Source organism: Chitinophaga rhizophila (assembly GCF_019492185.1).
GTDB lineage: Bacteria > Bacteroidota > Bacteroidia > Chitinophagales > Chitinophagaceae > Chitinophaga > Chitinophaga rhizophila.
In genome coordinates this window covers 1-230,686 of the sequence record NZ_JAICCF010000002.1, presented here as the reverse complement: position 1 = coordinate 230,686, position 230,686 = coordinate 1, and the positions used below count along the sequence as shown (strand labels likewise).

182 protein-coding genes, 4 tRNA genes and 1 riboswitch (1 of these 187 cut by a window edge) are annotated in these 230,686 nt (G+C 45.6%); of the genes, 101 read left to right on the top strand and 85 right to left on the bottom strand.

Annotated features, from left to right (window positions below):
• Together K1Y79_RS09935 and K1Y79_RS09930 are read left to right on the top strand one after the other, a co-directional pair.
• On the top strand, positions 1-1,767 hold the 3' portion of the coding sequence (locus K1Y79_RS09935; RefSeq protein ID WP_220249866.1) for a S9 family peptidase. It extends 537 nt beyond the left edge of the window; only the last 1,767 of its 2,304 coding nucleotides appear in the window; the start codon falls outside the window, past its left edge; its stop codon occupies positions 1,765-1,767.
• Between the two features lie 248 nt (positions 1,768-2,015).
• Positions 2,016-3,578 (top strand): PKD domain-containing protein, encoded by a 1,563-nt coding sequence (locus K1Y79_RS09930; protein ID WP_220249865.1) that lies wholly within the window; start codon positions 2,016-2,018, stop codon positions 3,576-3,578.
• 84 nt (positions 3,579-3,662) lie between these two features.
• On the opposite strand, the gene K1Y79_RS09925 is transcribed toward K1Y79_RS09930, so the two are convergent.
• Positions 3,663-3,899, bottom strand: coding sequence for a hypothetical protein (locus K1Y79_RS09925; RefSeq protein ID WP_220249864.1), 237 nt, complete (start codon positions 3,897-3,899; stop codon positions 3,663-3,665).
• A 161-nt stretch (positions 3,900-4,060) separates the two neighbouring features.
• Here K1Y79_RS09925 and K1Y79_RS09920 point away from each other — a divergent pair, with 161 nt between their 5' ends.
• From K1Y79_RS09920 to K1Y79_RS09890, 7 genes are all read left to right on the top strand, one after another.
• The gene (locus K1Y79_RS09920) at positions 4,061-4,918 is read left to right on the top strand and encodes an alpha/beta fold hydrolase (RefSeq protein WP_220249863.1); all 858 of its coding nucleotides are present in this window, start codon (positions 4,061-4,063) and stop codon (positions 4,916-4,918) included.
• Between the two features lie 63 nt (positions 4,919-4,981).
• Positions 4,982-5,554 carry a chemotaxis protein CheB gene (locus K1Y79_RS09915; protein ID WP_220249862.1) on the top strand — a complete coding sequence of 191 codons (573 nt, stop codon included), beginning with the start codon at positions 4,982-4,984 and terminating at the stop codon, positions 5,552-5,554.
• Between the two features lie 227 nt (positions 5,555-5,781).
• Positions 5,782-6,123 (top strand): hypothetical protein, encoded by a 342-nt coding sequence (locus K1Y79_RS09910; RefSeq protein ID WP_220249861.1) that lies wholly within the window; start codon positions 5,782-5,784, stop codon positions 6,121-6,123.
• A 114-nt stretch (positions 6,124-6,237) separates the two neighbouring features.
• Positions 6,238-8,550, top strand: a complete 2,313-nt coding sequence (locus K1Y79_RS09905; RefSeq protein ID WP_220249860.1) for a TonB-dependent receptor — start codon at positions 6,238-6,240, stop codon at positions 8,548-8,550.
• 15 nt (positions 8,551-8,565) lie between these two features.
• Positions 8,566-9,501 (top strand): DUF4625 domain-containing protein, encoded by a 936-nt coding sequence (locus K1Y79_RS09900; RefSeq protein WP_220249859.1) that lies wholly within the window; start codon positions 8,566-8,568, stop codon positions 9,499-9,501.
• A 31-nt stretch (positions 9,502-9,532) separates the two neighbouring features.
• Positions 9,533-10,012 carry a DUF4625 domain-containing protein gene (locus tag K1Y79_RS09895; protein ID WP_220249858.1) on the top strand — a complete coding sequence of 160 codons (480 nt, stop codon included), beginning with the start codon at positions 9,533-9,535 and terminating at the stop codon, positions 10,010-10,012.
• An 88-nt stretch (positions 10,013-10,100) separates the two neighbouring features.
• On the top strand, positions 10,101-11,045 hold the full coding sequence (locus tag K1Y79_RS09890; RefSeq protein WP_220249857.1) for a DUF4625 domain-containing protein: 945 nt from the start codon (positions 10,101-10,103) through the stop codon (positions 11,043-11,045).
• A gap of 123 nt (positions 11,046-11,168) precedes the next feature.
• On the opposite strand, the gene K1Y79_RS09885 is transcribed toward K1Y79_RS09890, so the two are convergent.
• Entirely contained in the window at positions 11,169-11,657 is a 489-nt protein-coding gene (locus tag K1Y79_RS09885) for a DUF4385 domain-containing protein (protein ID WP_220249856.1), read from the bottom strand.
• Positions 11,658-11,916: 259 nt separating this feature from the next.
• Between K1Y79_RS09885 and K1Y79_RS09880 the strand changes: the two genes are divergently transcribed.
• Entirely contained in the window at positions 11,917-13,935 is a 2,019-nt protein-coding gene (locus K1Y79_RS09880; RefSeq protein WP_220249855.1) for a BCCT family transporter, read from the top strand.
• A 55-nt stretch (positions 13,936-13,990) separates the two neighbouring features.
• Here K1Y79_RS09880 and K1Y79_RS09875 read toward each other — a convergent pair whose 3' ends face one another.
• Positions 13,991-14,392 carry a Crp/Fnr family transcriptional regulator gene (locus tag K1Y79_RS09875; protein ID WP_236059556.1) on the bottom strand — a complete coding sequence of 134 codons (402 nt, stop codon included), beginning with the start codon at positions 14,390-14,392 and terminating at the stop codon, positions 13,991-13,993.
• Positions 14,393-14,616: 224 nt separating this feature from the next.
• A complete protein-coding gene (locus K1Y79_RS09870) occupies positions 14,617-15,252 on the bottom strand; it encodes a helix-turn-helix transcriptional regulator (RefSeq protein WP_220249854.1) in 636 nt (211 codons plus the stop codon).
• Positions 15,253-15,524: 272 nt separating this feature from the next.
• Between K1Y79_RS09870 and K1Y79_RS09865 the strand changes: the two genes are divergently transcribed.
• The 4 genes from K1Y79_RS09865 (at position 15,525) to K1Y79_RS09850 (ending at position 17,820) form a co-directional block, all read left to right on the top strand.
• A complete protein-coding gene (locus tag K1Y79_RS09865) occupies positions 15,525-16,151 on the top strand; it encodes a superoxide dismutase (RefSeq protein WP_220249853.1) in 627 nt (208 codons plus the stop codon).
• A 54-nt stretch (positions 16,152-16,205) separates the two neighbouring features.
• On the top strand, positions 16,206-16,706 hold the full coding sequence (locus K1Y79_RS09860; protein ID WP_220249852.1) for a DUF2480 family protein: 501 nt from the start codon (positions 16,206-16,208) through the stop codon (positions 16,704-16,706).
• 5 nt (positions 16,707-16,711) lie between these two features.
• A complete protein-coding gene (locus K1Y79_RS09855) occupies positions 16,712-17,272 on the top strand; it encodes an NADPH-dependent FMN reductase (protein WP_220249851.1) in 561 nt (186 codons plus the stop codon).
• Between the two features lie 296 nt (positions 17,273-17,568).
• Positions 17,569-17,820, top strand: a complete 252-nt coding sequence (locus K1Y79_RS09850) for a hypothetical protein (protein WP_220249850.1) — start codon at positions 17,569-17,571, stop codon at positions 17,818-17,820.
• Between the two features lie 327 nt (positions 17,821-18,147).
• Here K1Y79_RS09850 and K1Y79_RS09845 read toward each other — a convergent pair.
• Positions 18,148-18,221: transfer RNA gene (locus K1Y79_RS09845), tRNA-Arg, on the bottom strand.
• Between the two features lie 93 nt (positions 18,222-18,314).
• Between K1Y79_RS09845 and ung the strand changes: the two genes are divergently transcribed.
• A complete protein-coding gene (gene ung / locus K1Y79_RS09840) occupies positions 18,315-18,986 on the top strand; it encodes a uracil-DNA glycosylase (RefSeq protein WP_220249849.1) in 672 nt (223 codons plus the stop codon).
• Between the two features lie 68 nt (positions 18,987-19,054).
• On the opposite strand, the gene K1Y79_RS09835 is transcribed toward ung, so the two are convergent.
• The 3 genes from K1Y79_RS09835 to K1Y79_RS09825 form a co-directional block, all read right to left on the bottom strand.
• The gene (locus tag K1Y79_RS09835; RefSeq protein ID WP_220249848.1) at positions 19,055-20,197 is read right to left on the bottom strand and encodes an efflux RND transporter periplasmic adaptor subunit; all 1,143 of its coding nucleotides are present in this window, start codon (positions 20,195-20,197) and stop codon (positions 19,055-19,057) included.
• Between the two features lie 11 nt (positions 20,198-20,208).
• Positions 20,209-24,561 carry a CusA/CzcA family heavy metal efflux RND transporter gene (locus K1Y79_RS09830; RefSeq protein WP_220249847.1) on the bottom strand — a complete coding sequence of 1,451 codons (4,353 nt, stop codon included), beginning with the start codon at positions 24,559-24,561 and terminating at the stop codon, positions 20,209-20,211.
• 101 nt (positions 24,562-24,662) lie between these two features.
• Positions 24,663-25,004, bottom strand: a complete 342-nt coding sequence (locus K1Y79_RS09825; protein ID WP_220249846.1) for a hypothetical protein — start codon at positions 25,002-25,004, stop codon at positions 24,663-24,665.
• A gap of 223 nt (positions 25,005-25,227) precedes the next feature.
• Between K1Y79_RS09825 and K1Y79_RS09820 the strand changes: the two genes are divergently transcribed.
• Both K1Y79_RS09820 and K1Y79_RS09815 read left to right on the top strand, forming a co-directional pair.
• A complete protein-coding gene (locus K1Y79_RS09820; protein ID WP_220249845.1) occupies positions 25,228-25,821 on the top strand; it encodes a DUF1543 domain-containing protein in 594 nt (197 codons plus the stop codon).
• 19 nt (positions 25,822-25,840) lie between these two features.
• Positions 25,841-26,560, top strand: a complete 720-nt coding sequence (locus K1Y79_RS09815; protein WP_220249844.1) for a DUF3891 family protein — start codon at positions 25,841-25,843, stop codon at positions 26,558-26,560.
• Here the strand turns inward: K1Y79_RS09815 and K1Y79_RS09810 are convergent.
• Positions 26,535-27,233, bottom strand: coding sequence for a methyltransferase domain-containing protein (locus K1Y79_RS09810; protein WP_220249843.1), 699 nt, complete (start codon positions 27,231-27,233; stop codon positions 26,535-26,537). The genes K1Y79_RS09815 and K1Y79_RS09810 overlap by 26 nt on opposite strands.
• Positions 27,234-27,361: 128 nt before the next feature.
• Between K1Y79_RS09810 and K1Y79_RS09805 the strand changes: the two genes are divergently transcribed.
• From K1Y79_RS09805 to K1Y79_RS09770, 8 genes are all read left to right on the top strand, one after another.
• Positions 27,362-30,124 (top strand): glycoside hydrolase family 2 protein, encoded by a 2,763-nt coding sequence (locus K1Y79_RS09805; protein ID WP_220249842.1) that lies wholly within the window; start codon positions 27,362-27,364, stop codon positions 30,122-30,124.
• A gap of 60 nt (positions 30,125-30,184) precedes the next feature.
• Positions 30,185-31,579, top strand: coding sequence for an alpha/beta hydrolase family protein (locus K1Y79_RS09800; RefSeq protein WP_236059555.1), 1,395 nt, complete (start codon positions 30,185-30,187; stop codon positions 31,577-31,579).
• Complete coding sequence (locus K1Y79_RS09795; RefSeq protein ID WP_220249841.1) at positions 31,576-33,462, top strand: right-handed parallel beta-helix repeat-containing protein; 1,887 nt, start codon at positions 31,576-31,578, stop codon at positions 33,460-33,462. Before K1Y79_RS09800 ends, K1Y79_RS09795 begins: the two co-directional genes overlap by 4 nt.
• A 12-nt stretch (positions 33,463-33,474) precedes the next feature.
• Positions 33,475-35,679, top strand: a complete 2,205-nt coding sequence (locus K1Y79_RS09790) for an alpha-L-rhamnosidase-related protein (protein ID WP_220249840.1) — start codon at positions 33,475-33,477, stop codon at positions 35,677-35,679.
• On the top strand, positions 35,663-37,684 hold the full coding sequence (locus tag K1Y79_RS09785) for an aceric acid hydrolase (RefSeq protein ID WP_220249839.1): 2,022 nt from the start codon (positions 35,663-35,665) through the stop codon (positions 37,682-37,684). The genes K1Y79_RS09790 and K1Y79_RS09785 overlap by 17 nt, the downstream gene beginning before the upstream one ends.
• 774 nt (positions 37,685-38,458) lie before the next feature.
• Positions 38,459-38,956: a lysozyme gene (locus tag K1Y79_RS09780; RefSeq protein WP_220249838.1), complete on the top strand. Its 498-nt coding sequence runs from the start codon at positions 38,459-38,461 to the stop codon at positions 38,954-38,956.
• 131 nt (positions 38,957-39,087) lie between these two features.
• Complete coding sequence (locus K1Y79_RS09775) at positions 39,088-39,969, top strand: AraC family transcriptional regulator (RefSeq protein ID WP_220249837.1); 882 nt, start codon at positions 39,088-39,090, stop codon at positions 39,967-39,969.
• A 353-nt stretch (positions 39,970-40,322) separates the two neighbouring features.
• Complete coding sequence (locus tag K1Y79_RS09770) at positions 40,323-41,270, top strand: hypothetical protein (protein ID WP_220249836.1); 948 nt, start codon at positions 40,323-40,325, stop codon at positions 41,268-41,270.
• On the opposite strand, the gene K1Y79_RS09765 is transcribed toward K1Y79_RS09770, so the two are convergent.
• From K1Y79_RS09765 to K1Y79_RS09750, 4 genes are read right to left on the bottom strand one after another with little or no spacing between them, the layout of a single operon-like run.
• Positions 41,191-41,778: an adenylyl-sulfate kinase gene (locus tag K1Y79_RS09765; RefSeq protein ID WP_220249835.1), complete on the bottom strand. Its 588-nt coding sequence runs from the start codon at positions 41,776-41,778 to the stop codon at positions 41,191-41,193. The two genes, K1Y79_RS09770 and K1Y79_RS09765, sit on opposite strands and share 80 nt — an antisense overlap.
• Before the next feature lie 5 nt (positions 41,779-41,783).
• Complete coding sequence (locus tag K1Y79_RS09760) at positions 41,784-42,734, bottom strand: hypothetical protein (RefSeq protein WP_220249834.1); 951 nt, start codon at positions 42,732-42,734, stop codon at positions 41,784-41,786.
• A complete protein-coding gene (locus K1Y79_RS09755) occupies positions 42,734-43,414 on the bottom strand; it encodes an aspartyl/asparaginyl beta-hydroxylase domain-containing protein (protein WP_220249833.1) in 681 nt (226 codons plus the stop codon). Before K1Y79_RS09755 ends, K1Y79_RS09760 begins: the two co-directional genes overlap by 1 nt.
• Positions 43,415-43,467: 53 nt before the next feature.
• Positions 43,468-45,036 (bottom strand): glycoside hydrolase family 28 protein, encoded by a 1,569-nt coding sequence (locus K1Y79_RS09750; protein ID WP_220249832.1) that lies wholly within the window; start codon positions 45,034-45,036, stop codon positions 43,468-43,470.
• 277 nt (positions 45,037-45,313) lie between these two features.
• Here K1Y79_RS09750 and K1Y79_RS09745 point away from each other — a divergent pair, with 277 nt between their 5' ends.
• Positions 45,314-46,513, top strand: coding sequence for a C45 family peptidase (locus K1Y79_RS09745; RefSeq protein ID WP_220249831.1), 1,200 nt, complete (start codon positions 45,314-45,316; stop codon positions 46,511-46,513).
• 71 nt (positions 46,514-46,584) lie between these two features.
• Here K1Y79_RS09745 and K1Y79_RS09740 read toward each other — a convergent pair whose 3' ends face one another.
• The 5 genes from K1Y79_RS09740 to K1Y79_RS09720 all read right to left on the bottom strand — a co-directional run bounded on the left by K1Y79_RS09740 (position 46,585) and on the right by K1Y79_RS09720 (position 50,477).
• Positions 46,585-47,091 carry a hypothetical protein gene (locus K1Y79_RS09740; RefSeq protein WP_220249830.1) on the bottom strand — a complete coding sequence of 169 codons (507 nt, stop codon included), beginning with the start codon at positions 47,089-47,091 and terminating at the stop codon, positions 46,585-46,587.
• Between the two features lie 50 nt (positions 47,092-47,141).
• Positions 47,142-47,759 carry an FMN-binding negative transcriptional regulator gene (locus tag K1Y79_RS09735; protein ID WP_220249829.1) on the bottom strand — a complete coding sequence of 206 codons (618 nt, stop codon included), beginning with the start codon at positions 47,757-47,759 and terminating at the stop codon, positions 47,142-47,144.
• Positions 47,760-47,853: 94 nt separating this feature from the next.
• A complete protein-coding gene (locus tag K1Y79_RS09730; RefSeq protein WP_220249828.1) occupies positions 47,854-48,282 on the bottom strand; it encodes a 4-fold beta flower protein in 429 nt (142 codons plus the stop codon).
• 65 nt (positions 48,283-48,347) lie between these two features.
• Positions 48,348-49,127 (bottom strand): (Fe-S)-binding protein, encoded by a 780-nt coding sequence (locus tag K1Y79_RS09725; RefSeq protein ID WP_220249827.1) that lies wholly within the window; start codon positions 49,125-49,127, stop codon positions 48,348-48,350.
• A gap of 27 nt (positions 49,128-49,154) precedes the next feature.
• Entirely contained in the window at positions 49,155-50,477 is a 1,323-nt protein-coding gene (locus K1Y79_RS09720) for a (Fe-S)-binding protein (protein WP_220249826.1), read from the bottom strand.
• A gap of 120 nt (positions 50,478-50,597) precedes the next feature.
• Here K1Y79_RS09720 and K1Y79_RS09715 point away from each other — a divergent pair, with 120 nt between their 5' ends.
• Entirely contained in the window at positions 50,598-51,095 is a 498-nt protein-coding gene (locus K1Y79_RS09715) for a phosphoribosyltransferase family protein (protein WP_220249825.1), read from the top strand.
• Between the two features lie 81 nt (positions 51,096-51,176).
• On the opposite strand, the gene K1Y79_RS09710 is transcribed toward K1Y79_RS09715, so the two are convergent.
• On the bottom strand, positions 51,177-52,901 hold the full coding sequence (locus K1Y79_RS09710; RefSeq protein WP_220249824.1) for a phospho-sugar mutase: 1,725 nt from the start codon (positions 52,899-52,901) through the stop codon (positions 51,177-51,179).
• Positions 52,902-53,101: 200 nt separating this feature from the next.
• Between K1Y79_RS09710 and K1Y79_RS09705 the strand changes: the two genes are divergently transcribed.
• On the top strand, positions 53,102-53,758 hold the full coding sequence (locus K1Y79_RS09705) for a protein-L-isoaspartate(D-aspartate) O-methyltransferase (protein WP_220249823.1): 657 nt from the start codon (positions 53,102-53,104) through the stop codon (positions 53,756-53,758).
• On the opposite strand, the gene K1Y79_RS09700 is transcribed toward K1Y79_RS09705, so the two are convergent.
• Together K1Y79_RS09700 and K1Y79_RS09695 are read right to left on the bottom strand one after the other, a co-directional pair.
• The gene (locus K1Y79_RS09700) at positions 53,753-56,236 is read right to left on the bottom strand and encodes an outer membrane beta-barrel family protein (protein ID WP_220249822.1); all 2,484 of its coding nucleotides are present in this window, start codon (positions 56,234-56,236) and stop codon (positions 53,753-53,755) included. The two genes, K1Y79_RS09705 and K1Y79_RS09700, sit on opposite strands and share 6 nt — an antisense overlap.
• Before the next feature lie 92 nt (positions 56,237-56,328).
• Positions 56,329-56,889, bottom strand: a complete 561-nt coding sequence (locus K1Y79_RS09695; RefSeq protein ID WP_220249821.1) for a DUF445 domain-containing protein — start codon at positions 56,887-56,889, stop codon at positions 56,329-56,331.
• Between the two features lie 105 nt (positions 56,890-56,994).
• Between K1Y79_RS09695 and K1Y79_RS09690 the strand changes: the two genes are divergently transcribed.
• From K1Y79_RS09690 to K1Y79_RS09675, 4 genes are all read left to right on the top strand, one after another.
• Positions 56,995-57,068 (top strand) — tRNA-His (locus K1Y79_RS09690).
• A gap of 645 nt (positions 57,069-57,713) precedes the next feature.
• Positions 57,714-57,787, top strand: a tRNA-His gene (locus tag K1Y79_RS09685).
• 208 nt (positions 57,788-57,995) lie between these two features.
• The gene (locus tag K1Y79_RS09680) at positions 57,996-58,625 is read left to right on the top strand and encodes a hypothetical protein (RefSeq protein ID WP_220249820.1); all 630 of its coding nucleotides are present in this window, start codon (positions 57,996-57,998) and stop codon (positions 58,623-58,625) included.
• A 126-nt stretch (positions 58,626-58,751) separates the two neighbouring features.
• Positions 58,752-59,084, top strand: coding sequence for a DUF3140 domain-containing protein (locus tag K1Y79_RS09675; protein WP_220249819.1), 333 nt, complete (start codon positions 58,752-58,754; stop codon positions 59,082-59,084).
• 104 nt (positions 59,085-59,188) lie between these two features.
• Here K1Y79_RS09675 and K1Y79_RS09670 read toward each other — a convergent pair whose 3' ends face one another.
• Together K1Y79_RS09670 and K1Y79_RS09665 are read right to left on the bottom strand one after the other, a co-directional pair.
• Positions 59,189-60,250 (bottom strand): succinylglutamate desuccinylase/aspartoacylase family protein, encoded by a 1,062-nt coding sequence (locus tag K1Y79_RS09670; RefSeq protein ID WP_220249818.1) that lies wholly within the window; start codon positions 60,248-60,250, stop codon positions 59,189-59,191.
• Positions 60,251-60,408: 158 nt separating this feature from the next.
• Positions 60,409-62,067, bottom strand: a complete 1,659-nt coding sequence (locus tag K1Y79_RS09665; protein WP_220249817.1) for an RICIN domain-containing protein — start codon at positions 62,065-62,067, stop codon at positions 60,409-60,411.
• Between the two features lie 165 nt (positions 62,068-62,232).
• On the opposite strand from K1Y79_RS09665, the gene K1Y79_RS09660 reads away from it, so the two are divergent.
• The 3 genes from K1Y79_RS09660 (at position 62,233) to K1Y79_RS09650 (ending at position 66,213) form a co-directional block, all read left to right on the top strand.
• The gene (locus tag K1Y79_RS09660; protein ID WP_220249816.1) at positions 62,233-62,409 is read left to right on the top strand and encodes a hypothetical protein; all 177 of its coding nucleotides are present in this window, start codon (positions 62,233-62,235) and stop codon (positions 62,407-62,409) included.
• A 392-nt stretch (positions 62,410-62,801) separates the two neighbouring features.
• Positions 62,802-63,935, top strand: coding sequence for a glycosyltransferase family protein (locus K1Y79_RS09655; protein ID WP_220249815.1), 1,134 nt, complete (start codon positions 62,802-62,804; stop codon positions 63,933-63,935).
• Positions 63,936-64,269: 334 nt separating this feature from the next.
• Entirely contained in the window at positions 64,270-66,213 is a 1,944-nt protein-coding gene (locus tag K1Y79_RS09650) for a heparinase II/III domain-containing protein (RefSeq protein ID WP_220249814.1), read from the top strand.
• A gap of 129 nt (positions 66,214-66,342) precedes the next feature.
• Here the strand turns inward: K1Y79_RS09650 and K1Y79_RS09645 are convergent, their stop codons facing one another.
• From K1Y79_RS09645 to K1Y79_RS09610, 8 genes are all read right to left on the bottom strand, one after another.
• Positions 66,343-67,326, bottom strand: coding sequence for a fatty acid desaturase (locus K1Y79_RS09645; RefSeq protein WP_220249813.1), 984 nt, complete (start codon positions 67,324-67,326; stop codon positions 66,343-66,345).
• Between the two features lie 257 nt (positions 67,327-67,583).
• The gene (locus K1Y79_RS09640; protein ID WP_220249812.1) at positions 67,584-69,176 is read right to left on the bottom strand and encodes a hypothetical protein; all 1,593 of its coding nucleotides are present in this window, start codon (positions 69,174-69,176) and stop codon (positions 67,584-67,586) included.
• A 187-nt stretch (positions 69,177-69,363) separates the two neighbouring features.
• On the bottom strand, positions 69,364-70,287 hold the full coding sequence (locus tag K1Y79_RS09635) for a PorP/SprF family type IX secretion system membrane protein (protein WP_220249811.1): 924 nt from the start codon (positions 70,285-70,287) through the stop codon (positions 69,364-69,366).
• Positions 70,288-70,306: 19 nt separating this feature from the next.
• Positions 70,307-78,967: an Ig-like domain-containing protein gene (locus K1Y79_RS09630; RefSeq protein ID WP_220249810.1), complete on the bottom strand. Its 8,661-nt coding sequence runs from the start codon at positions 78,965-78,967 to the stop codon at positions 70,307-70,309.
• Positions 78,968-78,978: 11 nt separating this feature from the next.
• Positions 78,979-80,142, bottom strand: a complete 1,164-nt coding sequence (locus K1Y79_RS09625) for an ABC transporter substrate-binding protein (RefSeq protein WP_220249809.1) — start codon at positions 80,140-80,142, stop codon at positions 78,979-78,981.
• A gap of 9 nt (positions 80,143-80,151) precedes the next feature.
• Entirely contained in the window at positions 80,152-80,742 is a 591-nt protein-coding gene (locus tag K1Y79_RS09620; RefSeq protein WP_220249808.1) for a phage tail protein, read from the bottom strand.
• A gap of 44 nt (positions 80,743-80,786) precedes the next feature.
• Positions 80,787-81,974, bottom strand: coding sequence for a Gfo/Idh/MocA family protein (locus K1Y79_RS09615; protein ID WP_220249807.1), 1,188 nt, complete (start codon positions 81,972-81,974; stop codon positions 80,787-80,789).
• 421 nt (positions 81,975-82,395) lie between these two features.
• Positions 82,396-83,748, bottom strand: coding sequence for a right-handed parallel beta-helix repeat-containing protein (locus K1Y79_RS09610; protein ID WP_220249806.1), 1,353 nt, complete (start codon positions 83,746-83,748; stop codon positions 82,396-82,398).
• A gap of 221 nt (positions 83,749-83,969) precedes the next feature.
• Here K1Y79_RS09610 and K1Y79_RS09605 point away from each other — a divergent pair, with 221 nt between their 5' ends.
• Together K1Y79_RS09605 and K1Y79_RS09600 are read left to right on the top strand one after the other, a co-directional pair.
• Positions 83,970-84,431 carry an NUDIX domain-containing protein gene (locus K1Y79_RS09605; RefSeq protein WP_220249805.1) on the top strand — a complete coding sequence of 154 codons (462 nt, stop codon included), beginning with the start codon at positions 83,970-83,972 and terminating at the stop codon, positions 84,429-84,431.
• 106 nt (positions 84,432-84,537) lie between these two features.
• Complete coding sequence (locus tag K1Y79_RS09600; RefSeq protein WP_220249804.1) at positions 84,538-85,002, top strand: YbhB/YbcL family Raf kinase inhibitor-like protein; 465 nt, start codon at positions 84,538-84,540, stop codon at positions 85,000-85,002.
• A gap of 69 nt (positions 85,003-85,071) precedes the next feature.
• Here K1Y79_RS09600 and K1Y79_RS09595 read toward each other — a convergent pair whose 3' ends face one another.
• On the bottom strand, positions 85,072-85,596 hold the full coding sequence (locus K1Y79_RS09595) for a YciE/YciF ferroxidase family protein (RefSeq protein ID WP_220249803.1): 525 nt from the start codon (positions 85,594-85,596) through the stop codon (positions 85,072-85,074).
• Between the two features lie 292 nt (positions 85,597-85,888).
• On the opposite strand from K1Y79_RS09595, the gene K1Y79_RS09590 reads away from it, so the two are divergent.
• The 3 genes from K1Y79_RS09590 (at position 85,889) to K1Y79_RS09580 (ending at position 89,745) form a co-directional block, all read left to right on the top strand.
• Positions 85,889-87,577, top strand: coding sequence for a hypothetical protein (locus K1Y79_RS09590; protein ID WP_220249802.1), 1,689 nt, complete (start codon positions 85,889-85,891; stop codon positions 87,575-87,577).
• 44 nt (positions 87,578-87,621) lie between these two features.
• Positions 87,622-88,290, top strand: a complete 669-nt coding sequence (locus K1Y79_RS09585) for a glycoside hydrolase family 19 protein (RefSeq protein WP_220249801.1) — start codon at positions 87,622-87,624, stop codon at positions 88,288-88,290.
• Positions 88,291-88,539: 249 nt separating this feature from the next.
• Positions 88,540-89,745 (top strand): hypothetical protein, encoded by a 1,206-nt coding sequence (locus K1Y79_RS09580; RefSeq protein ID WP_220249800.1) that lies wholly within the window; start codon positions 88,540-88,542, stop codon positions 89,743-89,745.
• Between the two features lie 948 nt (positions 89,746-90,693).
• On the opposite strand, the gene K1Y79_RS09575 is transcribed toward K1Y79_RS09580, so the two are convergent.
• Together K1Y79_RS09575 and K1Y79_RS09570 are read right to left on the bottom strand one after the other, a co-directional pair.
• Positions 90,694-91,836, bottom strand: coding sequence for a lipase family protein (locus K1Y79_RS09575; RefSeq protein WP_220249799.1), 1,143 nt, complete (start codon positions 91,834-91,836; stop codon positions 90,694-90,696).
• Between the two features lie 80 nt (positions 91,837-91,916).
• Positions 91,917-94,370 carry an MG2 domain-containing protein gene (locus K1Y79_RS09570; RefSeq protein WP_220249798.1) on the bottom strand — a complete coding sequence of 818 codons (2,454 nt, stop codon included), beginning with the start codon at positions 94,368-94,370 and terminating at the stop codon, positions 91,917-91,919.
• 171 nt (positions 94,371-94,541) lie between these two features.
• Here K1Y79_RS09570 and K1Y79_RS09565 point away from each other — a divergent pair, with 171 nt between their 5' ends.
• Positions 94,542-95,768: a BaiN/RdsA family NAD(P)/FAD-dependent oxidoreductase gene (locus K1Y79_RS09565; RefSeq protein WP_220249797.1), complete on the top strand. Its 1,227-nt coding sequence runs from the start codon at positions 94,542-94,544 to the stop codon at positions 95,766-95,768.
• Between the two features lie 266 nt (positions 95,769-96,034).
• On the opposite strand, the gene K1Y79_RS09560 is transcribed toward K1Y79_RS09565, so the two are convergent.
• Entirely contained in the window at positions 96,035-96,658 is a 624-nt protein-coding gene (locus K1Y79_RS09560; RefSeq protein WP_220249796.1) for a deoxynucleoside kinase, read from the bottom strand.
• A gap of 16 nt (positions 96,659-96,674) precedes the next feature.
• Positions 96,675-97,166 (bottom strand): 2-amino-4-hydroxy-6-hydroxymethyldihydropteridine diphosphokinase, encoded by a 492-nt coding sequence (gene folK / locus K1Y79_RS09555; RefSeq protein ID WP_220249795.1) that lies wholly within the window; start codon positions 97,164-97,166, stop codon positions 96,675-96,677.
• Positions 97,167-97,256: 90 nt separating this feature from the next.
• On the opposite strand from folK, the gene sppA reads away from it, so the two are divergent.
• The 4 genes from sppA (at position 97,257) to K1Y79_RS09535 (ending at position 101,495) form a co-directional block, all read left to right on the top strand.
• Complete coding sequence (sppA, locus tag K1Y79_RS09550; protein WP_220249794.1) at positions 97,257-99,020, top strand: signal peptide peptidase SppA; 1,764 nt, start codon at positions 97,257-97,259, stop codon at positions 99,018-99,020.
• A 168-nt stretch (positions 99,021-99,188) separates the two neighbouring features.
• Positions 99,189-100,292, top strand: a complete 1,104-nt coding sequence (locus K1Y79_RS09545) for an ABC transporter permease (protein WP_220249793.1) — start codon at positions 99,189-99,191, stop codon at positions 100,290-100,292.
• Between the two features lie 50 nt (positions 100,293-100,342).
• Positions 100,343-100,885, top strand: a complete 543-nt coding sequence (locus K1Y79_RS09540) for an SRPBCC family protein (RefSeq protein ID WP_220249792.1) — start codon at positions 100,343-100,345, stop codon at positions 100,883-100,885.
• A 109-nt stretch (positions 100,886-100,994) separates the two neighbouring features.
• Entirely contained in the window at positions 100,995-101,495 is a 501-nt protein-coding gene (locus K1Y79_RS09535) for a DUF2911 domain-containing protein (RefSeq protein ID WP_220249791.1), read from the top strand.
• A gap of 80 nt (positions 101,496-101,575) precedes the next feature.
• On the opposite strand, the gene K1Y79_RS09530 is transcribed toward K1Y79_RS09535, so the two are convergent.
• From K1Y79_RS09530 to K1Y79_RS09505, 6 genes are all read right to left on the bottom strand, one after another.
• Positions 101,576-102,514 (bottom strand): hypothetical protein, encoded by a 939-nt coding sequence (locus K1Y79_RS09530; protein ID WP_220249790.1) that lies wholly within the window; start codon positions 102,512-102,514, stop codon positions 101,576-101,578.
• A gap of 9 nt (positions 102,515-102,523) precedes the next feature.
• Positions 102,524-104,332, bottom strand: a complete 1,809-nt coding sequence (locus tag K1Y79_RS09525) for a RagB/SusD family nutrient uptake outer membrane protein (protein ID WP_220249789.1) — start codon at positions 104,330-104,332, stop codon at positions 102,524-102,526.
• A 63-nt stretch (positions 104,333-104,395) separates the two neighbouring features.
• Entirely contained in the window at positions 104,396-107,524 is a 3,129-nt protein-coding gene (locus K1Y79_RS09520; RefSeq protein WP_220249788.1) for a SusC/RagA family TonB-linked outer membrane protein, read from the bottom strand.
• Positions 107,525-107,603: 79 nt separating this feature from the next.
• Entirely contained in the window at positions 107,604-108,179 is a 576-nt protein-coding gene (locus K1Y79_RS09515) for a discoidin domain-containing protein (protein ID WP_220249787.1), read from the bottom strand.
• Positions 108,180-108,829: 650 nt separating this feature from the next.
• A complete protein-coding gene (locus K1Y79_RS09510) occupies positions 108,830-110,152 on the bottom strand; it encodes an ABC1 kinase family protein (RefSeq protein ID WP_220249786.1) in 1,323 nt (440 codons plus the stop codon).
• A 7-nt stretch (positions 110,153-110,159) separates the two neighbouring features.
• Positions 110,160-110,786 (bottom strand): TetR/AcrR family transcriptional regulator, encoded by a 627-nt coding sequence (locus K1Y79_RS09505; protein WP_220249785.1) that lies wholly within the window; start codon positions 110,784-110,786, stop codon positions 110,160-110,162.
• A 368-nt stretch (positions 110,787-111,154) separates the two neighbouring features.
• On the opposite strand from K1Y79_RS09505, the gene K1Y79_RS09500 reads away from it, so the two are divergent.
• Together K1Y79_RS09500 and K1Y79_RS09495 are read left to right on the top strand one after the other, a co-directional pair.
• The gene (locus tag K1Y79_RS09500) at positions 111,155-111,922 is read left to right on the top strand and encodes a 3-keto-disaccharide hydrolase (protein WP_220249784.1); all 768 of its coding nucleotides are present in this window, start codon (positions 111,155-111,157) and stop codon (positions 111,920-111,922) included.
• A gap of 307 nt (positions 111,923-112,229) precedes the next feature.
• A complete protein-coding gene (locus K1Y79_RS09495; RefSeq protein WP_220249783.1) occupies positions 112,230-112,997 on the top strand; it encodes a hypothetical protein in 768 nt (255 codons plus the stop codon).
• A 136-nt stretch (positions 112,998-113,133) separates the two neighbouring features.
• Here the strand turns inward: K1Y79_RS09495 and K1Y79_RS09490 are convergent, their stop codons facing one another.
• Positions 113,134-113,838, bottom strand: a complete 705-nt coding sequence (locus K1Y79_RS09490; RefSeq protein ID WP_220249782.1) for a DUF4397 domain-containing protein — start codon at positions 113,836-113,838, stop codon at positions 113,134-113,136.
• 239 nt (positions 113,839-114,077) lie between these two features.
• On the opposite strand from K1Y79_RS09490, the gene K1Y79_RS09485 reads away from it, so the two are divergent.
• Both K1Y79_RS09485 and K1Y79_RS09480 read left to right on the top strand, forming a co-directional pair.
• Complete coding sequence (locus tag K1Y79_RS09485) at positions 114,078-114,893, top strand: alpha/beta fold hydrolase (protein WP_220249781.1); 816 nt, start codon at positions 114,078-114,080, stop codon at positions 114,891-114,893.
• 23 nt (positions 114,894-114,916) lie between these two features.
• Positions 114,917-115,750: a hypothetical protein gene (locus tag K1Y79_RS09480; RefSeq protein WP_220249780.1), complete on the top strand. Its 834-nt coding sequence runs from the start codon at positions 114,917-114,919 to the stop codon at positions 115,748-115,750.
• Positions 115,751-115,852: 102 nt separating this feature from the next.
• Here the strand turns inward: K1Y79_RS09480 and K1Y79_RS09475 are convergent, their stop codons facing one another.
• Entirely contained in the window at positions 115,853-118,306 is a 2,454-nt protein-coding gene (locus K1Y79_RS09475; protein ID WP_220249779.1) for a carboxylesterase family protein, read from the bottom strand.
• 248 nt (positions 118,307-118,554) lie between these two features.
• On the bottom strand, positions 118,555-119,445 hold the full coding sequence (locus K1Y79_RS09470; protein ID WP_220249778.1) for a diacylglycerol/lipid kinase family protein: 891 nt from the start codon (positions 119,443-119,445) through the stop codon (positions 118,555-118,557).
• 50 nt (positions 119,446-119,495) lie between these two features.
• On the opposite strand from K1Y79_RS09470, the gene K1Y79_RS09465 reads away from it, so the two are divergent.
• Positions 119,496-120,506 carry an App1 family protein gene (locus tag K1Y79_RS09465; RefSeq protein WP_220249777.1) on the top strand — a complete coding sequence of 337 codons (1,011 nt, stop codon included), beginning with the start codon at positions 119,496-119,498 and terminating at the stop codon, positions 120,504-120,506.
• A gap of 21 nt (positions 120,507-120,527) precedes the next feature.
• The gene (locus K1Y79_RS09460) at positions 120,528-121,259 is read left to right on the top strand and encodes a DUF481 domain-containing protein (RefSeq protein ID WP_220249776.1); all 732 of its coding nucleotides are present in this window, start codon (positions 120,528-120,530) and stop codon (positions 121,257-121,259) included.
• Positions 121,260-121,327: 68 nt separating this feature from the next.
• On the opposite strand, the gene K1Y79_RS09455 is transcribed toward K1Y79_RS09460, so the two are convergent.
• Entirely contained in the window at positions 121,328-122,809 is a 1,482-nt protein-coding gene (locus K1Y79_RS09455) for a DEAD/DEAH box helicase (protein WP_317197479.1), read from the bottom strand.
• A 147-nt stretch (positions 122,810-122,956) separates the two neighbouring features.
• On the opposite strand from K1Y79_RS09455, the gene K1Y79_RS09450 reads away from it, so the two are divergent.
• The 3 genes from K1Y79_RS09450 to dusB all read left to right on the top strand — a co-directional run bounded on the left by K1Y79_RS09450 (position 122,957) and on the right by dusB (position 126,922).
• On the top strand, positions 122,957-124,066 hold the full coding sequence (locus K1Y79_RS09450) for a suppressor of fused domain protein (RefSeq protein ID WP_220249775.1): 1,110 nt from the start codon (positions 122,957-122,959) through the stop codon (positions 124,064-124,066).
• Positions 124,067-124,237: 171 nt separating this feature from the next.
• Positions 124,238-125,566, top strand: a complete 1,329-nt coding sequence (locus K1Y79_RS09445) for a hypothetical protein (protein WP_220249774.1) — start codon at positions 124,238-124,240, stop codon at positions 125,564-125,566.
• A 318-nt stretch (positions 125,567-125,884) separates the two neighbouring features.
• Positions 125,885-126,922 (top strand): tRNA dihydrouridine synthase DusB, encoded by a 1,038-nt coding sequence (gene dusB, locus K1Y79_RS09440; protein WP_220249773.1) that lies wholly within the window; start codon positions 125,885-125,887, stop codon positions 126,920-126,922.
• A 65-nt stretch (positions 126,923-126,987) separates the two neighbouring features.
• Here the strand turns inward: dusB and K1Y79_RS09435 are convergent, their stop codons facing one another.
• On the bottom strand, positions 126,988-127,455 hold the full coding sequence (locus K1Y79_RS09435; RefSeq protein WP_220249772.1) for an MAG6450 family protein: 468 nt from the start codon (positions 127,453-127,455) through the stop codon (positions 126,988-126,990).
• A complete protein-coding gene (locus K1Y79_RS09430; RefSeq protein ID WP_220249771.1) occupies positions 127,448-127,924 on the bottom strand; it encodes a Panacea domain-containing protein in 477 nt (158 codons plus the stop codon). The genes K1Y79_RS09435 and K1Y79_RS09430 overlap by 8 nt, the downstream gene beginning before the upstream one ends.
• Before the next feature lie 415 nt (positions 127,925-128,339).
• Between K1Y79_RS09430 and K1Y79_RS09425 the strand changes: the two genes are divergently transcribed.
• From K1Y79_RS09425 to K1Y79_RS09400, 6 genes are all read left to right on the top strand, one after another.
• Positions 128,340-128,858, top strand: a complete 519-nt coding sequence (locus tag K1Y79_RS09425) for a 3'-5' exonuclease family protein (protein ID WP_220249770.1) — start codon at positions 128,340-128,342, stop codon at positions 128,856-128,858.
• A gap of 143 nt (positions 128,859-129,001) precedes the next feature.
• Positions 129,002-130,567 carry a purple acid phosphatase family protein gene (locus K1Y79_RS09420; protein ID WP_220249769.1) on the top strand — a complete coding sequence of 522 codons (1,566 nt, stop codon included), beginning with the start codon at positions 129,002-129,004 and terminating at the stop codon, positions 130,565-130,567.
• A gap of 5 nt (positions 130,568-130,572) precedes the next feature.
• A complete protein-coding gene (locus tag K1Y79_RS09415) occupies positions 130,573-132,288 on the top strand; it encodes a cytochrome-c peroxidase (RefSeq protein ID WP_220249768.1) in 1,716 nt (571 codons plus the stop codon).
• Between the two features lie 194 nt (positions 132,289-132,482).
• Positions 132,483-135,005, top strand: coding sequence for a YfhO family protein (locus K1Y79_RS09410; RefSeq protein WP_220249767.1), 2,523 nt, complete (start codon positions 132,483-132,485; stop codon positions 135,003-135,005).
• Positions 135,006-135,864: 859 nt separating this feature from the next.
• Positions 135,865-136,461, top strand: coding sequence for a GNAT family N-acetyltransferase (locus K1Y79_RS09405; protein WP_220249766.1), 597 nt, complete (start codon positions 135,865-135,867; stop codon positions 136,459-136,461).
• Between the two features lie 459 nt (positions 136,462-136,920).
• Positions 136,921-138,162, top strand: a complete 1,242-nt coding sequence (locus tag K1Y79_RS09400; protein ID WP_220249765.1) for a T9SS type B sorting domain-containing protein — start codon at positions 136,921-136,923, stop codon at positions 138,160-138,162.
• 40 nt (positions 138,163-138,202) lie between these two features.
• Here the strand turns inward: K1Y79_RS09400 and K1Y79_RS09395 are convergent, their stop codons facing one another.
• The gene (locus tag K1Y79_RS09395; protein WP_220249764.1) at positions 138,203-140,734 is read right to left on the bottom strand and encodes a GNAT family N-acetyltransferase; all 2,532 of its coding nucleotides are present in this window, start codon (positions 140,732-140,734) and stop codon (positions 138,203-138,205) included.
• 121 nt (positions 140,735-140,855) lie between these two features.
• Here K1Y79_RS09395 and K1Y79_RS09390 point away from each other — a divergent pair, with 121 nt between their 5' ends.
• On the top strand, positions 140,856-142,460 hold the full coding sequence (locus K1Y79_RS09390) for a Na+/H+ antiporter (RefSeq protein WP_220249763.1): 1,605 nt from the start codon (positions 140,856-140,858) through the stop codon (positions 142,458-142,460).
• A gap of 335 nt (positions 142,461-142,795) precedes the next feature.
• Positions 142,796-143,509 (top strand): EF-hand domain-containing protein, encoded by a 714-nt coding sequence (locus K1Y79_RS09385; RefSeq protein WP_220249762.1) that lies wholly within the window; start codon positions 142,796-142,798, stop codon positions 143,507-143,509.
• 61 nt (positions 143,510-143,570) lie between these two features.
• On the opposite strand, the gene K1Y79_RS09380 is transcribed toward K1Y79_RS09385, so the two are convergent.
• The 3 genes from K1Y79_RS09380 to K1Y79_RS09370 are packed head-to-tail and all read right to left on the bottom strand — an operon-like array spanning position 143,571 to position 145,548.
• A complete protein-coding gene (locus K1Y79_RS09380) occupies positions 143,571-144,338 on the bottom strand; it encodes a tRNA(His) guanylyltransferase Thg1 family protein (RefSeq protein ID WP_220249761.1) in 768 nt (255 codons plus the stop codon).
• Entirely contained in the window at positions 144,328-144,774 is a 447-nt protein-coding gene (locus tag K1Y79_RS09375) for an AAA family ATPase (protein WP_220249760.1), read from the bottom strand. Before K1Y79_RS09375 ends, K1Y79_RS09380 begins: the two co-directional genes overlap by 11 nt.
• A gap of 51 nt (positions 144,775-144,825) precedes the next feature.
• Positions 144,826-145,548, bottom strand: a complete 723-nt coding sequence (locus K1Y79_RS09370; RefSeq protein ID WP_220249759.1) for a protein phosphatase 2C domain-containing protein — start codon at positions 145,546-145,548, stop codon at positions 144,826-144,828.
• A gap of 317 nt (positions 145,549-145,865) precedes the next feature.
• Between K1Y79_RS09370 and K1Y79_RS09365 the strand changes: the two genes are divergently transcribed.
• Positions 145,866-146,126 (top strand): glyoxalase superfamily protein, encoded by a 261-nt coding sequence (locus tag K1Y79_RS09365; RefSeq protein ID WP_236059554.1) that lies wholly within the window; start codon positions 145,866-145,868, stop codon positions 146,124-146,126.
• Positions 146,127-146,323: 197 nt separating this feature from the next.
• Here the strand turns inward: K1Y79_RS09365 and K1Y79_RS09360 are convergent, their stop codons facing one another.
• Both K1Y79_RS09360 and K1Y79_RS09355 read right to left on the bottom strand, forming a co-directional pair.
• Positions 146,324-146,779, bottom strand: a complete 456-nt coding sequence (locus tag K1Y79_RS09360; RefSeq protein WP_220249758.1) for a DinB family protein — start codon at positions 146,777-146,779, stop codon at positions 146,324-146,326.
• A 52-nt stretch (positions 146,780-146,831) separates the two neighbouring features.
• The gene (locus K1Y79_RS09355; RefSeq protein WP_220249757.1) at positions 146,832-147,143 is read right to left on the bottom strand and encodes a hypothetical protein; all 312 of its coding nucleotides are present in this window, start codon (positions 147,141-147,143) and stop codon (positions 146,832-146,834) included.
• Positions 147,144-147,258: 115 nt separating this feature from the next.
• On the opposite strand from K1Y79_RS09355, the gene K1Y79_RS09350 reads away from it, so the two are divergent.
• Positions 147,259-147,750, top strand: coding sequence for a GNAT family N-acetyltransferase (locus tag K1Y79_RS09350; protein WP_220249756.1), 492 nt, complete (start codon positions 147,259-147,261; stop codon positions 147,748-147,750).
• Positions 147,751-148,028: 278 nt separating this feature from the next.
• Here K1Y79_RS09350 and K1Y79_RS09345 read toward each other — a convergent pair whose 3' ends face one another.
• Entirely contained in the window at positions 148,029-148,463 is a 435-nt protein-coding gene (locus K1Y79_RS09345; protein ID WP_220249755.1) for an RrF2 family transcriptional regulator, read from the bottom strand.
• A gap of 298 nt (positions 148,464-148,761) precedes the next feature.
• Between K1Y79_RS09345 and K1Y79_RS09340 the strand changes: the two genes are divergently transcribed.
• From K1Y79_RS09340 to K1Y79_RS09320, 5 genes are read left to right on the top strand one after another with little or no spacing between them, the layout of a single operon-like run.
• Positions 148,762-150,909 carry a cbb3-type cytochrome c oxidase subunit I gene (locus K1Y79_RS09340; protein ID WP_236059553.1) on the top strand — a complete coding sequence of 716 codons (2,148 nt, stop codon included), beginning with the start codon at positions 148,762-148,764 and terminating at the stop codon, positions 150,907-150,909.
• 2 nt (positions 150,910-150,911) lie between these two features.
• Positions 150,912-151,916 carry a cbb3-type cytochrome c oxidase subunit II gene (locus K1Y79_RS09335; protein ID WP_220249754.1) on the top strand — a complete coding sequence of 335 codons (1,005 nt, stop codon included), beginning with the start codon at positions 150,912-150,914 and terminating at the stop codon, positions 151,914-151,916.
• Between the two features lie 15 nt (positions 151,917-151,931).
• Complete coding sequence (locus tag K1Y79_RS09330; protein ID WP_220249753.1) at positions 151,932-152,210, top strand: hypothetical protein; 279 nt, start codon at positions 151,932-151,934, stop codon at positions 152,208-152,210.
• Positions 152,200-152,613: a cytochrome C gene (locus tag K1Y79_RS09325; protein ID WP_220249752.1), complete on the top strand. Its 414-nt coding sequence runs from the start codon at positions 152,200-152,202 to the stop codon at positions 152,611-152,613. The genes K1Y79_RS09330 and K1Y79_RS09325 overlap by 11 nt, the downstream gene beginning before the upstream one ends.
• 9 nt (positions 152,614-152,622) lie before the next feature.
• Positions 152,623-153,054, top strand: a complete 432-nt coding sequence (locus K1Y79_RS09320; RefSeq protein WP_220249751.1) for a group III truncated hemoglobin — start codon at positions 152,623-152,625, stop codon at positions 153,052-153,054.
• A gap of 77 nt (positions 153,055-153,131) precedes the next feature.
• Here the strand turns inward: K1Y79_RS09320 and K1Y79_RS09315 are convergent, their stop codons facing one another.
• The 4 genes from K1Y79_RS09315 to K1Y79_RS09300 all read right to left on the bottom strand — a co-directional run bounded on the left by K1Y79_RS09315 (position 153,132) and on the right by K1Y79_RS09300 (position 154,993).
• Entirely contained in the window at positions 153,132-153,407 is a 276-nt protein-coding gene (locus K1Y79_RS09315; RefSeq protein WP_220249750.1) for an ArsR/SmtB family transcription factor, read from the bottom strand.
• Between the two features lie 42 nt (positions 153,408-153,449).
• Entirely contained in the window at positions 153,450-153,857 is a 408-nt protein-coding gene (locus K1Y79_RS09310; RefSeq protein WP_220249749.1) for a VOC family protein, read from the bottom strand.
• Positions 153,858-153,874: 17 nt separating this feature from the next.
• Entirely contained in the window at positions 153,875-154,108 is a 234-nt protein-coding gene (locus tag K1Y79_RS09305) for a hypothetical protein (RefSeq protein ID WP_220249748.1), read from the bottom strand.
• 300 nt (positions 154,109-154,408) lie between these two features.
• Entirely contained in the window at positions 154,409-154,993 is a 585-nt protein-coding gene (locus tag K1Y79_RS09300; protein ID WP_220249747.1) for a phosphatase PAP2 family protein, read from the bottom strand.
• Between the two features lie 552 nt (positions 154,994-155,545).
• On the opposite strand from K1Y79_RS09300, the gene K1Y79_RS09295 reads away from it, so the two are divergent.
• Both K1Y79_RS09295 and K1Y79_RS09290 read left to right on the top strand, forming a co-directional pair.
• A complete protein-coding gene (locus K1Y79_RS09295) occupies positions 155,546-156,457 on the top strand; it encodes a class I SAM-dependent methyltransferase (RefSeq protein ID WP_220249746.1) in 912 nt (303 codons plus the stop codon).
• Positions 156,458-156,558: 101 nt separating this feature from the next.
• Positions 156,559-156,960 carry a DoxX family protein gene (locus K1Y79_RS09290; protein WP_220249745.1) on the top strand — a complete coding sequence of 134 codons (402 nt, stop codon included), beginning with the start codon at positions 156,559-156,561 and terminating at the stop codon, positions 156,958-156,960.
• 113 nt (positions 156,961-157,073) lie between these two features.
• Here the strand turns inward: K1Y79_RS09290 and K1Y79_RS09285 are convergent, their stop codons facing one another.
• The 9 genes from K1Y79_RS09285 to K1Y79_RS09245 all read right to left on the bottom strand — a co-directional run bounded on the left by K1Y79_RS09285 (position 157,074) and on the right by K1Y79_RS09245 (position 166,072).
• On the bottom strand, positions 157,074-157,916 hold the full coding sequence (locus K1Y79_RS09285) for a universal stress protein (protein WP_220249744.1): 843 nt from the start codon (positions 157,914-157,916) through the stop codon (positions 157,074-157,076).
• 58 nt (positions 157,917-157,974) lie between these two features.
• Positions 157,975-159,588, bottom strand: a complete 1,614-nt coding sequence (locus tag K1Y79_RS09280) for an alpha-amylase family glycosyl hydrolase (protein ID WP_220249743.1) — start codon at positions 159,586-159,588, stop codon at positions 157,975-157,977.
• A gap of 459 nt (positions 159,589-160,047) precedes the next feature.
• On the bottom strand, positions 160,048-161,115 hold the full coding sequence (locus K1Y79_RS09275) for a saccharopine dehydrogenase family protein (RefSeq protein ID WP_220249742.1): 1,068 nt from the start codon (positions 161,113-161,115) through the stop codon (positions 160,048-160,050).
• A 60-nt stretch (positions 161,116-161,175) separates the two neighbouring features.
• On the bottom strand, positions 161,176-162,126 hold the full coding sequence (locus K1Y79_RS09270; RefSeq protein ID WP_220249741.1) for a bifunctional helix-turn-helix transcriptional regulator/GNAT family N-acetyltransferase: 951 nt from the start codon (positions 162,124-162,126) through the stop codon (positions 161,176-161,178).
• Between the two features lie 679 nt (positions 162,127-162,805).
• On the bottom strand, positions 162,806-163,027 hold the full coding sequence (locus K1Y79_RS09265) for a helix-turn-helix domain-containing protein (RefSeq protein WP_220249740.1): 222 nt from the start codon (positions 163,025-163,027) through the stop codon (positions 162,806-162,808).
• A gap of 3 nt (positions 163,028-163,030) precedes the next feature.
• Positions 163,031-163,654 carry a DUF2975 domain-containing protein gene (locus tag K1Y79_RS09260; RefSeq protein ID WP_220249739.1) on the bottom strand — a complete coding sequence of 208 codons (624 nt, stop codon included), beginning with the start codon at positions 163,652-163,654 and terminating at the stop codon, positions 163,031-163,033.
• A gap of 685 nt (positions 163,655-164,339) precedes the next feature.
• Complete coding sequence (locus tag K1Y79_RS09255; protein ID WP_220249738.1) at positions 164,340-164,915, bottom strand: hypothetical protein; 576 nt, start codon at positions 164,913-164,915, stop codon at positions 164,340-164,342.
• A 15-nt stretch (positions 164,916-164,930) separates the two neighbouring features.
• A complete protein-coding gene (locus K1Y79_RS09250; RefSeq protein WP_220249737.1) occupies positions 164,931-165,320 on the bottom strand; it encodes a hypothetical protein in 390 nt (129 codons plus the stop codon).
• A gap of 143 nt (positions 165,321-165,463) precedes the next feature.
• A complete protein-coding gene (locus tag K1Y79_RS09245; RefSeq protein ID WP_220249736.1) occupies positions 165,464-166,072 on the bottom strand; it encodes a LuxR C-terminal-related transcriptional regulator in 609 nt (202 codons plus the stop codon).
• Positions 166,073-166,233: 161 nt separating this feature from the next.
• Between K1Y79_RS09245 and K1Y79_RS09240 the strand changes: the two genes are divergently transcribed.
• From K1Y79_RS09240 to K1Y79_RS29400, 5 genes are all read left to right on the top strand, one after another.
• Complete coding sequence (locus K1Y79_RS09240; protein ID WP_220249735.1) at positions 166,234-166,389, top strand: hypothetical protein; 156 nt, start codon at positions 166,234-166,236, stop codon at positions 166,387-166,389.
• 197 nt (positions 166,390-166,586) lie between these two features.
• Positions 166,587-175,829, top strand: coding sequence for a T9SS type B sorting domain-containing protein (locus K1Y79_RS09235; protein WP_220249734.1), 9,243 nt, complete (start codon positions 166,587-166,589; stop codon positions 175,827-175,829).
• A gap of 80 nt (positions 175,830-175,909) precedes the next feature.
• Positions 175,910-176,887 carry a PorP/SprF family type IX secretion system membrane protein gene (locus tag K1Y79_RS09230; RefSeq protein ID WP_220249733.1) on the top strand — a complete coding sequence of 326 codons (978 nt, stop codon included), beginning with the start codon at positions 175,910-175,912 and terminating at the stop codon, positions 176,885-176,887.
• Between the two features lie 38 nt (positions 176,888-176,925).
• On the top strand, positions 176,926-178,959 hold the full coding sequence (locus K1Y79_RS09225) for an OmpA family protein (RefSeq protein ID WP_220249732.1): 2,034 nt from the start codon (positions 176,926-176,928) through the stop codon (positions 178,957-178,959).
• Positions 178,960-179,204: 245 nt separating this feature from the next.
• Complete coding sequence (locus K1Y79_RS29400; RefSeq protein WP_220249731.1) at positions 179,205-180,347, top strand: redoxin domain-containing protein; 1,143 nt, start codon at positions 179,205-179,207, stop codon at positions 180,345-180,347.
• A gap of 543 nt (positions 180,348-180,890) precedes the next feature.
• On the opposite strand, the gene K1Y79_RS09215 is transcribed toward K1Y79_RS29400, so the two are convergent.
• Entirely contained in the window at positions 180,891-181,538 is a 648-nt protein-coding gene (locus K1Y79_RS09215) for a tetratricopeptide repeat protein (protein WP_220249730.1), read from the bottom strand.
• A gap of 197 nt (positions 181,539-181,735) precedes the next feature.
• Between K1Y79_RS09215 and K1Y79_RS09210 the strand changes: the two genes are divergently transcribed.
• The 3 genes from K1Y79_RS09210 to K1Y79_RS09200 are packed head-to-tail and all read left to right on the top strand — an operon-like array spanning position 181,736 to position 185,392.
• Positions 181,736-183,745 (top strand): TonB-dependent receptor, encoded by a 2,010-nt coding sequence (locus tag K1Y79_RS09210; RefSeq protein WP_220249729.1) that lies wholly within the window; start codon positions 181,736-181,738, stop codon positions 183,743-183,745.
• Positions 183,745-184,374: a nicotinamide riboside transporter PnuC gene (pnuC, locus tag K1Y79_RS09205; RefSeq protein WP_220249728.1), complete on the top strand. Its 630-nt coding sequence runs from the start codon at positions 183,745-183,747 to the stop codon at positions 184,372-184,374. The genes K1Y79_RS09210 and pnuC overlap by 1 nt, the downstream gene beginning before the upstream one ends.
• Positions 184,367-185,392 carry an AAA family ATPase gene (locus K1Y79_RS09200; RefSeq protein WP_220249727.1) on the top strand — a complete coding sequence of 342 codons (1,026 nt, stop codon included), beginning with the start codon at positions 184,367-184,369 and terminating at the stop codon, positions 185,390-185,392. Before pnuC ends, K1Y79_RS09200 begins: the two co-directional genes overlap by 8 nt.
• A 214-nt stretch (positions 185,393-185,606) precedes the next feature.
• Here the strand turns inward: K1Y79_RS09200 and K1Y79_RS09195 are convergent, their stop codons facing one another.
• The 3 genes from K1Y79_RS09195 to K1Y79_RS09185 all read right to left on the bottom strand — a co-directional run bounded on the left by K1Y79_RS09195 (position 185,607) and on the right by K1Y79_RS09185 (position 190,961).
• The gene (locus K1Y79_RS09195) at positions 185,607-186,947 is read right to left on the bottom strand and encodes a glycoside hydrolase family 27 protein (protein ID WP_220249726.1); all 1,341 of its coding nucleotides are present in this window, start codon (positions 186,945-186,947) and stop codon (positions 185,607-185,609) included.
• Between the two features lie 3 nt (positions 186,948-186,950).
• A complete protein-coding gene (locus tag K1Y79_RS09190) occupies positions 186,951-189,518 on the bottom strand; it encodes an alpha-L-arabinofuranosidase C-terminal domain-containing protein (RefSeq protein WP_220249725.1) in 2,568 nt (855 codons plus the stop codon).
• Between the two features lie 441 nt (positions 189,519-189,959).
• On the bottom strand, positions 189,960-190,961 hold the full coding sequence (locus K1Y79_RS09185) for a hypothetical protein (protein ID WP_220249724.1): 1,002 nt from the start codon (positions 190,959-190,961) through the stop codon (positions 189,960-189,962).
• Positions 190,962-191,106: 145 nt separating this feature from the next.
• On the opposite strand from K1Y79_RS09185, the gene K1Y79_RS09180 reads away from it, so the two are divergent.
• Entirely contained in the window at positions 191,107-191,361 is a 255-nt protein-coding gene (locus tag K1Y79_RS09180) for a hypothetical protein (RefSeq protein WP_220249723.1), read from the top strand.
• A 135-nt stretch (positions 191,362-191,496) separates the two neighbouring features.
• On the opposite strand, the gene K1Y79_RS09175 is transcribed toward K1Y79_RS09180, so the two are convergent.
• Positions 191,497-192,633: a TlpA disulfide reductase family protein gene (locus tag K1Y79_RS09175; RefSeq protein WP_220249722.1), complete on the bottom strand. Its 1,137-nt coding sequence runs from the start codon at positions 192,631-192,633 to the stop codon at positions 191,497-191,499.
• A 461-nt stretch (positions 192,634-193,094) separates the two neighbouring features.
• On the opposite strand from K1Y79_RS09175, the gene K1Y79_RS09170 reads away from it, so the two are divergent.
• On the top strand, positions 193,095-193,472 hold the full coding sequence (locus tag K1Y79_RS09170) for a hypothetical protein (RefSeq protein ID WP_220249721.1): 378 nt from the start codon (positions 193,095-193,097) through the stop codon (positions 193,470-193,472).
• A gap of 90 nt (positions 193,473-193,562) precedes the next feature.
• On the opposite strand, the gene K1Y79_RS09165 is transcribed toward K1Y79_RS09170, so the two are convergent.
• The gene (locus K1Y79_RS09165) at positions 193,563-194,075 is read right to left on the bottom strand and encodes a methylated-DNA--[protein]-cysteine S-methyltransferase (protein WP_220249720.1); all 513 of its coding nucleotides are present in this window, start codon (positions 194,073-194,075) and stop codon (positions 193,563-193,565) included.
• 338 nt (positions 194,076-194,413) lie between these two features.
• On the opposite strand from K1Y79_RS09165, the gene K1Y79_RS09160 reads away from it, so the two are divergent.
• The gene (locus K1Y79_RS09160) at positions 194,414-194,983 is read left to right on the top strand and encodes a hypothetical protein (protein ID WP_220249719.1); all 570 of its coding nucleotides are present in this window, start codon (positions 194,414-194,416) and stop codon (positions 194,981-194,983) included.
• 132 nt (positions 194,984-195,115) lie between these two features.
• Here the strand turns inward: K1Y79_RS09160 and K1Y79_RS09155 are convergent, their stop codons facing one another.
• Together K1Y79_RS09155 and K1Y79_RS09150 are read right to left on the bottom strand one after the other, a co-directional pair.
• A complete protein-coding gene (locus K1Y79_RS09155; protein ID WP_220249718.1) occupies positions 195,116-196,006 on the bottom strand; it encodes an alpha/beta fold hydrolase in 891 nt (296 codons plus the stop codon).
• Positions 196,007-196,058: 52 nt separating this feature from the next.
• Positions 196,059-196,775, bottom strand: coding sequence for an ATP-grasp domain-containing protein (locus K1Y79_RS09150; protein WP_220249717.1), 717 nt, complete (start codon positions 196,773-196,775; stop codon positions 196,059-196,061).
• 203 nt (positions 196,776-196,978) lie between these two features.
• Between K1Y79_RS09150 and K1Y79_RS09145 the strand changes: the two genes are divergently transcribed.
• The 3 genes from K1Y79_RS09145 to purE all read left to right on the top strand — a co-directional run bounded on the left by K1Y79_RS09145 (position 196,979) and on the right by purE (position 199,498).
• Positions 196,979-197,052 (top strand) — tRNA-Pro (locus K1Y79_RS09145).
• 827 nt (positions 197,053-197,879) lie between these two features.
• Complete coding sequence (locus K1Y79_RS09140; RefSeq protein ID WP_220249716.1) at positions 197,880-198,998, top strand: 5-(carboxyamino)imidazole ribonucleotide synthase; 1,119 nt, start codon at positions 197,880-197,882, stop codon at positions 198,996-198,998.
• Positions 198,999-199,003: 5 nt separating this feature from the next.
• A complete protein-coding gene (gene purE, locus K1Y79_RS09135; RefSeq protein ID WP_220249715.1) occupies positions 199,004-199,498 on the top strand; it encodes a 5-(carboxyamino)imidazole ribonucleotide mutase in 495 nt (164 codons plus the stop codon).
• A gap of 336 nt (positions 199,499-199,834) precedes the next feature.
• On the opposite strand, the gene K1Y79_RS09130 is transcribed toward purE, so the two are convergent.
• Positions 199,835-201,316: a serine hydrolase domain-containing protein gene (locus K1Y79_RS09130; protein ID WP_220249714.1), complete on the bottom strand. Its 1,482-nt coding sequence runs from the start codon at positions 201,314-201,316 to the stop codon at positions 199,835-199,837.
• Between the two features lie 210 nt (positions 201,317-201,526).
• Between K1Y79_RS09130 and K1Y79_RS09125 the strand changes: the two genes are divergently transcribed.
• The 5 genes from K1Y79_RS09125 (at position 201,527) to K1Y79_RS09105 (ending at position 206,121) form a co-directional block, all read left to right on the top strand.
• On the top strand, positions 201,527-202,117 hold the full coding sequence (locus tag K1Y79_RS09125) for a Crp/Fnr family transcriptional regulator (protein WP_220249713.1): 591 nt from the start codon (positions 201,527-201,529) through the stop codon (positions 202,115-202,117).
• A gap of 73 nt (positions 202,118-202,190) precedes the next feature.
• A complete protein-coding gene (locus K1Y79_RS09120; RefSeq protein ID WP_220249712.1) occupies positions 202,191-202,541 on the top strand; it encodes a DUF4260 domain-containing protein in 351 nt (116 codons plus the stop codon).
• Positions 202,542-202,642: 101 nt separating this feature from the next.
• Entirely contained in the window at positions 202,643-202,993 is a 351-nt protein-coding gene (locus K1Y79_RS09115; RefSeq protein WP_220249711.1) for a DUF1330 domain-containing protein, read from the top strand.
• A 15-nt stretch (positions 202,994-203,008) separates the two neighbouring features.
• Complete coding sequence (locus K1Y79_RS09110) at positions 203,009-203,584, top strand: Crp/Fnr family transcriptional regulator (protein WP_220249710.1); 576 nt, start codon at positions 203,009-203,011, stop codon at positions 203,582-203,584.
• Between the two features lie 107 nt (positions 203,585-203,691).
• Positions 203,692-206,121 carry an alpha/beta hydrolase family protein gene (locus K1Y79_RS09105; RefSeq protein ID WP_220249709.1) on the top strand — a complete coding sequence of 810 codons (2,430 nt, stop codon included), beginning with the start codon at positions 203,692-203,694 and terminating at the stop codon, positions 206,119-206,121.
• Between the two features lie 123 nt (positions 206,122-206,244).
• Here the strand turns inward: K1Y79_RS09105 and K1Y79_RS09100 are convergent, their stop codons facing one another.
• Positions 206,245-206,769, bottom strand: a complete 525-nt coding sequence (locus K1Y79_RS09100) for a DUF2004 domain-containing protein (protein ID WP_220249708.1) — start codon at positions 206,767-206,769, stop codon at positions 206,245-206,247.
• Positions 206,770-207,176: 407 nt separating this feature from the next.
• On the opposite strand from K1Y79_RS09100, the gene K1Y79_RS09095 reads away from it, so the two are divergent.
• From K1Y79_RS09095 to K1Y79_RS09080, 4 genes are all read left to right on the top strand, one after another.
• Positions 207,177-207,677, top strand: a complete 501-nt coding sequence (locus tag K1Y79_RS09095; RefSeq protein ID WP_220249707.1) for a GNAT family N-acetyltransferase — start codon at positions 207,177-207,179, stop codon at positions 207,675-207,677.
• A 14-nt stretch (positions 207,678-207,691) separates the two neighbouring features.
• Complete coding sequence (locus K1Y79_RS09090; protein ID WP_220249706.1) at positions 207,692-208,120, top strand: MarR family winged helix-turn-helix transcriptional regulator; 429 nt, start codon at positions 207,692-207,694, stop codon at positions 208,118-208,120.
• Between the two features lie 72 nt (positions 208,121-208,192).
• Positions 208,193-209,071 (top strand): helix-turn-helix domain-containing protein, encoded by an 879-nt coding sequence (locus tag K1Y79_RS09085; RefSeq protein WP_220249705.1) that lies wholly within the window; start codon positions 208,193-208,195, stop codon positions 209,069-209,071.
• 126 nt (positions 209,072-209,197) lie between these two features.
• Positions 209,198-210,169: an alpha/beta hydrolase family protein gene (locus K1Y79_RS09080; RefSeq protein ID WP_220249704.1), complete on the top strand. Its 972-nt coding sequence runs from the start codon at positions 209,198-209,200 to the stop codon at positions 210,167-210,169.
• 30 nt (positions 210,170-210,199) lie between these two features.
• On the opposite strand, the gene K1Y79_RS09075 is transcribed toward K1Y79_RS09080, so the two are convergent.
• The 3 genes from K1Y79_RS09075 to K1Y79_RS09065 form a co-directional block, all read right to left on the bottom strand.
• On the bottom strand, positions 210,200-211,876 hold the full coding sequence (locus K1Y79_RS09075) for a GH39 family glycosyl hydrolase (RefSeq protein WP_220249703.1): 1,677 nt from the start codon (positions 211,874-211,876) through the stop codon (positions 210,200-210,202).
• A 239-nt stretch (positions 211,877-212,115) separates the two neighbouring features.
• Positions 212,116-212,793, bottom strand: a complete 678-nt coding sequence (locus K1Y79_RS09070) for a hypothetical protein (protein WP_220249702.1) — start codon at positions 212,791-212,793, stop codon at positions 212,116-212,118.
• A 229-nt stretch (positions 212,794-213,022) separates the two neighbouring features.
• Positions 213,023-214,285, bottom strand: coding sequence for a M57 family metalloprotease (locus K1Y79_RS09065; RefSeq protein WP_220249701.1), 1,263 nt, complete (start codon positions 214,283-214,285; stop codon positions 213,023-213,025).
• Positions 214,286-214,631: 346 nt separating this feature from the next.
• Here K1Y79_RS09065 and K1Y79_RS09060 point away from each other — a divergent pair, with 346 nt between their 5' ends.
• The 5 genes from K1Y79_RS09060 (at position 214,632) to K1Y79_RS09040 (ending at position 222,267) form a co-directional block, all read left to right on the top strand.
• Positions 214,632-215,396: a hypothetical protein gene (locus K1Y79_RS09060; RefSeq protein ID WP_220249700.1), complete on the top strand. Its 765-nt coding sequence runs from the start codon at positions 214,632-214,634 to the stop codon at positions 215,394-215,396.
• A gap of 515 nt (positions 215,397-215,911) precedes the next feature.
• A complete protein-coding gene (locus K1Y79_RS09055; RefSeq protein ID WP_220249699.1) occupies positions 215,912-216,910 on the top strand; it encodes a 2-hydroxyacid dehydrogenase in 999 nt (332 codons plus the stop codon).
• A 90-nt stretch (positions 216,911-217,000) separates the two neighbouring features.
• Positions 217,001-217,810, top strand: a complete 810-nt coding sequence (locus K1Y79_RS09050; RefSeq protein ID WP_220249698.1) for a tetratricopeptide repeat protein — start codon at positions 217,001-217,003, stop codon at positions 217,808-217,810.
• An 81-nt stretch (positions 217,811-217,891) separates the two neighbouring features.
• Positions 217,892-218,082: riboswitch (cobalamin riboswitch) on the top strand.
• Between the two features lie 172 nt (positions 218,083-218,254).
• Positions 218,255-220,693, top strand: coding sequence for a TonB-dependent receptor (locus K1Y79_RS09045; protein WP_236059552.1), 2,439 nt, complete (start codon positions 218,255-218,257; stop codon positions 220,691-220,693).
• Between the two features lie 89 nt (positions 220,694-220,782).
• Entirely contained in the window at positions 220,783-222,267 is a 1,485-nt protein-coding gene (locus K1Y79_RS09040) for a PepSY domain-containing protein (protein ID WP_220249697.1), read from the top strand.
• A 71-nt stretch (positions 222,268-222,338) separates the two neighbouring features.
• Here K1Y79_RS09040 and K1Y79_RS09035 read toward each other — a convergent pair whose 3' ends face one another.
• From K1Y79_RS09035 to K1Y79_RS09020, 4 genes are all read right to left on the bottom strand, one after another.
• The gene (locus K1Y79_RS09035; RefSeq protein ID WP_220249696.1) at positions 222,339-222,848 is read right to left on the bottom strand and encodes an immunoglobulin-like domain-containing protein; all 510 of its coding nucleotides are present in this window, start codon (positions 222,846-222,848) and stop codon (positions 222,339-222,341) included.
• Between the two features lie 54 nt (positions 222,849-222,902).
• Entirely contained in the window at positions 222,903-224,090 is a 1,188-nt protein-coding gene (locus K1Y79_RS09030; protein ID WP_220249695.1) for a S1 family peptidase, read from the bottom strand.
• 226 nt (positions 224,091-224,316) lie between these two features.
• Entirely contained in the window at positions 224,317-224,823 is a 507-nt protein-coding gene (gene msrA, locus K1Y79_RS09025) for a peptide-methionine (S)-S-oxide reductase MsrA (protein ID WP_220249694.1), read from the bottom strand.
• A 148-nt stretch (positions 224,824-224,971) separates the two neighbouring features.
• Positions 224,972-225,403 (bottom strand): cupin domain-containing protein, encoded by a 432-nt coding sequence (locus K1Y79_RS09020; RefSeq protein WP_220249693.1) that lies wholly within the window; start codon positions 225,401-225,403, stop codon positions 224,972-224,974.
• 456 nt (positions 225,404-225,859) lie between these two features.
• On the opposite strand from K1Y79_RS09020, the gene K1Y79_RS09015 reads away from it, so the two are divergent.
• Both K1Y79_RS09015 and K1Y79_RS09010 read left to right on the top strand, forming a co-directional pair.
• The gene (locus K1Y79_RS09015; RefSeq protein ID WP_220249692.1) at positions 225,860-228,985 is read left to right on the top strand and encodes a SusC/RagA family TonB-linked outer membrane protein; all 3,126 of its coding nucleotides are present in this window, start codon (positions 225,860-225,862) and stop codon (positions 228,983-228,985) included.
• Positions 228,986-229,005: 20 nt separating this feature from the next.
• Complete coding sequence (locus tag K1Y79_RS09010) at positions 229,006-230,565, top strand: RagB/SusD family nutrient uptake outer membrane protein (RefSeq protein WP_220249691.1); 1,560 nt, start codon at positions 229,006-229,008, stop codon at positions 230,563-230,565.
• Positions 230,566-230,686 lie beyond the last annotated feature (121 nt).

Genomic DNA, 230,686 nt, shown 5'->3' with positions numbered 1-230,686 from the left:
AGCAATCAATCACGTGCGCTGACCACAGACGGTGTTAAAGACTTCGGTTATGCAACAGACAATGCTGGCTGGCATAGTAGTGATAAGCCGGTTTTACGTTGGTCGCATGACTCACGCAAAATTGCCACCTTCAAGCAGGATCAGCGCGAAGTAAGCGATATGTACCTGGTTACTACCAACATTGGCAGACCAGTATTGAAATCCTGGAAATATCCGCTGGCGGGTGATCCTGTTATAGCTATGATCCACAGGGTTATCATTGACGTTAACCAGGCGAAGGTGATTCCTATACAGGTACCTGCTGATCCACACCGTGGTACGTTGAGTGATGATATCTCTTCCAGTGGTACTTTTGACGATGTAGACTGGAGCAATGATAATACAGAACTTGCATTTGTATCTACCTCCCGCAACCATAAACAGGAAAAGGTACGTATTGCCAATGCGGCTACTGGTGCTGTAAGGGAGGTCTTTGAAGAAAATGTAGCCACACAGTATGAGTCCGGACAGGATGCTATCAACTGGCGCTATTTTAAAAAGTCTAATGAGTTTATCTGGTATAGTGAACGGGACGACTGGGGGCATTTGTACCTTTATGATGCCGCTACAGGACGCGTAAAGAATCAGATTACTAAAGGGCAGTGGCTGGTTACCAATGTTGAGCGCTTTGATGAGCAACGCAGGGAGATCTATTTCCACGCATGTGGTCTGGACGCCAGTAACCCGTATTTCAGCCATTTCTGCAAGATTAACTTTGACGGCAGCGGATTTACCATCCTTACGCCTGAGCCGGGTAACCACAAGCTGACATTTACGCCTGATGGCCAATACTTCATTGACAGCTACTCACAACCAGATGTTCCGGCAACTGCTGTTTTACGCAATATGCAGGGGAAGGTGCTGGTAAACCTGGAAAAGACTGATGTGGCCCGTCTGAAGGCAACTGGCTGGAAAGCTCCGCAACCCTTTACGGTGAAAGCACACGATGGCAAAACTGATATCTACGGATTAATGTTTACGCCCACCCATCTTGATAACCAGAAGAAGTACCCAATAATCGACTATATCTATCCTGGTCCGCAGGGTGGGGGAATACGCGACTGGTCTTTCCTGTCTGCCCGTAACGACCATCAGGCGCTTGCCGAACTAGGCTTTGTTGTGATGGTGCTGGAAGGTACCAGTAATCCGCTGCGCAGCAAAAGCTATCATGATATGAACTACGGTAACATGGCAGAGAATACCTTACCTGACCAGATCACCGGTATCCGACAACTAGCTGCCCGCTACTCATACATAGATACTACCCGTGTAGGCATATGGGGACATTCAGGAGGTGGTTTTGCAACTGCAGCCGCCCTGTTCCGCTACCCCGATTTCTTTAAAGTTGGGATTTCAGAAGCAGGTAACCACGAAAACCGTAGCTATGAGGATGACTGGGGGGAGCGTTATAATGGCCTTACTACAGAAGCAGACTATGCAAAGCAGGCAAATGCGCTATATGCGGGGAATCTTAAAGGTAAGCTTCTGCTGGCGCACGGTATGATGGATGATAATGTACCACCGTACAATACAATGCTGGTAATCGACGCGCTGACGAAGGCCAATAAAGACTATGACCTGATCATTTTCCCACATGCCCGGCACAGTTTCGCAGCAGATGCACCGTATATGATGCGTCGCCGTTGGGACTACTTTATCCGCCACCTGCAGCAGAAAGAGCCTCCGAAAGAGTATAAGCTGACAGCTAAGCCTGATCCCAGATATTAATATAATGTTTTAACCAGGGGTTCATCCTACGATAAATACTCGATTTGATCGTACAATTATCGTAAGATGAGCCCTTTCAGTTTATGCTATCAAAATAATTTCTATCTTCGGGTAGATGCTGTGCTATGAATGTTTTTGTGAAAACTGTTGACTCCCAAATGTCGCCTATATACTTTCTTTTCTACTATTAACCGGCATACCGCTTATTGTAACCCTTAATCGTTTATTACCAAACCCCTTATCACGTCATGATGAAAACTTTACTGTTTCTTACACTATTCTTAGGTCTTGTATTTGGCACCGAAGCAAATAGCCGCCCGCCGGCCCGCTGGTCAGTAAAAGCTTATGCCCTGTTAGTCAATTGTGGCAATAGCGCCCTATTAGGAGCAAAGGTCAGCTCTCCTGAGCGTAAGTACACCGTTCACTGGAGCACCGGTCAGCGATCGCCGGTAATTAAGGTTGCCAGATCCGGAAGGTACATTGTTACTGTAAAGGATGTTAAGGGCATTATCCGGGGCAGAGATACTATACAGCTTGTACTGAAGCGACCTTTTGAGAGTAAGATCTCCGTACGTAGGTCTGCTACTGCAGATTCGCTGGTCGCATTCCCGCAAAATACCCGCCTGACCAGGTATACCTACCGCTGGTACCGTAACGATAGTCTGATCAGAAAAGGTAACTCTCCTTACCTGGTAAAACCAGCCGATGGCATTTATAAGGTGGAAGTTATTAGTATTACCGGATGCCGGGATTTCTCTGATACTGTAAACTACCGGAAGATACTTGCACCGCTAACTATTGACTTTAGTTACAATGTGGTGGATTGCAGCGAACAAACAATTTCCTTCTCGGCTCAGGTAGATTCAGCAGAAACCGTAGCTAGTTACGCCTGGGACTTTGGTGATCAGAATAGTGCTGATATTCCTAATCCGGTACATGGATATGCAGCAGGCACTTATACCGTTACCTTAACAGTTACGACTGTTTCTGGCAGGATAGGGGTAGTAAGTAAACAGTTATTGATTCCGCCTGTTACCCAGTGGGAGGTTAGCATTATACAAAGGCCGAATGCCTGTGGCGATGGGGTGCAGTTAACAGCGGTAGCACCACCGGAGGCTCGTTACTTTGAATGGAATGGCTTACCCGACCTGCGCACTATTACTGTAAGAACGTCGGGAAGGTATCTGCTTCATGTATATGACAGCTGTACCAATCTACGTGGAACTGCGTATACGGATGTTGTTGTAACGGAGGCTTATCAGGCTGAAGTCAGACTGATACCCGGTGGTGACGGCCCAGATACACTTGTTGCTGCTTTCCAGGGTGGAGCTGCATTCCCTGCTCATGGTATTCCAACGACTGATTATATCTTTACCTGGTATCGGAATGGTGTAGCGGGAGGAGTAGGAGAACCATGGATTACTGATCCGGAGACCGGGGCCTATCAGGTTATGATCGAGACAAGAAGCGGATGTGCTTCTCTTGCCTATCCTTATTATTATGAAAGGCCAGCCCGCTTACAGCCAGCGAAGGTAGCTGAAAGGCATAGCCGGGATACTATTGCAGGAGGTAAAGTAGCAATAAAGGTATTCCCGAATCCTACAGCCGGGCAGCTATACCTGCAATTTGATAAACCGCTTTCAAGGTCAGTGAATATCCAGGTATTTGATATGCAAGGGAACGTTCACTACACCCGCACCACTGTGCAGCAGCTGCAATTGCTTGATTTGTCTTTCCTGCCTAAAGGCCAATATATGGTAAGTGTAACCGGAATCGGAGAGAAAATGGTACAGACTGTAATCATTCAATAGCATACTATTATATACACAAAATGAGACATCCTGCAGGTCATGCCTGCAGGATGTCTCATTTTGTATTGTTATATACCCGATTTGCTAAAGAGCCAATGAGCCACTTAATGTCTTTACCTCTTTAGAAAGTACGCTGTCATAGTCCCTGTCTCTGGCTGCTTCATCCTCATATGACCAAATCTCAAAATGTTCTCTGCTAAAGTAAAAACGTATCTGATGATCTCCGCTTTCACCTGTTCCTGCATTGATATGAGTTACCAGGTCAAGATTAACAATTCGTCCGGATGTCTGCTCGGTTGATGATTTAATGAAAGTTGCCATTATTGATAAATTTTGATTTACAGTTTAATCATGCAACAGTTCGCTGTAATAGGCGTTCCGTCATTTAGTGTGTACTGGTCAAAGATGATACCAGACCGGATAATGGTGATTCGGTGAAGTTGGAAGTCTTTTTGCGAGGATAACTTCAACAAATAATAATCATGGAAGAGCGGTTTGATCTGGTCAATGGAATAAAAATCCACAGTTTGCAACTGGGAGCGCCCGATGCAGAGATCGTTATCTTTCTGCATGGATTTCCGGAGTACAGCGGTGCATGGCAAGAGCAGATGGTATATCTCGCGGCCCAGGGGTACTATGTGATTGCGCCTGACCAGCGTGGCTACAACCTCAGCGATAAGCCGGATGACGTCCATTCTTATATGATGGATCATCTGGTGACTGATATAGCGGCCCTAATCGGTATCCTGACAACTGGTAAAGTTATACTGGTCGGGCATGACTGGGGTGGAGCCGTAGCATGGGAGGTAGCACTTCGCCATCCACATTTACTAAGGCAGCTTATTATACTTAATATGCCCCATCCCATTGTAATGATTGAGACGTTAAAAACCAGTCTGTCGCAGCAATTGAAAAGCTGGTATCAGGCAATGTTTCAATTACCATGGTTCCCGGAGCTACTGTTGAAATCTTTCAATTGTAAGGTGCTAAGCAGCATGTTAATATCCACCGCGCGGAAGCATACATTCAGTGAAGATCAGCTGAAGCAATACAGGGTAGCATGGCAACAGCCCGGCGCTTTGACGGCGATGCTTAACTGGTACAGGGCGTCCCGGTATTACAGACCTGGCAAAGGGATGATTACCATGCCAACGCTGGTGATATGGGGTAAACAGGATGCCTTTCTCAACGCTGGTATGGCCCGCAGGAGTGTACGCAGATGTGCCAAAGGTAAACTGGTGATGATTGATGATGCAACTCATTGGTTGCACCATGAGCAATCAACAAAGATCTCTCAGCTGATACTTAATTTTATCAAGACCCGGGAGGTGCAATCCTAATTCTAAAAAAATGCAGGCTGTGATTGCAGCTGCAAGCGGTGGAATACTTATATTACAGTGAATATGGGATATAATTTTAAAGTTATAGCAGTGGGATCGTCTGCAGGTGGTTTACCACCACTCAAGCAGATTTTGGGCAGCATCCCCCCAAATATCAATGCAGCAATAACTATAGTACAACACCTCGGTAGTAATTACGAAAGTAAACTGGCTGAAATCCTTCAGCGATCTTCTTACTTGCCTGTACATAAGGTAGATCACAACATGGAGATGGAGAAGGGCAATGTATATGTCATAGGTGAAGGTAAAGTGATGAGCATTGCTGATGGTATGTTGATAGTAAGGGACCGTACTGCTGAAGAACGCCGGTTAAATAAGACAATCGACCAGTTTTTTACCTCTCTTTCTGAGGAAGTAGGTAGCCAGGCAATCGGGATCATCCTGTCAGGAGCAGGCGCGCATGACGGAATAGAGGGGGCAATGGCCATAGAAAGCAGGCAAGGTATTGTCATTGTGCAGGAGCCCTATACAGCAGAACACCCTATTATGCCCCAGGCCCTCATTGCCAATGACCATCCTGATTATATCTTAACGCCAGAAGATATTGCACGTAAGATTATCCAACATTGTTATTAGCCGCCTCCGGCTATCCACTCTATATAATGTGAATGCAACTACTTGCCTTCTGCTATGCGGGTTGTTATAACTCGTTCAGTAACTGTTGATCCTCACCCCAGAGGATGCATAACGCTATACAAATACCCCTTTCATCAACAAGTCCGTCCCGCTACACGCTTCAGCATGATACAGATTTAACAGGCTTCTTGCTTTGAGACTTCATAAAAAAGGCTACATTTGCAGCCATGTTGCATCTGAAGATACATAGTACAGTAAGAAATGTCAGGAAATTCCCGGCGTTTGTCATGCTGTTTATCTTCGTTGCCACCCTGGCCATACAGGTCGTTCACCGACATGCCGGTTGTCATGACCATGTGGAGTATGAATTGAATATCAGTGCTGCCAAAAGCTGTCTGATTTGTGATTATACCCTGCATCAACAGGTAGCAGATGGTCCGGAACGGCCCTTTGTATTGGTAGCTCCTGTAACACAACCAGTTACGCTGGCTTACGGTTATCTGTTATACCCATGTGATAGTCCGCTGCATATCCACTCCTCCAGAGGCCCACCCTCTTTCTACTGCTAACTGAGACATCGTTATCCGCTTTTTTGTCTCATCGCCCTGCGCAGACAGGCAATCTGTTCTTATTACTATAGCTAACTACTGAAGGTGGCCGCAAGCCATCCAAATTACTTTGTTTTGACCATTCTGTCTTACCAGCTTTCAGACTGGCAGGTCTGCCTATGCTCCCGCATAGCTGCTACCTGTCGTTCTTTGCCGCTTATTATCATGCTTATTACTGCACAACGGCTTTGTGCACAAATTGCTCCGCCACCTGTTAAAACAACCGGCGATTCCAGTTCATTGCCGCCACTGAACAAGCAGCTACAAGAGGTTATAATACAGGACCGACACATACAGGACAGGCGGCAAAACGAATCATTGAACGTAGATATAGTAGACAGAAGCTTCATTCAACGTCACTTAGGTGGTAGTTTGATGCAAACATTGTCAAGACTACCGGGCATAAAAACAATTGGTATCGGCTCCGGTCAGTCTAAGCCGCTGATAAGAGGGCTTGGCTTTAACAGAGTTGTAGTGGTGGACAAAGGCGTAAAACATGAAGGACAACAATGGGGCGCAGACCACGGACTTGAGATAGACCAGTTTGCTGCCGGTGAAGTAGAACTGATTAAAGGGGCGGCATCATTCGTATATGGCTCAGACGCTATCGGTGGGGCTATTGATATAAAGCCGGCCCAGGCACCGCCGGTACATACCTTTGGCGGTTCAGTCGATCTGATAGGGAAAAGTAATAATAACCTGTACGGCGTCTCTGCTAACATCTTCAGCAGGAGTAATCACCTGTTCTTTGATGCGAGAATGACCTACCAGGATTATGCTGACTACCGGGTACCCACAGATAAGGTATATGTCTATGATTATACAGTAGATCTGTACAAAAACCGCCTGCGGAATACCGCTGGAAAAGAGACCGGTATACATTTGAATACCGGGTATATCGGTGATCATTTCAAGAGTATTTTCTATGTAAGTAACACCTATAGTAAAAGCGGCTTCTTTGCCAATGCACATGGACTGGAGCCCCGGATGGTCAACACTGCCCTGCACGATGCTTCTGCCAGGGATATTCTGTTGCCCAGGCAGCAGGTGAACCATTTCAAGATAATTAACAGAAGCGCCGTACATGCAGGCCATCATCACCTGGAAATGGAACTGGGCTATCAGCATAACTTCCGTCAGGAGTTCAGTGGGTATGTCAATCACGGTTACATGCCGCCTGTATATCCTGATACGCTACGTATACCTGACAACCTGGAGCGTGAATTTGATAAACGGGTATATTCCCTCAACCTGCGTGATGAAGCCCAATTTGGACACCATACACTTAAATTTGGCATTACCGGCGAATTACAGGATAATACTATTAACGGGTGGACCTTCCTGGTTCCGGCATTTAAACAGGAAAGCCTGGGTGCTTTTGTATATGATAAATACGCTGTCAATGAGCACTTGTTGCTGCATGGAGCTGTAAGGTATGATTACGGAAGGATAGGTATGTTCAAATACACTGACTGGTTCCCTTCTCAGGTCAACGGGAATGGTAGTACTCAGGCCCAGTACCTTGTACGTGCCAATGACCTTACCCGCAGCTTCAATAGCCTGGTATGGTCTGCGGGCATGAACTACAATCTGGATCAGTTTGAGCTCAAGGCTAATATCGGCAAAAGCTTCCGTATGCCCATTGCAAAGGAATTAGGTGCAAACGGCGTAAACTACCACTATTTCAATTATGAACGCGGAGACGCTTCTCTATCTGCCGAACAATCCTACCAGGCAGACCTGAGTTTAAGCTGGAACAGGCAACGCTGGTCTGTTATCCTAAGCCCGTTCTACAACTATTTCCCTAACTATATCTATTTAAACCCGACTCCTGATCACGACTATTACTACGGAGCCGGTAACCAGGTATTCCAGTATGCGCAAAGTAAGGTGATGCGGTATGGTGGAGAAGTACAGTTGAAATATCGCTTTCTTCCCTCACTCAGTGCTGAGGTGCTGGGCGAATACCTATATGCAGAGCAATTGTCCGGCAGCAAGAAAGGCTATACACTGCCTTTCTCACCGCCTGTATCCGGTCTGTTTAATCTGACGTGGTCGCCTGCTGTTAATAAGAACTTCCAACATACGTACCTGTCCGTCGATTACCGTATCACTGCGAGTCAGCATAATATCGTGCCGCCGGAAAAGAAGACCAAAGGCTACCAACTAGTGAACTTGCAGGCAGGAACGCAGGTCCGCTTCTTTACCCAGCCCATTGCCATCAGCCTACAGGTGCAGAATGTCTTCGATACACGTTACCTGAACCATACCAGCTTCTATAGACTTATTGAGTTGCCGGAAGCGGGGAGAAACATCATTTTATCATTAAAAATACCTTTTTCAGGGCAGCAGACAGTGAGCGCCCATGCCCACCATTCAAATAAATAGCAAACAATCTGACATATGAAAACGACTAAACTAATAATAGCTATACTACTGTTAATCGTAACCTTTTCTGCCTGTAAGAAAGATAAGGACGAAGTACCGCAATTACCGCAGCCCACTGTTGAGAACCTGGAGCTTGGCTTAGGTGATGCAGGCATCGGCGTGATCAATCAGGACTTCCATTTTGAAGCGGATATTGTTGCCGGCGACAAGATAGAAAAGGTTGAGGTTAAAATTCTTCAGAAGGCCGGAGAAACCTATAGTAAGGTCTGGAAACACGAAATTACCTGGGACCAGTATAAAGGACTTAAAAACACTAATGTGCATAAGCACTTCAACATACCTGGCGATGCAGCAGAAGGTAAGTATGACCTGCATATGATCGTGTATGACCAGAACGGTACTCAACTGGACGTGAGGAGAGATTTAGAGATCTACGCTGCTGCTAACCTTCCTGTAAGACCACTTATTACCGGCTTGTATGTACACCGGAACTGGACGCCGTTTTACGATGCACATGGAGATAAAGATAATTATCCTACTGAGCCTTTAAAGAAAGGAGACACGTTACAGGCGCAGGTGAATGTCTCTTACGTAAAAGGCGATGGTAAACTCTATATGCTGCTGGTTAAAAAATCGACAGGCTACAATCCTAAAACAATAGAGGAAGTAGACCTGAGCAAGGCGGTAGTATATGATGTACTGGAACATAAGAATGAAGCCAAGGTATATGACTTCTCCAACTTCATTTTTGATGTAAATACATTCACAGTACTCAGAGATATACCTAATCTGATCATTGGGGCAGAAAATGATAATAATGCACCTACACCAAATGCTGTTAAGGGGGAAACAGCCTGGCAGAGTGGCGATTATAACCTGGTCATTATATACAAGAATACAACCTTTAACCAGACGGTATCTCGAACCATCCCGTTCACTATTGAATACTAATAAAGATCTGTAACTTTTAACTGATAGTAAAATGAAGAAGAATGTATACATCGCATCACTGCTGATAGCCTCACTGGCGATCGTGAGCGGATGTAAAAAAGACGAAAAGGACGAAGTGGATACAGAATATCCGGTGATTGATATTACTGCTTCAACTGCCTTTCCAAAGCAATGCGAAGAGATTAGAAGAGGTGAGAAATTTGTATTCAGGGCGCACTTCAGTGACAATGTCGCCTTAGGCTCTTCAAGTATAGATATCCACCACAACTTCGATCACCACACCCATAGTACAGAAGTAGAAAGCTGCAATATGGACCAGAAGAAAACTCCGGTAACCCCGTTTCTGCTGATTAAGCAGTTTCCTATTCCCGCCGGACAAAAGACTTATGACATCCAGCAGGAGATCAGCGTGCCTGCAGATGTGGATCCGGGGGACTATCACTTTATGATCCGGTTGACTGACAAGGAAGGCTGGCAGACTATTAAAGGATTAAGCATCAAAATCAAATAAACCAATATACAGGAAATTAATGCCGGTCTGCGGCCGTTGTACTACGCAGACCGGACCATCTACTGATCAAACAAAAGCAAGAAACAATATGAAAATGTTTAGTATCAAGGCCGGCCGCTTTGCAGTTATCTTAACCGCCCTGGTGGTGGGACTAATGTCTTCCTGTAAGAAGGACGATGAACCAGCGCCGTCTCCAGCTAAGGCTACCATCTCTAACCTGGAAATTGGTTCGGGTAATAACGGACAGGCAATAATCGGCCGGGACTTCCATCTTGAAATGGATGTTGTTGCAGGTACCCGTATCAAAAATATCCAAATACTGATCAGGCAGCAACAAGGGCAGACTTATGAAAAGGAGTGGTCTTACGAAGCAACATGGGACGAATTTAGCGGAGCGAAAAATACCAATGTACACAAGCATTTTGACATTGATAAAGCTGCCGTTGAAGGTACTTATGACTTTGTTATACGCGTGAATGACGAGAATGGAAGCGTGACAGAAGAGGTCCATCCTATTAAGCTTGTCAGCGCAGCAGGACTGCCCGTGAATCCGGAATTATATTCTTTCATGCTGCAGAAGATAGGTACAGGGTATCTTTACATCCTTAACAGGGGATTCATGCTGCCGGATGATAAAGGCTTTGCCAAAAACGATACAGTGAATGCGTTTGTGGATATTAAAGGTGTGAAAGATGATGGTATAATATATACGTTACTCATCCGGAAGAGCGCAAACCACTTGCCAGAGTCTGTGCAGGATATCGACTTCTCCAAAGTAATTGTTGCGGATATGCGGGAGCATAAAGCGATGAAAGAGCTGGACTACTTCACTAATTATGTCGGAATGCCGGATTTTACTCCGCGAACAATGGTGATTGGCGCTACTGCTGATAATCATTTGCCTGTACAAAACCCGGTGCAGGGAAACAAGTCCTGGGCCAATGGTGAATACTATTTTGGTGTTGTATATACAAATACTACTCACAACATAAGTGCACACTACTATATTCCGGTAACGCTATCCGGTTTTTAATAGAATTATTGCAGCATAGTAATTAACTTTCTGCCAGGCAGAATAAAAGAGGGTAGCGCTTATTTCACGGGTAGCTATCCTCTTTCTGTTTATATATCCCGAAGAGTAGTGGCTGTAATGGTATTATCCAAGCCTGGCTTTCCAATCGGCCTTAAGGTCTTTATAAGTTGGATGACGCTCTGCCAGCTTGTACTTATCATAGAAGATCTGGGCTGCTACTGCTTTGGCCTCTTCTCCTGTACCACGCTCATTTAATTTGTAATCATTGTCTTTCTGATATTTGATACCTCCCTTATAATTTGCATAACGCCTCGCCCGGGTAAACCCCATTTGCAGGTATTTACGCGCCATATCAGCACCAACAAAATCATCCTGTGTTAGATACTCTTCAAATAATGCGTATATCTTTTCACTACTCGCGGCGGCTGTTTCTGGATCTTTGAAACGCCAGTATTGGCCAATCTCTGATTTATAAGGTTCGCAAATCAACACACCTTGTTCCCCTTTACCCACTTTGTACATTTCGGGGTGTTTTCTGTAATCAATGCCCCGCTTCCAGGAATAAGATTTACCGTCAAAATTAAGGTACGAAGGTCTGCGTGTTTTTGACATGTAGTAATGATTAGCGTATTGATACAATCAGGATATATTGCTGTTTCAGGTCCTGTTCTGTAAGTACATGCGCCCCCGGGAATACTCCGTATACCGGCTATCCCAAAATTCAAGCCTGATTCGATTTTACTGAACCGGCATCATTTTATAGGTACCAATAGAACTATTGATGATTTTGCTTGTTTTAACAGCATTACTTAGTTTAGCCACCTTGCATCATTTGTAGCAATGTGAAATTTCATATAAATAACCTTCATGTATGAGTTTGGGAAAGCACTTATTTACGAAAAGCACGCTCAACCGGGGAATCGCAATACCAGGTTTGCTTTTTATACTGGGAGTAACATTGATATCAAGCTTTTTTCCGGATCTGGCTTCGTCTATGCTGGGACGGATACAGGATTGGATATTTACAAACCTGAACTGGGTATACGTATGGTCAGTTACCATCTTTGTTTTCTTTCTCTTCTTTCTGATCGTCAGTAAATATGGTTCTATTGTGCTGGGGGACAGCGACTCAAAACCTGAGTATTCCTTCTTCTCCTGGATCTCTATGCTGTTTGCAGCTGGTATGGGCATTGGCCTGATGTATTTTAGTGTTGCTGAGCCTGTAGCTCATTATGCTGATACCGCGTTTGCCGGGCATAGTGAAATACGACGTGCAAAGGATGCACAATTGTATACTTTTTTCCACTGGGGGGTACATGCATGGGCTATTTACGGTGTTGTAGGTCTGGCCCTGGCATACTTTACTTATCGTTATAAGTTACCGCTATCATTGCGGAGCTGCTTTTATCCTATACTTAAGAACCGGATCAACGGCCGTGCCGGTGATGCTATTGATACATTTGCCTTGTGCAGTACTTTCTTCGGTATTACAACAACCCTGGGCTTTGGTGTGGTGCAGCTTAATGCAGGTCTGGTACGAATCGGGCTGTTGGCAGATAACAGTTTCCGTTACCAGATCCTGCTGGTGATTATTATCATGGCAGTATCCATCCTGTCAGCAACCTCTGGAGTAGGCAAGGGGATCAAGTTCTTAAGTCAGTTTAATATCATAGCGGCGATCGTGTTGATGTTATTCGTCCTTATCGTAGGGCCGACAGTGTTCTTACTCGGATCTTTCTCTGAAGGTATAGGCTACTACCTGAATGAGTTCTTCAGCCTTACATTTGATACACATGCCTATGAACCGGCAACCCAGCCCTGGTTTTTCCGATGGACCATCCTTTACTGGGCCTGGTGGATATCCTGGGCACCTTATGTAGGACTCTTTATTGCGCAGATATCCAGGGGACGTACTATCCGCGAGTTTGTCGGAGCTGTGCTTATCGTACCTACTGTATTTAATTTTATGTGGATGACGGTGTTTGGTAATACGGCTACCTGGCTTTACAGAACATCTCCTGATAACCAGTTGGGGGCAATGATCAATAAAGTAGAAGACCTGCTGTTTGTCGTGCTGGACTATTTCCCATTCTCAGGAATAAGTAGTGTATTAGTGATTATTGTGATCTTTATATTTTTTGTCACCTCTGCTGATTCGGGCATCCTTGTCATGAACAGTATAGCTACTAATAATGCTGCAAAGTCTCCTAAATGGCAGCTGATATTCTGGGGCGCGTTGTTGGGCTTAATGGCGCTGGTACTACTGAATGCAGGAGGGCTCCAGTCACTACAGACGATGACCCTGATTACAGCGTTACCATTCTCAATTATCATGTTGTTATTCTGCTATAGCCTGTTTAAAGGATTAGCGATAGATGATTATTACTACAACAGGCAGTTTTCTCCCTCTACGCATAGTTGGTCGGGAGACCTATGGAAGGAACGACTGAAACGGATCCTTTCCTTCAAGACACAGGAGGGTGTTAATCATTTTATGCGTGAGACGGTGCGTCCGGCATTTGATGAACTGGCAGCTGAATTTAACCAACGGGGTATCACTGCCACTATTCAGGATATGGAAGTACCGCTGGATATGTCGCTGACAATTAAGCATGAAACCATTGATGACTTTACATACGGGGTGCGTAATGAGGCGAAAATGATCTCAGATGTGCTTGTAAATGAAGACAATGTGCCTGGGGCAGCGGAGAATGAGACATTCATACCTAAAACTTATTTCGGCGATAAGCGGCAGGGGTATAATGTTGAATATTTTACCAAGAATGAAATTATTGCCGATATACTGAAACAGTATGAACGTTTCCTGGAATTGTCTTCGGAAGAAAAGAATGAGATATTTCTTGATGTGCGGTTACGACGTAAATTATAGCGTTACGACAAAGCATATCAGCGGATGCGTTCTATCAGCGCATCCGCTGATGCATTTAGAGGCTATCCAGAAATGCGTCCATCAGCGCATTAAATTCGTCAGGCAGCGGCTGTAACTGTTTTATATTGATTCTTCTGATGACAGCATCCTCGAGTGCAGTGATGCTTACGGCGGAAGGGGCTGTCTTGAAATAGCTCTCACAGTTAGCTAAGAAATCGTCAGCGAAGCCAAATCTGATGATTTTCTCGTTGCCTTCGTCGTCAATGATAGTGAATGCGAACTGGCCTGAGATGACGAAAGCGGCATATCTGGCAATTCTGCCATATCTTAAGAAGCTTTCACCTTTTTTTATCACCTTAACTTTTGTGATTTTATCGAGGAGCGCCCATTCAGCGTCAGATACAATAGGGTATTTTTCCTTTAGCCGACGTGTCCAGTCTTGAGCATTGTTCTTCATGATAAGAGGATTTTGCCGCTGTAAAACTAGATAATTCTGTTTATAGTAGGAAGGCGGCGGGTATGGCCGATGCGGTGGTTTGTTGGTGTGCGAAGTTGTCAGAATTAGTTGTTACAGGTGTGCTTGGAGGTCGCTTGGAGGTCGCTAGCAGGTCGCTTGGAGTATTCAAGTCCATGCCTGGTTCGTCCCGATACGGATTCCTGGTGATGCAGGTATTGTCTGTATTAGCTATGTGCTTCTATGCGCTTAATCTCATAAGCGCAGCGATTAGAGTTATTGATAATGTGTTCAATGCGTTCTATGGCATAAGCGTTACCAATTAATTGTCTGAAGTTGTTAAGTTCTGAGCGGCAGAAACCCTGGCATTCCTGTGCAGCAGCACAAATAGGGCAATGATTTTCAATAAGCAGATAAGCATCGCCATTTTGCTTCCATTCGGCCATATAGCCTTCTTCTGAGCGTTTCTGGGTAAGGATAGTCAATTTATCCTCCAGGCTTTTTGCGCCTTCCATGGCCTGGGCATATCTTTTATAAACATTCGTTTCCCTATCGCCAATGAGCAGATCAAGGGCGTTTTCGCCTAACAGATTGCGTATGGATTTCAGTAGCTGAACGGTAATATCCGCGTGGGCATCGGGAAACTTAGCTAATCCTTTTTCTGTGAGTGAATAATAAGTTGAGGGTCTGCCGACGCCTTCACTTTTAACTACAGCTGTGACCAGTTGCTGGTTTTCGAGGCTAAGCAAATGTTTCCTGGCCCCCTCTTTGGTGATGGCAAGTTCCTGTGCAATGAGCAGTGATGTGGCTTCTCTCCGCATTTTCAGGAGCATTAATATACGCTCAGACATTTGTTTCATCATGCAATTAAATTTAGCCATCCTGGGTCGCATTCATAATGGCAATTCATCTGTATGCAATTCAGGGGTTCCCGTTAAAGGTACTGTCTAATTAACAACTGAATTATTGTTTTATAAAGGTAGGTAAAAAATATTATTGCTGGATGTCTTTCGATGAAATGCAAGTGGGAGAGGCGGTTTAGTCTTCGGGGATTTCACAATAAAACAACTGAATGGTTGTTTTATTGTGAATCTTCCTATACCTTCGCTGTATTGTTAACAGTAAAAACATACAAATGAGCACATATCAGTTACCCGCGCTCCCTTATGCGTACGAGGCCCTGGAACCACATTTTGATAAAGAGACCATGCAGATTCACCATCAGCGCCATCACCAGGCATATGTTGACAACCTGAATAAGGCGTTGGAAGGCAATGATGCTGCAGGAAAAAGTTTGGAGGAATTGCTGAAAGGGATCAGTCAGTATGGTCCGGCGGTACGTAACAACGGCGGTGGTCATTATAATCACTCTTTGTTCTGGAATATTCTGTCTGCCACCCCTAAGACCGCGCCCACCGGCAAACTGGCAGAAGAAATCAACAGTGTATTTGGTAGTCTGGACAACCTGAAGGCTGAGATAAAGAAAGCGGGTCTGGGGCAGTTTGGTTCTGGTTGGGCATGGTTATTCGTAAAATTCAATGGTACGATTGCAGTAACAGCTACACCCAATCAGGACAATCCGCTGATGGATACGCAAGTTACCAGCAGAGGGTTTCCTATTCTCGGAGTAGATGTATGGGAGCATGCTTATTATCTGAAGTATCAGAATAAAAGGGCTGATTACCTGGATGCTTTCTGGTCAGTGCTGGACTGGTCAGCAGTTGAAAAGAATTACGAAGCAGCTATTGCCAGGGTAAGTTAATCCAACCAGGCAAGCAGTAAAAAAGCCTATAGCAGCGCCAAAATATTGTATCTTATGAGCTCAGACATGCCTGTCAACAAACTGGATGCCTCCGGCATTGTTGCATTTGACCTGATAGACTATAAACCAGATTTGGAGGTAGTCGTTTTCGATATCCGGGAGCATCTGTATATGGAGATGATTATTAAAGAGAAAGAGTTTAGGGAATCAGTCGGGAAGATGGATTATACAGCTTTTCATGGAAAGGCAGTAGCTGTTATCTGTTCTGTTGATGCTATTATACCTCCGTGGGTATACATGATAATCGGAGAGCGGTTACACGCCTATGCTGCTTATCTGAGTTTTAAAGACCCTGTTGAACTGGAAACAGAGCTATGGGCAATGAATGTAAATAATGTAGATCTATCAGCATATAAAGATCAGAAAGTTGTTGTACGAGCAAGAGCAGGTATTCCGCCTGCTCTTTATATGCTAGCTGCAAAGCGGCTGGCTCCGTTTGTCAAAACACTGATGTATGGAGAGGTAGGCATGCCCAAAGTGATCTATAAAAAATAAACAGTATGAAAGCAATTATATTTAACGGAGCATTAGAACGAAGGCCTTTATCGACGTCCGGCGTACTTGCCGGCTACCTGTCACAAAAACTACAGGCGGCAGGTGTGGACAACCAGATTTTTAATCTTGCGGATGCAGGCATTCCCCTTTTCGATGTTACACTGACTAAACCGCCGCACGCGGTGGAGGTGATGAACAAACTGTTTCTGGATGCAGATGTACATTTCTGGTTATCTCCGTTGTATCATGGCAGCATACCTGGCGCAATGAAGAATTGCCTGGACTGGCTGGAAGTAAGCGCTAAACTTCCGCGTCCATACCTGACCGACAAAACTGTCGGCCTGGTTTGCTGGGCTGACGGCGCGCAGGCTATGCAGGGTATTAATACCATGGATGCCGTAGCAAAAGCATTAAGAGCCTGGCCGTTGCCATTCAGTGTACCGATAGTAAGAGGAAACCTGTTTGAAAGTAATGAATCGCGGGATATATCTCAGGCATATAAGAATAAGCTGGATTTGCTGATGAATATTGCTACAACGAAAGTGATTGCAGGCGTAGGTCAGTGAGGAAAGGAGCTGGATGGCTATAAAAGGGTGATAATAGTAGTTAGTCTGTTGCAGTGAATAATAGTTTTAACATCCATGTGACAAGTCGTGGCATGCAGCTTTTCTCACGTCCTTTTGATCTGCAAATAAAAGACCGACCATTACAGTCTTTGGGTTGGGAACAAGCTTTTAGTACTGCTTTTTTGATAAATCTATATAATGGCATATCAGACCGTAACCTCAATTTTCATTTAATCATCCAGGGGAATAGAGATGATTTCAATCCTTGCAGACCTTAATTCATTCACTTAGATAATATGAAAACGTTTAAATTATCCAATACAATCAATACTGAAGTAACCATCTATTTTGAGCCTGTTGGAGACTGCTTTCAATTGCCGGCAAAGGAGCAGATGGAGCTTCTGATATTTGATGAAGAAGCTGGTTTGGGCAATCATAGTTGTGAAATTGTTATTGGTGTTGAGAACGGTGGAACTGCAATTACGATATTTGCCGAAAAGAATAAGTTTCAAGCGCGCTATAAAGGGCAGGCAGTTAATGTAATGTAGTGGATGGGTTATTCTCCGGTGCCCTTTGATCAGTAAAATCAGGGTTTTACTATCAGTATACAGGCAGCTGTTGTTGCTTTCACTCACTTAGGCGCATTAGTGATATCAGGTAATAACTGGTCTTCAGCTGTACTGGCGATCCTGTATATATGTCACCCGATATATGTATTTTATTCAAGGGTATTTTCTTCCAATAGTGATCTGTTCCTCAGAACTAGTGTATTAAAGATAGGATGTATGCTGGGTCAAAAGCCGTGGGCAGCATAGGAGGTAAATGGCCCTAAAAAGAGAAAGGATAACTACTATCAGCAGTTATCCTTTCTTTTGTGGACCGGATTGGATTCGAACCAATGACCTACTGCTTAGAAGGCAGTTGCTCTATCCAGCTGAGCTACCGGTCCGTTTTCCAAATTTTTGCCATACATTAGCGTTTCATTTGGGAGTGCAAATCTATGAATAATTCTATTAATTCAAAATAAATTTTAAAAGTTTTTATGGAGGTTAAAATTGAACCCACCTGGAAGGAAGTCCTGAAAGACGAATTTCACAAAGCTTATTTTGAGCAGATCGTCATGGCACTTAAGCACGAAAGAGCAGTCGGAAACACGATTTACCCTCCCGGAAACCTGATTTTCAATGCGTTCGATAAAACCCCGTTCGATAAAGTGAAAGTGGTGCTTCTCGGGCAAGATCCTTATCATGGGGCCGGGCAGGCGCACGGACTATGTTTTTCCGTTCAGGATGGCATTAAGCCGCCACCTTCTCTCGTGAATATTTATAAGGAAATGAAGGAGGATCTGGGTCTGCCGATTCCTCAGAGCGGAAATCTTACAAAATGGGCGGAGCATGGGGTGCTGATGCTGAACGCGATGCTGACTGTAAGAGCCAATGAACCTGCCTCGCATAGCAAAATAGGCTGGGGAGATTTTACGGACTCGGTTATCCGTAAGGTGTCTGATCTGAAGGAGAATGTCGTTTTTATCCTTTGGGGGCGCTTTGCACAGGATAAACAGGTGCTGATAGATGCAACTAAACATCATATACTTAAAGCTGCCCATCCGTCGCCATTTAGCGCAGATAAAGGCTTCTTCGGCTGTAAGCATTTTTCAAAGACAAACGAATTACTGACTAAATCGGGTATTGAACCGGTTGACTGGCGGTTATAAAGGTATAAATAACAAAAGGCCCCGGGATTGGGGCCTTTTTTGTCCGTTTGAGCTTGAGCAGCAGGAATTTACTCTTCTTCCGCACTGTTTTTCATCTTCATCAGCAATGCATAGGCGTTCTTCGTTACCAGTCTGGTTACTTCTGTAATGCCTGGTGCTGAAAACTGTTCCTGCCCCTCATGTACATTTCCCGGGGTAACCTGCACCATCCGGAAGTTATTATTTCCTTTATCCTCAAATACATAGAACTTATTCTCCCATCGTACAATAGCCGCTTCTCCTACCGTTAGTGCAGTAACATTATTAACTACTACCTCTGCATTCATAAACATGCCTGGCAGCAGGGAGGCGTCAAACTGCTTAAAATGGCAATGAATGGTCGCCATGCGCTCCGCATCCAGATTCTTGCTGATCAGCAGAATTTCGGCCTCATATCGCTTTTCAGGGTGTTCGTTGGTATAGGCAATCACCCGCTGACCAACAGATAACTGGTTAACGTCTTTCTCGAAGACCGTCAGGGCCAGGTGTATGTCGCTAGGGTCTACCAGTTCAAATAATACATCCGTAGGGGAGGTGTATTTTCCAATGTTCACATTCACTTTTGATACGAAGCCATTAATCGGAGAGTAGATATTCACACTTTTTGAAATATTGCCTGCATGTAGTTTACCGGGGTCGATTCCTATCAGTTCCAGTTTACGCGCCAGTGCCTGCATAGCAATACGCTGACTTTCCATTTCCGCCCTGGCTTTTTGAAATACTTTGTCACTGCTGGCTTTACTGGCATTTAACTCTTGCTGGCGTTTATACTCTGTATCAGCAAAAGTGAATTGTTCCTTTGCCAGCAGATAATCCTGCTGCAGCTGGATAAACTGCATATCTTCCAATACACCCAGTACCTGGCCCTTACGTACATGCGTACCAGGCAGCAGGTCGGTGCGCTTCAGATAACCGCCTAAGGGAAAGCTGACGCTTACAGTACTTTGAGGCGGTACATCTACTGTTCCCTGCAAACGGAGGACGCCACTAACTGCCGCGGTAGTCGGATGTCCGGTTTCAATACCGGCGTTCCTGATCTGGTCTGTAGTTAAGGCCACAGCATTACTGTCAATAGTCGCAGGCGCTGCTGCAGCTGTTGCCGGTGCTTTTTCTGACTCCTGACTGCTGCAGGCTGCCAGGACGATGATATATGGAAAAATATATTTGTACATGCGTTGTTGTATTAGATGTTTTGCAGTTTCAGTACCTGGATTACGGACTGGTTATAGTTATTCAATATATCTAGGTACTCATTTCTGATGCTGATAGCCTGGTCTACCAGGATGACCCATTGCAGGTAGTCGATCTCTCCACCCACAAATTGCTGATCGGCAGTAGTGATAATAGCTGTGGCATTCTCCAGCCCTTTCCCCTGGTAATATTCCAGACTGCCTGCATATTTGCGCAACTGCGTCTGAGCGTTCTGCCACTCTGCCTGCGTCTGTAATAATGCATAACCAGTACGTTGCCTGGCTATTTGCCAGTCAACCTGTGCAGCTGCTGCCCTGGAGCGTTGTGCACCGGCAAACAGTGGTACGCTGATGCCGGCATTGATGTAACTAAAACGTTGACTGTTATTGAAATAGACATCCTGGCCGCCTATGTTTTGCGGCCCATTGATACTCTGATTGTTATATCCGACAAAGAAGTCAGGCAGTAACCTGGACCGCTCTGTACGCCAGTTCCATTGGGCCGCAGCTGAGGCATGTTCCAGGCTTTTAATCTGTGGCAGCTGGCTAAACATTGTATCTGTAGCAGTAATAAATGCCAGCTTTATACTATCAGCTGATGGCTGATACAGGAGACTGTCGCCCAGCAAAAGATTAAATTGCCGTTCCGTAACCTGGATATCTGCGGAGATCATCTCCAGTTGAATGGAGATCTGTTGCCGGTGGGAAGCAGCGGTAGTTTGCTCAAGTATATTGGTTTCTCCCGTTTTGAACCGGAGATTAGCTTTTTCTTCAAATAGCCGGTAGATGCTATCCGCATAGTGCAGCAGTTCCTGTTTTTCATGTAGCCATACCCACTCATAATAAACCTTACGCACATTCGTCCGGATGTCCTGCTCCATTACCTGTGTCTGCGACTGCGCAGCCAGGTAGCTTTCCTTTAATGCCCGCTTCTGATGGCCATAAACGGTAGGGAAGTTCAAGGACTGGGTGACGCCAAACCGGTTATCATTGTTCACACTGTTGAACTTTCCATAGTCCATGTTCAATTGTGTCTTAGGGATATCAACGCCGGTTTTCTGACGTAGACCTTCCGCCCGTTCATGCAGTCTGGCATTGCTGGCCTGGAGATTATGAACCAGGGCAATATTGATAGCCTCCTGTAATCCCACCGGGCGGTCCTGTGCCTGTACCGCCGGGATACAGAGCATCAGTATGCCTCCCATGAGCAGGGTTTTATTAATGACAATTTTCTTTTTTCCTTCAAACAAAAGATACAGGGCGGGTAGCACAAATAAGGTAAGCAGGGTGGCTGTGAGCAGTCCGCCGATGACTACTGTTGCCAGCGGACGTTGCACTTCTGCACCTGCGCCATTACTTAAGGCCATGGGCAGGAAGCCAAGTGAAGCTACAGCTGCAGTCATCAGTACCGGCCGTAGGCGGTTACGGGTACCTTGCATTACAAGTTCCAGGGTATCTGTAATACGCCCTTCTTTTTTAATGCGGTTAAATTCAGAGATGAGTACAATGCCGTTTAACACGGCTACGCCGAATAAAGCAATAAAGCCTACACCGGCAGATATGCTGAAAGGCATACCTCTGAGCGCAAGTGCAAATACGCCGCCGATAGCTGACAAAGGGATAGCGGTATAGATTAACGCCCCTTCCTTTACAGAAGAAAAGGCGAAATAGAGCATCATAAATATGAGCAGCAGCGATACTGGCACCGCTATACCAAGGCGTTTTTTCGCTTGCTGGAGGTTTTCAAACGCACCTCCGTAGGTAATAGCATATCCAGGAGCCAGTTTAACAGCCGAGTGAATCTTCTGTTGTAATTCTTCTACGATAGACTGTACATCGCGTCCGCGTACATTGAAACCAACCGTAATTCGTCTTTTGGCATCTTCACGTTGTATCTGATTGGGGCCTTCAATCTCATCGATAGCAGCTACCTGGTATAGTGGTATCTGGTTACCGGTAGCAGTAGCGATCATCAGGTTACGTACGTCTTCAATATTGCGGCGACCTTCATTGCCAACCCGCACTACAAGGTCAAATCGTTTTTCGCCTTCATATATCTGTCCTGCGGCCGCTCCTGCAAAGGCAGCGTTCACTGTACGGTTGATCTCACTGATATTAAGTCCGTATTTGGCGATCTCGTTACGGTTGTACCTGATTACTACCTGCGGCATGCCTGTTACCTTTTCTACATACCAGTCAGCAGTGCCTTTAACAGTCTTGCTGATATTACCGATCTGCTCCGCATATTTTGCCAGTTGATCCAGATCCTCACCGAATACTTTACATACAACGTCCTGTTTTGCGCCGGTCATCAACTCATTAAAGCGCATCTGTACCGGGTATTGGAATCCCATTGTTACGCCGGGTATAGCGTTTTGTACTACGGCCGACATTTTATCTGCCATTTCCTGGAAGCTCTCCGCACTGGTCCATTCAGCTTTATCCTTCAATACGATAATCATATCACCTCCTTCGATGGGCATAGGATCAGTAGGGATTTCTGCGCTACCAATACGGGATACAATTTTTTCTACTTCCGGAAACTTATCTTTCAGCAATCCGGATATCTGCTGGAAAGTGGTAATTGTCGTACTTAGATTTGTGCCTACCAGCAGTCTTGTTTCGACAGCGAAATCGCCCTCCTCAAGCTGCGGAATAAATTCTCCTCCCATCCGGGTGAATACGAATACAGCAATGGCAAACAGCCCAAATGCAATTGCTACCAACCCTCTTCTGATACGTAAGGCTTTGGTAAGCGCCTGATGATAAGCATGTTCTATTTTGCTCATCACGCGGTCAGACAGGTTAGGTGTATGAGAAAGCTTTTTGCTGATGAAAAGCGAACTTACCATCGGTACGTAGGTCAACGATAGTATAAAGGCCCCCATGATAGCAAAGGCTACAGTCTGTGCCATCGGCTTGAACATTTTGCCTTCAATCCCTTCCAGGGACAGGATAGGGAGGTATACAATCAGGATAATAATCTGCCCGAATACAGCTGCATTCATCATCCGGGAGGATGAGCCCGCGACTTCAGCATTCATTTCCTCCTGCGAAAGCAGTGTTGCGTGCTGGTATTTCTTTGAGAAATGCAGGTGATGAAGTATAGCTTCGACAATGATAACGGCTCCATCGACGATCAGGCCGAAGTCCAGTGCCCCGAGACTCATCAGGTTACCACTTACGCCGAAAGTATTCATCATGATAATGGCAAACAGCATCGACAACGGTATTACGGAGGCTACTATCAGTCCGGCCCGCAGGTTGCCAAGGAATATTACGAGTACAAAGATTACGATCAGTGCGCCTTCCAACAGGTTATGCTCTACGGTACCAATGGCGTTATTTACCATTTTAGTACGGTCTAAGAAAGGTTCTATGCGAAGGCCCTCGGGCAACGTTAATTGTATTTCGGCGATACGTTGTTTCACATGCTTAACAACCTCCGACGAGTTTTCCCCCTTCAGCATCATGACAATAGCCCCGGTTACTTCGCCGGTATTATTATAATTCAGTGCTCCGTAACGGGTAGCAGCGCCCATTCTGACGTTGGCGACATGCCTGATCAGCACCGGTGTACCGGCAGAGGTATTTTTGACAACAATATTTTCAATGTCAGCGATATTACCGGCTAAACCCTCACTGCGGATATACATTACAGTCGGCCCTTTCTCAATGTAAGCGCCACCTGTATTTTGGTTGTTCGTCTGCAGCGCGGTAAACACATCGTTGATGGTTAGCCCCAGTGATTTTAGTTGGTAGGGATTAATCGCTACTTCGTATTGCTTCAGTTCTCCCCCGAATGTGGATACATCGGCTACGCCTTTTGTACCCAGCAATTGCCGCCTTACCAGCCAGTCCTGTATAGTGCGGAGGTCTGCCAGATTATACTTTCCTTCGTACCCTGCTTCCGGGCGTAGCACGTATTGATATATTTCTCCCAGGCCGGTAGAGACAGGGGCCAGCTCAGGTTTACTGGCATTTTCATTGATCTCTATCTGCTGTAGCCGCTCTGTTACCTGTTGTCGTGCCCAGTAGATATCCGCGTCATCCTCAAATACAACGCTGATCAGCGATAACCCAAACCTGGACATACTACGGCTTTCCTTGAGACGCGGTATGTTACTGATAGCCTGTTCTATCGGGAAGGTGATTAGCCTTTCAACATCCTGTGCTCCTAACGCAGGAGCTGTCGTAATAATCTGTACCTGGTTATTGGTGATGTCAGGCACGGCATCAATAGGCAAGCGGGTTACTTCAAATATGCCATAGACGGTCCATAGCAACATGAATAACCCAATTACCAGTTTATTTCTAACTGAGAATTGAATAATCTTGTCAAGCATGATTTGCTGTTAAATAGGTCGTAAATGTCAATACAGGACACTGACAGGGCAATTTCGCCGCATCAGGTCAATATGTATTGAAGCAGTAAACAGAAAGCAAATCAGGCACAGGGAGGTCTGAAAGGAGAAGTAAGATCAGGGGCGGGATGGTATTGATCTTTGTAAGCTGTAAAGGTTTGTGGGATGATCTGTTCAGCAGCTATGATCTGCGGTACCTGTGAGAACCGGGCGTATAGCACCTGTTGAGTGGAGGTATTGACTTTCTTGAAAGGAAGTTGCATATCCCGGGCATTGTCATTATCATCCAGATCTTGCCCCCAGTAGTGCATAGAGAGAAAGTCCAGCAGATTTACCTTTGGGTCACGCTCCTGATGCTCTTTGAAGTGCTCAAACAGCACAGGCAGCTTCAGGAACTGGTCCAGGGAGGTATTTTCTACTGACACAAAAAAAACGAGTATGTAAAGGCATACTTTTCTCACGGGGGCAAAAATAAGCCATCCCCCGGTTAATGCAAGACCATAGATAAAAAATATACCTCTATAGAAGGTTATATGTGATGAACGGCAGTCGATTTTTGGATGAATATTTGTTTAACGATATTGTAGCAGTCGCTTGCGTACTGCCCGACAAATAGTGTAACGAACAACATATTAGAATTTTAATAACATGGAACAGGCCGAAAGAACAGGTAGTAATCAACTGAAGCTGTATATGGTATTACTAGGCTCAAAGGCACCTGGTAGAAATGTAGAGCAGCATGACTTTTTCTTTGGCATTGGTACCTCTCTAAGAGAACTCGTACCCAGGATGAAAGCGTTCTGGCCGGAAGCAGGCAACAGTCTTCATATAGATGGCTGGCGGGAGGTAACCAGTGTGGATGGTTATGCTGTGAATGTGGAAACGGCTGCAGCTGTTGCTGCACCATCCGCTCAAAGGCTGTTCTTTATTAACATGGGCGGCTACCAGACCGGGAAACTGGAGGAACAGCATTACACCCTCCTGACTGTACAGGATGACCGGATGAGTGCTATAAAGGCGTCTAAAACGACCGCCTTCTTTAAAACCAGTACCATTAAAACCCTAAAAGGTGCCAGCGCACATATAGATGAAAAATATGGAATTGACGTAGATGATATCTACCGCATTGAGGATGTGCTTTCGCCTGAAGATAAGGCAGCCTATCGCATCCACCTGGTACCTGATGTCAATAATATTGTTGATGAAATACACCTTGGGTACTTTCGGTTAAATAAAATATGAAGCAAAACCCTGTTAGAAAATGATCGTTAACTATACAAATAACGGTTGGGAAGTCATTACTCAACGCGCACATGGGATGCTGGCCGCAGCCATTGCCTATAACTGGAACGACAGCGTAAAAACAAACCGTTGGCTGGAAACACTAATGGCAATAGCAGAACATGACGACGGACAAACAGAACTTGATGGTATGGACCTGCTCACACCCTCCGGCGGGCCGGTAGACTTTAAAATGCGGGAGATTACTATAGACCACTGCGTCAATACAATAAACATCGCACTGAGCAAAAGCGTCTATATTGCTTTGCTATGTTCAATGCATCTGCAATTCATCTGTGGGGAGCATCCTGAAGCTGATGTTATCAGCTTTCTGAAAGAACAGCAGCAGGTGCGCGCTCAATGGAGACGCCTGCTTAAAATGACCACTAAAGATGCGGACAGGGATTATGCGCTGCTGGAATGGTGCGATGCTCTTTCTCTGCTACTTTGCCAACGTGAGAACCAGCCGGAACATCGCGCAGTGGATATTAGTCTGGGACCTGACAACAAAAATTACCAGCTGATACAAAAAGATGCAGATACGCTGACTGTTAAGCCCTGGCCTTTCAAGCCCGCTGTTTTTCAGCTCAGCTATGAGAAGCGTTTGATGAAGGACTTGTCATATAAAGACGCGGAACAGTTCAAAACTGCTTTTCTAAATGCGCCACTACAATTTAAGACATGGAAGTTTGAGAAGTGACATAATGGGAAGTTACTGCTTCCTGGCCTGTATAGTTAGGTCCGGTCTGATCGTCTGCGCCAAGGTAGGTTACTCCAAAATCAATCATCCTCGGCCCCTGGCAACTGAGGATCTTTGTTCTGCTATTATAATCAATATGATGTTTGCGGAATAGCTGCTTTAAATAATCTGCTTTCTGACCCTGGATATGAACATTCTGCAGATCCAGATTACAGTAGAACCGGCCATTGCCACTGAGTGCCGTAAAGATGTGGCTTAATACTTTTAGTTTATCACCCACATAATGTATTCCATGCACGCAGGTGATCAGATCATAACATTGCTTTGGCTGCCAGTCTACGGCCGATTGTATATCAAAGGTTAAACAGGTAATATTACCGGGAACAGGAAGAAACGAATCAATCAGATCAATCCCGAATAACAAGGCCTGACCCTGTAAATGCCGGCTGGCAAGATAATCAGCTGCCTGTATCAGTGCTTTACCCTGGCCGCAACACACATCCAGCCAGCTCACATGCCCCTGCTGCTGTATGTATTCCAAAAGAATGTCCTGGGGCCGGAACCTAAATTCCTGTTCGTAGCTATTGATGCCACTGGCATTGCGCTCGCGATTCATGCGGGTATTTGCGACTACCGCTGACCATATAAGTGAACCTTCTGATAATAGCTCCATAAGTGACCGGAATAAGCCCTCAATTTACAGGTAAATCTTCTAAGTATCTGAAGAATATACGTGTCTGTAGTACAATTATTATATTCTTTTCTTAACTTACCCTCCCTGGTACCCAAAAATAACCACGGATGATGAGAAAGATTCCACTGATATGTCTGACTTTACTGGTCACGGCTTTACATGCCGTGGCGCAATCCACTGAAATACAATACCTCTCAGGTACTGGTAGTGATCATACCGTAAATTGGCAATTCCTGTGTACCGGCGGCAACAATGCAGGTAAGTGGACAACCATTCCGGTACCTTCCTGTTGGGAACTACAGGGTTTTGGAAAGTATGACTATGGTTTTGCTAAAGATAGTGTCCGTGGAAAAGAAAGCGGGCGCTATAAATATGCTTTTAAGGTTCCGGCAGCCTGGAAAGGGAAGAAGATCAATATTGTATTTGAAGGCGTAATGACAGATGCTACTGTCAAAATAAACGGAACTGCCGCCGGTCCTACACATCAAGGCGCATTTTACTCCTTCAAATATGACATCTCCCACCTGTTGAAGTATGGCGGACAACCAAACCAATTAGAGGTTACTGTTGATAAGCACTCCGCCAATCAATCTGTTAATGAAGCCGAAAGAAAAGCTGACTTCTGGATCTTCGGAGGCATATTCCGGCCAGTATTCCTGGAGGCACTGCCTGATCAGCACATTGAGGCGGTGGCAATCAATGCAAAGGCTGATGGGTCTTTCCAGGCTGATATAGCCGTAAAGGCGGCAGCAGACATGCAGTTGCTCATACAGCTCTACGATAAGGATAATAAAATGGTGGGCATGCCGCTTAGTCAGCAGGTAAGCGGCCACCAGATGCAAGCGCAAGGTAAGTACAAGGATATACAACTATGGTCTTCCGAGCATCCGCATCTTTATAAGGCAACAATCTCTTTGTTGCACCAGCATAAGGTAGTACATACTATCAGTCAGCGGTTCGGTTTCCGTACGGTAGAACTGAGGCAGCGGGATGGGATATATGTCAATGGGGTTAAGATGAAGTTCAAGGGTGTAAACCGTCACTCATTCAGCCCTGAAAGCGGCCGTACCACCAGTAGAAGTATCAGTATTGCTGATGCCCTGCTGATCAAGGATATGAACATGAATGCAGTACGCATGTCGCACTATCCACCGGATGCGCACTTCCTGGAAGTATGCGATTCTCTGGGACTATATGTGATGGACGAACTTGCGGGCTGGCATGGGTATTATGACGATACTACAGGCGCTAAGCTGGTAAAGGAGATGATTACTCATGATGTCAATCATCCCAGTATTGTAATGTGGGCAAATGGTAACGAGGGCGGCCATAATACGGCCCTTGACCACTTCTTTCCTGATCTTGACCCGCAACGCCGGCCTGTAGTACACCCCTGGCAACTGTTTAACGGTATAGAAACACAGCACTACCGGGAATACAATTACGGTATCGGGAATTATGAGAATGGCAGGGAAATAGTAATGCCTACTGAGTTCCTGCATGGGCAGTTCGATGGTGGACATGGGGCCGGACTTGAGGACTATTGGGAAAAAATGTGGCATAATCCGCTGAGTGCCGGCGGTTTCCTATGGGACTTTGCAGACCAGGGGGTGGTAAGAAAGGACCTGCATGACTCGCTGGATACCGATCATCACAGGGGGGCAGATGGCATTGTTGGTCCTCATCACGAAAAGGAAGGCAGCTTTTTTACCATCAAACAGGTATGGAGCCCCATCTATATAGAACGGCGTGAAATTGCTCCTGACTTCAATGGAACCTTCGACGTTGAGAACAGGTATGCTTTCACTAAACTTGACCAATGTACCTTCACTGCCCGTCTGGTTGCCCTGGAAGCAGAGAAGACTGATTCTTTCCATGTTCCGGCTCCTCCTGTCAAACCATTTGAAAAAGGCCGTCTGCAGTTACCACTGCCCGCTGACTGGTCTTCGTATGACGTCCTATATCTCACAGCCAGAGATGCAGATAATAGAGAGATCTTCACCTGGAGCTATCCAATCGTCCGTCCGCAGCAGGTGGTACAGCGCAGTATCGACACTATAGGTACGGGCAATGTGGTATTAACAGAAAGAGACTCGTTATGGGTAGTTTCCGCCAATAAGACAGCGCTTGCCTTTAACAGAAATAATGGCCTGCTTATGGGCGTGAAATATAAGGATCAGGATATACCTCTCAGCAAAGGACCGGTGTTGCAGGAGGCTGAAAATAACTTCGCAGGCTTTACACATCGCTATGAAGGTAAAAACCTGATTGTCACTTCCACCTTTGACAGGAAACTTAGTTATAATACCCTGCGATGGACTATTTATCCGTCAGGTATTGTCAAGATGGTGGTCATCTACTTCCCAGCTGCTTATTTTACCACATTTGCAGGCGTAAATTTCTCTTTTCCAGAGTCTGCCATCAGAGGAGTAGGTTATATGGGAGATGGCCCTTACAGGGTCTGGAAAAACCGTTTAAAAGGAAACCGCTTCGGGATATGGCACAAAGCTTATAATAACACAGAAACAGGGGAAAGCTGGAATTACCCTGAATTTAAGGGATACCATGCCAATATGTACTGGTGTGATTTTATCACAGATCAGCGGGTATTCAGGGTGTATACTGAGAATGAAGGCCTGTTCCTACGCCTGTTTACACCGGCATGGAAAACTGACCAGTGGCATAACTATGAGCCATTGTTCCCGGCAGGGGACATCTCCTTTATGCAGGGTATCAGTAGTATAGGTTCAAAGACCCAGCGTAACGAAACCACTGGGCCCATGGGCGCTAAGAATATCTTCTATGATTACGAAAAAGACCCTGAAAGGGCCTTACAGATCACGCTGTACTTCGACTTCTCAGTAAAGTAGACAGCATAGGATGATCGCCTTTTGATTTTACATTAGATTCCGTTCGTTTAAGGCCATGTTATGAAAAGAACTTTCCGATTCCTGCAGCTCATTATGAGCTGTTCCCTCTTCTTTTATGCCCGGCTGACATATGCACAGCAGACATCCGACAGCGCTTACCGGAAGCCTCTTAAGACGGTATTAGCTGATATAGAGCATAAATTTGGTGTGCAGATCCGGTATAATGAGAAGCTTGTCGCCAACAGATACGTTCCTTATGCAGACTGGCGTTACCGGCCTACACTTGAGGCTACGCTGGACAATATACTTTCTCCCCTTGATCTAAAGGTAAAGAAGGATAAAGGAATGTATAAACTCAGCGAGTATGAATACTACCGCTGGTCAGTCAGCGATGGCTGGGCCGAACTAGACAGAATTGCTGCTCAGTATCACAATGTACAGGAATGGGAACAGCGTAAGGCCGTTCTTAAGCCTTGCCTGATGGAAGCCCTGCAACTATCGCCCTTACCGACTGCGCCTGCCTCCAGACCAATTATCACGCCCGAAAGGAAATATGACGGATACACCGTCAGCAACATTGCGATTGAAATACTTCCTGGTGTATACATTAACGGATCGTTATATAAACCTTCCAGGATTAAAGGAAAGATACCTGTAATACTCAACCCGGATGGACACTGGCAGCAACAGCGCTACCGTCCCGACTGTCAATACCGTTGTGCGGCCCTGGCAAGAATGGGCGCTATCGCATTCAGCTACGATCTGTTTGCATGGGGCGAATCACAGTTACAGTTTGAAGAAGCTGACCACCGTAAAAGTCTTGCCATGACAATCCAGGCTTTAGGGTCTATACGCATACTTGATTACCTCCTTTCACTGAAATATGCGGATACTACCCGCGTGGGCATCACTGGAGGCTCAGGCGCTGGCAGCCACACCGTCCTGATGTCTGCTGTAGATGACCGCATCACTGTGAGTGCGCCTGTTGTTGCTATCAGCTCTTACTTCTACGGCGGCTGCCCCTGTGAAAGCGGCATGCCTATCCATGCCTGTGGTAATCGTACTGACAATGTGGAGATAGCAGCTATGTCGGCCCCGCACCCGCAATTGCTGGTAAGCGACGGTGGCGACTGGACGGATAAAACGCCTGAACATGATTATCCCTATTTACAGAAGATATACGGGTACTATGGTAAGGCTGCGGATGTCAGCAACGTGCACCTGCCCAAAGAAGGACATGATTTTGGTATCAATAAACGCAATGCTGTATACGACTTTATGGCCAAGTACCTGGCACTGAACCGTGCTGCTGCAGATGAATCAAAGATCACTATAGAAAAGACGCCTGCTATGTATGTATTCGGAGAGAAAGGCGAGCAGCTGCCTGCAACTGCTATCCACGGTTTTGCCCAACTGGAAGAGGTATGGAAAGCGGCTACAAACAAAACAAAATGATCAGACTGCCTATAATAACCCTGCTGACCTGCCTGTACTCATTACCGCTGCTGGCCGCTGATATTTATGTGGCTACTTCCGGCAACGACCACTACCCTGGTACAGCTGATCGGCCTAAAGCAACACTGAACGCGGCAATAAGACACGCCAGAGAACTACGCAGACTTAATGATCCCGCCATCAAAGGAGGCATCCATATTATAGTCAAAGGTGGCCTTTACGCTTTATATGAACCTGTATTTATCCGCCCTGAAGATGCAGGTACTGCGGATAGTCCGACAACCATTGAAGCTGCCGAAGGGGAACTGCCTGTACTCAGTGGAGGCGTACATATCTCCGGCTGGCGGCCGGCTGGTGGTAAACAAAAGATCTGGGTAGCCGACCTGCCATCAGTCGGTAACAGCATATTAGACTTCCGGCAGCTGTGGGTGAATAACCATAAAGCCATCCGCGCGAAGGATATGCCCGGCGATAGCATGCGTCGCATACTCTCCTGGAACCATAAAGACGGCACCTGCTGGATCCCTGCGTCATCTGTCAAAGGCCTGGATAAAGCACCAGGTCTGGAGATGTTTATCCACCAATGGTGGGCTATTGCCAATCTGCGTATTAAAAGCATGCGTACGCAAGGCGATAGTACGCAGCTTTCATTCTATCAACCGGAGAGTAATATACAATCTGAACATCCCTGGCCAGCGCCCTGGGTATCGAAGGAGTCAGGTAATTCCGCTTTCCTGCTTACCAATGCACTGCCATTACTGGATGAACCAGGGGAGTGGTACCTGGATGTAAAAGCGCAAAAGGTCTATTACTGGCCACATGCACAGGAAGACTTATCACGTGCAACGGTCATTGCTCCGGTACTGGAGTCTCTTGTTGTCATTCAGGGTACTATTGATCACCCGGTATCGCACATCCGGTTCAAAGGTATCAGCTTTCAGCACACTACCTGGTTAAGGCCATCTCAGAAAGGACATGTACCTTTACAGGCCGGGCTTTTTATGCTCGACGCTTATAAGCTGGACACGCCAGGCACGCCCGACAAGAAGGGGCTTGAAAACCAGGCCTGGATAGGCCGGCCACCGGCGGCTGCGGATGTTGCCTATGCAACACAGATCAATTTTACGGGGTGCCGCTTTGAGCATCTTGCATCTACCGGACTTGATTACCGCATCGGTTGTCGCTATGACACTGTCAAAGGCTGCCTGTTCAAAGACATCGGCGGTACCGGTATACAACTCGGTACTTATTCTGATGAAGCGACTGAAACACATCTGCCTTTCCAGCCAGCAGATACACGCGTTGTATGCAGTAATTTACTTATTACCAACAATCTTATCACCGATGTTACAAACGATGACTGGGGAACGCTTGGTATCAGCGCAGGGTATGTCAGCAATGTCACTATCACGCACAACGAAATAAGTGAAGTCTCCTATACCGGTATCAGTGTGGGATGGGGATGGACGAAGACGGTCAACGTTATGCATAACAACCGTATTACTGCTAACAAGATTCATCACTATGCAAAGCGCATGTATGATGTTGCCGGTATCTACACACTATCTGCACAACCTGGCTCTGAAATCAGTTACAATTATATTGACAGTATCTACAAAGCGCCTTATGCCCATCTGCCGGAACACTGGTTTTACCTGTATACGGATGAAGGCACTGCCTATTACACAGTAAAAGATAACTGGTGCCCTGCTGAAAAATTCCTCCGCAATGCCAATGGACCGAATAACATATGGGAGCGTAATGGTCCACAGGTAAGCGACAGTATAAAACTTTCCGCCGGACTGGAAGCACCTTACAAATACCTGCTCAAAGAAAGCGCGCAGCCTTCTGCTACACAACCGATCAATCAACATCATCAATAACGGCCACGGACCATGAAAAAGAATGTACTTATAACCTGCCCGCTCGTTTTATTGTTTATCACTTTTTGTCAGGATATCATTGCTCAGTCAAGAGCTACATGGATCTGGTACCCCGGTGACTTTGAGATCTGGCTGAGTAACAATATGCAGAACCGCCGAACAGATCGCGGAACCTTCTTTCCTGTATTCTGGAAGTTTGACAGCCACTACCCATTGATAGACTTTCATAAAGACTTTACCCTGTCTGCTCCGGAAGAAGTGAAGATATATGCAGAGGGTATCTACAATGTGAAACTGGATGGCCAGCCGCTGGAAGGCGCTCCGCAACAAATTACCGTACCCGCAGGTAAACACCGTATCAATGTAAAGGTCTTCAACCAGGCGGCAGTGCCAGCTATCTATATTTCAGGCAGAACGATTGCCTCTGACGCCAGCTGGCTGGTCACATTTGAAGACAAGGAATGGATCGATGAGACAGGAAAGACATCAGATATATCAGCAACAACATGGTTAAACGCAGGTAGCTGGAACTTCAATAGCCCCGCTGCATTGCCCTCAGCATGTAAGCTGCCGGTAATGCCGCAAAGCGCAGTAAATGTTCAGAAGAACAATAATGCCTCGCTCATTGACTTTGGCAAAGAGACTTTCGGGTTTATCAAACTGCATGGTGTCAAAGGTACAGGCGACGTTACACTGTACTATGGAGAAAGCAGGGAAGAAGCGCTGAATGCAAAAGAAGCAATTACGCTGGACCGGCTTTCTTTCCAACAGCAGCAAGCAAAGGATTCTGTCATGCCCTTGTCCAAAGCGTTCCGGTACGTTAATATGGTAACTACAGGAAGTGTACAGGTAGACAGTATATCCATGCTGTATGAACATGCTGCTATGAAAGAACGTGGCAGCTTCCGTTGTTCTGATGAAGAAATCAACAATATCTATGATGTAGCTAAGTATACATTTCATCTCAATACACGTGAGTTCTTTATAGACGGTATTAAACGTGACAGATGGATCTGGAGTGGAGATGCTTATCAGAGCTACCTCATGAACTATTACCTCTTCTTTGACAGCGCCACCGTATCCAGAACAATGCTGGCACTGAGAGGGAAAGACCCTGTTACCAGTCATACAAATACCATTATGGACTACACATTCTATTGGTTCCTCGGTATATATGACTACTATCTGTACACCGGCGATGCATCGTTCATCAGGCAGTTCTATCCGCGTATGCAAACGTTGATGGAGTATTGCCTGGGGCGCAGGAACAAGGACGGTTTGATGGAAGGTATGCCGGGTGACTGGATCTTTATTGACTGGGCGGATGGACTGAGCAAAAAAGGCGAGGTAAGTTTCGAGCAATTATTGCTTTGCCGTAGTCTTGAAACAATGAAACTCTGTGCTGATATTGCCGGACACCAAACAGATGCCGCCAGGTATAACCAATATGCAGCTGCACTAAAGCGACAATTATTTGATCTCTACTGGAACGAACAGAAACAGGCACTGGTACATAGCAGAGTAGATGGGAAGCAGACAGCTAACGTAACCCGATATGCAAACATGTTTGCCATCTTCTATGATTACTTCAATCCACAACAGAAAGTGGCAGTGAAAAAGTCTGTACTGATGAATGATAGTGTGCAGCAGATCACTACTCCCTACATGCGCTTCTACGAACTGGAGGCCTTATGTGCATTGGGAGAACAGGATTATGTACTGAAAGAGATGAAGGACTACTGGGGAGGTATGTTGAAACTGGGCGCTACCAGTTTCTGGGAAGAATACAATCCCGCAAAGAAAGGTGCAGAACATTACGCCATGTACGGACGAGCATTTGGCAAAAGCCTTTGTCATGCATGGGGCGCGAGCCCGCTGTACCTGTTAGGCAAATATTATCTGGGCGTCAGACCTACATCGCCTGCCTATGCTACATACACCGTAGAACCGGTACTGGGTAGTTTGCAATGGATGGAAGGAAAGGTGCCAACGCCCCAGGGCGATATCTCAATATATTGCAGCACAAAGGAAATGAAGATCACTACTGTTGAAGGTAAAGGACTGCTACGCTTCCGTAGTAAGACAAAGCCTGTATGTAAGACAGCTACAGTGATCAGCAAAGGTGGCGACTTGTATGAATTGACAATGGGTGCAGCCGCTACCTATGTAGTAAATTATCAGTCAGTTAAACCGGAACAACATGCGAAGAAAAAGTAGTATAATACTGTCATTGTTATTGCTTTGTAGCATTACAGCTACCTATGCACAAAAGAGCCTGATCAATACCAGCGCCAGTCCGTATGTACATCAGCACGGTGTCGATATGGGTAGTGTGCAATGGACCAAAGGCTTCTGGGCAGAAAGATATGAAGTATGCCGGCAAACGATGGTACCAGCATTATGGAAGACGTATCATGACGCAGAGAAATGTCATTCCTTCAAGAACTTTGAAATTGCCGCCGGACTTGATACCGGGGTCTTCATAGGGCCCTCATTTCATGACGGCGACTTCTATAAAACACTTGAAGCAGTGGCAGGACTGTATGCAGTAACGAAGGATACTGCGCTGGACAGGATGATGGATGAGGCGATTGCCGTTATTGCCAAAGCACAGCGGAAGGACGGATATGTGTACACGAAAAACATTATTGAACAACGGCAAACAGGTAAGCAGGGGATCTTTGATGATAAGCTGAGTTTTGAAGCCTATAACTTTGGTCACCTGATGACAGCCGCCTGTATTCATTACAGGGCTACTGGTAAAACCAGTCTGCTGGAGATAGCAAAGAAAGCGACAGATTTTCTTATCGGCTTCTATGATACAGCTTCTCCTGAGCAGGCGCGTAATGCTATCTGTCCATCCCATTATATGGGTATTATAGAAATGTACCGGACTACCTCTGATAAGAAATATCTTGCACTGGCACGTAAGCTGATTGACATCAGGGGATTGACGCCGGGTACAGATGATAACTCAGACCGTGTGCCTTTCCGGGATATGAAGCGTGTGGCAGGACATGCTGTTCGGGCTAACTATCTGCTGGCAGGCGTAGCAGATGTTTATGCAGAAACCGGCGACACGACATTGTTACGTTCCTTGCATCTGCTCTGGGATGACATTATTAACAAGAAAATGTATGTCACCGGTGGTTGTGGTGCTCTATATGACGGCGTTTCTGTAGATGGAACCTCTTACAATCCGGATACGGTACAGAAGGTACATCAGTCTTATGGCAGGAATTACCAGTTGCCTAATCATTCAGCGCATAATGAAACCTGTGCGAACATTGGTAACCTGTTATGGAACCGCCGTATGCTTGAACTGACGGGAGAGGCTAAGTATGCTGATATAGTAGAGCTAACGTTATATAATAGTATACTCAGTGGCGTTAGTATGAACGGGGAGGGCTTCTTCTATACCAATCCCCTGGCCGCTTCACAAGCGTACCCATATCAGCTTCGCTGGATGGGAGGGAGGCAGCCTTACATTGCATTATCTAATTGTTGCCCTCCAAATACGGTACGCACCATTGCGGAGGTCAGTAACTACATGTATAGTCAGCAGGATGCCGGAATCAGTATTGATATGTATGGAGGTAACATATTAAAGACGCGCCTGAAGGACGGCAGCAGAATTAGCCTTGAGCAAAAAACGGACTATCCCTGGGATGGTACCGTTAGTATTGTTATCAAGGAAGCGCCGGGTAAAACGATGGATGTGGCGTTACGTATTCCGGGATGGTGCCAAAGTGCGACGGTTACGGTGAATGGTAAAAAGGTTACTGCGCCTGTAATCTCTGCCACCTATCACAGGATCAGCCGGCAGTGGAAAGCGGGAGATCAGATAACGCTTACCATGGATATGCCTGCAACGCTGATCACTGCTAATCCCCTGGTAGAGGAAACACGAAACCAGGTAGCAGTTAAGCGGGGACCGGTAGTGTATTGCCTGGAGTCTCCTGATCTGAACGGGCAGCCGCTGAACAGCGTTATGATTCCTGCTGATGTCAAGTTTCATCCTACTATCCTTAACATTGCAAACGGACGCGTAATGGGCCTGCAGGGTGAGGCAAGAGTAGCTGCTCCGGCAAACTGGCAAAATACCCTATATCAGCCTTTAAATGCCGTTTCCAGGCCGCAGCAGATCACCCTGATACCTTACTATGCCTGGGCGAACCGGGGCGTCAGTGACATGAGCGTCTGGTTGCCATTAAGTCGTTAACGCAAAACTTCAATTGGGGCAGATCTACTTGTTATATCGTCTTGAAAATTAATATAGTTACGTTCATCAACCAATGTATCTCCCTAATGCTTACAGGTACCCTTTATGGGACCTGTAAGAGGGGGGTGGACTATGTGCTGCAAGTGATTGTTTTACAGCCAGATATGATGTTCAAGTCCACCTTTAGTCCACGTCTTTACCGTCCTCTGTTCTACCCGTCTATAGGCGGAGTACTACTTCATCACTACTGGAACCCGGGTAATTACCTTTAGAGACCTAATGCTGCATCAACTAACTGAGTGGGCGACCGGTGCTTGCTGCTGGTCTTCTGGCTTGTTTATATGCATCTCATTTTCAATAAATAATAGCAGAATCCATGCGTTATCACAACGACAGTCTGGTTCTTCCTGTTTATCAATCATATGCTGCATCAACTAACTGAGTGGGCGACCGATGCATGTTGCCGGTTTTCTGGCTAGGAGAAGGGCATCTCACTTTCAGCAAATGAAGGCCGAACCTCTGCGTCATCACAACAACGGCCTGATTCTTCCTGTTTATCAATCATATGCTGCATCAACTAAATGAAGGAGCGACCGATGCATACTGCCGGTTTTCTGGCTTGGAAAAGGACAAGATATTACTGGCCGGTTATTGCTAATATCAGTAGATGTTTTTAATACATAATGTATATAATCGTTGACTTTCTGTTTATTGATAAATAGTGGAATTATTATATCTTTAAGCGCTCACATTTATAATAATTAATCTCAAACTATGGAATTAGGCGAAAAAGGGGAAAAGCTCATTAAACATTTCGAGAAATGCCGGCTGGCGGCATACCAGGATAGCAAAGGCATTTGGACAATCGGTTGGGGAAATACAGTATATGAAGACGGGAAAGCGGTTAAAAAAGGAGATGTGATTACCCAGCAGCGGGCAGATACCTTATTTGCCAATATTAAAAAGGGCTTTGTGGCTGATGTAAACAAGCTGACAGCGGGTATTAAACTGAAGCAGCAACAGTTTGATGCCCTGGTATGTTTTGCATACAATGTCGGTAGTGACATGAATAAGAACGGTATAGCAGAAGGACTGGGTGACAGTACGCTGCTGAAGGTGGTAAAGGCTGATCCGAAAGATCCGTCTGTGGTAGTAGAATTTCTGAAATGGAATATGTCAGGCGGTAAAGTGCTGGATGGTCTGACGCGTAGACGTAAAGCCGAAGCCTATCTGTATATGAGTGGGGAAGTAGAATTTTTTGATTATAAATAGTCTGCAGGACCCTAAGCCAGTTGTGCGAGCTGCATAGCCGGTAATGAGGTTCGGTATGAAATGATTAAATTAGCCTGCCGCTGTAATCAGTGGCAGGCTAATTTATTTCCAGGTATCATAAGCTAAGCAGCATGGTGAAAAAGGCGTTTCCGGTATATGATGTAAGCACACTTACCGGTTATAAGGATGATGAATTTCAGGTCAGCAGGTTTGCTCCATATCTGCGCATACACGAGAACCTGGTGCATGCGCATAAGCATAGTTTTTACCATGTGACCCTGTTTACTCAGGGGGGCGGCACACATACTATTGACTTCAAGAGCTTTACCGTCAGGCCGTACCAGATTTATTTCATGATACCTGGTCAGGTACACAGCTGGCAATTTGAGGGGGATGTGGATGGCTATATTATCAACTTTTCCGTCGAATTTCTTCATTCCCTGCTACAGAAACCTGACTATCTGGAGCAGTTCCCTTTTTTTAACGGGGAAGTAGACGAATCGGTGGTAGATCTGCCTGAAAGTCTGCAAGCTCCAGTGACCAGGATATTTGAGGAGTTACTGGAGGAAAGTGAGCAGCATCCCCGGATGTCAGTGGATATGATACAGGTCCTGATGTTGCAGTTGTTTATCCGTGTGGGGAGGATTAGTTTTGAGAAGTCGCCGGTACAGCCCAATAATTACAATTACATTCTGCTGAAGAATTTCCAGAAACTGATAGAAAAGAATTTCAGTACGTTGAAGTTACCCAAAGATTATGCGGAACTACTTTTCATTACGCCTAATCACCTGAACGCACTATGTAATAATACCCTGGGTTTGTCTGCAGGAGAACTGATCCGTAACAGAATCATACTGGAAGCCAAGCGGATGCTGGTCAATGTGGATGCTACTGTCACGGAGATAGCCTACCGCCTCGGCTTTGCGGATAACTCCTATTTTACAAAGTTCTATAAGAAATATACGGGGCAAACACCGGAAGAATTTAGGAGGAAACTAAGGATCAATCATTAATTGATCAGTACTGCTGCTGCAGCGAACATTATGGCAATAAATACCGCTTCTATCCAGATTTTGAGCGCCAATCTCCGGCGCTGAACGCTTTCATGAGCTGTTGTGGAATGCATATCTGTGGAATTGTCTGCTAATAAATACTTCGATAAGTTGTATATCCAATTTACTGAAAAAAGCATACAACGCGCATAATCAGCCTATTTTTTTCAGGAAATGTCCTTAACCATCAGTTGAGACCGGTGCATGTACCCGGGCAGTCTACTGCCAGCCATGTGCAGGCAACAGGTAAATCACAGTTTTCAGGGAGAAGAGATTGCTGTCAAAACATGTAACTTTGGCTGGTTGTATTAGCTATGAAACATTTATTTATTGGATTACTGTGCTGTATCAGTGTTGTTACTAACTGCTTCGCACAGGCAGGAGACCTCCTGAAAAAGAATATCAGCGACACGATGTTATCTCCTGCACGCATTGTCGAAATTGCTGACCCATTTGACGGACAGAAAGCCTTATTGAAGCTCTTTCCCGGAAAGTATTATAATCTGTCGGAGGGTAACTATAAAAATGAGTTGATTAACTGGGATTGTACATCCTGTAAACCCCGTTCCTTTCGTGATGCGAATGAAGAAGAATCCTATCAGTTCCCATACGCGGAAGGGGTAGCTACGCGGCTGCTGAACGTGATCAGCTATAAGGACTCGGCCGGGACTCAGTATAAGATGCTCACCTTTAATCACTCAGCCTACGATCCTGATGGTTTGCAAACGTCCCGTTTTACCGGTGGAACACTGGGTATTGCCAAGTTTTCCCTGACGGGGAGTTTGTGGACGATGAAATTCTTCCAGCCGGCAATTGGTGCGTACGGGGCCTTCTCTAAATGTCCGACGCCAAAGCCTGTTGTGATCGGGCATGATCAGTATGCGTTTATGCTGGATGTGGTCAACGGTCCTGCGGGAGGGCCATTTACCGGTGTATTATATCTGATTGCCGGTACCGGTGGGGCTTATAAGGAGGTATTAACCGTACATGATGCATCACGCACGGAGGTGGAGGAAGAAGAAGGGATGTCTTCGTGGAGTTGTACTTACAATGCACCGCAGAGTGATAAGCGTTTCTTCCGGGATATTATTGTTACAATGAAAGGGCAGTACCGGTCAACAGATATTGAAAGTTTGCCGGAAGAAGTAAAGCCCTATGTCAGCACCAACAAGAAAGGAACATTTACCCTTGCCCGCCGTTATGTGTATAAGTGGGGGAAGGGATATCAGCTGCAGGGGCCTGCTGGCGTGACAGTTGATTAAGAAATGCTACGGCGCTGGCAAGTGCCTGCCGGGTATCTGTCCTGGTAGTATCTATAATCAGATCCGGACTGGCTGGTGTGTCAAATGTGTCATTCAGTCCGGTGAGGTTGTGGATCTTCTCCGGATGCCCGTCCGGAAGTAGCGCTCTCCTATACAGGCCTTTTGTATCTCTGCTGATTAGCGTTTCCAGATCGCATTGTATCCATATCAGAGGGGCGTTGTATTGCTCTTTCAGTTGCCTCCTGCCTTCTTCGTAGGGATTGATGGCTGCGATAATTACAAAGTCGTAGCTGGTAGCAATGCTGGCTGCATAGGCCCCCAGCCGTGCAACGTTTTCCAGTCTGTCCGCTTTGCTGAAGCCCAGATCTTTGCAGAGTGTTTGCCGGTATACGTCGCCGTCTACCAGTTTAATAGAGATATTGTTAGCGGCACCCCATTCCAGGAGCGCTGTAGACAAGGTAGTTTTACCTGCGCCTGAGAGGCCGGTGAACTGAATAATGTGTCCCATCGTAGTTATTTAGCCTGTGCCCTGAATTGTTCATAGGCAGCATGACAATCTTCATAAAAATAGCTGGTATCCGCAGCCGTATCCGGTTTGAATACATCACTAGTATATTTACTGTGGAATTTCAACCGGTTACTAAGCTGTTCTGCATCTTTTACAGGGATGCGGCTATGGGCACTGAATGCCATCATCATTTCCATAGTGCCATCTGCATAGTCGAAAAAGCTGTTAAGCGGATTCTGAAGCCCCTGGATCGCCTGCAATTGCAGATAATACTCCTTTAGTACTGCCGCAGTATACCGGCTGAAATCACTCCCGAAATGCGAAATATCTGTAATTCTGAGCAGGGCAGGAGAGATCATGCCCGGTATTGCCTGTAAGCCTCTTCGTTTATCATGAGAGGCAATTACCTCGTCTGGCCGGCGGGAGAGGAAGAAAAAGGGCGTTTCGGGATACCACTTACGCAGTACCTCATAGAAGTGAATATGCCAGCTATCCAGTTTGATGATATAGGCATTTTCATTGGCATCGCGTTGTTGTCCCATCAATGAGATAGCGGCACGGAACCAGCTTTCCCGGGATGCGGGAGGGATGTCCGGCTGTTTTTCCGGACTGCGTAATATCTCATCCAGCAGTGGTGCTTCAGCGACCACGATATTATCTGTCGTAGTTGAAAATGCCTGGGAGACGAGGGTGGATCCGCAGCGGGAGACATGAAACACAAAAGCGGAAGGCTGTAAGCCGGACAGGTCTTTGCAGGCTTCAGTGAGGAAGTCTGCAGTAGAGACGCTTTCTTTTGGCGACCGTTCTTTTTGCCGGTAGCGGCATAGCTGGATTGTTTCGTCAAAGAAGGGATGGTCCATGCGGTAATGACCGAGGTCCAGCCATCGTACCAGCCATTGTTCCTGTGTATGTATCAGCTTATATGGTATCCAGTTAGCGATCAGGGACTGCTGCATTAGTTTTCTGCTTTTAGGGTGGCAATGAGCTGTCTGGCAGTATCGGTATCCATTTTCTCCAGTTCTACGATCATGGCAGCACGTGTGGCAGCGTCGAGGGTGGCGGCAGTTTTTTGCTGATGAATATTGTATCCATGACTAGCAAACAGCTGATCGCTCCATTCGTTGCGGATACAATCCATAATCAGGTGTACCCTGGCAGTGTATCCTTTGTTGACAATGCTATGAGTACAGCTGAAGTCCATATACCAGCATTCACCGGCCAGCAGTTGCAGCCGTTCATTTTCCAGGGTAAAGAATACTTCCGGATTGGTGATAATAGGTATATGGATTCTGAAGATACCATTCGGGTATCCGCAGCCCTGGTCTTTGTGAGGTTTGATTTCGCTGCCGGGGGATAATGAGAGTAATCTTACCGATTCTTTTTCGCATTGCCAGCTATCCATGATCTGTTTAGCGTATGGCATCATATCCAGTACTGGCGTGTCTTTATATTGTGCATCCGGATGTGCCAGGATATCCTGACTGTGCCCGCTGGCAGAACGGAGGGAGATGCTTCTCCACTCGCCGGCAAAGTCGCGTGTATTGAAATGCAGTGGCCAGTCGTGCTGGAGAATATTTTCCAGTTCGCTGCAGAGCTGCTGATGATCATAGGTATGGGAGAACCTTATGTAATTCATTGGAAACGTTAAGATAAGGCTAAGATAGGCGTTTAAATCGAATCCGCATATAGCTATTGATTCCTACGCCAGGTTGTGTTCGTCCAACCTTCCGGTTTTGCAGGAAGAGAGTTTTGAAACTGGATATTGTCTGTCAGGTCGCCGGAGATATTGGTAATGATTTTATTGGCCGGGTTGATAATCTGTACTTTGTCGAAGGTGATATTCCTGGTATCGGTGAGCGTCAGCAGGGAATCAGCCGTGTAAATCCGTACATTGGCGATGTGGATGCTGTCGGCATCTGCACTCTGTATCAGTTTACTACAATGCGCTTCCACATTTTCGAGGTGGAAGCCGGTCATGGGTGATTCCGGAATCCCGTCTATCCGTACCAGTGCACGGGCGCTATCAACGAGGATATCTTTCGCATAGATGTGCCGGTAAGCAGGAGTTAGTTTATTAACAGGCAGTGCTGGCAGCCTGTCAGCCAGCGCGCCAACATACATCCTCGCCCCAAGCATGTCCCATCTGAAAGCTTCTAATCGCAGTCGCATACGGATACGTTCATAGTAGAGGTTCTCACCGCCGCCGCCCCTGGGACGTCTGGTTTTGAATCGTAGTCCGACTTCCGTATCATCAAACACTACGTCGTGTACATAGAGGTTTCTGATCATTGCAGCGGTTTCGCTACCCACGGTGATCGCGCCGTGCCCCTGCCTGGCCAGGCAAAACCGTATAACGACATTCTCGGTGGGTTTTCCAATACGCAGGCCGTCTTCACCTCTTCCTGCTTTCATTGTAAAACAGTCATCGCCGCAATTTAGCGTGCAGTATTCGATGAGCACATTCCTGCTTGATTCGATATCGATGCCGTCGCCACTGGGAATGCCTACGGAATTGACAGTTATACCGCGTATAATGACGTTGTCGCAATAGATAGGTACGATATTCCAGAAAGGGGTATTTTCCAGTTGTAGTCCTTCCAGGTAAACGTTTTTGCAGTTAACCGCAGAAATGAACATGGGTAGATAAACTGGGCCGCCGTTATGGCCGTCATATATACGCTGGGCTACAGGTTTATTGGCGGCGACTACATTTTCGATCACGTCTTGTCGCATCACTTGTTTCCGTACCGGACAATCAGCCGGTGGACCCACCAGTTTTCCTTTGCCGGTTAATGCAATATTCTGTTGACCGTTTGCATAGATACATGCGCCGAGCGACATGACTTCCACGCCTTCAGTGCGGGTAAAGACAACAGGCAGGTAGTTACTGATCTCGCCACCGAAGTTAAGTATAGCATTTTCCTGCAGGTGCAGGTTGACATTAGATTTCAGACTGATACGGCCGGAGTGCCAGTTACCAGCGGGGATAATAACCGTTCCACCACCGCGTTTGCTGACGGCATCAATAGCCTGTTGTATTTCTTTTGTTTGTGTAGTTCCCTTGCCTTTAATAGTGATGTTATATTTAGGGAACACAGGTTTTTTAAATGCCGGTATAGGAAAGGGAGCTTTGACAGGAGCGATGTCGGCAGGTAGTCTGCCGGCGCCTACTTCGTCTATAGTGGGAATATGTGCAGTCAGCTGTGCCATGGCGGACAGGCTGAAGCATAGCAGGGAAACTGTCAGTAGCTTTTTCATAACCGGAATTTGGGGTAAGATAGGGAATTATTATTGTTTATTTGACACTTGTATGGAGGAGAGGCGTTTTAGTCAGTGCATTAAGCTGTAATTGATGTTGTTCCTGTTGTTCATTATTGGTAGCTGAGATGTGTTTAAAACATCCCTGGTTTTGCATGCACAATAAATATGGAAAATCACCGTTATTCATCAACACATACAAAAAATGCCCAGACCATTATCTATCCTCCTTACCTTAATACTATTTGTGTTCCCCTTTTCTGCCAATTCCTGCAGCATGTTTAAAATGACGCTGTATGGAAAGACAATGACTGGTAATAATGAAGATGCCTGGCGTGTTAATTCAAGACTATGGTTTGAGCCCGCCGGCAACGGAACCTATGGTGCTGCTTATGTAGGACATGACAATGGTTTTCCGCAGGGAGGCTTCAATGAAGCCGGACTTACCTACGATGGTTTTACTGTACCCGCCAGGGCGTTGCAGGCTGTAACAGGCAAAGAACAGATTAAGGAGCCGGGTGCTTTTCTGAAGTCGCTTATGCAGCATTGCAGAACGATAGCCGATGTACAATCGCTGGCAGACCGTTATGACAGAAGTATCTTCCGAAATGGCGTATTCATGTTTGTGGATAGTAGCGGCAGGTACCTGATTATGGAGGCAGATACTTTGATTAGCGGAGATGATCCGACATATGTAATGTCCAACTTTTATCCTTCCACTGTAACTGATATGAACGCAGTTCCGATAGGACGGTATCAGCGCGGACGGCAGTTTCTGCATAACCGGCAAGATACTACACTTACTTTCTGTAAAGATGTAATGCATGCCATGCACGAGTGTCGTACTCGTATTGGTGATGGTACGACCTATACGACAGTCTTCGATTGTCAAAGGAAAATAATCTACCTCTACTTTTATCATGACTATACAGTGGTCCGGCCATACTACCTGGAAAAGGAACTGCAAAAAGGCAATCATATGATCACTATGCCGGAAGTATTTCCTGAAAACCAGGAATATCAGCGCTTTCTTGAGTTTAAGACCCCATTTAACTCAGCGGTATTAATGGGCAGTACCTGGGGAATTATCGGTGTCTTGGTACTGTTTACTGTGTACTGGCTATACTATAATGTGTTCCGTCGCAGAAACCGGCTGGCAGGCTATATGATATGGCTGATGGCGGCACTCAATATCGGGCTGGGTGCTTACCTGTTCTTACTGCTTCAGGAGCAGTCAGTGTTTTATTCTGATACGCCTTATTATGTAGAAGGTAAGACAGTAATAAATGTTCTGTCAAACACGCCACTTGCCCTGTTGGTGCTCATCATCCCGGTAGGAGTAGGCAATGTGCAGGTCGTAAATACTACTGCGGTGTCTATGTGGGCAAAACGGTTCTTTACATTTAATACGATTGTCTATCTCATTGCATTGTTACTCTTTGCTTATTGGGGACTATTATGCATCATTCAAAACTGATCGCCTGTAAATAAAAATCTCCCGGATGCCTTTACAGATATCCGGGAGATATAGTATTACATAATATTAGCTTATGCCAGTGAGAACTTCTTCGCAAGCCAGCTTTCCTTCAACGGAAGCAGCCAGTTAGCTTCCAGTTCACCTTTCGTCAGCACTGTATTGTTGAGATACAGGGTATTTTCATCAATAAACCCTTTCTCCAGCGCATAAGGTACCTGTTGCATAGGCAGCAGCTGAATTTTCTCTTTCACAACGAAGGCGAGTAACAGACGGTCAAACATATTCACTTCATACTGACGCTCAATACTTTTAATGATGCGGACTGAACTGTCTGTACTACAACCACTTACGGCGGTCATAGACTCGTCTGCAATCAATACAATAACCTGATTGAAAAGCAGCTTACCCCAACCTTTCACCGGGGTGCCGTGCGCCTGCCAATGTGCAGTGAACTGATCCAGTTGCTCCTGTATCTCTGCTGATTCCTGTCCGTTAAAAGGACGGTTACTCTGATATATCCAGACCCGGGAAGACGGGTGAAAGTCCGCCGGTAGTAATTGATTAATTTCCTGTTTCATACTGCAAAATTACCAAAAAAATGCCTTCCTCCGGCTGACCATCGTCAGACTTACTCCTGCTTCAGCCCCTGCTCCATATATCTGGCGGTCAGGACAGCGTTGGTATCTCCGCTGTGCGAAAGACTGTCTATGATGCGTCGTTGCTCGCCGGTAGTCTTGTTCTGGCTTAGTTTCTTTTTGGCCTGCAGGTCATCTACAGCTATTTCAAAAGCGACAATTCCGTGTAACAGCTTCATTTTGAAGCTCTCAGGGAGAGTTGCCCACTGGTGCATGTAGGCGGCTTCATAGTCATTGATGGCACTTTCCAGTAGCGCTGTTACAGCTTCAGGGTCACTGATGATCTTTGCCTGTCCGTAGGCATGTACAGAAATATAGTTCCAGGTCGGCACTTCCAGCTGCTTTTCATAATTGGTGGGAGAGATGTAAGCGTGCGGCTCACTGAAGATAACCAGCGTACGGGTCTGTTCCAGTAGTTGCCACTGATCGTTGGCCCTGGCAAAATGTCCGGTCAGCAAGACCTGGTCATCCCGGTGAGATATGTGGAAGGGCAGGTGTGTTGCCACCGGGATGTTGCCGGCACTGTTAACGATTGTTCCAAAGCTGAACTGCTGCATGAAGGAGATGATTTCTTCCCGGTCCTCCATTCTGTTAACTGCAGGTATATACATTGTTGGCTGAATTTAATTGTGAAGATTGAGATAATATAGCCTGTTCAGCTCATCCAGTTTCGATATAAACAGCTGGTCCAGGCAGCTTCTTCTGTTATCGTTCTTTTTGTCCTTTGAGCAGAAACGCTTCAAATCCTTCGGCTGTCCACCCAGATTGTGCATACACCTTGTAAGGCGCGGTATGCTGATATGATTTATAAGGCTTGGATTGTTTATAGTTTTTATATGGTTCGTATTGGGTATACTGGCTGCTGGCATCTTTGGTAGTAGCGATGATCTTACCCTCATGTGTTCTAATCACGCCTTTGTCATACCAGCCCAGATGTTTACCATTGTATCCATATACATTGTCTTTGGTAATGTAGGCTACGGGCTTACCGTTATATAGAAACACCGGCATTTCCTCATCATCTGTAGCGATATAGGCGATGGCTTTACCGTCTTTGTTGAATAAAGCTATATCCTGCGCATGAATGATATGGCCGGAAAGCAGGAATGCCAGGGTGTATAGCACTTGTTTCATAGATATAATATAATAAAAAATCCCCTGAAACACTTTATTTCAGGGGATGAGTATCGATATGGTAATCAGGCCATCTGTTGCACGATCATCTCGGCAATATCAAGTACCTGTACACTGTCTTCTTTACCTTGTTCTTTTACACCATCCGTCAGCATGGTCATACAGAACGGGCAATTGGCAGCAATGACGCTTGCGCCGGTTGCCACGGCTTCTTTTCCTCTTTCAAAATTGATACGGGTAGTGCCTTTTTCTTCTTCCTTGAACATCTGTGCACCGCCGGCTCCACAGCAGAGGCCATTGCTCCGGCAGCGTTTCATTTCAACCAGTTCTGCGTCGAGTGCCTCCAGCACTTTACGGGGCGCTTCGTAGATATCATTGGCTCTTCCGAGGTAGCAGGAATCATGGTAGGTGATCTTGCGGCCTTTGAAGGTTCCTCCGCCCTGCATACGGATCTTGCCTTCATCGATCAGTTGTTGCAGATAGGTGGCGTGGTGTATCACTTCATAATGGCCGCCTAGTTCAGGGTATTCATTACGCAGGGTGTTGAAGCAATGCGGACATGCCGTAACAATCTTTTTAACTTCATAACCATTCAGCACTGCAATATTGTTCTGGGCCATCATCTGGAAGATAAACTCATTCCCTGCTCTGCGGGCGGGGTCGCCGGTGCAGCTTTCTTCCTTGCCCAGTATGGCGAAGCGAATGCCTACTTTGTCAAGGATGGTAGCAAAGGCTTTGGTGATCTTCTGTGCACGTTGATCAAAACTGCCGGCACATCCCACCCAAAAGAGTATTTCAGGTGTCTCGCCGCTGGCGGCGTAATCGGCCATCGTTTTTATTTGCATGTTATATCAGTTATCAGTTAAACGCTATTATCCATTCATTTCAGTGGCCCATTTGTCCCTGTCGTCAGGACTCATCTTCCAGGGGGCCATGTTATTTTCAATGTTGCTGAACATCATGTTCCACTCCTGTGGGGCACTGGATTCTTCCATTACCAGGTGGCGACGCAGTTGCAGAATGATATGCAGCGGGTTGATGCTCACGGGGCATTCCTGTACACACGCATTGCAGGAAGTGCAGGCGCGGAGCTCTTCTTCAGTGATGTAATCCCGTAGTAAAGTTTTACCATCTTCCGCAAAGGCACCAGTCTTTGCAATCTGTAACCCGATCTCTTCAGCGCGGTCGCGGGTATCCATCATGATCTTACGTGGAGATAGTTTTTTACCGGTGATGTTAGCCGGGCAGGCAGCAGTGCAACGACCGCATTCTGTACAGGCGTATGCATCCAGCAGATTCTTCCAGGTGAGGTCAGGTACGTCTTTGGCTCCGAACTTTGGTATGTCTCCAGGGGCGGCCTCTGTACCTGCCAGTTCCGGTTGTAACATGAGCTGCACTTCTTTCTGTACCGCCGGCATATTTTCCACTTTGCCTTTCGGGCGCAGATCCGCATACCAGGCATTGGGAAATGCCAGTATAATATGCAGGTGTTTGGAGTAGGGGAGGTAGTTCAGGAATGCCAGGATACCCAGAATATGTAACCACCAGCATCCGCGTTCTATGGCGATGAGCGCACTATCTGACAGTCCGCTGAACAGCGGTACAAAGCCACCGCTTATCCAGAAAGCGCCGGTGTTGATATAATGTTCATGCCCACGTAGCTGTAATGCCTGATCGGCAGCATTCATGGTCAGGAATAGCAGCATCAGGACTATCTCGGTAATCAGGATGTAGTTGGCATCAGAACGGGGCCATCCGTCCAGCTCCCGCTGATTTAGTCTTTTTACCCTTACAATGTTTCTGCGGGCCAGAAAGATGGCACAACCCACGATTACCAGCGCCGCCAATACTTCAAAGCAGCCGATCAGTACCGGGTACAATCCGCCAAGCAGGGGGGCAAAGAGCCTGTGTTTACCCAGGATGCCATCCAGGATAATCTCCAGTATCTCTACGTTGATGATCACAAAACCCGCATATACGAAAAAGTGGAGGACAGCTACTAATGGGTTACGAAACATTTTCTTCTGTCCGAATGCGAGTAACAATAGATTCTTCCAGCGGGCAGCGGGGTTGTCGTTTAATTGTACATCCCTGCCCAGCAGTATGTTCTGCCTGATCTGCCGGGCCTTTCTGTAAAAGAGATATACAGCAATGCCGAAGGCAATGACAAATAAAAGCTCCTGAATTATATGCATACGTCAGATTTGACTTCCTAATTTATAGCAATGTAAGGAAAAATAGATGATCCGCCAGCGACTATGCGATGTTGACTATGGACTCTTTTTCCTAATTTTACTTTTGTTTAAATGACCAACATGGAAACTAAGAAAGTGATTCTCACCCAGGATGTGATAGAGAAGAAGATCAAACGTATTGCCTACGAGATCTATGAAAATAACAGTGATGAACAGGAAATTATCATTGCCGGCATATGGGACAGAGGGTTGATAATGGCCGAAAAGATCGCAAAGATCCTGCAGGAGATCTCTCCTCTGCAGATCCGTTTACTGCGGCTGGATCTGAATAAACAGCGTCCTGAAGGGGTTCAGCTTTCTGAAGATATTGATTTTAACGGGAAAGTAATTATACTCATTGATGATGTGGCTAACTCAGGCCGTACCATGTTATATGCCCTGAAACCTTTCCTGCAGTTCCTGCCCAGGAAAATACAGACGGCTGTGCTGGTAGACCGTAAGCATAAATCTTTCCCATTATCCGTTGATTTTGTTGGCTATTCCTTGTCTACCACACTGGAAGACATGGTAATGGTGGAAATGGAAGAACAGGAGATCAAATCTGCCTATCTCGTTTAACCTGATTGTCAACTACGCACAAATAAAAAGTCCCGGTACTTCCTGTATGGTTGTACCGGGACTATCTTTTTATAACTGTGCTTATTTCAGCTTCATATCTGTAATGATATCCTGTACACGCTGATCAAGCGCCTTCGTTGCCGCATCAAAATTAGCTGCATTTTCCAATGGCTGATTTACGCTGAAGTAAAACTTGATCTTAGGTTCAGTACCTGAAGGACGTGCAGAGATCTTGCTGCCATCTTCGAGTACGAACTGCAGTACGTTGGATTTTGGCAGGTCGATAGGCTGTACGTTACCTGTTTTCAGGTCTGTAACCTGTTGCAGTTCATAATCATACAGTGTTGCTACCTTAGAACCATTGATGGTGCTTGGTGGATTATCACGGTAGCCACGCATCATATCGGCAATTTCTTCTGCTCCTTTCATACCTTTTTTGGTGATGGAGATCAGGTTTTCTTTATAATAACCGTATTTCACGTAGATGTCGATCAGTTGTTCATACAGTGATCTGCCCTGGCTTGCTGCGTAAGCGGCCATTTCACAGATCAGTGCTACTGAAGCGATAGCGTCTTTATCACGTACGCTGTCACCGATCATATAACCATAAGATTCCTCTCCACCACAGATGAACTGCTCTTTACCTTCTTTCTTTCTGATCAGGTCTGCAATCCATTTGAAACCAGTCAGTACGTTGTAGCAGTTAACGTTGTTACGCGCTGCAAATACGTCGATCAGGTCGGAGGTAACTACTGTCTTACACACGTAGTCAGTATCGCCGGCCAGGCCTTTCTGTCTGCGGCCTTCTATAATATAGTTGAACAGCAGTACGGCAGTCTGGTTACCATTCAGCAGTACCCATTCGCCTTTCAGGTCTTTAACAGCAATACCTACACGGTCAGAATCAGGGTCTGTACCCAGCAGTATTGCTGCGTCCAGTTCTTTCGCCTTTTTCAGGCCGATGCTCATAGCTTCTGACTCTTCCGGGTTCGGGTATACTACTGTAGGGAAGTTACCATCCGGGGTGGATTGCTCTTCTACTACGTGTACATTGGTAAAGCCATAACGCTTGAGGATCTCAGGCACCAGGGTAATACCTGTACCATGGATCGGGGTATATACTATCTTAAGATCGTGTTGTTGTTTGATCACGTCGGGCTGAATGCTCAGTCCTTTCAATGTCTGGAGGTAGGCTTCATCCACATCTTTACCAATGAGGGTGATGTTAGCTTCACCGCCTGACCATTTCACTTCATCAATAGAAGCGATCTTTTCTACTTCACGGATAACGTTTTTATCGTGCGGAGGCACCAGCTGAGCGCCATCGTTCCAGTATGCTTTATAACCGTTATATTCTTTAGGATTGTGAGAGGCTGTCAGTACAATACCACCCTGGCAACCCAGGTGACGGATAGTGAACGACAGTTCAGGGGTAGGGCGGAGGCTCTCGAACAGGAATACCTTAATGCCATTGGCTGCCAGTACGTTAGCTGCTACTTCAGCGAAATAACGGCTGTTGTTACGGCTGTCATGCGCAATAGCCAGCTTAATTTCTCCGGAGAACGCCTGTTTAAGGTAGTTGGCAAATCCCTGGGTAGCCATACCAACTGTATATTTATTCATACGGTTAGTGCCAACACCCATGATGCCGCGTAAACCACCTGTACCAAACTCGAGGCTGCGGTAAAACGCATCGGCCAGTTCATCGGGGTTTTCCTGCTGCAGCTTCTTGATGGCCGCCACGGTATCCGCATCAAATTGGCCATCCAGCCACTGCGATACCTTACTTTCAATAATATTATCCATAGAACGATTGAGGTTTGTTTTCTTATTTATCAAAAACAAGTTTGTAAATTAAAGCTAAAATCCGGACAAAATAAAAAGCCGGGTAAAGAACTCAGCAATTTTCAAACCAGATATTATTTCCTGCAAAAACCAGGATGTTGATAAAATAGAAATATTCCACACTTAGCTAAAAATTCGCTCTATTGGTTAATTTTGCGGCTATGAGGCGGTACGAAGATTCTTACAAGCAAAAAGGATTGCGCAGGCAGCTGGTCGATAGTATCCGACAAAAGGGCATTACTGACGAACAGGTATTAACAGCTATCAACAATATCCCACGGCATTTTTTCCTGGACACAGCATTTGAAGGCATCGCCTATGAAGACAGGGCGTTTCCTATCGGGGAAGGGCAGACTATCTCCCAACCGTATACTGTAGCTTATCAATCACAGCTGCTAGAGCTGAAACCCTATGATAAAGTACTGGAAATCGGTACTGGTAGCGGCTATCAGGCATGTGTACTGGCAGAGCTAAAGGTGAATGTCTTCACCATAGAAAGACAAAAGAAACTATTTGACCAGGTAAAGCAATTCCCGTTCAAAGCAAAATATCCTACCATCAGGTTCTTCTATGGCGATGGTTATGAAGGACTTCCAACCTATGCTCCCTTTGATAAAGTACTGGTAACGGCAGCCGCTCCCCAGATACCTGAAAAGCTGTTACAGCAGTTGAAAGTTGGTGGTAAAATGGTGATTCCGGTGGGTGGTCATGACGTGCAGCGTATGCTCCGTATCACCAAGATCAGCGATACGGAGTTTGACCAGGAAATGTTTGATAACTTTTCTTTTGTGCCTATGCTGGCAGGTAAGACCTCATAACCGGTTGTCAGCAGGTTTCTTATCCTTGTCCTTTTCTTTATCGTCAGTATCTTCTTCCGGTACCTCCTGTTTCTTCTTCTTCTTGAACATGTCAGGATCCATTTTGCCAAACCGGTAACGTATGTTCAGCCTGATGAAACGGGTGGTCCTTTTACGGGTATAATCCTGTATAAAGGCATCAGTTTCATAGTGTGAGCTGAAATTCTGGGTATTCAGCACATCCGATATATTCAGTGCGATAGCCAGTGCATTATTCTTCAGCATCTCTTTACGGATGCCCAGATCAACCCCGTTCATCGCCTTAAATGTACCTTGCGGTTGTACCCTGGGCGACCGGTAATGCCCGTTAACCTGTATACTTACTTTCGCCGGCAGCCGGATATGTGAATTGACCGTCACCCCATATGTTACATATTCATTGCTGATTGTTGCGCCGGTCAGCCTGCTGTACTCCATATTTAAATTGGTAACTACATTCCACCTCGGAAAAATATGCAGGTTATAAGTAAAGTTGGCCCCCCAGTCTTTATCTGTAGCCAGGTTCATCGGACGGGTGGTTGTTACGCCGGTGGCAGTGTCCAGCATACTGATGCGGTCAATATCATCATTTGCCTGCGAATAGTATACGCCGGTATTCAGGTAATCTTTCGTATTGGGAAAGTATCTTGAATAGTTGGCTTCAAACTTATGCGTAAGGGAAGGTGTCAGCTCCGGATTGCCCGCACGGATGTTTTGCGGGTCAGAGTTATTAATATAAGGCAGCAACTGATCAAACCCCGGCCTGTCTATCCTGGTCGAATAGTTGAAGATAAGGCTTTGATTCTCATTACGCGGCAGGTTATACTTCAGGAATACGCTGGGGAATACATTCAGGAACCGGTTGTTCACCGAAGTATCCCTGGTATAGGAAAACCCACGCAGATATGCCTGCTCTACCCGCGCGCCCACCTGGTACCCCAGATTGCCGATGGCATTGGCAAAGTTGACATACCCGCCATAAATGTCTTCTTTATAATAATAAGTATTGGACAGCGTCAGGCTCTTCTCAAATTCGCCGGTTGCCTGGTTCCGTAGTTGCGCATCATAGTCGTTATCATTACCCCGGAGCGTTACTTTGGCCCCGGTTTCAAACTTTCCTTTTTTGCCCACAGGTGTGGTGTAGTCTGTCTGGATATTCCAGAACTCATTGCGGGAGATGCCCAGATTACGTTGTATATCAATGTCATCAGGGGTCGTTCCATTGGTAAACTGGTACAGGGTATTATAATTACTATTATTCCTGCCCCGGTTGTTACTGTAACTGATATATGCGGTCAGCTCTTCATTCTGTTTGTCAGTAGTATGACGGAAGTTCAGGCTGGTATTGTTGTTTGGGTTACGGTAATTACTGTTATTATGGCGTTCGCCGGTGCGGATGGGTGTGCGTTTCACATCCATGTAATTGAGCATGATATCATCTGCGCTATTGCCGGTGCTGACATTGAGGCCCTGTGAAATGGTAATCGTATTGTAGTCATCCAGGAAATAATCCAGTCCTATACGTCCGCCATTACCGCCATTGCGGTTCCTGTTACGGCTATCCTGTGTAAAAAATGCGGTGCCAACAGTATCTGTGATCAGGTTCTGCCGATAGCTGTAGCCATAGCCCGTCTGTCTTTCCTGCCGGCCATTATAATTAGCAAAGAAGTTAAACTTACGGATCCGCAGACTGGCATTAGCGTTTCCGGTGATTTGTCCGCGGGTAGCTACGCCCATACTAACCATCACATTGTACCCGATTGCCTTATCCTTTTTCAGTACGATATTGATAATACCGCCACCGCCCTGGGCTTCAAACTTTGCCGATGGGTTATTAATTACCTCAACTCTGTCAATGGTTGCTGCAGGAATCATCTGCAATGCTGTCTTCGCATCGCCAAAAGGGGAGGGCTTACCATCTACATATATGGTCACACTTTTACCGCGCAGTGTAATATTATCATCAATATCCACATCAACACTGGGGACATTCTTCAGCACATCCGTTCCGGTACCTCCTTCTGCCGTGATCATACTGCCGGCGTCAAACACCTGCCTGTCTATCTGCATGGAGAAGGCGGGCTTCTCTGCCTTGATCTCTACGGTATTCAGAACTTTTCCCGCTGGCTGCAAACGTAATGTTCCTGCAAACTGCGACGGCTTGCCAGGTACAATCTTTACAGGCTTCAACAGTTTATCATAACCCATAAAAGTGACACGTAGTACGTAGTTGCCTGCGGCGATGTTGGGAAATGTAAATTCTCCATCCGGTTGGGTATACATGCCTGTTACAACACTGGAATCAGTGGGATGCAGCAGCACTACGGAGGCATATTCGACAGGTTTGCCGGTAATGGCATCAAGTGCCTTACCTGAGAGTTTCGCGGAATTATGACCGGTTTGAGCCATAGCTATACCGGCATAGCATAGTAACGCTGACAGCAGTAAACGTTTCAGCATGCAGGGATGGGTGTTAATTGAGACCTAAATTGTTGAGACCAGGACAAAAATATTTATCTCATATTTAAAGTATTGCTATTTGTGATGAATGGTTAGTTCTGGTGGTGTAGGGCAATCATAAGTTGAACAAGGCCGATAAGCAGTCCGAAAGCAGCGCCGCCGGCTTCGGCCAGCCGAATTTCCCTGGATAACGACTCCCTGACACGGGCGGTAAATTCACCTGCTGTAACGGCCATTATCCTGCTGCTGACTAACTGCTGTACATCCAGTTCTTTCTCAATCTGGTGGAGGTATTGGTCAATAATTTCAGGTAACATCTTATCTACTTCGGTCATCAGCACCTGCTTCACCTGTTGTATAGTGCTATCTCCTACCAGCATCTTAAATACAGGCATCGCCTCCGGCAATTTTACCCGCAGGAAATTATCCATATGTGCCTCTACAATGGGTATCATACTTTTAATCTTTTCAGGCGCAGCTAACTGTCCCCGGAGGTCGTTGAAAGATACTAACTGTGTCGCTACAAATGCTCCCGCCTGTTGTGCAATCACCTGCTGCTTCCTGGAAAAGCTTCTGAAGAATAGGTATATGGCTAATTTGTTTGTAAACCAGCCGGTTATGGCTGTCAGTAAAGGAATCAGGTATAATAGCATGGTGGGTTTATTTAAAAACTAAGCAAAGAAAGATTAAAATATTTGGAAGTTTGAAATGTATTTTACTATCTTTGCATCCCGATCGAAACAAAACGGTCACAAACGGTGGTTGTAGCTCAGTTGGTTAGAGCATCAGATTGTGGTTCTGAGGGTCGAGGGTTCGAAACCCTTCAATCACCCGGTATAAAAGGCAACATGAAAATGTTGCCTTTTTTGTTTATACCCACCTTTCACTACTTCTTTACTATCAGCAACTAATATTTTACGGATAATAATACTTCAATTCACAGGACGTGATCTGTGCCCTCCCGCGTAATAACCATCCGCATACCAGGGTCTGGATTCGTTCTGATATTCATTCATTATATGCACCAAGAGGTCACCAGAAGGGCACTTGGATATCCCCGGGATATTGAAGTGCCCTTCTGGTGACCTCTTAGTGCAGGCATAATATGAAACATTAAGCGGGAGAAAGTCACAGCAACACAATAGATTGTCGGGTTGATATACGTCAGACTCCCGGCAATGGTAACCCGTTCATGAGTACCTCGCCGTACTAAAGTGACCATTCTGCAAGGGTGAAAATGCTTATTGCCTGATTTCTGGCAGGCCCGGTTTTACTTAGCTCACCGGCTTGCACAACAGTAGGTGTGGGTATATCACGGGCTGCATATCGTAGGTGGTTATCCGTAGGAAAACTGTAGACTGGTAAATCCGTGTTGATCAGTACAAAATGACTGCAGGAGATTTTTTATTTAAATATTGTTTGTTATATCAATTTTACTATATTTGCACCCCGATCAAAATAGAACGGTTCTAAAACGGTGGTTGTAGCTCAGTTGGTTAGAGCATCAGATTGTGGTTCTGAGGGTCGAGGGTTCGAAACCCTTCAATCACCCGAAAATGAAGAAGGTAACTGGTAACGGTTACCTTTTTTTATGCCCTGAAATACATGGTGTGGTTTGTCAGAACTTACTGCTAATGCTTCAAGATAGCGCGTACTATCGTTTCCTCCCCGGTAAAAAATATTAGAGAAAAATAAAAAATATGCCTACAGAAATAGTAATTTATACGTCGAAAAGTTAGAAGCACCCAACAATATCCCTATGGAACCCAGAGATGTGTTAAAAGCACAACACTATGCCAGGCTGATAAAAGAAGAGACCGCCCAACTGAATGTCCTTGTCCGGCTGACCGGTATAAAGCCCCGGATCAGCACAACCGCCGATATTGCCGGAGAAGATTATGAAGCAGTCAGGGCGAATGCCAATACCAGTAAGGTCTTTACCAGGACCAGTACTGCCAGAAGAACATTGTTCTTTCAGGCAGCTATCCCCGTGCTGATGTGTATACTCATAATCCTGGCCGTCATTGTACACGGAGATGTGACCCCATACAGCATTGCATTCGGATCAACACTTGGCGCGGCATTCTTTGTCATGGCAGTACTGCATGTCAGGAAGCTACTGGCAGCGCCCAGTATCGAGATAAAGGCAGCAGGCATCCTGCTGAATAAGCATTTCCATTCCTGGACGACCGTCCTGGATACCTATATTGTTATCAGAAAAGTTCGGGGTAATACCGAATCAACGCTCATCCTATTAACAGATAATGGTGCTATTATTAAAACACCCCTGCACGATTACTCCTCTCTGGGGCAGAATGCCGCCTTTGATATCAGCTACTATATCGAACACTATAAAAGGTTACAATACCAGACCGCCTTTGCATGCTGAGATATCCGGCTGCTGGTGTACATTATGAGCCTTATTTTCCCGGTCTCGCCCTGGTTTACGGATCACTATTTCTGCTATCTGCTCAACAAAGTTAGAACCAGCGGTGTTTAACTGCCAAAACCTTATATGGAAAAGCAGGAAATGGAAGACGTATACCAGGAGTTTAAGAGATTGGTAAATATGACGCCGGCAGCAATTGAGAAATGGCTGAAGACTGATGAGTCGAAGAAAGTGGGCTGGGATAGTGGCGATGGTGAATCAGTAGGGCATAAATCCGGGAAGAAGATTATCGATATCAAGCGTAAGAAAAAAGCTGAGCTGACAGCGGCCGACTATAAGCATATGCAGAAAGTCAACGGCTATATCCAGCGACATAAAGCCCAGCAGCCTAAAGGTGATGTGGCAGATAGTAACTGGAACTATTCACTGAAGAACTGGGGGCATGATTATCAGCAATAACATACCGTCAGGGCTGCCGTGTCTATAACTTTCAGAAGCACCCAGGATAAGGCGCTTCTGAAAGGGGCTGGTAAACTGATACCTTAACTATACCAGCATGATGTTTAGTTGATTTTGCCAATTACTGCAACATCTTCCTGAGGGTTGACAGCAGGGGTACTGATGATCAACATTAATAAGCCATCATTTTCCGCATAAATATCTTTAATGGTATTGCCGAAAAAGTCAGTGATGTAACCCAGTTTCATTCCTCTAGTTACACGATCTCCGGCTTTTTTCAGCGCATAAAATATACCTGTATGTCCTGATGGGATGTATATTCTTTCTTCAATAGTTGCAGGTACAGCGGCAGCCTTCTTTTTGCCTGGCAACTCTTGCATTTTCAGATAAGCAAGCATATTCAGTACGCTCTTTTCGATCTTATTGACAGCGGCTGGTTCTACTATCCCTGATCCGCCGCACTCAATGTCTGCAGCAGGAATGCCTCTCTTAAATGCTTCAGCGCTGCAATACAGACTGTTCTTATCTTTCCTCATATACTCCTTGCCATTCGTGTTGAAGTTGACCATATAGTCATACCCCATGGCAATAGCCATTTCCTTTCCTATAGAAGAAGTTTCAGGCATGTCTTTATTACTGTAATAAGCGGAGTAATGAATCAGATCCTCCGGTGCATCGCCGGAGTGCATGTCCAGAAAATAGTCAGACCTGGTAATAATATGCTCCGTAATGAAGTGTGCAATCTTTTCTGTATTAGTACCATTTGCTGAACCAGGGAAAGAGCGGTTCAGGTTCTTTTTGTCAATCGGACTTATAAACGGCGACCTTCCCAGAAAACTCTCCATACCTGCTACCTGTACTAGTATGATTACACCTGTCAGCTTTTGCGGGTCTATAGACTTGATTAATTGTTGTCCGGCCAATATCGGTGAGTATTCATATCCATGCACGCCAGCTGTGATACCTAATGTTTTTCCATCCTTTATGCCATTAAATACCGTAATAGGTATACAGGTAGTATCCTGCGCTGTTATGATAGGAATCATAAAGTGCTGCCTGGTGCCCGGCCTGACCTCTTTTTCCTGAAAGTGAAAGGAGGACTGTGCGGTTACAGACCCAGATAATAATAGTAACATCAGTGGCACCCAAAGAAATCTTCTCATCATGTCAATCTTTTAATAAATGCATCTATTGCAAACGAATACTCACGACCAGATAGTCGCAACGAAGTTGCAAATGTAGGGCTTTTCTCCTTAATGGGGCAGCGTCAGGCCTTTCCGGCGGGCTGAATGCTCACTGATCATTGCTGTATGATGATACCCTATTACTGATTACTATTTCCTGATAGCTCCCAGGGTATGCGGATACCTTTGACCCTGTAGTAATAGGGGTCTCTGTATCCATCTTTGCATTCTTCACCACCACAAGCTGAATAATTGAGGGAGTAAGTTACCAGCAGTTCATTTCGTCCGTTTACCGCATGCGGATGTATGGCCGGTGTGTAGTAGCGTGCATAACTACCATACAGGTATTCTTTGATAGTATACACCCGTGTGCGTGCAGTGAAGGGGCCCGTCGGACTATCAGCCGTTGCCATATAGATATTCCTGCTGCTGTCACAATTGAAGCCCTGATCCATGGTAATGAGTACATATTTGCCATTAAAGTAGGCCATTGCAACAGTGCCTAGTCCTTCGGTGATACGGGCTGCTTCTCCGCTAACAGGAGTAGTGGTCCAGCTGCTCCCGTTCCAGAAGCTCCATGACATTGGATTGTTCTCCGGAAATCTGGCTACGTGTACATTACATGCATAACCGAAACCGGTAGCCTGTGATCCGAAAGTATATACATAACCATCTGCTGCTTTCACCATACCTGTTGCATAGTTAATGGCAGCCTGTCCGCTCATATTAGGGGGGAGCAGGCGTGTAGCCTGCCACTTATTACCGTTTAGTGGCGTGAGGTCATATAAGGACTGGTTGGTAGCGATAAGTCCTGATCCCTCGCCACACTGTACGTATACATGATTGCCAATCTGAACACCCGGACCTGGCCAGGCAAAGGTGTTACCTGGTTGTATGTCGCAGATCTGCTTGGGTTTTTGTTGCGCGCTGGAGTCGCGGAGCATATTAGGGGTAGCAGCAGGGTCCCAGTTGCTGATGGTGGGTTGTATCAGGATAGAGTTACCGTAACTGAAGAAAGCTTCGCAGCGGAATTGTCCGTTAGGCTGTATAGAGATGCCATCCCAGGCATCCTGTGTTATCCAGAGTACCTGACCATTGCCAAGTGGAATGCTGTTGCCCTGGTCAAAGGCAACGGACCCTTGTGCGGGATTGTTACGGTTAAAAAAGCGCACAACATCATCATCACGGTAAGTCGTTGCCGGCTGTGCAGTCAACATCCATTGCTGACTTGCAGTCGTTGCAGCTACTTCCTGTGTAATGGGAGTTCCATTGCCGGCAGCAGCACCGCCATTGGTCAGTGCCAGTCCATTGCCTTTGTTGATGATACGGTACGTTCCGGATGTCGTTGTTGCTTCTATTTTCCATAACTGCTGATCGCCTGAAAAGGGTAACGCCGCATACTGTTGTAGCTGAAGGCCCGGAGTGGCCATACCGGAGGGAACGTCCAGTAATTTGCCGCTGAATACGTTCCTGATGTGGTAGTACTTTATGTTACCTGCCGTTGAGTGGTATATGACATGCCATTGTTGCCACCCATCTATGCTGCCGTTTGATACAGAAGCGGCATATTGCGTGATCTTTCGCGCATCATCATACTTCTCATTATAAAGCGGATTGCCTGACACCTCCATGTATTTGCCACCGGCAACGCAACGGAAGGTGTATATCCCATAGTCAGCAACAGGAGAGGAGGCGGTAATATGCGCTACCTGGCTTTCAGCAACAGCTTTTTCTTTGATACAGGCGGAGGATCCTGCAAATAGCTGCAGGAACAGACAGAGGACGAGTTGAGTTTTCATACGTGGAGATTGGTTAACTGTAATTAAATATAATGCAAAAACCTGAACGCTATCTATAACAGCACTACAATCTGTCTGACAGGGAAGCGCTAAGGTCATTACTTAGCGCCGGGGCTGCTATTGGCAGGGGAATGCTTTTTGTGTGCTGATATATAAACGAATAGTATGGCAACACGTACAAAAACACGTAAGACGAAACGCACCCGCAAGAACAAGTTAGGTGTGAAAAACTCGCTGGTAAATAACATCAATGCAAGAAAGAAGAAAGGCCGTTCCCGGTCAAAGAAAAATTCTACTGTAAGCAAGAAAAGCTACAAGAAGATGGAGGAGAATTGGGAATAACGTCCATGAAACACTCACTTGTTAAAAATTGATATGCCAGTTAATCATGGCATGTAAGGTCATGTGTGTATACTTTAACCCGACTGAAGAGATATGTTTTCAGGATAATATGATGGGGAGAACCGGTACTCTGGAGAAATAGTCAACATATTTATTTTTATAAATAGTAATTCTCGGCTATCTGTAACAAAATATTCTTCTTGCATATTTTGTATTCTCAGAAGAAATCCTACTTGTTTAAGGCGGCTGTTAAGGTGGCTCATACCGTAGAGGGTCTTTTATAATCTATTAATCTACAGTACCTTGTGTCGGCATTATTCTTCAGAATGAAACTTTGTAAACCAACTTACAAAATGGCTTAGCCCTTATTGATAACCCTTAAAGATTGTAATGTGAAAATAGTTTTTCTATGTGGTTCACTGGAACCCGGAAGAGATGGCGTGGGAGACTATACCCGGAGGTTGGCCTGTGAACTGATTCGTAAACAACATGACGTGGCGATCGTAGCACTGAATGACCGCAAAACGACTACCCTGTATGAGGGTATGCAGGTAAGCAATGACATAGAGGTACCCGTACTACGTTTACCGGGAGATATGCGCGAACGGGAACGTTTTGCGGCAGCACGTAACTATATCGGGCAATTTAATCCCGAATGGGTCAGTCTGCAATATGTGCCTTTCTCATTTGAAAAACGCGGACTACCTTTTTCTTTCACCCGGCATCTGACCTCACTCGGAAAAGACTTCAGGTGGCATGTTATGTTTCATGAACTATGGGTAGGATTGCATGGCTATAGCAACTTCAAACTGAAAGTGCTTGGATTGCTGCAAAAGGTGATTATCCGGCACATGCTTGCAGTGCTCAATCCGGCGTCTGTAACTACTTCAATCGGGATTTATAAGAAGAGCCTGGGCTGGAAAGAGGTGAACCTGATTCCCCTCTTCAGCAATATCCCGATTGCGGAAATGACACCTCCAGAACCACCTCCGACAGACAGCCTGACTGCTATCCATTTCGGCTCCTTTACAGGTGCGCTTAATGACTATCAGCGGCAGGTAGACTATCTGAAGGCGGTAGGAGAAAAAACCGGCAGAACGATCTGCCTGGAGATTCTGGGCGATGGCGGCGTACATAAAGACAAAGCAGTAGATATTGCCAGACGTGCTTTCGGAGAAGACAATGTCATTGATCACGGTTTCTTATCTGAAGCCTCTGTATCCGGTCATATGCTGAAAGCAGATGTAGGCATTTCACGGGCAGACTATGCCTTATTTGGAAAAAGCGGATCTTCTATGGCAATGCTCGAACATGGCCTACCCGTTCTGTTGAGAGGAGAACGCCCTGAAGATGATATGATGGGCGAAAACTACCCATTCAAGGAGCAGCTGGTGTATGCCAATGATCCTGCCGGAACACTTACCAAGAAAGAACCTGTCTACTTTGTGAACCAGGTTTCCGACATATTCCTGGATAGCCTGCAGGAAAAGGCTACGGGCAATCTTATACTCATTACAAGACCTTAATCAGGCAAGTGAAAAGGCGGTCATCGGGCCGCCTTTTCTTTTTACAGCCTGCATATTCATACTACGAGCTTTCTTTGATAACCGGGGATGCAGATCGCTGCAACCAGGTAGCTGGTTGCAATGGTGGCATCAGAACGGGTGATTTCCTGCTCCCCGGCGGGAGGTATAATACCCTCATTGATATTGATTGAGTCTGTTTAAGAATGCATCGCCGCAATACCTGTGAGATGCAGCATATATTATATTGATCTGATCAGCAGGTAATTATTGTCTTTCCGGAACGGTTGTATGATTGTTCAACAAAGAATCGTGCGCGCAAATCTTATATTTGGTGATGAAATATGTATTAGTCTTGCTGCTGTTAGTGTCATTCAGTACAATGCCCCGATATGCTAACGCGCAGGAACCCCGTAACCTTTTAAGTCGTTTTTCCCGACAACAGATAGCTGCTGCACTATTACCCGCCGGGGAATGGCGTCCTTTCCCCACAGATGCCGCAGGCTGGAAAAAGATCATCCCTGACTCAGTACAGCAAAGCATCTTCCGTCAGGCGGAAAGTTACCTGAAGATTCCCTTCGTCGCTATTCCGGCCTCTATGATGATGGAGTATCAGAAGAACGGCGACAGATCGCGCTATGAAGAGATGTTGTTTCGCAAAAGAGATCAGTTGTTTACCATGGCAGTTGCCGAAGCAATAGAACGGAAGGGCCGTTTCCTTACTGCTATTATCAACGGTATATGGTCTATCTGCGAAGAAAGTTTCTGGGGTACTCCGGGACATCTGTATCTGCAGAAAGCGGGGATTGACCTGGCAGACGTGGAAGACCCCTCGGTAGACCTGTTTGCCAGTGAAACAGCTACCGTGCTGGCCTTGACGGATTACCTGCTGGGACCACAGCTGGATGCCTATTCAAAGCTACTACGTAAACGCATTTATCATGAGGTGAACAGGCGTTTGCTGACCCCCCTGGAAAAGGATAGCGACCGCTATTTTTACCTGAAAAAAGGTACCAGGGAATATCCGATCAATAACTGGAACCCCTGGGTCATCAGCAACTGGATGACTAGTCTGTTGCTGCTTGAAAAGAGTAATGACCGCCGTATATCAGAACTGGAACATGCCCTTCACCTGCTTGATCATTATATCAACTTTATTGGAGAAGACGGCGCTGTAGATGAAGGACCTGTATACTGGTCCGGCGCTACAGGCAGAGTCTTTGACGCGCTGACAATACTGGAAAGCGCTACTGGTGGTAAGCTGAAGATCTATAATGCACCTATCATTAGCAGGATGGCCTCTTATATCTACAAAATGCACATTGCCGGCAACTACTATATTAATGTGGCAGATGCTTCGCCTGTGATTCCTACAGACGGACTGCTGCTTTTCAGAATGGGGCAGCTGATGGGAGATCCTGTGATGAAGGACTTCGGTGCATGGGCATTCCACCGATACCCGGTTTATACACCTATTAATGGTGATTTTGCCAAGCCACGTATGCTGTTTAATATGTTAGCCTGGAAGGAATGCGCCCGCAGCGAAGGCCGCGAACCTGTTCTTCCGGATGTATGGCTGGAGAATATACAACTGATGGCTGCCAGGGCAGATAACGGATTGTTTGTCGCCAGTCACGGTGGGCATAACGGTGAAAGCCATAATCATAATGATGTGGGAGACTTCATCGTATATGCCTCCGGGCAGCCGGTTATTATTGACGTCGGACTGGGTACTTACACTGCGAAGACGTTCTCTAAGGACCGGTACCAGTTATGGTACAACAGTTCTGCCTATCATAACCTGCCGACCATCAATAATGTGCAGCAGAAAGAAGGGCGTAAATTCGGAGCTGGTAATGTGCAATACCATAAGGATGAGAATGGGGCAACACTGCGCATGGACATTGCCGGGGCCTACCCACAGGAGGCCGGAGTAAGCAGGTGGGTACGAGCGGTGCAAATGGACCGGCGTCAGGGGCAAATCATTATTACCGATGATTTCACCTTAGCCAGCCCCGCATCCTCACTTACACAAACATTTATGACTGTTTGTCCGGTGGATATATCCCAGAAAGGCGTCATTCAATTTAACGTACCCGGTGCTAAACCTGTTCGGTTAAGTTATGAGCCGCAGTTATGGGAGGTGAAAACAACCGTTATGGAGTGTAAAGGTGCAGATGAGAGAAGGTTGACAGATAACTGGTCCCGTAAGCCAATCACCCGCATCCTGCTGATAAGCAGGCAAAGCAGTACTAACAGGAAGTTTGTTATAAGTTATTAATAATCAGCCTTGGATAGGGTAAGGGCCAATGCCATGAGCAGATTGCGCTGGCTGGTCTGGGCGATCAGGTGACAACATTAAAAAAGGGGAGCCTGGTAAGCTCCCCTTTTCAAGTTATATAGTTGTTGACTAAGCAACAGTTGCTTCTGTGTCTTTGGCAATCTTCACTTTCTCTTTACGCAGTACACGGGAGTAGAGGGAAAGCTTAGGATTAAAGATAAAGCTGAAGAAGAGTCTGGTCCAGGACTGGTGCGACAGCAAGGAATCGTAATAAGCAGGCGCTTTACTTTTCACCTGTGGCAGTTTGTTCCATGGGATAGACGGAAAGTCATGGTGCTCATTATGGAAACCTACGTTGAAAGCTACAGTGTTCAGCGGACCATAATAGCTATAAGTTTCCTGAACAGGGTCCAGCGTCAGGTAGTGTTCCTGAATCCAGCGTGCCCCCAGGGGGTGTAAACCGACAGAGAAGCAGAAGCTGATGAGCATATACACCAGTGCCTTTGGTCCGAAGAAAGCTACGATAGCCACGTCAAACGCCAGCTGTATTACCCAGTTGATAGCTACCCAGCGGTCAAACAGAGATATATTCAGTCTTGCAGTACGGGTAATCTGAAATACCGGGAAGAACAGGAACCACATCATTTTATTAAGCGGGTTGTTACTTACCAGTCTGGCTTCCCAGAAATCAGGAAGGTCTGCATCCAGATCATGTTCTCCCTGATGGGCATGGTGCTTCAGGTGGTACCGCTGGAACGAGACAGAGCTGGCAAAGATATGTGGCAGATTAGCCAGGATACCTGCCAGAAGGTTAGGTATTTTACCTTTAAAGATCAGACCGTGACTGGTTTCATGGATCATCACCCACAGTGCATGGCTGATAAATGCACCTACACCGTAAGCTACCAGGAAGATCAACCACCAGGAAGCATCCCGCAACCAATAGGAAAGACCTACCTGTGCAGCTACCAGGCCAATGATCACATATATAGTATAGGGATTTTTCCCTATAAGCTCTTTCATCTCAGGATGTTGCTTCAGAATCTGCCTTACGCGTACGTGATGCGGATTCGGCTCATTACTCCACGTGAAGTCTGTCGGTTTATTACTCATATTTAGCTGTAAATTCTTTATTGTTTGACGGTTTCATAGCATGTGAGGCCCCCTTGTGGTGTCAGCCCGCTAATAGATTGATAGTCTCCCTACAAGTGACGAAAGTATTCAAAAAGGCATAGCTTTTGACATTCATCGAATAAAATTAAGACTTTTTTACAAATCTATCCGTCTGGTCTCCTAAACCTGTGATACAACCAGTGTAAAGGAGCGCCTGAAAACAAGAACAGCCGGCTTTAAACCGGCTGTTCTTGTACTTATTTACAACTATTAGTATAATCTTCTGCCATCTTAATATATCCGGCTTCTGTCTTGAAATCATAGTTGCCGATCTTAGCAATCATCTCCGGACAGTCTTTGAAGTATTCCTTCATCATCTCTTCCTTCTTTTTGAACCAGTCACGGCCCTGATTGGCTACTTCCTCTTCTGCTGGACGGATGAACACAATTGCATTGGTTGCTCCTTCTCCAAAATTCTCTTTCAGTATCCTTATCTTAGGAGAGCTGTAGATGACCTGCAGAGGATAGTTCTTACTGCGCAGCATATCCAGACCTACCGCATTGTTCTGTTCAAATACCGGTTTGAACTTATGGATCTCGTATGTCTTACCCAGGAAGCCGAAAGAGTTAACATCTGCCAGTTTATAGTTCTTACGTCTGGCTTTCTCTTTTTCAATGATCTCAAACTTTACATATTTGCCTGCGTCCAGGTCAATCATAGTGCCTTTGAAATGTTCATCAATATAACGGCCCTTGATAGTATCTCCCTGGTTCAGCAGTATCCAGCCATCAGACAATTTCTCAGTAGAGAACATATCGCTTCTGATTTCGCCGGAAGATGAATCCAGGGGATATTTTCGCTCATTAACAGTAGCATAATAGCCTCTCAGCTCCTTTGCCAGCGAACCGCGCAGTTCGTAGTCTGCCCTTGTTCCGAGAAATTTGCTGGAATTGGCGTACAATGTATCCAGTGCGTTTTTCAGGTTTACGGTATCATATGCCAGGTAATACAGGAAAGACAGTTGGGAATAGGCCGCCACCTTGATCTGTTTCAGGTTGTAATCTGCAGGATACTGCTGACCAGCTATTTGCAGATACTGCTGCTCATATGGCTTGATGATATTGCTGTAGTCGGTAGTTTCCTTCTTTTTGAGGGTGTTAACCAGCGACTCGTTCAGAGAGTCAAGCACCATGAACTCCGGGTACTTCTTTTTTGCTCTGTATATGAACGGGAGGCTGAATGTCTGTGTCTGGTAGCCATTCACATAGGTCTTTTCTGTCTCCGCTGCCAGCCTGCGTATATTTTTAAATGCAACACGGTATACGTCTACCGCTTTACCATTCGTCAGCATTTTGGTAAATTCATTAGAGATCTGGTCGGCAGTTGACAGTGTTTCCTGTTTAGAGATCTTATGCGTTTTGTTAGCATAAGGCTCTCCTTTCCGGTTCATTACCACCTCCCGGATTATACCTTCAACGGAATAGGTTACGCCAAAGCCGGCATTGTTCACCGGAGACAGGTTCATTTTATCCACCAGGTAGGCTACAGTCAGGTCGCCACCGTCGGCAGTAGACCTGATGCCGGTCCTGGACAGTTCCTGCATGATGCTTACACGGAACTGGTCTACAGCTGCTTCTTTATTGGCAGAAGAACTAAGCAGACTTTCCAGCAATGGCTTATCCAGGTCGGCCAGATAAAATACTTTCTTGTGATCACTGAACCGCTGATCTTCAGCAAAGCGGTATACGGGAGCGGTAAACTCCTGGTAACTGACAGTCTGGGCAACAAGGGGACTGGTAGCAGCGCACAACAGTGTGCCTGCAAGCAGGTAAAGGGATGTCTTCTTCATATTTTGATATTCGGTTATGTGGGGCGAAGATATAGTCCTGTCAGAGGGAGGAAGGGTTAATTATACCCTGTACTCAATTTTTCCGTAGTTCTACTTGAGTATATGCGGGATATACTGATAGTAATCAGGGGCATAAAAAAAGGTCTGCGCTATCCGGAGACAGCGCAGACCTTTACATTTATCTTACCTATCTGAACAGGTTGATGGTAGCGCCTATTTCGTAGGTACCATCCACATAGGTTTTGATGCCTCCTGTCTGTGTAGTATACATAGCCTGTATACCTACCGTTTTCAGGATGTTAACACCAATACCGGCAGTCAGACTCTTCGATGTATGGTACATAGCCATTACGTTGGCTACATCATTCAGGAAAGAGACATTTACCCCCGCATCCAGGATATTGTCATATCCCCGTACACCCCGGTAGCAGATCTTTGGTTCGATAGAGGAAATTGCATCATTTACCGCAAACTTGTAAGAAGCTGCGGTAAAGAAGATACCACCACCATTTACAGCTTTATCGTCACCGGTTACCAGGGTTCTGATATTCGGGATAGACGCCTGCAGTGTGAGCCGGGTATCTGTGTAGGCCATTCCATATTCTGCTTCAAAGTAGTCGTCACGACGGTTGAAAGCACCCAGGGAAGGGTCGATAGCTTCACCATTGACGTTTTTATAGTCGATACGCTGAACGTTCCAGGCCAGCGACAAACCGAAGTGGAGTTGCTGATCAGGATTAGTCAGTGGCAGATGGTAGGCGTAGGTCAGTGCAACACGGGTCCTGTTGATAAGGCCCGCTACGTCATTGAAAACGTTAAGACCACCACCCACTCTATTGCCAAATGCAGCATCTGCTGTAAAGAATTTGGTAACAGGGGCGCCATCAATACCAGTCCACTGGCGGCGATAAGCCCCGTTGATCCGTACCCCTTCTTCCATGCCTGCGAAAGCCGGGTTACCCAGGTACTGGTTCTGAAAGAACTGTGTGCCCGAAGGTTCCAGCAATGCCTGCGCGTTGCTGAGACTTTGTGCGCCCGCCTGCTGGGTAATGCCAGCAGCCAATAAAAGGCTGCTGACAATTAACGAACGTATATTTAGTTTATAGCTCATAATAATAGTTATTACACGGTTATCTTCTATCTCTGACAATTGTGATGTAACCTTTCGCTGTTTTAGCCCCACCCTCTATCGTAAGGATATAGTAGTAAGTGCCTTCTGCCAGCGGACTACCATTCATGGTACCATCCCAGTTATTGCTGTAATTTTTCTGGACGAATACCATACGGCCGGCGCGGTCAAACACTTTCACTTCATTATCAGGGTAGCTATCCAGGTTACGGATCAACCATTTATCGTTGATGCCGTCGCCATTAGGTGTGAGGATATTGATAGCGTCTACTTTGAAGTCTTCCACTACCGTCAGTGTAAACTCAGCAGTGTTGCTGCAACCTGCAGCGTTACTTACAGTTACACGGTAAGTGGTATTCTCCATTGGTCTTACTGTCAATGTTTCACTCTGCTGACCGCTGACAATACCATCTGCGTCATTCCATCTGAAGATAGTACCGCCGGTTGCTGTCAGACGTACCACATCTCCTTTGGAGACGGTAGCGCCTTTATCGCTGGTGATATCTACCTGACCGAGGGTAGCTACAGTAATAGTGAAGGAACGGCGTAATGTATCTACACCTCCGTTAGCTACACCACCATTGTCTTTAATGGTGACAATTACGGTAGATGCACCTGAAGCGCTGGCTTTCAGCTGATAGGTGATTAAACCTGCCGCGTCAATGCTCAGTTGATCGAAATTAGCCGGGTTGTCAGTGAGGATAGAGAAGCCGTAAGTCTGTGCCGGTTCAACCGCAGAAGCGCCTGTTGTCTGAACAGTGTGCGGTTGTGCATCCGGACAGATGGTTACATTATTGATGGCATTCAGCGTAGGTGCCTGGTTTACTGCAAGTACTTCTACAGTTACCGGTACAGCCGCGCTGGTGTTCAGTCCGTCGGAGACAGTTACTGTCAGCGTGATAGTGCTGTTTGCTTTCGCATTCAGTTTCGCCTGATCATTTACTGTCAGGTTACCATCAGCATCTATTGCCAGTGCCCCATTGGAATCATCAGTCACGATTGTCCAGTTCTGGAAGATACCGGAAGCATCGGTCGCTGTAACCTGACCTACCTGTGTACCTGCTGCGCTTCGTTCCAGTGCCTGGAATGCCAGACCTCCATCCACTACAGGAGCTGTAGCGTCGTAAGTCAGGGTCAGGATGTTGGAAGCCGTGTTAACATAATTCACCACGTTTACCACTTTGCCGGTTGGCAGCTGAATAGTTACGGTGCCATCAGCGGCTGGTGTAACCTGCAGGGTATAGGTGATATTGTCAGTGGTAGCCACGTTTGCAGCCGTTCCATTGGTAACAGTAAAGTCGTCTGCCGTCAGACCGCTGACTGCTTCATTGAACACGATAGATACCGTGAACGGAGCATTAACGCGGGAACCGGCGGTGGTAGACAGCTGTACCGATGGAGAACCAGTGTGAACAAATACACCGGTTGTGTTACCTGTGTTGCGGAGGGTAAGGTCTGCATCATTAGTAGCTGCATCCTGCAAGCTTGCGCCATTCAGGTTAAGCGTACCCAGTGCAATACCGTCGAGATCCATATCGCCCGGACGTACTACATATCTGAAACTTACTGAAGTAGCAGTTGCCGTTGTGTAGGATGCTCTTACCGTGCCGGTACCCAGCACTACGTTCAGGTAAGGATTACCTCCTGCAGTATTCAGGACGGTATTTTCATTGAAAGTAACGGTGAAGTTCAGTACGTCGCCTTCTTTGTAATAACCGTTCGCAGGAACTGTTACACTTGTTACTACCGGACGGGTAGCATCATAGGTCACTGTCAGCGTATTGGAAACCTGTGTGCCATTGTTACCAATGTTCACAGCTGCGGCAGCTGGTAACTGGATCGTTACTGCGCCATCAGTAGCCGGAGTGATCGTTACTGTGTAAATGATATTATCTGTTGTCTGTAAACCTGAAGCGGTACCGTTGGTTACAACGAAGTCTGCAGCCGTAAGGCCGGTTACTGCTTCACTAAAAGTAGCTGTTACTGTAAACGGAGCATTGTCTATAGCAGCTGCGGCAGTCAGCGTAACGGTAGCGCTGGTAGTATTCACTCTTACATTGGTAGTATTACCGATGTTATTGAGCGCCAGGTTAGCGTTATTAGTAGCCGCATCTCTCAGGGTCGCGCCATTCAGAGACAGGCTGTTTACCGCGATGCCATCCATATCCTGATCACCGGTTACTACGGTGTAAGCAAACTCCAGTTCGTCTGTACCACCGTTGCCAGTGTAAACAGCGTTCACGGTAGCTGCACCGATTGTGAGGGTCAGGTAAGGATTACCACCTGTAGTATTCAGGGTAACCTGCTCGCTGAACTTAACGCTGAAGTTAAGTACATCGCCGGCTTTATAATAACCATCAGCCGGAACACTTACAGCTGTTACTACCGGAGCAGTAGCATCGTAAGTAAGACTCAGGGTATTGGAAGCCTGGTTGCCATTGTCACCAATATTCACGGCAGCGTCAGCTGGCACACGTACAGTTACTGTACCATCCGCGGTTGGTGTAACCAGCACGGTGTAGGTAATGTTATCTGTAGTGGTCAGGTTGCTGAGTGTTGCGTTGGTTGCTGTGATATCTCCGGCAGTTAAACCTGTTACAGCTTCGCTGAAGATAATCGTAGCAGTAAACGGCGCATTGGTGCGTGCTGCCGCAGCAGTAGATACTGTTACTGTCGGACGTGTCGTATTAACAAACACGTTGTTGGTCGGATCGATGTTGTTCAGGGTGAGGTTAGCATTGTTGGTTGCTGCATCTCTGATAGCTGCACCATTCAGAGAAAGTGTACCAACAGCAATACCGTTCATATCCATATCGCCATCGGCTACAGTATAACTGAAGGTGTATGCATTGCTGCCAGCAGCAGCCGCGTATGCCGCCTGTACTGTTGAGGTACCTATCACTACACCCAGCGATGGTCTGCCACCTGTAATATCCAGGGTAACATTCTCGTTGAATGTAACGGTGAACAACAGTTGCTGACCCGCTTTATAATAACCATTCGCCGGAACGCTGACAGCCGTTACTACCGGAGCAGTAATGTCATATCCAACGCTCAGGGTGTTTGATGCCTGGTTACCATTATCGCCAATATTCACTGCCACATCAGCAGGTACATTCAACGTTACATTACCTTCTGCAGTTGGTGTAACCACTACATTAAAGGTGATGTTGTCAGTCGTCTGGAAGCTGCTGAGTGTAGCATTTGTTACTGTGATATCTGTTACTGCAAAACCAGTTACGGCTTCGCTGAAGGTAATAGTAGCAGTGAATGTAGTATTAGTAGTAGCAGCAGCATTGGTAGATACTGTTACTGTAGGATGTGTCGTGTTCACGAATACACCCGTAGTTGTACCCACACCGTTCAGGTTCAGGTTAGCGTTGTTAGTGGCTGCATCTCTGATGGTTGCACCATTCAGCGTGAGCGTACCTACTGCTATACCGTTCATATCCTGATCGCCGTTAGCCACCGTATAACTGAAGTTAAGGCCATTTGTACCGGAAGTACCTGTATAGGCTGCCTGTACTGTTGAAGTGCCAATCACCACACCGAGGGATGGATTACCACCGGTGGAATTGAGTGTGATATCTTCATTGAAAGTGACAGTAAAGCCTAAAGTCTGTCCGGCTTTGTAATAACCATTCGCCGGAACGCTAACAGCTGATACTACCGGAGCAGTAGCATCGTATCGGACAGTCAGGGTATTAGACGCCAGCGTACCATTGTTGCCAATGTTCATAGCTGCATCGGCAGGTAAGCTGATGGTAACGTTACCTTCAGCAGCCGGTGTTACTGTGATAGTATATGTGATGTTGTTGCTGGTCTGTAAAGTAGCAGCTGTACCATTGGTTACGGCAAAGTCACTCGCTGTAAGACCGGTTACTGCTTCACTGAAAGTAGCAGTTACTGTAAACGGTGCGTTCACAATAGCCGCAGCAGTCAGCGTTACCACAGGAGCCTGCGTATTCACTTTTACGTCGGTGGTATTACCTACGCCGTTCAGTGTCAGGTTTGCATTGTTGGTAGCAGCATCTCTGATAGTTGCGCCATTCAGTGCCAGCGTACCTACCTGGATACCATCCATATCCTGATCACCATCTACAACCGTATAGCTGAAGTTAAGTCCGTTTGAACCGGAAAGACCTGTGTAGGTCGCATTAACGGCAGCAGAACCGATCGTGAGGGAGAGGGTAGGATTACCACCCGTTGTATTCAGTATGATATTTTCACTGAATGTAACAGTGAAGTTCATGGCATCACCTGCTCTGTAATAACCATCTGCAGGCACAGTAACTGCCGTTACAGCAGGACTTGTACCATCGTAGGTCATGTTCAGGGTGTTGGATGCACTGTTGCCGTTGTCGCCGATGTTAACGGCTGCGTCAGCAGGTATGTTCAGACTAACCGCACCGTCCGCAGCTGGCGTAACCAACATGGTGTAGGTGATATTGTCTGTAGTGGTTACATTGCTGATAGCTGCATTGGTAGTAGCTACATCGCCGGCAGTGAAACCAGTTACTGCTTCGCTGAATGTAACAGTAGCGGTAAATGCTGCATTGGTCAGTGAAGGAGCAGTAGTGCTGATTGTAACGGTCGGGTGAGTGGTGTTGACTCTTACCAGGGTAGTGTTGCCAACATTATTCAGCGTAAGATTAGCATTATTTCCAGCTGGGTCGGCAATAGTTCCGCCGTTCAGTGCAAGTGTACCAATCTCGATACCGTTCATGTCCAGCTGGCCATCCAGGATGGTATAGCTGAAGTTTAGTCCGTCGGTGCCGTTTGCCCCTGTGTAGGTAGCTTTTACCGCCGTACTACCGATCGTCAGATTCAGTTCCGGAGAACCGCCAGTAGTATTGATAGTAATATTTTCAGACAGGCGAATAACGAAGTTCAACGCCTGACCTGCTTTATAATAGCCATTCGCAGGAACAGCTACAGCTGTAACCGCCGGCGCAGTAGCATCATAAGTACGCGTAAGCGTATTAGAAGCGGAGTTACCATTGTTTCCAATATTTACAGCAGCATCAGCTGGCACCGATATCGTCACTGTACCGTCAGCGGCAGGAGTGATATCTACGGTGTAAGTGATGTTGTTGGTAGTCTGTAAGTTAGCCGCTGTTCCATTTACCACTGTCAGGTCAGCTGCAACAAGTCCTGTTACGGCTTCGCTGAAGGTGATCGTAGCAACAATCGGAGCAACATTGGTTAAGGCTGAAGCAGTTGTGCTTACAGTAACTGTCGGGTGAGTCGTATTAACGAACACGCCCGTAGTAGCGCCAACACCATTCAGTGTCAGTGTTGCATTGTTTGCAGCAGCATCTCTGATAGTTGCGCCGTTCAGCTGTAAAGCTCCGATCTCGATACCGTTCATATCCTGGTCACCGTTCACAACAGTATAGCGGAAGGTGAGTCCATTGGTAGTCGAAGCGGTATTGTAGCGAGCTTGTAGCGTACTCGAACCAATTGTTATATTGATATAAGGAATACCGCCTGTCGTATTCAGCGTAATATCTTCGCTGAAAGTTACCGTGAAGTCCAGGTTTGTACCGGCATTATAGTATCCGTTAGCCGGAACGCTTACCGCGGTTACGGTAGGAGCAACATTATCATATAAGGTAGTCAGCACGTTAGAAGCCTGTGTCGGATTATTTCCAACGTTAACTGCTGCGTTAGCCGGTACCTGAACGGTCACATTACCTTGTGCGGCCGGAGTAACAGTAATCGTGTAAACGATATTGTCTGCAGTCTGCAAATTAGCAGCCGTTCCGTTAGTAACGTTGAAGTCGGTCAGTGCTACGCCGGTTACTGCTTCGCTGAATTTAGCAGTTACGGTAAACGGAGCATTTACGTTTGCACCTGCAGCTGTAGTCAGCGCAACAGTAGCGCTGGTAGTATTCACTCTCACATTTGCAGTGTTGCCTACGTTGTTCAGTATCAGGGTGGCATTGTTGGTAGCTGCATCTCTGATGGTAGCGCCATTGAGGCTGATTGTACCCACCTGGATACCGTCCATATCCTCATCGCCACTATTCACACTATAACTGAATACAATTCCGTCAGTACCTGATGTACCCGCATAACCAGCATTTACTGTAGCCGAACCGATAGTCAGGCTGAGGGTAGGTGTACCGCCGCTGGTGGTTACAATGATATTTTCGTTGAATCTCACCGTGAAGGTTAACGATCCATTTTCTCTGTAATAACCGTCTGCCGGTACAGAAACGGATGTAACTATTGGCGGAGTGATATCGAAAGTGCGGCTGATGGTGTTAGAAGCCGTGTTCGGGTTACCACCGATGTTGTTTGCCGTATTCGCAGGCAGCGTAGTCGTTACAGTACCATTGGCAGCAGGTGTTACTGTCAATGTATAGACAATATTGTCTGAAGTCTGAAGATTAGACACAGTTGCATTCGTAACTGTGAAGTCAGCAGCCACCAGACCTGTTACGGCCTCGCTGAAAGTAGCGGTTACTGTATACGGTGCGTTAATTACGGCATTGGCGGTAGTAGACAAGGTCACCGTTGGGATGACAGTATTTACCAACACACCTGTTGTAGTTGCTACATTTTGTAATGCAGTGGAAGCGTTGTTGCCAACGGCATCTCTGATGAATCCACTATTATTCTGTACGTTTGGCTGTACGCTGATACCATTATTATCGTCCTCACCTTGTTGCACTACATACGTGAACGTCAGTTCATCAGTGCCGGTTCCGCCGGTGTAAGGAACCTGTACGGCATCCAGACCGATGATGATATTGATATATGGAGTACCCGCAGCAGTGGTCACATTAACAACCTCATTATATTTAACTTTGAAGACCAGCGACATTCCTGCCCTGTAGTATCCATTTGCAGGAACACTAACACTGGTGATCTGCGGAGGAGTATTGTCAACAGTCCAGGTGTAGCTTGCTGCAGTTGCAGAAGTATTACCTGCCCGGTCAGTTTGTGTTACCAGCAGTGTATGTGTGCCATCAGCTATACCAGTAAAGGTCAGTGGTGTGCCTGCATTGGCATATCCACCACCATCCAATGACGTGCTGAATGTTGCACCGGCTTCGCCTGCGAACGTGAAGGTTGCAGTACTGGAAGTAGTTGCTGTAGCAGGGCCGGACTGGATAGTTGGGGCTGCCGGAGGAGTAACGTCATAAATAACAGTACTTCCCATTGAGATCGCATTGCCGGCTCTGTCCGAAACCCGGTAGCTAATAGTATGAGAACCTTCAACTGCCGGAATAGTCACATTCTTACTTGTTGCAAAAGGCTCTGGCGTACTGAAAGAACCTCCATCAATGGCAAAGCTCATATTGCCGATACCTGATGTTGCATCACTTGCAGTAAGCGTCAATGGCACAGTGGTCGTATTGATATATATGTTGCCACCATTCACCACTATAGTTCCGCTCGGCGGGTCTTTATCAATTAAGACTTCCTCTGACTCCTGCGGTGCGTTGCTAACAGCCGGAGAGATACTGCCTGCGTTGGCAACCAGTTTAATGGTACCTGAATTAGAACCTGAACCAGTGTTAACGGTTACCACATATCGGTTAGGTTCTGCCATAGCAGTGATGCTGGCAATGGATGCATCTGTGATACTTCCCGTAGTTACGAGAGAGAATGCATTTGCTCCTACGCCGCTCACGCTGCCACTATAGTAAACCTGGAAGTTGATCAGGTTGGCTGCGGTAGGATTAGGAGAACTGCTGTAGATATCCATTATCTGCGTCGTCGTCGGCGTAAGCATTACAATCTCCTGATCAACGCCGTCGGTAGCTAAAATGTGACCGGTAGACATTGGTACAACACCGCCGGGATAAGATCCCAGCCCATTATTAAGAGCATTGTACCGAACGGTTGAGCTGGTGAAGCTTGAGTCATTGTATCTGATGATGGATGCTACCTCCGGAGTGGCAGCATTGGTGGTTTCAATTGTATGAAGACGATCAAATTCATCAAATGCCAGTGCCACCGGTGCGCGTCCGATAGCGAAAGAAGAATCGCTGGTATACCATGGCGCGCGCAGTTTTGTAATTTTTCCTCCGCTATTCTCCAGGAAATCAGTAAAATAGATGTTGTTACGGGAATCTACAGCAAGTCCCGAAGGATAGCGCGATGTAGATTGAAGCGGCATACCGGTATACAGTGTTCTTCCAAGCCCATTGTTGCCTTCGCTGCCTGCCGGATACTTTCTAACGATGTAGTTACTGTTACCGTCAAATTCTAATGTGATCAGGTTATCGTCTTTATCAACGGCTAATCCTGATATAAATTTGCCTGCAAGTATCTTGCTGGGTGTGTAGGATGGGTAGGTGAGTTTAATAACCTCCCAACCTGGATTTACGTTGCTTGTAACAAAGATATCTCCGCGTGAGTTAACGGCAATACCATAAGGATACGAGGTATTATCGCTCTCAAGATCGGTCGGGATTTCCTGCCGGGAGCCGGTAAGTCCCACATACCTTACTACACGGTATTTGCCTGCTACGTTATTATACCGTATGGCAAAGAGATCGCCGCTTCCGTTGCGGGCAAGTCCCGTGTAGTAATAGCCGGTTTCAAGTACGCTCTTATTATATTGAGCGAAGCCTGTATGACCGGCTAAAATGAAGAAAAGTACCAGCAGGAGCCTGCTGATACATTTTGTAAATGTTTTACTCATAATTGAGGCTGTTAAATACAGAGAAAGGGATTTTGCCAACCTGACAACGATTCGTTGTGAATCGTTTCAAATTCCTTCGCGTCGTAACGCATACCTGTTCCCTGGTCAAGAATAAGTTTGTTTATTTTATTACCCGTTGTACTGATTTTCAAAATGTTAGCTGATGGCAGGGCAAATCCTGAAGCGGGGTAGAAGTTTTTTGGTCCTCTCGGGCCATCGACAACGCCTGTCCTAAGTTTTTGTTTTACCATATCCCAATCCTTTTTTAGCGCATGGGGCAACAGTTCGCGCCACATTAATCCTGCTTCATATCCCATGAGAGCAAAGATGTTGGCAGGCTGCTGAGCGACACTCTCAAACTTCTTAACAAACTGCTGATTAGCTTTGCCCTGATCTTCGCGCATCCACATCATGGAGGTATAGAGTTCCATATCGATGTGTTTCACATCTTCCAGTATATCGTCATAAGCCATGGTTTCATTGATCAGCAAGGGAATCTTTTTGTGATAGCCGCTCTGGATCCATTGCTGTAAAAAGAGCGTTCCCATGTTGCCTGCGAAAATGGCGTGTACATACGCTGGCGTGTCCTTTTCCAGGGATGCGAAAAAGTCAGTCAGATCAAACATTTTAGGGTTTTCGGATACATGGGGTAATACAGCCAGTTTAACCGCTGTGCCACCTGCAGCTGCTACTCCTTCCCTGAAGGCGCTATGCAGGTGATATCCTGCTTCGTACGCCGGGGCAATAACATACCCGCCATCTCCAAATTTGCCTTTTGCCCATTTGCCTAATGCAAATTGTGATTGCCATAGCTGATGGGAGGCATAGAATACCTCTGGACTGAGGTAAGGAAAGTGCGGTACATACTCGCCCATGTCAAAGAAGAACCCGGGACGCCTGGTATTTTCTAACACAGGGATGATCTCCGGTGAGACCTTATAACTGATCAAACCGGAGAGAATATCCACATTGTCAAAAAAAAGCAGTTTGCGTGCGGCCTTAACAGATGCGTCAGCACTTCCCATATGGGTGTACTCAGATGTAAACTTCACTGTTTTCTGTCGCGCGGGGTCAAGGCCCATACCAATCAGCCATCCTGTAACAAGATGAGCAGAATAATAGGGATATACACCGGAATAGGGAGTAAGGAACCCAATAGAAAGTGTCGATGGCATATTATAAGGTTAGTTACGGCTAGGGTAAACGCCTTCTACAGCGATGATATAGTTCATGCCGAGGTAAGGCTGCATAATATTGTGTGGCTGGCTGCCACCTGCAATACCGATGGTAACGGAACCAGTAACAGCGCCCGGAGCCAGGGTGGTAGTATTATCTTGTGCTGCATAACCTTTGATTTGCTGCGCTGCAGGACCACCTCCGATAGAAGGAAGTACAGCAGGTACCATAGTTACAGCAGGAGTATTGCTTGTACCAGGAGCAGTAGAAGCTGACGGTGTTGCTGTCAGGTTAGGCATAGCCACGTGGTTGTGTGCTGGCATCTCAGTAATGATCAGCGTATGGGTAGGTGCACCACCGATCTGGCCAAGATTTATAGGAGGTAATCCGGGACCCTGACCTGTTCCGATAGGAGCGCGTCCTCTGAGATCCGGTAATGCAAAAGTGGTTTGACCATTACCACCGAAGCTAGTTCCTAAGAGTGAAAAAAGAGCAGTGTTCTGAGAGATGGACATGATCTGTCCCATACATAAATACCAGCCTCTTGGCCCAAAATTACCCGCAAACAGCACGATGGCTGCGATAAAAGGTTCATACATGTTGATAGTGTTTATTGGTTTGTTTACTAATTAAAAAAGGTGGGTCATGTTAAATCAGGGAAGTGAATGACAGCGCCGTTTTTTTGAGAAGACAGCTGGGCCATAGGTCCGATCATACTGTTTGCAGCGGCTGCGTATACAGGCAGTTCCTGGTTGGCCGGCTGGGCAACTACGCTAACAAATTCCTGTAGAGCAATTGCATATCCATTGTTTGCCGCAGGTTTTCTGTAACGTGGAAGGTCTGCCTGCTGTGTGTATTGCTGAAGATAAGGTTTACCTGCCGCCCATGTCTGCGAGGCAGAATGCTGGTCTTTGAGGTAAATACTGTTGAACAGGTCTACCCAGGCTCCATTTGTTCCATTGATGCGGAAACCTGTTGAAATAGGCTGTTCCAATGACGATTCCATCTGAAGGGATAAAGTCTGCCCTTTTTTTGTGGTCAGGCGGATAGTACTGATCTCTCCTGTCTTAAAGAACAAAGTGTTACGGCCGTTTTTGGCAAACGGGCTATTGATCACATAATTCTGTTTTTCCTTAACTACTTCCAGAGAAACGTAAGGATTAGTACTGTTTACTCCCAGTATTCTGGCGGCAGCTAATGCCGGGTAAACAGGGTAAGAATTGGCTACCTGGCCGCCCGCTGTTGAAAGGTTATCGTGACGTGCGCCTGCATGTACAGATTCCAGTGTACCAAATACGCCTGTTGCAGCCATATGTGTGGCCGTCAGCAGGTCAGTCCGGTAACTATGCTCATCCAGCATAAAATACTGGCGGCCGGTTTGTCTGCTGATACGTACTATGTCCTGATGCTCTTGTATCGTGCTGCCCATTATAGCTCCGCATGCTACGTGTTTACCAGCAAGCATGGCAGCTTTGGCAATTTCGTAGTGCAGTTGCCATGGAGCGGCAATGATTACAGCATCAATATCCTTCCGGGATAATAGTGCGGTATAGCTTTCTTCAAAAACATCCGGGCGGCTGTATCCGGCATCATTGAACAGACGGAGTCCGGAGCGGATAGCGGCCGGATCAGTGTCGCAAATGGCCCTTACATCGATATCTCTGTGCTGAAGTGCCTGAGCGAGATATGCTTGTCCCCAGGGGCCAAGACCAATAAAACCGGTGCGTAAGCGGGAACCTGTCCCTGCCGTCATATAAGAAGGCAGAAAGGTAAGTACAGGGGATAAAATGGCGGCATTCTTTAAAAAATGCCTTCTGCTTGTATTATGCATAAGGAACTATTCCTGTTTTGGGTGTCATAGTGCAACAGTCCGTCGTGACAGTCTGTAGGTTCCAAATAATAGAAGAAAGCGCTCTCGTTCGCTGGTTCTTAGAAATTTTGGTTTGTCAATAGATTAGGGTCAAAATCCTCGTATACAAAAAAATGCGGAACAAAGATATATGTTCTTTTTTTTAGAAAGGAAATATTTTTTAGATGAGTATTTGTCGGTATGTGAAGGAAATCAGTTAGTAAGGAGTACTTATGTTGATTATTGTTTATACAGTTATAAATTAGAAATCGCAGATATGAGTTTCGGGTAACAATAAGAAAAGGGCGTGCCAGCTAGCTGATACGCCCTCTTCTTTTATATTCAGTTTTGCGCTTAATTTGGAAGTAATACTGTCCGTTTAAGGCAGGATCCATACTACTGACTAATTTCGTCTATAGCCGGCTTTACCCTGTGCCGGCCGGTAATATTCCCGGGTATTCACCCCGGCAGCCGTTGCATCTGCAAACTTCTTATTCTCATTATCTCCGCTTCCCTCTGTTGCGTCTCCTCCTACTTCTACGTAGACATAGTTCCGGTTCCCGATATTCCTGCCTCCATTTGGAGAGATGAAGATATTAGCATTGACGATCTGTTTGCCTTTCATACCGGTATAGCCATTGATGCGCAGGCTATTACCCTTTGTGCCGGCAACAGTATTATTGGTAATTCTGACAATTGCATTATCAGTGCCCCGCATGCTGATCCCATCACTCTGATTATTGATAAACAGGTTATTACTGATGATATGGGTGGCATTGTTCTCTCCGGAGCCATAGAACTGGCAAAATTCCCCCCAGCCGTCATGAACGTAGTTATCGTGTGTATTGGTATTTGTCGTACGTCCGCCAATGAGGATGCCGCCATTGTGTGCGGCGTTGTGTTGCGTACCCCAGTTAACTATCTCGTTATTGTAAATTTCCAGTCCGTCTATCGCGGCAGTCTGAATACCATCCAGTCCACTGTTTTTGATAAGATTGTTATAAATCTTTACACCCTGCCATTTGATGGGTTGTACGTAGTCGTGTCCAGTTGCAAACTTTGAGGGTGAACCGTAATACGGCTGATTAACAGTATGATCCCAGTAGGTGGCAGTGTGACCGATATACATCGCTTCATTCTTCGTATCGGTGATGGTCAGGTCATGTATGGAAAGATTGCGGATATATGTTTTGGGATAGGCAGTTGAAGGGTCTCCCTTCACAGGATCTGTCTTGGCAACGATACCATTACCACCATTTTGGATGGTCAGGAAACAGACTTCAACATTGTCTGTTTTATTTCCGAGTTGCAGTGCCCTGTAAGCTTCTCTTGCCGCCTGCACAGAACCGTTGATAACAAACTGATTTCTGTCAGACATACTACCGATGCGGATGTAGTGGCAGTTACTCAATTCGCAGGCAACAGACCAGCTGCCGCCATTCCAGCCGGGTTCTCCGATTTTCACTGTAGTACTTCTGTAGTTACGGATGATAATAGGTTTTTGAGCGGTACCACTCAGATTGCTGATCAGCACAGACTTGAAAGTACCTTTTAGCAGGAGGATGTCTCCGGGGCGATAAGTATTCTTTTTATTATCGATTACCAGCCGGCCGTTCTTGTCCGCAACCAGTACATGTTCTCTGGAAGATGCTGACAATGTATCCGTCAGGCTGAAGAGGGGCGTGTTGATGTTTGGGGCTAGTGTTGGTCCGGCGGTATAACTAACTACCAAACTCAGAAGGGCTGCTACGATCATTAGACTTCTAAGGTAGCGCTATTTTTCATCCGATGTCGTTGCCATCGCAGGAAAAATTTATACTTTCTGCGGGGCGTTTTGTTACAAGCTTAGTTATGAGTAAGATATGCAGTTGGCTGGAGCGGTTATGTTGATGTTATGGGCAGAGAGGCGTTGTTTGAATTTATTTTATGATGGCCGAAGCCGATCGGCTGGAACCGGAATTGATATAGTAAGCGTATATGGCGAAGCAAAGTGCAGGCATATTGTTGTACCGGCGTAGAGGCGGTGAGCTGGAGGTCTTTCTGGGGCATCCCGGCGGACCATTCTGGGCGAAGAAAGATCTTGGCAGCTGGTCGGTACCCAAGGGGGAATACGAGGAAGGGGAGGAGCCGCTGCATGCGGCTATCAGGGAGTTTGAAGAGGAGACCGGTTATCGCCCTGCAGGCGATTTTATACCATTGACCACTATCCGTCAGAAGGGGCATAAGGTTGTTCGTTGCTGGGCAGTAGAGGGGGACATGGATCCGGCAGCGATGATAAGTAATCTTTTTGAGATGGAGTGGCCGCCGCGGTCAGGTAAGATGAAGTCTTTTCCGGAGATAGACCGGGGCGGATGGTTTACCTTAGCGGAAGCACGTGAAAAGATACTTGAGCGGCAGCGTAGTTTTATTGACGAACTCGCAGAGATCACTGATGAATAGTCTCTACAACCTCCCCACTATCATGAAATACCTGTAGCAGGTTGACCCCCCTTTGGAGTATATAGACATATTGTCGTTCTGGCTTGATTTTTTAACTTAATGGTATATGGAAAATAATACTAAAATAACACTGAAGGTCACGAGTAGTGCCTTTAACCATGAAGGAATGATCCCCGCAAAGTACACCTGTGAAGGCGAAGAGGTGAATCCACCTTTGCAGATTGATCAGATCCCCTCCGGAACAAGATCGCTCGTTATCATCATGGAAGATCCGGATGCACCGAATGGTACATTTGATCATTGGTTGGTATGGAATATTCCACCTGCCAGCGCTATGATTGGTGGTGACAGTGTACCGGGAATCTGTGGTAAGAATGGAGGTGGAAATACGGGGTATTATGGCCCTTGTCCGCCGTCAGGGCAGCACCGGTATTTTATTAATGTGTATGCACTTGATACGATGTTGGAACTGGAGGGGGGAGCTGATAAGGCAGCGTTGAGGTCTGCTATGGAAGGGCATATAGTTGCCGAAGGTGTGTTGATGGGGAAGTATGGAAAGACAGGGCTTTAAGTAGTTGTTATAAATGATTACAGGCAATGACACATATGGTGATCATTGCCTGTAACTACCCATTTACACTTATGCCGGTTCCTCACTTGCCTGGGCATTAATTTTACTTTCTGCTATAATTGTAAGCAGTGCATCAGTTTCTTTTTCTTCAGTCAGAACTGTTCTGAGCAGATCTGCCACTTCAGTTTCACCTAGTGTGCTGGCGAGCGTCACCAGGCTACCGTAGCAGGCTATTTCATAGTGCTCTACTTTTTGAGCAGCGATGATCAGTGCGACATCCCGTTGCGCAGAACCTTCATCAGTTTCGTCGATTACCTGCCATCCTTCGTCAAACAGGCCTTGTAAGCCCATACTTGGTTCGCCTTCGGCGGGTATACCCAGCAGGTCGAATACCTGTTCCACAATCTTTACATGTTCTTCGGTTTGCTGTCTGTGCTGATCAAAGGCTTGAATCAGTTCAGTGTTGGTAGCAGCGCCGGTCATAGTGGAGAGGACATTTACCAGGTGTTGTTCTGACCAGTAAATTTCCTGCAACATAGTACTGAAGAATTGCTCCAGTTTTGTATTAGTAAACGTGTTGGATTGTATTTGCATAACCTGACGTTTTTAAGTTGTTCGTTAGTCTGATATCTATCCACCAAACTCCGATCCAATCTGTCTACCAAACTCCTCGTTACAATCGGGTTTTGACCTGGAAATTGGTGTTAAAAGGCAGCTCGAGGCTGTACTTGAAATATGTTGGGAGGGAGAGTAATATATACAGGTATAAAGTATTTATTATCAATAGAAAGGAGACTGTTAGATTGTTCAGTTAACAAAATTTTTACCCCTGATTTTTCCTTGTTTTTTCGCTCAGAAAATCGTAACTTTTGCTAAATTCTTACCTATGCAAATGACTGTGTTGTTAACCATAATTTCCACACTGTTGTTGCCATTTGTAACCATTGCACAGGTCCCGGAGGTAGCTCGTAGTAAAGCTTTTACGGATTCGGAGTATAGTTCGAGCCGTTTGTTGCTGATGAGTAACAGGAATACATTGTATTTCCAGTTCACTTATAGAAAGGGCATTAGTGTGACCGTGTATGATAGTTTAAGAAATGCAGCACCAGTTGTAAATAACGATGTGCGTTCATGGAAGAACAGGGACCTGTCGGAAGCGAATCTGAAAGGCGTGTTTGAAATGAACGGGCAGGCTGTTGTATTTCTGGAAATGACGGTACGGCGGGAGGTGAATTTGTATAGGTTTATCTTCGATGGACATACGGGCGGTCTGTTAAGTGAAGACCTGGTAGAGAGCAGAAAGATACCGGCAGTTGTATTATTACCTGCCAGGAATGTTATACCCAGGTACTATGTACGGAAGGATCCTGCATCAGCATTTTATGCCGTGGCGGTGTACAAGGACAAGAAGGTGGCCGGGGATGAACTGATCAGGGTGACGCACTATACGCCGGCACACCAGATTATTAGCAGGGCTACTTATACAGCAACAGGCGCTCCGTTCAGCCGGGTAGAATTTCTTGATATGTACGTGGAAGGTGGCAGGTTTGTGACGTTGGCTTCTCACCTGTACAAAGAGGGTTCTTTTGTGAGGAAAGGAGCTGCTGTTATGCTATCTGCCTTGCGGCAGGAACAGCATGATAGTTTCCAGCATGCTTTGCTGGATAGTACGGAGGATTACTGGGATGCAGCAGCTGCTATGAAATATAACCAGCATACAGGACAAATGTACCTGTTGACCAGTGTGCATGGTAATAGTGTCAGGGAGAAAGCAATTATGCGTCAGCATATTTTTGCTTATGATTATGCTTTGCAGATGACCGTTTTCGATCCTGTTTCATTACAGTTGCGCAGGCAATATTTTGTAGATCATCCGCAGCTGGATGCATATGTAAAACACCGCCTCAGGTATCGTAATGCTTATAGGGGCCTCATACAGGATTTTTACATCAATGATGACAATGGTGTAAGTCTGTTATTTGAGGAGATATATGTTGATGATAAAACTTCCGGGCCGTTGACAGCTATTGATTCCCTGACAGCTATCACCTCGTTGCAGAAAGGTTACCGTACGAGGTTGGGACAGATCGGCATCGTTAGGCTGGATGCTGATGGGAGAGAAGTAAGCAGTTATGCAATCGCGAAGTCGCAGCACGTCAATACAAAGATCGGGATGTACTATCAGTATCGCCGTCCTTATATGGATGTAAGCCTACGTGATCGCAAACCTTATCATTATGGCGACATTGCTGGATTTTATTCGTATGAGTACCTACCCGCGAAGGGGGTAGTTATTTATAATGATCGTGCTGCTAATGTTGCAAATCAGGAGCACGATTACAGGAAGATAAAAGATGTATATGCGATGAATGAAACGAATACTATGCTGGCTGTTTTTGATGGTGAAGAAGTGCGCAGGCAGTATCTATTCGGTGAGCCGGCAAATCAGCGTGAAGCCCGGTTCAGTGAGCTGGGAGTTAGTGCTTTCAGGGATGATGATATGCAGTATGCTACTGTGATGGTAGAACGCAAGGGCCGGGATCATAAGGCTTATATTGTGTGGGTCCAGTTATAGTAAAATGATTCACCTACCTTTGTAAGGTTAATCTCACACTCCTCATGAATATTACCAGCGAACAGTTAAAGGCAATTATGCCTGGCGCCACCACGACAAACATTCAGCAATACCTGCCATACCTGAATCAGGAAATGCCTGTGTACCAGATCAACACTCCTGCCAGAAGCAGCGCATTCCTGGCTCACCTGGCCCATGAAAGCGGACAATTCAGTGTGGTGACAGAGAATCTGAATTACAGGGCGGACAGACTACTGAAAGTCTTTCCGAAATATTTTCCTGATATGGCAGTTGCCCAGGCTTATGCGGGTAAGCCTGACAGGATTGCTAACCGCGTCTATGGAAACAGGATGGGTAATGGTGATGAAAGCTCCGGAGATGGATGGCGGTTTCGCGGTCGTGGGCTTATTCAGCTTACTGGCAGGAAGACTTATAGTGATTGCAGCAAGGCATTGACAGGGGATAGAAAGACCTTTCTGGATGCACCGGATCTGCTGACAACGCCACAATATGCGGTAGCCTCTGCCTGTTGGTTCTGGACAGTATATAAGGGTCTGAACCAGGTGGCTGATGAGCCGGATGCATGGTCTACAACTTACAGGGGTAAGGTCTATAATAAGTTTCAGTGGCTGACAATTAAAATCAATGGCGGACTGAATGGTTACGACGACCGGCAAGAGTTCTGGCAGCAGGCTAAAGCTGTGATTGCTTAGTATCGATTGACAATTAGTTGACACTTATTGATTGGGGCGATGCCCCAAAATCTGTATATTTGCATTCTTCCCATTAAATCATCATACTACTCCCATTGAATAACTTATTGTAAAACAAGCAATTGTAATTGCTGTAACTGGCAGTTGTGTTTGCTTTGGACATTATTTTAACTAAATCCGGAACCGGACAGGGCATTTATTGTTCTGACGGATCGGGATGTATTAGAAATGATTTAATAAGACATATATATGGATAAGCTTAAACTGAAATTACAGGAATATTATCAGCGCTGCCAGCGGCAGGAAACGCGTAGTAAGACCAGTAGGGAACAGGCGGGTGGAGCAAGTGTACTGGATATGGAAAATGATATTCTGCTACAGTTCGGCTTGCCTGCATCTAAACGTTTTGTGCAGATACTGCATGACTTTGTCAGCCAGCGTGAAGTAAATGAACATCTACTGGACTATGTGAGTAAGAAACTGCGTACAGCAGCCAGGAAGTATTTGCTGTCGCCTGTAATGTCTGATCTGGAGCAACTGGAGCAGGCTAAGGAGTTGAAGAAAACGCCATACGATCTGTTACCAGAGCTTGGGTATCCGGTAAATGATTATTCGGTTTTTATGATCGGGGAGCTGCTTTACCGAAGGAACATGATAGCGGCAGATGTACTTGACGAACTGAAGAAAGTCCAGTATGCTGATTGCTGGGATGATATGTTGTTACTTAGTAAGATTGTGCATTATAATACGCATGAACTTTATCACCGGATGAAGGAGCATGACCTGCGCTTCATTGATGATTTTGTGCAGCATTCACTTAAGCAGCATAATGCGAAAACAGCAGGTAAAAAGGCATTGCCAGCATCTGAGGGGTATACACCGAACCTGCGCATGGTAAACAAGTTGCAGGTTGAAGATATTTTGTTTGACGAGCAGCAAACGCCCAGTATCATTGGTAAGTTGAAATCTGGCAGCCGTTACCTCCGGGTAACAATGGTCATGGAATTTTCCCAGCTTACACAGATGTTGATGGCTTGCGGCGAAGCTGGTAATGAGATCAGCGTTTTCATCAAAAAGAGAATATCCGGAGCACAGAAGGGCAAACCGGTAGCTATAGATGTCAGGGCTGAATTTGGACAAATACTGCAATTGGATGATTGCTACCTTGAAGTGTATAAGCCGCAGCATCAGTCCAGAGGCAAGTGGGTAGAAACGAAGGATAATCTATATTTTGTTGACAAGATACTTTCCCGGAAGGAATACGACAAAAAGAATAAGGAAGCAGAAATAAGAAGTAAGATTGAAGAGTGCCTGGAACTAATTGGCGGCTCTTATGGATATTATCAACGGATGAAGAAGTTGGGTATTACAGATGAGGAAGCCAAGTTACGTGCTGGTCTGCAGGATGAATTATTATTTAAGTTGTCCACTTTTCTGCATAAGCTCCGGGACTAGCAGGTGGTGCGGTTGATATTACGCCGGCCTGGATGGATTACTATTTAAGTTGTCCAATTACTGTATAAGCTCAGGGCTAACAGTTGGTCCGGTTGATATCGCGCCGGCCTCGATGGATTACTATTTAAGTTGTCTAATTCTGCATAAGCCTAGGGTTAACAGTTGGTCCTGTTGATATTGCACTGGCGCGTGGATAATTATTATTTAAGTTGTCCAATTTCTGTGTAAGCTCAGCGGCTAGCAGTTGATCCTGTTGATATTGCGCCGGCACCTGGATGGATTACTATTTAAGTTGTTCTATTCTGTATAAGCTCAGAGGCAGTTGGTCCGGTTAATACCGCGCGCTGATATCTGGCAATATCGCCTGGACATGTGTATGATACTCTCTAAGTTGTCCAATTTCTTTATAAGCTTAGAGGCGAGCAGTTGGCCCAGTTGATATTGCACCGACACATGGATGGATTACTCTTAAGTTATCTAATTTTTGCATAAGCTCAGAGGTTAGCAGTTGGTCCGGTTGATATCGCGCCGGCACTAGATAAATAAACATGATGCTTGAATATTATTAAAAGATAAAAAGGTCTCGTGAAAACGAGACCTTTTCCGTTAGTTGGTTTTTGATTTAGATTGACTACAGTGAGTTACTGGTAGTCATGTAAAGTATATTTATCTATATTGTTCCCCCCTCTGATATCTTAAACCATATTGCAGGGTATGTATAGCGTGTTATCTCAAATTTCGTTTTAAATCCCTTTACCACCCAAGCTCTCATACTTATGTATGAGAAGCCTGGAAGTAAAGGACAACGTGCTTTTGCTTTTATCAATACAAACATACCACGAAAAGAAAATAGAAGTGTTAACCTCAGGTTAATCTAAAAGTTAACCCCTTGTTAACAAATGAATTAGCTGTCATAGTGTGTCTTAGATCATATGCAAAGACTATGAATTATTCCTGATAAATACGTTCCACAAGTTCTTTGTAAGACATATACATATGATGAAGGAAGATGTTCTTTCCGTCGAAGACATGCTTGCTATCATATGCAGCATCTGGATACAGTATTACAGGGGTGCCCGCAGGACTATAAGCATGGCTTTCTACAAAGGGGGGAGGTACATATTCCGGCATAGACTTTTTTACCAGTTTTGATAATCTTTTGCCTAACATTTTCTGCATACGCCGGCTTGCCTTTTTGCTGCTACGGTCTAGTTTATTGTACATACCTCCGACTATCAGCCGTATAAAGATGTTCTGCTTTTTAAGGGCATCTTTAACATTCATAAAAGGGTTTGGTGTATTGAAGTCATTGGTAGTCTGCAGAGAAAAAGGCGTTTCCGGTACCCAATCCCTTGTGTTCACTACACGAAAGCCCCAACCATTTCTGGTAATGTAGTCGAAATCATAGGCATAATAAAGATTGCCTGGTTTAGGCGCAGCACTACAATATGTTTTATATATAACGTCTTTCGGAAAATCAGGATCATCGAGGTATTGCAAATATGACCGTAGCAGAAAGCAGATAGCACCACCTTGGCTATGGCCGGAAATGAGAAACTCTTTAATGCCTTTTTGATGTAGCTCTTTGATATGTTTAACAATATCAGGTGCCATACTGGCAAGCGCCAATGTCCAGCCGGCATGCACAAATGCCTTATCCTCCTTTGCAAGCCGGTATTTAAAGATTGTACTATCATTTAATTGTAGTTGCCCGGAAGCTGGTATCATACCGGCAAAGAAATTCTCCATCCAGGACTCTTTATTGCCTACCGTCCCTCGAATACTGATGACAGCCGTCTGGTCATCACGTAACCACAAGTCCCAACGATTATGCAGCCCTGTCTCGGGAGACCGGTACATAAGTCTGGCATGCTCAGGGGGGACGATCTGGTTGTTAGTCCAAGGCGTATCAGCATGGAGGAAGTCGATAGCCAGCATATCAAGGTATTCTTTGGAATCAAATCCTGGTTTAAGATGTTGGGCTATTGCTAAATCAGGCATTAATAGAGCCAGGCACCCTGTAAGTACTAATCTGAGTAGGCGTTGATAAGCGGAATGGCTTTTGGATCTGCTAATTATATAAGTCTTCATATCCTGGCATATTGTATAAATAAAAATAGTCCATAGTGATGAACTATGGACTATTTTTTATTAGCCAGGGGCTATTGTCGTTATTGTAATACTTGTTCTGTACGTCCCAGTGATCCGTCTTCACCCATACCTTCTACTACTATACGGAAGCGTCTTGTAAAGTCGTTATTATAGAAGGAGACTTTAGCGGTGTGCGTCAGGGTATCTGCTACCAGGTTAGCATTCCAATAAAGCGTCAGCCTTTTGTCTTGTAGTATGTGAATGTCTCTACGAACGGTATAATCCGGTGCGTAGAACTCTTTCATGATGTTATAACCGCCTTTTCTGTATTTTTCAAATCCACGGGTATCCACATCATTTTTGCTGTCACCGCCTTTTCTGAGATATACAGCGATAGCACCTGAGCTACCACCAAAGCCACCAACAAACGTCGGGCGTAATACTTTAATAAATGCTACGTCGCCGATATTGATATTGCTCAGCATATTTACGTTGGTAGGCATTTCATTCAGGAATAATACCGGAGGACCACCGCGCCATTGCATAGTCGGACCAGTTGTAGGATCAGACAGGTTAATAGTCAGACCTGGAACTTTAGACTGGAGGTATTGGAAGATACTCAGACTACCTACTTCATCTCTGGTCAGGTCGAAAGAATAACCATCACCTGCATGGAACATACCAGTTGTATAACGGGCTTCAACACTTTCAGTCTTGTTGAGGCGTTTCTCGCGTATGTTAATCTCTTTCAGGAAGATCGGTTTGTTCTGAATAGATTTGTTTACAGCGGTATTTTCAGCTACAGTAGACAAATAGGTATTCAGTACTCTTGATTCAATTTCCACACCTGTTCTGAAAGGATAAGGCAGGGTAACGTTACTGGTCGTTTCAAAGAAGTGAGGCTCAAACTTCACAGCAACGTCTTTCCATGATTTATTAGGATCGTTCGCACGATAGAATACGTTGATAGTATCTACGAATTGCAGACGATCTACGGCAAATTCACCCTTATCGTTGGTAGTCACAGAGGAGAAGGCAGTAGAAGTATCGATAGGCTGCTTGAGGATAAAGTCTACTTTACCATTGGCAAGCGCAGAAGCCCCTTTGTTGGTAGTAGCGAGGCCCTTTAACAGCAAGCCCTGTTCATAAGGGAACTTGATGTCAGGCATATAGTTATGCAGTACTTTGTCCCAGCTAAATCTTCTCCATCCATTGGTCATCATCACCAGATCCAAACCTGCAAGGGTAGTAGGATCAGCATCTTTAAAATATTGAGAAGGGTTAGCGATGTAGCCTTTCAGATCGGAGGTCAGCAGCAGGTTGGAAAGGATATTATTCTCGTCCTGATCTTTTACAATATTATCTGCATCTGTAATTGATACCGATAAGCTTGTCAGCATTGTATCCGGAATCTTGATCTCCAGGGTGTTTTTCTGTCTTGGCTGTGTATTAATAGCCATATTCTGCAGGTTCAGGGACAGGAAGTCGTTCTTTCTAACGAAAGCCAGTCTTTCTGCCAATGGCAAACCATCGCTGTTGAATACTGTCAGCTGAAGAATACCAGATGGTAGTTCTTTGGTAGGAATGAAACCACTCATTTGACCTTCTCCGGCGTTCAGCTTAGCCTTGTACACGATGTGTTGCTGCATCTGTGCAACGATCATCATATTATTGTACATCGGATTGTCTTTAGTCGCGGGAGATGTCTGATAGAATATACGGGTTCCCTTGTTAAAAACTTTCATCCCTACGCCTGTTGTTTTGACAACAGGTAATAGAACGGTTTTTTGCAGGCCCTTATTAGTTTGCATCAGCGCCTTATAGGTCTCGCCTGCAGCCGGAGTTAGTTCAAACATACCCATACCGTCACGGGTAGTTTTAACCTGTGCAACCGTTTCGCCTTTCAAATTCTGGATAATACCATTTGCTTCTGTGGGATAGCCCTGTTGATCAATTGCTTTAAATGCAACACGGCCTGGGATACCAGCGACCAGGTTACCGCCTTCCGGGAAAAAGTTTACTGCAAAATCAGCAGAAGCTGGTCTTGCTGCAGGCCCTGCCGGTTTAGCGGGGTCAAATATTTCAATGCTTTTATAGAAAAGATAGTCAGCGTCAAAGTTCAGCATCCATGCGGTATATGCACGCAGCTGATATTGACCTGGTTTCTGATGCTCCGGCAACTCAAATGAACCAGAACCGGTTGCACCACCGACGGAGATCAGTCGTTTACTTACCACGTTCCCGCCTTTATCAACCAGTTCTACATACAGGTTGGTAGCAGAAAGAGATGGCTGGCCTTGTAGCAAAACATACGCTTTGAACCACATGGTTTCCCCAGCGGCATAATAATCTTTATCCAGGTGCAGGTAGACCTTTTCCTGGGGAAAGCGTTTGCTGTACAGTTCCAAGGCTTCAGTGATTTTATCCTGCCATTCGTCGGCAGGGTAAAATGCAAGGGCACCTGTAATCCCGAGCAGACACGCGGGAAGGAGCCACTTAAAGCGTTTTTTGTTTTTAGAGAACACAGATTGCATGTGGAACAACATTTTGCGACAATATAGTATCAAAAAATATAATATGCAAAATAGACTGAAAAATTAATATATGCAAATAATGTTATTGGTAGCTAATAAATTAGAATGTCCCAGCTTTGAATTATTATTGTGACAGGAATGTGAATTTTGCACAACTCGTTTTATAAGATAATGATAAACAAGAGATTAGTAGTTATTGGAGGAGGAGCAGCCGGTTTTTTTTGTGCGGTAAACGCTGCTCGGCTTCATATTGACCTGGAAGTCATACTGATAGAAAAAAGTAGTAAACTTTTATCTAAAGTGAAGGTTTCTGGAGGAGGAAGGTGTAATGTGACCCATAATGCCCCAGACATATTATATATGTCTAAACGCTATCCGAGAGGGCAGCATTTTGTTAAAAAGGCCTTTAACCGGTTTTTTGTACCTGATACTATTTTATGGTTTAAGGAAAGGGGTGTTTCACTCAAAGCCGAAGCTGATGGCAGAATGTTTCCTGTCACAGATAGTTCGCAGACAATTATTGACTGTATGCTTCGAGAAGCTGATAAATATGGAGTTAAAATAAGAATGAATGCGGCAGTAACTGCAATAATCAAAGACGGGGATGACTGGAACGTTCAATTACAAGACGGCAGTTCGTTAAAAGCCACCTATGTCTGCGTAGCTGCCGGCGGCTATGCTCAGGTAGACAAGTTTACATGGCTGAAAGCAGCTGGTCATCAGATCATTGATCCGATGCCTTCCCTTTTTACATTTAATATGCCAGGCAATCCTATTACTGCTCTAATGGGTATTAGTGTGGAAGAAGCTATGGTTAAAGTAGCAGGTACTAAACTCCTTGAAAAGGGTCCTTTGCTTATTACCCACTGGGGAATGAGCGGACCCTGCATATTGAGGCTTTCTGCGTGGGGGGCACGCGAACTTGCGGCTATTCAGTATCAATTTGTAGCAATCATTAACTGGTTACCAGCATTTAATGAAAATACCTTGAGAGATGAAATTCAGGGGTTGAGGTTCTCCCTTGGCGGTCAGAAGATGCATAATAAAAATCCTTTTGGTCTGCCGCAACGCCTTTGGCAATTCTTATTACAGCAGTCTGGCATTGCAGAAGAAATTCGTTGGGCGGATATGCCATCGAAAGAGCAGCATAAACTAACTAAATTGCTGACTGCTATGGAATGCCCTGTAAAGGGAAAGACTACGTTTAAAGAAGAATTTGTCACTTGCGGGGGTGTACAATTATCAGAGATAGACCCTTCCACAATGGAAAGCCGATTGGCACCTGGATTATTTTTTGCAGGTGAAATAATGGATGTTGACGGTATAACTGGGGGATTCAATTTTCAGCATGCCTGGACAAGTGGCTGGATTGCTGCGCAACTCGGTCAGAAGGCATAAGCCTGGATTATCCATGAGGAGTGACAGGATGTCGAAAGCGGCTGGTGAGTAATTGCGGATAGCCATAGATAATTGTACTGGCCTATTTACCGGGCGTACCTTATCTATGGCTTCTTTAGGCGCTTAAATTTTCGACATTAGGTAATGCCAATCATACCGCATGTTGTTGCTTTAAGGCTAATCTGAAGCTTTCAATAATAGGTTCACGGTTAGTTTTACTGGCTGAACGGCCATTTCTTGCTGATACAATTGTCCTTAGTCCCTGATTATAAATAATGTATACCGGTTTCATAATCTTTGTCCAGCGCATTTAATAGTCGTTCAAAATCCCCTGGATTCTTTACAAAGTCAGTTTTGGTCATATCAACCATTAACACACGTACAGGATGTTGCCGTATATACTGCATATACATATCATGAACGCTGGTCAGGTATTGATCTTCTATTTGCTGTTCATAAGAGCGATTGCGGTGCTTAATGTTTAGCTGTAGTTTACTGACAGGCGCATTCAAAAATATTAACAGGTCTGGCTGTACCAACTGAGGATTGATGATATCGAACAGTTTGTGATACAGGCTATATTCTTCTTCTTTAAGATTAATTTTGGCAAATAAAAGACTCTTTATAAAGAGGTAATCAGATACTACCAGATTGCTGAACATATCCTGCATCTGCAGCATTTCTTTTAACTGCTTATAGCGCTCTGCCATGAAGAAGAGCTCAAGCGGGAAGGCGTATTGCTGAGGCTTTTCATAGAATTTGGGCAAAAACGGGTTATCTGCAAATTCCTCCAGAATCAGTTTAGCGCTCAGATGTGCGGAAAGTTTGTTTGCTAAAGTCGTCTTGCCTGCGCCAATATTCCCTTCTATTGTAATATATCTATATTTCATGAACCAGTTGAATAGTTTATCCTGCACTTTCATATTTTCTCGCAGGCAGTTGATCTGTACAATTTTGAAGCAGTATCCTGACGGTTTGATGCAACACAGGATGTTCCCATTCAGGAATGATTTCCTGTAACGGAACCAGTACAAACTGGCGGAACTGCATCTGGGGATGCGGTACTTTCAGGTCTGGCATATTGATAATAGCGTCATTATAGAATATGATATCAATATCTATTACCCGGGCTCCCCATTTCTGCCGGCGCACCCGGCCTATCTGTTGTTCTATCTCCAGGACAGTATGCAGAAGCGTTCGTTCGTCCATGTCAGTGGAAACAAAAAGAGCCTGATTCAGGTAGTCTGGTTGCGCTACATCGCCCCAGGCAGCTGTCTCATATAGCGACGAAATCTTAACGATCTGTCCTATTTCCTCATTTATCCGCCTGACTGCCTCCCGGAGATGACCTGTACGGTCCCCAAGATTGCCACCTATAAGTAATATTGCTTTATTCATGTATCTTCAACAGCCCAAAAGTAGACATATTCTTTATTTTTGGAAAAAAGGAGCACGGCCACAGCCTGCTTTAAAACTAAATCCTCTATAATGCGTAGCTTTTTTAAAATTTTCTTTGCCACGTTGCTGGCCTTCGTAGTGATCATCATTCTCGGGGTGATCGTACTGTCGGGCTTTATTGGCAGCGCCTTAAGCTCCGAAGTTGTTACCCTGTCGCCCAACAGTGTACTCGTCCTTGAGACCAGCCAGCAGTATAATGAACAGCAGGTATCCAACCCGCTCAATGCTTTTTTGCGTCAGGAGCCTAAGAATGTTCCCGGCGTTAATGACCTGGTACGCTTGGTAAAACATGCCGAAACAGATGATAATATTAAAGGGATTTACCTAAAGGCTGATAATAATGCCAACGGTTTCGCCACCAATGAGGAGGTTCGTAATGCCCTGCTGCGCTTTAAGCAGTCGGGTAAATTCGTGTTAGCCTATGGTGAAACAATGGATCAGAAGAGCTATTATATAGCTTCCCTGGCTGATAAGGTCTATGTACATCCTAAGGGAGGCATAGAGTTTAATGGGTTCTTCACCCAGCTTACCTTCCTGAAAGGAGCATTGGAAAAGCTGGAAATTCAACCACAGATCTTTTATGATGGCCGTTTCAAAAGTGCTACTGAGCCATTACGTGAAACTGAGATGACATTGGCCAACCGTATCCAAACCAATGCTTACCTCGGAGATCTTTATGGCAACTTCCTTAAAAATATAGGTATATCTCGCAAAATAGATACCAGCAGCCTTCACCGATTTGCTAATGAAGGGTTGATTCAGGAAGCTGGCGACGCGCTGAAATATAAATTGGTGGACGGTCTTAAGTACAATGACCAGGTGATGGACGAAATTAAGTCCAGAATTGGGTTGAAAGGTAGTGAAGACGTATCATTTGTGTCCATTTCCAAGTATATGAGCGCAACCGATCTGACAGAGGACAAGGGCGCTGATAATAAGATTGCAGTCATATATGCAGAAGGTAATATTGTTGGTGGGGACAGTGAGAAAGAGGGTACCATAAGCAGTGGACACTTTATTAAACTGATCCGCGAGGCCAGACAAGATAAGGAAGTAAAAGCTATCGTATTCCGCGTTAATTCCGGCGGTGGTAGTGCTTTGGCCTCAGAATCTATCTGGCGGGAATTGGTGTTGGCTAAAAAAAGCAAACCTGTAGTTGTATCAATGGGGGACTATGCTGCTTCAGGCGGCTATTACATTTCCTGTATGGCCGACACGATCTTTGCACAACCTAATACGCTAACTGGTTCTATCGGCGTTTTTGCTGTACTGCCTAATATGCAGTCATTTTTCAAAAATAAGCTGGGAGTTACATTCGACGGTGTTAAAACAGCGGAATATGCTGACCTGGGTAACACATCCCGCCCGTTGACTGAGATTGAAAAGAGGTTCATACAAAATTCTATCGATAGCATCTATAGTACCTTTAAGGGCCGTGTAGTAGAAGGTCGTAAACTTAGTGGTCCGATCGTGGATAGTATTGCCCAGGGGCGCGTATGGAGTGGCGTGCAAGCGAAGCAACTTGGTCTTGTTGACAGGATTGGTGGTATTAGCGACGCCATTAGATGCGCCGCGGGTATGGCTAAGGTTAGCTCATACCGCCTCCGTGAATATCCTGAAACAGATGCTTCCATATCCCGTATGGTAAAGAGCTTTGGTGTGAGCGCCCGCGTTGACGCTGCCGTAAAAGAAGAATTGGGTGATCAGTATAAAATATATCAGCAGTTAAAGGAGGTGAAAGAGATGAAAGGAGAAATTCAGGCAAAACTGCCATATTTCATGGAGATCAGGTAATAATATTGATAAACAAGGACTTATTGGTCTAAGGGAGGACTGGAAAAATTCCCTGTTATAACTTAAAATAGTATTAAACCTGCCTTAACCGGCAGGTTTTTTTATGGAAATGGGTAAAACAATAGTAGTTTTACGCGATTTTTTAGAACAGATCCAGCGAAAGTAAGTATGGCGGTTAAATACAATCAGTGGAAGGCGCTACTCGCCATGTCCAAAGCAAGCTTGATAGGAATATTGAGAAGTCCCTCGGCAGTAATTTTTAGTCTGGGATTCCCTCTGGTATTTATCCTGGTATTCGGCTTTATCGGTGATAATGGCATTTCTGTTAAGGTAGGAGTAGATCCGACAACAGACACGACCAGCTATCTGTACCGGCAACTGGCTAATGAGAAAAGCTTGAAGTTAGTCACTGACGAACCAGCCGCTGAAATGGAGGAGGCACTCAGGAAGGGACGTATTACGGCTATTATACGCATTACTCCGCAGCCATCCCAGGATAGTGTACCCTCTAGTAATGTGAAAGTACGTACGTCAACAGCATCCGTAGATAAAATCTCGCTATTTAATAGTATACTTACTAGCCTCATTTACAAAGCAGACGACAACTATTATCCAAGAAGGTCCATCGCTAAACTTGAACCTATTGAAGTACTGCCAGGGCGTCGTTACCGTACTATAGACTTTATATTACCAGGATTGCTGAGTTTTTCGCTGTTAAGTGCGGCAGTATTCAGCACGGCATTCCTTTTCTATAATTTACGACAGACATTGGTACTTAAACGTTTCTTTGCCACACCAATCCGTCGTCTTTACATCGTATTGGGAGAGGCCCTGGCTCGTCTTGTGTTTCAAGTAGCGGGAGCAATTGTGATTATTGCAATAGGCTATTTTGCTTTCGGATTTACCCTTGTACACGGATGGAGCACCTTCATTGAAATGCTCTTTCTCACAGCATTCGGTGTGGTAGTATTTATGGGCTTTGGTTTTGTAGTAAGCGGAATTGCAAACAGTGAGAGTACTATTCCGCCAATTGCTAACGTAATCACTTTACCACAATTTCTGCTGGCTGGTACTTTTGTACCGGTAGACTCCTTTCCTTCCTGGTTGCAGCCACTATGCCGTATTATGCCGCTAACATATCTGAATGACGCTTTCCGAAAGATTGCTTTTGAAGGGCAGCATATCTGGAATGTCGGATTTGAGTTAGGAGTGATTGCCGCATGGGGTGTAGTGGTTTATATTGTAGCGGTAAAAGTATTCCGCTGGGAATAATGTGAAAACTGATTTCAAACGCGGGTGACTGTACCCGGGAAACAATTTATATGCGTTTTATTAAATTATTGCTGCTTAGCGCTATCGTATTCGGAACCATGATTTTCCTGATATCTCTTTTATTCCCCTCTCGGGCAATTGTAGAGCGTTCTGGAGTAATCGACGCACCAATAGAAAAGGTGTATGCACAGATCAATAACCTGTCAACCTGGCCTGAATGGAATCCTTGGGCAGCACCTGATGTGGCTCAAAAGATTACATTTGCTGATAAGAAAGAAGGTAAGGGCGCAAGTTATACATGGTCTGGCATGCAGCGGGAAAAGCCTGTGTCCGGTACAGTTATAATTACAGAAAGTAGCCCGGCAAAAGGGGTATACTATAATTTGGACTTTTCCAGGATGAAGCCAATGACCGGTGCATTTGAGATCAAACCTTCTGCTGATGGAAAGGGTACAGCTATTCAATGGCGGTTGGAAACCAAACTCGGCATGCTGCCATGGTGGAAACTCAGAGGTTTTTTGGCTGATAAGCTTACAGGGCCTCAATTGGAAACCGGGCTTACCAAACTGAGAAATCTTTGTGAACAGAAATAATCTGATTGTTATTGCTGCGTTTCCTAATTATTACAGACGGTAGCAATGTTTGACTGAAAGAGTGTATTTTCATAAAACTTTGAATAGTAAAACTAACAAACACATTACTATGAAACACGTTCTCTTATTCTTTGCATTGCTGGCAGGTACCAGCAGCTTTGTATCCGCTCAGGAGAAAAAAGCACAGCAAAGTCCACGCGTGACTGCTGAAGGAAAAAATGTAAAAGTATCCTACGGTCAACCTTCTAAAAAGGGCAGAGTTATTTTCGGCGAGCTGGTGCCTTATGGCAAAGTATGGCGCCTAGGTGCTAATGAGGCTACTGAGATAACATTTGCTAAAGATGGCAGCTTCGGAGGTAAGCCTGTAAAAGCGGGTACTTACACACTGTTCACTATCCCTGAGGCAAACGAGTGGACATTCATTCTCAATAGTGACTTGAAGCAATGGGGAGCATATAAATATGAGGAGATCAAAGGCAAGAATGTACTGGAAGTAAAAGCGAAGGCTACCAAAACTAGTGCGCCTGTTGAAAAACTTACCATCACTGTTCCAGCTAACAAACTGGTGGTAGAATGGGATCAGACGCATGTGGAAGTACCAGTAAAATAATAAATAGCGTATTTGCTAAATGAGAAAGCGCCTGCTATACAGCAGACGCTTTTTTTATAACGAAACGAAACAACAACTGACTAATAAGTGATGCCGGGAAATTCTCTCCTTGCCTGATCCAATTGAGATACCCAATCTTGTCCCTGCTCATCCCTGCTACCGAATGCATCCAATGCTAGCTGCTTAAGATCAATATGAGCAGCCCCGCTCCAGAAGTGTACAAATTCACCCATATTCATATCTCTGGTGTATTCCTTACCCAATCCAATAGTCCTGGAAGGAAAATGCCTGGATAATAAAGTGAAGAAGCCGTTCAGGACATCTTTCCCGCCATGATCACGATAAATTGGATAAAACCAATTTTTAAACCACTGCGTACCAGCTTTGGGATAGTCATCAACTGTATTCATCTTGTCATTATACCAGCGTACAGCCTCGTTATCCCATCCTAGATTCTTGTACACATCGTATTGGTATATCTCCATCCATTTACTATCATGCCAGATAGCCATTGCCGGGGAGTTATGCATACCCTTAGAGGCACCTTCAACAATATGGCCCACTTCATGAGCTACTATGTCAAGGTTCCAGCCAGTGCTATCTGTCCATGGATTATTAGAACCTACATCTATCATATTCCGGTAGTCATGACTTGCGTCAAAATAGGTAGCCGGATGCCCGCCCCCATACTTGTTAAAGTGTAGGATGACTGACAGCCGTTTATCCTTGTTCTGACCAAATGAGCCATAAGTTGCTTTAGTATATTTCCAGATGGCGGTCAATTTTCTTTGCGGCCAGGTAATATCTCTAGGTACATCATCGTCATAGTATACACCAACTTCCTCATTAAACGATACCAGTTTAACCAGCTGATTGTGTTCAAACCAATGCTCCTTCCAGGTGGAAGAAGGAGCATTGGGATCTGTTTGATTACCTGTTAGTCTTATTACCTCCGCTTCATGTTTGCAGGAAGTAGATAAGATTCCCAGGAGTGCTAAATGAAAAAACAGCATTCTCATAGGATTTAGTTATTTCCAACCAGGATTCTGTACCAGATTCGGATTGATCAGAATTTGGGTATTAGGTATCGGGAACAGGTAGTCTTTGTCTGTAAAGATGCGGTTTTCTATTAGTGTACGCTGATAAAATTCAGCCCCATTACCCATCATGTTCATACCGTACACCGGACCATTATTAGTCGTTTTAGCGATCTTCCAGCGGCGTGTATCAAAGTAGCGGGAGCTTTCAAATGCCAGTTCCACTCTTCTTTCTGCACGGATCGCTTCACGAACCGCCTCCTGGGTAGTTGGTTCCGGGATCATTCCTTCACCTGTGCCGTACTGAGGGATACCTGCACGGTTACGGATTAAATTCACATACTTCATGATGTCTGCATTACCTGGCGCAGATTCATTCAATGCTTCAGCATAATCCAGGAAGATATTCGCCAACCGGAGCAGTACTACGCCACGCGCATTATCATTAGTGAATACGTCCTTTCTTACGATATATCCGGTAGGAGATACGTCTGATGTACTCTGGCTTCTACCGGAATTACCATTAAATTCCATATTGGTAATGATAGGTGTAGAACCTTCCTGAAACAGCCAATAACTATTGTTATAGGTAATGCCTGCATAAAACCGCGGCTCCCTGTTTACCCATTGATTATAAGTATTTCTGGCTGCGTTATCAAAAGGAGCTCTGAAGCTGGAGAAACCACTGGCCACATAGCCGGAGGCAGGGTCAGATATAGAACGGCCATTGGCTGTAAAGTAAGCATCTACCATTGCCTGGGTAGCGCCATTAGCACCGGCACCACGCTGATTCGCAGGTGAACCCGCATGGAAAGGTGTCCTGTCATAACGGAGGTAACTTCCGGAATTAGCACGTCCATAGATCCATTCTTTGTTCCATTCAACGGTCACTACTTGACGACAGGCATTGTAAGCGGCAGTAAAAGCGTCAGCTCCACTAGCGGTGTACAGGTCGTACTGACTAGGAACATAGATGTCCAGGAACTCTTTTGCTGCAGCTGCAGCTCTAACCCATTTCTGTGGATCATAGCTGGTGTTAACCAGCATTTCACCATCGGTATTTTTGAAATCTGCATAATCGGTATTGCCGTTCCATAACGGACTTGCAGCCAACATCAGCGCCTGTACCTTGTAAGCTTTAGCTACTCCACTGGTAATCCTGCCATATTGTTCACTGGGAACTTTTGCATCCAGATCAGCGGCTGCTTTGTCCAGTTCCGTAACGATGTAATTAACACATGTGTCAATATGCGAACGTTTCAGTTTCAGTTCATCTACACTGGCATTGATGTCAATTGGATTTTCTCCGAGCATAATCGCCGGACCATATATCCTTACGAGGAAAAAGTAGAATATGGCGCGTAATGCACGAGCTTCTGCCTTATACTGTTTCTTCAGACCTTCGTTGACCTCAATCGGATTCGCATTGTCAATGTTCTGAATCAATACGGATGCATTACGGATGGCCTTATAATAATTATTCCAGTATACCGCAGCAGTACCGTCGGTACTTGCCCAGGCCCCGGTATTCATATTATTAGTATAATTGAACGACCAGTTATACTTAGACTCGTCCGAAGCGGCATACCATGCACCCGAGTTCTGGTTACCAGTAAAACGCTGCTGTAATTCGTTTGGTAGCGAAAAGTAAACGTTTGCCAGGAAGTAGTCAGTGTTGTCTTTTGATTTGAAGATATCATCAACTGTCAGTACATCATCCGGTACCTGATCAAGATATTTATTACAGGAGGAGATGCCCAAAGACACCGCAGCAGTTAATATTAAGAAGACTTTTTTCATTTACGATAGTTTGACGTTGTCACATAACCCGTTATTATCAACACCGGGTGATTCAAATCCTATTTAGAAATTAGCCTGGAAACCAAAGTTCACAGAGCGCGTGTTAGGATATCTTGTACCATTACCGGTATTCAATTCTGGATCCCACAGGTCGAATTTGCTCCAGTAGAACAAATTGAGTCCTTGTACATAGATACGTGCGTTCTTAACACCGATACGTTTCATCAGGTTTTTAGGAAGATTATAGCCTAAATCTGCCGTTTTAAGACGCAGGAAAGAGATATCCTTTACCCACCAGCTTGAACTTTGTGAGTTATTCTTGTTAGCTGCATTGCCATAGGCCAGGCGCGGATAGAATGCGTTTGGATTCGGATTTGCCTCTGTCCAACGGTCTTCTGCAATAGCAAAAAGATTACTTCTCTCTGGACCAGTACTGTTATTAAATGGAATGATACCGTCGCCATTCAGCATTCTGTCTGCTCCTGCTACACCCTGAAAGAATGCACCAATGTAAAAGTTCTTCCAGGTAAGGTTCAGGCCAAAACCATAGATAGTTGTTGGTACGTCGCCATTACCAATACGGGCTACATCGTTAGCGTTAATAACTCCATCATTGTTCAGGTCAGCGTACTTGATATCGCCGGGGCGTACAGTGCCAAAAATGGACTGATTAGCATGTTTGTCAATTTCAGCCTGATCAGCAAATAGACCTTCAGCTACATAACCGAATGTTGAGTTATAATTTGTGCCACGTCTTTCCATATAAGGATGTGGTTGTACCGGCTGATCATTCTCTATCACCTTATCTCTGTTGTACGTGAAGGTAGCACGTCCGTCCAGTGTTACGTTTTTGGCAATCTTAACTGGCATCAATTCAATTGTTGCATCGAAACCCTTATTCTGGATGATACCTAAGTTTCCCCAAGGATTTGAATTTAAGCCCACAAAGGAAGACAGGGATGCTCTTTGCAGAAATACTCCTGAACGTTTCTCTTTAAATACATCTGCTGTAATAGACAAATGATCATTCAGTGTTTTGATCTCTATACCAAGATCCTGCTTACGTGAGGTGGCCCAGGTTACATTGGTACCATAGTCCGTGATCACGATGCTTCTGTTTCTAACCGAACCATTCAGACCAAAGTCAAGACCAAGGTCCTGCGAATTGCCGTTCTGATCAACAGGATCTATTGCTACCAGCGTCAGGTAACCGAAACGGCGACCACCGTTTCCGCCATCACCTACCTTTCCGTCAGAATAACGAAGTTTCAGGAATTGCACAGAGTTTTTAAACTTCTCAAAGAAACTCTCATTAGAAATCACCCAACCAACACCGAAAGAGGGGAAGAAACCAAATCTGTTTTCAGGATTGAAGTTTTCAGAACCATTGTAACCAAAGTTTACTTCTCCAAAGTATTTTTCATCATAAGAGTAAGTGGCTCTACCTGCCATACCAATGCTACGGTAAGGAAGGGAAGAGGCTACATCTCCTGCAAAAGCAAATACACGTTCCCGCTGGTTATAGAGCAACATGCCTGTCATATGGCCCTTCTTACCTATGTTTTTATCATAGTTAATAGCTCCTTCTACGTAAAACTGACGGTTAGCATCGTTGTTGCGGCCATATTTCAGATCATCACTACCATTAGATATCAGGTTCAGGTTAATACTTCCGTCGGCATTATACGGGCGAGCTTTATTGATCAGGTAACCACTTCTACTGCGGTAACGGTTGATCTCGTGCATACTGAATACGTCAAAGGAGAATAAACCATAAGCAGATAAACCAGGTGTAATCATTGACAAATCCTGAGAGATACGTGCATTTGAATAAACCTGATTAGCAAATCTATTCCTATAACCGGTCTGTGTAATCTGTGCATATGGGTTTGGCTGCGCACCCTGTGAGTTTACACTCGGTACCAGATTGCCCGGATACATGATCGGGTAGAGGATGGGATTTGTCTGCATTACATTGGCGAATGCGTCTTCCGGACCTACGGTAGGAGTATTCGTCGAGCCAATATTTCCCTGAACACCAAGATCAAATTTGGTTGTCTTGGTCCAATTCATATTAATATTGGAAGTGAAGTTATAACGTTTGAAACGGGTAGAGGCATTGTAGCTCTGTAGCGCATCTGTGCGTAATAGGCTGGTTTCATCATAATAGCCCAATGATACATAGTACGTCGCTGCGTCAGTTCCTCCACGTGCGCTAAAATTGGCGCGTCTGTTCTGGCTTACATCATTGAATAATGCCTCCATCCAGTCAACATTCGGATACAGGTTTGGATCTTCTTTAAGGATAGTTGAGTTGATAGTATTATTAGAGTACTCAGGAGCTAATCCTGTATTGCGCTGAGCTTCGTTACGTAACATCATGTACATTACACCGTCAGTCAGTTCAGGAACTTTGGTAAATGAACTAATACCATGGTTGTAGTTAAACATCAGGTTGTTCTTTCCGGAAGTTCCTTTTTTAGTCGTAACAATTACAACACCATTTGCACCGGCTACTCCATATACAGCTGTAGCGGCAGCATCTTTCAATACAGTGAATGAAGAGATATCTTCTGGATCAATGGAGTTGATATCACGGCCCTGTACTCCGTCTACGACGATCAGAGGACCTGCATTATTACCGGAGCGATTGAAGGTGGATATACCGCGTATCCAGAGGTCAGCACTATTTGAACCAGGTAAACCGGAACGTTGTACTCCGACTATACCCGCAATGCGACCTGCCAGTGCTGCGCTTAAGTTGGCCACAGGTTGCTTCAGGTCTTCCACCTTCACAGTGGATTGCGCTCCTACGAGGCTGATCTTTTTTTGCTGCCCGAAACCTACAACTACTACTTCATTCAGTGAGCTGTTAGTAGCTTTCAGGGTAATATCAAAATCAATAGTTTTATTGATAACAAATAGGTAAGGTTCATATCCTACAAGGCGTGCCACTAGTGAATCGCCTCTTCTCGCGCTAATAGAGAAATGTCCTTTTTCATCAGTTGGAACACCTGCCTTGGACGTTTGATTGATAATCATCACACCTGGCATTGCTGATCTCAGCTCGTCCTTTACATTACCAGTGATGGTGATTTTTTCTGCCTGCTGCGCTACAACCACTGTAGTAGCAAAGAGACCCGACAAACATAGAGCGCCTGTCGAAATAGATTTCTTTAGATTTCCAAGCATAGTTGCTTTGTTTGGTTGATTATAGAAAGTTTACCAGTATAGATGATTAGGTATATAACTGATAAGACAGGATTGAATATTATTGTTGAGGCCTTCTCAGCATCCGCCATTCCGCAAGTTGGAATAGTCCGCTGGTGCCTCCTTTCAGCTCGGAAATAGCGAAGCGGTAGTACTTGTATTTATCAGCGTTGACAAATTCATAACGTACAGTTTTCTTTCTGCTGTCAAATGCCTGATTAGTCTGACTATCCAGCTCTTTCCAGTTTTCGAGGTCATTTGATGCTAGTATCTTCCAGTTCTTAGGATCTCTGCCATCAGCGTCATTCGCAGAAGTAAGTGTATAAGCATCCAATCGTTCTGCAATATCATATTCCAGTTGAATATAGAATGTAGGATCAAAGGAGAAGATCAGAAATTTAGAATCCAGATCGTTGTCAATCACTTTCCTGGAACCTTCACCTGCATTAGCACCTCCTGAGTTCTCTATATTCACTTTCAGATTAATAGCTAATTCAGTAAGATCTTTTTCAGTTTCAGGATCAGGTGGTAGTAATTCATAGATGCGTTCCTTCTTTTTGTCGCATCCCGCGAGTGCCGCCATTATCAGCGCCAGGAATACCAGTGCTTTGATGTTGGCTGATTTGTGAATCTTCATTGTCATATCGATTTTGGCTTGAATATGCTGGTAGATAGAATTGTTCACAGCAGGGCATAAGTATCCCGTTTGTCTCTCGGTATGCTTTTTTTAAGCAGTAACAAGACAGACAATACCCACTTCGTTACACGAAGATTGTTACAGTGAATAAATAATAATTACGTGCTACAGCGTTTGTTCATCTAAAAACATAACGATTATACTTCCCCCATGTGGCTGACTTTTATAATGACGAACTAGCTATTCCTTAGGGATAGAGGCAGTTACCGGCATAGGCTGGTAACCTACTATCTGTTGCTTTGATTTTGGTTTATCCTCTCTGCGCTCTCAAAACATAGAATCTTAATCTCTTACCAGGGATCATAAGACGATCTGTTTATTATTTCGATTACTGTATCTTGGTTGACCTGACTCTATAAAAATAATAGGATTTATCTTCCAAACCTGTTAATAGATTTTAACAGAATGTTAACGAAGTTTTAATGATGTTATGATGTAGCTGATTAACAAATAGTTATGTCTTGTAAAAACGCTGCTGTAGCAATAAAAAATTAAGAATCAGGTATTTAGTAGATAAAACCCGGTACAGGTTAATATAACCTTGTTAGTTATATCGCTATACCGGGTACGTAGCATAATATTATAACCTGCTAGGCAGGATGCATCATACTCTTGATACGTGCCTCACTCGTAATTACCTTTGCCTTCAACTCACTAAGAATAGAATATAAACCAAAATAGGTACGGTTTACATATAGTGAGTGCCGGGAACCCCTGGCTACTTTGGATTCTCTCACTTCTTTGAGGTTATAGAGATAGTCCATGTAGGCATATATTTCTGCAAAATAGCTCTCATTACCGAAGTTAAATTCCTCTTGTGTAAAGGGCAATGTTAGCATATCAATCATCTGCTGGAATAGCCCCGAAAAGAATACCACCTCTTTTTCGGTGTCACTAGGGTGGATCATTTCCAGTGCAGTATAAATCTCCTTACGTCTTACCTCATCCTTAAGGATTTCTTTATTTGTGAGGAGGAAATAGTTAACATAAAACTCTTCCGGGATCTCTTTAATACAGCCAAAGTCAAAGACGCCTATAGTACCATCCTCCCGCATCAGAAAGTTGCCAGGATGCGGATCAGCATGCACTTTCTTAAGTGCATGTACCTGAAACTGATAAAAATCCCATAATGCCTGTCCGATACTGTCACGCGCCTCCTGCGATGGATTGCGATCCAGGAACTCCTTCAGGTGAAATCCTTTCAGCCAATCCATAGTAATGATTCTGTCGCTGGACAGTTCTGGGTAATAGTGGGGAAATACCAGGTTCTCAATATGCGCACATTGTGCGGATACTTCCATTGACCGTTGTAGTTCCAGTTTATAATCTGTCTCTTCCAGCAGTTTACCTTCGATTTCCTCAAAGTACTTGTCCATATCTACCTCGTTCATGCCGACAATACGAATAGCAAACGGCTTTACAATTCGGAGGTCAGACTTAACACTATTAGCTACACCCGGATACTGGATCTTAACTGCCAGTGATTTTCCCCATTTTTCAGCCTTATGCACCTGTCCTATTGAGGCTGCATTAGACGCCTGCATGTCAAATTTGTCATATAGCTGGGATGGCGTTTTACCTAGCGTCTTTACAAACGTATTGATAACCAGTGGTCCAGACAATGGCGGAGCGCTATATTGAGACATGGCAAAACGCTCGGTATAGGCCTTCGGCAACATTCCTTTGTCCATACTTAGCATCTGGGCCACTTTAAGGGCACTTCCCTTCAGATTACTAAGCGTATCATAAATATCCTCTGCATTATCCGCATGAAGTTCTTCACGGCTGATGGAGGGGTCTATGAGCTTCTTTGTATAATGTTTAAGATAGTTAGTACCTACTTTTAATCCAGTTGTTACAAATCTGCTGGCACGTTCAACTTTTCCGGTAGGGATGTTGGTTTGTTCTTTCATCACTGATTTATTTCCTTGCAAACATGAATTTTCCAAAATCCAGGATACTGTCCAATGTATTGGAACTGATCAGCTGGAAGCTGAGATTTACAGCTTTTTCTATAGCGGCATCTGTCATCTCAAAGCGTTCACTATCGTCTTTGGTCCAGTAGCGTAGTACAAATAAAGCCTGCACCCAGAAGCCATGAACATACTGATCAGAGATATACTTACGTTCCTTGATTTCGCCGGTCTGGTAACCTTCTTTAATCAACTCACGTATATAATCATAAAAGGCAATCCGGAAAGACTCCAGCTTGTCCAGGTGCAGGCCCGGAACCAGATACTGGTCTTTCTGTTGAAGGATGTAACTCCTGTTTTCACGTAGTTGCTGAACCCATAAAAAGTAAAAGGTCAACAACTTTTCACGGGAAGAATAATTCCGGTAAATCTCATCTTCTCTCAATTTATCTAACGTTTCCTCAAAGAAGGAACGCCAGATGTCTTTTTCCAATGCATCAAAAGATGAGTAGCTATCGTAAAAGGTAGTCTCCGATACATCCAATTGCTGACAAAAGGTATATACAGAAACAGGCCTTTTACCATTTTCCAGCCAGTAAGTTTTATAAGCGTCGCGCACGAATTTTTTGTCCATGATCCAGGGTTTGGCGTGTAAGAAATACAATACAGCAGACCATGTAGATTGGACATCATCTGCTAACACAAATTTACGCCAGAAACGCCGTATTAACATCATTCCACTGCGGCGGACTGTTAATAAAAGCCCAAAATTTTTGCTTCACGGCCTCAAAAAGATTCAGCGCTAAAATTTGGATATCGGGGAGTTAAAAACAGTCCCAGTTTGGATAGTCTGTCAGCTTATTGCTTATATATCATATATAAATATATGGACTATGATAGCAGACCTTGAGTCATCAAGCCTCAAAAAAGGTCCAAATAATGATGACTGGATTGTTATTTGTTATATCTATTTTTAATTTAGAGAATTAAATTATAGAGATCATGTACAAGAAAACGCTTACAACAGCGGCCGCTGTTGTACTTTCTGCCACGTTATTTGCGCAGTCCAAGCCAGAAGACACAGAAGTATGGGAACCAGTGCCGGCGGTAGTTACTCCTGGCAGCGTGTGGGGCAATGCGCCTTCAGATGCTATCATCCTATTCGACGGCAAAAGCCTGGACCAGTGGGTTTCAGTAAACGATCAGTCGCAGCCTGCCAAATGGAAAGTTGGCGGTGGCGCTTTTACTGTAGATAAATCCACCGGCAATATTCAGACGAAGAGATCTTTCACGAACTACCAGTTGCATATCGAATGGCGGGTACCTAAGAATATTACAGGTACCGGACAGGGCAGAGGTAATAGTGGCCTGTTCCTCGCATCAACGGGTGCGGGAGATGATGGCTATGAACTTCAGATTCTTGACAATTACAACAATAAGACGTATGTAAACGGGCAGTCAGCTAGTATCTATAAGCAGACCGCTCCGTTAGTAAATGCTAACCGTAAGCCGGGTGAGTGGCAAACATATGACATCATCTGGACTGCTCCGCGCTTCAATAGCGATGGCTCTCTGCAATCTCCTGCCCGCGCAACAGTATTCTTCAACGGTGTACTGGTACAGAACAATACTGAACTGCTTGGTCCGACAAGATATATCGGCAAAGCTTCTTACGAGAAAGCACATGGCGCTTCTCCAATTAAGTTGCAATCTCACGGCGACAAGAGTGAGCCGCTGAGTTTCAGGAACATATGGATCAGAGAATTATAGTCGGCGGTAATACTCTGGCTTAACGTATAATTATGCGATCGCTTCCATCTTTGGTGGAAGCGATTTTTTTTGACTATATCCCACATCTCCATCCCGTTAACCAATAATATTTAGGTAGTGATAATCAATGACAAAGCCTGACAAAAGCGCTTTAAGAAGCATAGACCAGCAGAAATATGCTTTTATATTATAATTTAAACATATATTAGCATAGTAATTGAGACAGCAGGCAATAACAAGTGTTCGAGAATACTATACATCATCAATCAACATATCAATCATCATTAAATTCCAAATGTCTCGTTCTATGAAAAGACAATTTCTCGCTTTCGCAAAAAGCAAATCTACACTGTTCTTTCTGTTAGTAGCTGCCGGCCTTTCCATTGGTATTACCTCCTGCTCCAAAGACGAAGACGCTCCGAAATCTGAAGTGTCTAACGAAAATGCTGCAGTAATGGTAACACAATCTGTAACTGCTCAAGGTGGTTTTGTTGAACAGGTAAATAGAGCTACACTAGCCATTTCCAGCCTGGAGGCAAGGAAAGCGGAAGGTGGAAGACTAGCTGACTTCTGCGGTAAATCAGAAAAAGATTCGATCAAATTATCCGGCAACGGTAATAACTTCGGTTTTGATTATGCACTCTACTGGAGCTACGGACTGACTTGTCAGCAAAATACTATTCCTTCCCAGTTCGCCTTTGACTTTTCCGGTCGTGTTGCCTTATTAACTGAACAATTCTCCACTTCCAGCAATTATGCTTCTGTATATACACTGAGAGGTCTGAATGAAGGTAGCGCTAACTGGGAAATCAGCCAGAAGTATGATGCAACAGGTAAACTTGATGCAAAAACAACAGAATTTCCATCTTACTCAAGTGAAATTCATTACGAATCTTCTGATATCAAGGTTAGCAAACGTACCCGTCAGATCATAGCAGGAACTGCTTCTGTAAAAATCTCAGGTAAGGATAGCAAAGGTACTGCTTTCAGCTACCAGGGTATTATCACATTTAAAGGCGATAACAAAGCTACTTACATCGTCAATGGCGGTGGTTCTTTTGAATTACAATGGTAGAATAGTATAAAAATAAAAAGGCGACCCCTGCGGTCGCCCTTTCATTTTTAACCAGGAATTAAGTGTTCAACATCCTCCTGCACATTACCATCTTTCTTTGCTGCATAGCTAATTCCTGATCTCAGATCTTCTGAACTTAGTTGTTCGTCAGAATATTCAAAGACAGTGGCTGTTCCAACACTGGTGTTGGGGTCAGCAATCCCTGTGCTACTACTGTGTAGATCTTTCCTGCTTCCATTACAATGCCGTCTCTTGTAAGCGCAGTTTCACCACTTGAAGCATTATTCAACTTCAGGGTATAAGTACCTGCATCTACTTCTCTGAACTCAGAAGCTGATTTAAAGCCTGCACTGTTAACCAGTACATTGTCATTCAGCAGAAAATTCACAGTTGGCGCATCACTACCTGCATGTACAAAACGTACTTTTGCTTTGCCACTTGCAGGCGCTTTCAGATCGTCTTTCGCCAGGATACCTACAGTAGCATTACCGTCAGTTTCACCTGCAGCGAATAAAGAGTAACTACCACCATCAAAGTCTACTGGAGTAGACAGTACGGTGTTGCCGGTTACAGTTGATTTAAAATCAATCCTTGCATCTCCATCTTTTACACTGATGTATGGCGTAGCTTCACCATACGCAATGGTAGAGGAGTTCAGTTTGCTGGTACCATTGTACACATCTACTGGTCCTGCATCCGGTAATACATTCACAATTTTAACAGTTGCATCGGGGTCCACTGTTGTATCGTCATCATCTTTGCTGCATGATGAAAATGCAAACATTCCTGTCAGGGCTAACATGGTTAACAGACCCTTGCTGGCTTGGTTCAGAGGTGTCATAACTTTGGATCTTTTTTAAAAATTAAGAAATTTATTTACTCCCATAAAAACATAAACTGTGCCATTAGAAATCGTGTTGTGTAATGTTGCTGACTTTTGATTATTGCTAGGGGTAATTTTACACATCTTGTGCTGTCCGGTATCTTTTGTTCCTCAGTTCATGTAAATCTGTTTAACCATATAAATTGCGTACTTTAGCTACAGATGTAGCATTCCACTTTACTAATCACCATATTCATATGAGCATAACAGCAAGTGTAAAACAGAAGAATAATGTTCATGTTACTGGAAATGAAAGCGCAGCGCAGACTATCATCTTCGGCCATGGATTTGGTTCCGATCAGACGGCGTTTGCGCCTATAGTGAAAGCTTTTGCAGCCGATTACAAAATAGTACTGTACGATAACGTAGGCGGTGGTAAAGCAGATATTGACGCTTTCAATCCCTCCCGTTACAGCACGATGCAGGGATATGTGACAGACCTTTCAGATATTATCCGTGCGCTGCAGCTCTCAGATGTTATATATGTCGGTCACTCTGTTAGCGGTATGATAGGACTACTGACAGCCAACAAATACCCTGAATACTTCAGCAAACTTATACTATTGGGTAGCAGTCCCCGATACTTAAATGATATTGCAACCGGTTATACCGGTGGATTTGATATGGAAACACTCAATAGTTTGTATAGCGCAATGAGTACAAACTATTATGCCTGGGCCAGTGGTTTCTCTGCACTTGTAATGAGCAATCCCGATCAGCCCCACCTTGCCGAAGCCTTTGCCGCTACATTATCTGCTATCAGGCCCGATATTGCGCTCTCTGTGGCAAAGGCTATCTTTGAGATGGATCACCGGCAGGACCTTGCCTTATGTACTATACCCTCCCTGGTCGTTCAGACTTCTGATGATGTCGCTGTACCGGGAGTTGTAGGGGAATATCTGCAACAGCATATTCCTGACAGCCAGCAGGTAAACGTCCAGGCAACCGGGCACTTTCCTCATATTGTGGCTCCCGAGGAAGTAATCCGCGCAATCCGTTCATTTATTCAATGACTACCAATTAAACCAAGCATATAGTGGCCAGCTGGGAAAGAAAAGCACTTACGTTTATCAGCCAGACAAGCGAATGGGACAGAAGGGGAGATGTCCAGTCCTTCCTGTCATTCGGTATATCGCTATTGAGGGAACTGACAGGTGCATACATGTCCCTCAAGTTAGACTTTGAAGATACTTATACTGCCAGAGTCAAAGATGCACATCCTTTCTACCTCGACGACCTCATTTTTAACCCCGGGCCCATTCATGAACTTATAGAAGCAAACGGCAGACGTCCTGTCTACTGGACCAAGGTGCCGGTAAAAAACGCATTTGAGGACCTTTTTCAGGCACTTTCCTCTGCGGTAATCATTCCGGTCAGGGAGGGTGTAATAAACGCCTTAATCGTGCTTGGATGGAGCGAGCCGCAATCCGCTGAGCCTGTCTTCCGGGAATTTATCGATGTTGTCCGTATCCGGATAGCAGAAGTTTGCCGTCAGGCACATATAGAACAGTCTGCTGAAAATGCGCTCACCCTTTACTCGGCATTACTTAATACGCTTCCGGAAGCACTGATATTTATAGGGGCCGAAGGTCATGCCAGCTGGATCAATATCTCCGCTGCCAGACTACTCAACCTGGATCGTGCAGGAGAACTACCCCCTGCATCCGTGTCGGGAGCTATGGCTAACCTGCTCCAGCAGACTACCAACCGGGATGAAATCATGGCCATGGCTATGCAGCTTTTTGCTTCTCCTGAAAGTAGTATGGAAGGAATGATATGGGAGATGGAACATGTTGTGATGGATGTGTCGTGCCGGGCGGTAAGTGGTAAAGGAAAGCTATGGCAGATAAAAACGAAAACATACAGCTAAAAAGGTAAAGGGCAACTCACGCAGTGAATCGCCCTTTACCTTTTATCCCGGAATGTATTGTTACAAACCAGTCAGGGGGTTAGTATCTACTCGAATCATTCCTTATTGATTGCTGATTGCCTCACTCTCATCCAGTTTCCATTCAGTATTATAAAATCCTGCGGTTTTTACTGATTGCATATCTCCCTTCAACAGATCGATACCAAATACCATATAGTCAGGGAAGCCGCTTCCACCTGCAAAATACTGGTTAGCGTCAGCAGCTCTCATGCCCGCCAGACCGGTACCTGCCACTACAGCGATAGCAGCCTTCTTACTATCAGCTCTTGGCCACATGAAATAGGTCGCCAAGCCATCGCCGGTATACTCACGTTGTCCTACTGTAACTTTACCACGGCTTACCTGTACGGGCGACTGCTGCAATAACTGTTTCCAGGCATTATTCGTGCTGGCATTACCATAGAGAATGATGCCCCGGTCCGGATAGTTGGCAGCTTTGAAGTCCTTATCAGCCACAATGTCTACAGCGCCATTACCTCTGTAGTACCATGTTTCTGCATCGTAGCGGGCTTTATTAAGCGACCATTCATTTTCTGCTGGCTGCCCTGCGGTACTATACACAAATACCATCCGGTGGTTAAAGGCTTCTTTGAAGGTACCATTACGGATAGTGCCCTTGTCAGTAGCTGCTGGTGCATTACCGATGGCCCACTGATTACCATGCGTCAGATACAACAAGCTGTCTCCGGCTTTACGGCTGTAATTGATCGCAGGGCTGCCATCCAGTTCAATGCTGAGTGTCTGACCTGCAGGAACGTCTTTCAGATCAATGGCCATCGTACGGATATTGGTTGTTGTACCAGTCACTTTATTGCGCGCATTGTTCCTGCTGAGCTGTATACGACTATATTCAAGTGTATGTTGCTGTTGTAGTATACGTACCCAGTGGTGTACTGATGAAATAGCTGTATTCGCAGTAGTAAAGTCGATCTCGTTGACGCTGGTATCTGCCGGAATTGTATGCCATTTGAAATACTGGAACAGTGGTCCCCAGTCTACGCAGGTGTCTCCATACCAATGCTCTCCGCCTGGATATTCATAGTAGCTGAAATCTTTGTGGAAGTCTGCCAGAATCTTTTTCATTTGCCGGGCATAGTCTACCGATACCACTCTGTCGCTATCGCCATGCAGGATATATACGCCGCCGGCTTTATAGTTATTTGCCAGTTTAAACACGTTGCTTGGATTGCTGGCTCTTAGGAGTACCTGCTCCGTACTGTTACGCGGAGAGTCAGGGATCAGTCCATCTGCAGAACCATATCCCATCAGTGTAGGGTAACCGGAGCAAGGTGCTATTGCCGCCCATTTACCTGCATATGTAGCGCCGAGATACCAGGTGCCATGACCTCCCATAGAGTGGCCGGTCAGGTATATTCTCTCAGGGTCGGGACGGAAGGTGTTTACGCCTATATTCAACACTTCAAGTGCATCAAGACGTCCCCAGTCTTCCCAGTTAAAACCGCGTGGACGACGGTTAGTTGGCGCTACCAGTACGCCCCAATCTTTATACTTATAAGCACTTGCCTGATTGATTGCCTGTACTTCTGCACCATGTACAGACAGGAACAGGGAAGGTGCTTTACCATCAGGATTTGCCTGTGGAGAAACTGCGTAATATTGTACACTACCGTCAATATCACTGACAAAGGTATTGCTGTAATGATCTTTGTTGGTCACAGCAGTCAGCGCGAACGTTTTTGTATCCAATGTCTGCTTATCTCCCAGCACCAGGGTACAGTTGTATACACCATTGGCAGCCGGCGCACTGGCATCAAACTGAAATCCTACTTTCCGAGTGGTGAGTGGCGCTATTTCAGGAAGTTCAGACACGATGGTTTTACCATTTACAGTAGCCTTCATACGCTCCCCTTTCAGCGGTTTGTTACTTGTATTAACGATCACCACCGCACCCTGAAGCGCGCTGTTATTGTTCCCGGCCACTACAAACGGCATTGTGGAGTCAGCAATGCTGATGTACACCGGTTTTTCAGGAAACATCAGTCTTGCTTTTACGCCTTGTCTGCCCCAGCTACGGCCGGTGCGGATATAAAATTCATTAACGCCCTGGCGCAGCTGTACTGGTACATACATCCAGCCATAACGATACATATCTCCGGCATGTGGAGTACCATTTACATATACCATCTGGTGGCCGGAGATATTCAGGATAGCTGTTTGCGCTTTAGGCGCATTATATGTAACAAAGAGATAGCCATTATTGATAGCACGGCCCGAGAATGAACCATCGGCGGCAGCTGCAATATCCTGCCACTGCTGTGCAGCGCCTTTCTCGTCAGGGAAGGAGGCGGTACCCTTAGCAGGAGCCTTCAGCTGGCCATTGCAAAGCGCATATGCCAGCTGATCTGTAAACAGGGCTGTCCTGCCGTATTGATGGCAGGGACCACTGATCAGTCCTTCTTTAAATTCGTAAGTCTGTTGGGCAATAAGTCCGTATCCCGGCGCAAGCATTGCCAGGAGCAGTAGTATCTTCCGCATATAAGTTATTTGCATACAAAATAGTAAGCAGCTAACTCAAATGCATAAATATGTTGACGGATGGAAAGGAGATAGGAAGAACGGTATTTCGCATACAGGCCTGCATCTATCTTAGTTTGAGGCTGATATTTTCAGCGTATTTACTAATATGATATTATCCCTGAAGCTCCATGTTCTTACAAAGAATACGTAGCAACAGTTTCTGCCGGTATACCCCACAATATATGCATCCCGCCATCAGTAACAGATCACCCCGGCACAATCACTTTCAAAGCCCTTGGTAATATACTGGCGACTACCTGATTAGTCTTCCCCTGGTATTCACCATCTATCTGAAAATGGGCCCTTCGCCTTGTACTGATTGTTACCTGACTGGCCTGCAGAATCTCTGTCTTGGTAGGGTCAAAAGGGCGGTGTCTGAATAGCATTTTAAGCAATTCGGGGATTGACAGTCGTCTTAAAATAACCACTTCAAACATACCGTCAGACAAGTCGCCATCTGGGTTGATACATGCCCCGGTACCGTACATACGTGCATTCGCCAGTACAATCATGTGGGCCTGGCGGGTTAGACTAACCTTCCTGTTTTCAATACGTACAGCCAGTCTTTTGTTCTGCCACAAGGTTTTAAAGGAAGATAGGGCGTAACCTAGTTTACCACGAATACCGCGTTGTTCAAAATTCTTTACCAGTAATGCGTTAAGTCCGACGTCACTCAGGTGAATACAGATATCTTTATTAATCCTGATCAGGTCAATGTCTTTTACCATAGAGGGCTGATCGTGGCAGATGAGTGCCAGTACCTCTTCCCAGTCGGGGGGAATGCCTAACTCCGTAGCCATACCGTTTGCTGATCCTGCAGGTAGTATGCCCATCGGAATGTCTTTATCCAACAGTGCTTCTGCAACCATTTTTACAGTACCATCTCCGCCAACTGCAATTACACGGTCTGGAGACGTTTTTTTTATGGTTGCTGAAAGGTCCTGCTGTGGCTCGTTGAGCTTGAAAAAATGTACTTCTTCGGCGCGCTCGCTGAAATAATTTTTGATGAATGTTTCAGGATCGGCCTTTTTTTTGCCGCCTGAAACCGGATTGATCACAAAAAGGAGCCTGAGCCGCATAGGTGATTCTTGCGCCATGTGCTTTGCTGGTAGTTATACTTTCTGTTCATTGCAAAATAAGCGCCTGAATGTCTGTATGGAATAAAATTCTACATGGGATGGGGTTGGAAGCACGGACTCATATTAAAGTTTATCATGGTGTGGGTGGTGCAGAACAACTGGAAATATTTGGTCATGTACTCGACCGCGGACCTTTACCTCGTACGCATTACAGCCGGTTTCCGCTGGTTAACACGCTGGCACTGATCCGACTATTTATGGTAAAGCCCAGAAAAGGAGCGGCTGTGCAGCTGGTGTGGGAAGGTCAGGTAGTTAACGGGGTAACAGAAGAAGACGGGTTTTTCCATCTGCAATGGAAACCTGCGGTTATGCCTGAACCAGGCGATCATCCCGTAGAAGTAAGTATTACAAATGTGGAGGAGAGCCCGGTGACCCGTGCAGTAGGTGTAGTGATAATTCCACATCGGAGTCAGTATGGTTGTATTTCAGATATAGATGATACTTTCCTTGTGTCTCATTCGGCCTCGTTATTCAAAAGGCTGCACGTATTATTCACCCGCAATGCGCGTACCCGTAAGCCTTTTGAAGGAGTGGTAAATCACTATCAGCTTTTAGCGGATGCTGCCAACAAGGGAAGAATGCCACGTCCTTTCTTTTACGTATCCAGTAGTGAATGGAACCTGTATGCATATATTCGTGAGTTCTGCCGGATGAACGGGTTACCGGAAGGAGTATTCCTGCTTAGTCAGTTAAAACCACTCATGCTTTTACTGAAAAGCGGACAGCAGAAACACGCCACCAAATTCACCAGGATTAGTCGTGTACTCAAGCATTACCCGCATATGCGCTTTGTTTTGCTGGGAGACGATACACAGGAAGATCCGAATATATATGAGGCTATTACGAAACATTTTACTTCGCAGATACTTGCCGTTTACCTGCGGCATGTGCGTAACAGCCGGTACGCGGCTACCCAGGAAATTGCTGATGTGATCATGTCAAGAGGTATTCCCTGCTGCTATTTTAAACATAGCAGCGAAGCGATTGCCCATTCCAAACACATAGGTTTGATTACATGATTTAAAAGAATGAAGTTATTTATGAAGTATGTATGCGCTTTAGTGCTCACCCTTGTTTATTATACTACAGCTTTCGGACAATACAGCGACTCTGTGCACTACTATGCCAAGCTGGCTTCCACCGGCACGCTCAATACAACGCAGGATGGAAGGTCTTATCTACTCAATAATTCTTTCAAGGTAGGCGTCAGTAAAAAGAATCTCTCACTGAACGGTAGCGGAGGATGGATATATGGGGAACAGGATGGCGGCGTTACGAATAATGACCTTTCTACAGCCCTGGATTTCAGCCTGCTGCGCAACGTGCGTCAGATCTATTACTGGGGATTAGCCACTTATGACAAAAGTGTATCACTGAAGATCAACGACCGGTTCCAGGGAGGCGCTGGTATAGCCTATAATGTTATTGACCGTAAGAAGGCATATTTATCGCTTAGTGATGGTATTCTGTTTGAGAACAGCGACCTGTTCCTGCAGGATACTATACGCGATGTATATCACACTTTCCGTAACTCCTTCCGCCTGATGTACAAGTTTGTAATAAATGATCTTGTTGTGATTGATGGCACTCACTTCCTCCAGAACTCATTATCACTGGGTAGTGATTTCAATATCCGTTCGACTTCCAATCTGTCTTTCCTGCTGCGGAAATGGCTGAGTATTACCGCAACGCTTACTTATAATAAGCTGAACCGTACCAACAGGGAAAACCTGTTGTTCAGCTACGGATTAACATTTGAGAAGTACTTCTGATCCAAAGTATAAACAAAGAGCGCCGGGCAATAATGTCCGGCGCTCTTTGTTTATACTTACATTACTTATTACGATGCTGATGGCTGACGTTGTGGTTTGCCATGCTGCTGATGTTTCCTGCGTGGCTGACCATTACCATTACTATTGCCATAACCGTTGCTGTTGCTATTGCTGTTGCCTGAACGGCCGCCATTACCATTACCGTTTCCTTTACCGGAACGTGGATTAACCACACCCTGCCGGTTCTGCGAGAAACCTCCTTTACGATCACGGGGATGCTGTTGTTTAGGTTTCTGCTGCGGAGCAGGTTTAGGAGCCGGAGTAGCGAGGCTGTCTCCATTATGGAATGGCTGTGCTGTTATTACCGGAATCTCACGGGCAATCAGTTTCAGGATGTCTTTCAGGAATGCTTTTTCTTCCGGTTCACAGAAGGAGATAGCAATACCATCTGCACCTGCACGGCCGGTACGGCCTATACGGTGTACGTATGTTTCGGGTACGTTTGGCAGTTCGTAGTTGACAACGTGCGTCAGTTCATCGATATCAATACCTCTTGCTGCAATATCGGTCGCTACCAGTACCCTGGTTTGCTGTGATTTGAAGTTATTCAGCGCACGCTGACGAGCGTTCTGTGATTTGTTACCGTGAATAGCTTCTGCGGTAATCTCTGCTTTGTTCAGATCTTTCACCACCCTGTCAGCACCGTGTTTGGTGCGGGTAAATACCAGCAGGGTTTTAATAGACTGATCTTTCAGTATATGCAGTAACAGGTTGCGTTTATCATTTTTGCTGACGAAGTAAACAGACTGTGTGATCGTCTCTGCAGTTGAAGACACAGGGGTTACTTCCACTTTCGCCGGATTGCGCAGAATTGCTTTTGCCAGCGTCTGTATTTCAGGAGGCATGGTTGCTGAGAAGAAGAGTGACTGACGCTGTTCCGGCAGTTTCACAATGACACGTTGTACATCATGTACAAATCCCATATCCAGCATTCTGTCTGCTTCATCCAGGATAAAGTATCTGATATCTCTGAGTGTGATATAGTTCTGACTGATCAGGTCCAGTAAGCGGCCTGGTGTAGCAATCAGGATATCTACGCCTCTTTTCAGCGCTTCTGTCTGCGGGTGTTGGGACACACCGCCGAAGATCACCAGGCTTTTCAGATCGAGGAACTTACCGTAGGCGGTGAAGCTTTCCTGTATCTGTATAGCCAGTTCACGGGTAGGTGTTAATATCAGTGCACGGATGTTACGGGGGCCTTTACGGGGCATCTGTTGATCCTGAGACATGAGATGCAGTAGCGGAAGAGCGAAAGCAGCTGTTTTACCGGTACCGGTCTGGGCACAGCCCAACAGGTCTTTCTTATCAAGGACATGTGGGATGGCTTGTTGCTGAATAGGCGTGGGAGAGGTATAACCCTCGTTCTCCAGGGCTTTCAGCAGTGGCTCAATGAGCCCTAACTGTTCAAATGACAAAGTCTTTAATTTTTGATGATCAATAGTGGTAAGGCTGTCAGCGGTGGGATCAATCCCGGTGAATGCTGCTGACACTTTACCCGCCTTACTCGCAAGCCTGCACAATGTTTTGAAGCTAACTGCAAAAGCAGGTGAGGAAGAGAATAAAAGTGATGCAAAGGTACACTAAATAAATGATATGCGGTGGGATGTTTTAGGGATTAGTAACTATCTTGCGTTATTATGAGCAACGGACCAACAGTATTGATAGAACAGGCAAACACCCGCTATACAATGATAGCAGTGGTTGAGCAGGACGAACGGACAGCTTATTTTTACCTGTATCCTGCTGAATTGCAGAGCAAAAAATACCGGATGCGTGCCTGCTGGCTGCGTAACCTGCAGCCCGGACCATCCAAACGAGACAGCGCAGCTATGGAGAATGGAGATGCTCCAATGCTGGAGGCACATTATTGTAATCATCCACAGGGTAAAGAACCCTTACAGGCAGATCGGCTGTCTATTGTATGGATGCCTGAAGAAGACGGGGCGGCTGTGTTGTATGATGGCGAAACATTGGGTGTCATTCCTGGCTGGAGCCTTTATTCTGAAGACCCTGCTGCATATGCAGCTGATTGTACAGGCGGTGATGGCGATGCGCTCGTATTCCCATTGGGAGACGCCAGCAAGAACCAGCAACATGCACGTGTGGCTGAAGCAGTCACCTTCCGTAAACTATGGGATGACACAGAAACGCCGCAATGGCCTGTGATCCAGGATCAGTTTATTAATATTTACCAGCAACATTTCGGCGAACTTAAACAGTACTTTGCCATAGACAATAACCAATGGCCACCTATGGCGCTTGGTAAGTTTGAGAAAGATAACGTTGTTTATTTTCTTACAATGGGCGTTAGTATCCGTCCGATGCCATGGGTATCTTACCTCTATAATGATCATGCGCCGGCTTACCGTAGAATGGAACTGGCACTTGCCATCAGCAAAGACGACTTTTCAGAGGAGGAGATCACCAAGATGGCTGAAGGATTATCAGGTATGGCAGATATTCCATGGAGACATATCAGCTGGTTAGGAGAGGGGCATACCATAGGTTCTGCCAAACTACCTGCACCTTTTGAGAGTATTGTATTGTCTGCAGCCCTGTATAACGGAGAAGGCATTGAAATGCCGGAAATGTATGGAGATAAGGTAAACCTTTTCTGGGCAAGCCCGGTAACCCTTACGGAAAGGCAGTATGCACATGAGAAAGCAAACGGTGGATACGAATTGCTGGAGAAAATGATACAGGCAGATATTACCCATATTGTACGAAAGAGAGACGCAATCGTATAAGAGAATTATCAATTTTTTCACCAGGATAACCTGGAGTAGCATACACATCGGATATATTATGCCGTAGCGGCCATTAATTGCAGCTGTGAAAACCAGAGACAACAACCTTTTTGTTACGGCAGCTAACATAAAACGTTATAGATTTCAGTTAAGAAAAACATGCTTACAGGAATGTACATTAAAAGACTTATGAAGCTGGCGGCGTGTGCGTTGCTCATCGGAGGAGCCACATTGGGAGCACATGCCCAGGGATTTAAAGATGGCAAAATCTGGTTGAATGAAGATGGTAGTAACTACTTCAAATTCACACTCGTCTCCCAGGTATGGCTCAGGAATACAGATCTGAATCCCGGATCAACCATAAACGGCTTTGAGAAAGGTAACTTTACCGACATCGGTATCCGCAGGGCAAGGCTCCAGGCCTTTGGCCAGATTGCCGACAGGGTGTTTATTTATTCTCAGTTTGGTATGAATAACTTCAACTATTCGTCCGACAGAAAAGCGGGTTTCTTCATCCATGACATCATGGGTGAGTACGAAGTAGTCAGAAAGCACTTATCGCTGGGTACAGGTCTGACGGCCTGGAATGGACTGAGCCGCTTTTCTGCGCCTTCTGTTGGTTCTATTATGGGAATAGATGCCCCTCTTTTTGAACAGAGCACCAATGATGTGACTGATCAGTTCCTGCGTAAACTAAGTGTATATGCGAAGGGTAAATTTGGGAAGTTTGACTACCGGGTAGCGGTAAGCAGTCCTATGTCTCCGTTGAAATCACCCGGGTATTCCGCTGCGCTTACTAATCATGCTACCTTCTCTGCCAAGCCGGCGAAGATGCAGGTCCACGGTTATTTCCAATGGCAGTTCCTGGATCAGGAAGCTAATACCACCGCTTATACTACCGGTACTTATCTGGGTACCAAAAAGGTCTTTAACATCGGTGCGGGCTTCCAATATCAGCCTGATGCGATGTGGAGGGCGGGTACCAATGGTGACACCATTCAATCCAATATGCAGCATTTTGCAGTAGATGCTTATTATGACGCACCTATCAACGCTGCTACAGGAACGGCCATCAGCGCTTATGTGTCTTATATCAGTTTTAACTGGGGTAAAGGTTATATCCGTAATCAGGCAACTATGAACCCGGCTATGGGAACAAACAGAACTGATATATTGAATGGCAGTGGTAATGGCTATCCTTCTTTTGGTACAGGTAATCTGTTGTATGGACAGGTCGGCTACAAGTTTAAAAACAACCTTATTGGTAAAACAACCCTGATGCCGTACGCGTCATTGCAATATGCACATTACGATCGCCTGGCGGATGATATGTATTACTGGGATGGGGGAGTTAACTGGCTGCTGAAAGGACAGACATCCAAGCTGACTTTTGCCTACCAGAGTCGTCCGGTATACCAGACTGTTCCGGCTGCTATGCTGGCTGACAAAATTGACAGGAAGGGCAGCTTTGTGATCCAGTATCAGGTCTTTCTTAATTGATTGAATTTTGCAACTATATAAATAGCCCGGGCTGATGTGCCGGGCTATTTTTTTGTGATAAAGTCGCGTTTTGAGGCCGTGCGCAGAGAAACGGCGGGATATTTCTTCTTCGTCGCTTGTTCGTCGCTTCTTCGCCGCTTGTTCGTTCAGAATAGGTCGGAGATAGCTTCGGGTAGTATGATTTTCAGTAAATTCTTTGAATTTTGTAAGGTGCCTACAGCGATTAGACAGGTGTCCGGCAGGCATCCTTGACGAGTATATCGTAAGAGCACGTTCTTTTCCGTAAATTTGCGCTTCCAATTTTTTAAATAAGCAACCTTGGTAAAGATCGACAATATTGTGCTGCCTGATTTCCCGCTGCTACTGGCACCTATGGAAGACGTGAGTGATCCGCCTTTCCGTGTGGTGTGCCGGGAGAACGGGGCTGACCTGATGTATACGGAGTTCATTTCCAGCGAGGGACTGGTGAAGGATACGGAGAAATGTCGCCGTAAACTGGCCATTTTTGAAGAAGAACGTCCTGCTGGTGTACAGATCTTCGGTGGTGATGAAACGAAGCTGGCAATGGCTGCAAGCATTGTTGATATGACTCAGCCCGATCTGCTGGATATTAACTTTGGTTGTCCGATTAAGGGTATTGTGAGCAAGGGCGCTGGTTCTGGCGTACTGAAAGATATTGATCTGATGGTCCGGCTAACGGCTGCCTGTGTGAAGGCGACTAAGCTGCCAGTTACTGTCAAGACCCGGCTGGGCTGGGACGAGGATACCAGAAATATTGAGGAGGTGGCAGAACGCCTCCAGGATACAGGCATCAAGGCGCTTGCTATACATGGCCGTACCCGTACGCAGATGTATAAAGGGGCGGCTAACTGGGAGCTGATTGCCAAGGTAAAGAACAACCCCCGTATACATATTCCCATCTTCGGCAACGGAGATATTGATAGTCCGCAACGTGCACTGGAATATAAAAATCGCTATGGCGTGGATGGTATCATGATTGGCAGGGCTGCCATTGGCTACCCATGGATTTTCCGGGAAGTAAGACATTTTCTGCAAACCGGCGAGATGCTGCCGGCTCCCACATTGGAAGACCGGATTGGGGTATGTAAACGTCAGTTGGAGAAATCTGTTCAATGGCGTGGGGAAGGCCCCGGTATTTTCAATATGCGCAAGCACTATTTCAACTACCTGAAAGGACTACCGGATTTTAAAACATTCAGAAGCCGGTTGGTTACGCCTGTTGAGTCAGCGGAAGTGATTGCTGTGCTGGATGAAATAGGACAGGTGTATGCAGGTTTTGAATTTGCACGTAAGCCGATTGAGCTGGTGAATTACCATGAGAATTGTGCGTTGTAGGTACGGGAACTGTTTGTCGCAAAGAAATGAACTGATCTTCACTTTGGAAAATCAGTTCATCATCATCAAGCACAGATTGCGTGATTTTTATCCAGCCAGCAGATATAAAAAATAGGACCGACCCGAAAGCCATGTACACGTTTGGTATTATCTACGCGTAATTCAATCATATCAATGTTGTCTTCCATTGAATTACGAAATGTTGTATTAGGATATCGATCTTTTGAAATAATGGTGGGTGCCAGGCCTGTTTTGTTTACTTTCCCGCCGGTGTCCAGTAAATTTTTCCAATCATACCTGTGCAGTTTTCCAATAAAACTCCAGAATGATCTCATATCCTGTTTACTCCAATCAGAAAAACACTGGTAGTCGTGTTGTATAAGTCTAATCGAAGCAATTACATGTGCATCATTTCCTTTCAATTTCCAGCCGTTTAGCTCGTACGAGTTAGTGCTTATATACTTCTGATCTTGTTTAATATTTGCGGTACTTTTGGTAGGAATAATGCTGCGATGAAGATGTTTATTAGTCATGGTTTATGCTACTATAGTAACTGATCATTGATTCATGCGTGATTTCTCTATTTGATTTCTCATATACATCTAATCCTTTTCTGGCTTTGATCCACGGAGGTTCACTATGGGTAAGTTCTTCCAGAAAGCCAGCCGAATGTTCGCCATATATGGAGTAAACCTCTTCCAGCAAATGTTGTGTCTCAATCGGAAATTCGACGTTACTGACAGGTACTTTCCAGTCAATAGCAGCATCTTTGCTTGTACTTTTAAATCTTTGATAAACGGTAGCAACGGCAGGTCCATGCACCCAGGCTTCTATTTTCTCCTGAAACAGCGGCTGTTTGAAAATTGTCAAGTGCCATGCCTGTGCATAGTAAATCAGTTTCTGTAGTTTTAATGGTGACATAGTATCTCCCGCATCTGTGTTCAAGCGGGTAATGAACCAGTCAGCTACTTCATTTGCATTGTAGATAGTTCCAGATGACATATTATTTAACGTATAAGATAACCAGGCTGTTGGGCCACTCAGGGCTGTTGAAATCCTGATTGTTGGTTTGGTGTTAACATACAAGTTTCCCCCTGAAAGCAATCAGGAGCAACAAATCTAACCACAATCTTCACAATACATCCGTTCTTTTTGTTCATTGCGTATTCACTACCTACTGCTTTGGTGAACAACCCCTAACAGTTTCCTGACCAATGCCCTATGTGCAATTATCTTATAAAGAATTATATTCATACCTTTGCCTCGTTTATAAACAAGCATTCCACCCGGAAATACCCTAACGATCCTACATAACTTACACCGGCTAAGACTACAGTATCCGCAGGTTCCTTCCAGGAATGGAACGACACAGGCAATTCCTGTTAAACCTTCATTTATTACTCAAAAACAAACAAACATGGCCTACATAATGGTTGACGTGGAAAGCGATGGCCCTATTCCTGGTGATTATTCAATGATCTCATTCGGCGCTGTACTGGTAGATCAGCAACTTGAGACAACCTTCTACGGCAAACTTAAACCTATCTCTGACAAGTATATTCCCGAAGCGCTTGCTGTATCTGGGCACAGCAGACAGGATACCCCTACTTTCGATGATCCGGTGCAGGTAATGACAGCTTTTAAAACCTGGCTAGATAAAGTATGTAAAGACCGTCCCATCTTCATCAGCGACAACAACGGCTTTGACTGGATGTTTGTCTGCTGGTACTTTCACCACTTTCTCGGAGAAAATCCTTTTGGCTTCAGCTCTCAGAACCTGGGCAGTATATATAAAGGACTGCAACGAGATATGTTTACCAACTTTAAACATCTCCGAAAAACCAGGCACACCCATCACCCTGTAGATGATGCCAAAGGTAATGCAGAAGCACTGCTGACCATGAAGCATGAAATGGGACTGAAGCTAAAGCTGTAGCTGATCGGGACATCAGAAAAGATGAATCGCAGTATGTGCAATCTATCGCTACATGCCTGCGATTTTTTTTATTTAACAATAAATTCATACACCTGATAGCCGTATAAAATTTTAAATTGAGTACCTCGCACAAAATTTAGGAGATGGGTATACTTAAGTCCTGCCTTTTAATGGGCAGTTTATTGACATGCAGCTCGCTGGCAATAGCACAATCTGATGATGATCTGACGGTGAAATTAATACGAGGCCCTTATCTGCAGGCCGCTTCTGACCATAGCATTACCGTACGCTGGCGTACCAGTACTGCTACCCGTAGCAGGGTACACTTTGGCGAGAAGCCTGATAAGACAGACCAGGTCATCAACGATTCAACATTGACAACAGAGCATATCGTAAAACTGAAAGGACTGCAGCCTCATACTCGCTATTACTATAAAATAGCTGATTTCAAAGTAGTATTTCAGGGAGATAGCAGTAACTACTTCTACACCCTGCCGGAACCAGGCAAAGAAGGGTTGTACCGTATCGGCGCTTTTGGCGATTGTGGTAATAACTCCGTTAATCAGCGTAACGTCAAGAAGGCAGTATTGAACTACCTCGGTGAAAATTATATGGACGCCTGGGTTCTACTCGGAGACAACGCTTATAATAGTGGAACCGATGCTGAGTTCCAGGCTAAGTTCTTCAATGTCTATAAAGACGATCTGCTGAAACGGTATCCCATGTTCCCCGCTCCCGGCAACCATGACTATAATGACCAGGATTACAGGGGGGCAGTAGAGAACGCGCAACGTACACACCAGACGGCTTACTATCAGAACTTTACCATGCCTACCGACGGACAATCAGGTGGTGTGGCCTCCAATACCCAGGCATTTTATTCCTACGATCTGGGGAACATCCACTTCCTGTCGCTGGACTCCTACGGTAAAGAGGCAGAACAATACCGCTTGTACGATACACTCGGTCCGCAGGTACAATGGATCAAACGTGACCTGGAAGCTAACACTAACAAACAGTGGGTCATTGCCTATTGGCATCACCCGCCTTATACCATGGGCTCTCATAATTCAGATACAGAAGATGAGCTGGTGCATATCCGCGAAAACTTCATCCGTATACTGGAACGTTATGGTGTAGACCTGATATTATGCGGCCATAGTCACGACTATGAGCGTACCCGCCTCATGAAGGGGCACTACGGTATGTCCGAAACCTTCAGCGCTGCACAGCATAACCTGAGTCAGTCATCCGGTATCTATGACGGTAGTGATAATTCCTGTCCTTATGTAAAAGACAGTAGTAACCAGGGAACAGTATATGTACTAAGCGGTTCTGCCGGTAAACTGGGTGGTATGCAGAAGAAGTATCCTCACAACGCCATGCAGTATGCCAATGCTACCGACGGTGGTGCTACCATGCTGGAAATACAAGGTAACCGCCTTGATCTGAAATGGGTATGCGCGGACGGCGTCATCAGGGATAAGTTCACCATGATGAAAGAAGTGAACAAACAAAATGTACTGCGTGTAAAAGCAAAAAGTAAAGTTACGCTGACCGCTTCCTTCACCGGCAACTACCAGTGGAGCGAAAAAGGACAAAAGACCCGCAGTATCACGGTTACACCACGTGCAGGTACTACCACCTACACGGTACAGGACAAGGAAAGCTGTCTGAAAGATACTTTTACCATTATCACAACTAAATAAACAACATGCGATTGAAGCTGACGTTCTCCTGTATCTGCGTAATACTGCTAATGGCAGTGATGCTTGCATCACAAGGAGAACGTCATGCAACAATTGCAGCGGGCACGATTGCCTATTTCAAAAGGCAGCAACCGCTATTTGCTGAGAGTACGGTTCAACTCCGCCAGTCGGTCGCAGCGCTGCATGAAGGAGATACAGCCTCGCTGATGAATGCACGTAATGCACTACGCTCATGCAGGATCAGGTATAAGGCTATTGCCTTTTTCCTGGAATACTTCTTCACCAGCGAAGCCTATGTATTCAACGCTCCGGCGAAATATGAGATAGAGGAACCTTACATTGAATATGAAGAACCTGTAGGCCTGCAACAAATAGAAGCATTGCTCTATGACTCCGCCGTGTTCCAGCACAAGGCTGCACTTGCAGAACAGACAACTGTCTTAGTACAGACGGCACAGGATCTGCCGGCTTTGTTATATCAGTTCAGCGCCAGCGAACAGCAGGTACTGGAAAGCGTACAACAGGAGCTGATACGTGTTATGGCGCTGTATATCACCGGTTACGATGCGCCCTTACTTAAGAGTGGCGTTCTGGAAGCCGCTGCTGCACTTAATGCAATCGATACTGTCCTGATGCCCTACACCGGTGTAGATCATCAGGACAGTATACGTATATATCTGCAACGCGGCATACAATCGCTTGCTGCAGCGCCTGACTTTGATCAGTTTGACCGTTTGTCATTCCTCGTAAACGATATGCTGCCATTGCAACGGCTGGTGCTTAACAGCAAGCATGACCTGTTCAGTCCTTCGACTATTGATAAAATGCAGTTCCCGCATAGCAATATTGACGGTGATACCCTGTTGGGGAGGAAGCTCTTTTTCGAGAAAGCACTATCCGGCAACAATACCCGTAGTTGTGCTACCTGCCATCAGCCAGGGCGTTTCTTTACCGATGGCTTACCCCGAAATGTGGCGGTGTCAGGGAATACAATGTTACCCCGACATACGCCGGGATTGTTATATGCCTGTTACCAGTATTCCCAGTTCTGGGATGGGAGGGCAGTCAGCCTGGAAGACCAGGTATTGCAGGTATTGCATAGCCCGCAGGAAATGGATATCCGGGACGATACTTTATTACAACGGCTACACCGCAACCAGTCCTATAGCACACTCACATTGTCTGATGTACAGGCAGCGCTGGCCGCTTACCTGCGTACGCTTACCCCATTTGACGCACCGTTTGACAGGTTTATGGCGGGGGATAGGCAGGCGCTGACGGCAGAACAAAAACTCGGAGGGAACATCTTTATGGGGAAAGCGCAATGTGCAACATGTCACTTTGCGCCACTGTTTAACGGACTGATCCCCCCGTTATATAACCGTACAGAATTTGAAGTGCTGGGTACACCAGCTAATGAAGACCTCCTACATCCTATAACTGATAATGATAGCGGACGGCTGGCATTCTTTCCCATAGACTTTTACAAAGGCGCATTCAAGACGCCTACAATACGAAACAGTGCTGTTACCGCCCCTTACATGCACAATGGCGCTTTACTAACCATGGAGCAGGTGATTGATTTTTATGACAAAGGAGGGGGCAATGGTATCGGACTGTCTATCCCTAATCAGACATTATCTGCCGTTCCGCTGCAACTGACTGCAGCAGAAAAAAAGGCCCTGATAGCTTTTATGGACGCTCTTACAGATGGTAACTAAGCAGGAAATGCAGGGCATACCGTCATAACACTTTGAAAGATTAACATTTAAGCCTAAATTGCCTCCCATTATTATTTTAAATAATAGTATCGGCTCAGCCATCATTGTAAACAAACAGACTGCTACATAACAGTTCTCTGATGCAGAGGAGGTTATGTTTGTCTGTAAATAAGTATTGTAAACAACAAAGATCTATGAACAGTTTTTCCTGGAAGAAGATCATCCCTCATGTGATTGCGATTTCCGTCTTCTTGATTGTTGCGCTGGTCTATTGCAGCCCTGCCCTGGAAGGGAAGGTCTTACAGCAGACTGATATTGTGCATTGGAAAGGGATGGCGCAGGATGCCTTCAATTACAAGGAGGTACACGGGCATTTCCCTTTATGGAACACACACTTGTTCAGTGGTATGCCTAACTATCAGGTCACCATGGATACCAAGACGCTCCTGCCTGATTTTGGTAGCATGCTGCAACTGTATCTGCCTAAACCTGCCAGCTATTTCTTCCTGGCCTGTTTGTGCTTCTACATCCTCGGTATGGCATACAGCGTAAATGTACTGGCAGCAGTATTGGGTGCTTTAGGGTATGCCTATGCTACTTATGATCCAATCATTATCTCTGTCGGACACGAGACAAAAATGCTGGCTATTGCCTACATGCCTGGCTTACTTGCTGGTTTAGTACTGATATTCAAAAAGCGGTATGTACTCGGTCTGGCGGTGGCAGCGCTTTTTGCTACACTGGAAATAGGCGCAGGGCATCCGCAGGTAACTTATTATTTCCTGATCACCCTGGGTATAATGACGATTGGCTATGTTATTAGCTGGGTAATGTCCGGAGAGATCAGACATATGATTATCTCCCTGTCGCTGGCCCTGCTGGCTGGTCTGATAGGTGTGGGTAATACTTCTCAGAGTCTGCTGACCACCTATGAGTATTCAAAATATACTATGCGTGGCGGTAAGACAGTTGATCTTTCTGAAGATGGTAAACTGACTCAAACCAAGACCCAGGGGCTGGACGAAAGTTATGCGTTCCAATATAGCCTGGGAGTAGGAGAGACCTTCGTACTGGCTATGCCGGGAGCATTTGGCGGTGGTTCGTCAGAGCACCTCGATGCTGACTCCAAAGTAGTAGGTAACCTTGTCAAAAATAACGTTCCGGAAGCGCAGGCCAGCCAATTGGCGACCAGCTTACCAAGATATTGGGGCGGGGTAGCGCCGTTTACTGCCGGCCCTCCCTACAGTGGTGCATTGATCTGCCTGCTGGCGGTAATAGGTTTTGTGGCCCTGGGTATTGGCGAAACTGCTACTTCTTCCGGTAATGTAACCCGCTGGTGGATAGCTATTGCAACCGCTATCACACTGTTTATCTCCTGGGGTAGTCACTTCTCTGCTTTCAACCAGTTCCTGTTTGACCATATGCCATTGTTCAATAAATTCAGAGCACCTTCAATGGCACTGATCATTCCACAGCTCCTGCTCGCATTGCTGGCGGTCCTGGCGGTAGACAGACTGCTGTACTCCGCAGCAGCAAGAACTCATTTACAGCAACACTTTAAGAAAATACTGTATGCAGGTGGCGGTGTAATCGTACTGGCAGTACTGGTATACCTGTTCAATGATTACAGAGGCAGTTATGATGCACAAATCCTCGATAACCTGACCCAACAGGCAGGAGCAGATCTGGCTCGTGCGGTACTGGATGGCATGATTGCCGACAGGAAAGCAATGTTTGGTGCAGGTATCTTCCATATCTTATGGATATGGGTAGTGATTATGGGCGCATTCTACCTGTTTATGAAAGACAGGGTGAAGCCATCCGTGATACTGGGTGTGTTCATCGTTATCAACACTGTAGACCTGCTGATCGTTGCCAATAAATACCTGAATAAGGAAAACTACCAGGATGCGTCCAGTTACCAGGCCGGTAACTTCGCGCCAACGCCTGCTGATCAGCAGATTCTGCTGGACAAAGATCCCCACTATCGTGTATTGAATCTCTCTACCGGCGATCCTTTCAATGATGCTATCACTTCTTACTACCATCGCTCCGTAGGTGGGTACCATGCTGCAAAGCTGCGTATGTACCAGGATATCATAGAAAATCAGTTCGCCAAACCAGGCGCTGGTCTGAATATGGCCTTACTAAATATGCTGGATACCCGTTACTTCATTACCCGCTCTCAGGATCAGCAACAGCCAGTACCTGTAGTACAACGTAACCCGGATGCACTGGGTGCTGCCTGGTTTGTAAAACATCTCAGCTATGTAAACGGACCGATCGAATCTATTAAATCCCTGGACAACCTAAATCCAAAGGATACAGCAGTCCTCGATAATAGTTTCAAAGCAGCAGCGGGCGCACAGCCGGTATTTGACTCTGCCGCTACCATTAAGCTGGTAGCTTATGAGAATGATGCTATTAAGTATACTACAAGCGCGAAGAGTAATCAGTTTGCCGTATTGAGCGAAGTATATTATCCGGAAGGCTGGAAGGCTTATATTGATGGTAAAGAAACCGCTTATGCGAATGTAAACTATATCCTGCGCGGTATAGCTGTTCCTGCGGGAGACCACACTATTGAGTTCAAATTTGAACCTGCGTCTTACTATACTGGTCAGACGTTGGTGTATATCGCTAATATCCTCCTGTGGTTAACAATTGCAGGTAGCATTTTTATGCTGTGGAAACAGAACAGACCAGCAAAAGCTTAATTGATACATATCATACTTAACACGAATAGCGCCTGACATTGGGCGCTATTCGTGTTTTAATCTACCAGCATTACAAGTAGTAAGACACCCTTCAATGCGTATCGGCCATTGATATATCAGGTTGATAATCATTCGACAAATCGCACTGCCGCATCCTCCGACAAACTGATACAATGCCGTTGACCGGCAGTCGCCCCGTCTGCAGTAACTATTGCCTTGTCTTTCAATGCGTATCTGCCATTGATATACCAGGTTGATTATCATTCGACAAATCGCACTGCGGTATCTTCCGAGAAACTGATAAAATGCCGCTGACCGGCAGTTATCCCATTCGCAGTAACGAACGCCTTGTGTTTAAATAACCCATAAGTAATATTGTTCATATGTTATAAGGCAAGCTTAGTATTACCTCAATTATAGCCGCTGTTTTCTTTAGACATTCACCCTCATTTCAATTCCTTTCCCGGTAAATCAACAATTATCACATTCAGCTGACCGCCAGTGAGTTAGTTATCTGTCCTGTGGTAGGCCCATCCTTCTACAGCCCTCGATCTGATCCCGGTTTATCTTTTACATTAACCAGGTACCAAAAGGGCACTTAAAGGGCACTTCAATATCCCTGGGATATTGAGGTGCCCTTTAAGTGCCCTTATTTAGATAGGATGGAATGAAACATTAACCCTTAACAAACCAAAAAACGCACGCGGGCTGTCCGGGTTTTCTGAATGAATCTGCCAGGAGGCCGTCCGGCGATAGCGCAAACCAGTTTCAGCAATGGAAGTTCTGCAGGCCTGCAATTCCAGGTGTATGACTACGCGGAATGCCTATATTTGTGTGCACATACCCGAAAAGCCATATTATGACCCGGTTTAATTTCTCAGACAACGTAGTACTTGAAGATGAAAGAGTTATCCTACGTCCACTTGTACTGGCTGATGATGAACATCTTATACCATTTACACAAACGGAACCAGACATCTGGAAGTTTTCTGTCGTACCCCCGGTAGGCCCCGGCGGCATGCGGGAATACATCAGATTCGCTGTTGAAGCACGTAATGAGGGAAAGGAATATCCCTTTATTGTATTTGACAAACAGCTGCAACTTTATGCGGGAAGTACCCGTTTTTATGATATACAGCTGAAGAACAAGATGTTACAATTAGGGTACACGTGGTATGGCAAAGATTTTCAGGGAACAGGGTTGAATAAACACTGTAAATTCCTGCTGCTGCAATACGCGTTTGAAAGAATGGGTATGGAACGCGTAGAATTTCGCGCAGCGCACACCAACGAAAAGAGCATCGCTGCAATGAAAAGTATTGGCTGTACGGTAGAAGGCATTCTTCGCAGTTGCGCTACCAATGCAGACGGCACCCGCCGAAGCAGCATCGTACTGAGCATCCTGAAGGATGAATGGGAAGGCTCCGTCAGGGAAAATCTACTCAAAAGACTGTGAGTATTGCTGTAGAAGTTATTATGAAAAAATATCAATTAATGCTAGTTTTGCAGATAGTGTGAATCATGCGACGAGAGTGATTTTCTCCAACCCTTTATTCTGACTGCAATAGTAATTGATAAACAATATCCTGCATACCTCCTTATCGGCAGCTTCCGAGCGGTAACCCGTATCCTGCTGCTTGTCCAACTCCTGTTTTTATACCTGCCGGCACTGTATGCACAGGATATCAATATCCGTAATCCATCCCTGGAAGGGGTACCTGCCCAATACCGTGCACCGGGACAATGGCTCGTTGTCTCTTCCACGCCCGATATACAGCCGGGAATAACAGGTGTATATGCGCCTGCTTCTCATGGTGAGACCTATGTTGGTTTCAGAGGTGGATCCCATTGGCTGGAAGCAATTGCTCAGAAACTAAATACCGATTTGCTGGAGGGAAGGAAATACCGGCTGTCGATGGATCTGTCTTTCGAACGCGGGTATGACTCTGCCACCTGCTACGGTGCGCTGGCTATCTACGGAGGTATAACGCTCACAGATACACTTGAACTACTCTGGCAATCCGGCCCCTTCTATAATGTGACGTGGCAGCGCTTTACGGCAGAGTTTACACCTCATGCAGACTATCCTTACATAGTATTAGGAGGAGATGTGCGTATTGCCTGTAACAATGAATTTGGGATAGCGCTTGCACTGGATAATCTGTCGGACACGCTCCGCGAATTACCGCTTGTAACTTACAAGGTAGAACCAGGTTGCCAGGGAATGAGTAACGGTCGCATCACAGCCAGTGCTACTGGTAGCTATCCGCCATTTACTTTTGAGTGGGAAACGGTAGGTCGCACTGGCAATGTGCTGGATGGTATCAGCGCCGGACAATATATCCTGGTTACGCAGGCCGCTAACGGAGTGCGTGTGCGCGACACCATTATAGTGCATGATACTGAATTTAATGGTAACGCTGCTATCGAAGTGAAAGGCTGTACCGGCGAAGCGCTGAATAAGATCATCCTGCGTACTGAAGGCGGAGTAGGGCCTTACGAATATTTGTTAAGTGGTAGTCCAACAGTGAAGGTCTCGCCTGAATTTGACGATTTGCACGCAGGCACATATAATATCATTGTCAAAGATGCAAAGGGCTGTCTGGATACACTTGAGAACCTGCTGATACCTGATCCGCCCTTGTTTACGCTTGATAATACCTTGATAACAGCCATGAGTTGCGCTGGTGCTAATGATGCACAGATTGCCTTTGCTGTCAACGGTGGGGTACCGCCATATAGTTATTCATTAACCGGATTGATGTCGCAGACTGACAGTGTGATGTATAACCTGAATGGCGGGGTATACAGATACCATATTGCCGATGCCCAGGATTGTGTGCTGGAAGGAAGTGTGGAAGTGCCTGCAGCGACGCACTCCTGTGCTATCTACGTGCCGAATGCTTTCAGTCCTGACGGCGATGGTGTTAATGATATATTTCGTGTAAAAGTATTCGACAAGATCACAGATTTCAGGATGTCTGTGTTTAATCGCTGGGGAGAGTTACTGTATACAACCAACGACATCAAGGCAGGATGGAAGGGAGATTATAAAGGTCAGCCGTTGCCGCCCGGCGCTTACCTGTGGATGACGACGTATACGGATGGCAGACAGCAGCCTGTGAAACAAACAGGTAGCGTATTGATAGTAAAGTAACCGGTAACAGCCTGCAGCCATTACCGGTTACCGGAATATATTATTCCAGCCCCCTGTGTTGGAGCAAATATTTCACATCAGGTTCTCTTTTGCGGAAAGCTTTATAGAGTACCATTGGTTCTTCTGTACCTCCTTTTTCCAATATATTCTTACGGAAAGCGGTAGCGGTAGCAGCATCAAATATATTACCTGCTTCTTTGAAGGCAGCGAAGGCATCGCTATCCAGCACTTCTGACCAGATATAACTGTAGTAGCCTGCGGAATAACCTCCCGAGAAGATATGCTGGAAATAGGTACTCCGGTACCTCGGTGCGATCTCAGGCAACAGTCCTATTCTGTCCATCTGTTCCTTTTCAAACTCCAACGGGGCTACATTGTTGCCAGCCGGCAAAGTATGATAAGCCATATCCAGTAAAGAAGCAGCGAGATATTCTACCGTGGCGAATCCCTGATTGAATTTAGAGGCTGCTTTCATCTTATCTACAAGTGCTGGCGGGATCAGTTCTCCTGTTTCATAATGTCGTGCATATTGCGCGAGCACTTCCGGTTCAAATGCCCAGTGTTCCATTACCTGCGAAGGCAGTTCTACGAAATCTCTTGGTACTGCAGTACCTGACAGTGTCTCATAAGTTACATCCGACAGCAGACCATGCAAAGCATGTCCTGCTTCGTGAAAGAAGGTTTCTGCCTCATCCGGCGTAAGCAGGGCAGGTTGTGTTGCTGTAGGCCGGGAGAAGTTACACACGATAGAGATAATTGGTGCGACTCTTCCCTGTTCATTAACTGCCTGTTTGCGGTAGGAGGTCATCCAGGCACCACCGCGTTTTGAGCTGCGCGGGTGGAAATCCAGGTACAGTAATCCGACCAGTTGTCCGTCAGCTCCTGTCACTTCATACGCCGAGACCTCTTCATGATAAACAGGTACGCCTTCCAGCAGTTGAAAGTTCAGGCCGTATAGTTGTTTGGCGGTGAAAAACAGTCCGTCCCTTACATTTTCCAGTTTGAAGTAGGGGCGTAAAGCTTCAGCATCGTAGCTATATTTCTCTTTTCTGACTTTATCCGCGTAATAGAACCAATCCCATGCTGCCAGTTTATCATTATTTCCTTCCCTGTCCATGATGGCCTGCATGGCAGCTGCTTCCTGTGTGGCTACAGGTAGTGCAGCTTTCCAGAGTTGTTGCAGCAGTTCGTTTGCCTTGGCAGGCGTCTTTGCCATATTCTCTTCCAGGATGTAATCAGCATGAGAGGTATATCCCAGCAGCGCAGCTTTTTCTGCTCTCAAAGCCGCCAGTTGTGTGACGATGGCTTTGTTATCCCTATCGTCATTATGATTACAGCGGTTAACATATGCGGTGTAGATCTCCTCACGTAGCGCCCTGTTGTCTGCATATTGAAGGAAAGGCATTACGCTGGCATTATGTAAGGTAAACCGCCAGCCTCCTGATTTGCCAGCTGCTTTTGCAGACAGCGCCGCAGCCTCGATCAGTGAAGCGTGTAGTCCTGCCAGGTCTTTTTCATCCGTAACCATTAGTTCGTAATGATTGGTCTCTGCCAGGAGGTGTTGTCCGAAACGAACGGTGAGCAATGACAGCTGTTTATTGATCTCCCTGAGTCGTTCCTGGCTGGCAGCATCCAGGTTTGCACCGCTTCTTACAAAGTCTTTATAGGTCTTTTCCAGTAGTTTGGCTTGTTCGCCGGTAAGCTGTAGTGTACCTTGTTTTTCGTACAACGCTTTTATCCGGTTGAATAATGTAGCATCCAGGTAGATGTCATCACTATGTTTCGCGAGCACGGGAGCCAGCTGCCGGGAGATATTTTCCAGTTCAGCAGAGGTGTTGGCCGATGTCAGGTTAGCAAATACCGCATTCACACTGCGCAGTAGTTTACCGCTTTTTTCAAAGGCTTCCATCGTATCAGCAAAAGACGGAGGTGTTGTCAGGGTGGTAATCTTATTGATATTTGCGCGATGTTCCTGCATGGCAGCCTCAAAAGCGGGCAGGTATCTGGCCGGTACGATGCGTTCAAACGGTGGTAGTCCATACGGCGTATCATACACTTCCAGTAAAGGGTTGGGCGTTCTGAAAAGGTCGTATCTTTTTTCCGTTAGTGGGATGTCAAATGCCTGACTATCTTTCTCTTCGGTAAGTACAAAGCCATGTCTTGCATATAAGGACACAGCGGTGTCCTGCTGATTGGTTGTCCACAGGTAAGCATTATCGAACCCGCGTTCATCCATGAACGACATGAAATGATCCATCAGTCTTTTTCCGAGTCCATATCCGCGAAATGCAGGATCTATAATGAAGTATCTGAGTTGTACGGTTTTACCACGGCTCAGCGCCATAAGGAACCCTACCATACGTCCATTATATTCGCAGATCCATACACGGTCTTTGGCTGTGTCATATTGCCGGGAAAACTCAAGTAGTCCTTCCAGCACATAACGCTCGAAATTGAATCCATATCCCAGTTCACGGCCGTAGATGTCGCCATGCATATATGCCACATATCCCAGGTCACCGGTTTTTAGTGCTGTTCTTATCGTAATATCATTTGCGTTAATCACTTGCATATCTTCGGCAGTTAATGTTCTGTTTCAAAAGTAGTCAATTTCCATTGGTACGCCATCTCCTGTAAGTCATGCGCTTAGCAAAACTTCGTATTTAATTCTCAATTCTTAGTAATTTTCGATTATGCACGCTACATTCATTTTATACCTCAGCCTCCTCCTTGTCCTCCTCCTGCTGGTAATGCTGGCACAACGATTGAAGATTTCTTATCCGATAGTGCTGGTATTAGGGGGACTGGCCATCAGTATGATACCCGGATTACCCCCTGTTGCTATTGACCCTGATCTGATCTTTCTGATATTCCTGCCACCATTATTATATGATGCAGCCTGGAATACTTCGTGGAAGGAGTTCTGGAAATGGCGGCGGGTGATCAGTTCATTTGCCTTTCTTATTATTTTGATTACCTCTTGTGTAATAGCTGTCTTTTCCAGTAGTGTCATTCCAGGTTTTACCCTGGCGTTGGGCTTTCTGCTGGGAGGGATCATTTCTCCGCCTGATGCAGTATCTGCAACCAGTATCATGCGTGGACTGGATGTGCCCAAAAGGCTGGTTTCCATCATCGAAGGCGAGAGTTTGATGAATGATGCTTCGAGCCTGATCGTGTATCGTTTTGCACTGACGGCCGTAACGACGGGAACTTTTGTATTTCACGAGGCTGCAACCAGTTTTGTTGTGGTGATTGTGATGGGCACAATTACAGGACTGGCCGTTGCGCTGGTCTTTTATGCTATTCACCGTTGGCTGCCTACTACAGCAAGTATGGATACCGTACTAACCTTTGCTGCACCTTATGCGATGTACATTGCGGCAGAGCATTTCCATTATTCCGGAGTGCTGGCAGTGGTAAGCGGTGGATTATTTATATCGAGCAGGCAACAATCTATCCTCAGTCACCTGAGCCGTTTGCAGGGTGTTAATGTGTGGGCGACGGTAGGTTTTGTGCTGAACGGGACTGTGTTTATGTTGATAGGCCTTGAATTGCCTGTTATCATTAAAGAATTGGGTGAAAGTTCGGTAACCGACGCGATACTATACGGATTACTCATCTCAGTAGTTGTGATCGTCACCCGTATCTTGTGTGCGTTGGGCTCCTCTGTATTTACGGTATTTATCAGTCGGTTTATCCGCACGGCGGATAATAGTCCGGGGTGGAAGATGCCTTTTGTCTTTGGATGGGCAGGTATGCGTGGAGTGGTGTCTCTGGCAGCAGCATTGTCTATTCCTATTGCAGTAAACGGACAAGCCTTTCCACAGCGGAATATGATTCTGTTTATCACCTTCGTCGTTATATTGGTCACCTTGGTCTTTCAGGGATTGACGCTGCCTTGGTTGATCCGTAAGCTTAAACTGGAAGAGCGCGACTATATGATGTCTGACGTAGAGCAGGAAACACTGATCAGGAAGAAGTTATCTTATACAGCATTGCAGGTATTGGATGAGAAGTATAAGATAGACGTGGAGGAGAATGCATTACTGCGTCAGTTACGTGCAACCCTGGAGAATGAATATGAGTTCCTGCAATTGTATGCAGCATCGCATGCAACGGACGTTAACAGGAAAGAAGCCATTCACCGGTATAGTACTGTTTTCAATGCGTTGATCAGCGAGCAGCGTAATATGTTGAAGAAGATCAACCGTAAGGAGGAATTTAGTGAGGAGCTTGTACGTAAGCACCTTGCCCTGCTGGACCTGGCAGAAGAAAAAATCACCCGGCAATATCAATAAAAGAGAAGAGCCGTTTTAACGATACCGCTGCTGCAGATAGTACTGTTTGACTGTTAACTACTTCTAATCACTGTTAAATACTGTTAAGCATTTTTGTAGGAAAATAGCCGTTCTGTTCTGTCGTAATTTGCCATGGTATTGCTTCAGCGTCTGTTAGTGGAATGGATGAGCCGTAGACTGTCCGATAGGCGACCGCTAACCATGCATTAAACCTAAGGGGTAATAACAGCTCAAATGTATATCACGATCAGGAATACAGACCAGCAGACATTGATCATGTGCAGGTAGGCCTGAAAAGTGAATTTAACAACATTTTAAATCCAAAACCCACAATTATGAACAGGAGATTTTTCACAGCTGCAATAATCGTTACTGCTTTAACTACAGTAAACACTTATGCTCAGGAACAGACGCCTGCCGCTCAGCCGAAGCCTAAACATGAAGGTATCTTCCAGAAACTGGATACAGATAAAGATGGTAAGATCAGTAAGGCAGAAGCAGACAAGCAGGAGCAAGGTAAGTTCAGATTGTCTGACAGGTTCAGTGAAATAGATGCCAACGCAGACACCTATATCACCAAAGAAGAAATGATGGCTTACTGGAAGAAGAAGGGACATGGTCATCGTCCGGGCGGAAAGCACACAGGTTTCTTCCAGCGCCTGGATACTGACAAGGATGGTAAGATCAGTAAAGCAGAAGCCGCGAAGATGAACAATGAGCGCTTTAACCTGACGGAGAAGTTCAGTCAGATAGATGCTAATAACGATGCATACATTACCAAAGAAGAGATGTTTGCTTACGGAAAGAAAAACGGCCATCAACCACACGGAACACATAAGCGTGGAGAAGGACTGTTCCAGAAGCTGGATGCCGATAAAGATGGTAAAATCAGTAAGGCAGAAGCTGATAAGCAGGAGGGTGGCAGATTCATTCTGAAAGACAAATTCGCTGTAATCGATACAAATAAAGATTCATATATCGATAAGAACGAACTGGGTGCTTACAGGAAGAGCCAATATGAGAAGAGGAAAGAAGCGGTTGGAAAATAAGGTATAAAGAAGTTATCAAGGGCCATGTCTTTTCTGTAGAAAGGGCATGGCCCTTTTGTATTTAGCTTTCGCTTTGGAGGATCAGGTGGTGTATGAAGGTATTGTAGGCGTCTCTAATAGGTAATGCTTCGTTAATGAGTAGCTGCCTTCTTTTTATAATTACTGGTTCGCCTGTTTTATGATTCAGCCCTTCTTTGTCTACTTCTGTCCAGTAAACACCGATACCTCTTTTCTGCCAGGACGGCAAATCATTAAAGTTAATATTGTAACGGTATAGTAACTCATTTTTATCAGCGGTGGTCATCTTTTCAATTATCTGCGTAGCAGTCTGGCGGGTGTGATTATCTTTTCGCAACTGCCAGTAGCAATGAGCATTCAGAGAGTTCCGGTGTGCATCTTCGTTTCGCCACCTGAAATAGTCAACTACCAGAGACTGATTTGGCAGTTCACAGATGCGACAGTCAAATGCTGCCAGGCTACCTAATAGTAGAGAAAATTTGGCACTTGCTTCACCAGCGAGAATAGAGTTGAACTTACGATGCTTACGTCCAAATGCACCTTCCTGTAAATGGAACAGGAGTGATATTTCGTCGCTTTCAGTATAACCGTATATAATGTTAAACCCGCAATTCATGAGGTGTTTAACTGTTTCAATCATATATTCTTTAAATACCGGATCAAAAGGCGCCTCAAATGGGTGCACCTCCTTGGTAAGTTTTGTGAAGCCCCGGCCATCAATCCGTGCTACTATATACATGCCTGGTAATACAGTCTGATCATGCGCCGTCTCAAAAATGCGCATTTTACTATCTAGTTCATCAAATTTCATGATCCCATGTTTTTATTGTAAAACCTTTATCATCAAGTTCAACATAGAATAACTCATCAAATCCTTCTTCAAGCGATGGTATTTCCAGTTTACGGTAAGTATGCAGCATTCCGACTTTTGGTATTAAGGCTTTGCCGGTACGCAGGTTGTTTCTTTCCAATGCCGCAGTAAGGCTGGAACGGAAGTAATATCCTTTCACCTTGAATTGATGCTTATTAGCAAGTGAGATATATTTCGCTCTTTCGGCTTTGCTAGGGTTAGTATTGTCTACGACAAATGGTTGGGCACTTTTAATACAGGCATCGAGGAACAGATCTTCCCGGTAACGGCTTTTCAGGAGATCTAAAGATATCCGAACATGTGTTTGCAAGAAGTAGGAGGTATAAAACCCTGTTTTGCCGGTAGCCTGAATGCCGCAGAAGATGATTGCTTCCATGATATAGGTATTGGGTTGGCGAAGATAGGGAAAAGCCTCTTACCTGGTAACTTACTTAATAAAGCGTACGATGGCAACATCGTCTGTTGGCCGCATCTGGTATTGAAACTCCAGCGATTTGCATTTCATATTAAGCATTTCATCAGTTTCCGCTTTTTCATGATCTACCAGCAAAAAACGTATAGGGTCAATCTCTGCGATGACTGGTTTCAATGGTGTAAATGAGGTAACACCATCGGTAGATAAGCTGATATCTCTGATGTTTTGGAAAGTGAGGCGGTATTGTCGCTGATACCAGCTGTCGAAATGTTCCGCCAGATGATAGCCGAGGTAGTCGGGTTTATTATCCTGGTTGAAGATGCTGATATTGCCATTGACACAGATAGCACCGTCTCCGATAATGAGAATGACTGCTTTATCGAGTTTGGTGTCGATGACCATCAGCAGGAGGGTAGTCATGAGTTCATAACGCTCTAATTGTACCTGGTTCCGGATAGCATTCAGCTCCTGGAATAGCTGGCGAGCAGTATCCTGGAGATGTTCTTCCGGAGATATGTTAACAAGCGAGCGTAAATCGGCATAGGCTTTTGCCTTTACGATCTTTCTCAAAAGTTTGCCCGTCAGTGTTGATATGAGATGGCTGTCCCTACCCATCGTACTGCCATCCATCACTGCGGCAACATACGTATGTGGGTTAATGTTGTCGTGGAACAGGTGGTCCTCGCAGTACAGCGGATGGTACCGTCCCCTTTGCAGTGTTGTATAAATATTCATATAGCGGCGCAAAAATAGTGATTCCTTCGTGGAAAAAATTTTTACCCCCATAAAATATTCATCAGGCTTTCCCTTCTATATTACTGCAGGTTTATCATGCTGAACCTCAGAGATGTGCATGTTATAACGCATACGGTATATTCCGGCTTGAGGTCAACCAGGTATTGTGCTGGAATACAGTGTGTTAATTAAATGGGCAGCCATTATGTACATATATCCCTGGGCAGTTCGGACTTACAGTATATTGGTAATCGCCGGGCAGGCAGACCGGTATTATTCCCAGTACCCCTTTATCTGATAATGGTAAAAATGAACATATGGCAATAGTAAAACCAGTTCTCCGCGCGTTCGGCTATGCACAAGTGATTGAATTTTATGTAGAATGGCTGGGTTTCCAGGTAAACTGGGAGCATAAACCTGAAGATGCATCTTTTTACATGCAGCTGTCTTTAGGAGATATTGTACTACATCTCTCAGCGCATCATGGCGATGCTAGTCCAGGGGGTAAACTCTATGTTGATCAATTTGAAGGCCTGGAGGCTTATCACCACATATTGATTGACAAGCAATACAAATAGAACCGGCCAGGTATTGAGGAGGCGTTTTATGATCCTTCGGTGGTATTAGCAACTGTTAATGATCCTTTTTATAACAGGATTGTCTTCGCCGGAAGAAAGAGCAGGATTGCTGAATAAAAAAGAGGTTGCTTACCAACAGTTATACGAATGGTTTTATAACTGTAAATAAGCAACCTTTTTTATAATATCGTTAGCAGCTATTGCTGCTGGTCCAGTAATCTTCTATGATAGTTAATCTGGCCCAGGTGATATGTCAGGTGAGTAGCCAGGTGGATCAGCAGATAACCAGTAGTTGTTTTACTATCAAATACAATCATCGGATACTCTTCTTCCAGCGAAGTTTCTGAAAGCATCGCCAGGGTATTGTCAACAACCGTAATTGTATTTTGAACTTTAAGAAGGAGTTCCGCACGCGGTATATCCTTTAAGGAGAACTCGGCTTCTCTGTCACGAATATATCCGGACTGCCCAAGTTGTGCACCAATATATGTATTCAGATTTCCTACAAGATGCAGGCAAAGATTTCCTGCGGAGTTAGCAATATTGCTGTCAATCTTCCATAAGGCAGGCTCATGCTGATAGGAGGAAATTTCTGATATGAGTTTATGGAGGTCCCGGCTAAATAATTTCCTTAATGTGTCAAGTGTGGACATATATGTAATAATACTTCAATGCAAGATACTTCTTTTTCTACGGGATGTTGCATTAATTGGACACTCGACGATAAAAATAAGCTCTCACCACCTCAGTATTATCAGGTTCTTCCAGTATTGGTTTTTTGGTAGAAAACAAGGCACCCTCTACAGTTTTCTGAAGATACTTCTGGTTCCAATGCATGATGGCCAGCTCAGGAGTGTCACCCCATCCATAGATGCCGTATTCCGGCTTCTCTCCCAGAAAACAACAGTATTCATCACCTTCTCTTAATAGTACAGGTTTATACCTGTTCACTGCCTCAGGCATTTCAGACGAGTTGTAGTCAATAGGTACAATTTTAATCTCATGTGTTGTTTCCATAGCACTATTTTTGACGTATATAACTCCAATAAATATGCCATGCCAAAGCATGAAAATGATTACTTTTATTCCATTCAATTATATTGAAAATTTCTTTAAGACAAATAAGCAGTAAATGAACGGTGCGATTTATGTCCGGCATGTGTCCGTAAAGGATGCTACGCAGGTATCAGCTTTATCAGCAGAGTTAGGTTACCCCTCAACAGTTAAAGACACTATCACGTACATCCAGGCAATTGACAAGAGTATCTGTGATGTCGCCTATGTCGCAGTTAACGGAGAAACCGTTCTGGGATGGATTCACGTTCTCTACACCATTCGACTGGAGTCAGGTCCGTTTTGTGAAATAGGCGGACTGGTAGTATCCCGTAATGCTCATGGTAAAGGTATTGGCAGACTGTTAGTGGAGAAAGCCAAGAAGTGGGCTGCTGAAAGGAACATTGAAAAGCTGCGGGTACGCAGTAATATAATCAGGGAAGGTGCGCACGCATTTTATGCGAAGACCGGCTTCATCGAATACAAACAGCAAAAGGTATTCGAGTATACAATCGGTACTGAACAGCTTAGTGAAAAAGCAGCGCCGGAAAATAAGCAGCTTGCAGAGTAACAAGTCATCTGTTAAGAATTAAGGACTAATATATAGTGAGTCGGCTTACCTCATATTATTGAAGGAACATTTACAGTATTCTCATATATTAGTTCTTAATTCTTTATTTTATTGGATCAGGCTACATATGTTGTTAAACTGGCCATATTAAGATTGTTAACCTCTCACAGCCTGGGCTGCATTTAAGGTGATTACCTGACTCGTATAACTCCTCTATTAATTCTCTATCAGATACCAGGCTTCCTGATCTTAGTGCTTTTACATCCCTTTCTATTACCTCAGTTCCTTCTGAGAAATGTAAGCTGCTGGTCCAGTTCTTCCTGCAGATCGCCAAGCCTTGTTTTGTTCAGCATATCAGTTATATCTTTCCTGATCTTTAGAAACTCGTGGTGAAGCGGGCAGGGATGCTTATCAGAGCACTGCTTTAATCCAAGTCCGCAGCCTGAGAAGATGCTATCTCCATCTACTGCTTTCACTATAGTAGCCAACGATGTCTTACGTGAGCTGTTTTCAAGATAAAAGCCACCGGTAGGTCCTTTCTGTGACTGCACAACTCCTTTTCTACTCAGATCCTGCAGGATCTTGGCAATGAAGTACTCCGGAGAATCAATCCCTTTCGCTATTTCTTTGATACCTATCTTACTACCGTCTTTTGACTTCTGTGCAATAAATATCATGGCACGAATGGCATATTCACATGTCTTTGAAAACATTGTTGGTATTTATGACCCAAAGATAAGGGGATTTAAAGAATAAAAGACCAGTACCTCCTTTATGCGAAACGCTGGTTGTCTTCGTGTAATTGGGTAGTGTGATATGTACACCAGATTCCATAAAACATCAACGATAATGCTTCCTCTTAATGGATAGTGTTGGCTACCTTTGATCCGGAGAGGAATAGTGTTTCCAACGGATCATTCCGGAACCATCTGCACAGAAACACCTTTCCGGCTAAGTCCTGTTATGTAAACAGCAGGCGCTTTAAAAGACACACGTTTCACATACTTTATCATGGTTAATCTACTCATGCGGGTATTGCCTGTCTTGCTGACAGTCATGCCGGTACCGCTATTGGCTGCAACGAAGGGACGCGCCTTCTTTGCCATAGACGCTGTCGAAGGATGGTTGTTTATTCTACTATTACTCGTTATAATGATACTGACAACAGCCATCGCACTGAAAGTGCGGACGGGTATTATACATACAAAAAGCAAGAGGTCTGATACTGCATTTGAGCCTACCCGATTCAATGAATATATCAGTGCGCTAAACAGTAAAAGTATAGATACCTACCTGAATTTGAAGAAAAAGCAGCAGCGACCCACGTCCGGCGATTTGAAAGGTATAGGCCTGTTGATGATCGCTTCCCTGTCATCCCTTCCTGTTGCTTCACAACAGATAGATAGCTCGCCATCTTCCCTCTTGCAGGAGACCGGTATCCTTATCACCCTGGTGCTGTTGCTGATACCCGTACTTGCAGGACTTCTCCTGATGGCTGTTAAGGTGGCAGCACTTGTCCGTCGGCGTAACAGGGAGCAATACTTACAGCAAGCGGCCGCTTTTGCACACTATCTCACAACCCCTGATAATCCACTGATAGAGGAGGCATTGCAGAAAAGAAAGCGTGCGCTGGCCTATCAGCTGCATAATAAAGAACTTGCCGGAGATGCCCCTGCTGACGATGAGAAAGGCCTCGTTGGTAATATCAATCTGCACGCGGGATTATCAGTGGTTGCGCAGAAGCAGCGTGCCGGCAGACGGCCCCCTGTTGATCCTGCTTTATCGAACCTGGTTATGTGGTATATTGGTTGTGCGGCTTTCTGGTTAGTAGTAGGTACTACGGTAGGCGAGTACGTAGGAATTAAGTTCGTCAGTCCGGACGTAGATCACGTCAGCTGGCTGAGTTTTGGCCGTCTACGGCCTGTGCATACTAATGCTGTCTTTTGGGGATGGGCATCTCTGGGTATGCTCGGTCTGGGCTATTATGTGGTGCCCCGGGTAAGTAATGTACCACTTGCCAGTCTGCAACAAGGATGGTGGGCATTGCGGCTAATAAACACTGCTGTATTACTTGGATCGGTTAGCCTGATGGCAGGTATCAATAATGGGGGTGGAGAGTACCGCGAATACATATGGCCGATACAACTCTTATTCGGCATAGGGTTATTGCTGACACTCAGCAACTTTATTCGCACTATTGCATCACGTACTACCAGGGAAATTTACATCTCCAACTGGTATATTGTAGCTGCACTGATGTTTGCACTGGTAATATCCATTGTAGCATATATACCATTATGGCAGGATGGACTGGGAGAAACGATCATACAAGGATACTATATGCACCAGGGGGTGGGTATGTGGTTCATGTTATTTACACTCGGCATTGTTTATTACTTCCTGCCACAACAACTTAATAAGCCTATTTACTCTTACAGCCTGGGTATACTGGCTTTTTGGGCGCAGATACTTTTTTACACACTTATCGGTACGCATCACTTCGTTTTCAGTGCTATTCCCTGGTGGCTGCAAACAGTAGCTATCGTAGGCTCTGTCGGGATGATCATTCCGGTAGCTGCTGGTACTACTAATTTCTTCATGACTTTCCGCGGCGGGTGGCATAAGCTGAACAACAGCTATATACTGCCTTTCTTCCTGGTGGGTGTCATCTTTTACTTTACAGGCTCTTTGCAAGGTACGGCAGAAGCTTTCCGCACCACTAACCTGATATGGCACTTTACTGACTTCACAGTCGCGCATTCTCATCTCACGATGTATGGCATTGTCAGTTTCCTGTTATGGGCTGCTATCTATGCTGTAGTACCCCGGCTGTCTGGTAAAGAAGCTCCGCAGATTACTGTCGGTGCGCACTTCTGGCTGGCATTGATAGGCTTGTTGTTTTATACCATTCCGCTTATGTATGGCAGCACGCTGCGTGGCATTATGTGGATGCAGGGAAAACCATTCATTGACAGCGTAATCATGATGGCACCTTACTGGCTATGGCGTGCTATAGGTGGAAGTCTAATGTGGTTATCCCACCTCTTCTTTGCCTATAATCTATATAAGATGATGCTGGGTGATGATACGGCTGATAGCAGAGGCGCTGCTGTGCAAAGACTGAATCAATCTTATTCCGAAATAGAATCAACGCTGTAATTATGGAATTTTTTGATGATCATAAGCGCCTGTACAGAACGGCCTTCCTGTTATTTATTATACTCACCCTGTTTGTTGCTATTATTCCTGCCATGACTAATCAGCATAATAATGCCCCGCTGCCCGATGCATCGTCGCTAAGCGCTGCTGCACGTAGCGGAAAGGCATTGTTCATCAGCAATGGGTGCGTTGCCTGCCATACGCAGCAGGTACGCAATGTAGATATGGACAAAGTCTGGGGCGGGCGGCCTGGTATTGCTGCTGACTATGCTGACAATCACCGCACAGATTTCTGGCGGAATACTGCAACACTGATGGGCACAGAACGTACTGGTCCGGACCTTACAGATGTAGGCAACCGCCAACCCAGCCTTGACTGGCACCTGACTCACCTGTTCAATCCGCGTATTGTTGCGCCGGCATCTATCATGCCTGCTTACCCCTGGCTGTTTCAAGCCCGGGATACTGCCAGTATATCAGACGTTATTGTAAAGGTGCCGGAGGAATATATACCGGCAGGTACTGTTATTGTTGCTACGCAGGACGCCCTGGATCTTGTTGCCTATCTGCAGGAATTAAAACAGGTGAAACTGCCGGATGGGGTGGGTGTACCTGCATTTCTGTATGGCAGTATCGCCACTACTACCACTGCCGCTTCAGGCACTCCCGATGGCGCTACTTTATATACTAGTAACTGTCAGAGCTGTCACCAGCAGAACGGAGAAGGATTAAAGGGGGCATTTCCCTCATTAAAAGGAAGTAAAGTCGTACTTGATCCTGATCCGATACAGTTGGTGGATGTCATCATGAACGGTTTCGATGCACGCGTTAGCGAAGGATATGGCATCATGCCGGCCGTAGGTACAAACAGTCATCTTTCTGCCGAAGAAGTCACCGCTATCATGAACCACGAACGTTCCAGCTGGGGCAACAACGCGCCTGCCGTAACCACCGCACAAGTGCGGAAGTACCTGGAAGAGATAAATGCAAAAGCTGCCAACAAATAACCGAAACCCAATCTCATGCGTAAGAAGTTATTTTTACTGCTGGCATTACTGACCAGCTACTACCTGCCGTCAACGGCCTGTGATGCCTGTAACAGGAAACAGACGGTTGTCTTCAGCGGACTAACCCATGGCAAAACGCCCGATAGTCAATGGGACTACCTCATTGTACTGATTATAGCGGCTATAGTATTGCTTACTTTGTTTTATTCGGTAAAGTGGTTGATACGCCCCGGAGAAAAGTCGGTAGATCATATTAAACAGTTTGTGGTGAACAACAATAGTTATGAAGGATAAGAGCACGATATACATATTCATAGACGATGCAATAAAACCTATTGCCATACTGGAATCTCCTGTTAACTTTGAACTGGATACTACGCGGCTGGTAGATGGTAGACATACGCTTAAGATCGTTAGTCGCGACCCTACCGGAAAGGAAGGTATCAGACTGGTACCTTTTGAAGTACGCAATGGTCCGGCCATCTCCATTGAAGGTATCCGGGAAGACGCCGTAGTAGATGGCGTCGTGCCAGTGATGATCAATGCATATGGCAAAGGCGATCAGCGCAACTTCCTGATAATTGGCAGTGAAACCCCGCAAAGCATTCCGTTCTGGGTGTTTGTACTGTTGATTGCTTTCCTGGGGTGGGCAATCTTTTACTGTATTACAGCACCACTGGAGTTATTGATGAAATAAAATACTATTATGTCTGATATAGAGCAGAGACCGCAACTCGCGGATATTCAGAATGAAGAAGATATAGCGCAGCTGGTGCATACCTTTTACGCCAAAGTAAAGGATGACACACTACTGGGGCCTGTATTTGAGAAGGCAATTGCCGGTAACTGGGGCCCGCACCTGGATATTATGTGTAACTTCTGGAGTACGATGTTGTTGTACTCGGGGAGGTATAAAGGCGACACAATGAGTAAACATATGTCCCTTCCTATTGACCCACGGCATTTCAGCCAGTGGCTGACACTATTCTTAGGCACAGTAGACACCTTATTTCAGGGTGAAGTTGCTGACAATGCCAAGGCCAGGGCTGGCAATATTGCCCGTATTATGCAGTCTATGATGGGCTTTTCTTTGAATAATAACCAACCGGACCCGGGTCTCCTCCGCCATAACAGCTGAGAAGCCACAGGCACCGGTGGTTATTTGTAGCGGAAGGGAGATGATCAGGTTTCAGTAATGGCGTTATTGAAATCAGTTCATGGCACGTCCCGTAGCTTTAATTCAAATGCGTCCAGCCAGTCCCTTACTGCCGATATTTTGCCTGGCTTCGGCATACAGTAACGTTCCCGGCCGCATTGCTTTATTTCAATGACATCGCACTCCAGCAGTATTCTGAGGTGTTTGTATACAGCTGTACGGCTTATACTGAACCGGCCAGCCAAGGCATTAATGTTCAGCGGCTTACAGGCAATCAGGTCAAGTATCTCCCGGCGGGTAGGGTCGGCAATTGCCTGGAAGGTGTCTCTTCTCATAGCGGGAACATTGGGCGCATCTGTAGTTACTGCCGACAAGGTTTAATTAGCAGGAAAGGCTGTCGGATCAGAGTAAAGCACTTCCCACAGGTGCCCATCCAGATCCTGGAACGCCCGCGAATACATCCAGCCGTGATCCTGCGGCTCATTATAAGCAACTGCGCCTGCTGCCAGTGCCTTATCTACTACCTCGTGGACTTTCTCCTTACTTTCAACTGATACCGCATTGATTACTTCAGTTACCTTTGACGCATCAGCAATACCCTTTTTAATAAAGGTGCTGAAGAACTCCTCTACCAGTAACATCGCATAGATGTTCTCTGAAAGTACCAGACAGGCTCCCTGTTCATTAGTAAACTGCGCATTGAAGGTGAAGCCAATCGCTGTGAAGAATGCTTTTGACTTGTCCAGATCCTTTACGGGCAGATTGACGAAGATCTCTTTTACCATTTTGATGGGTTTTATTATTAATAAGAATAGATGACGTCTTCCAGTACTTCCCCGCTATACCCGGCATCCTGCAACATACGTATCACTTTCGACGGATCAACAGCTCCTGTGTCACACTCCACCCGCAATATGCGGTCGCAGTCTTGCAGGTCAAAGTTAGCGCTATAGCCGGCGCAGGTATTGTGTATTTGCCGGAGGAGCAATAGCGCATTCCTCCTGTTGTTAACATTGGTTTTAAATACTTCTACCATATACACAAATATTTCAGGTTGCAGGATTTAATCAGACCTTGCCCTCAGGCAATAGTTCCTTATATGGAACCTTATGGTTACAAAAATATGTGAAACCTTTTGGTTGCATGGGTCGTAAAAACGACATAAATAGGGGGAAAACGGGACATTTCCCGAAAGTATACGTCTTCACTTGTCTAAGTCAGGGAGGACTGCTGCCAACGCTGTTCTCCAACATGAGATCAGCTGAAATGAGTGTTATAACGCAGTACTATCATACTGGTTAGCGTCATCACAAGTTCCTGACTGTCTACCTGCCCATTATGGTCTTATAAACCCTAGTCCAAAAGCAGTACCTGCACCCAGCAACGCTCCGGCTGTAACGTCGGTAGGGTAGTGTACGCCCAGGTACATCCTCGAGTAGCCTACTGCCCCTGACCATAGAAACGCAGGTGCTATAACATACCATTTCGGATATGCCCTGGCCAGTGCAGTGGCCGAACTGAAAGCAGACGAAGTATGGCCGGAAGGGAAGGAGGTAGACCTGGGCTGATATACAGCTGTCAGGCGTGTATTAGATATAAAGGGGCGGGGCCGTTTTACAAGCTTTTTGATAAGGGTATTCAGCAGGAATGTCGTGGCGGTACTACTAGCCACATAAAGTGCATTTTGCCGCATATCAGGGTTGTGGTCAATAATACCTGCTATCAGCAGACCGGCAGGAATGGCCACATTCACATAATCGTTTGTGTTGGATATGAACAACCAGGCTTTCGTCTGTGAAGGTGTTCGCCTGTCCGCCAGGTACTCCAGCGTTTTATCATCCAGACGCTGTAGTCCTGATTGTGCTGTAACAGTAGGAAATGCTGTTGTCAGCAGCAGTATGGTTACGTATAACTGTTTCATATCCTGTCTTATCTAACGAAATGTTTATCTGTCTGCCGCCAATGAAATTACTAAATAAATACGGGTAAACCGGGTACGCCTGACTACAATATCCTGTACAACACTCTACCAGCTCTCCACCCATCTGCCAAAATCAATATAGCAGGAACAATCCTGACCTTCAGTGCTCCGCATCAGCTGACTATCCCTCCGCAGTAACTATCCGTCTTGGCCATACCCCGACTTTCCATATCACTTATAGCAGGAACAATCCTGACCTTCAGTGCTCCGCATCAGCTGACTATCCCTCCGCAGTAACTATCCCCCTTGGCAATACTCCGTCCGCCACTATCACTGCCTGCTGCTATCACAATTTGTAGTTACCTCCAATCAGCGTCACATCCCGTATTACCCTGATTATCAAATGAAGATCAGTCTAACTACACTGTATAACACACAATTAATGGCGCATTTCTTGTAACTGCTCCAGCAGTGAGGTAACTAATATTGATAAATATTAAATGTTTCATTACCTTGGAAGATTTTCCGGTATCATAAAAAAGCATTACTTGTATGAAGAGTCCTGTTACAGGAGGTAACCGTGTGGAATTGATCACAACCTTTCCGACTGATTCAATTGTTAAGATCTACCAGGATAACCTCAAAGTAGATACCCGCCGCTTTTTTAAAGGGGTACCTGCTGTAGAATTGTATGAATGTACCGAAACGGGCTACCGCTTTTATCATCCGGAAACCATATTGGGCGATGGCCAGTTCTATGCTGACCTGCACAAAGACAATGAAGGCTACTATTCAAAAACCAGGTGGGAGCATAAGTATGCCATCGGCCAGATAAAAGCTACTGACAAAGTACTTGAAGTAGGCGCAGGTGACGGTTTCTTTCTGGAGCAGCTGAAGAAAGCGAACATAGACGCGCTGGGATTGGAGCTTAATCAGGACGCTATTGCCAAAGGTGCAAAAAAAGGCCTGCGTATGTCCGGTGAAATGATAGAAGATCATGCGGCTGCACACCCTGAAACATATGATGTGGTTTGCTGCTTCCAGGTATTGGAACACATTTATAATGTAAAGAGTTTCCTCGATGGCTGTATCAAGGCGCTGAAGAAAGGTGGTAAACTGATCATTGCTGTGCCTAACAACAACCCTTATATGTTCAAGCAGGACAAATGGCATACCCTGAACCTACCGCCGCATCATGCCGGCTTGTGGAACAAAAAGGCCTTTATGGAACTGCAGAATTTCTATAACATCACACCACAGGATATCATCGTTGAACCTCTCAGTAATATGAAGCCGTTCGCTAAACAATGGTACCTGGCGCAACGTAACTACTTCAAAGAGACTAAGCCGGTACTGGGCGGCATCATGTCGCTGGTACCACGCCCTGTATACAAAGCTGTTGTAAAACTGTTCTCTCCCTGGATAGACGGTTGTAACATTGTAGCTGTATTTACCAAGAATTAGCACATACCCGGGAATGTCCTGAATACCCCCTCAGACAGTCCCATTTGCACATTATATACTTCAGAAAATGCTGATATGTTTGCATCATAAAACCTACTATTATGAAAACGAACAAGATCAGCATTTTCTATTGGGTATCAACCATTGTCTTCGCACTCATGATGCTGGCAGATGGCCTGGCCGGTTTAGCGCATGAAGCAACAGGTGTAGCTGTCATGAAACACCTGGGTTATCCTGAATATATACTTACCATCCTCGGCATTGCCAAGATACTCGGTGCGCTGGCTATTATCCAGACTAAATTCGACACATTGAAAGAGTGGGCCTTTGCTGGCTTTACCATCAACTTTATTGGCGCATGTTTCTCCAGACTGGCCATAGGTGACCCTGCCGGTGAGTTGATTGCTCCGCTTGTAGCATTGCTCATACTCTCCGTACCCTACTATGCCTGGAAGCGTTACAAAGCTGCCAAAAGCTATACTCCCCAATTGGCTGTCCGCTAAGCGTTACGCTGCCTGCTAATAGCAATCCGCAGGCTTCCTGCAACAATGGGTGTCATCCACTGCTGTAGCCAGGAAACCTGCGGAGGCTATATTATAGTGAGAAATGCCGATAATCAGGCTGGCAGTATCAGCAATGGTACATTGCTGTTCCATGCCAGTTGCTTGGACACGCTCTTCTGAAAAAGTGTGGCCAGCAGCCCTTTCTTCTCATGTAAAGCAATGATCAGCGCAATGTTATTAGCAGTTGCAAAGTCGGTAATACCTTCCGTGACGTCATCTTTTTTCAGATAATGGAATGTTACCGGATACTTCTCCAGTAACTGGTGCATCTGCGCAATGTCTTGCTTTGCTTCCGGTGAATATTCATCGTCTCCCGCTACGTTAACGGCAAACAACGCCTCCGGTTGCAGACTGTTGAGCAAAGTGACCAGTCCGGGTAATGCCTTCCCTTCTCTGAGTACTTCAAAATCTACTGCTAATAATATCCTTTGCGGCAACAGCAACCGGCTGTCCTCCGGTACAATCACCAACGGATATTCACAGTTCTCCATAATACGGATACTATGACTGCCCACCAGGAACTTCTCAAGGTTCGACTTATCTGCTATACCAGCTACAACAAGTCCGGCATGTTCCCGCGCAACGACCCGTTTCACGGCTTCTTCCAGTATGTCGTCTTCCGCCAGTGTCTCTATAGTGATACCTGCCGCTTCCGGTTCCAGCCTTTTACGCAGCACTTCCAGCTGACTGCTGCTGCCCTTATATAATTCGTCCGGGTTCGCTTGTATGATGGGAAGCTCTGGGGATACCGGTACATTGGCTATCGGTTCCAGGCTCTGGTAAGCGTTCAGTAACAATACTCGATTGCATTGAAGGCGTGCTGCCAGGCGAACAGCATATTTGGCAGCCTGTAGCGCTACGTCAGAAAAGTCGGTTAGAACTAATATGCTCTGCATAAGATGGGGGTTTTTGATAATGAACAAGGCATAAAAATCAGGCCAGTGTGCCAGCACTTTACTGCTGACTGTCCAGCCTTATCACCAGCCCTTCATCTCCATCCAGACTGATACTATTTTCTACTCTGCTGCCATTGATTTCCGGGAAAGTCGCTATCTCCACAGTACCGGAGAAAGTGAAATGCGGTGGCCTGAAATAGCATGGCAGATGTGTCAGGTTCAGTACAATCAGGAATTGTTGCTGTCCTTCCAGGCACCGCTTAAATGCTATCACCTGGTTATCCGCATACACAGGCCGGTAGTCGCCGGCATGTAAGGAAGGCTCTTTTGCACGCAGTTCAATCAGCTGTTTATATAGTGTCAGCATAGAATACAAGTCTGTCTGCTGTGTGTGCACGTTGTTCCGCTGCCAGGTCTTGGACAAACGCAGCCATGGCTTACCTGTCGTAAAACCTGCATTTTCGCTGTCATCCCATTCCATCGGCGTCCGGGAAGGATCACGGCTCAGATTCTTATCCGGCATGTTCAGTCCCTGCGGATCCTGTACTTCCTCAAAAGGAATTGCCACATTACGCATACCTATCTCGTCTCCGTAATAGATCGTTGGCGTGCCGCGAAGTGTCAGCAGCAGTATGGCCGCCACCCGCGCCTGTAGTTGTCCTACACGACTGGCAATACGGTGCTGGTCATGGTTGCTTAACACCCAGTTGGGCCATCCCTGCGCAGGAAGTGCGCCCTCATACTGGTCAATAGCCACGGCCAGAGAAGATGCCTGCCATGGCAAAGAAAGCAGCTGGAAATTAAACGGCAGGTGAGCGCCTTTGTTATCTACTCCATAATACGCCATTAGCTGCTGGATAGGCAGATAGATCTCTCCAATCATCACCCGGTCGCCTTCAAATTCTTCCATCACGGCTCTCATCTCTCTCACTACCTCATGTACCTCTGGCTGATCTGTGGAATAGACCGGCAACACCTGGGAATATGTCCCCATGTGTGGTTCATACTCCGGATTAGTGGGGTTGTTACGCAACTGATCGTCCTTGATCATATGCCACATCACATCCACCCGGAAACCGTCTACTCCCTTTTTCAACCAATATCGCATAACGTCATACATAGCAGCTCTCACCTCCGGATTACGCCAGTTCAGATCCGGTTGCTCCTTCAGGAAAGCATGATAGTAATACTGCTGCGTATTGGCATCCCATTCCCATGCCTCACCGCCAAATACACTCAGCCAATTATTAGGTACACCGCCATCAGGCAGTGAATCCTGCCAGATATACCAGTCGCGCTTAGGGCTATCCTTCGAGGAACGGGACTCCAGGAACCACGGGTGCTGATCTGATGTATGATTAGGCACCAGATCCAGTAACAGCTTCATGCCACGCCGATGTACTTCTTCCAGTAGCCTGTCAAAATCTGCCGCTGATCCGAACAAGGGATGTATACCTGTGTAGTCTGCAATGTCATATCCGAAGTCCGCCATCGGGGAAGGATAGATGGGTGATAGCCACACGGCGTCAATACCCAGCCATTGCAAATAATCCAGTCTTGAAATAATACCATTCAGATCGCCTACGCCATCTCCGTTACTGTCCTGAAAAGACCGGGGATATACCTGATAGATAACTCCTGTCTGCCACCATTTGTCGTAAATCGTTGCCATTGCTGATGAAGTTTTGATGATACGCTAAGTCTTCACAACATTTCTGCCAGAATTATTCCTGGCCCGTCAGCTGGCCCTGTATGTAACCATGTATAGTCTATTGCAGATCTCCCGGAAACATACCGTACACATTTGGATGCCTTCCAGTTTAATCAGGATGTGTCGGTTGACCGGCACGATGTCAAAATACCGGCAGCAGCGCGGGGCGATTAAATCATTTTTGCGTAGAAGGTAAACGGCAAAAACAGCTGGTTAATAGGTAGCTCGTGCGAAGAAAATGGCCGCAGGTCTACATTGTCTCTGCTATGCGTACAGGGTGGCGACTATGTTAAAGTAGTTCTGGCTAAGGATATGACATAAAAGGAAAGAGGTTGTCTCATATCATTGAGCAACCTCTTTCCTTGTATTAGTCTGTCGCAGCGTAGTATTGATAATTTAGCTGTACAGCAGGTGTTGTTATCACTGCAGCAAGGTACGTTTTACGCCATCTATCTCCATAATCAGGTCAGCACCATAGGCAGTGGCCGGTGTCTGGTAACCGGCTTTATATTCTCCGTTGATAATCTTTTTGGCAATAACGAGTACACTGAATGCTGTGAGCGAATAAGCTTCAGGCGTCTCCATGTGGGCTTCAGCTGATTGTCCGCTGGCATTACTCACCTTCCCCCTGATATAGCTCGTTGCTTTATCGCGCACGGCCTGGTTAGGTCCGGCGGATTGCATTTTGAGGATACCCATGATTATACTGCGCATGAAAGGTGTCTTCAGCAACCAGTTAAAAAGCGATTGTCCTTTCAGGAAGTACCAGGCTCCTTTGTTGATGGCAGTATAGGTTCTGATATTGGGAATGCGGGTCGAATACCATGCCGTGCTGATATCTCCCCAGGGAATACTCATTACAAAGACGGGTTTCCGATAACCCGGAAAACGCACAGACATACCCTTTTTGCCCATCGACTCGTACGTGATAGCGCCGTCTTTACGGATAGCGCCCGGAGTACCCAGCTTATGCAGTGTACTGATGGAAGTACCACGGGATAAAGCGCTACCTATCACCGCAAATGCGATACTGAGTTGATTGGCGTCAGGTAACTGTTGTTTGAGATACAGTGCCAGGCAATCCGTTGGTACTACATCAAATCCTGCCCCCGGGAGGATCATGACATCTTTTTCTTTGGCCGCCTGGTCATAGCCTTGCAGCATTTCAAACACATCCAGGTCTCCGTTGAGATCTATATAGTGTGTTTGGGTGGCGATGCAGGCATCGATCATGGGACGTGCGGTAATATGATAGGGCCCGGCAGCCTGTATCACCAGTGTGATATCTTCGAGGGCCGCTTTAAGGGCAGTGGCATCATGCAGTTCAACAATACGGTATGGTAGCTGTAATTCCTTGGCCAGGGCTACAATAGCATCTCTTTTTCTACCGGCAAGGATGGGCTGAACACCATACTGAGCGGCATACCGGGCAATCAGTTCGCCGGTATAGCCATTTGCTCCGTAGAGCAGTATATTCTTAGGTTGCATGGAGGAAAAATACAAGATAACCCGGAAACTACAAATATTACTTGCCGGGGATATAAGGCATTATAGCACTCTCACCATCTGAATATTGCATCTTTCATACGGGGAAGAGTGACCGATCACCCGTTCAAAGCCCAGTTTATGATAAAGGTTAATGGCAGGTTTCAGGATGGTATTACTTTCGAGATATACGTTTTTTGCGCCGAGTGACCGGGCTTTGTCTAATACAGCATTACCCAGTAGCCAACCTATGCTTTTGCCCTGTGCAGCCGGTGAAACAGCCATTTTAGCCAGTTCATAATCATACTCAGGATCGTTCATTTTGATCAGGGCGCATACGCCTACCGGTGTATCTTCGTAGAGGGCAACGAGAATGTGCCCGCCGTTGTCCAGGATATATCCCTGTGGATTGTCCAGTGCTTTATAATCAGCTTCCTCCATCCGGAAATAGGTAGAGATCCATTCTACGTTCAGGGCTTTGAAGGCCTGTTGATAGGAGGGGTTAAAGGCTACTATCTCCACTTTCCGACTTTCCCGTTCTTTTTTCTGTTCCTGCACCCTGCGCAACAGGCTTTTTTGTTCCAGGAGAAACTCCCACTCTTCAATGGCCTTCCACAGGTCATGACGGGTGTTATCAGCAATAGCTTCAATAGCGCTGTTCACGTCAGCATATTGTGCTTCAATTTTTTCAGTGATCTCTTCGCCTTTGGATGATAAGCTGACCATGTTCCTGCGTCCATCCGTTTTGTCCTTTTTCTCTTTCACTAGTCCTTTCTCTGCCATTTCGCTGATAATACGGCTGACGGATGGATGAGAGTGACCGATCTCTTTGGCGATAGCAGTGATTGTCCTGGATGCGCCCTGCGACAGCACGTAGAATACGGGAAACCACTTCGGATTCATGTCAATGTTATACAGTTGGTATATCTGTGTAGCATCTTCTGTTATTTTCTCTGTTAGCTGGCGAAGTCTGCTGCCGATGGCAAGCTTGCCTACATTGTCATAGAAGTTCATAGTGGTATAATTATGTAGATAATTATGTAACTGATTACGCAAATATAGGTAATTTATTAATCAGCTGAATTTTGTAGACGGGAGCATGCTGTTTATTCCACGATTTTAAAGACGATTAATACTGTATAAACAGGACGGTGAGAGGAGGGGATAAGATTGCGGATAGGTTAAAGGAAGGGATACGGAACGTAGGATATGCGCTTTTCAAGCTATGTGCAGACGGTGAAGATAAGATAAGTGGCGGACGACCAAGGGACGAACAAGCGACGGCGAAGAGGTGGACTTGATCAGTAGCTGCTTCGGATTCAGTACGGCCAAAGGACGAACAAGCGACGGCCAAGAGGTGGACTTGATCAATGGCTGCTTCGGATTCAGGACGACCAAAGGACGAACAAGCGACGGCGAAGAGGTGGACTTGATCAGTAGCTGCTTCGGATTCAGGACGGCCAAAGGACGAACAAGCGACGGCCAAGAGGTGGACTTGATCAATGGCTGCTTCGGATTTAGGACGACCAAGGGACGAACAAGCGACGGCCAAGAGGTGGACTTGATCAGTAGCTGCTTCGGAGATCAGACCTGATGTGAGGCCGTGAGAAGCAGGTATACTTCAGGACAACAAGATCATAAGTACATATGTAAGATACTAAAAAAAGGCTGAATTTCTTCAGCCTTGATAGTTTTAATCGTTGGTAGTTGCCGGAGGACTATATTCCAGTATATCCCCTGGCTGACATTGCAGTGCTGCACAGATAGCGTCCAGTGTTTCGAGCCGTATAGCTTTGGCTTTGCCTGTCTTCAGAATGGATAAATTAGACATGGTAATATCTACTTTCTCGCTCAATTCCGTCAGTGACATTTTCCGTTTAGCCAGCATGACATCCAGATTTATAATGATAGGCATGTGTTACACAGTTAATTCGTTTTCAGTTTGTAATTCTACTCCGCGTTGATAGATGACAGCAATAACCCATATAATCAGGCCGGTTATCAGGCTGCTTCCAATGTCTATGTTGAGCGCCAGTTTAAAGGGTGCGTCCGTATCAGCTACAAAGCGGCTGAAGATAAAGTAATGAATTATCCGGATTACATCTACGGCCACAAAAAGCAGAGAAAGTTGCTTCAACAGCCGGATGATCTGCTGATTGAACGGACGGTCAGGGTCTAAGGCCTTAAATATACTCATGAAAGACTTCAGAATCAGCAGCCATATCACCAGGTTAATCACGCCTACAGCGAGCGAGTAATAGCCGAAAGCTGAATTGGAGGTAGCTACTACTTCATATTGGTGTTGTACAGGCCTGTAAGTGGTAGCACCATCAGCCAGGAAGCGTGGTTGCACTGGCTGCTCAGGCTCCCCGAAAGATGTTACGCGGTGAACCAGCGAACCGGAGATTTGCTGCAGTTCACGTGTGCCGGTAACATGCCCCGCTATCCGTAATGAGATTAATAAGACGATGATTAACAGCGTTACATAATATGCCGACATCGCTAATACGTTCAGGATTACAAGAATGGATTTCGTTTTCATACGTGTGTGTTTTGTACTTCAAAGGTAAAGCCTAATTTATCATAATTCAAAATAAATTTATTGAGAAACGATAAATAATTGTTGATTTGGGTTAATATTAGTGTTTAGGGGTTGCCTAACAGCAGGTTCAGATAGATAGCAATCCCCGGATAGAGAAAGTCGCATGCATAATACATTCCTCTATACTCGGAGGAAGGACGGGTAGATGTGTGACAGTAGTATCTGCCTGGAGTTGTTCACCTGGCAGATAACAGGTATCTGGTAATGGATTGACAGCGCTGATCAATTGCCTGACTGATGATATACTTCGTCTATTGAAACTATCGTGCAGTGGAGCAAGGGTAGTGTGGAAAGGGTTGACAGGCGTTTAAATCAGAGAGGTGTACTATTGATGAATACCAGCTGCGACTACCGAACGGCGACCTTTCAGTTCTGCTATCCTGGTAGAACTGGTCTATAGCAGCTCGCAGGCTGTATGGAATTGATATACCATCGCAGGCGACCAACCTGAAAGTATACAAGGTTGTAGTCTGCCTGCAACGATATGCATCATGCTTTGCTGTGAATTGAATACTGTATGACATGACCTTTTGTTGATAACACAAAGGTCATACACAGATGGTATTCGTAGTTAGTTAGAACTATGGGAATCGTTATACATTTCTGGGCAATATTGACTGACGACTTAATTAGCCATAATCAGTGCAGTAATTAACGCTCCGATGGCCACACCTCCGATGCCGAATTTTATAGCTCTTGCATTTCTCTTTTTACGTTCTTCCTGTAGCATTTGCCGGGATTCTTCCAGTAGTTTCTGAGTTTCTGTGAGGCTGGTAGTGGCTTTATCAAGAGATGCAGAGATACCCTGCAGGCTAACGCTGGTCTTATCCATGAAGGTCAGCGAGCTGTTAGTGACTGAGTCCATCTGTTGCCGGAGTTGCTGATAGTAAAACTCTTTGATCCGGAGCATAGTATCCTGCTGATGTATCATGCTTTCATAACTGTCCATAATGCCTTTAAAGGAGGAGTTGCCTTGCCTGGTTTTGTCGTAAAACTTCTTGTAGATGTGGAAGGTTGTTTTGTTCAGAATGAAGGCAGTATCGCATTGTATCAGCAGGGTATCGCCCCGGTGGATGTTGTAAATGCTGGTACCTGTGCTGTCTTTGAATGTTTTTAATATACCCTGACCGTTGGTATGCAGCATGGTAAGGCAGCAGCATAGCGCAAGCAGCAGCTTGTGGTGAGTAGATGATGGTTTCATATGAGTATTGTCTGTTTAGAGGGGTTTGACATCAAACGGTGGAAGGCTGTCTGTAGCTTTCAGTTCATCTTTAAATACTTTGACTTTGGCATTCAGTTCATCAACAGTCTCTTTCAGCTTAGAGTTGGATTTTGCTTCCTCAATTTCCTTTTTTGTATTCAGGATGGAGACGTTCGCCTGGATGTTTTTAATGTAGTATTTGAACTTATCTACATCTCCCTGCAGCGAATCGAGTCTGGTACGGGAGGCATTAATATAGTTCAGTGCAGTGTCGATGTTTCTTTGGGAGGCTTCTATGTTCTTCTGTATTTGTTTTAATTGGCTTTTCTCAAAGAAAGTGATGATTGCGTTAATAATGGTAAATGCGAGCACAAGATAAATGACGATTCTTAGTGGCTTTTCCATGTAAATCGGGGGTTTGGGGCTATAAATAAATTACTGTATTACCGCCTGGGGTGATGGCTGGTAGGTGAAGTTAAAACTATTATTCCTATGGTAGAAATTTAATTTGTTAGCCTTGAAAGCCCCGTGGGTAGAGGCTTTCAAGGTTATGCTAGCTTACGTGCGCCAAAAGTGTTCATCTTGTCCAGTAATTCTACTATAGAGTTGATTTCCAGCTTTTTGAAGATGCGGATCTTATAGGTGCTGACAGTGCTGAGCTGTAGTTCCATACGCGCTGCTATTTTAAGTAAAGGCAGCCCTTGCGCCAGCAGATTCATGACCTCTATTTCACGTGCAGAAAGTTGTTCCAGCGGGTTGAAATATGCAGCTCTGAGGGAGGATAGCTTTTGTCGTTCCGGTATTAGTACAGACATAGCCATTCTGATATCTTCCTCAGTGGAATGGTTACAGAGATAAGCATCTGCACTGTCCAGCAAGGGATCTACAATTCTTGTCTTGTCTTCCTGGGAAGAGTACAGTAATATCTTGGTATCAGCATGTTTCCTCCTGGTTTCCTGCATCATTGACAGTGTGTCAATACCGGGCAGATGTCTACTCAAAATCAGCAGGTCAAATAACTGTTGCTGCATAGCGCCTGTCATTTCTGCGTTACTTTCCACCATTAGTACTGTAAATGGTGCAGGTAGCATTGAAATGATCTGAGACAGGCCGCAACGCATGACAGAGGGTTCATGGGCAATTAGGATAAAGTTCATTCACTATAGGATAATGTCGATGGTTACTAGCTGTAAATGGTATATACGGCAAATTTATAATATTTTGATTTGTCTTGCCAGTTGACAGTCTGTAGTAATTGTACTACAAGTATGTCAAAGATTTACTATGCATGGCTGTAGTCACGTTATTTATTTTTGTTATGCAATTTCCTGCCTGGCTATCAGGAGGATTGGATGCAACTACCATAAGATACTATACCGAGATACTAATAAGATACTATGTTGTTGATAAAAGAAAACGCTACTGGCGTACCCGTACCTGTGAATATGACCCGGTGATGTACCATGAACCTTAAACGGCCCGCATGTCTATATAGGATGTCCACACACATCTTACTTGTTGCTGCATGCCGTTACTATCACAACGCAATTCTTACAGCTAAATAATTGCAGGGACCAGATGGCCCTGTAGGAGAATCTATTTCCTTGTCCGGAGACAGCCGGCAGGAAATGTCTGATCACTTACTCAATAATGATGGATAAATTCTACAAAGTGAAATTTGCCTTTTTGTTGATCCTGTGCGGCCTGTTCACCACCGTGAAGAGCTATGCCGAGGGGTCAAAGGATTTGTATCCTGCGGGTGCATTGGGAGGACGAGCTTGCCTCGTTTCCACCGGTGCGACTAAAACCGGATGGACGCTCACTAACCGGGGCGTGCATTATGCATATGTACGCGCAGGTGAGACGATTGCTGCGGCCAGTAGCGCTCAGGGTATCGCATCGGGACAAATTATATTTACAGCGCCTGATGGAACCGTTTATTCTTCATCTACAGGTTCTACTACAACCGGACATATCGCTAACCGGACGCAGGAACTGCAGGGACCATGGGTGGGTTACACCCCCTATACCAGAGTGGCCGGTGCAGGACAAACAGGTTTGTGGAAGGTTGAACTGTTATCGACCCAGCCTTCTACTTCAATTGTTGAAGGATCAGGCGCTAACTGGCAGGCGAATGCTGCCTGGACCCAGCACACCGCCAGTAGTGCAATCTGTGCCTGGGATGTGGCCGTGAGAAATGCCGGCAATACAATCGTGCGGGGAAGAGTCTATACCAACGTACTGAATATGTTCGTGCAATACGGCGATTACCGTGGTAAGCTCTTTGTAATGACGAAAGATGGGTACGTATTTGCCATTAATAATAATGGTTCCAACGGACTTGGTTTCGTTGGTTTTGTCAATAACAGAGGATTAACTAGGACAGGCGCTGACAGCGATGCGCCACTTTATAAAAGCGTCGCCGGAACGAACCTGGGTAGTAACGTATTTACCTGGGACCCCAGAGCAGACGACGGCGCTATCAGCATCACCCATAAGATGTTCTACAACGTCCCTGACGAATCAATGCCAGCTACCGCACCGATGCCAGGAAACAAGTCTACCTGGCTGAATATGCCTAAGGTAGCACCAACCGTATCCGACATCAATGTGGATGGGGTAGAAGGTACTGCCGGTCAGGTGAGTAGCAAAGGCGCTTACATTAAATTCAACGCCAGCACCATAGGTACTTTCCGTATATCATTAACAGGAAGCGGTTCGTTTGTACCAAGAAAGCTGACAGGTACCGCTGTAGCTGGAGCCAACAGCATCTTCTGGGATGGGAGAGACGGAGCGGGCAACAGGCCTTCACTGGGTACTGCTAATATAGCGGCGAATATTCAGCTGCAGGGTTCTGAGATTCACTTCCCGTTTATTGACGTGGAAGATAACTTCAATGGCCTGATCATTGAGCAGCTGGCAGATGACAACGTCACCGTAGAAAGTGACATTGTATACTGGGCTGATTCCTCATTTGCACTGAATGGCTTTGAAAGTAACCCGCTCATCAACGGTAATGAAGGCAATGGTATATCCAGTAACACTAATGGTCACAGGTGGGGCAGCAACTTCGGTAATGACAGGACAATGGATACCTGGACATACATTCTCGGAGAGGCCGTTACTAAAAATACCAGTCTGAATATTGTAGTCGCTGATCTGTCAGTAGAAAATGTGGCCCCTGCCACTTCAGCTACACAGGTTACCGAAGGAGATCAGGTGACTTATACAGTTACTGTCATGAACCACGGCCCAAGTGGAGTAACCGGAGCGCCTTTCGCTATAAAGGTACCCACAGGCTTTACCATCGCTAACGTAAGTGCAGTTACTTATAATACAACAAATGTTACAGTGAATAGTCCGGCATTGGATGCTTCCGGTAACTACTCAGCGCTACTTGATATGCCTAATGGTGCCACGATCACCTTTACCTTTACCGGTACAGCGACCAACGCACTCATAGGTCAGCCTATAAACATCGAGACCAGCATCATGCGTCCAAAAGACGTCACTGATCCCGATGCCACCAATCCTGACGCCAATGTACCGCCTACAGATCCGCATGTGGAATGTAGAAACGGAGGCGCAACAGAGAATTGTAACAACATTAAATATAACTCAGTAGTAGGCGTAGTGGCAGGTGCAAACCTGGCTGTTACCAAAACAACAACAGCGACCAGCGTCATACCGGGTAATACGGTAAATTATACCTTCACCGTAAGGAACGTTGGTGGCGTCAATGCAACCAATGTAAGAGTGATAGATAATGCACCTACCGGTACGACTATCAGTGCCTGGACAGCCGCTTTCACTACCGGCACAGGTACTTTGCCTGCAACTACCGGCACAGGTAATATTGACCAGACGATTAGTACCTTAACTGCAGGTGCTGTTGTTACATATACAGTAACAGTATCCGTACCTTCAGGCTTTACGGGTACTCTCCAGAATACGGCCAGTGCAAGCTCCCCGGATGATCATTCGCCGGCTAATAATACCAGTACTACCTCTGCAATACCTGCCGTACCTCAGGCAGATATTCAGGTACAAAAAACAACTACGAATGCCTACTACGCAGAAGGACAGCCAGTGACCTATACAGTGACTGTCATGAATAATGGTCCAAGTACTGCTCGTAACGTTGTGGTTGTAGATAATGCACCAGCTAATACAGTAATATCTGACTGGTCAGTAACCGCCACACCTGGTTCGGTATTATTGCCAGCTACCAGCGGAACTGGTAATCTGAATCAGACCATCGCAGAACTGCCTAACGGGGGAGTACTGACTTACACCATCAGACTTCATACAACTAGCGGCTACAATGGTACAATAGCCAATACGGCAAGTGCATCCGCTGATGAAACTGATCCGACGCCGGCTAATAATTCTGTCACTACCACGCCGATAGGTCCTGATCCGAGAGCTGATATGGCCATCACCAAATCAACTACAGCTACTGCGTTTACACCGGGCGAAGATGTAACGTATAACATCACGATCACTAATAATGGTCCTGGTGTGGCAGATTCAGTATACATTACTGATGTTGCGCCAACAGGGACTGTTATCAAGTCCTGGACCGCTACATCTCCTTCAGCAGGTCTTCCTGCCTTCAATTTATCTGGTACAGGAGATATTAATGAGACCATCAGCAGGTTACCCGGCGGAGCTTATGTAGACTACGTCGTAGTAGTGTCAACTCCGGCCAACTTTACCGGTACATTAAGTAATACGGCTACCGTCGGTTCCCTTTCAACGGATAACGATATCACCAACAATACTGCTACTACTACGCCTATCAGCTCTTCGCCGGAGGCAGATATGTCTGTGGTGGTGAATACTGGCGTAACTACTTATACTCCCGGTGAGACGATTACATATACCATCACTGTGACAAACAATGGTCCTAGTGATGCAAGCAGCGTAAATATCCTTGATAATGCACCATCCGGAACTACTATTCAGTCCTGGACAGCAACTACTGCTACTCCTGGCGTTAGCTTACCTGCTACGACCGGTTCTGGTAATATCAATCAGACTATTCCGGTTATACCGGCCAATGGTGTAGTGACTTATACAGTAGTCGTATCTGTACCTTCTGGTCAGACGGGTACACTGACTAACACCGCTACGGTGAGCAGTCCGGTAACTGATAATGTTCCGGCAAATAACTCCGGCTCTTCAACGCTGACGGCAGCGCCAAAAGCGAATCTGGCTGTCGCAAAGTCAACAACCGCAACTTCTTTTGCGCCAGGTGAAGATGTAACTTACACCTTTACTGTAACGAATAACGGTCCGAGTAATGCGGTAAATGTAGTGGTAAGCGACAATGCACCGGCGGGTACTACTATCAGTTCCTGGACAGCGGCTACCACCACTGGTACCTTTACCCTGCCTGCTACTTCCGGTACAGGTAATATTAATCAGACCATCGCTAGCCTGCCAAATGGTGCAGTAGCTACCTATACTGTGGTAGTAGCAACACCATCCAGCTTTACAGGTAGCCTGAGCAACAGTGCTTCAGTTACCAGTGATGTTACTGATGAAACACCAGGCAATAATACCAGCACTACGACTGCAATTACTCCAACACCAAGAGCAGACATTGCCGTAGCAAAAACAACGACGGCAACTACGTTTGCTCCGGGTGAAGATGTAGTATATACGTTCACAGTAACTAATAACGGACCGAGCAATGCAGCGAACGTTGTTGTGACTGATAATGCGCCAACCGGTACAATCATCAGGTCCTGGACAGCGGCTACCACTGCCGGTACGTTTACATTGCCGGCTACTTCCGGTACAGGTAATATCAATCAGACTATTGCCAGCCTGCCGAATGGTGCCGTAGCTACCTACACTGTTGTAGTAGCAACTCCATCCAGCTTCACAGGTAATCTGAGCAATACTGCATCTGCGACTACCAGTAGTGCAAATGACAATATTCCTGGTAACAATACCAGCACTACAACTGGTATCACTCCATCACCAAAAGCTGATATCCGCGTAGTGAAGACTACCTCGGCTACTACCTTTGCTCCGGGTGAAGATGTTACTTATACTATTACTATCACCAACAACGGTCCGAGTAATGCTGCTAATGTTGTAGTAACTGATAATGCGCCTACTGGCACAACTATCAGGTCCTGGACAGCAGCTACCACTACCGGTACCTTTACACTGCCTGCTACTTCCGGTACAGGTAATATCAATCAGACTATCGCCAGCCTGCCGAATGGTGCAGTAGCTACCTACACTGTTGTAGTAGCCACGCCTGCTGACTTCACAGGTAACCTGAGTAATAGTGCTTCTGCCACCAGCGATGCAACTGATGAAACACCTGGTAACAATACCAGCACTACAGCTGGTATTACACCATCACCAAAAGCAGATATCCGCGTAGTGAAGACTACCACGGCTACTACCTTTGCTCCGGGTGAGGATGTTACTTATACTATTGCTATCACTAACAACGGTCCGAGTAATGCTGCTAATGTTGTAGTAACTGATAACGCGCCTACTGGCACAACTATCAGATCATGGACCGCAGCTGCCACTACCGGTACCTTTACACTGCCTGCTACTTCCGGTACAGGTAATATCAATCAGACTATCGCTAGCCTGCCGAATGGTGCAGTAGCTACCTACACTGTTGTAGTAGCAACGCCTGCTGATTTCACAGGTAACCTGAGTAATAGTGCTTCTGCCACCAGCGATGCAACGGATGAAACACCTGGTAACAATACCAGCACTACAACTGGTATTACACCATCACCGAAAGCAGATATCCGCGTAGTGAAGACTACCACGGCTACTACCTTTGCTCCGGGTGAGGATGTGACTTATACTATTACTATCACTAACAACGGTCCAAGTAATGCTGCTAATGTTGTAGTCACTGATAATGCGCCTACTGGCACAACTATCAGGTCCTGGACCGCAGCTGCCACTACTGGTACCTTTACATTGCCTGCTACTTCCGGTACAGGTAATATCAATCAGACTATCGCTAGCCTGCCGAATGATGCAGTAGCTACCTACACTGTTGTAGTAGCAACGCCTGCTGATTTCACAGGTAACCTGAGTAATAGTGCTTCTGCCAGCAGCGATGCAACGGATGAAACACCTGGTAACAACACCAGCACTACAACCGGTATTACAGCATCACCGAAAGCAGATATTCGCGTAGTGAAGACTACCACGGCTACTACCTTTGCTCCGGGTGAGGATGTTACTTATACTATTACTATCACTAACAATGGTCCGAGTAATGCTGCGAATGTTGTAGTAACTGATAATGCGCCTACTGGCACAACTATCAGGTCCTGGACCGCAGCTGCCACTACCGGAACCTTTACATTGCCTGCTACTTCCGGTACAGGTAATATCAATCAGACTATCGCCAGCCTGCCGAATGGCGCGGTAGCTACCTACACTGTTGTAGTAGCTACGCCATCCAGCTTCACTGGTAACCTGAGCAACAGTGCATCTGCCAATTCTGGCGATGCAACGGATGAAACGCCGGGTAACAATACCAGCACCACAACTGGCATCACACCATCGCGGAAAGCTGATATTGCTATTACTAAGTCAACGGCCGCTACTACCTTTGCTCCGGGTGAGGATGTTACTTATACTATTACTATCACTAACAATGGGCCAAGTGATGCAGCTAATGTCGTCGTGACTGATAATGCGCCTACTGGCACAACTATCAAGTCCTGGACAGCGGCTACTACTGCCGGTACCTTTACACTGCCTGCTACTTCCGGTACAGGTAATATCAATCAGATTATCGCTAACCTGCCGAATGGCGCAATAGCTACCTACACTGTTGTAGTAGCCACGCCTTCCAGCTTTACAGGTAGCCTGAGCAATAGTGCATCTGCCAGCAGTGACGCTACGGATGATACGCCAGGTAATAACAGCAGTACTACTACAGGTATCCTTCCTTCACCTATAGCAGATATTGCAGTAACGAAGTCAACAACTGCTACTACCTATGTGCCTGGTAAAGAGCTGGTATATATTATCACTGTAACCAATAATGGTCCAAGCGACGCACCGGCAGTAAATATTACGGATGCTGCCCCAGCCGGCACCACTATTACTTCCTGGACTGCTGCGGTAACCACTGGTACAGTTACATTGCCGGCTAATTCCGGTACTGGGAACATCAATCAGACAATTGCTACCTTGCCAAATGGCGCTATAGTGACCTATACTGTAACGCTTCGGGTGGCTGCTAGCAGAACCGGTAACTTAAGTAATACCGCTACGGCTACTACTACCGCTACGGATAACACGCCAGGTAATAACAGCAGCTCAACTCCTGGTATCACTGAAACACGTGAGGTAGATCTGTCAGTTGTCAAGACAACTACTGATGCAACCATCACAACTTATATTCCGGGTAGCGCTATCAACTATACTATCACAGTGACGAATAACGGGTCAAGTGACGCACGCAACGTGACCATCCGTGACATCGCTCCGGCAGGTACTATGATCAGATCCTGGTCAGCAGCCAGCGTAGCTGGTAATGTACCACTTGTCCAACTTAACGGGGCCGGCGGACTGGATGAAGTATTAAATATATTGCCAGCGGGTGGAGCGGTCAGGTATGATCTTATACTCGACGTACCGGCTAACTTTAAAGGCAATATCACCAATACCGCTGTTACGGGTAGTGATGTCACTGATGTAACACCGGCTAACAATACCAGCACAACAACGCCACTTACGCCAGTATACCGTGCCGATATAGCTGTCAATAAGACCCTGGTCAATCCTGCTCAGACTACCTTTAAACCAGGTGATGAAGTGTTCTATTACATTACTATAGAGAATCATGGTCCTTCCGATGCAGTTGACGTGAATATACAAGATACTGCCCCTGCGGGCACGAACATCTTCTACTGGGGTGTTAACATCCTGAATGGAACGGTGAGTCTGCCAAACCGTAATGGTAACACAGACATTAATGAGACAGTGGCTTTACTGCCTGCTGGCGCTGTAATCAGATACCAGGTAGGTGTGAAAGTACATAATGATCATACCGGCAATCTCACCAATACTGCCACAGTAACTACTACAACAACGGATGCTGTACCAGGTAACAACACAAGTACAAGTCCGGTACTGACTGACGCTTCAAGTGCAGATGTTGTTATTACCAAAGCGCAGAAAACTGCTACCCAGACTAGTGCTACGGCGGGACGCATACTTGAGTATGTCATTACTGTAACAAATGCAGGTCCGGACGCAGCTGCAAAAGTAAATGTGAAAGATGTGGCACCGGCAGGTACAACAATTCATGACTGGACCACAGAAATAGTTAGCGGTACGCCTGCACTACGTGACGCAAACGGAACGGGCGACCTGGATGCAGAGATTACCTTACTGCCAACTGGAGCAGTAGTTCTGTACCATGTGAATGTACTGATACCACAGGATTATACCGGCACGAGCATCAGCAATACAGCTACTGCTACCAGCATCACCGCAGATCCTGTAACTACAAATAACAGTGTCACAACTCCTGCTATTCCTGTAGTAACAAACGCTGATCTGTCTGTCAGTAAGACAACAACTGCACAGTACTATATCCCTGGCCGCACAGTAGATTACACTATTGATGTAGTCAACAACGGTCCATCAGCTGCCAGAAGCGTCAATATCAGCGATATCGCACCGGCAGGTACCACCATCAGTGCATGGACGGCTACTGTAACAAACGGTAGTGTGACATTGCCGGCAAACAGTGGTACGGGCAATCTGAATCAAACAATCACCATACTGCCGTCCGCAGCTGAAATCAGATACGTAGTAACGGTTGCTATACCGGCTGCCTTCTCCGGCGATATCACTAACACGGCTACGGTAAGTAGTACGACTGCTGACGATATACCGGGTAATAATACCAGCACTACCGCTACTCTGACTCCGCAGCAGACTGCCGATCTGGAAGTAAGTAAACAACTGAAAGATCCTTCACAACAGCACTTCATTGCCGGTCAGGATGTGGTGTATGTAATTACTGTGAAGAACAATGGTCCTGCACCAGCTACTAAGGTCAATATCAAAGACATCGCGCCGGCAGGGACTACTATCAGTGCATGGACGGCTACGGTTATCAATGGTACTGTAGCGCTGCCTGGCACAAGCGGCACTGGTAATCTCAATGAAACAATTGAGTTGATGCCTGACCAGTCAGTAGTTGCTTATGAAGTCACCGTTACTACGCCTGATGATTTCCAGGGTGCATTGATTAACGTGGCAGATGTAAGCAGTGAGACCAGTGATCCTGCTCCGGAGTGCGCAGGCTGTACAGCACCTGCTGTAGCTGCCGAGCCATTACCTGTTGCAGATACAGACGATTATGGAGATGTAAGGGCAAACAATCCGGTAACTATTCCGGTACTGGTTAATGATAAGCCAGGAAAGAGCAGTGCTCCGCTTGATCCATCATCCATAGAAATTGTACAGCAACCGGCGCACGGTACGCTTATCGTGAATCCTGACGGTACTATCGTATATACGCCTGAAGAAGGATACTTCGGTTCTGACTCCTTCACTTACCGCGTAAAGGATCAGCAGGGCAGCTGGAGCAATGTAGCTACAGTAAACATGAATGTGACGCCTGATGAAGTGGAAGTGCCTAATGTGATCACTCCTAACGGAGATGGCGTTAACGATAAACTGGTAATCAAAGGACTGAACAAGTTCGTGCAGAACGAGATCGTCATCTACAACCGCTGGAATAATGTACTGTACAGAAAACAGAACTACCAGGGTGAGTGGGATGGACAAGGTCTGCGCGCAGGTACATATTACTATACTTTGAAGGGGTTGGACGCCAATGGCCAGTGGCATACCTACAACGGTTATATTATGCTGCTGCTACAATAATCAGCATACAGGACTGCCGGCGCCCGCCGGCGGTCCTGTAATTCAACTGCGGCTTCCCTTTATACAGTAAAAAAGAGATTATGACTAGCAAGTTTTACAAGATCATTTTACCTATATTATTCCTACTATCCTTCCAGTCGGCTCATGCGCAGCAGGACGCGCAATTCAGCCAGTATATGTTCAATGGATTGTACATCAATCCTGCATATGCAGGCTATAAAGAACAGTGGAACCTTAATATGTTCTACCGTACTCAGTGGGCAGGTCTTCCCGGCGCTCCGAGGACATTTTCAGCTGCAGTTGACGGCGTTGTAAACGATGGCCGCGTAGGTTTAGGTCTGCAGGTAGTGAATGACCAGCTGGGCGCTGAGAAGAATACTGCCCTCTACGGTACGTACGCCTACCGTATTCCCCTGGATGCAGATGGTAACAGACGCCTCGCTATTGGCGTAAGCGCTGGCTTTATCCAACAGCGGCTGAATATGAAAGCTCTCAATCCAGCTGCACAGAATGATGCACTGCTGATGAATGCAAAAGGTACTGCTATGATGCCTGATGCACGCTTTGGTATCTATTACAATACTGAGCGCTTCTTTGCAGGTGTCTCTGCTGATAATCTCGTAGCCGGTTCTTTCCAGAAGTCAGATAAGTTACGCACTTATCTGCCCCTTAAACCCAGTATGTACTATACAGTAGGTGGTCTGGTGCCTTTGTCAGAAGATATTTCCCTCAAACCTTCACTGCTGGTGAAAGAAGACTTTGCCGGTCCGACAAGCGCCGATGTAAGCGCCTTCGTCCTGTTCCATGAAAAGCTATGGATCGGTGCTTCCTATCGTACTGCTGTGTTCAACAAGCGTGATATTGAAAACTACCTGACTAAAGCGGGTGCGGTTACCGGTATGGTTGACTTCTTCATCAACAGTAAACTCCGCATCGGTTATGCATATGATCAGACGTTAAACGGAACAGGTGCAAATAGTTATGCTACACATGAGTTTTCCATTAACTATACCTGGGCCAATCCTAAAGCAAGAATGTTATCACCACGATACTTCTAACATTATTGCCTTACCCTAACAGATATCATAGTACAAATATGAATAGAAAACACTACACCCTTCCTGCATTACTGAGCACTTTACTGCTCACAGGTATGCTGAATACGGCAAGTGGACAATACGTGATAAAAGCAGCCGATACAGAGGCCTCCTTATATAATTACGCAGCAGCTATCCCATTATATCATAAGGCATTTGACAGAAAAGAAACTGTCAATGCTGCACGTGGCCTGGCTACCAGCTACCGGCTATTAAAAGATTATCCTGCTGCGGCTACCTGGTATGAAAAACTGGTAGCCATGCCGGAACATACATCCGAAGATGAATTGTATTATGCGGCTATTCTTATGAATAACGAGCAATACAATGCTGCTAAGCAGGTATTAGCTGGTTACCTGGCTAAAGTTCCCGGCGATCAAAAGGCTGAAACCATGAAGGCTGGCTGTGACAGTGCAGCTGTCTGGCTGTCTTCACCGATAAGGGGAGACCTGGAGAACCTCAAAGGATTGAACAGTGAATGGTCTGACTGGAGTACTGCCTTCCGTGATGGCAAAGTTATCTTCGCATCCGACCGTCCCTACGATTCCCTCCGTCCCGATGCCTTATTCAACAGGAGCAATATCAAAAGAAAATATTACGGTTATACCGGTAACAGCTATCTGCATCTCTATGAGAGTAATGGTCTGGACAGTGGTACTGCCAAACTGCTGGTTAGAGATGTAAACGGCGACTACCACAGCGCCCATGCCAGCTATACCGGCAACGGTCAGACATTGTATTATTCAGTGACTGAACTCGCCCGGAAGAAAGGCTCCTTCCTGGGTAAAGAAACTCCTTACACCTTAAATGTAGAGATCAGGGGGCAACAGTGGGATACTGCCACCCGTGCATGGAATGTGCTGCCGGAGTTTCCTTTTAATGAGATATTCAATCACTCCATCGGAGATCCGTTTATTACCCCCGATGGTAAAACCCTGCTCTTTGTAGCAGACTATGGCGACAAAGGTAATGGAGGTACTGATATCTATTACAGTACTAAAGATGCCAGCGGACAATGGCAGACGCCTGTGAATATAGGCGCAGCCATCAACACGGCCGGTAACGAGCGCTCACCATTACTGGACCAGAACGGCATATTGTATTTTTCAACAGACGGCCGTCCCGGATTAGGCGGACTGGATATCTTCAGCGCAGTAAAAGAAAATGGTTCCTGGGTAGCACGTAATATGGGTGTACCAGTAAACAGTGCACAGGACGATTTTGCACCCGCTTATAATGGGACTAATACGCTGTACTTCTCCTCCAACAGGAAAGGGGGTAAAGGTAGCGACGATCTTTATCGCTTCACCCCCGCTAAAATTCTGGTGTTTAGCCTGGAAGGCAAGGCGTTGGATAAAAAGACAAATCAACCGCTGGCGGATGCTAACGTATCCCTGGCTAATAAAGAGACCGGCGCTGTACTAACAGTAACAACTGACAGCCGTGGTGATTTTCATTTTGCATTGGATAGTTTATCAGCCTATGGGCTGGAAGGCGGAAAAGCCTTATTCAGACCAGCGTCTGAGGTTGCGGTAGTAACGAAAGGATTAACCGAATCAGCAGTGTTACACCGCGACCTCTACCTGGAAAAGATCGAAGTAGCAACGGTAGTAAACAAACCGAAAGATCCTGTGCCAGTTAAAGGCATTGGCGTTGCAAAGAAGATAGACCTGGGTACTAAATTTAATGCGCAGAATATCTATTTTGATCTGGGTAAAGCTGATATCCGTCCGGATGTAGCGAAAGAGCTGGATAAATTGATTGCGCTAATGAAGGAAAATCCTTCCTGGAAAGTCGATATGTCTTTCCATACAGACAGCCGCTCTGATGATAACTATAACCTGAAATTGTCTCAGCGACGTGCGGCTTCTACGCTCAACTACTTCCTGTCAAAAGGTATTGATAAGAAGCGACTGGCTGCCAAAGGATATGGTGAGACGAAACTGATTAACCGTTGTGCCAATGGCGTAAACTGTACCGAGGCTGAACATCAGGCCAACCGCAGAGCAGAATTTAATGTGCTCGAACGATAATGCTTATCCGTGAAATATCCCTATAGTTGTGATTTGTTAGGGCTGACCGATCCTGGTCAGCCCTTTTTGTATTAGTGCCTGAGCCACATATGCTTACCAACGAGAGAACGCCCAAGGAGGGGCATAAGTAGCTCATTCTGCCTGGCTGACGAGGCTTAATTTACTGCTTTTAATATTCGTTAACAGTCTTTATACTATTCATTTCCTAGCTTAGCATACAACCAACCAATTTACATTTATCAACCATGAAAAAAGCGCTATTGCTCACTGCAGCCCTAATACCTATGCTGGCAGTTGCACAATCCAAAAAGTTTACAATTACAGGAAAGATAGGCTCGCTGAATGCACCGGCCAGGGTATACTTTGACTGGACAGATTTCCAGAACGCCGGAGGAGGAAAGGAAGATTCCGCGGATGTTGTCAACGGAACCTTTAAGTTTACCGGTGAAATGTCCGGCGTAGCCACCTGCCGCATGGCATTGGCTCATCACGGCGACGGCAAGATGAAGGCGGTGTATACCGGTGATGTTATCTACTTCAATTTTGGCAAAGAGAACATCACTATTACTTCAAAAGATTCATTGTCAAATGCTGTTTTCAAAGGATCGAAGATACATGCTGAAGAAGATGCTTACAATAAAGAGATCGGTGGTACCGTCATGGCCATTACAAAACAGGCAAATGTGGATTTTTCCGCAGGAACCGCTGAACAACGTGCTGACACCAACTTTATCAAAACGATAGACCAACGCTTCCGCAAGCGTATGCATGACAGAACGGCGGCACAGTTGAAATACGCGAAGGAGCATCCTAATTCCATCTTCGGCCTTATTGCATTATCAGAAGCAATAAATGCGTCCAGAGACATGGATCAGATCATTGCCGCTTATGAAGGATTGAATCCGCAGTTCCGTAACTCTAAGAAAGGGCAGGAACTGGATAAACGCATTAAATCTGTGAAGCTGACTACGCCGGGAGCAGAAGCCCCTGACTTCACTATGAATGATGTGAATGGTAAGCCAGTGTCATTAAAAGATCTGAGAGGTAAACTGGTATTGCTGGAATTTTGGGCAAGCTGGTGCGGACCTTGCCGAGCAGAGAATCCGAACCTGCGGGAACAGTATAAGATGTACAAAGACAAAGGATTCGAGATTCTGGGTGTATCGCTGGATAGCGACAAAGGCAAATGGGTAGACGCTATCGCCAAAGATGGTATTCCCTGGATCCATGTATCTGATCTGAAGGGATGGTCTAACGAGGCTGGTATTTTATACGGTGTATCCGGTGTACCGGCAGGTTTCCTGATCGGACCTGATGGGAAAGTAGTGGGTAACAATCTGAGAGGAGAATCGCTCAACAAGAAATTAGCGGAGCTCTTAAATCAGTAGCTGATACTTCTATCAACAAAAAAGGCAGTACGGGAAGTACTGCCTTTTTTGTTGATGATTTATTGCGATTATGCTACAAGCTGGAATTTGGTTCGACCCGGACATGGCCTCGGCAAGGAGGGAGGATGCCCCCTGATGTAGCCATGGCTTAGGAATACCAAAAGTGTCCTTAATCCGGACATGGCCATAGCAAGGTTCGAAGATCACTAGAACATGCCCCGGATTCAAGGTGGACATGAGGTGGACTTGATCAGTCTGTGTGATTGATTATAAGCGTGATGTGTAACTGAGTCCAGGTAAGCGTTGACGCGGTGAATAATCGGCTGCATAATAATATCTACATGACCTGATTGCTTAAGTATTTACCTGGTTCTCTTTCGTAGTACGATATTCAACCTTTGCCCCTTGAAGGTTGATTATCAGTGTATAGTAATTTTCGTTCACTGTTATACCCTAAAGTTTGCTGCTGCTTGCACAATTCCCGGCTGTCTGACATATTCGCAGTATACTATCGGGGTATTGCTGATTACCCAAAGTTAAGTACTAATTCCTGATAGCGGATTGCACCTGCGTATTTCTCATAATCTCCCGCAACTGTAAAGAGGCTGCATTGTTACCGAGTCTGGCCGCTCTTTCAAAGTAATACTTAGCCCAACGCTGGGAAGTGGCTACCCCGTCTCCGTGTTTGTAGCAAAGTCCCAGATTATATAAGGCTTTAGGATCGTCTTTGGCGGCAGCTTTTTTGTACCAGCCGATGGCCTGGGAAACATTCTTCTCGATGCCCAATCCGTAGAAACAACAGAAACCAAGGTCGCGTTGTGCTTCTGTGTCTCCCTGGTTCGCAGCTAACTGAAACCAGTAGACGGCTTTCTTATCGTTTTGTTTCACGATTTCTCCCTCCCGGTAAAAGAAGCCCACATTATACTGCGATTCCATATGGCCCTGCATGGCCGCTTTCTGATACCATTTAAAGGCAATCGCAGCATCTTTCTGCACGCCCCAGCCATTGTCATAGCAACTGGCAAGGTAATATTGCGCGCGCTTATCTCCCTGGGTGGCAGCTGAAAACCAGGTCATTATAATATGTCGCCAGTTTTTACGCTGGTGACTAGCTTCAAAGGCAAGGCGGTAGCCAGAGAGGAATTTTCTGTTTTGTTCCAGTTTTCTAAGCAGTGGTGTATCACTTTTCATATCGCTTCGTTGTGGGATAAATATGCCCCTGATTACAGGTTATTAGCGAGATTGACAATGCCATTATTGTCATAGGAAATAAATTTAGTGATTATTTTTATCCAGTGTATCAACAATTTACCTGCCTAACACAAAGATGTGAAAGGATCTCCGGACTCGGCTTAATATATTTGTGTAATTATTACATTTTTTATCCTATGGACGTTTTTAGTCGTGTGAACATCACCACCGTGTCACTGTTATTCCTGTCTTTGTTAGCCGGAGCCCAGACGCCCTCATCCAGTAATGAAGACAGCACCCGCCGTCTGAAAGAGGTCATTGTGACCTATCAGGCAGGTAATAAGACACCTGTTACCTACCAGGACCTTAACATGAAAGTGTTGGACGACAAGAATACTGGGCAGGAGCCGTCCTTCCTCCTGTCAGAAACACCCGCTGTTACTGTCTATTCTGATGCTGGCAATATGCAGGGATATTCGTATTACCGTATGCGTGGAATGGATCAGACCAGGATTAATACAACATTGGATGGTATGCCATTGAATGAGCCGGAAGACCAGGGGGCGTATTTCTCTAACTACCCTGACATCTTAAATTCGGTGAGCCGTTTGCAGGTACAGCGCGGAGTGGGTACTTCTAAAAACGGCGCTGCAAGTTATGCGGGTAGCGTACAACTATTTGGGCCGGAAGCAGGTGATACTCCCAGCACTAATATCGGCCTTGGATATGGCTCTTACAACAGCTTCAGGGTGTTTGCTGAACACCAGACGGCTGTCAGGAACAATAAGTCCTTGTATGTCAGAGGATCACAGGTTTACACGGATGGGTACAAATACAATTCCTTTAATAATTCGCAGTCGGTGTTTGTCAGCGGAGGCCTATACCATGACAAAAGCACCTGGAAGCTGAATGTCATGGCTGGTCATCAGCAGAATGGCATGGCCTGGCTACCAGTAGCTGATACGCTTATTGCCAAAGACCGTCGTACAAATGCCAATACTAAAGCTGAGAAAGACCGTTTCTTCCAAGGATTGGTACAGCTACAGCACATATGGCGGCCAACTATATACACCAGCATCACCTCCAGCGTTTACTATACTTATCTGAACGGGGGGTATGATTTTGACCTCAATAATTTCCTGGGTACAGCCTCCGATGGAAATCTCTTCAATTATGGATTCCGCTCCCATTTTGGTGGTTTTTTTACCAATTATTCATTGACACACGACCATTTCAGATGGACCAGTGGCGTACATGGTAATATGTATACACGCGGGCATACCGGTACTGATAACTGGTTGGGAGAGCTATATCAGAACCGTGGCTATAAGCATGATATCAGTGGTTTCAGTAAGATAGAATACGACCTCGGCAGGGTGACTTTGTATGGAGATCTGCAGTACAGGTATACCACATTCGACTATAAAGGCAGTGTATCTTTTGATAAGATGAACTGGCATTTCCTGAATCCAAAAGGAGGTATTAATTTCGCGGCCGGAAATACCCTGAGTATTTATTACAGCATCGGACGTACAGGACGTGAACCGACGCGTAATGATATTTTTGGAGGTAATGATGATCTGGTGGCAGATAGTACCGGCAAGGCAGCTATCTTTAACCAGGACGCAGAATCTGTAGTAGATCAGGAGCTGGGATTCCGCTTCCGGAAGGGAAATCTGGCAATTGATCTGAATGGTTACTATATGAACTTTGATAATGAGATTGTGCTGAATGGTCAGCTGGGTCCTAATGGCCTGTTGCTGACCAACAAAGTGAAAAGTAGTTATCGCACAGGCGTGGAGCTGCATGTGGGTTACCAGCTGAAGGCTTTTACCTTTACCAACAATTCATCGTTCAATCATAGCCGCATTAAGGAGCAGTCAGTAGCTTTTACACCGGTGCTGACGCCGGCGCTGATTATCAACCAGGAAGTTGCCTGGCAGCGTAAAGACCTGGGATTGGCACTATCGGGGAGGTATCAGCAGGGAGCGTATATTGACTTTGCAAACGAGGCTATGACAGCTGATTACGTATTGCTGAATGCAAGAGCGCAGTATACATGGAAGGGATGTACATTGTCATTGTTTATCAATAATCTGACCAGCGCCAGCTACTACAATGACGGTAATGTTGAGGCAGATGGTACGCGCAAATACTTTGTACAGGCTCCACGTAATATGTATGTTGCATTTAAATACAGCTTCTGATGACATTATTTGATGTACAACATATTGCCTTTAGCATAATGGGGTATCCTATCAGTTACATTGAATTGTTAGGAACAGTCTTCGGACTTATCTCTGTATACTATGCTTCCCGGGCCAATGTGCTGACATGGCCGACAGGCATCGTTAATGAGATAGCGTTGTTTGCGCTATTCTTTCAGGTTCAGTTGTATGCAGATATGTTATTGCAGGTCTTTTTCCTGATAGTGACAGTATTTGGATGGCATAACTGGCAACATAGAACAATGGAGCTACCGGTTAGCCGGATGTCTCGCACCATGACCGCCGTATATGCTATTGTCCTGCTATTAGGCACTGTAGGGATGGGACTGACTGTGCAACAGTTCAACCGGTGGATGCCGGACTATTTTCCTTTGCCGGCAAGTTATGCCTTTGCAGATTCTTTTGTGATGATGGCAAGCATGCTGGCTACGTTTCTACTGGCAAAGAAGCGCATTGAAACATGGATATTATGGATAGTTGTGGATGTGGTCAGCGTTGTATTATATCTGTATAAAGAGATTTATTTTTTATCACTGGAGTATATAATTTTTTTAGGGCTGGCCACTTACGGCCTGCTACAATGGAGGAAACAACTGAAATATGCGTAAAGGATTTGTTTTTGGGAAATTTATGCCTTTCCACAAAGGGCATGAAGCGATGATCAGGTTTGCCCTCTCGTATTGTGATGAACTGTCTGTGTTGATCTGTTGCAGTAACCGGGAAACGCTTCCCGCACCGGTACGTCAGGTCTGGCTGGAGCATACTTTCCGTGAGGAGCCCCGCATCAGAGTAATGGTATACCGCTATGACGAGAGCCTGCTACCTAATACATCTGCATCTTCAGCAGAAGTGTCAGCAATGTGGGCAGCGCAATTTAAGCTGATATTTCCTGATCATACATTGGTGGTAACATCAGAACCTTACGGGGAACTGGTGGCTAATTTCCTGGGTATCACCCATATTCCTTTTGATGTGGAGAAAGGTCGTTACCCGGTCTCGGCAACCAAAATACGCGCCGATCTGCCTGCCACCTGGCAATACCTGCCGGATACAGTCAAGCAATCACTCGTGACCAAGGTCGTTATCCTGGGTACTGAGTCAACAGGTAAGACTACACTTACTTCCCGGCTGGCAGCACATTTCAATTGCAGCGCTGTTATGGAAGCCGGCAGAGATATTATTGCCGATTCCCGGAACTTCGGTCCTGACGATCTGCAGCTCATAGCAAAGGAGCATGCTGACCGCATCGACGAAGCTGCAACGGGTGACAGTCCGCTGATAGTGATTGATACTAACATCCATATCACGCTGTCATACGGAGAGTTTGCCTTTAACCATGAACTACCTGTAGAGAGGAACATTTTTGAGAGTAACAGGGCAGATCTGTACCTCTACCTCAGCAGCGATGTACCCTATGTGCAGGATGGTACCCGGTTGAGTGAATCAGACAGGAATCTCCTGGATATCTGTCATCGGCGTGTGCTGGATAAATATGCTATTACCTGTGAAGAGATCAGTGGTGATTGGGATGAGCGTTTTAGCCAGGCCGTAATACTTATTGAGCAATTAATGCAAAGGAAAGTAGATAGCTGGTATCAGTTTACCGAGCGAGTAGAGACCGTATAAAGTACGGTTGAACTGGTCAGAGAATGGCTGACCGGATATGGCCGGCAATGTCACACGGGATGTGAAAGAACCTACCAGGTATAAATACTGGCCAGTGAACAAGGGAGGCTGTCTTAATACACTTAAGACAGCCTCCCTTTATTCATATTCCTGATGGATTCAGGTAGTTATTTTAATAATACTAAATGCCCGTCCATTGCCGTTGTATCCGCCCTTACTGGGTGATCTGATATAGTCCGGCACCATGTGGATTAACCTGTGGTGCAAAGCTACCAGTGAATTTCCCTACTACCTTGCCCGTCCACAGGTCGGTAACAGTACACTTACCTTTGAGGCCGAGCGCATTCAGATCCACAGCTACAGGCGCAGGCTCTTTATCTGCTTTGTTGAATACCGCCAGATACTTGCCTGACTTACCAGGTATATCAGCTATCCATGCGGCTTTTTCTTCCTCATTGAACAGCGGTTTATTATTGCTGCTGTTATTGAGTACCTGCAATACCCGTTTGTTAGTGATCAGTGATAATGTAAAGTTGTCGTTATCCGGTAGGTTGCCGCCAAACATCAGCGGGGAGCGGAAAATGCACCAGAGCGTCATCAGGGTATATTGTTCATCCCTGGTAAAAGCGCTCATACGGGGTTCCCCTCTCTCTGCCCTTATACCTATACGTCCCAGCGGCAACATATCCCCATCAGGCCATGCACCGGTAGTACGCCATTTGTTCCAGCGGTCAAACACTTCAAAGTGATCTTTCAGGTGAGGCCAGTTATCCCAGAAATCATCTACTGTACGCCACATATTGGCGTGTTGCTGTACATGTTCTCCCTGCGCGAGCGGCGTCTCACCGGGTGAGGTACTCAGTACGATCTGACGGCCTGTGCGTGCTATGGCCTTACGGATCATTTCAATTTCTTCTTTGAAGTAGATAGGTGCGGAGAGATCATCAATTTTGATAAAGTCCAGCCCCCACGAAGCATACAGCTCAAACAGTGAATTATAGTACTCCTGTGAACCGGTTTTGCCTGGTACTACAGTGTACATATCATGCAGCCATTTACACTGATTAGCCTCGCTATAGATGTCTGCTGCAGTCACATTTGTGCCTTTTACCGGCAGTTTTTTGTTAACTGCGATTACAGGCACGCCACGCATAATATGAATGCCAAACTTTAAACCTTTACTATGGATATAGTCTGCCAGTGGTTTAAAACCCTGCCCATTGGCTGCTGAAGGGAACCGGTTTATAGCAGGCTGAAATCGTCCGTATTCATCTATGTTATAGTCAGGGTTTTTCTCATTGTAACCATGTGATTTATCATTACCTACGTACCAGCGGATATCCACAACGATGTACTGCCATCCGTATTGTTTCAGGTGGCTGGACATATAATCGGCATTCGCCTTTACTTCTGCTTCCGTCACTGTAGGGCCGTAACAATCCCAGCTGTTCCATCCCATAGGGGGTGTTGCCGCCCAGGAGTGAAAGTCCTGCTGTTTTTGTGCAAAGCTGGTAAAGCCTGCTAGTAAAAAGGCCCATAAAAAAACTGATCTCATTGTTTACTTTGTTTTGATCCTGATAATTGAGAACGAATATGCTGGCATACTTGTTTTAAACTGCGGCGCTACTGTGATTGTTGAAGTAGCTGGTACTGCATCTTTATCAGCTGGTTTACCCTGCAAGGTGGTTAAGGTGGCGGTATTTCCTGCCACTGTTAGTGCTCCGAGGTCTATGTTAGAATCAATATTAAAGGGCGTAATGTTCACCAGTTTGATAATCACGTCATTGCTCTTACTGTCACGTACTACAGATGCTGCCACTCGTTTATTCAATGCTGGTTGGGCTGTTGACAGTGTCAAGGCCCCTGGAAGGTATTCGTTACCTGCATTATTGCCAAATAGCCGCTGTACGTGGTAACCGGTGGTAAGTTTAATGCCTGTGTTATTGAAGTAGATCAGGTCTGGATTCCACTGGGTATGTCCTTCCTTGGCCAGAAGAGGGGCGTAGGACGTCATACTGACAACATCCCCGTTTCTTTCCACGCCTGTCAGATAGATGGCTTCAGCAAGGGCTGTTTCCAGGTTGACCTGCTGCCCCGGCAGATGAGCGGCATATTCACCCAGGTATACCTTGGCATGCGCGCGGTCGTATTTATCATAGAAGTCCTGGTTATTAATAAACCAGCCGGCTGTTTCGTAGTAATGTTCATCCACCATTGGTACTTGCAGTTTTCTGGCCAGGGACCATCCTTCTTCATAGTCAGTTCCTTCATAGAACGGCCCCACAGTACCAATTACTGTAATCTCCGGGTGTTTGGCCTGCATGGCTTTAAATAACATGGTAAATCTTTCCTCAAATACATCAGTGATCAGGTCTTCATTACCAATACCGATGTATTTCAGGTTAAAGGGAGCGGGATGGCCTGCTTCTGCACGTTTTCTGCCCCAGGTAGTAGTAATATCCCCGTTAGCATATTCTACCAGGTCTAATACCTCCTGTACATATTCGTCCATGTCTTCCATAGGAATACCCCCTTGTTGTCCGCCGCCACCTACACCTGAGTTCTGGCAGGGTACGGCTGCCGGAACAACCGGAAGCGGTTCAGCGCCGATATCTTCACAGTACTGGAAGTACTCAAAGTAGCCAAGTCCGGCAGACTGATGATACCCCCAGAGGTTGCGCTGGGGCTTACGTGCTTCCAGCGGCCCAAGGGTATTCTTCCAGCGGTACATATTGCCAAGGCCATCCCCGTGTGCTACACAGCCTCCCGGGAACCGGATAAAGCGTGGATGTAGGTCAGCTATCGTCTGAGCCAGGTCAGGACGCAACCCATTCTTTCTGTTTTTAAAAGTCTTTGCCGGGAACAAGGAGATCATATCCAGTTCCAGACGGCCTGGATTCAAAGGCTCCAGTTCCAGGTGAGCGTCGGTACTGGTAGCTGACGCAGTAAGTACTGCCTGAGATGGTTTCCAGTTGCTGCTGTTCAGAGTAAGTGTGGTTTGAGCCAGTGTTTCGCCTTGCTTACTTACCAGTTTAACGAGTAATTTGCCTTTTTTTCTGCTGAGCAGGGAAAACCGGTATTTCTCGCCTTTGCTGACTGCAATGCCATCAAAGCCGGTATTGGACAGTCTGGCACCAGGAACCTTGGTATCAAGTACAGCGTAGTGCCGGTTATTGTCATGAATAGGGGAGGCGCTATCAATAGTGAAAATGGTCTGTTCGCCCTGTAGTTGCCAGGAGTGCTGACTGTTCCAGCTTTTATCCCTGCCTTCTTTGTCAGACAGTGCATACTCAAAGTCCCGGTTTTGAACCAGTTCCGCATACAGGCCACCATCAGCTGCATAATTGATATCTTCAAAAAAGACACCGAACAGCAGGTCGCTGACTGGCTTTGCTTTCTCGGGGTAGAGCGTGAAGTCTGCAGTAACCTTCCCTATACCGGCAAAGCGGCTGCTATCCTGTTTTGTTGATTCGCTATATTGGGTCAGCTTATATTGTTTCCCTTCGTAAGTTTTAATCAGTTGTTCGGCCACATCCCATGTTACGCGATGTATTTGTCCTGTGGCTTTTCCACCGGGAAGCGTGAGCGAAACGTTTTTCGCACGATATGCAGTAGCCGGAACTTCCTGCGCTGCCGTATAAGTAACGAAGTCTTTTGTAGTAGTCTGGTAGTATTTCTGCTCAGCAGTAGTATATATGATCTGATATTGTTGCAGATCAGGGTGATAGGATATGACAGGTGCCAGTACATTCTTACCGGCCTTCATCACCGGATAACTCTGTCTTTTCCAGTGTATTAGGTCAGGAGATGCCGCATGTGCAAACACCATTTCTGTGTCATTCAATCCCCATACACAATGCCAGTTGCCATCCGGACCACTTATCAGGTAGGGGGCGATCATCTTTTTCTGTGAGCCCCAACGTCCGTAGTCACTTTTTACATATCCCCATTCATTACCTATAGGATACCAGTCTTGCTGATCCCTGCTCCACGCAAAGTGAAGGCCGTTATGATGGTTGTTTTTCTCTGTCGCATAGGAGAAGAGATAGACAGAGTCCGGATCATGTTTTGCCGTGACAGTATGCGTCAGGCAGGAGAGAAATGCCAGGTATAACCAGTGTTTCATTATTGTGGAATTATAAAGCAATCCCAATATAATGATAAAAGTGTTAAGATGACAATTAAATGGATGAATTGTTATACTCACACTACCGGCGGTCGTGTATAATATCTGTTATAGAATAATATATGTCCTGAAAGGACGGTATTGACAGAAGATTGCCAGAACAAGCCATACATAATGTAATAGTATAATACAATATAGCGTGACGGCTGTCCCGTAAGCAACAAGGTATTGCGGGATCCTGGTATAATCCACCACCTTTATCACGGGATACGATAGTGCAGCCTGTATCACTTCTAGCAGTATTCTTTTACTACAGGAACAGCGGGATCCAAAGGCAGTACCATTCCTGTAAATGTAGTACGCAGGAGAATGCTGGTTAAGGCCAATGCTACTCTATTTCTGAAGGACGACTTTGGAGTGGAAGCTCCAAAGTCGTAATCGTTATTCAAGTCCTTCCTGCAGGCTGTTTTTGAGCTCGGACATATACTGTACTACCGAAACAGCAGTGCCGGATTCAGGTGTTTTGCCTGCGCAATTATTATTAATATAGCTTTTGACATCTGCCAGCTGCCAGATAGCGCCTCCCTTCATTTCCGGATAGTCTTTTTTAAAGCTGACCATATCTGCTTTGATATCAGCCGGCGTTTTACTATTATGCACGGCTGCACAGGTGCTGAATGCACCGCGGCACAGGAAGATCGGGTATACAGGCAGGTCTGTTTCCAGTTTCTTTTTCCAGTCGCCTGGCTTATTATTTCTTCCACCGTCGTAACATTGAAGGTAAATAGCATCAATAAGACCTGGTTTTGAACGGCAGATAACATCTTTCCAGAAGGCTGGCTTACGGAAAGGACAAAGCGTCATCCGCATACCTAATTGTCCGATCATTTCACCTAGTGCTCCGATACAGGTGCTGTTGTATACAGATTCATCATCTATGCACACTGCGTCAACTCCAATCTCTTCTTTAAATATCCTGCAAATGTTGTATAACGTACTATTAGGTCCCAGACCTGTTACAATACCGGCTACCGTTTTGGAAGAATCATACCAGTCCTGTATATGGTCATAGGTATTCGGCGGCTGGTTGTACCATCTGCCTTCCAGCAATATTTCGATGCGGGTAACAGCAGTAGGAGCCTGCCGTAGTGCCGCTACACGCTGTAACCATTCTCTGCTGCCGGTGTATTTGCCGTTATGGATAATCGGATTAGCATGATCATCCCCGGAATACACATCTCCATTTGCGTGAATGTAAAAACTAGACAGCATAATGGTGTTAAAACCGGCATTTTTCAGTTGCAAATAAGTGGTATCATCTCCCGGATAGATCCCCCGGCCGAACATCGCCAGGTTTGGAGTGTCTGTCATATGTTGCTGAGCATTAACAGGCATGAGTAGGCCATTTGCCATCAGGCAAATGAGCAGGAACAATGTCTTCATTGGATAGTCTTTGTATTATTGATGTAAAATAGTAAACTTGTTGTAGATCATCGGTATGCAGGCTGTTAAGCCTTTATGAGCGGTACAAAGGAAGTAGTAGATGGTCGGAAATTAATATATAATCTAACTTGTAAAATCTGATTGTATGGATTCAACCAACAATTCTTATCAACCTATTGATTGTAACTATTATGATCGCCTGGAAGCATGGGCAACTATGCGTACGGTATGTACCATATTGTTTCGTGATGACGATGGAAAGGAACAGGAGGTACTGGCACGTATCGAAGATGTATATGCACTCAATAAGGTAGAATATATGCGCATGGACAATGGGCTGGTGATCCGGCTGGACAGTCTTGTCGCTGTAAATAATATACCATTGCCAGATCATTGCTGACCTAAGACGAAATTCAGACTTACTACCAGATCAATAAGAAAGGCCTCAGTATAAACTGAGGCCGTATACACTTGTCGCAAAATTTAAGCAGCGTTTCCGTTTATAACAGTTGTCCACTGTTGTATTTATCAATCATCAATTCCCTAGTAAACTTTTCAGCTTTTCTTCCAGCTGACTCCCTTTCAGGTTTCTTGCAATGATCTTACCGGTTTCATCGATCAGTACATTCTGTGGTACGGTTGTAATTTTATACAACTGCGCCGTCTCACTCCGCATAAATTTCAGGTCAGACACATTATAACCGGTAAGCTTGTCTTCGCTGATCGCATTATTCCAGTCATTTCTGCGGCTTTCAATACCGACATTAATAACTACCAGTTTTTTATTATCAAATGACTTAACAGTCTGTTTCAGTTCCTGGTTTTCAATCCTTGAAGCAGGGTTCCAGCTTCCCCAGAAGTTCAGCAATACCACTTTCCCTTTGAATGAAGAAAGTGTTACCTTATTACCTTCCTGATCTTTTTGTGTAAAATCAGGTGCTTCAGTACCTACAGCCGCCTGCTTTGCATCCAGCAATCGTTTCAGGAATGCTTTACCACGTATGGTCTTTTTCGTTCTGTCACTCAATATTTTATACAATGGCTCAATCTCAGCAAATTCAATAAATGCACCTGCATATTCATCCAGTACATCAATGCTGATATACAGCTCAGGATACTGCTGGATGAACTCTTTCATCATAGTCCTTCTTTCATCCATTGCAGTACGAAAACGTTCCATGTAGTTCTTTTTAGCGGAAAGGCCTGCAGCGCTGCCATCGCCAAACATCGTACTTGAAGATTCCGCAGTCAGTGCATCAATCTTTGCATTGATTTCGGACATATGTGTCTGATACACTACGTATTCATCCTGAGTTTTACAACCATTTGATTCAAAGTTCGCAATGTCTTCATCGGAGGTTAGCCAGATGCTCGCTCCGGGTTCAACATACATATGCGCCAGGTTCTTGCTGTTAAAAACATTTACCGGTTCGCCGTTCTTACTCACCATCAGCATCGCATTCACGGGGTAAGGCGTTTGCTGTACAATTTTAAACGTGCCTTTTTCTATATCTGCAGAATCATAAACCACTTCACCATCTACTGAATAGCCTATATAAACCTTTGCTGGAGCTGGAAGTTTCCCGAGTTGTCCTCTGATATAGAATGTTGTCTGAGCAAACATTGGCATTGATATCAAACACGCAACGAGAAACATCAAAATTCTGTTCATCTGTATATCCTTTATAAAATGCTATATGAAATATTGTAGATAATCAAAAAGACAAATGCGCATTATCAATTGAATTATTCGTTTCCTATAAGACAAGATTTAATAGCGGATATGCGTACAAGTGTTAAAGAATTTTTTAAAGTATTTTATTTGGGTACCTGTTGACTGCTTATGGGGACAGGTGCGAAATAGGCAGGTCAGGCAAGCATAACTTGTTTGGTGTCTGCGGATTAAAACCGGCATTCCAGCCCTGAGCAGCCCTTGAACAAAGAAAGTGGAGATTGGCCGCTTCTTTCCTGAAACTTGTTGATTATCAATTATGATTATATTTTTTGCCCTCTTTTTCCCGGCCGACTAAAAAATTATTTATCCCCATAGGTAATAAATGAATTATTTATATATAATAATATGTTAAATTGTAGCATAGATCAGAAATCACATTATCAAATAAGCCAAGGCCTATGAACAAGAGAGCACTTTACCTATTATTTTTCGTTGTTGCTTGTACGCTTTCTTCCTTTTTTGGAAATGGTGCAGATGCAAAGATTGCTAAAGCAAGTTTTACTGAAATCGGATACCAGAAAGATGCGAGTTACTACTATACTTTTTATATAAACATGTCTAAAGAAGACGTCTCAAATACCTCACTTGCTTACATTCAGGTACAGCATAATGGTACAGGACAATTAATGAAAATGGAGAGTTTTAAAGGTGATGTGACTTATTGGAAAGGCTCACAGTTTATGATAAAAGATTCAGCTACTGTGTCATTCTTTGATGGCGAAAAACTCATTACAAGGAAACTGACAGGTGTAATCGAAGGTGGAATGAAGATGTAAAAATAATAGATACAGATAAAGAAAAAAAGTCCTGAAGCGCTTTGCCAAAGCAGTCTTCAGGACTTTTTTCCTTTATGTATCACATGTGTCTTACCACTCAATAGCTATCTGTGTATCACGTTGTCTAATCCCTTCCAGCGATAACAATGCTGCTTTCGTTTTTAATCCGCCTGCAAATCCAGTTAATGCCCCGGAAGCTCCTATCACTCTGTGACAAGGTACAATGATGGATATCGGATTACGGCCATTCGCAGCGCCTACTGCACGTACTGCTTTTGGTCTCCCCAATTGATCGGCAATCTGCGTATAACTGCGTGTTTGTCCGTACGGAATAGCCGACAGCGCTGTCCATACTTCCTGTTGAAATGATGTTCCTACAGGAGCCAGCTTAACCGTAAAGTGATGACGCGTACCTGCGAAATATTCCTCTAACTGTTGCGTTGTTTCCAGAAGTATCGGATGAGAATCATCATATATAGTTGCTTTAGGTTGTACACGACCTGGATTGTCATTCTCCCATAAGATAGCGGCCAGCCCTTCATCTGCAGCTATCAATGTAAGCCTTCCCACCGGCGTATCCATGTACTTATATACGTATTGCATATAGCTAGCTGTTTTTCGTTTTGCCCTGCTGATTAACGCCGGACTGACTTCTGTATGTATTTCTTTGTATATAAAAGACAGGGCGTATTTGTTGCCCTCTGCAGATCTTATCTTCCATGAAAGTTATTATTTTTTCGTGGAACTATCATTCCATACTGTCCGGTTTACCAATACAATCTTCCAGCTATGTCTGTGTGCCGCTAGGGTTGTTCATTCAGGCTGACAGACCGTGCCTGCCGTCCTTTGCTGCTACGGCTGTGCTGCTGCAAAGCGAAAATGCTGTTATTTTATGTTATAAAATTTGCTTAAGTTCAGGCCTTGAATTTAAAAGTATTATTATGCGTATCAGACTCAGATATTGCCTGCTGTTATTGATCAGCCTTCCGGCATTGGCACAGAAACCGAAAGTAGGATTAAGTCTCACCAGTAGCAAGCAGCACCAGATTTCAGTGTACAAAGGTACTATCATTGTGAATGGTAATAAGACGTTCACTTTCAAACAGGATAGTATTAACTATGCCAGCAAGCGTAACCGCGTGGAAGAGGACAAAGGCAGTGTATTCCTGTTTTTAGATGTAAAGGATGGTCCGAAGAAAAATAAGCTGTATGTATTCAGCATTAATAATTCAATTGCTGATTCTGTATTGACAACTATCAGTTCTGATATTAAAGACTGGGATCATGACGGCTTACTGGAATTTGGTGGTAGCGAAGCAGGAGAGCTCTATCCATCTGCAGATTCCATGTATTACGTGCCGGCTAAATTCTACGAAATCAAAAAAGGAAAGCTTGTGTACGACGCAGAATATACCGAGAAGATTGACACTAAAGTAAATGGCGTATTTATTGCCAATCCTTTGGAGAATAATGGTAAATACAAGGTTATTCCTAAAAAACGTCGTTCCTGACCGGGTGGCGTTTCTTTGCTATAAAGCCCTTTGGCATTCGTGCTGAAGGGCTTTTGTTTTGTTTCACTATTTGTAAACCCTACCACGGCTGGATAACAGTGCCTAGAACTATAAGTTTCATGGCCCGGAAATCTATTTGCCTTGACCAATATCCGCCAAAACACTTTCCAACGCACTGTTAAACTTGTCCGTACTCTCCAACATCGGATAGTGCCCCGTAGGACCTACTTCGTATAATTTGTACCTGATCTTTAGTTTGGTAAAAGCCGCCGTATCAGTGGGAAATCCGCTACTGTTGATCAGGTACAGGGTATGTGAATACTGAGGCAATTTCCGGGCAAGCGGATAACGGTCATTCAACTCAAGACAATCAACGGCAATAGTAGTATCAGCAGTAAGTATATCGATAGTGACCCTGTGCATGATCGCTGTATCAGTATTCTTTGCAAACAGCCATTGATTGATTACAGCAGGCCCCATGGACTCCCGGAAATTCTCCCTGGCGCTTTGGTAAAAAGCATCATTTTCTTTTCTTAATGCATCCGTTTCTTCGTAGTCAGCGTCTTTGAAATTATCTACTCCAACAATTGCAATCACATCTTCAGGATGCTCAAGAGCAGTTTCAAGTACGATGGCTCCACTCATGGAATGGCCTACTAAAATCACATTTTTTAGTCCCAGCCGGGAGATCATGGTATGAATGTCCTTTCCATAGTTTTCAACAGACCAGGTATCCCGTTGTTTACCAGACTTACCGAATCCCGGCAGATCAATTGTCACCACACGGTACCTGGGCGCAAAATGCTCCTTCTGCGCACTCCAGTACGTATTATTGATGCACCAGCCATGAACAAACAGGAGAGTAGTGTCGCCGCTTTTAGAATCTTCATAATTGATGTGTGCGCCCTGACTGGTAATACTTACAGTATCGTTATGCTGTGTACGGGAAGCGGTCTGATTGTTATTATTGCCACAGGCAAGAAGAAATAACAGCATCAGGCTGCAGGGGGTGAACCTGGTCATGGTTTATAGTTGTTAGCAGGCAATTTACAATAAGAAATCTTACTATAATATTTTAAGCAGGGATAGTAGCGTTTGCGATGCAGTCGATCACTTTTTCAGCGTTGCAATTATTCAGCCCCGCACCCCAACAGCCATTAAATTCCAGGATAAACCAGCCACGTTCTTCACTAAAGGCAATATCAATAACAACGGCAACAGGTAACCTGTCTTGATAAGCGCAGACAAATTCAGTAAGAAACTCATAACCGATGCTAAGATCTCCTTCTCCTTCATACCACGCAAGATCCAGAATAATGCCTTGCAGTACATAACTTCTGGCTTCGCCTTTGATATCATGAATGATCTCGGCCATCAATACCAGTTCATCGTGCTGTAAGCCGGTTATCACGTCATTAAAGAGCTCCTGTTGATAAAATATACCTGCCAGGAACAGCTTGGGTATAACGGGTTTAACGAATGCGGGAAAACAGGCCTTGCCAATCTTACTGACCGGCAATAGCTGTATCGTTCTCTTCGACCACTTAACCTCCATTTCTGCAATAAGCGCATCATCAGGAGATAGCAAATTTACATTATAGATCTGCGCAAGTACCAGTGCAAACGTCTGGTTACCATAAATTGCGATAGACTGACTGGAAAGCTGCTCGTCTTTAACCCAGTATTTTCCAAGCCGCATGACACTTCCGCCTTTCCTGCGCCATGCAGCTTCTACCTGCTCAAATTCAATATCTGTTTTTTCTGGTATCAGTAAGGTAGCGGGACTGCTCATAAGAGCCAAGATACATAAATATGTGCTTGGTTGGCAATTGGACAATAGTAGCCATATTAAAATAGAGGGAATATTAAGTGCACACTGGTTGCGGGGGATAGCTTTGGAAAGCAATCAAATAGAGTAGATCTTACATTGAAGATCAAACTTTTTAAAGAAAAATTTGGCAGTGAGTTTTAAGATCCATAATTTCGCGCCGTCTTCGGGGCGTAGCGTAGCCCGGTATCGCGCCTGCTTTGGGAGCAGGAGGTCGCAGGTTCGAATCCTGCCGCCCCGACACAAAAAAGGACAGAATGGAATCTATACCATTCTGTCCTTTTTGCTTTCTGGCGGAATAACCATTACCATGCCCTGGCGGTGGCCCGGCGGGTTTGGCTACTGCCACAGCAGTGAGCCCGGTTTTGGCTGGCCGGGACGCCTTCGTTAGATAGCCCTCTTTTCCATACAACCCTCATGCACCATAACCAGCCTGTTCCGTATGTGAATAATCAATCAGCTGGCCATAGCGCTCCCTTCCAAATTCCGGAATGTGTACTTACCCATTACTATCGATACAATCGATTCCCAAATTTGCCATTCCTATGGTATAACCTTTCACTAATTCCCGCTTTACCTTTTAGTCCAAACCAGCACTTTTTCGTCACTTCGAGGTCACTTCAATATCCCCGGGATATTGAAGTGACCTCGAAGTGACCTTTTGGTGACCCGATGATATGAAACATTAGACAAGAATAGACCCATCCCACAACACCTGTTATGCCACATCCGCCGGTACGGGACTAACCCTCTATCCCGCAAAAGTGCATGCTCCGTTGAGCTGGTTATTATAATAGGCTTACCGTGTGATAGGCAGGTGCCGGGGCAAAAACATGTAGCAACACTTCAGCAGTTATATCATAAATTATTGTTGAATATTAATATTTTCAATTCTTTGACGCGTTGGATGGCTGATCATGAGATGGTTTATTAATCAAAGATGGCCACCCTCTCAGATAGCGCTTTTTCATCATCTTTACCTGGTATACTGATCAATGGCAATCCCTTGGAGAATGGTATTACGATCATTTGCAATAGTTTTATACCTTTGCATCCCAATTGAAGATTATGCTTGAAAATTTGAAAATAGGAATATTAGGAGGCGGTCAGCTAGGTGGTATGCTGATTCGGCACGCCATAGATCTGGGCCTCAGCGTTTCAGTAATGGATAAAGATGCAAATGCGCCTTGCGCCCGTCATACTTCCTCATTTTTCTGTGCCGATCCGAAATCTTATGAAGCAGTACTGGAATTTGGTAAAGACCTCGATGTGATTACCATAGAAATGGAGGCGGTGAATATAGATGCCTTAAGTGAACTGCAAAAGCAGGGTAAAAAGGTGTTTCCTTCTCCTGATACCATCAAGGTGATTCAGGACAAGTTTACACAGAAACAGTTCCTGCTTTCTCATAATATACCGGTAGTACCAGGTGAGGCAGTCGAAAATAAAGATGATCTGCAACGGTATGAAAACAAACTGCCTGGCTGTCTGAAAAAGCGCCGGAATGGTTATGACGGATATGGAGTAATGGTGCTGAAAACAGCGGCTGATATAGCTAAAGCTTTCGATGAACCATGTGTATTGGAAGAATTAGTTGACATCAAACATGAGATCTCCGTTATAGTTGCCAGAAATGAACATGGCGCTGTAAAATGCTATGATCCTGTAATGATGGTGTTTTCTGAGGAGAAGTTTGTACTTGACTTTCAGGTAGCGCCTGCACAGTTAGACGAAAGCCTGTTGAAAGAAGCAAATGCGCTTGCTGAGAAAATTGCAGATGCATTGCAGCTAGTGGGTATTCTTGCGGTGGAGATGTTTGTCACCAAAGACAATAAGATCCTTGTAAATGAGCTTGCACCAAGACCTCACAATAGTGGTCACCATACAATAGAAGCCAGCATCACATCACAGTATGAGCAATTGCTGCGCGCTATATTAGGTCTGCCGTTGGGCGCAACTGACCTTCATTTCCCTTCATTCATGCTGAACATACTGGAGACGGAAGGACTGAATGCTAACAGGGCTGAAAAACTACAGCAACTGTTGGATATCAAAGGTGCACACCTTCACTGGTATGGTAAGAAAGGTAATAGATTAGGCCGCAAAGTCGGACATGTTACTATCACAGACAGTACAATGGAAGGTATTGTCTCAAAAGCTGACACCATTCGGAAAATTTTAAATTAAGAAATATGAAAGAGGTAGAAGTAGGCATTATTATGGGCAGTAGTTCTGATGCGCCTATTATGCGTCAGGCAATAGAGGTGTTGAAGAAATTCGACATAGGTTACGAGTTCAGTGTTGTATCTGCACACCGTAGTCCCCAGAGAATGTTTGAATACGCCGCTGCTGCTGAAGGACGTGGTCTCAAGATCATTATCGCAGGCGCTGGTGGCGCTGCACATTTGCCAGGTATGGTTGCTGCTATCACTACTTTGCCTGTAGTAGGCGTTCCGATTAAGTCTTCCAATTCCCTGGATGGCTGGGATTCTTTGCTGTCTATCGTACAGATGCCTGGTGATATACCTGTAGCTACTGTAAGTGTAAATGGTGCACGTAATGCCGGTTTACTGGCAGTGCAAATTCTGGCTACCAGCAATAGCACGCTCAGAGAAAAGCTGGCAGCAATGAAAAAGGAAAACCATGAGAAGGTGCTTCAGCAGAACGAAACACTGGAACAGTTCTAGTTGCATGTGTTCGTAGCACGTGTTCGTATGCATATGAACGTTATAGCAGTATTACTATATTAGCTATAGATATTATACACAGCGATATCGGATGGAGATCTTTCTGCATTTACCTGGATATATCAGCATATTATATAAAAGCCCGCAAGCATTGTGTTTGCGGGCTTTTGCATGTTTGGCTATTGATGGATAATATAAGTAGATTATTTCCTCCGGGATAGTATCCATTGTGCTTACAGCGATCTGTATATGTCGAATAATAGCAGTGCACTATAACGATGTGTGTTACTTACGGTTCGCATATTAGTTTGCAGTAGTGATGTGTCATGTCGTACACTATTTTTTGGCAGAAGTATTACTGGCCGTGCGTTTAAAAGTACCGCCGCCAATCCTGGTAAAGCGTACATTTTTCACACCGAAGTTGGAGATACTGAAAGCGGTAATTGCTTTTCCGTCTTTAATAAATGCTATATCAAATGGGAATGTATTGATGCCAGAGAAAGCATATTCACCCTTACGATTCAATACAATGTCTTTCAATCTTGTATGATGCATTGTTAGTGTATCGTTGCTGACTGCTATCTTGTACTTTGTATCCAGCTCTTCGCTGTAATATTCTCCTGCCAGCTCATTGAGATTCGTCTTGTAGTCAGCAGTTGTATCCTTTAGTGGCGTGGCTGCATCTGCCGTATTGCCAGGGGCTTCATTTAGTTTATCCTTCAGATAAAATCCAACGATCTGTTTCCCTGTATTTAAGATGTCATAATGTTCATCATTACTAAGGGCAACGATGGCGAAATTTTGTTCCGGTACTCTGAATAGCCAGGCGCGATATCCTGCAACATGTCCGCCATGACTATACACATTCAGGCCCCTGTACCGCCAGCTTACCTGGCCTTTGCTGTGATACAGTGTGTCGTTTGCGGAGATAGCATAAATTACTGGCTTATTATTGTCCAGCAGGGAGATGGTATTAAATGCTTTGATGAGCGCAGCGTCTCCTACTTTGGGTGTTGTAAAGTTAGCCGCCCATCGGGTCATATCTTCGGCGGTGGTATAAAGGCTGGTTGGTCCCACATTAGAGAAGATCAGTTCTCTTCTTTCATATACGCCATTTGCTTTTTCATAGGAATAGGCACGGTTCTTTATAATCTTGTGGTAGTCGTCATAAAATTGTGTATTCACCATTCCAAGAGGTTCAAAGATGTACTTTTTCGTATACGCGGAGAATGACAGTCCGCTTACTCTATGGATCAGTTCTGCCAGCAGCGTGTAACCGGTATTGCTATATCCGAATGTAGTACCAGGTGTGAAGTTCAGCTCTTTTTGTCTTGCGAGCAGCCGCAATATCTGATCAGTTGTAATAACATCTTCTTCCTGCCAGCCGGCAATGGTGAGAAATGCCCATTCATCTTTTATTCCGCCGGTATGTGCCAGCAGATGCCTTATTCTGACAGGCTTTTCATAGTCAGGCAACTCAGGGAAATATCTTCTGATATCATCTTCCATAGAGATCTTACCTTGTTTTTCGAGCAGGTAGATAGCAAAGGCAGTGAACTGTTTGGAAACGGATGCACTCTGAAAGACGGTAGATGGTGTGATAGGAATACCATATTCCAGGTTGGCAGTTCCGTAACCTTTCTGGAAGATCGTCTGACCATCTTTTACAACCGCTATTGCTACTCCGGGAGTAGTGGTATTATACGCAGCAAAAAGGCTGTCCATCTGCTGCGTTGCCCTATCTGTCGCCTGACGGGCCATACTGCTGTATGTGGTTAGCAAAAGCAGGCAGGAGGTAAGTAAGGTAATCATTTTCATGTGGATGCTTATTTACTTATGTGAATCTTTGGGTAATGGTTTCGGGCAACACTAAATGATATAAACTTCGGGTGATGCACTTTTCTTTGCCGGCGCATCTTGTCTGAAATGGAATGTGTCAGGGTACAATATATGGTATTTCTGTGAAGAGATATAAATAGAGCGGGAGGAGGGTAGATGGTAACAAATATTATGTAATTTCCGGTTGTGATGGAAACAAAGGACCTGCATGCTTTAAGAGCTGCTATACAACGATTTATTCTGCTAACAGATGAAGAATGGGAGATGCTGGTACCAGATCTTCAATATTGCTATCTTTCCCGGGGAGAACATTGGATTACGGAAGGGCAAAAGGAGCGGTATATGGGTTTTGTATTGGAGGGTGATATGCGTCATTTTTATACACGTGACGGAGAGGAGAAAACAACCTACTTTTATTTTGAGAACCATCTCGTTGGATCGTATTTCAGCGCTATCAATAATACGCCTTCACGCCTTACGATTGAAGCCCTGACGGATGTACGGCTACTGACTTTTTCCTATGCACACCTTAAATCGTTGTATGATCAGTGTCCGAAATGGGAAAGATTCGGGCGGATGGTAGCAGAATATCTGGCTGCCGGACTGGAAGAACGCATGGCGGGATTGCTGACAATGAGTCCGGAGGAGCGGTATATTGAATTGCTGCAGGGAAATAAGCATAAGATCCTTGAAAGGATTCCGCAGCACTATATCGCCAACTACCTTGGTATCACACCCGTTAGTCTGAGCCGGATCCGTAAACGTTTATCAGACAAATAGCATTTATTATCTTTTGTTAACGTATTCAGGGCAGGCGACCTCCGATCTTTGCATTATGAAAACGTCAACATCTATGAAGTACTTATTACAGGTAGAAGCAATCGTTCCTTTTATTATATCAGTAGTATTGATCAATCTATTACCGGTTCACTTTGCTTGGTGGGCATGGATACTATTGTTCCTGGCTCCGGATATCAGTATGGTTGGCTACGCTATAAATAACAGGGTAGGAGCCGTAGTTTATAATATCTTTCATCACCAGCTGGTGGCTATATTGGTATGGGTAGCGGGACTCCTGATGCATCAGCCGTATATTCAGCTGGCGGGTCTGATTCTATTAGGACATAGCAGTCTGGATAGAGCGATGGGTTATGGCCTGAAGCGGGAAGAAGGCTTTAAATATACCCATCTCAGTACTTTGTAAGCTAAGAGTGACAAGGGAATATAGTTGTATAAAACCTTCAACCAGTTGAATATTTTTCCGGTAACGGGCATATACCTTCGTTGGAAATAAATAGATAACAGATGCTGACATTACCCGAAATCAAAGAAGGAAATGGTCCTATACTGATGCTCAATATGGTGAGATTCAAAGACCGGCGTTTATATTTTGAGGAGTATCTTCCTGCATTCTATCAGGTAGTAGAAAAACTGGGGCTATCAGGTGCTAAAGTGATAATGACAAACGATGTAATTGCTAATCTGGTAGTTACTGACGGAGAGGCGTGGGATGCTATTGTACTGGTGGAATATCCAAGTGTAGCAGCTTTCGCTACAATGGCTCAAAGTAAGGAATACCATGAGATAGCCGAACCTTTACGTCTCGCCGCTTTATCGGATATCAGGTTGTTTATGACCCGTAGTATTGCGTACTAATACGTAAATTAGTACATGTTTGAGTTGATCATGTCCAACTTCGCTATGCATATTGCACTTGCCCCTGAAGAACAGGAGCAGGTGCAATATGCGCTGCAGCAGAAGACGGTATCCCGGCGAACCATGTTAGTGCATCCTGGCACTGTTCAGCGGCATATTTACTTTGTAAATAAGGGGTGTCTGCGAATGTTTTATACAGATACAGATGGACAGGAGCATAACATCTGTTTTCATCCGGAAAATTGGTGGGCAGTGGATATTGCCAGTTTCTTTAAAGAGAAGCCATCGACGAACAGTATTCAGGCACTGGAAGATACGGAGGTGTATTGTCTGACACTACCACAGCTGGAAGCGTTGTTTCTAGCCGTACCTAAGTTTGAACGTTTTTTCCGTATACTAACCCAAAACGGATATGATATGTATCAGCGGCGTCTTGTGTCCAGTCTGTCGAAAGACGCCGGAAAACGGTACCAGGAGTTTCGCAGGCGCTACCCTGGATTAGAGCAGCGCATTGCGCAGAAGCACATAGCCAGCTACCTGGGTATTACACCTGCATTTCTCAGTATGATGCGTAAAGACAGGAAACTGTAGTTGGTGTGCTGCCATCTGTAATGCGGCTGCTTTCCATTCATACTTTTTCTATACCATTTATAAGCTGAAGCTCCTAAATTGCGGACGATTCAACCAAATCGTCACATATGAGAAGATTTATTTTATTTATTTCAATGATTATTGTGCAAACAAGCTTTGCACAGGATGAAGGGTACAAAATGCCGCCTAAAGCGATAGCAGATCTGCTGCTCGCCAGGCCAACACCAGCAGTGAGTGTAGACGGTCACGGTACCTGGATGTTGCTGATGGAAAGAAACAGCTATCCGAGTGTAGAAGAGCTGGCCCAGCCGGAATTGCGTATTGCAGGCCAGCGTATCAATCCTAATAATTATGCTCCTAGCAGGCAGACGTTCATCAATAATTTCAAACTGAAAGATATTAATGCCGGTAAGGAGTTTGCTGTTGCCGGATTACCTGCGGGGATGCTGGCCGGCAATGTGGAATGGAGTCCCAATGAAAAGAAGATTGCCTTTACCAATACGACGAATAAGTCAGTAGATCTTTATGTGATTGATGTTGCTGCCCGTAAAGCTGTTAAAGTCAATAAGCAGCCGCTGAATATACTACTGGGTCCGGAATTTACCTGGATGGACGATAACACATTGCTGTATAAGACGATCCTGCAGCCGGCTACTGCCGCGCCAGTCAGGTCATTAATGTCATCAGGTCCTGCTATTCAGCAGAATCTCGGTAAGGTAGCACCCAGCCGTACCTATCAGGATCTGATCAAGTCTCCTTATGATGAGAAGCTGTTTGCATTTTATGGTACCGCACAATTGGTGAAAAATGTAAACGGAGTTGAAACGAAGATAGGAGAGCCGGCTATTTATAATGCTTATAGCATGTCCCCCGATAAAAAGTATCTGCTTACACGCGTGATCAACAAGCCATTCTCTTACCTGGTACCCGCTTATGGATTTAACTCTTCTTTGAAAGTTACCGATCTCACAGGTAAAGTGCTGAAAGAGCTGGCAGTGTTGCCATCAACAGAATTATCGCCATCAGGTTATGACAACGTATTGAATGCACCACGTTATTTTGAATGGCGCAGTGATGAACCTGCTACAGTAGTATGGTGTGCGCCGCTGGATAGTGGTATTTACAAGAGCAGGAAAGATTATCATGATGCGGTGTATGCATTAAGCGCTCCTTTTACCGGAACAGCGAAAGAATTATTTAAGACCGGCTGGCGTTATGCCGGTATTACCTGGGGAAATGATAAGTTAGCACTGGTAACTGAGCGTCAGCAAAGTAAGCAGACAACACGTGTGAGTCGCTATAATCCTTCTACCGGCGAATTGGAAACACTGTTTGAAAGGAATATTACTGACGCTTATAATAATCCGGGTACACCAGTTACTGAGAAAAATAAGTATGGTAAGCAGGTAATCAAAACGATTGATAATGGTACTAAACTATTGATGAACAATCATGTAGGAAGTTCAGCTAAAGGTGATCTGCCATTTATCGCGAAGTTTGACCTCAGTACAAAGAAGAACGAGATTATCTGGCGTTGCCAGGAAGGTACATTTGAAACGGTAACAGATGTGATCGATGCAGAAAAGCTGGTATTACTGACCCGCAGGGAGTCTCAGAAGGAAATGCCTAATTACTTCATCAAAAACCTGATCCTGCGTGTGGCTGACAGACCTATCACCAGCTTTACCAATCCCTATCCGCAGCTGGAAGGTATCAGCAAACAGAAAGTAAGTTACAAGAGAGCTGACGGCGTAGATCTGACCGGAGACCTGTATCTGCCAAAGGATTATGATCCGAAGAAGGATGGGCCATTGCCTGTATTGATGTGGGCATACCCAAGGGAATTTAACAATGCAGCCGATGCAGCACAGATCCGCGGATCACAGCATCGTTTTACAATGGTTAGTTATGGTGGTCCTGTATTCTGGGTAACACAGGGATATGCAGTACTCGACAACACCGAGATGCCGATTGTTGCTACTGATTCTACTAAAAAACCAAATGACAATTTCGTAGATCAGCTGAGAATGAATGCGGAAGCTGCTATTAATAAGCTGGCCGAGATGGGCGTAGGAGATAGTACACGTGTCGCTATCGGCGGACACAGCTACGGCGCATTTATGACTGCTAACCTGTTGGCGCATACTAATCTGTTTAAGGCAGGTATTGCCCGCAGTGGTGCTTATAACAGAACATTGACACCTTTTGGTTTCCAGAATGAAGAGCGCACCTATTGGGAAGCGCCAGATCTGTACAGCGGAATGAGTCCGTTCAGCTATGCGAATAAGATTAAAACGCCATTATTGCTGATACACGGCGAAATGGATGATAACCCGGGTACCTTTCCTATCCAGAGTGAGCGTTTATTTAACGCAGTAAAAGGACATGGAGGTATAATACGTTATGTGGTTTTACCTTATGAGGCGCATGGCTATAAAGGCAGGGAAAATCTGTTGCATATGTTGTATGAGGAGAATGCCTGGCTGGAGAAATATGTGAAGGAAGGAGGCAAACAAACTGCTGCAACGAAGAAATAAGAGGCTGCTGATTGCCAGTCAGGGTCGTTGCAGATAACGACGTCTCAGACAGGCAATCATGAGTGGCAATACAGGGAAATTATTACAGTAGCTGCCGGAAGGTTATTCACTTAGCCTTCCGGTTCAGCTTTCCCAATCTACCTCCTGCAATGTACCCCCAATATCCGTTCTTACTACCAGTAGCTGATTGCAAGGGCTTCCGCCTATATCATAAGTGTAATCAAAGATGGCAAATTGGTTACTGCTCTCCGGATACAATCCTATACGTATCAACTTTAGCTTACCTAATAAATATCTGGGTTTATTACTGAATCCGAAGCCTCGATAGTATGCCTTTTTTATCGGATTGTTTTCCAGATCCAACAACTCCTTTTTATCCATGTGTTCAAGCATTTCCGTGATGTATGGTAGCGTTTCTCCGGTCCTGGTAACGAAGTCCTGCTTTATATAGTCATTTGTCCGCACTCCGAGAGCTGCCGCGTTGTTAAGAAATGTACTGATACTATCTGCCAGCAGCAGATCAATAGATGGTCCGTTAAAGTTGAGATCTACTGAAACAGGATTTCCAGAAAGAATGATTTTTGTCTGATAGTAATCCTTCAATTCAGCTATGTTAATATTGCCAAAATAAGGGAAGTGGTATAGCATAATAATCCGTTTTTGTATGCAGGAAGAGTAATGAGAGTGATGGCTCCGGCATTTATTCCTGATTTCAGCCTTTGATGCAATATTAGTACAAATATGTTGTTCAGGATTTGTGCAGCGTGGAGAAGGGTGAGCGCTGTGGGATAGTAACGAAGACCATGGTATATTAAGCTCTAGTCCCGTTTGTATTTTGATATAGAAACTGAATATTAATTACCCTCACCAATATATTACATTAGAAAAATAAGTTGACTTTTTCAACCTTATTTGCTTTCTTTGTGCTGTCTATTGGTTGAAAAAGTCAACTAAATAGGTCTCAGTAAAGCTGATCATTTTACAGGATCAAATCCATTATTACTTACTGGACGCAGGAGTAGTACATCTTTTCAAATTAACAAACAGTGACAATTATGCCAACGATCGCTTTATCAGATATTCAGATCAGAAACACCTTAGTTCCGGGGGATCTGGGCTACATAGCATATATACATGGAGACTTGTACGCCAAGGAATGTGGGTATGGCATCAACTTCGAGGCTTATGTGCTCGACGGATTGAAAGACTTTGCCCGTGAATATAGCATCATTCGGGACAGAGTCTGGATCTGTGAACATAATGGGCAGATGATTGGCAGCCTGATAGCCCAGCATCGCGCGGAGCAGGTACAGCTGCGCTATTTCATTTTCCGCCCGGAATATCGGGGTATAGGTCTGGGCAAGCACCTCCTGCAGGAGTTCATCGGCTTCATGAAAGAAAAAGAGATCAGGCGTGCTTACTTATGGACGACCGATGAGCAACATACAGCCACCGCATTGTATGAGAGATTTGGGTTCACTCTGACAGAAGAAAAGGAATTTGATAGCTTTGATAAAAAGCTCGTCGAAAGGCGTTTTGACCTTGTTCTATTCTGATTAAAGATTCTAGTATGCAAGAGAAACAGAAAACAATAGACAGTATCCGGTCCTTCAACCGGTATTATACAGGATTGATTGGCCTGCTGGATGATCATTTGCTTGATAGTGAGTATTCTTTAGTGGAAGCCCGCATCCTTTATGAGATTCATACTCATCAACCTGTAAGCGCGTCTCATATAATGTCGGAAATAGATATTGATAAGGGGTATTTAAGCCGTGTACTTAAGCAGTTTGAAAGGAAGGGACTTATCTCAAAACAGCTTTCAGAAGAAGATGCCCGCGTCAGTCTGGTGTCTTTAACATCATCTGGTTCAGCACTTTTCAATGAGCTGAACAAGGCGTCTGACCAGCAGGTAATTACATTGATAAAGAGGCTTTCCAGGCAACAGCAGCAACAACTGGTGGCACATATGGAGGCAATCAGGGAGCTGTTACGATAGCAGGGGGGACACCGTCAGTCTACGGGATGGCAAAAGACTTCTCATAAGGTTTGATTTTCTTAACTTTGTACTATGAGAAGCATGCCTGTTTGTACCGTTGCAGGATTTCAACCTGCTGATTTCAGAGGATTTAAAGTATACGAAATATCCGGAACATCCTATCCGGCACTGGTGTATGGCCGGCGGGATGTATATAAGATTGTGCTGACCACCGGAAACATGCGTATCTGCTATGGCGACCAGGTGTTTGATATGGACGACACATTTCTCTTCTTTGGTAACCCATATATCCCTTATTCCGTAGAGCATCATTCTGCCGAGCAGCAGGGATTTGCCTGTCTGTTTACTGAGGCCTTTATTGACAGCAGGGAACGGAAGGACAGTCTGCTGAACTCAGCCCTATTCCGGTATGACGGAACGCCGGTTGTACCTGTAAGTAGAGAACAAGCCGCATTCGTTACAACCCTTTACCAGACGATGATATCAGCGTATGATGGCGACTATAACAGAAAGGATGAAATGCTCCGGAACTGCATTGATCTAATTATGCACGAGGCCTTGCGGATACTACCGCAGGTAGTACAACAGGAGAAAAATGCGGCAGGCAGAATCACCTATCTGTTTCTTGAAATGCTGGAAAGGCAGTTCCCTATCGGATCGGTCGGGGAAGCGTTGAAGCTTAGAAATCCGGCAGACTATGCCGCCAGCCTGTCTGTTCATGTTAATTACCTGAACCGGTCTGTTAAAGAGATCACTGGTAAACCTATCTCTGTACATATTGCGGAACGGGTGGTAGCAGAAGCAAAGGCCCTGTTACTACATAGCAACTGGAGCGTTGCTGATATCGCCTACGGCCTTGGTTTTGAGTATCCCAGCTACTTCAATAATTACTTCAAACGCGTCAGCGGTCATACCCCTAACACTTTCAGGAAAGCCCAGGGCAAAGTATGAATTTCATAACTTTTCGTTTGATTCTCTTTATTACCGTCTATCGTTTCGGCGGAGCTTTGTGTGCATAAAATAAATCAGCCGGCCCTTTAATGCTGGTCTTGTTTACACTTTAACCATACAACAAACATGGAAAAGGAAACAATCATTGAATCGGGATTGAAGGTAGCGGCTATCGCCGGAGAAGGAACAGCAGTGATATCTGTAAGTCCGGTGATACTGTCTGCGCCAGAAAGAGGAACTGACATAGAGGTACGCATCTCTGCACCTATTACCGGCGACCAGCTGCCTATCATTGTATTCGCTCATGGGTATGGATCGTCATTGGACGGGTATGCTCCGCTGGTCAACTACTGGGCAGCCCACGGCTTTGTAGTAGTACAGCCCACTTTTCTTGATTCCCGGACATTAGCACTCGGACAGGATGATCCGCGTACCCCTCTGATCTGGAAATACCGGGTGAGCGATATGAAGCGTATACTGGATGACCTTAACATCATTATTGAGGCTATCCCCGGACTCAGTGAACGGGTGGACAAGACGCGCATAGCGGCTGCAGGCCATTCCTTTGGTGCACAGACAACAGGTATGTTGCTTGGCGCGAGGATCCTGGATGCAGACGGTAATCCGGGAGAGGACCTGTCAGATGCGAGAATTAAAGCAGGTATCTTACTCTGTGCTGCCGGCCGTGGCGGAGAAGACCTGAGTCCCTTTGCAGCTGCCAATTATCCATTCATGAATCCGGGTTATAGCTATATGACGACACCTACACTTATTGTAGCCGGCGATCAGGATCATTCTCCTTTAACTGTTCGGGGACCTGAATGGTTCTATGATGCATACTTACTCAGTCCCGGAGATAAGTGGCTATTGACGTTATTTGGCGGAGAGCACCTGCTTGGTGGTATTTCCGGTTACCTGGTGACGGAAACCAGTGATGAAAACCCTGAGCGGGTAGCAGCAGTGCAAGCGCTTACCTGGGCTTATCTGCGTAGTGCGCTTTATGCCGGAGATAAGACCTGGGAAACAGCCTGCAATGCATTTATGGATGTACAGCAACCCATCGGAAGCATAAAAGGCAAGGCGCAGGAAAACGCCTAATAAGACGCCTGATAGCCACCTGATGCCTGCTTAAGCGCCAGTGATCCGGATCAGTGAGACTGCCTGTCTTGGTAGACGTACCTTCACTTTGAATGTACCGTTTTCTACCCGTACCTTTTCGGGGGAAGATAAGAGTTGCAGCTGGCCGGATCCTTCCAGTGTTTTATATTGTTCCGGGGTAGGAGACTGGGGGGATCCCATTTTCTTCCATACCTCATAGGAATTGCTATGTTCCTGGTCTATGCGGTAATGGTGGAGCGTACCCTTTTTGAAAGGTATGTTCCGGATAGACAACTCTACCGCTGCTTCTCCTTCGATAATATCATCGTCATGATAATTCCAAAGCATGACTGTTACGGATTTCTTATCTGTAGCAGCCAATCCATTGACGTCTGTTTGTTCTCCGCGTACTCCGGCTGTCATGATTGTCTTTGCATTGTAGGTCAGATCTCCTGATACCTCCACCTGGTTGCCTCTCATCATGCCTAGCATACGGAAGACGTTCAGCACAGGTTTATCTACGCCATTGGTTGCCAGCTCCCGGAAACCATAGAACCATGGTTGATCTTCAAACTCAAAAGACCAGTTCACAGCACCGATGATGTTTGTACCATATGCAGCGTCCAATTCCAGGATACGTGCAATAGAAGCAGCCGTATAGCTGGAGTACATCGTGCCGTTACGGTAAGCGTTCTGCGGATCTGTCTTCATACCACAGGCTGCACAGCCTTCAGGATCAGATTCCCCAATAATAATAGGAATATTTTTCATGGCAGGAAAGGAGGATATCACCTTCAAATGCCTGTCTACATCTTTCAGCTGATTATTCATGCCCATGCGTACTCTATTATTTGTAAATACAGGAGCGCCCTTAGCATGAAATGCCAGGAAGTCAATAGGAGCGCCTGTTTGACCTGTCGCTTCATTCTTTTCACTCAGGCAGTGTACAATAAACTTACGCATAAACTCTCCTGCTCCTCCTGTTACATGCGGTCCTCCCATTCTGGCAGTAGGTAGCGCTCTCTTAACAGCAGCTGAAGCATAATCATACATCTTACAGTAGACCTTGAATTTATCATCCACCAGCAGGTAGTACCCATCTGCTTCATTCCATAGCTCCCAATACCATGTTTCTACTTCTTCCTTTCCATAACGCTCAATGCAATGCTTTACCCACTGGTAGATCAGTTCAGCCCATTTGTCATAATCTTTAGGTGGATATGCCCAGCCAGTACAGATCTCTTTATAGTTCCGGCCAGGCTGCCAATAATGGCGATAAGGGTCGGGATTAGTAGACAATGCTTCGGGCATAAAGCCTATCTGTGCCAGCGGCTTCATTTTCTGGTTAATATAAGTGTCGAAGATTGAGTCAACAATTCTCCAGCTATAAATGGGATTACCATCTTTATCCTCGGTATACATATTGGTAGATCCCCATTTAAGGGCGGCAGTACCATCGCCGGTATTCATCAGATTATGCGCACGAACATATACCGGAACAGGACTTAACGCTGCCAGCTCTGATAATAACTTCCGTCCGTCTTTCATATAGGTATAGTTCGGCTCATCATAGCCAAACCACGCCCATATAGGTTTAAGTGGTCCTTTCTGTTTTTGTACATCAACAGTAATGGAAACAGGTCGCTGCTGACCGGATACCAGTACAGCATGAAGGCAACAAATAAACAACAGTAATTTGATTTTCATTTAACAGGAATTTGTCAGTGTTCTTATCTGCCGTACCTCTGGTGTTATATCACAGGTATTATCGAATGCCTGCGGTAGGTGCGTACGGCGTAAACTGGTCAACAGTGCCCTGAATGTAGTGAATTACTGTCAGTTTTACAACCAAAAAGAAAGGTTTTCGGGAAAGCTAATACTTTTCCGTTAATATTGCCGGTACTGTGGCAATCACATAGTCTGACAATTATGTATCACCCTTTTCCTTACCCCACCCCATACTCAATTCCACTTACTGGTACCAGCTTATAACTACCCATCCCGTAAGCAGGATTAATATCTACAAACTCAAACTGATCTATTCCGGCTACTTTCGCTTTAAACATCTCTGCCGCTGCCTCTTTAGTCCAGTCCACCGGATAATAGAAGCCATCAAACTGAATATTATGTGCCAGCACTTTAAAGTCATGCACAAAGCCATTGCCACCATAATACGTCAGTTCAATCTTGCCTGTCCATTCAAGGTCAAGTCCCTGACTTGTCTTAAGGAATCTGAGGTGATGGTCTGCGCAGGAGTCATGGCCCTGCAGGTAGATGTGAAAGGCAAATTCCTCTTCGGAGAAGGGGAGTGGATCTGCTGAAAGTCTTTCCGGCAATGCGTTAAAGCGCAGCAAGTCGTTGCCGGTATCTACCAGTATACCGGGAGTGCCATAGTAACTGGAAGATAGTATGCATTCTCCTCCGAAGACAATAGTAGGTTTCCAGCCCTCCGGGTATTGTATGTCTTCTTCTTCTACATCGATATGGATGTCGATGGTTTTCAGGTGAAAATCGAAATAGATTTGCCCGTCGTTATCCAGGCGTCCTCCCCAGGCAAATTCGGCTAATGCGTGTCCATCCGGGAAAGCGCTCTCATAAAGATTTATCGTGCCTACAGTACTCATATCAGCTTTGTTATACTACTGATCTCAGCAGGAGGGGCAAGCTGGAGGTTGTCCTGATCCTACATTGATCGAAGTGTGCCAATATAGTGAAAATATACTATGTAATGGCAGGCACTCATCAACCTGGTCCTGTCACCAATGGTTTACAGGATGTTGGAAAACTGACAGATCACTGGCGTCAGCGATGGATTATACAGCGGGCCTCACCTCCGCTTATCTTTTAAATGTATCAGAGGGGCTGCAGGAACCAGCGTTGATTAACGCCATTCAGCCACGCCCATAACTGGATATTAGCGCCATCATTGGCTGACTGACCAGCGTCAAGATCCAGTACTCTGCCGCTGCGCTTATTGATGATAGCATAGCTGCCACCGCTTTCGGGGCGTACGGCCCATTGCTGATTGTCTCCACTTAGCCAGTCCCATTGTTGTACTTTGGTAGCATTTGCCGCAATCAGGTTGGCATCGCTATCCAGCACTTTGCCGCTGGCAAGACTGGTGATACGGTAGTAGCCATTACCCAGGTACGTAAACACCCACTTCTGGTTCACGCCATCCAGCCATGACCACTGTTGTACTTTAGCGCCATTGTTGCCAACACCGCCGGCATCTACATCTACCACTTTGCCACTGGCTACGCTGGTGATTCTGTAAGTGCCATCTGCAATGGCATTAGTACCATTGATAGTACCATATAAGTACCTTAGTGCTACCTGGTCATTAGTATTGAAAGGACGGTTAATACCATTACCAATACAGGCAAGCATAAAGCTGTTCGGATCAGCGGCTGTAGGTGTACCTGGTATATGATCTGCGCCTATGCCGGCAACGCCTTCATTACCGCCCACGCCGCAACTGTAGGTACGGTTGAAATAGTCTGTATGGCGGAAGCCGATAGTATGACCTATCTCATGCGCAATAATCGTAGCCATCCATCCCTGGTTAGGGTTGCTGCCAATATACGCAGCATTTAACCTGATCGGGCTGGGAGGATTACCCAGTGCATCCGGGAAACCGGCTGACTGTCCCAGTACGCCTGATCCCAGGTTGGCATTGATGATATCAATCTCTCCGCCGCTGGCTACCCGCTGGAAAGATATACGCAGGCCCATTGCATTGTACCGGGCAATAGCCTCGTCGGTCGCAGTTACATATGCTGCGGGCAGATTGGTTACTGATACTGTAATTACACGATGTGCAGAAGTAGCGATGATATTCCACGTCTGGTATTGTTCCGATTTCGCGATCACTACTTTTCTGTCATTATGCTGCTCGTCAAAGGAATGATCAGGTAGAAAGATATCGCCTTCTACGACGTAACCATCTTCAACTCTTCTTACTTCATGCGTGCTGAAGCCCAGGGCTTTGATCTTGGCGATCACATCCTGGCTGATCTCATTCGGGGTTTGTTGCCTGACCTGGTCCTTCTTACAGGAGAAAAGGATAGTGCTGCATACCAGGGCGCATAGGAACGCTTTAAGGAGATGATGCATTGTTAATTCGTTTGGATTTGGTTAAAAGTATATTGTAACAAAAGGGTGGGTGAGGCCCGCATTATTTAGTGGAAAGTTTAAATGTTTGTCTCTAATGTTGTGTCATGCAATTTACCAAATGGTATCGACAAAGACTTTTCCATTCTAGCTAAGGGTCGTAAAACGGCGCATTTTTCAATATTATCCAACCTGTCTTTTTCCACTATTCAACAATTATCAATCCTGCTATAACAATACTTTTCATTCATTCAATCTCCGCAAATACTGTGTTAAAACTCCTCTAATCTTCCACTATAACACCTGCAGTGAATTGATGTATTTTCGGTCTTCACCTAAATCATTTTTGATGGCTAAGCAAACATCTTTAATCACATTCACCGGCCGGTTAGGAAAGATGATCGGCTACTGCCGTAATAAGCGGTATTATCTGCGTAGCGTACCGGAAAGAGTACGGCAAACGGAGGCTACTGTGCGCGCAGCAAAGCGTTTTGGTATTGCCAGCAGGAAAGGGGCATTGATCCGTCATGCGATACAAAGTCACCTGGATATAAAGTATGACAGTACTACTGTCAACCGGCTGAACAAGTTGTTGATACAGGGAGGAACAGACAACCTGAAGACGATCACAGGCTTCCGTTTCAATACACATGCCGGTGTGGCAAGTTTCTTTACTAAAAAGCCGGTAGTGAGACGGGACGGTATTGTAGCAATACCTGCACAATCATTGCTGGTGGGTAAGGACGTCAGAACTGTAGTGGTAAAAGTTATTACCTCCCGTATTGACTTTACCAGCCATCGTATCATTGCAACGGATACCATTTTTACGACTATTGACGCCGGCCAGCCTTTCAGTGGATTATCCGTTCCTGTTGATCTGCCGGGTCTTGGTATTATATTGGTTGCCATGCAGATCACTTGCATCGGGAATGGATATGAAATTGCTGGGAAGGATAGTTATGCGGCAGATATTATTGGCGTGCAACTGCCACAGGAGCAGGAGTATATTGACAGAGAGTTATCGCTGTCTATCCCTAGGGCAGATTACATACACAAGGTATGTTGTGATAACAATAAGACATATCTTGAAAGCATACACGTTCAACGTGAATAGGCATGCTGCCAGTAAAGAATGATACAGGTGAGTTTACATATCCATTGAATACTATATTGACATATTACTACTGTACATCACAAACTGATCGTACTATCTGCAGGTCTATCCTGTAATGGCCTCCCTGTGCCTGTTAGATAACGGCTGCGCTATATATCTGACTAATCTCCGCTCCAATATCGTCAGATAACATGTCCGTATCAAGTCCACCTACATATCGTTGCTTCTTCATCCCTTTGCCGTATCATTTACCTCATTTGGGCTTCTACCGTCTTACATCATGCCTGCTTTACCGTGTTGATGATGCTTTGCTGTGCGTACCCCTGTTCTTAGCAGGAAGGAAGCGCATATTGCGCATCTATGTGTATTTGTTGGCGGAACAAGCGTTATAGTATATTGTAGTGTATGCTTTATAGTGATGATATCAAAAAACTCTATATCTGCAAAGACCGAAACGTGTCTGATTCTCCGGATTTTTCCGGAAATTCATAGAAGGGTATATAAAATGACGTGCCATGAAGACACTTTTCTTTTCTGCGAAGCCTTATGAGAAGGCTTCCTTTAATGAGCATAACAACAGCTATCACCAGCAAATCGAATATCTGGATACGCATCTTGGTCCGCATATCGTAAATGCAGTGGAAGAAGGTACTTTCGCCGTCTGCGTGTTTGTAAATGACCGGCTCACGCCGGAAGTGATTGAAGTGCTGGCAGCTAAAGGTGTGAAAGTGATTGCCCTGCGTTGTGCGGGATTCAATAATGTGCATCTGGATACAGCGCGCAGACTGGGTATCAGGGTATGCAGAGTACCGGCTTATTCACCGGAAGCGGTTGCAGAACATGCAGTGGCTATGTTGCTGACATTGAACCGTAAAACCCATAAGGCATATAACCGTGTGAGAGAACAGAACTTTTCGCTGAACGGATTATTAGGTTTCAATCTCTACGGTAAAACCGCAGGTGTAATCGGTACCGGCAAGATTGGACGGGCCTTCGCGAAGATAATGCAAGGCTTCGGCTGCCGCGTACTGGCTTATGATCTTTTCCCTGATGAAACATTAAAACAGGCAGGCGTTCAATACACCAGCTTTGACGAACTGCTGCAACAGTCAGATATTCTTTCCCTTCATTGTCCGCTGACGCCGGAGAACCGTTACCTGATTAATGAAAAAACGCTTAATAAGGCCAAATCCGGCGTTACTATTATCAATACCAGCCGTGGAGGTCTGATTAATACAAAAGATGCCATAGAGGCCCTTAAAACGGGTAAAATCGCCTATTTGGGAATTGATGTATATGAGCAGGAAGAAAAGCTGTTCTTCCATGATCTTTCCGGTGCAATCATCGCAGATGACCTGATACAGCGCCTGATGAGTTTTCCGAACGTGCTGGTTACGGGGCATCAGGCCTTCCTCACTACTGAGGCATTGGCACAGATCGCAGATACTACACTCAGTAGTATCGCCGCATTTGCTGCTGGTCAGGATCCCGATCCTGCCCGTATTCTTGTATAACCTAGGATGGTAGACGCCTGACAGCGGACTGATATATAAAATAAAGTAATATATTTGTGCCGCGCTCTGGCATCAAACTATCCCGACTATATGAAAATACACCTATATCTCTATACCTTATTATCCTTCTATTTGTATGGTTGTCAGCAACCTGCCAGAATCGTATACCAGGACAACCAGGGAAATATCATTACGGCAGCAGATCTGACAACATATACAGGTGAAGTAGATTATAACATGACGGACGATCAGCACATACAGCCTGCCGCTCAGCAGCTGCATAACGAAGCCAGAACACTGGGACAATCCGGTCAGTATGAGGCGTCAATACTCAAACTGGAAGCTGCCATTAAACTGGCTCCAAACTGGGCATACCCCTTATATGATCTGGCGTTTACCTATCTGTTAAAAGGAGATTCCGCGAAAGCGCTGGACTACTATCAGCAGACAGATAAACTACAACCCAGGGGGTTCTTCACCGCTAAAACTGCCATCTATGCGCTGGAAGGTGAGAAGGCTGGTAAATTTCCATCCGGCCTTTATATGGCCTATCTGCAGATAGAATGGACCACCGATGAAACTGAGAAACTGAGCATTGCCCGGGCTATCACCCAGCAATTTCCTGACTTCGCACCGGCATGGAAAGAACTGGCTGGTCTGCTGGATGATGATACGCAAAGACTGGAAGCCATTAACACCGGACTGCTAAAATCGCCGGATGCAGAAACAAAAGGAATGTTGCTGATCAACAAAGCACTGGTGCTCAATAATAAAGGCGAGAAAGAAAATGCACGGCTGCTGCTGGGCGAATTGATCTTTGCCGCCGAGACAACTACTGCAAATATTGCAATTGCCCGTATGGCCCTGAAGTCTATCGAAGAAAATACTCCTGCCAGTTAAATGGCTATCCTGAAATAAAAATTTGGCCGCGCAGCTTTGAGGTATAAAAGATCCTATATTTGCGCCGTTTAAGTTCTTTTTCTTTCCCCAACTAAAAAAGGTTCTGCTTAAGTGCAGATTAATAGGGAATCGTGTGTGAATCACGAACTGTCCCGCAACTGTAAGTAACGCTACGGTTGCTGCCAGCAATAGTCCACTGGTCATCTATCATGACTGGGAAGGACGGCAGCAATGTTACAAGTCAGGAGACCTGCCTTTTTTATGATGGCAATGCTTTCGTGGACTGAAGCAACGTCTGGTTTGGAGGTTTTGTATCCGGTAATACGCGTATTGCCGGAAATAGGTATGTACTTATTACAAATCCTCAGACCTTTTCTGTAACGCTACATCCGACGGCATGGTAAAGTTCAGGAAGAACAATGTTTCATTTTCTTCAACCTACCAATGCAGATTTCTACCATCACCCGCTGCCATATTCGCAGCAATTCTTTCCCGGTATCCAGGCCGGCAAACATTTATTTTCATCCGCTGATAGTGTGTACCATGACCCTATTCCTGCAGGTTTGTGCGCCCGCTGTGCGTAGCTATGCCCAGACAGAACAAGGCAGTATGCAACAGGGAACCCTCCGCGGACAGATCACTTCACCAGCTGGTCAGCCATTGCCCGGAATGACGGTCAGACTTGACCAGACCACCTACGGTAGTGTAACAGATGCCCAGGGTTATTATCAGTTAGCCAATGTACCCACTGGGACGTATACACTGGCAGTATCCGGCGTTGGTTACCAGGTAGCCAGGCACGAGGTAGTCGTAATCTCGAGGCGTACGACTGAGCTGTCATTACAACTGAGTAATCACACAGGACAGCTTTCAGCAGTAACCATCAGCACCGCTCAGCGGGCATCATTCACCAATGTAAACAAGATAGCGGTTCCTGTAAGAGATCTGCCGCTGACAACCAGTGCGGTCTCGGCCCGTACCATTGAACAACGTGGTATTGATGATCTGGGTGAGGCTATGAAGAATACTACCGGGGTACGCGCTAATAACACCTACGGCGGTTTCCAGCACTTCACCGTCCGCGGATTCAGCAACTTTGTACTACTGGTGGATGGCGTACGTGATGAACGGCATAACATTTCAACCAGTGCTCCCAGTACTAACCTGGCTAATATTGAGCGGATTGAAGTATTGAAAGGTCCGGCTTCCGTATTGTTTGGTCATTCGGCGCTTGGAGGGATCATTAACCTGGTGCGTAAACGTCCGACTAAAGAACAAAAGGCCGACTTCTCTGCATCCTATGGCAGCTTCAATACCCGCAGAATGCGCGTAGGAGCTGGCGGGGCACTCAGTAAAACATTGTCCTACCGCGTGGATGTAGGATTGTCGGAAACAGAAGGTTACCGGCAGTCAGGCGTTAACACAAACAATATCTACCTGGCACTGGAATATGCACCTACCGTCCGCGATAATTTTTACTTTACCGTAGGGGCTAACAAAGACAGATACGATACTGACACAGGTATACCTATGCTGGAAGGCGGTAAAGTAGCACCGGGCATGAATGTGAATACACGTTACAACGATCCGGCAGACTTCCTGAAGAATACCCGGTATGACTTCCAGCTAAGGTATACTCACCAGTTTAATAATGCACTGACACTGTCTGATCAGCTGTCTTACTCAGACGATAATATAGACTATTTCTCTACTGAAGAACTGTCTTTTAACGCGGCGATGGATTCCCTCACACGTACTTCTCCGCTATACTTTAATCACCTGACAAAGCCGCTTCAGAATCAGCTGGAACTGACGTACACAGCGCATACAGGTAAGATTGAGCATAAGTTGCTGGTGGGGTATGCACTTAGCATTCTTGACAGAAAGACTTATAATGGTAACATCTTCGGTCCAGCATTGAATGCAACCGTTGCAGTGCAGCAGCCGGTATTGAACCAGGGGAATCTGGATTACTACCGCACGCAATACCGGGCAACTGATGAAACGGTACACGGAATCTATGTACAGGAATGGCTGAATTTCTCTGAGAAGCTGAAGGCATTGGTAGGTGTGCGTTATGATATATTCCGAGGTACGTATTATACTGATAAGGTAGACCGGGAGGCTCATGTTACGGAGCGCGGTGCAAAGACAAATATCCCGGCAGCTGCGCTGACCTATCGTGGCGGACTGGTTTATCAGCCTACCGAGAGGTGGTCGGTATATGGTTCTTATGCTACGTATTTCAAGCCTTCGCGTAGGGTCGCGCCTAATGGTGAAACATTTGATCCGGAAGATGGTTACCAGGCGGAAGTAGGTTCGCGTCTCGAATCAGGCAACCGTTGGCTGATTACAGCATCTATGTATTATATGCGTAAGAACAATCAGGTCGAAGGTTTACCGGGCGGTGTTTACAGAAGGATTGGTTCTGCGGAGTCAAAAGGGTATGAGGTAGAGGCGCAGGGTAGTCCGCTGGCGGGCCTTGATCTGAATGCAGGCTATACTTATACAGCAGCTGTATATCGTCCGTTTACCGGCGGGCATGTAAATGCAGTGGCGGGGAATACCGTAGTACTTGCGCCAAAACATATGGCTAATCTATGGGCGAATTATCAGTTGCAACGTTGCGTTTTACGCGGATTCAGCTTTGGTATGGGCATAAATTATATGTCAGATACCTATGCGAATAGTGCCAATACTTATGTGTTGCCGGCGTATACTGTATTGGATGCCGCTTTGGGCTATCAGATAGGGCATGTCGGTCTGCGACTGAATGTAAACAATCTTGCTAACGAGCGTTACTTTTCAAACGTGATTATTACAAATCAGTTCTACCCGGGCGCAACACGTAATTACCTGGTAACCCTTAAATATTCACTTTAGTAGGCTATAGCAGCTCTCCTTTGTGTGCAGGGGAGGGCTGTCTGCCTGTATCAGCCATTATCATCTTAATTCCCATCTATATAACAGGCATGAAAAAACTGAAGAAAGGAGTGATGCTCCTGCACCGGTATCTTGGGTTTGTATTAAGCCTGCTGTTTGTATGCTGGTTTCTGTCTGGTTTCGTAATGATGTACGCCAGTTATCCGACAATGAAGTATCACCAGCGCCTGCAGCAATTACCTGCCGTTCGCCTCGGAGCGTGTAGACTTACGCCGCAGCAGGCAATGGTTACTGCCGGCATTACAGATACTGTGCGCAGTATGCGTATAGGCATGTTGCTGGACAGACCCGTGTATCGCATGATCACTCAAAAGAATCAGCACCTGACGGTGTTTGCAGATAGCGGCACTGTACTTCGTGAAGTGGATACTGCGCTGGCAGCAAAGGTTGCTACGGCATTCGTGAATAATAGCAGTCGCCCGCAACGGATAGAAACATTGTCGCAGATCGATCAATGGATGGCAGCACATCGTTCACAGGGATACCTGCCACAGGTGCACCGGTGTGAGATGGATGATGCAGCAGGTACTTACGTCTATGTATCTGTGTATACCGGCGAGGCCGTACAGAAGCTTAATGGCAGGCAACGATTCTGGGCGTGGCTGGGACCTGTGCCTCACTGGATATATCCGACAGTGTTGATCCGCAACCGGCAGGTATGGAGTCAGGTAGTGATATGGGTGTCGTTGATCGGTTGTGTAATGTGCCTGAGCGGGATTATCATGGGAATCATCCGCTATAAGCGGAAGCGCGGTAATGGACTGGATTTCAGTCCGTATAAGAAACGCTGGTTCCGTTATCATCATTATACAGGTTTTGTATTCGGACTATTTGTGTTTACCTGGGTGCTGAGCGGGTTGTTTTCTATGGGGCCGCTGGCAATCGGGCCTGATAGTGCGAGGCAGTTGGCCGAACGGAATGTGCTATCGGGGGCATGGGTAGACGTTGCCGGTTACCAGTTATCACCAGCGCAGGCCATGGAGCGGTTAGGCAAAACAGTCACCGTAAAAGAGCTGCAGATGATCAGCATCCTGGGCAGGCCGTATTACCTTGCTTATGAAGACGGGATGCATACCTGTTTGCTGGCCGCTGACGAAACAGATACGCAGCCTTTCAGGTATTACCCGGTGGCACCGTTACTGGCGGCGGTGAAGGGGTTTCAGCAGAACTATTCAGTGCGTAGTGCAGAAGTACTGGAGAGGTATGATGATTATTACTATGCACGTGCGTTTGACAAGCGGTTACCAGTACTGCGCGTCAGCTTTGATAATCCGGAGAAGACAAGCTACTACATAGATCTGGCGACAGGGCAGCTGGCATTGAAGCATGAAAAGGGAAGCCGTGTGGAGAGGTGGTTGTATCATGGTTTACATAGTTTTGACTTCAGCTTTTTAGTGTATAAGCGGCCTTTATGGGATATTGTTGTGTTAGTGCTGTTGACAGGAGGTACACTTGTGAGTATTACAGGTTTGGTACTTACCTGGAAGTGGTGCAGGCGGAAAGTAAACAGTTAAAGGTATGCTGAAATAAAAAAGCTGGCGGAGAGATACCGCCAGCTTTTTAGTTAATATAAAGTAAATGATCTTTACTTATCTACAGTAAAGGTAGTAGTCAGTTGAAATGATTTATCGCCTGACTGTGCACCTTTCAGTATCCGGTATTCACCAGGTTTATAATCATACGGCACGGGCTGCAGATTAATAGGAAATTCCTGGGATTTGCCGGGAGCGACAGCATGCATCATGGCAGTGAAAACCACTTCGTCAAAGATGCTTACTTTCTCCCAGTTACCACCGTTGTTATACTCTACTTTATAAGGATCGCCGAAGGAGACGTCTTCAGTAGAGTTGTTGGTGATGGTGAGTGTGGCCTTACCTACAGTGCTGGACTTATAGGTACCAGGCGACAGGGTCATGGCGATGTTGCCGGCCGGATCGGCGGTGCTGGTGTTAGTTGCAGTGTCTTGCATCTTTGAAACATTGTTGGAGTCCACAGTGGTGCTGTCTCCGGTGTTGTTGTTGCCTGCGTTGTTATTGGAGGCACAACTACCAAGGATCAACGCGGGAATGATGAGGTAATACAGTGAAATACGCATAAGCATGGTAAATTTGCCAACTATATTACGAAAAATTTCATTCACCACAATTTGTTAATATCTGGTAGCTCCTATTGCGCTGAGAGCCAGACCAGCTTTAGTAAAGTACCTGGTAGTACCGCCTGCGCCGAGGTGAAGACCCACGGTGAAGCGAGTATTACTTGCGCTAACATAGGTGTAGATGATACCACCGCTGTCGCCGCCTGCACTGGCATAATCGGCAGTGGTCAGGTTAGTGTATGAAATACCTGCAGCAGTTGTCGTGCTGGCATTGGTGCTGATGATGTTGCCGGAGGAAGTACCAGTAGTAGCGCCTCTCATATTCACCAGGGTACCAACACCTGGCAGGCTGGTGGAAGTAGACAGCGTAGTGGATGTACCGCAAAGGGTATTTGTTGGCGTGAAGGACGCGGTATTGGTAACAGGAATGAAGGCAACGTCAGTAGATCCTGACTGAATGGAAGCAGAGCAGGTGCCTACAACACTGGAACCGTTGTAGATAGTGCCGCCTACAGATACAACGTGGCCAGCAGTTACCATACCTACCTGTGAGTCAGAGGTACGTCTTGCTCTGAATGCATAAGAACCGTAGCTGGTACCAGAGGTGTTCAGGGCAGCTTTACAACCTGGATCCAGGTTTACCTCCAGTTTAACCCTTCCGGCAGATTTTCTAAATTCGATAGCAGGGGAGTTCAGCACTGTTTTTTTAAACTCGCTGATCTTCTGATCGTTGAAGTTTTCCAGTTCTACTACAACTTTGTTTTCTGCATCCATCAGCGACCAGCTAACATAGTTGGTAGCATAGGTCCTTGCAGCGCTGCTGAGTTTAATGTTATTCAGCTTGTCCATCACGCTGGTGAGTTCTTTGTAGGAGAACTTTGCAGGCTTGATGATAACGTCGGCAGCGCCTGTAATATCAGCAATCTGTTTGCTGGCAGTAGCGACATCGCCCTTTACATAAACTACCAGTTTATGCTGTTTGTTGATGAATGCGCCACCATAGTAGTCAGGCATGCCGGCAATAGCCGCGCTGTTGTCTTTGTCCGGAGAAATGCCAAAGGATTCATTGATCCTGTTGTAGTATTGAATAGCCTGCCATTGAGGGTTTGCATCCTGTTCGGTGTGTCTTTCCGAACCGATAGCTGTGTTGGGGACGTCCTGACCTTTTTTGGAGCAGGAATAGGTGAAGCATGCAACAGACAGGGTGATTGCAAGCAACGTCAGATAGGTTTTCATTTTCATAAAAAGGGGATTTATTGTTTAGCAAAATGTGCATAAAGCATGGGTCTCTGGTAGCGTATTAACTAACAAACAGGAATATAGGTGAACGCCGGAGACAAAAATAAATGGATTGGATATATGAAGGGAATAAACTTGTTATCCAATTTAGCAGATATAGAGAATCACTGAAATAGCAGGTACAGAGGAAAAAAAATAACCCGCCATTACAGCGGGTCTTATCATCAGGTTATTTTCCTTGGGTTTGCTCCAGCTTCCATTCGGGCCGGATAAAGTGGCAGGTATATCCGAAAGGATGTTTCTGGAGATAGTCCTGGTGTTCTTCTTCAGCGTCCCAGAAGTCTGATGCCGGTACTACCTGTGTAACAATAGGCTTATTGTAGATGTTAGCGGCGTTCAGTTCGCTGATAAGCTGTGTGGCTGTCTCCTGCTGCTCCTGGTCCAGGTAAAAGATAGCAGAGCGATAGGACATACCGATATCATTACCCTGGCGGTTGAGCGTGGTAGGGTCATGTATCTGGAAGAAAAATTCCAGTAATCTGCGGTAAGAAAGCTGGTTGGTATCGTATGTAATCTTTATACCTTCTGCATGTGTACCATGATTGCGATAAGTAGCATTAGGCACGTCGCCGCCGGTATAACCGACTTTTGTTTCGAGCACACCAGGTAATGCACGGACAAGTTCTTCCACTCCCCAGAAGCATCCACCGGCTAGTATTGCAGTTTGAATTGACATGTTCTGTATTTTAGACTTATAGCAGCATCATTTGTGCCAGGGAAATATTGACAGCCAATTTAGCAGATTGTCGCATAGTACAAATAAATGCTGCCAGTATGGCAAGTAAATTCGTTGTGGGAGCGTTATCACTGCCACCTGCTGGCATCTACCTGTGTTTTGGGCTGGTATCAGTTGTATGCTGTAGTACTACTAATTGTTTACCTTTTTCAACGACATAGGTGGCTAGTTCGGCGCCATTGTCTTTACCTACATTTTTGGCGGCATGTACGACGCCGGCCGGTATAAATAGTACGTCGCCGGCTTTCAGTATAATGGCTCCTTTACCTTCCACTTCATATTCCAGGGTACCTTCCAGTACGTAAATGATCTCTTCCCCGGGGTGGGTGTGTTTCCCGAAAGCGCTACCCGGAGCGAAATCTATACGCACCTGAATCGTCTCTTTACCTGCTGTACTGAGATCATGACGTTGCAGGTTAGTACGTTTTATACCTGGTTGTTGTGCATTAGCTGGTAAGGAGGTAAATAGTGCTGTGAAACTCAAGATGATGCCCAGGCTAAGGATGATATGTTTGTTCATATATGCTGTGTTTTGTTGTTGATTGATGTGTTAATGATTGTTACGGGTGTAAAGGTATGGCCGTTACAGTGCTCGGGTCAAGTGGTAAGGCCGGCAACCGGACAGGATAGTCCGTGAGTAAGTCAATGGTGACCCTGAACAGGATGTAGCGTTTTGCTGATTAGCCCCTGCCTATTATCTAGTAAGCGGAGGTAAGCTGAATGTTGAAATACTCAAAAAAATATGCTTTGAATTTTGAAAAGTAACCCTATATTTGTCTAATAGACCAGACTAGAATACTTTTGATATCAGAACATGCGATGATACTGATTATCAGCTATATATAGCTGGGTGGTACTGTTTTGCGTCATGGGAACAGTAGTTCGTAAGATTGATTTCACGTTAAAAGAAGAATGCCAATTACTTAGTATACCTGTCATTACAAGAATCTTTACTAAACATTTTATGCTTCACGTTATGCATGTAAGAAATGCTTCAAGGAGGCTATGGATGCTCCTATGCTTCATAGCTACGCTGACCGGCGCTATACCAGTATTTGCCCAGGGGGGCAGGATCGCGGGTAGCGTTACTGATATTAAGGGAGAACCACTGCCGGGTGTGACGGTCAGACTGGTTGGTACAAAAACGGGTACTGTAACAGATGGCAAGGGCTCTTTCGTGATTCCTGCGGATGATGCCAAAGGTGCCCTGGAATTTAGCTTTTTAGGTTTTGAGACACAGTCTGTTCCGTTCAATGGTACCGGGCCTGTTAACGTTAAAATGCAACAGGCTACCGCCGTCGTGGATGAGGTGGTAGTTGTCGGCGCACGCATGAAGAAGTCGGACCTGACCGGAGCTGTGGCAACAGTAGATTCCAAGAAGTTACTGGAACGTCCTGCAACGAATATTAACCAGGCCTTACAGGGTAATGCAGCAGGCGTATTTGTCAGCAATGCAACCCGTCCAAGTGATGATGCCACTATTCGTGTACGCGGTATCAATACCATCAATGCAGGCGCTTCCCCGATCTATGTAGTGGATGGCGTGATCATGGAAAACAACCAGGGTGGATTTAATTCAGTGAACGTCAATGACGTGGCGTCGGTGCAGGTACTGAAAGACGCTTCTGCTACAGCATTATATGGTTCCCGCGGCGCAAATGGCGTTGTAGTAATCACTACCAAAAAAGGGCAACGCAGAGGTGGCGACGGCCTGGTCACATATGACAGCTGGGCGGGTGTATCTGACTTTACCAGGATACCTAAGACCATGAACGCACAACAGCTGTTTGCATTGCGCCTGGACGCATATGCCAATGGTTATATGAAAGACAATCCGAATGCTAACCGCCAGGATTATATCGATAATACCCTGATGAAGACGAATATCGCCTTCTCTGACCAGGAGTTTGATACTTACAATAAGAAACAGACTTACAACTGGCTGGACCAGGTATCACGTACTGGTTTTCAGCAGAACCATGCAGTGAGTTTCTCTGGTGGTGCCGAGCGGGGTATATTCTATCTGAGTCTTGGGTACGCAGGTACCAAAGGGGTGATTGAAAACACTGCCCAGAACAAGTATACCGGTCGCTTTAATGCTGAGTATAACATTAAGAAGTGGCTGAAGGTCGGTACCAATACCGGCTTCACCCGTACTAACGACGACATGCCTTCTGATGATGTATATAACAAGGCGCTGAACGCAAATCCTTTGCTGAACTATGAGCCATACCGGGATCGTGCTACCCGTTACAGTTATGATTACTTAACCATTTACTACCGTTCTCACGGAGAGCAGAACAACAACGATTACAATCCGTTCAACTCACTGCATATCCAGCGTGACCGGTCCCGTAATCGTGTTACCAGCGCAAACTATATTGATATCACACCTATAAAAGGGCTGGATATCCGCTCCAGTTATTCCCTGGATTATGGTACGCAGGAGTGGTTTGAGTTTACACCGCACAACATACAGGAAGCTATCCGTCAGTACAACGGAGATGCGCGGGCAAAACATGAAAGATGGGCAGATACTTATTGGCAATGGGACAATACGGTAACCTATACAACAACTATCGCAAACGATCACCGCCTCACCGCACTGGCCGGAACCAGCTCCAGCAGAAGGCAGTCCAATTATACCAAAGCACAGGGCGACCGCTTCGCCAGTGACGGCCTGGGATATAACGACATCGGAGGTGCTGCGGCTATTGAAAAATCAGTAATAGGGTCTGACTTTTATGCTTTTACCTTACTCTCTTACCTGGGACGTGTCAACTATAGCTACAAAGACAAATACCATTTAACTGCCACTGCCCGCTATGATGGTTCTTCCCGCTTTGCGCAAGGCAATCGCTGGGGCGTATTCCCTTCAGTGTCTGCCGCATGGGATGTGATCAGGGAGGACTTTATGCAGCGTGTACCAGTATTCAGTCAGCTGAAACTGCGCGTCGGATATGGTGTTGTAGGTAACCAGGACATCAACAACTATGTGTACCAGACCCTGTACGGCTCAAGAATAGACAATGGCAACGCACTGATTGAAAATGATGGCTTACGCGGTAATCCGAACATCACCTGGGAGAAGCAAAAGCAAAGTAACATCGGTATCGACATGGGCTTCTTTAAATCCAGACTGAATATCACCGCTGATTTCTTTAATATCAATAACGATAACCTCTTACTGAAGCGTACATTGGCAAGCAGCACCGGGTTCAATCAGCAATGGGAGAATATCGGTAGTGTGAACAATAAAGGGATGGAGTTTTCTGTAAATGGGGATGTGATCCGTAGTAAAGACTTCAACTGGAATCTATCAGCGAATATCTCCTTTGACCGGAACAGGATCACTCAGCTATACGGCGATGCTACCGCCATCTATAATACGTATGAAAACAATATTCAGCGCACAGACAATCTGTTCCTGGGGCAATCACTGCATACTATCTATACGATGCGGTCAGGCGGTATTGCGCAGGAAACTAACCGCAGGGACTGGGAAGGTATTAACTACAACGGTAAGACGGTTAGTCCGGGGGATCTGTTTGCCAGAGATATTTCTGGTCCGAATGGTGTACCGGACGGCGTAGTGGATCAGTATGACAGAACTATTGTAGCGATAACAGATCCTAAATTCTATGGTGGGTTCACCACAAACCTTTCTTATAAGGCATTCTCCCTGAATGCGATGTTTACCTATTCCTATGGAGCTAAGAAAATCAGTAGTTATTACGAAACACTGGCCAACAGTATAGGGGAAAGTATGGCTTCGACAGACCTGCTTAACCGGTGGACGCCCGAGAATACCAATACGAATATTCCGCGTGTGATTGCTAATACCAGCTATAACCGCTATAATCCTTCTGACCTGGATTATGCTATACAGAATGCTTCTTTCCTGAGATTATCGGCGCTTACCCTGTCTTATAATCTGCCGGAGCAGAAACTGAGCAACTGGAAGCTGAATAACTTCCGCCTTTATGTTACCGGCTCTAACTTGTTCTGTATTTCTCCGTATAAGGGTATGGATCCCGAGACAGGCGATTACGGTTATCCGCCGGTGAAAATGTATGTATTTGGACTGAATGTAGGTTTTTAACTCTCAACTGTTAGATTATTATGCAACGCACTATAAAATGGGGACTGATAGCAGGTATTGCGATGTTGTCCGTATCCTGCAGCAACTTTCTGGACGAACGTAGTACTACCCGGCTGGACGAGAGCCAGGTGTATGAGGATGTGAATCTGGTAGAAACAAGCCTGAAAGGCGTCTACGCCAAGTGGAAATTTATCCGTACAGATGAACAGGGGCTTATTATGATGATGGGAACAGACGAGATCCAGCAGGGGGCTTTTCAGATGAAGAGCGATCCGCAGAAAGGCGGTCTTGATCGTTTTGACGGTAACCTTAACTCTACACTGAATCATGTTGCCAACCAGTGGAATATCCGCTGGCCAATGATTAATGAGGCGGCCAAAATCATTAAAGGGTTAGGCGCAGGAACACTAACGCCGGCATCCAGAGAAGCGAAGCTGGTAGGGGAGGCTTCTTTTATACGCGGCTTCCTGGATTTCCAGATGGCGATGTATTGGGGCGAAATACCTATCATCGATCTGGATAGAAGCGCGGAACTGGGCTTCCGGAGGCAGCCACTAAAGGACGTATGGGCATTTATTATCGCGGATCTGCAGCGGGCAACACTGTACTGTCCGGAGACCAATGACCCGGGCCGTGCTACTGCCGGCGCTGCCTGGATGATGCTGGGAAAAGCATATATGTCAGCACCGGTAGAAACAGGATTACGTGACTTCTCAAAAGCAGCTTCCTGCTTTGAAAAGATGATGGGCGAGTATACCCTTGTACCTTATAAAGACCTGTGGGACTATACCAGACCTAATACCCGTGAGGCGGTACTGGAATTTCAGTTCAGCCCTGTATATCCAAACAATAACAGGCTGCAGTTCCAGATAGGTTCCCGCGCTGTACAGGCATACTTTGGCGATGGCTGTTACTATGCAGGATATGACAAGGTAGTACCTACGAAATACGCCTATTCCTCAGTAGACAGCGGCGGCATCTGGGAAAAAGGGGACCTGCGCCGGTATGAAAGCATCCGGTATGATTTTACCTACTATGGCGTAACGCCCACCCTCGACCCTATTAAGTGGGAGGACCTTGGTGATGACTTTGACGAACTACTACCACATATAAAAAAGTATGAAGACTTCCGTACAGATAAACATGCAGAAGAGAAGATCAATAACATGTGGAACTCCGGTAAGAACATACCCGTATTAAGACTGGCCGACGCCAGGCTGTGTTACGCGGAATGCCTGAATGAGATGGGGCGTACCGGCGACGCTGTCACTGTTGTCAATGAAGTGCGGGCCCGTGCCTGGGGTGGCACATTGCCGGAAGATAAGAAATGGGTGGCGTCTTCCCAGGATGCCTTCAGAACAGCTATTCTGGATGAAAGGATGCGGGAGCTGTTTGCCGAAGACTGGCGTCGTATTGACCTGATTCGTACCGGCAAATTCGTTGAATATGTGAAAGCCCGTAACGAGTGGACGAAGCGGGCAGGTAATATCAAGGATTTCCATACCCTGTTCCCGATTCCGGATACAGAAATGAAGTTAAACGACGATATTACACCAGCAGATCAAAACCCAGGTTACTGAGTGTCCTGCATGGTGATCAGCTATCAAAATAATTCTTTGATAGCTTAACCAATGCTTGATAAATGATGATGGGCGGCCCATCGCTGGCGGCTTTCAGGAGCAGCCCGCAAACCACTTTCAG

Bases quoted from the DNA above. Each gene is read 5' to 3' on its own strand.
- K1Y79_RS09930 (WP_220249865.1), top strand. From the start codon at position 2,016: ATGATGAAAACTTTACTGTTTCTTACACTATTCTTAGGTCTTGTATTT.
- K1Y79_RS09925 (WP_220249864.1), bottom strand. From the start codon at position 3,899: ATGGCAACTTTCATTAAATCATCAACCGAGCAGACATCCGGACGAATT.
- K1Y79_RS09920 (WP_220249863.1), top strand. From the start codon at position 4,061: ATGGAAGAGCGGTTTGATCTGGTCAATGGAATAAAAATCCACAGTTTG.
- K1Y79_RS09915 (WP_220249862.1), top strand. From the start codon at position 4,982: ATGGGATATAATTTTAAAGTTATAGCAGTGGGATCGTCTGCAGGTGGT.
- K1Y79_RS09910 (WP_220249861.1), top strand. From the start codon at position 5,782: ATGTTGCATCTGAAGATACATAGTACAGTAAGAAATGTCAGGAAATTC.
- K1Y79_RS09900 (WP_220249859.1), top strand. From the start codon at position 8,566: ATGAAAACGACTAAACTAATAATAGCTATACTACTGTTAATCGTAACC.
- K1Y79_RS09895 (WP_220249858.1), top strand. From the start codon at position 9,533: ATGAAGAAGAATGTATACATCGCATCACTGCTGATAGCCTCACTGGCG.
- K1Y79_RS09890 (WP_220249857.1), top strand. From the start codon at position 10,101: ATGAAAATGTTTAGTATCAAGGCCGGCCGCTTTGCAGTTATCTTAACC.
- K1Y79_RS09885 (WP_220249856.1), bottom strand. From the start codon at position 11,657: ATGTCAAAAACACGCAGACCTTCGTACCTTAATTTTGACGGTAAATCT.
- K1Y79_RS09880 (WP_220249855.1), top strand. From the start codon at position 11,917: ATGAGTTTGGGAAAGCACTTATTTACGAAAAGCACGCTCAACCGGGGA.
- K1Y79_RS09875 (WP_236059556.1), bottom strand. From the start codon at position 14,392: ATGAAGAACAATGCTCAAGACTGGACACGTCGGCTAAAGGAAAAATAC.
- K1Y79_RS09870 (WP_220249854.1), bottom strand. From the start codon at position 15,252: ATGATGAAACAAATGTCTGAGCGTATATTAATGCTCCTGAAAATGCGG.
- K1Y79_RS09865 (WP_220249853.1), top strand. From the start codon at position 15,525: ATGAGCACATATCAGTTACCCGCGCTCCCTTATGCGTACGAGGCCCTG.
- K1Y79_RS09860 (WP_220249852.1), top strand. From the start codon at position 16,206: ATGAGCTCAGACATGCCTGTCAACAAACTGGATGCCTCCGGCATTGTT.
- K1Y79_RS09855 (WP_220249851.1), top strand. From the start codon at position 16,712: ATGAAAGCAATTATATTTAACGGAGCATTAGAACGAAGGCCTTTATCG.
- K1Y79_RS09850 (WP_220249850.1), top strand. From the start codon at position 17,569: ATGAAAACGTTTAAATTATCCAATACAATCAATACTGAAGTAACCATC.
- ung (WP_220249849.1), top strand. From the start codon at position 18,315: ATGGAGGTTAAAATTGAACCCACCTGGAAGGAAGTCCTGAAAGACGAA.
- K1Y79_RS09835 (WP_220249848.1), bottom strand. From the start codon at position 20,197: ATGTACAAATATATTTTTCCATATATCATCGTCCTGGCAGCCTGCAGC.
- K1Y79_RS09830 (WP_220249847.1), bottom strand. From the start codon at position 24,561: ATGCTTGACAAGATTATTCAATTCTCAGTTAGAAATAAACTGGTAATT.
- K1Y79_RS09820 (WP_220249845.1), top strand. From the start codon at position 25,228: ATGGAACAGGCCGAAAGAACAGGTAGTAATCAACTGAAGCTGTATATG.
- K1Y79_RS09815 (WP_220249844.1), top strand. From the start codon at position 25,841: ATGATCGTTAACTATACAAATAACGGTTGGGAAGTCATTACTCAACGC.
- K1Y79_RS09810 (WP_220249843.1), bottom strand. From the start codon at position 27,233: ATGGAGCTATTATCAGAAGGTTCACTTATATGGTCAGCGGTAGTCGCA.
- K1Y79_RS09805 (WP_220249842.1), top strand. From the start codon at position 27,362: ATGATGAGAAAGATTCCACTGATATGTCTGACTTTACTGGTCACGGCT.
- K1Y79_RS09800 (WP_236059555.1), top strand. From the start codon at position 30,185: ATGAAAAGAACTTTCCGATTCCTGCAGCTCATTATGAGCTGTTCCCTC.
- K1Y79_RS09795 (WP_220249841.1), top strand. From the start codon at position 31,576: ATGATCAGACTGCCTATAATAACCCTGCTGACCTGCCTGTACTCATTA.
- K1Y79_RS09790 (WP_220249840.1), top strand. From the start codon at position 33,475: ATGAAAAAGAATGTACTTATAACCTGCCCGCTCGTTTTATTGTTTATC.
- K1Y79_RS09785 (WP_220249839.1), top strand. From the start codon at position 35,663: ATGCGAAGAAAAAGTAGTATAATACTGTCATTGTTATTGCTTTGTAGC.
- K1Y79_RS09780 (WP_220249838.1), top strand. From the start codon at position 38,459: ATGGAATTAGGCGAAAAAGGGGAAAAGCTCATTAAACATTTCGAGAAA.
- K1Y79_RS09775 (WP_220249837.1), top strand. From the start codon at position 39,088: ATGGTGAAAAAGGCGTTTCCGGTATATGATGTAAGCACACTTACCGGT.
- K1Y79_RS09770 (WP_220249836.1), top strand. From the start codon at position 40,323: ATGAAACATTTATTTATTGGATTACTGTGCTGTATCAGTGTTGTTACT.
- K1Y79_RS09765 (WP_220249835.1), bottom strand. From the start codon at position 41,778: ATGGGACACATTATTCAGTTCACCGGCCTCTCAGGCGCAGGTAAAACT.
- K1Y79_RS09760 (WP_220249834.1), bottom strand. From the start codon at position 42,734: ATGCAGCAGTCCCTGATCGCTAACTGGATACCATATAAGCTGATACAT.
- K1Y79_RS09755 (WP_220249833.1), bottom strand. From the start codon at position 43,414: ATGAATTACATAAGGTTCTCCCATACCTATGATCATCAGCAGCTCTGC.
- K1Y79_RS09750 (WP_220249832.1), bottom strand. From the start codon at position 45,036: ATGAAAAAGCTACTGACAGTTTCCCTGCTATGCTTCAGCCTGTCCGCC.
- K1Y79_RS09745 (WP_220249831.1), top strand. From the start codon at position 45,314: ATGTTTAAAATGACGCTGTATGGAAAGACAATGACTGGTAATAATGAA.
- K1Y79_RS09740 (WP_220249830.1), bottom strand. From the start codon at position 47,091: ATGAAACAGGAAATTAATCAATTACTACCGGCGGACTTTCACCCGTCT.
- K1Y79_RS09735 (WP_220249829.1), bottom strand. From the start codon at position 47,759: ATGTATATACCTGCAGTTAACAGAATGGAGGACCGGGAAGAAATCATC.
- K1Y79_RS09730 (WP_220249828.1), bottom strand. From the start codon at position 48,282: ATGAAACAAGTGCTATACACCCTGGCATTCCTGCTTTCCGGCCATATC.
- K1Y79_RS09725 (WP_220249827.1), bottom strand. From the start codon at position 49,127: ATGCAAATAAAAACGATGGCCGATTACGCCGCCAGCGGCGAGACACCT.
- K1Y79_RS09720 (WP_220249826.1), bottom strand. From the start codon at position 50,477: ATGCATATAATTCAGGAGCTTTTATTTGTCATTGCCTTCGGCATTGCT.
- K1Y79_RS09715 (WP_220249825.1), top strand. From the start codon at position 50,598: ATGGAAACTAAGAAAGTGATTCTCACCCAGGATGTGATAGAGAAGAAG.
- K1Y79_RS09710 (WP_220249824.1), bottom strand. From the start codon at position 52,901: ATGGATAATATTATTGAAAGTAAGGTATCGCAGTGGCTGGATGGCCAA.
- K1Y79_RS09705 (WP_220249823.1), top strand. From the start codon at position 53,102: ATGAGGCGGTACGAAGATTCTTACAAGCAAAAAGGATTGCGCAGGCAG.
- K1Y79_RS09700 (WP_220249822.1), bottom strand. From the start codon at position 56,236: ATGCTGAAACGTTTACTGCTGTCAGCGTTACTATGCTATGCCGGTATA.
- K1Y79_RS09695 (WP_220249821.1), bottom strand. From the start codon at position 56,889: ATGCTATTATACCTGATTCCTTTACTGACAGCCATAACCGGCTGGTTT.
- K1Y79_RS09680 (WP_220249820.1), top strand. From the start codon at position 57,996: ATGGAACCCAGAGATGTGTTAAAAGCACAACACTATGCCAGGCTGATA.
- K1Y79_RS09675 (WP_220249819.1), top strand. From the start codon at position 58,752: ATGGAAAAGCAGGAAATGGAAGACGTATACCAGGAGTTTAAGAGATTG.
- K1Y79_RS09670 (WP_220249818.1), bottom strand. From the start codon at position 60,250: ATGATGAGAAGATTTCTTTGGGTGCCACTGATGTTACTATTATTATCT.
- K1Y79_RS09665 (WP_220249817.1), bottom strand. From the start codon at position 62,067: ATGAAAACTCAACTCGTCCTCTGTCTGTTCCTGCAGCTATTTGCAGGA.
- K1Y79_RS09660 (WP_220249816.1), top strand. From the start codon at position 62,233: ATGGCAACACGTACAAAAACACGTAAGACGAAACGCACCCGCAAGAAC.
- K1Y79_RS09650 (WP_220249814.1), top strand. From the start codon at position 64,270: ATGAAATATGTATTAGTCTTGCTGCTGTTAGTGTCATTCAGTACAATG.
- K1Y79_RS09645 (WP_220249813.1), bottom strand. From the start codon at position 67,326: ATGAGTAATAAACCGACAGACTTCACGTGGAGTAATGAGCCGAATCCG.
- K1Y79_RS09640 (WP_220249812.1), bottom strand. From the start codon at position 69,176: ATGAAGAAGACATCCCTTTACCTGCTTGCAGGCACACTGTTGTGCGCT.
- K1Y79_RS09635 (WP_220249811.1), bottom strand. From the start codon at position 70,287: ATGAGCTATAAACTAAATATACGTTCGTTAATTGTCAGCAGCCTTTTA.
- K1Y79_RS09630 (WP_220249810.1), bottom strand. From the start codon at position 78,967: ATGAGTAAAACATTTACAAAATGTATCAGCAGGCTCCTGCTGGTACTT.
- K1Y79_RS09625 (WP_220249809.1), bottom strand. From the start codon at position 80,142: ATGCCATCGACACTTTCTATTGGGTTCCTTACTCCCTATTCCGGTGTA.
- K1Y79_RS09620 (WP_220249808.1), bottom strand. From the start codon at position 80,742: ATGTATGAACCTTTTATCGCAGCCATCGTGCTGTTTGCGGGTAATTTT.
- K1Y79_RS09615 (WP_220249807.1), bottom strand. From the start codon at position 81,974: ATGCATAATACAAGCAGAAGGCATTTTTTAAAGAATGCCGCCATTTTA.
- K1Y79_RS09610 (WP_220249806.1), bottom strand. From the start codon at position 83,748: ATGATCGTAGCAGCCCTTCTGAGTTTGGTAGTTAGTTATACCGCCGGA.
- K1Y79_RS09605 (WP_220249805.1), top strand. From the start codon at position 83,970: ATGGCGAAGCAAAGTGCAGGCATATTGTTGTACCGGCGTAGAGGCGGT.
- K1Y79_RS09600 (WP_220249804.1), top strand. From the start codon at position 84,538: ATGGAAAATAATACTAAAATAACACTGAAGGTCACGAGTAGTGCCTTT.
- K1Y79_RS09595 (WP_220249803.1), bottom strand. From the start codon at position 85,596: ATGCAAATACAATCCAACACGTTTACTAATACAAAACTGGAGCAATTC.
- K1Y79_RS09590 (WP_220249802.1), top strand. From the start codon at position 85,889: ATGCAAATGACTGTGTTGTTAACCATAATTTCCACACTGTTGTTGCCA.
- K1Y79_RS09585 (WP_220249801.1), top strand. From the start codon at position 87,622: ATGAATATTACCAGCGAACAGTTAAAGGCAATTATGCCTGGCGCCACC.
- K1Y79_RS09580 (WP_220249800.1), top strand. From the start codon at position 88,540: ATGGATAAGCTTAAACTGAAATTACAGGAATATTATCAGCGCTGCCAG.
- K1Y79_RS09575 (WP_220249799.1), bottom strand. From the start codon at position 91,836: ATGAAGACTTATATAATTAGCAGATCCAAAAGCCATTCCGCTTATCAA.
- K1Y79_RS09570 (WP_220249798.1), bottom strand. From the start codon at position 94,370: ATGCAATCTGTGTTCTCTAAAAACAAAAAACGCTTTAAGTGGCTCCTT.
- K1Y79_RS09565 (WP_220249797.1), top strand. From the start codon at position 94,542: ATGATAAACAAGAGATTAGTAGTTATTGGAGGAGGAGCAGCCGGTTTT.
- K1Y79_RS09560 (WP_220249796.1), bottom strand. From the start codon at position 96,658: ATGAAATATAGATATATTACAATAGAAGGGAATATTGGCGCAGGCAAG.
- folK (WP_220249795.1), bottom strand. From the start codon at position 97,166: ATGAATAAAGCAATATTACTTATAGGTGGCAATCTTGGGGACCGTACA.
- sppA (WP_220249794.1), top strand. From the start codon at position 97,257: ATGCGTAGCTTTTTTAAAATTTTCTTTGCCACGTTGCTGGCCTTCGTA.
- K1Y79_RS09545 (WP_220249793.1), top strand. From the start codon at position 99,189: ATGGCGGTTAAATACAATCAGTGGAAGGCGCTACTCGCCATGTCCAAA.
- K1Y79_RS09540 (WP_220249792.1), top strand. From the start codon at position 100,343: ATGCGTTTTATTAAATTATTGCTGCTTAGCGCTATCGTATTCGGAACC.
- K1Y79_RS09535 (WP_220249791.1), top strand. From the start codon at position 100,995: ATGAAACACGTTCTCTTATTCTTTGCATTGCTGGCAGGTACCAGCAGC.
- K1Y79_RS09530 (WP_220249790.1), bottom strand. From the start codon at position 102,514: ATGAGAATGCTGTTTTTTCATTTAGCACTCCTGGGAATCTTATCTACT.
- K1Y79_RS09525 (WP_220249789.1), bottom strand. From the start codon at position 104,332: ATGAAAAAAGTCTTCTTAATATTAACTGCTGCGGTGTCTTTGGGCATC.
- K1Y79_RS09520 (WP_220249788.1), bottom strand. From the start codon at position 107,524: ATGCTTGGAAATCTAAAGAAATCTATTTCGACAGGCGCTCTATGTTTG.
- K1Y79_RS09515 (WP_220249787.1), bottom strand. From the start codon at position 108,179: ATGAAGATTCACAAATCAGCCAACATCAAAGCACTGGTATTCCTGGCG.
- K1Y79_RS09510 (WP_220249786.1), bottom strand. From the start codon at position 110,152: ATGAAAGAACAAACCAACATCCCTACCGGAAAAGTTGAACGTGCCAGC.
- K1Y79_RS09505 (WP_220249785.1), bottom strand. From the start codon at position 110,786: ATGGACAAAAAATTCGTGCGCGACGCTTATAAAACTTACTGGCTGGAA.
- K1Y79_RS09500 (WP_220249784.1), top strand. From the start codon at position 111,155: ATGTACAAGAAAACGCTTACAACAGCGGCCGCTGTTGTACTTTCTGCC.
- K1Y79_RS09495 (WP_220249783.1), top strand. From the start codon at position 112,230: ATGAAAAGACAATTTCTCGCTTTCGCAAAAAGCAAATCTACACTGTTC.
- K1Y79_RS09490 (WP_220249782.1), bottom strand. From the start codon at position 113,838: ATGACACCTCTGAACCAAGCCAGCAAGGGTCTGTTAACCATGTTAGCC.
- K1Y79_RS09485 (WP_220249781.1), top strand. From the start codon at position 114,078: ATGAGCATAACAGCAAGTGTAAAACAGAAGAATAATGTTCATGTTACT.
- K1Y79_RS09475 (WP_220249779.1), bottom strand. From the start codon at position 118,306: ATGCGGAAGATACTACTGCTCCTGGCAATGCTTGCGCCGGGATACGGA.
- K1Y79_RS09470 (WP_220249778.1), bottom strand. From the start codon at position 119,445: ATGGCGCAAGAATCACCTATGCGGCTCAGGCTCCTTTTTGTGATCAAT.
- K1Y79_RS09465 (WP_220249777.1), top strand. From the start codon at position 119,496: ATGTCTGTATGGAATAAAATTCTACATGGGATGGGGTTGGAAGCACGG.
- K1Y79_RS09460 (WP_220249776.1), top strand. From the start codon at position 120,528: ATGAAGTATGTATGCGCTTTAGTGCTCACCCTTGTTTATTATACTACA.
- K1Y79_RS09450 (WP_220249775.1), top strand. From the start codon at position 122,957: ATGAGCAACGGACCAACAGTATTGATAGAACAGGCAAACACCCGCTAT.
- K1Y79_RS09445 (WP_220249774.1), top strand. From the start codon at position 124,238: ATGTACATTAAAAGACTTATGAAGCTGGCGGCGTGTGCGTTGCTCATC.
- K1Y79_RS09435 (WP_220249772.1), bottom strand. From the start codon at position 127,455: ATGACTAATAAACATCTTCATCGCAGCATTATTCCTACCAAAAGTACC.
- K1Y79_RS09430 (WP_220249771.1), bottom strand. From the start codon at position 127,924: ATGTCATCTGGAACTATCTACAATGCAAATGAAGTAGCTGACTGGTTC.
- K1Y79_RS09425 (WP_220249770.1), top strand. From the start codon at position 128,340: ATGGCCTACATAATGGTTGACGTGGAAAGCGATGGCCCTATTCCTGGT.
- K1Y79_RS09420 (WP_220249769.1), top strand. From the start codon at position 129,002: ATGGGTATACTTAAGTCCTGCCTTTTAATGGGCAGTTTATTGACATGC.
- K1Y79_RS09415 (WP_220249768.1), top strand. From the start codon at position 130,573: ATGCGATTGAAGCTGACGTTCTCCTGTATCTGCGTAATACTGCTAATG.
- K1Y79_RS09410 (WP_220249767.1), top strand. From the start codon at position 132,483: ATGAACAGTTTTTCCTGGAAGAAGATCATCCCTCATGTGATTGCGATT.
- K1Y79_RS09405 (WP_220249766.1), top strand. From the start codon at position 135,865: ATGACCCGGTTTAATTTCTCAGACAACGTAGTACTTGAAGATGAAAGA.
- K1Y79_RS09400 (WP_220249765.1), top strand. From the start codon at position 136,921: ATGGATCTGTCTTTCGAACGCGGGTATGACTCTGCCACCTGCTACGGT.
- K1Y79_RS09395 (WP_220249764.1), bottom strand. From the start codon at position 140,734: ATGCAAGTGATTAACGCAAATGATATTACGATAAGAACAGCACTAAAA.
- K1Y79_RS09390 (WP_220249763.1), top strand. From the start codon at position 140,856: ATGCACGCTACATTCATTTTATACCTCAGCCTCCTCCTTGTCCTCCTC.
- K1Y79_RS09385 (WP_220249762.1), top strand. From the start codon at position 142,796: ATGAACAGGAGATTTTTCACAGCTGCAATAATCGTTACTGCTTTAACT.
- K1Y79_RS09380 (WP_220249761.1), bottom strand. From the start codon at position 144,338: ATGAAATTTGATGAACTAGATAGTAAAATGCGCATTTTTGAGACGGCG.
- K1Y79_RS09375 (WP_220249760.1), bottom strand. From the start codon at position 144,774: ATGGAAGCAATCATCTTCTGCGGCATTCAGGCTACCGGCAAAACAGGG.
- K1Y79_RS09370 (WP_220249759.1), bottom strand. From the start codon at position 145,548: ATGAATATTTATACAACACTGCAAAGGGGACGGTACCATCCGCTGTAC.
- K1Y79_RS09365 (WP_236059554.1), top strand. From the start codon at position 145,866: ATGGCAATAGTAAAACCAGTTCTCCGCGCGTTCGGCTATGCACAAGTG.
- K1Y79_RS09360 (WP_220249758.1), bottom strand. From the start codon at position 146,779: ATGTCCACACTTGACACATTAAGGAAATTATTTAGCCGGGACCTCCAT.
- K1Y79_RS09355 (WP_220249757.1), bottom strand. From the start codon at position 147,143: ATGGAAACAACACATGAGATTAAAATTGTACCTATTGACTACAACTCG.
- K1Y79_RS09350 (WP_220249756.1), top strand. From the start codon at position 147,259: ATGAACGGTGCGATTTATGTCCGGCATGTGTCCGTAAAGGATGCTACG.
- K1Y79_RS09345 (WP_220249755.1), bottom strand. From the start codon at position 148,463: ATGTTTTCAAAGACATGTGAATATGCCATTCGTGCCATGATATTTATT.
- K1Y79_RS09340 (WP_236059553.1), top strand. From the start codon at position 148,762: ATGGTTAATCTACTCATGCGGGTATTGCCTGTCTTGCTGACAGTCATG.
- K1Y79_RS09335 (WP_220249754.1), top strand. From the start codon at position 150,912: ATGGAATTTTTTGATGATCATAAGCGCCTGTACAGAACGGCCTTCCTG.
- K1Y79_RS09330 (WP_220249753.1), top strand. From the start codon at position 151,932: ATGCGTAAGAAGTTATTTTTACTGCTGGCATTACTGACCAGCTACTAC.
- K1Y79_RS09325 (WP_220249752.1), top strand. From the start codon at position 152,200: ATGAAGGATAAGAGCACGATATACATATTCATAGACGATGCAATAAAA.
- K1Y79_RS09320 (WP_220249751.1), top strand. From the start codon at position 152,623: ATGTCTGATATAGAGCAGAGACCGCAACTCGCGGATATTCAGAATGAA.
- K1Y79_RS09315 (WP_220249750.1), bottom strand. From the start codon at position 153,407: ATGAGAAGAGACACCTTCCAGGCAATTGCCGACCCTACCCGCCGGGAG.
- K1Y79_RS09310 (WP_220249749.1), bottom strand. From the start codon at position 153,857: ATGGTAAAAGAGATCTTCGTCAATCTGCCCGTAAAGGATCTGGACAAG.
- K1Y79_RS09305 (WP_220249748.1), bottom strand. From the start codon at position 154,108: ATGGTAGAAGTATTTAAAACCAATGTTAACAACAGGAGGAATGCGCTA.
- K1Y79_RS09300 (WP_220249747.1), bottom strand. From the start codon at position 154,993: ATGAAACAGTTATACGTAACCATACTGCTGCTGACAACAGCATTTCCT.
- K1Y79_RS09295 (WP_220249746.1), top strand. From the start codon at position 155,546: ATGAAGAGTCCTGTTACAGGAGGTAACCGTGTGGAATTGATCACAACC.
- K1Y79_RS09290 (WP_220249745.1), top strand. From the start codon at position 156,559: ATGAAAACGAACAAGATCAGCATTTTCTATTGGGTATCAACCATTGTC.
- K1Y79_RS09285 (WP_220249744.1), bottom strand. From the start codon at position 157,916: ATGCAGAGCATATTAGTTCTAACCGACTTTTCTGACGTAGCGCTACAG.
- K1Y79_RS09280 (WP_220249743.1), bottom strand. From the start codon at position 159,588: ATGGCAACGATTTACGACAAATGGTGGCAGACAGGAGTTATCTATCAG.
- K1Y79_RS09275 (WP_220249742.1), bottom strand. From the start codon at position 161,115: ATGCAACCTAAGAATATACTGCTCTACGGAGCAAATGGCTATACCGGC.
- K1Y79_RS09270 (WP_220249741.1), bottom strand. From the start codon at position 162,126: ATGAACTTCTATGACAATGTAGGCAAGCTTGCCATCGGCAGCAGACTT.
- K1Y79_RS09265 (WP_220249740.1), bottom strand. From the start codon at position 163,027: ATGCCTATCATTATAAATCTGGATGTCATGCTGGCTAAACGGAAAATG.
- K1Y79_RS09260 (WP_220249739.1), bottom strand. From the start codon at position 163,654: ATGAAAACGAAATCCATTCTTGTAATCCTGAACGTATTAGCGATGTCG.
- K1Y79_RS09255 (WP_220249738.1), bottom strand. From the start codon at position 164,915: ATGAAACCATCATCTACTCACCACAAGCTGCTGCTTGCGCTATGCTGC.
- K1Y79_RS09250 (WP_220249737.1), bottom strand. From the start codon at position 165,320: ATGGAAAAGCCACTAAGAATCGTCATTTATCTTGTGCTCGCATTTACC.
- K1Y79_RS09245 (WP_220249736.1), bottom strand. From the start codon at position 166,072: ATGAACTTTATCCTAATTGCCCATGAACCCTCTGTCATGCGTTGCGGC.
- K1Y79_RS09240 (WP_220249735.1), top strand. From the start codon at position 166,234: ATGCAATTTCCTGCCTGGCTATCAGGAGGATTGGATGCAACTACCATA.
- K1Y79_RS09230 (WP_220249733.1), top strand. From the start codon at position 175,910: ATGACTAGCAAGTTTTACAAGATCATTTTACCTATATTATTCCTACTA.
- K1Y79_RS09225 (WP_220249732.1), top strand. From the start codon at position 176,926: ATGAATAGAAAACACTACACCCTTCCTGCATTACTGAGCACTTTACTG.
- K1Y79_RS29400 (WP_220249731.1), top strand. From the start codon at position 179,205: ATGAAAAAAGCGCTATTGCTCACTGCAGCCCTAATACCTATGCTGGCA.
- K1Y79_RS09215 (WP_220249730.1), bottom strand. From the start codon at position 181,538: ATGAAAAGTGATACACCACTGCTTAGAAAACTGGAACAAAACAGAAAA.
- K1Y79_RS09210 (WP_220249729.1), top strand. From the start codon at position 181,736: ATGGACGTTTTTAGTCGTGTGAACATCACCACCGTGTCACTGTTATTC.
- pnuC (WP_220249728.1), top strand. From the start codon at position 183,745: ATGACATTATTTGATGTACAACATATTGCCTTTAGCATAATGGGGTAT.
- K1Y79_RS09200 (WP_220249727.1), top strand. From the start codon at position 184,367: ATGCGTAAAGGATTTGTTTTTGGGAAATTTATGCCTTTCCACAAAGGG.
- K1Y79_RS09195 (WP_220249726.1), bottom strand. From the start codon at position 186,947: ATGAGATCAGTTTTTTTATGGGCCTTTTTACTAGCAGGCTTTACCAGC.
- K1Y79_RS09190 (WP_220249725.1), bottom strand. From the start codon at position 189,518: ATGAAACACTGGTTATACCTGGCATTTCTCTCCTGCCTGACGCATACT.
- K1Y79_RS09185 (WP_220249724.1), bottom strand. From the start codon at position 190,961: ATGAAGACATTGTTCCTGCTCATTTGCCTGATGGCAAATGGCCTACTC.
- K1Y79_RS09180 (WP_220249723.1), top strand. From the start codon at position 191,107: ATGGATTCAACCAACAATTCTTATCAACCTATTGATTGTAACTATTAT.
- K1Y79_RS09175 (WP_220249722.1), bottom strand. From the start codon at position 192,633: ATGAACAGAATTTTGATGTTTCTCGTTGCGTGTTTGATATCAATGCCA.
- K1Y79_RS09170 (WP_220249721.1), top strand. From the start codon at position 193,095: ATGAACAAGAGAGCACTTTACCTATTATTTTTCGTTGTTGCTTGTACG.
- K1Y79_RS09165 (WP_220249720.1), bottom strand. From the start codon at position 194,075: ATGCAATACGTATATAAGTACATGGATACGCCGGTGGGAAGGCTTACA.
- K1Y79_RS09160 (WP_220249719.1), top strand. From the start codon at position 194,414: ATGCGTATCAGACTCAGATATTGCCTGCTGTTATTGATCAGCCTTCCG.
- K1Y79_RS09155 (WP_220249718.1), bottom strand. From the start codon at position 196,006: ATGACCAGGTTCACCCCCTGCAGCCTGATGCTGTTATTTCTTCTTGCC.
- K1Y79_RS09150 (WP_220249717.1), bottom strand. From the start codon at position 196,775: ATGAGCAGTCCCGCTACCTTACTGATACCAGAAAAAACAGATATTGAA.
- K1Y79_RS09140 (WP_220249716.1), top strand. From the start codon at position 197,880: ATGCTTGAAAATTTGAAAATAGGAATATTAGGAGGCGGTCAGCTAGGT.
- purE (WP_220249715.1), top strand. From the start codon at position 199,004: ATGAAAGAGGTAGAAGTAGGCATTATTATGGGCAGTAGTTCTGATGCG.
- K1Y79_RS09130 (WP_220249714.1), bottom strand. From the start codon at position 201,316: ATGAAAATGATTACCTTACTTACCTCCTGCCTGCTTTTGCTAACCACA.
- K1Y79_RS09125 (WP_220249713.1), top strand. From the start codon at position 201,527: ATGGAAACAAAGGACCTGCATGCTTTAAGAGCTGCTATACAACGATTT.
- K1Y79_RS09120 (WP_220249712.1), top strand. From the start codon at position 202,191: ATGAAGTACTTATTACAGGTAGAAGCAATCGTTCCTTTTATTATATCA.
- K1Y79_RS09115 (WP_220249711.1), top strand. From the start codon at position 202,643: ATGCTGACATTACCCGAAATCAAAGAAGGAAATGGTCCTATACTGATG.
- K1Y79_RS09110 (WP_220249710.1), top strand. From the start codon at position 203,009: ATGTTTGAGTTGATCATGTCCAACTTCGCTATGCATATTGCACTTGCC.
- K1Y79_RS09105 (WP_220249709.1), top strand. From the start codon at position 203,692: ATGAGAAGATTTATTTTATTTATTTCAATGATTATTGTGCAAACAAGC.
- K1Y79_RS09100 (WP_220249708.1), bottom strand. From the start codon at position 206,769: ATGCTATACCACTTCCCTTATTTTGGCAATATTAACATAGCTGAATTG.
- K1Y79_RS09095 (WP_220249707.1), top strand. From the start codon at position 207,177: ATGCCAACGATCGCTTTATCAGATATTCAGATCAGAAACACCTTAGTT.
- K1Y79_RS09090 (WP_220249706.1), top strand. From the start codon at position 207,692: ATGCAAGAGAAACAGAAAACAATAGACAGTATCCGGTCCTTCAACCGG.
- K1Y79_RS09085 (WP_220249705.1), top strand. From the start codon at position 208,193: ATGAGAAGCATGCCTGTTTGTACCGTTGCAGGATTTCAACCTGCTGAT.
- K1Y79_RS09080 (WP_220249704.1), top strand. From the start codon at position 209,198: ATGGAAAAGGAAACAATCATTGAATCGGGATTGAAGGTAGCGGCTATC.
- K1Y79_RS09075 (WP_220249703.1), bottom strand. From the start codon at position 211,876: ATGAAAATCAAATTACTGTTGTTTATTTGTTGCCTTCATGCTGTACTG.
- K1Y79_RS09070 (WP_220249702.1), bottom strand. From the start codon at position 212,793: ATGAGTACTGTAGGCACGATAAATCTTTATGAGAGCGCTTTCCCGGAT.
- K1Y79_RS09065 (WP_220249701.1), bottom strand. From the start codon at position 214,285: ATGCATCATCTCCTTAAAGCGTTCCTATGCGCCCTGGTATGCAGCACT.
- K1Y79_RS09060 (WP_220249700.1), top strand. From the start codon at position 214,632: ATGGCTAAGCAAACATCTTTAATCACATTCACCGGCCGGTTAGGAAAG.
- K1Y79_RS09055 (WP_220249699.1), top strand. From the start codon at position 215,912: ATGAAGACACTTTTCTTTTCTGCGAAGCCTTATGAGAAGGCTTCCTTT.
- K1Y79_RS09050 (WP_220249698.1), top strand. From the start codon at position 217,001: ATGAAAATACACCTATATCTCTATACCTTATTATCCTTCTATTTGTAT.
- K1Y79_RS09045 (WP_236059552.1), top strand. From the start codon at position 218,255: ATGCAGATTTCTACCATCACCCGCTGCCATATTCGCAGCAATTCTTTC.
- K1Y79_RS09040 (WP_220249697.1), top strand. From the start codon at position 220,783: ATGAAAAAACTGAAGAAAGGAGTGATGCTCCTGCACCGGTATCTTGGG.
- K1Y79_RS09035 (WP_220249696.1), bottom strand. From the start codon at position 222,848: ATGCGTATTTCACTGTATTACCTCATCATTCCCGCGTTGATCCTTGGT.
- K1Y79_RS09030 (WP_220249695.1), bottom strand. From the start codon at position 224,090: ATGAAAATGAAAACCTATCTGACGTTGCTTGCAATCACCCTGTCTGTT.
- msrA (WP_220249694.1), bottom strand. From the start codon at position 224,823: ATGTCAATTCAAACTGCAATACTAGCCGGTGGATGCTTCTGGGGAGTG.
- K1Y79_RS09020 (WP_220249693.1), bottom strand. From the start codon at position 225,403: ATGAACAAACATATCATCCTTAGCCTGGGCATCATCTTGAGTTTCACA.
- K1Y79_RS09015 (WP_220249692.1), top strand. From the start codon at position 225,860: ATGCATGTAAGAAATGCTTCAAGGAGGCTATGGATGCTCCTATGCTTC.
- K1Y79_RS09010 (WP_220249691.1), top strand. From the start codon at position 229,006: ATGCAACGCACTATAAAATGGGGACTGATAGCAGGTATTGCGATGTTG.